The 230,686-nt window shown below is 42.6% G+C and carries 165 protein-coding genes, 4 tRNA genes and 2 pseudogenes (2 of these 171 running past the window's edge); 100 read left to right on the top strand and 71 right to left on the bottom strand.

The features are described from left to right. Both VYM24_RS02855 and VYM24_RS02850 read right to left on the bottom strand, forming a co-directional pair. Positions 1-1,224, bottom strand: partial view of an ATP-binding protein gene (locus tag VYM24_RS02855; protein WP_291551110.1) — the 5' portion only. 93 nt of this gene lie to the left of the window's left edge; only the first 1,224 of its 1,317 coding nucleotides appear in the window; the start codon lies at positions 1,222-1,224; its stop codon lies off the left edge, out of view. A gap of 108 nt (positions 1,225-1,332) precedes the next feature. Then, a complete protein-coding gene (locus VYM24_RS02850; RefSeq protein WP_425286626.1) occupies positions 1,333-2,514 on the bottom strand; it encodes an ATP-binding protein in 1,182 nt (393 codons plus the stop codon). Positions 2,515-2,845: 331 nt separating this feature from the next. Here VYM24_RS02850 and VYM24_RS02845 point away from each other — a divergent pair, with 331 nt between their 5' ends. From VYM24_RS02845 to VYM24_RS02825, 5 genes are all read left to right on the top strand, one after another. Beyond that, entirely contained in the window at positions 2,846-3,061 is a 216-nt protein-coding gene (locus tag VYM24_RS02845) for a hypothetical protein (protein ID WP_330941391.1), read from the top strand. Between the two features lie 396 nt (positions 3,062-3,457). After that, positions 3,458-6,922, top strand: coding sequence for a SusC/RagA family TonB-linked outer membrane protein (locus VYM24_RS02840; protein ID WP_330941390.1), 3,465 nt, complete (start codon positions 3,458-3,460; stop codon positions 6,920-6,922). Positions 6,923-6,934: 12 nt separating this feature from the next. Continuing rightward, entirely contained in the window at positions 6,935-8,794 is a 1,860-nt protein-coding gene (locus VYM24_RS02835; protein ID WP_330941389.1) for a RagB/SusD family nutrient uptake outer membrane protein, read from the top strand. Between the two features lie 123 nt (positions 8,795-8,917). Continuing rightward, entirely contained in the window at positions 8,918-9,292 is a 375-nt protein-coding gene (locus tag VYM24_RS02830) for a hypothetical protein (RefSeq protein ID WP_291551126.1), read from the top strand. Positions 9,293-9,462: 170 nt separating this feature from the next. Continuing rightward, positions 9,463-10,512 (top strand): winged helix DNA-binding domain-containing protein, encoded by a 1,050-nt coding sequence (locus VYM24_RS02825; RefSeq protein ID WP_291551128.1) that lies wholly within the window; start codon positions 9,463-9,465, stop codon positions 10,510-10,512. Positions 10,513-10,619: 107 nt separating this feature from the next. Here the strand turns inward: VYM24_RS02825 and VYM24_RS02820 are convergent, their stop codons facing one another. After that, positions 10,620-11,627 (bottom strand): aspartate-semialdehyde dehydrogenase, encoded by a 1,008-nt coding sequence (locus tag VYM24_RS02820; protein ID WP_007217016.1) that lies wholly within the window; start codon positions 11,625-11,627, stop codon positions 10,620-10,622. A gap of 154 nt (positions 11,628-11,781) precedes the next feature. Between VYM24_RS02820 and VYM24_RS02815 the strand changes: the two genes are divergently transcribed. Genes VYM24_RS02815 through VYM24_RS02805 form a run of 3 tightly spaced genes read left to right on the top strand, consistent with a single transcriptional unit; the run spans position 11,782 to position 15,323 of the window. Continuing rightward, entirely contained in the window at positions 11,782-13,920 is a 2,139-nt protein-coding gene (locus VYM24_RS02815) for a cation:proton antiporter (RefSeq protein WP_007217017.1), read from the top strand. Between the two features lie 18 nt (positions 13,921-13,938). Beyond that, on the top strand, positions 13,939-14,649 hold the full coding sequence (locus tag VYM24_RS02810; RefSeq protein WP_007217018.1) for a tRNA threonylcarbamoyladenosine dehydratase: 711 nt from the start codon (positions 13,939-13,941) through the stop codon (positions 14,647-14,649). Between the two features lie 5 nt (positions 14,650-14,654). After that, positions 14,655-15,323: an ABC transporter ATP-binding protein gene (locus VYM24_RS02805; protein WP_217712490.1), complete on the top strand. Its 669-nt coding sequence runs from the start codon at positions 14,655-14,657 to the stop codon at positions 15,321-15,323. Here the strand turns inward: VYM24_RS02805 and VYM24_RS02800 are convergent. The 12 genes and pseudogenes from VYM24_RS02800 to VYM24_RS02745 all read right to left on the bottom strand — a co-directional run bounded on the left by VYM24_RS02800 (position 15,310) and on the right by VYM24_RS02745 (position 35,428). Beyond that, positions 15,310-16,461 carry an alkaline phosphatase gene (locus VYM24_RS02800; protein ID WP_330941388.1) on the bottom strand — a complete coding sequence of 384 codons (1,152 nt, stop codon included), beginning with the start codon at positions 16,459-16,461 and terminating at the stop codon, positions 15,310-15,312. The two genes, VYM24_RS02805 and VYM24_RS02800, sit on opposite strands and share 14 nt — an antisense overlap. A gap of 18 nt (positions 16,462-16,479) precedes the next feature. Then, positions 16,480-17,349, bottom strand: a complete 870-nt coding sequence (locus tag VYM24_RS02795) for a metallophosphoesterase (RefSeq protein ID WP_330941387.1) — start codon at positions 17,347-17,349, stop codon at positions 16,480-16,482. Further along, the gene (locus VYM24_RS02790) at positions 17,346-18,476 is read right to left on the bottom strand and encodes a metallophosphoesterase family protein (protein WP_330941386.1); all 1,131 of its coding nucleotides are present in this window, start codon (positions 18,474-18,476) and stop codon (positions 17,346-17,348) included. The genes VYM24_RS02795 and VYM24_RS02790 overlap by 4 nt, the downstream gene beginning before the upstream one ends. A 1-nt stretch (position 18,477) precedes the next feature. Further along, positions 18,478-19,569, bottom strand: coding sequence for a metallophosphoesterase family protein (locus VYM24_RS02785; protein WP_330941385.1), 1,092 nt, complete (start codon positions 19,567-19,569; stop codon positions 18,478-18,480). A 15-nt stretch (positions 19,570-19,584) separates the two neighbouring features. Continuing rightward, positions 19,585-20,646: a glycoside hydrolase family 99-like domain-containing protein gene (locus VYM24_RS02780; protein WP_330941384.1), complete on the bottom strand. Its 1,062-nt coding sequence runs from the start codon at positions 20,644-20,646 to the stop codon at positions 19,585-19,587. 17 nt (positions 20,647-20,663) lie between these two features. Continuing rightward, entirely contained in the window at positions 20,664-22,259 is a 1,596-nt protein-coding gene (locus tag VYM24_RS02775; RefSeq protein ID WP_291551143.1) for a SusD/RagB family nutrient-binding outer membrane lipoprotein, read from the bottom strand. Positions 22,260-22,275: 16 nt separating this feature from the next. Beyond that, the gene (locus VYM24_RS02770; RefSeq protein WP_291551145.1) at positions 22,276-25,377 is read right to left on the bottom strand and encodes a SusC/RagA family TonB-linked outer membrane protein; all 3,102 of its coding nucleotides are present in this window, start codon (positions 25,375-25,377) and stop codon (positions 22,276-22,278) included. Between the two features lie 183 nt (positions 25,378-25,560). Further along, positions 25,561-28,107 carry a hypothetical protein gene (locus VYM24_RS02765; protein WP_330941383.1) on the bottom strand — a complete coding sequence of 849 codons (2,547 nt, stop codon included), beginning with the start codon at positions 28,105-28,107 and terminating at the stop codon, positions 25,561-25,563. 108 nt (positions 28,108-28,215) lie between these two features. Further along, positions 28,216-30,495: a GH92 family glycosyl hydrolase gene (locus VYM24_RS02760; protein ID WP_330941382.1), complete on the bottom strand. Its 2,280-nt coding sequence runs from the start codon at positions 30,493-30,495 to the stop codon at positions 28,216-28,218. Between the two features lie 181 nt (positions 30,496-30,676). Further along, positions 30,677-33,001: pseudogene (locus tag VYM24_RS02755) on the bottom strand (carboxypeptidase-like regulatory domain-containing protein). A gap of 117 nt (positions 33,002-33,118) precedes the next feature. Next, on the bottom strand, positions 33,119-34,054 hold the full coding sequence (locus tag VYM24_RS02750; protein WP_330941381.1) for a ComEA family DNA-binding protein: 936 nt from the start codon (positions 34,052-34,054) through the stop codon (positions 33,119-33,121). 3 nt (positions 34,055-34,057) lie between these two features. Next, entirely contained in the window at positions 34,058-35,428 is a 1,371-nt protein-coding gene (locus tag VYM24_RS02745) for a sodium-dependent transporter (protein ID WP_299095406.1), read from the bottom strand. A gap of 104 nt (positions 35,429-35,532) precedes the next feature. On the opposite strand from VYM24_RS02745, the gene VYM24_RS02740 reads away from it, so the two are divergent. Continuing rightward, entirely contained in the window at positions 35,533-35,925 is a 393-nt protein-coding gene (locus VYM24_RS02740) for a VanZ family protein (RefSeq protein WP_007210677.1), read from the top strand. Positions 35,926-35,935: 10 nt separating this feature from the next. On the opposite strand, the gene VYM24_RS02735 is transcribed toward VYM24_RS02740, so the two are convergent. Further along, positions 35,936-37,234 carry a UDP-N-acetylmuramoyl-tripeptide--D-alanyl-D-alanine ligase gene (locus VYM24_RS02735; protein WP_330941380.1) on the bottom strand — a complete coding sequence of 433 codons (1,299 nt, stop codon included), beginning with the start codon at positions 37,232-37,234 and terminating at the stop codon, positions 35,936-35,938. A gap of 99 nt (positions 37,235-37,333) precedes the next feature. After that, positions 37,334-39,307 carry a tetratricopeptide repeat-containing sensor histidine kinase gene (locus VYM24_RS02730; RefSeq protein WP_330941379.1) on the bottom strand — a complete coding sequence of 658 codons (1,974 nt, stop codon included), beginning with the start codon at positions 39,305-39,307 and terminating at the stop codon, positions 37,334-37,336. Between the two features lie 126 nt (positions 39,308-39,433). Between VYM24_RS02730 and folP the strand changes: the two genes are divergently transcribed. The 5 genes from folP to VYM24_RS02705 all read left to right on the top strand — a co-directional run bounded on the left by folP (position 39,434) and on the right by VYM24_RS02705 (position 44,631). After that, positions 39,434-40,300, top strand: coding sequence for a dihydropteroate synthase (gene folP, locus VYM24_RS02725; RefSeq protein WP_291550309.1), 867 nt, complete (start codon positions 39,434-39,436; stop codon positions 40,298-40,300). A gap of 58 nt (positions 40,301-40,358) precedes the next feature. Then, the gene (cdaA, locus tag VYM24_RS02720) at positions 40,359-41,123 is read left to right on the top strand and encodes a diadenylate cyclase CdaA (protein ID WP_007210672.1); all 765 of its coding nucleotides are present in this window, start codon (positions 40,359-40,361) and stop codon (positions 41,121-41,123) included. Between the two features lie 104 nt (positions 41,124-41,227). Continuing rightward, positions 41,228-42,766: a TldD/PmbA family protein gene (locus VYM24_RS02715; RefSeq protein WP_007217029.1), complete on the top strand. Its 1,539-nt coding sequence runs from the start codon at positions 41,228-41,230 to the stop codon at positions 42,764-42,766. Next, the gene (locus VYM24_RS02710) at positions 42,766-44,085 is read left to right on the top strand and encodes a TldD/PmbA family protein (RefSeq protein ID WP_330941378.1); all 1,320 of its coding nucleotides are present in this window, start codon (positions 42,766-42,768) and stop codon (positions 44,083-44,085) included. The genes VYM24_RS02715 and VYM24_RS02710 overlap by 1 nt, the downstream gene beginning before the upstream one ends. Positions 44,086-44,166: 81 nt before the next feature. Further along, the gene (locus tag VYM24_RS02705) at positions 44,167-44,631 is read left to right on the top strand and encodes a cupin domain-containing protein (protein ID WP_330941377.1); all 465 of its coding nucleotides are present in this window, start codon (positions 44,167-44,169) and stop codon (positions 44,629-44,631) included. A 20-nt stretch (positions 44,632-44,651) separates the two neighbouring features. Here VYM24_RS02705 and VYM24_RS02700 read toward each other — a convergent pair whose 3' ends face one another. The 5 genes from VYM24_RS02700 to VYM24_RS02680 form a co-directional block, all read right to left on the bottom strand. Then, the gene (locus VYM24_RS02700; RefSeq protein ID WP_330941376.1) at positions 44,652-45,908 is read right to left on the bottom strand and encodes a cupin domain-containing carboxymuconolactone decarboxylase family protein; all 1,257 of its coding nucleotides are present in this window, start codon (positions 45,906-45,908) and stop codon (positions 44,652-44,654) included. Positions 45,909-46,530: 622 nt separating this feature from the next. Continuing rightward, on the bottom strand, positions 46,531-47,574 hold the full coding sequence (locus tag VYM24_RS02695) for a GNAT family N-acetyltransferase (RefSeq protein WP_330941375.1): 1,044 nt from the start codon (positions 47,572-47,574) through the stop codon (positions 46,531-46,533). Between the two features lie 76 nt (positions 47,575-47,650). Next, entirely contained in the window at positions 47,651-48,568 is a 918-nt protein-coding gene (locus tag VYM24_RS02690; RefSeq protein ID WP_291550302.1) for a DUF2156 domain-containing protein, read from the bottom strand. Between the two features lie 54 nt (positions 48,569-48,622). Next, positions 48,623-49,318 (bottom strand): LrgB family protein, encoded by a 696-nt coding sequence (locus tag VYM24_RS02685; protein ID WP_291550300.1) that lies wholly within the window; start codon positions 49,316-49,318, stop codon positions 48,623-48,625. After that, positions 49,315-49,653 (bottom strand): CidA/LrgA family protein, encoded by a 339-nt coding sequence (locus tag VYM24_RS02680; RefSeq protein ID WP_291550299.1) that lies wholly within the window; start codon positions 49,651-49,653, stop codon positions 49,315-49,317. Before VYM24_RS02680 ends, VYM24_RS02685 begins: the two co-directional genes overlap by 4 nt. A 308-nt stretch (positions 49,654-49,961) precedes the next feature. Between VYM24_RS02680 and VYM24_RS02675 the strand changes: the two genes are divergently transcribed. The 6 genes from VYM24_RS02675 to VYM24_RS02650 all read left to right on the top strand — a co-directional run bounded on the left by VYM24_RS02675 (position 49,962) and on the right by VYM24_RS02650 (position 57,011). Beyond that, complete coding sequence (locus VYM24_RS02675) at positions 49,962-50,645, top strand: hypothetical protein (protein ID WP_291550297.1); 684 nt, start codon at positions 49,962-49,964, stop codon at positions 50,643-50,645. A 28-nt stretch (positions 50,646-50,673) separates the two neighbouring features. Continuing rightward, positions 50,674-51,468: a DUF4384 domain-containing protein gene (locus VYM24_RS02670; protein ID WP_330941374.1), complete on the top strand. Its 795-nt coding sequence runs from the start codon at positions 50,674-50,676 to the stop codon at positions 51,466-51,468. Between the two features lie 40 nt (positions 51,469-51,508). Further along, positions 51,509-53,056 carry a hypothetical protein gene (locus tag VYM24_RS02665; protein WP_299095366.1) on the top strand — a complete coding sequence of 516 codons (1,548 nt, stop codon included), beginning with the start codon at positions 51,509-51,511 and terminating at the stop codon, positions 53,054-53,056. A 130-nt stretch (positions 53,057-53,186) separates the two neighbouring features. Continuing rightward, positions 53,187-54,203, top strand: a complete 1,017-nt coding sequence (gene pta, locus VYM24_RS02660) for a phosphate acetyltransferase (protein ID WP_291550291.1) — start codon at positions 53,187-53,189, stop codon at positions 54,201-54,203. A gap of 22 nt (positions 54,204-54,225) precedes the next feature. After that, positions 54,226-55,428 carry an acetate kinase gene (locus VYM24_RS02655; protein ID WP_330941373.1) on the top strand — a complete coding sequence of 401 codons (1,203 nt, stop codon included), beginning with the start codon at positions 54,226-54,228 and terminating at the stop codon, positions 55,426-55,428. 182 nt (positions 55,429-55,610) lie between these two features. Then, positions 55,611-57,011, top strand: a complete 1,401-nt coding sequence (locus VYM24_RS02650) for an alkaline phosphatase (RefSeq protein WP_330941372.1) — start codon at positions 55,611-55,613, stop codon at positions 57,009-57,011. An 84-nt stretch (positions 57,012-57,095) separates the two neighbouring features. On the opposite strand, the gene VYM24_RS02645 is transcribed toward VYM24_RS02650, so the two are convergent. The 8 genes from VYM24_RS02645 to efp form a co-directional block, all read right to left on the bottom strand. Next, a complete protein-coding gene (locus tag VYM24_RS02645; RefSeq protein WP_007217045.1) occupies positions 57,096-57,305 on the bottom strand; it encodes a hypothetical protein in 210 nt (69 codons plus the stop codon). Between the two features lie 115 nt (positions 57,306-57,420). Next, on the bottom strand, positions 57,421-59,154 hold the full coding sequence (locus VYM24_RS02640; protein WP_291550285.1) for a serine hydrolase domain-containing protein: 1,734 nt from the start codon (positions 59,152-59,154) through the stop codon (positions 57,421-57,423). A 49-nt stretch (positions 59,155-59,203) separates the two neighbouring features. After that, on the bottom strand, positions 59,204-59,968 hold the full coding sequence (locus VYM24_RS02635) for a UDP-2,3-diacylglucosamine diphosphatase (RefSeq protein ID WP_007217047.1): 765 nt from the start codon (positions 59,966-59,968) through the stop codon (positions 59,204-59,206). Between the two features lie 84 nt (positions 59,969-60,052). Beyond that, on the bottom strand, positions 60,053-60,364 hold the full coding sequence (locus VYM24_RS02630; protein WP_007210649.1) for a metal-sulfur cluster assembly factor: 312 nt from the start codon (positions 60,362-60,364) through the stop codon (positions 60,053-60,055). 426 nt (positions 60,365-60,790) lie between these two features. Continuing rightward, complete coding sequence (radC, locus tag VYM24_RS02625; protein WP_061437842.1) at positions 60,791-61,477, bottom strand: RadC family protein; 687 nt, start codon at positions 61,475-61,477, stop codon at positions 60,791-60,793. Between the two features lie 19 nt (positions 61,478-61,496). Continuing rightward, positions 61,497-62,486, bottom strand: a complete 990-nt coding sequence (locus VYM24_RS02620) for a glycosyltransferase family 2 protein (RefSeq protein WP_330941371.1) — start codon at positions 62,484-62,486, stop codon at positions 61,497-61,499. 84 nt (positions 62,487-62,570) lie between these two features. After that, positions 62,571-62,966, bottom strand: coding sequence for a DUF1016 N-terminal domain-containing protein (locus VYM24_RS02615; RefSeq protein ID WP_291550281.1), 396 nt, complete (start codon positions 62,964-62,966; stop codon positions 62,571-62,573). Positions 62,967-63,128: 162 nt separating this feature from the next. Further along, the gene (gene efp / locus VYM24_RS02610; protein WP_291550280.1) at positions 63,129-63,695 is read right to left on the bottom strand and encodes an elongation factor P; all 567 of its coding nucleotides are present in this window, start codon (positions 63,693-63,695) and stop codon (positions 63,129-63,131) included. A gap of 189 nt (positions 63,696-63,884) precedes the next feature. Here efp and rpmH point away from each other — a divergent pair, with 189 nt between their 5' ends. Continuing rightward, the gene (gene rpmH / locus VYM24_RS02605) at positions 63,885-64,046 is read left to right on the top strand and encodes a 50S ribosomal protein L34 (protein WP_002558970.1); all 162 of its coding nucleotides are present in this window, start codon (positions 63,885-63,887) and stop codon (positions 64,044-64,046) included. Between the two features lie 70 nt (positions 64,047-64,116). Here rpmH and VYM24_RS02600 read toward each other — a convergent pair whose 3' ends face one another. The 8 genes from VYM24_RS02600 to VYM24_RS02565 form a co-directional block, all read right to left on the bottom strand. Next, entirely contained in the window at positions 64,117-64,533 is a 417-nt protein-coding gene (locus tag VYM24_RS02600) for a rhodanese-like domain-containing protein (protein ID WP_291550279.1), read from the bottom strand. After that, positions 64,508-65,197, bottom strand: coding sequence for a NigD1/NigD2 family lipoprotein (locus tag VYM24_RS02595; RefSeq protein WP_299095340.1), 690 nt, complete (start codon positions 65,195-65,197; stop codon positions 64,508-64,510). Before VYM24_RS02595 ends, VYM24_RS02600 begins: the two co-directional genes overlap by 26 nt. An 8-nt stretch (positions 65,198-65,205) precedes the next feature. Next, complete coding sequence (locus VYM24_RS02590; RefSeq protein ID WP_299095338.1) at positions 65,206-66,363, bottom strand: acyltransferase; 1,158 nt, start codon at positions 66,361-66,363, stop codon at positions 65,206-65,208. Positions 66,364-66,397: 34 nt separating this feature from the next. Then, on the bottom strand, positions 66,398-67,372 hold the full coding sequence (locus tag VYM24_RS02585; RefSeq protein WP_299095336.1) for a D-alanine--D-alanine ligase: 975 nt from the start codon (positions 67,370-67,372) through the stop codon (positions 66,398-66,400). Continuing rightward, positions 67,369-68,442 carry an RluA family pseudouridine synthase gene (locus tag VYM24_RS02580; RefSeq protein WP_330941370.1) on the bottom strand — a complete coding sequence of 358 codons (1,074 nt, stop codon included), beginning with the start codon at positions 68,440-68,442 and terminating at the stop codon, positions 67,369-67,371. The genes VYM24_RS02585 and VYM24_RS02580 overlap by 4 nt, the downstream gene beginning before the upstream one ends. A gap of 49 nt (positions 68,443-68,491) precedes the next feature. After that, positions 68,492-69,133: a PASTA domain-containing protein gene (locus tag VYM24_RS02575; RefSeq protein WP_291550274.1), complete on the bottom strand. Its 642-nt coding sequence runs from the start codon at positions 69,131-69,133 to the stop codon at positions 68,492-68,494. Between the two features lie 160 nt (positions 69,134-69,293). Continuing rightward, positions 69,294-70,247, bottom strand: a complete 954-nt coding sequence (locus tag VYM24_RS02570) for a Rossmann-fold NAD(P)-binding domain-containing protein (protein ID WP_007217055.1) — start codon at positions 70,245-70,247, stop codon at positions 69,294-69,296. 26 nt (positions 70,248-70,273) lie between these two features. Further along, positions 70,274-71,521: a glutamate-5-semialdehyde dehydrogenase gene (locus VYM24_RS02565; protein WP_330941369.1), complete on the bottom strand. Its 1,248-nt coding sequence runs from the start codon at positions 71,519-71,521 to the stop codon at positions 70,274-70,276. A gap of 615 nt (positions 71,522-72,136) precedes the next feature. Here VYM24_RS02565 and VYM24_RS02560 point away from each other — a divergent pair. Beyond that, positions 72,137-74,566: a glycoside hydrolase family 95 protein gene (locus VYM24_RS02560; RefSeq protein ID WP_299095323.1), complete on the top strand. Its 2,430-nt coding sequence runs from the start codon at positions 72,137-72,139 to the stop codon at positions 74,564-74,566. 29 nt (positions 74,567-74,595) lie between these two features. Beyond that, entirely contained in the window at positions 74,596-75,831 is a 1,236-nt protein-coding gene (locus tag VYM24_RS02555) for a glycoside hydrolase family 99 protein (RefSeq protein ID WP_299095317.1), read from the top strand. A gap of 92 nt (positions 75,832-75,923) precedes the next feature. On the opposite strand, the gene VYM24_RS02550 is transcribed toward VYM24_RS02555, so the two are convergent. After that, the gene (locus tag VYM24_RS02550; RefSeq protein WP_425286625.1) at positions 75,924-78,521 is read right to left on the bottom strand and encodes a hypothetical protein; all 2,598 of its coding nucleotides are present in this window, start codon (positions 78,519-78,521) and stop codon (positions 75,924-75,926) included. A 212-nt stretch (positions 78,522-78,733) separates the two neighbouring features. Here VYM24_RS02550 and VYM24_RS02545 point away from each other — a divergent pair, with 212 nt between their 5' ends. From VYM24_RS02545 to VYM24_RS02450, 20 genes and pseudogenes are all read left to right on the top strand, one after another. After that, the gene (locus tag VYM24_RS02545) at positions 78,734-81,598 is read left to right on the top strand and encodes a glycoside hydrolase family 3 C-terminal domain-containing protein (protein WP_291550269.1); all 2,865 of its coding nucleotides are present in this window, start codon (positions 78,734-78,736) and stop codon (positions 81,596-81,598) included. Between the two features lie 77 nt (positions 81,599-81,675). Further along, positions 81,676-83,382 carry a family 43 glycosylhydrolase gene (locus VYM24_RS02540; RefSeq protein ID WP_291550268.1) on the top strand — a complete coding sequence of 569 codons (1,707 nt, stop codon included), beginning with the start codon at positions 81,676-81,678 and terminating at the stop codon, positions 83,380-83,382. 138 nt (positions 83,383-83,520) lie between these two features. After that, on the top strand, positions 83,521-84,489 hold the full coding sequence (locus tag VYM24_RS02535) for a family 43 glycosylhydrolase (RefSeq protein ID WP_291550267.1): 969 nt from the start codon (positions 83,521-83,523) through the stop codon (positions 84,487-84,489). Between the two features lie 129 nt (positions 84,490-84,618). Further along, the gene (locus VYM24_RS02530; protein ID WP_299095307.1) at positions 84,619-86,880 is read left to right on the top strand and encodes a GH92 family glycosyl hydrolase; all 2,262 of its coding nucleotides are present in this window, start codon (positions 84,619-84,621) and stop codon (positions 86,878-86,880) included. 28 nt (positions 86,881-86,908) lie between these two features. Next, entirely contained in the window at positions 86,909-89,479 is a 2,571-nt protein-coding gene (locus VYM24_RS02525; RefSeq protein ID WP_291550265.1) for a beta-glucosidase, read from the top strand. A gap of 30 nt (positions 89,480-89,509) precedes the next feature. Continuing rightward, entirely contained in the window at positions 89,510-92,302 is a 2,793-nt protein-coding gene (locus VYM24_RS02520; protein ID WP_291550264.1) for a glycoside hydrolase family 2 protein, read from the top strand. 12 nt (positions 92,303-92,314) lie between these two features. Then, on the top strand, positions 92,315-94,684 hold the full coding sequence (locus VYM24_RS02515; RefSeq protein ID WP_330941368.1) for a glycosyl hydrolase family 95 catalytic domain-containing protein: 2,370 nt from the start codon (positions 92,315-92,317) through the stop codon (positions 94,682-94,684). Between the two features lie 35 nt (positions 94,685-94,719). Further along, positions 94,720-95,706, top strand: coding sequence for a family 43 glycosylhydrolase (locus VYM24_RS02510; RefSeq protein WP_291550262.1), 987 nt, complete (start codon positions 94,720-94,722; stop codon positions 95,704-95,706). Between the two features lie 8 nt (positions 95,707-95,714). Then, a complete protein-coding gene (locus VYM24_RS02505) occupies positions 95,715-97,127 on the top strand; it encodes a glycoside hydrolase family 30 protein (RefSeq protein ID WP_330941367.1) in 1,413 nt (470 codons plus the stop codon). A gap of 173 nt (positions 97,128-97,300) precedes the next feature. Beyond that, positions 97,301-99,236 (top strand): annotated as a pseudogene (locus VYM24_RS02500) (SGNH/GDSL hydrolase family protein). 242 nt (positions 99,237-99,478) lie between these two features. Further along, a complete protein-coding gene (locus tag VYM24_RS02495) occupies positions 99,479-100,123 on the top strand; it encodes a hypothetical protein (RefSeq protein ID WP_330941365.1) in 645 nt (214 codons plus the stop codon). Between the two features lie 617 nt (positions 100,124-100,740). Further along, positions 100,741-102,210: a hypothetical protein gene (locus VYM24_RS02490; RefSeq protein ID WP_299095285.1), complete on the top strand. Its 1,470-nt coding sequence runs from the start codon at positions 100,741-100,743 to the stop codon at positions 102,208-102,210. Positions 102,211-102,213: 3 nt separating this feature from the next. After that, positions 102,214-105,255 (top strand): SusC/RagA family TonB-linked outer membrane protein, encoded by a 3,042-nt coding sequence (locus VYM24_RS02485; protein ID WP_291550256.1) that lies wholly within the window; start codon positions 102,214-102,216, stop codon positions 105,253-105,255. Positions 105,256-105,267: 12 nt separating this feature from the next. Continuing rightward, a complete protein-coding gene (locus VYM24_RS02480) occupies positions 105,268-107,073 on the top strand; it encodes a RagB/SusD family nutrient uptake outer membrane protein (protein WP_291550255.1) in 1,806 nt (601 codons plus the stop codon). 17 nt (positions 107,074-107,090) lie between these two features. Further along, positions 107,091-107,450: a DUF5018 domain-containing protein gene (locus VYM24_RS02475; RefSeq protein ID WP_224320780.1), complete on the top strand. Its 360-nt coding sequence runs from the start codon at positions 107,091-107,093 to the stop codon at positions 107,448-107,450. Positions 107,451-107,462: 12 nt separating this feature from the next. Then, a complete protein-coding gene (locus VYM24_RS02470) occupies positions 107,463-108,335 on the top strand; it encodes a hypothetical protein (RefSeq protein WP_224320779.1) in 873 nt (290 codons plus the stop codon). 114 nt (positions 108,336-108,449) lie between these two features. Further along, entirely contained in the window at positions 108,450-111,668 is a 3,219-nt protein-coding gene (locus VYM24_RS02465; RefSeq protein ID WP_330941364.1) for an alpha-mannosidase, read from the top strand. Between the two features lie 292 nt (positions 111,669-111,960). Continuing rightward, a complete protein-coding gene (locus tag VYM24_RS02460; RefSeq protein ID WP_291550253.1) occupies positions 111,961-112,491 on the top strand; it encodes a hypothetical protein in 531 nt (176 codons plus the stop codon). Between the two features lie 240 nt (positions 112,492-112,731). Continuing rightward, on the top strand, positions 112,732-114,012 hold the full coding sequence (locus tag VYM24_RS02455) for a hypothetical protein (protein ID WP_291550252.1): 1,281 nt from the start codon (positions 112,732-112,734) through the stop codon (positions 114,010-114,012). 87 nt (positions 114,013-114,099) lie between these two features. Beyond that, positions 114,100-115,575 (top strand): hypothetical protein, encoded by a 1,476-nt coding sequence (locus VYM24_RS02450; RefSeq protein ID WP_330941363.1) that lies wholly within the window; start codon positions 114,100-114,102, stop codon positions 115,573-115,575. 127 nt (positions 115,576-115,702) lie between these two features. On the opposite strand, the gene proB is transcribed toward VYM24_RS02450, so the two are convergent. The 10 genes from proB to ribD form a co-directional block, all read right to left on the bottom strand. Continuing rightward, positions 115,703-116,785: a glutamate 5-kinase gene (proB, locus tag VYM24_RS02445; protein WP_291550250.1), complete on the bottom strand. Its 1,083-nt coding sequence runs from the start codon at positions 116,783-116,785 to the stop codon at positions 115,703-115,705. Between the two features lie 47 nt (positions 116,786-116,832). Next, a complete protein-coding gene (locus VYM24_RS02440) occupies positions 116,833-117,069 on the bottom strand; it encodes a DUF2007-related protein (RefSeq protein WP_021968041.1) in 237 nt (78 codons plus the stop codon). 159 nt (positions 117,070-117,228) lie between these two features. After that, positions 117,229-118,068: a glutamate racemase gene (murI, locus tag VYM24_RS02435; protein ID WP_291550249.1), complete on the bottom strand. Its 840-nt coding sequence runs from the start codon at positions 118,066-118,068 to the stop codon at positions 117,229-117,231. Between the two features lie 168 nt (positions 118,069-118,236). Next, on the bottom strand, positions 118,237-118,740 hold the full coding sequence (locus VYM24_RS02430) for an OmpH/Skp family outer membrane protein (RefSeq protein WP_291550247.1): 504 nt from the start codon (positions 118,738-118,740) through the stop codon (positions 118,237-118,239). A gap of 133 nt (positions 118,741-118,873) precedes the next feature. Further along, positions 118,874-119,389, bottom strand: coding sequence for an OmpH/Skp family outer membrane protein (locus VYM24_RS02425; protein ID WP_291550246.1), 516 nt, complete (start codon positions 119,387-119,389; stop codon positions 118,874-118,876). A gap of 23 nt (positions 119,390-119,412) precedes the next feature. Next, positions 119,413-122,055 carry an outer membrane protein assembly factor BamA gene (gene bamA / locus VYM24_RS02420; protein WP_291550245.1) on the bottom strand — a complete coding sequence of 881 codons (2,643 nt, stop codon included), beginning with the start codon at positions 122,053-122,055 and terminating at the stop codon, positions 119,413-119,415. Positions 122,056-122,083: 28 nt separating this feature from the next. After that, on the bottom strand, positions 122,084-122,818 hold the full coding sequence (locus tag VYM24_RS02415; RefSeq protein ID WP_291550244.1) for an isoprenyl transferase: 735 nt from the start codon (positions 122,816-122,818) through the stop codon (positions 122,084-122,086). A 6-nt stretch (positions 122,819-122,824) separates the two neighbouring features. Next, positions 122,825-123,520 carry a type IX secretion system protein PorG gene (gene porG, locus VYM24_RS02410; RefSeq protein WP_330941362.1) on the bottom strand — a complete coding sequence of 232 codons (696 nt, stop codon included), beginning with the start codon at positions 123,518-123,520 and terminating at the stop codon, positions 122,825-122,827. A gap of 55 nt (positions 123,521-123,575) precedes the next feature. After that, on the bottom strand, positions 123,576-124,937 hold the full coding sequence (bamI, locus tag VYM24_RS02405) for a BamI family beta-barrel-assembly machinery protein (protein WP_291550242.1): 1,362 nt from the start codon (positions 124,935-124,937) through the stop codon (positions 123,576-123,578). 144 nt (positions 124,938-125,081) lie between these two features. Next, a complete protein-coding gene (gene ribD / locus VYM24_RS02400; protein ID WP_291550241.1) occupies positions 125,082-126,119 on the bottom strand; it encodes a bifunctional diaminohydroxyphosphoribosylaminopyrimidine deaminase/5-amino-6-(5-phosphoribosylamino)uracil reductase RibD in 1,038 nt (345 codons plus the stop codon). 266 nt (positions 126,120-126,385) lie between these two features. Between ribD and prmC the strand changes: the two genes are divergently transcribed. The 11 genes from prmC (at position 126,386) to VYM24_RS02345 (ending at position 134,133) form a co-directional block, all read left to right on the top strand. Continuing rightward, positions 126,386-127,222 (top strand): peptide chain release factor N(5)-glutamine methyltransferase, encoded by an 837-nt coding sequence (gene prmC / locus VYM24_RS02395; protein WP_291550240.1) that lies wholly within the window; start codon positions 126,386-126,388, stop codon positions 127,220-127,222. Next, positions 127,219-127,698 carry a regulatory protein RecX gene (locus tag VYM24_RS02390; protein WP_291550239.1) on the top strand — a complete coding sequence of 160 codons (480 nt, stop codon included), beginning with the start codon at positions 127,219-127,221 and terminating at the stop codon, positions 127,696-127,698. The genes prmC and VYM24_RS02390 overlap by 4 nt, the downstream gene beginning before the upstream one ends. Positions 127,699-127,779: 81 nt before the next feature. Beyond that, a complete protein-coding gene (gene pyrE, locus VYM24_RS02385) occupies positions 127,780-128,418 on the top strand; it encodes an orotate phosphoribosyltransferase (protein ID WP_291550238.1) in 639 nt (212 codons plus the stop codon). 99 nt (positions 128,419-128,517) lie between these two features. Next, entirely contained in the window at positions 128,518-128,928 is a 411-nt protein-coding gene (locus VYM24_RS02380; RefSeq protein WP_291550237.1) for an SRPBCC family protein, read from the top strand. A gap of 25 nt (positions 128,929-128,953) precedes the next feature. Beyond that, positions 128,954-130,294 carry an argininosuccinate lyase gene (gene argH, locus VYM24_RS02375; RefSeq protein ID WP_330941361.1) on the top strand — a complete coding sequence of 447 codons (1,341 nt, stop codon included), beginning with the start codon at positions 128,954-128,956 and terminating at the stop codon, positions 130,292-130,294. A 12-nt stretch (positions 130,295-130,306) separates the two neighbouring features. Further along, positions 130,307-130,756 carry a Rieske (2Fe-2S) protein gene (locus VYM24_RS02370; protein ID WP_291550235.1) on the top strand — a complete coding sequence of 150 codons (450 nt, stop codon included), beginning with the start codon at positions 130,307-130,309 and terminating at the stop codon, positions 130,754-130,756. An 84-nt stretch (positions 130,757-130,840) separates the two neighbouring features. Continuing rightward, positions 130,841-130,913 (top strand) — tRNA-Gly (locus VYM24_RS02365). A 14-nt stretch (positions 130,914-130,927) separates the two neighbouring features. After that, positions 130,928-131,011: transfer RNA gene (locus VYM24_RS02360), tRNA-Leu, on the top strand. A gap of 303 nt (positions 131,012-131,314) precedes the next feature. Next, positions 131,315-132,961: a beta-N-acetylhexosaminidase gene (locus tag VYM24_RS02355; RefSeq protein ID WP_291550234.1), complete on the top strand. Its 1,647-nt coding sequence runs from the start codon at positions 131,315-131,317 to the stop codon at positions 132,959-132,961. A gap of 72 nt (positions 132,962-133,033) precedes the next feature. After that, positions 133,034-133,678: a hypothetical protein gene (locus VYM24_RS02350; RefSeq protein WP_330941360.1), complete on the top strand. Its 645-nt coding sequence runs from the start codon at positions 133,034-133,036 to the stop codon at positions 133,676-133,678. Positions 133,679-133,683: 5 nt separating this feature from the next. Beyond that, positions 133,684-134,133 (top strand): Riean_0653 family protein, encoded by a 450-nt coding sequence (locus VYM24_RS02345; RefSeq protein WP_291550232.1) that lies wholly within the window; start codon positions 133,684-133,686, stop codon positions 134,131-134,133. A gap of 69 nt (positions 134,134-134,202) precedes the next feature. On the opposite strand, the gene VYM24_RS02340 is transcribed toward VYM24_RS02345, so the two are convergent. From VYM24_RS02340 to proC, 4 genes are all read right to left on the bottom strand, one after another. Continuing rightward, the gene (locus VYM24_RS02340) at positions 134,203-134,400 is read right to left on the bottom strand and encodes a DUF2007-related protein (RefSeq protein ID WP_025725744.1); all 198 of its coding nucleotides are present in this window, start codon (positions 134,398-134,400) and stop codon (positions 134,203-134,205) included. Between the two features lie 137 nt (positions 134,401-134,537). Then, positions 134,538-136,193, bottom strand: a complete 1,656-nt coding sequence (locus VYM24_RS02335) for an AMP-binding protein (RefSeq protein WP_291550231.1) — start codon at positions 136,191-136,193, stop codon at positions 134,538-134,540. Between the two features lie 95 nt (positions 136,194-136,288). After that, positions 136,289-136,843 (bottom strand): helix-turn-helix domain-containing protein, encoded by a 555-nt coding sequence (locus VYM24_RS02330; protein ID WP_224320768.1) that lies wholly within the window; start codon positions 136,841-136,843, stop codon positions 136,289-136,291. 33 nt (positions 136,844-136,876) lie between these two features. Beyond that, entirely contained in the window at positions 136,877-137,653 is a 777-nt protein-coding gene (gene proC / locus VYM24_RS02325) for a pyrroline-5-carboxylate reductase (RefSeq protein ID WP_025725745.1), read from the bottom strand. Positions 137,654-138,332: 679 nt separating this feature from the next. Here proC and VYM24_RS02320 point away from each other — a divergent pair. From VYM24_RS02320 to VYM24_RS02300, 5 genes are read left to right on the top strand one after another with little or no spacing between them, the layout of a single operon-like run. Beyond that, positions 138,333-138,890 carry a hypothetical protein gene (locus VYM24_RS02320; RefSeq protein ID WP_330941359.1) on the top strand — a complete coding sequence of 186 codons (558 nt, stop codon included), beginning with the start codon at positions 138,333-138,335 and terminating at the stop codon, positions 138,888-138,890. Between the two features lie 2 nt (positions 138,891-138,892). Further along, the gene (locus VYM24_RS02315) at positions 138,893-140,065 is read left to right on the top strand and encodes a caspase family protein (RefSeq protein ID WP_291550230.1); all 1,173 of its coding nucleotides are present in this window, start codon (positions 138,893-138,895) and stop codon (positions 140,063-140,065) included. A 13-nt stretch (positions 140,066-140,078) separates the two neighbouring features. Continuing rightward, on the top strand, positions 140,079-140,684 hold the full coding sequence (locus VYM24_RS02310) for a hypothetical protein (protein WP_224320765.1): 606 nt from the start codon (positions 140,079-140,081) through the stop codon (positions 140,682-140,684). A 10-nt stretch (positions 140,685-140,694) separates the two neighbouring features. Continuing rightward, a complete protein-coding gene (locus VYM24_RS02305) occupies positions 140,695-141,501 on the top strand; it encodes a hypothetical protein (protein ID WP_330941358.1) in 807 nt (268 codons plus the stop codon). Positions 141,502-141,559: 58 nt separating this feature from the next. Beyond that, a complete protein-coding gene (locus VYM24_RS02300; protein ID WP_330941357.1) occupies positions 141,560-143,212 on the top strand; it encodes a WG repeat-containing protein in 1,653 nt (550 codons plus the stop codon). A gap of 150 nt (positions 143,213-143,362) precedes the next feature. On the opposite strand, the gene VYM24_RS02295 is transcribed toward VYM24_RS02300, so the two are convergent. The 6 genes from VYM24_RS02295 to argR all read right to left on the bottom strand — a co-directional run bounded on the left by VYM24_RS02295 (position 143,363) and on the right by argR (position 148,260). After that, the gene (locus tag VYM24_RS02295; RefSeq protein WP_291550225.1) at positions 143,363-144,487 is read right to left on the bottom strand and encodes an aspartate aminotransferase family protein; all 1,125 of its coding nucleotides are present in this window, start codon (positions 144,485-144,487) and stop codon (positions 143,363-143,365) included. 33 nt (positions 144,488-144,520) lie between these two features. Beyond that, complete coding sequence (gene argC / locus VYM24_RS02290) at positions 144,521-145,489, bottom strand: N-acetyl-gamma-glutamyl-phosphate reductase (protein WP_291550224.1); 969 nt, start codon at positions 145,487-145,489, stop codon at positions 144,521-144,523. 21 nt (positions 145,490-145,510) lie between these two features. Further along, positions 145,511-145,723: a PspC domain-containing protein gene (locus VYM24_RS02285; protein WP_007210577.1), complete on the bottom strand. Its 213-nt coding sequence runs from the start codon at positions 145,721-145,723 to the stop codon at positions 145,511-145,513. 103 nt (positions 145,724-145,826) lie between these two features. Then, complete coding sequence (locus tag VYM24_RS02280; protein WP_007210576.1) at positions 145,827-147,032, bottom strand: argininosuccinate synthase; 1,206 nt, start codon at positions 147,030-147,032, stop codon at positions 145,827-145,829. A gap of 93 nt (positions 147,033-147,125) precedes the next feature. Next, complete coding sequence (locus VYM24_RS02275) at positions 147,126-147,683, bottom strand: GNAT family N-acetyltransferase (RefSeq protein ID WP_007210575.1); 558 nt, start codon at positions 147,681-147,683, stop codon at positions 147,126-147,128. Between the two features lie 103 nt (positions 147,684-147,786). Next, positions 147,787-148,260 (bottom strand): arginine repressor, encoded by a 474-nt coding sequence (gene argR, locus VYM24_RS02270; RefSeq protein WP_291550223.1) that lies wholly within the window; start codon positions 148,258-148,260, stop codon positions 147,787-147,789. Between the two features lie 2,520 nt (positions 148,261-150,780). Between argR and VYM24_RS02265 the strand changes: the two genes are divergently transcribed. From VYM24_RS02265 to VYM24_RS02255, 3 genes are read left to right on the top strand one after another with little or no spacing between them, the layout of a single operon-like run. Next, positions 150,781-152,025 (top strand): AAA family ATPase, encoded by a 1,245-nt coding sequence (locus VYM24_RS02265; protein ID WP_330941356.1) that lies wholly within the window; start codon positions 150,781-150,783, stop codon positions 152,023-152,025. Positions 152,026-152,033: 8 nt separating this feature from the next. Further along, a complete protein-coding gene (locus VYM24_RS02260; protein ID WP_304581597.1) occupies positions 152,034-152,576 on the top strand; it encodes an RloB family protein in 543 nt (180 codons plus the stop codon). Between the two features lie 10 nt (positions 152,577-152,586). Continuing rightward, complete coding sequence (locus VYM24_RS02255; RefSeq protein ID WP_330941355.1) at positions 152,587-152,940, top strand: hypothetical protein; 354 nt, start codon at positions 152,587-152,589, stop codon at positions 152,938-152,940. Positions 152,941-153,397: 457 nt separating this feature from the next. Here VYM24_RS02255 and VYM24_RS02250 read toward each other — a convergent pair whose 3' ends face one another. The 5 genes from VYM24_RS02250 to VYM24_RS02230 all read right to left on the bottom strand — a co-directional run bounded on the left by VYM24_RS02250 (position 153,398) and on the right by VYM24_RS02230 (position 159,360). Further along, on the bottom strand, positions 153,398-154,135 hold the full coding sequence (locus VYM24_RS02250) for a hypothetical protein (protein ID WP_330942200.1): 738 nt from the start codon (positions 154,133-154,135) through the stop codon (positions 153,398-153,400). A 266-nt stretch (positions 154,136-154,401) separates the two neighbouring features. Then, positions 154,402-156,735, bottom strand: coding sequence for an outer membrane beta-barrel family protein (locus tag VYM24_RS02245; RefSeq protein ID WP_330941354.1), 2,334 nt, complete (start codon positions 156,733-156,735; stop codon positions 154,402-154,404). Positions 156,736-156,841: 106 nt separating this feature from the next. Beyond that, positions 156,842-157,426 carry a TetR/AcrR family transcriptional regulator gene (locus VYM24_RS02240; protein ID WP_330941353.1) on the bottom strand — a complete coding sequence of 195 codons (585 nt, stop codon included), beginning with the start codon at positions 157,424-157,426 and terminating at the stop codon, positions 156,842-156,844. Positions 157,427-157,750: 324 nt separating this feature from the next. Then, positions 157,751-157,888, bottom strand: coding sequence for a hypothetical protein (locus tag VYM24_RS02235; protein ID WP_330941352.1), 138 nt, complete (start codon positions 157,886-157,888; stop codon positions 157,751-157,753). A gap of 338 nt (positions 157,889-158,226) precedes the next feature. After that, positions 158,227-159,360: a site-specific integrase gene (locus tag VYM24_RS02230; RefSeq protein ID WP_330941351.1), complete on the bottom strand. Its 1,134-nt coding sequence runs from the start codon at positions 159,358-159,360 to the stop codon at positions 158,227-158,229. Between the two features lie 435 nt (positions 159,361-159,795). Here VYM24_RS02230 and VYM24_RS02225 point away from each other — a divergent pair, with 435 nt between their 5' ends. The 27 genes from VYM24_RS02225 to VYM24_RS02095 all read left to right on the top strand — a co-directional run bounded on the left by VYM24_RS02225 (position 159,796) and on the right by VYM24_RS02095 (position 208,142). After that, the gene (locus VYM24_RS02225) at positions 159,796-160,020 is read left to right on the top strand and encodes a hypothetical protein (protein WP_044267608.1); all 225 of its coding nucleotides are present in this window, start codon (positions 159,796-159,798) and stop codon (positions 160,018-160,020) included. 156 nt (positions 160,021-160,176) lie between these two features. Continuing rightward, entirely contained in the window at positions 160,177-162,708 is a 2,532-nt protein-coding gene (locus VYM24_RS02220) for a glycoside hydrolase family 88 protein (RefSeq protein WP_217713787.1), read from the top strand. An 8-nt stretch (positions 162,709-162,716) separates the two neighbouring features. After that, complete coding sequence (locus VYM24_RS02215; RefSeq protein ID WP_330941350.1) at positions 162,717-165,545, top strand: alpha-L-rhamnosidase; 2,829 nt, start codon at positions 162,717-162,719, stop codon at positions 165,543-165,545. A 76-nt stretch (positions 165,546-165,621) separates the two neighbouring features. Then, positions 165,622-167,451 (top strand): rhamnogalacturonan lyase family protein, encoded by a 1,830-nt coding sequence (locus VYM24_RS02210; protein ID WP_330941349.1) that lies wholly within the window; start codon positions 165,622-165,624, stop codon positions 167,449-167,451. Between the two features lie 37 nt (positions 167,452-167,488). Next, positions 167,489-169,012, top strand: coding sequence for a glycoside hydrolase family 28 protein (locus VYM24_RS02205; RefSeq protein WP_291550219.1), 1,524 nt, complete (start codon positions 167,489-167,491; stop codon positions 169,010-169,012). A 119-nt stretch (positions 169,013-169,131) separates the two neighbouring features. Next, complete coding sequence (locus VYM24_RS02200) at positions 169,132-170,589, top strand: rhamnulokinase (RefSeq protein WP_299095175.1); 1,458 nt, start codon at positions 169,132-169,134, stop codon at positions 170,587-170,589. Positions 170,590-170,655: 66 nt separating this feature from the next. Next, a complete protein-coding gene (locus VYM24_RS02195; RefSeq protein ID WP_291550217.1) occupies positions 170,656-171,909 on the top strand; it encodes an L-rhamnose isomerase in 1,254 nt (417 codons plus the stop codon). Between the two features lie 99 nt (positions 171,910-172,008). Next, a complete protein-coding gene (gene rhaT, locus VYM24_RS02190) occupies positions 172,009-173,040 on the top strand; it encodes an L-rhamnose/proton symporter RhaT (RefSeq protein WP_291550216.1) in 1,032 nt (343 codons plus the stop codon). A 101-nt stretch (positions 173,041-173,141) separates the two neighbouring features. Next, the gene (gene rhaD / locus VYM24_RS02185) at positions 173,142-173,951 is read left to right on the top strand and encodes a rhamnulose-1-phosphate aldolase (protein WP_007210553.1); all 810 of its coding nucleotides are present in this window, start codon (positions 173,142-173,144) and stop codon (positions 173,949-173,951) included. Positions 173,952-174,021: 70 nt separating this feature from the next. Next, entirely contained in the window at positions 174,022-175,320 is a 1,299-nt protein-coding gene (locus VYM24_RS02180) for a glycoside hydrolase family 88/105 protein (protein WP_291550215.1), read from the top strand. A 128-nt stretch (positions 175,321-175,448) separates the two neighbouring features. Beyond that, positions 175,449-176,375, top strand: a complete 927-nt coding sequence (locus tag VYM24_RS02175) for an AraC family transcriptional regulator (protein WP_291550214.1) — start codon at positions 175,449-175,451, stop codon at positions 176,373-176,375. 240 nt (positions 176,376-176,615) lie between these two features. Further along, positions 176,616-179,879, top strand: a complete 3,264-nt coding sequence (locus tag VYM24_RS02170; protein ID WP_330941348.1) for a SusC/RagA family TonB-linked outer membrane protein — start codon at positions 176,616-176,618, stop codon at positions 179,877-179,879. A gap of 19 nt (positions 179,880-179,898) precedes the next feature. After that, positions 179,899-181,989 carry a RagB/SusD family nutrient uptake outer membrane protein gene (locus VYM24_RS02165; RefSeq protein WP_330941347.1) on the top strand — a complete coding sequence of 697 codons (2,091 nt, stop codon included), beginning with the start codon at positions 179,899-179,901 and terminating at the stop codon, positions 181,987-181,989. Positions 181,990-182,275: 286 nt separating this feature from the next. Next, positions 182,276-183,673, top strand: a complete 1,398-nt coding sequence (locus tag VYM24_RS02160; RefSeq protein WP_425286650.1) for a pectate lyase family protein — start codon at positions 182,276-182,278, stop codon at positions 183,671-183,673. Positions 183,674-183,700: 27 nt separating this feature from the next. Next, complete coding sequence (locus VYM24_RS02155) at positions 183,701-185,572, top strand: fibrobacter succinogenes major paralogous domain-containing protein (protein WP_330941346.1); 1,872 nt, start codon at positions 183,701-183,703, stop codon at positions 185,570-185,572. A gap of 78 nt (positions 185,573-185,650) precedes the next feature. Then, the gene (locus VYM24_RS02150) at positions 185,651-186,859 is read left to right on the top strand and encodes a family 43 glycosylhydrolase (RefSeq protein ID WP_330941345.1); all 1,209 of its coding nucleotides are present in this window, start codon (positions 185,651-185,653) and stop codon (positions 186,857-186,859) included. Positions 186,860-187,658: 799 nt separating this feature from the next. Next, positions 187,659-190,865 carry a SusC/RagA family TonB-linked outer membrane protein gene (locus VYM24_RS02145; RefSeq protein ID WP_330941344.1) on the top strand — a complete coding sequence of 1,069 codons (3,207 nt, stop codon included), beginning with the start codon at positions 187,659-187,661 and terminating at the stop codon, positions 190,863-190,865. Between the two features lie 14 nt (positions 190,866-190,879). Continuing rightward, entirely contained in the window at positions 190,880-192,877 is a 1,998-nt protein-coding gene (locus tag VYM24_RS02140) for a RagB/SusD family nutrient uptake outer membrane protein (RefSeq protein ID WP_291550207.1), read from the top strand. Between the two features lie 129 nt (positions 192,878-193,006). Further along, the gene (locus VYM24_RS02135; protein WP_291550204.1) at positions 193,007-194,383 is read left to right on the top strand and encodes a pectate lyase family protein; all 1,377 of its coding nucleotides are present in this window, start codon (positions 193,007-193,009) and stop codon (positions 194,381-194,383) included. Between the two features lie 86 nt (positions 194,384-194,469). After that, positions 194,470-195,264 carry a glycoside hydrolase family 28 protein gene (locus tag VYM24_RS02130; RefSeq protein WP_291550202.1) on the top strand — a complete coding sequence of 265 codons (795 nt, stop codon included), beginning with the start codon at positions 194,470-194,472 and terminating at the stop codon, positions 195,262-195,264. 62 nt (positions 195,265-195,326) lie between these two features. Then, the gene (locus VYM24_RS02125; RefSeq protein WP_330941343.1) at positions 195,327-195,656 is read left to right on the top strand and encodes a hypothetical protein; all 330 of its coding nucleotides are present in this window, start codon (positions 195,327-195,329) and stop codon (positions 195,654-195,656) included. Between the two features lie 66 nt (positions 195,657-195,722). Continuing rightward, on the top strand, positions 195,723-197,120 hold the full coding sequence (locus tag VYM24_RS02120; RefSeq protein ID WP_425286624.1) for a sulfatase-like hydrolase/transferase: 1,398 nt from the start codon (positions 195,723-195,725) through the stop codon (positions 197,118-197,120). A 331-nt stretch (positions 197,121-197,451) separates the two neighbouring features. Then, positions 197,452-200,541, top strand: coding sequence for a SusC/RagA family TonB-linked outer membrane protein (locus VYM24_RS02115; protein ID WP_291550199.1), 3,090 nt, complete (start codon positions 197,452-197,454; stop codon positions 200,539-200,541). A gap of 23 nt (positions 200,542-200,564) precedes the next feature. Beyond that, positions 200,565-202,514: a RagB/SusD family nutrient uptake outer membrane protein gene (locus tag VYM24_RS02110; protein ID WP_299095163.1), complete on the top strand. Its 1,950-nt coding sequence runs from the start codon at positions 200,565-200,567 to the stop codon at positions 202,512-202,514. Positions 202,515-202,822: 308 nt separating this feature from the next. After that, a complete protein-coding gene (locus VYM24_RS02105) occupies positions 202,823-205,120 on the top strand; it encodes a TonB-dependent receptor (protein ID WP_330942199.1) in 2,298 nt (765 codons plus the stop codon). A gap of 386 nt (positions 205,121-205,506) precedes the next feature. Then, positions 205,507-206,901 (top strand): DUF4374 domain-containing protein, encoded by a 1,395-nt coding sequence (locus VYM24_RS02100; RefSeq protein WP_291550194.1) that lies wholly within the window; start codon positions 205,507-205,509, stop codon positions 206,899-206,901. Between the two features lie 92 nt (positions 206,902-206,993). After that, the gene (locus tag VYM24_RS02095; RefSeq protein ID WP_330941342.1) at positions 206,994-208,142 is read left to right on the top strand and encodes a PepSY-associated TM helix domain-containing protein; all 1,149 of its coding nucleotides are present in this window, start codon (positions 206,994-206,996) and stop codon (positions 208,140-208,142) included. Between the two features lie 24 nt (positions 208,143-208,166). Here the strand turns inward: VYM24_RS02095 and VYM24_RS02090 are convergent, their stop codons facing one another. Beyond that, complete coding sequence (locus tag VYM24_RS02090; protein ID WP_330941341.1) at positions 208,167-208,688, bottom strand: HU family DNA-binding protein; 522 nt, start codon at positions 208,686-208,688, stop codon at positions 208,167-208,169. 1,076 nt (positions 208,689-209,764) lie between these two features. Here VYM24_RS02090 and VYM24_RS02085 point away from each other — a divergent pair. The 3 genes from VYM24_RS02085 (at position 209,765) to VYM24_RS02075 (ending at position 218,546) form a co-directional block, all read left to right on the top strand. Next, positions 209,765-212,704, top strand: a complete 2,940-nt coding sequence (locus VYM24_RS02085; RefSeq protein WP_330941340.1) for a glycoside hydrolase family 2 protein — start codon at positions 209,765-209,767, stop codon at positions 212,702-212,704. Between the two features lie 375 nt (positions 212,705-213,079). Continuing rightward, the gene (locus tag VYM24_RS02080; protein ID WP_330941339.1) at positions 213,080-215,230 is read left to right on the top strand and encodes a hypothetical protein; all 2,151 of its coding nucleotides are present in this window, start codon (positions 213,080-213,082) and stop codon (positions 215,228-215,230) included. A 154-nt stretch (positions 215,231-215,384) separates the two neighbouring features. Further along, complete coding sequence (locus VYM24_RS02075) at positions 215,385-218,546, top strand: DUF4450 domain-containing protein (protein ID WP_330941338.1); 3,162 nt, start codon at positions 215,385-215,387, stop codon at positions 218,544-218,546. An 80-nt stretch (positions 218,547-218,626) separates the two neighbouring features. Here VYM24_RS02075 and VYM24_RS02070 read toward each other — a convergent pair whose 3' ends face one another. From VYM24_RS02070 to VYM24_RS02055, 4 genes are all read right to left on the bottom strand, one after another. Then, the gene (locus tag VYM24_RS02070; protein ID WP_330941337.1) at positions 218,627-219,106 is read right to left on the bottom strand and encodes a DUF456 domain-containing protein; all 480 of its coding nucleotides are present in this window, start codon (positions 219,104-219,106) and stop codon (positions 218,627-218,629) included. Positions 219,107-219,202: 96 nt separating this feature from the next. Further along, positions 219,203-219,275: transfer RNA gene (locus VYM24_RS02065), tRNA-Pro, on the bottom strand. A gap of 16 nt (positions 219,276-219,291) precedes the next feature. Next, a tRNA-Phe gene (locus tag VYM24_RS02060) sits at positions 219,292-219,364 on the bottom strand. Positions 219,365-219,520: 156 nt separating this feature from the next. Then, a complete protein-coding gene (locus VYM24_RS02055; protein ID WP_330941336.1) occupies positions 219,521-220,522 on the bottom strand; it encodes a malate dehydrogenase in 1,002 nt (333 codons plus the stop codon). 324 nt (positions 220,523-220,846) lie between these two features. Here VYM24_RS02055 and VYM24_RS02050 point away from each other — a divergent pair, with 324 nt between their 5' ends. From VYM24_RS02050 to rplS, 3 genes are all read left to right on the top strand, one after another. Next, a complete protein-coding gene (locus VYM24_RS02050; RefSeq protein WP_291550181.1) occupies positions 220,847-221,695 on the top strand; it encodes a CvfB family protein in 849 nt (282 codons plus the stop codon). Between the two features lie 121 nt (positions 221,696-221,816). Beyond that, complete coding sequence (locus VYM24_RS02045) at positions 221,817-222,776, top strand: hypothetical protein (protein WP_299095106.1); 960 nt, start codon at positions 221,817-221,819, stop codon at positions 222,774-222,776. A gap of 139 nt (positions 222,777-222,915) precedes the next feature. After that, a complete protein-coding gene (rplS, locus tag VYM24_RS02040) occupies positions 222,916-223,269 on the top strand; it encodes a 50S ribosomal protein L19 (RefSeq protein ID WP_007212144.1) in 354 nt (117 codons plus the stop codon). Here the strand turns inward: rplS and VYM24_RS02035 are convergent, their stop codons facing one another. Together VYM24_RS02035 and VYM24_RS02030 are read right to left on the bottom strand one after the other, a co-directional pair. Further along, on the bottom strand, positions 223,270-224,097 hold the full coding sequence (locus VYM24_RS02035; protein WP_299095098.1) for a DUF6266 family protein: 828 nt from the start codon (positions 224,095-224,097) through the stop codon (positions 223,270-223,272). Between the two features lie 536 nt (positions 224,098-224,633). After that, positions 224,634-225,614: an ROK family protein gene (locus VYM24_RS02030; RefSeq protein WP_330941335.1), complete on the bottom strand. Its 981-nt coding sequence runs from the start codon at positions 225,612-225,614 to the stop codon at positions 224,634-224,636. Positions 225,615-225,792: 178 nt separating this feature from the next. Between VYM24_RS02030 and VYM24_RS02025 the strand changes: the two genes are divergently transcribed. The 5 genes from VYM24_RS02025 to VYM24_RS02005 form a co-directional block, all read left to right on the top strand. Beyond that, complete coding sequence (locus VYM24_RS02025) at positions 225,793-226,509, top strand: ABC transporter ATP-binding protein (RefSeq protein ID WP_291552786.1); 717 nt, start codon at positions 225,793-225,795, stop codon at positions 226,507-226,509. A gap of 34 nt (positions 226,510-226,543) precedes the next feature. Beyond that, positions 226,544-227,803 carry an ABC transporter permease gene (locus VYM24_RS02020; RefSeq protein ID WP_291603448.1) on the top strand — a complete coding sequence of 420 codons (1,260 nt, stop codon included), beginning with the start codon at positions 226,544-226,546 and terminating at the stop codon, positions 227,801-227,803. Between the two features lie 27 nt (positions 227,804-227,830). Beyond that, on the top strand, positions 227,831-229,075 hold the full coding sequence (locus VYM24_RS02015) for an ABC transporter permease (protein WP_291603446.1): 1,245 nt from the start codon (positions 227,831-227,833) through the stop codon (positions 229,073-229,075). 80 nt (positions 229,076-229,155) lie between these two features. After that, positions 229,156-230,256 (top strand): efflux RND transporter periplasmic adaptor subunit, encoded by a 1,101-nt coding sequence (locus tag VYM24_RS02010; RefSeq protein ID WP_291552781.1) that lies wholly within the window; start codon positions 229,156-229,158, stop codon positions 230,254-230,256. A 42-nt stretch (positions 230,257-230,298) separates the two neighbouring features. Continuing rightward, positions 230,299-230,686, top strand: partial view of a TolC family protein gene (locus tag VYM24_RS02005; RefSeq protein WP_007211956.1) — the 5' end (the start) only. The gene runs 941 nt beyond the window's last position; only the first 388 of its 1,329 coding nucleotides appear in the window; its start codon is at positions 230,299-230,301; its stop codon lies beyond the right edge, outside the window.

The raw sequence follows: 230,686 nt of genomic DNA, 5'->3' as shown, positions 1-230,686 counted from the left end.
AGCATAACTTATTTTATTCGAATTACGCTTTACCTCAGCAACAATACCACTCTTCTCGAAATCATTCAGTGCAATCAGGTCAATCTCATTTTCTCCTTTAGTATCCCAATAATTACCCACTTGAGTAACATTCATAGTTTCTGCAACTTTTTCCCGGAAATACTTTTCCAACATCCATCCACTATATTGTACGTAATGACTTTTGATATATTCGTTTAGCTGGCTGTACTTTTCCAGTTCGATGGCGGACTGATGAGGGTAAATAAAGCGGAACCAGAAATTTAGAAAGTTATCGGACATAAACCAGCGTAGATTTCTGGTTCCCGGTTTAGCTAAAAGAGGAAGCTGTCTCTGAATGAGTGAATAATCTTCGCTGAGGTTTTTCAAATAGGGACCGCTATTCTTTCCAATGATACTGTCTATTTCACTTTGGCGTGTACACCCGGAGGCAACCAGTTGTAAAATAGAAAAATAAGTACTGTAGTCGCGTCCAAATTCTTGAATCAGCATATCCTTACCTTCTGTCAGAAGCGGAGAATCCGATTGCGTCACAAAATCTATCATTGAATCCTTGGTGAAAGCACCGGCATCCATTAGCAAGCTTACGTATTTAGCCACTCCACCGGTCAATGTGTATAGGCATAACAAGTCTTCCGGCGTAAATACGGAGTTGTACTCCTGCATAATTTCAATAAGCACGGAAGTTTTAAATGGCTTCAATATAAACTTAGAGGTTAAACGTCCGAACAATGGCTCCTTGCGGTCTTCAAAGATGTGCTTCATTAAAGAATAAATAGAGCCACAGACTATAAAGTTAATTTTAGCCTGAGGGGAATATTTGTCCCAAAGGTTTTGTATATCGCTGAAAATGGATGGATTGACACGTTCGAAATCTTGAAACTCATCGATGATAAGAGTGAAGTGTTCTCTGGCAGCATGTTGCATCAGCAATTCAAACAGTTCAATAAAACGGGTTGGAGTACCATAAATAGGAACTGACAATTTATCCGTTATTTCTTTTTTAAAGGTATCACATAGTAAAGCTTCATTGGTGCGCGAGACAAACAAATAAATGTACCGCTTCCCTTCAAGAGCTTTACGCAACAAGGTGGTCTTTCCTACGCGTCGACGCCCCATAATGACTGTAAAGCAGGCAGATGAAAGTGACTTTTCTTCTGTCCGTCGGATTAATCTTATCTCTTCTTCTCGATTGTAGAATCTCATAATCTATATTATAACATTGCCAATTAGATCTTATCTAATTAAATGGCTATTAATTTAATGGCTATTTAATTATGCAAAGATAAGGATTAAGGGATAATGAGCAAATGATTATGAAATGAAAGATCTTATCTTTTTTGTCCAATCCGCTAAATATAAAGGAATATTAATCAGTGTCCCGTCTTGCTTCAGATTGTTTAATGAATAACGCAACTTGCATACCGGATGATAGGTTACATCATAAACAGATAAGCTTTTACCTCCCAAATGGGTTTGAGCTTTTACTTCAATAGGGATAATGTCACTATCGGATTGAATGATAAAATCGACTTCCGCTTTTCCTAAAGAAGTCCAATAGCGTGGAAGGATGTCATATTGAGGCGCTAAACTTTGCAAAACGTAGTTTTCGGCAACAGCACCTTTAAATTCCGTATAAGTCTCATTTCCTAAAAAGATAGCCTCCGGCGGAAGACCGGACAATTCGCGTAATAATCCGACATCAGATAAATAAACCTTAAATGCAGACAAATCATCGTAAGCTTTTAAAGGAAGAAAGGACTTAGTAGTACAAAACACCCGATAAATCAAACCTGCGCTTTCCAACCAAAGCAGAGCGTCTTCATAATCACGGGCACGAGCGCCGGGTTTGACCATTTTATAAACAAACTTCCGGTTCTCTTTGGCTAACTGGCTTGGGATAGAATTCCATATATGGATAATACGGGGAATATCCTTATTTTCAGCATGCTTTGAAAAATCTAAAATATAGGCGTTAAGTATTGCCTGTTGTTCCTTTTTGACTTTTTCCATGCCTTTGTTTTCAAGGAAACTGTTGATGACGGCAGGCATGCCACCTATTACCAAATACTGCTGGTACAACTCGCTAAGGCGGTCTGTAATAAATTGAGGTAAAGCCGATATCTCGGACAGTTCTTCCACGTAATTATATAGTTTCTCATTGGCTGTTTTCAGAAACTCTTTGAATGTGAGGGGGTATAGATCGAGAAAGTCAACTTTGCCTACCGGAAATGCTTCCCCTTTAGTTAAAGCTACGCCCAATAATGAACCGGCAGCTACTACAACATATTCGGGTGAATCTTCATAAAAGTACTTTAATGAATTTAAGGCAGAATTACATTCTTGAATTTCATCGAAAATGAGCAATGTCTCATTGGGTAAGATAGGGTAATCGGTCAGTAAGGACAATTGTGAGATAATCCATGTCTTGCCAGTTTGACGAGCCCCTTTTAAAATAAGAGGTTTTCTCTCTGGGTTGCGTTTCCATGTTTTCAAATCTTCGATTATACTACGATATCATTCCATGATAACTACTTTTATGTTTTGATTATTGGCAAAATATCACAAAACAGGTTCCGTTTATTGGCAAATATACCACAAATCGGAATATAGGCAAATAATAAAGAGCTAAATAACTTTTTTAATAAGAAAAACACAAAGAATGATTTGGCATTAGCTAATTAAATGGGCTTTAATTAAATGATCCTCTATTTAATACAAAAACAAGGCATAAAGGATAAGTGTATCGGACGTGTCGCATCTATATACCGGATGTGTAGTATCTATATGTCCAACGTCACCGATATATAGACGCTAAAAGAACAGGATGAAATCAGACTTGCCTGAAATTACATTGCTTGTTGTGGATAAGAACAAGCAATGTAATCATCCACAACATTACTTGTTCCAGATCACAACATTACTTGTTCCAGATCACAACATTGCTTGCTTTCAACAGAAAGCAGTGAACTATTTCTTCTTGCAGGCTTTCAGTTCTCTCCAAACGCTCTGTGCATCGGCATTCCGGCTGAAAGATGCCTGAAACAGTCATAAGGTTGGAAATTTCAGCCGTAACGCCGATGAACAAGGAATTCGCTGAGACCTGAAAGAACTGAAAGAATATTTTCAGATTAAATAGTGGGTATAGGATGATACTTCATTTAATTCATAACCCGAAAGAAAAAAAATAATTCTACCAACAGGTGTTATTATATTCTTTTTACCATAAAAAACTCAGCAATGTTCTCTTGGAACTTAGCAAATGTGTAATTAAAATAAGAGAGATGAAATATAAGTTAAACCTATAAATAGAGGAATGCCTATGGAGAAAAAAAATATCTGATCAGAAGAAATAGCTTCGGTTATTCCTAAACTTACTATCTTTTTACCTAGATTTCAAAGAAAATATTTTAGTTAATATCAAAATCATCAACCTTTTATGAATGAAGATTCAAAAAAAAGAGGATTAGCATACAGCAAACTCCTCACGGCAGTGGCTATTAGTTCACTGTTATTAAGTAGCGGTAATGTGCTGGCTACCCCAACAGTACCAAGCACTGTTGCAGGTGTGACGGAACAATTGCAGACTATCACTGCTACAGGCTTGGTAGTGGACGCCACGGGGGAACCGGTTATCGGTGCCAGCATAGTGGAAAAAGGGACTACTAATGGTATAGTTACAGATATTGACGGTAAATTTACATTAAATGTAAAACAAGAAGCGGTACTTCGCATTTCGTTCGTTGGTTATCAAACGTTAGACATTAAGGCAACTAAGAATATGAAAATAGTCTTGAAAGAGGATGCGGAAATGCTATCAGAAGTTGTTGTTGTAGGTTATGGTGCACAAAAGAGAACTAATCTGACAGGTGCCGTAGCTACAGTTGATGTAGGAAAGGCTTTGGATAGCCGCCCTATTGCAGATGTAGGACGTGGATTACAAGGCACTACTCCTGGTCTGACTATTACCATTCCAACGGGTGAAGTTGGTACAGACCCCAACATTAGGATTCGTGGTGCAATAGCCTCATTGGAAGGTAATTCTAAACCACTTATATTGATGGATAATGTAGAAATCCCCAGCATTAGTTTGGTAAATCCAGATGATATCGAATCAATCTCTGTATTGAAAGACGCGGCAGCCTCTTCAATTTATGGTTCAAAGGCTGCGTTTGGTGTTATCCTAATTACAACCAAAAAAGGTGCCACAGTGGATAAAGTAACCATTAATTACTCTGGAAACGTGGCTTTCCAAACCGTAGCTAAAGACAGTAATGTTGGGGGCATTAGTGGTATGGAGTATATTATGGATGCGGCAGAACGTACTGGTGGTACACTTGCCGGTGCATTTTTCTACATTACCCGTGAAGGTATTGAACGGTCCAAAGAGTGGGAAAAACTTTACGGCGGTACCGTGGGTAAGAATGATCCTACTGTCTATGGACGTGACTGGTATCTTGATGCCAACAACAGAAAAATCGGTGTACGCCATTATGACCCATATGATTACTTGGTTAAAGACGTAGCTGTAGCCCAAACCCATAATCTCTCGGTAAATGGGAAAAGCGGAAAAACGACTTTCAATATCGGTTTGGGATATTTGGATCAAGACGGTATGAATAAGGCTGCTAAAGAAGACAACTTTAAACGTTACAACGCTTCTATCAACCTAACTACTGAATTCAACAAATGGATTACTCTAAAAGCTGGTGCTATCTATTCAAAGCGTGAAAAAAGCTATCCTTATAATGCCACAGGTGTATTCGATCCTTGGTACTATTGTTACCGTTGGAGTGACATTTATCCGATGGGAATAGATGAAAACGGCAACGAGCTTCGTAGTCCAGCCTCTGAGTTTAGTCAAGCCAATACCGCCAAGATGACTCGTAACTATACCAATATTAATGTGGGACTTCATCTGAACATTTTGAAGGGATGGACGGCTGATTTTGATTATTCGCACGCTAACCAAGAATATATCTGGTTACGTCCTGGTACCCGCTTCACGGCAGCCAATACTTGGGGTGGCGCAACACCGCGCTTGGATGCCAATGGCAATCAAGTGACTGTAAATTACTATGGTCAGAATATGCCCGCCTATGATTTAGTAATGAGTACTTATACGGGCGCAGGTTCGGGAGTCGACCGTTTGGATCGATATACCGAGAACTCCATGCGTAACACCATCAACGCCTATACTACCTATGAATTGAATTTCTTGAAAGACCATAACATGAAGTTCATGCTTGGTATGAACCGCGTAACCTACGACATGGAGTACAGCCAAGCTCGCAGAATGCAGGTCAACGACGTAGAGAATCCTCAGTTCAACTTTGCTACCGGAGAGCAATATGTATATGGTGACAAAGACTGGAATGCTCAGTTAGGCTATTTCGGTCGTATCAACTATGACTATGCAGGTAGATACCTATTGGAAGCCAACCTACGTTATGACGGTACTTCCGTCTTTGGCGCAGATCAACGTTGGCGTTGGTATCCTTCATTCTCTGCAGGATGGCGCGTAAGCGAGGAAGCTTTTATGCAGTCCATCAAAGAAGCCGTGTCGGCTCTGAAACTGCGTGCATCCTGGGGTAAGATTGGTGACCAGTCCGTACCCAATTCACTGTATGTTTCCACCATATCTTCCGGCTCCACAGTCAGCTGGATTGGCGGAGACGGCAATCTCCTCAACTACGTAGGAACTCCCACTTCCGTAGCCCGTGATATCACTTGGCAGGACATCTCCACTTTCGATATCGGATTGGATGCCCGCTTCCTGAATGGAGAACTTGGAGTGACGTTTGATTGGTTCCGCCGCAAGACAGAAAACATGATTGTTCCGAACCAAGATTTAACTTTTTCTTACGGAACATCTTCATTAAAAGGAAATTATGGTAACCTGCATACCGATGGATGGGAAATCGGTCTTGACTATAGCCATCAATTTAAAAACGGTTTGCGCATCACAGCCAATGCCACATTAAGTGACTTTAAGACTATTATTGATAACTACGGTAATGTGACTGGTTTGGACAGCAACTATAAAGGCAAACGTTACGGTGACATATGGGGCTACAAAGTGGAGCGTCTTTATCAGAAAGATGACTTTGTTTATGATGCTGACGGTAATTTAGTTAAAGAGAAAATAACTACGGGCAAAGGCGCAGGAGTAGAAATCAATAAGCTGAAAGATCCGAATGCCCATAACCAAGCTTATTTACAGTCTGGAAGCCTTGTCTTCGGTCCGGGTGACGTAATGTACAAGGATCTTGACGGTGATGGTGAAATCACATCGGGTGACAATACTATCGACAGCCACGGTGATAAAGTGGTTATTGGTAACTCCACTCCGAGATACCAGTACAGTTTCCGCATAGGCGCAGACTGGAAGGGGGTTGACCTTTCACTATTCTTCCAAGGCGTGGGCAAATGTGACATGTGGGGATCTTCTTCACTGACACTGGCAGGTTTCAATACCGGTGATGGTGCCATCGCTAAACGATTCAGCACCGACTATTGGAGAGAAGATCGCACAGATGCCTTCTATCCGCGTGCAGTCAACATGGGTAATGAAACCAATTCATTTAACATGTGTTACTCCGATCGCTACTTGTTGAATATGGCTTACCTGCGTTTGAAGAACATCACCGTAGGCTATACGCTTCCCGCTCATCTGACCAAGAAAGCCCTTATCCAGAAAGCACGTATCTATGCTTCTTGCGAGAATCTTTTCACCTGGGATCACCTGGACGGTACTCCTGTTGACCCCGAAGCAGCCGTGTTAAAAACCGCAGACTATGAATATCTGACTAACAGCAGTACAAGCAATTATGCCGGTGGTCGTGTAGGCATTGGTACTCCTACTTTCCGCACAATCTCTATCGGTATTCAATTAACCTTCTAAATTCAGGAAACAATGAAAAAATATATTATAGCAGCATTTTCCATCGCATGCTTGGGGCTTTCTTCCTGTACCGACGTACTGGACAGACCAAGTGAAACGAAATATACCGACGATACCTATTGGACAAGTGAAGACCAATATCGTCTCTACTTCAACTACTATTATCCTTACTACTTTACAGGATATAACAGTGGCTATGGTACCAATTTTACTCCCGTAAGAGGTTATACGTTCAGTGATGACTTTGCCAATTCTGCCAAGCAAAGCAGTTTCACCGCTGTTGTCCCCGGAGACAATGGCAAGTATGATATGGATACATGGGCTGGAGCCGAGTATGGTGGTCGTCAATGGGACTTTGCATGGGTACGGAAGACAAATATTGCCATTGACCGTCTGGAGTCACATAAAGCTAATCTCTCCGAAGAGGCTTATAACCATTGGATGGGTATTGCCCGTTTCTTCCGTGCTTACGAATATTACCGTCTTGTAATGACTTTCGGTGACATCCCTTATTGGGATGCTCCCGTAGATGAAACCGATCTGGCTTCTATGTATAAAGACCGAGATGCACGTAGCACTGTGGCAGATGCAATCTACAATGATTTGAAGTATGCGTTGGAAAATGTACGTATAGATGACGGCTCTATGAACATTAATCGGTACGTAGTAGCCGCTGTCGCTTCCAATATCATGCTATTCGAGGGAACTTGGCAGCACTACCATAAAGACAATACGCTCGAATCCAGCTCTAAACTGAGTGATGAGAATGCTAAGAAGTACCTGCAACTTTGTATAGAGGCTTCAGAATTCGTAATGAACAGCAATAAGTGGTCTTGCACGAAAGACTTCCGCTCCATCTTTGGCAGCAACAGTCTGACCAGTCATCCGGAAGTCATCTTCTATCGCAGCTATGAGGCCGGTAAAGTAACCCACTGCTTGGCTTCCTATTCCAACGGTCAGGAGACATTGAGCTCTAATGCAAACCTGGCACTGCTCCGGTCATTCATCTGTACTGATGGAAAGCCTTATCAGGCATCCGATATCAAAAATGCCAAGAGTTTCTCCATGAAAGATTTGGCAAAAACCCGTGACTCGCGTCTAGAAGCTACTTTCTTGAACTTCTCTTGGAAAAACTCGTTTACTTATATTTATCAAGACAAGTTTATCAGCCGTGAAGGAGCTACTTATTATGCTGATAATGCTAATCGTCCAGATGAATTTGAGAGCAATGTCAATATCAATGCAGCTCCTTGCCTCCGTCTTTCAGAGGTTCTACTGAACTGGATTGAAGCGAAAGAAGTGATGGCTGAATTCTTAGGCGGTACAGCTGTTACTCAAGCCGATATAGATAAGTCTATCAATGCCATTCGCAACCGTCCGTTGGATGAGACTGCTATTGCTAATGGTGTACAAAAAACCGCACCGTTGCAAATCGCATCCATTGCCAATGACCCAGCACGTGATGCTGACGTCAGTCCTCTGATGTGGGAAATCCGTCGTGAACGTCGCATGGAATTTATCTTTGAGACACAACGTTTGAACGATATTCGCCGTTGGTTCAAGCTGGATTATATGGACAACAAAAAGTATCCTGAAACGATGTTAGGTGCATGGGTTGACTTGCCAAACGAATTTCCGGAACAGTTGGACGACGCAAATAAAGAAGCTGGTAAATCTGTCATGAAGGAAGACGGGACGGTAGTTGTATGGAATGGTAGCAATCAAGCAGACATGGTAGGTTATGCAATTCCTATTAACGCTGCTGCAAGAAATGATTTCTCAAACAAGAATTATTTGGCTCCTGTCGGATCCAGTATCATTGCAAGTTACAAAAATAAAGGCTTCACATTGACTCAAACTGGTGGCTGGTAACATCACAAGTAATATTTATATTAAGGTGTGTACTATTATGTAATAATTGCACACACCTTATTCACTTTTTGCATATGTAATTATTTTTGTATATGCATAAGGAAACTTTTAAATTCCAAGCTTATGAAAACTTTTTGGTTCACTCTTTTTGTATTTATGTTCGCTTTAGGTCAGATACTCACTGCATCTAATGCAAATATGCAAATTTGCAACCAAGCTGAAATGTCAACAAATGAACCCTACATTCGTATTTCTGACTATTATCCAGGAGCAGCCTCTATTTATGCTTATGTGGAGAACAAGCCGGAAGGTACAAATTTCAAATGGTTCATAGATGGTGAAGATTGGCAATGTCTTTATCAATACCCAGATGATGAAGGTGCTGCATTTGATTATATTGGTAGTGAGACCCCACCTTCACAGCCTAATTGGATTTGGTTAGAATATATTGATGTATGCGGACTAACCCAACGTATATTTTATCAATTGGGGCAATAGCATGTGTTTATTTCAATAACTCTACTCTCATTGCTTTCCGCTTTCCGAATTTACTTAGAGTTTAACCTTTTTCTTGTTGGGCTATAGGGGCATTGTTGGATATCACAAAATATTCTCTATCTTTGTAAAAAGCTGTCCGATACTAAAATAATAATTTTATCATTTGAACCATGCTTAAGCAAAGAATGTTGTCACAGGGTATTGCAGGGCCACGGTTTGAAAAGCCGGAGGAAGTTGTTGAATGGATGGGTGCCATGCAGGCACAAGACATCAGGGCTGCGAAATGGGCTGTAGGGTTGCGTATTGCAAGTCCCTCACTGACGGCTGTGCAAAAGGCGCTGGATACGGGCCGGATTTTGCGTCTTCATGTGATGCGTCCCACGTGGCATTACATTCCCGGTAGAGACATCAAATGGATGACGGGGTTATCCACTAAAGGTCTGCTGTCTAAATTTCGTTTTTATGCCAAGCATTTCAGTCTGACTGAAGAAGATTTCCTCCGCAGTAAGCCCCAGATAGAAGAAGTGTTGAGCGGACAACACCTGACGAGCCTGGAAGTTTATGAACAACTCCACTTGAAGGGCATCGCTCTTGATGAACCCATCGTGAAAATGTATCTGAGTTTTGGCGAGGCAGACGGTACTGTGTGTAGCGGCATCGAGAAGAACGGAAAGCATACCTATGCACTGACCTGTGAAAGAATTCCAGATGCCATCGAGCTCTCCCATGAGGAGGCTCTTGCAGAACTTACACGGCGATATTTCAGGAGTCACGGTCCGGCCACACTGGAAGATTTCGTTTGGTGGTCTGCATTGAGTATAGGCGAAGCGCGTAATGCCATCGCTTCACTTGGTACTGAAATGATAACAGAGCGGTATAACGACCGTGAAATGCTGATACATGCTTCTTCGCCTGGGCTTGCAGGAGAGGTGGAGATTGATGAAAGAAATGTCTTTCAGTTCCTTCCACCGTTTGATGAATATCTGGTAAGTTACAAAAATCGTTTAGACTGTATAAAGGAAGCGCATACGAAGTATGCTTATAATAATTTTGGTATATTTCAATCTGTAATTCTCCATCAAGGCCGTATCACCGGGAATTGGCGTAAAACTTCAAAAAAAGGGGTTTTTGATACATCCTTCTTCCCTGGGTGCAGGCCTGCTGCGAAGAAGCTTATCGAAAAAGCTATAAAGGAATGTGTATTGTTCCATGAAAGTTGAATTTTTCTTTATATTGTAATATGAAAAAAGAGGCTATCTCACATTCGAGACAGCCCCTTCTTCATTAATTACCATTTCTTTAATGGCTATATCTTTATCGGTAATGCTTAGAGAGCATTCTCTTTTACCAAATATTCTGCAATCTGTACAGCGTTCAGTGCAGCACCTTTCTTGATCTGGTCACCCACAATCCAGAAAGTCAGACCGTTTTCATTAGCCAGATCCTTACGGATACGACCTACATAAACGGGGTCTTTGCCTGCCAGGAACAAAGGCATTGGATATTCCTTTTCGGCAGGGTTATCCTGCAATACCAAGCCGTCGCCTTTTGCAAAAGCTTCACGAGCTTCTTCCACTGAAATAGGACGTTCTGTTTCTACCCAAATACTTTCAGAGTGAGAACGAAGAGCCGGAACGCGTACGCAAGTTGCACTTACTTTAATGTCAGAATGCATGATCTTGCGGGTTTCGTGGAACATCTTCATTTCTTCTTTGGTGTATCCGTTATCAGTGAATACATCAATCTGAGGAATGAGGTTGAATGCCAACTGGTATGCAAACTTTTCAACAGTAACAGATTCACCTGCTAACACCTGGCGGTATTGTGTGTATAATTCATCCATAGCGGCAGCACCTGCACCGCTGGCAGCCTGATACGTAGAAACGTGTACAGTCTTTATGTGAGAAAGCTGTTCGATGGCTTTCAGTGCCACTACCATCTGTATAGTGGTACAGTTAGGGTTGGCGATGATGCCACGTGGACGATCTTTTGCGTCGGCGGCATTTACCTCGGGAACTACCAAAGGTATGTCATTATCCATACGGAAAGCACTGGAGTTATCGATCATCACGGCACCATGTTTGGTGATGGTCTCGGCATACTCTTTAGAGGTACCAGCGCCTGCGGAAGTGAAAGCGATATCAACCCCTTTAAAGTCATCGTTGTGTTGCAAGAGTTTTACCTCGATCTGTTTACCGCGGAATGTGTATTTTGTTCCGGCACTGCGTTTAGACCCGAACAACACTAACTCATCCAACGGGAAATTTCTTTCATCGAGCACACGCAGGAACTCCTGTCCCACGGCTCCGCTTGCTCCAACAATAGCTACTTTCATTTTCTTTTGTTTTTTAATTAAGTTTATAAAAATGTTCTTCTATGCTTAAAAACGATAGAATTGGCTGCAAATTTATAACAATTTGCTGTATGACAACGTATAAAATGAAAACTTTTTTGTTATTTTGCAACGTAAAACCTAAAACTTGAAGCCCATGGACTTATTTGACTTCAGTCTGAAACTTCCGATTACTGATCCTACATGGATATTCCTCCTTGTACTGCTTATCATATTGTTTGCTCCCATTTTGTTGAATAGATTGCGTATTCCACATATCATTGGTATGATATTGGCGGGATTGGTTATTGGTGAGCATGGATTTAATATTCTGGCGCGGGATAGTAGTTTTGAACTGTTTGGTAAAGTGGGTTTATACTATATAATGTTTCTGGCCGGTCTGGAAATGAATATGGCGGATTTCAAGCAGAATCGGGGAAAGGCCGTAATGCTGGGATTATTAGCTTTTATTATTCCAATCATGATCGGTCTGGTGGTGAACATGACCTTCTTGAAGTATAGTTTGATCACTTCAGTCCTGTTGGCAAGTATGTATGCTTCACATACTCTGGTAGCATATCCCATTGTTATCCGATATGGTGTATCCCGACATCGAAGTGTCAGTATTGCCGTAGGTGGTACAGCGGTGACTGATACACTTACGCTGTTGGTGCTGGCCGTAGTAGGTGGTATGTTTAAGGGAGAATCCGGTGGATTGTTTTGGGTATGGCTGGTGGTCAAAGTCGTTTTCCTTGGCGGATTGATCATGTATTTTTTCCCCCGTATCGGTCGTTGGTTCTTCCGTAGGTACGATGATAATGTAATGCAGTTCATCTTTGTGCTTGCTATGGTATTCCTGGGGGCAGGGTTGATGGAATTTGTAGGAATGGAGGGTATCCTTGGTGCATTCCTTGCGGGGCTGGTGTTGAACCGGTTGATCCCCCATGTTTCCCCGTTAATGAATCATTTGGAATTTGTAGGTAATGCGCTTTTCATTCCTTACTTCCTGATTGGTGTGGGAATGATGATTGATATACATGTGATTTTTGGTCATGGTGATGCTCTGAAGGTGGCAGGAGTAATGATAGCGGTTGCTTTGACCGGTAAATGGATTGCCTGCTGGTTGACACAGAAAATCTATAAGATGGGAGCCATTGAGCGGGAATTGATGTACGGTTTAAGTAATGCCCAGGCTGCTGCAACACTGGCTGCCGTCTTGGTCGGATATAATATTATCTTGCCCAATGGTGAAAGATTGCTGAATGATGATGTGCTGAACGGTACTGTGTTGCTTATCCTTGTGACTTGCGTGGTGAGTTCGTTTATTACTGAACGCGCTGCCCGTAAAATAGCTATTGATGAGGCTCATTTGGAGGATGAAAAGCGTCCGGCAGAACTAGAGAAGATTTTGATACCGGTTGCAAATCCGGATACGATTGAAGACTTGGTAAATCTGTCATTGGTGATACGTGACCCGAAGCAGAGGGATAATCTGTTGGCACTGAACGTAATTAATGATAATAATGCATCGGAAACTCTGGAACTCCGTGGAAAACGTTATCTGGAGAAAGCGGCGATGATAACGGCTTCAGCGGATGTTCCGTTAAAGCTGATTAGCCGTTATGACTTGAATATTGCTTCGGGTATTATACACACGGCTAAGGAGCATGGAGTGACGGATGTAGTGATCGGTCTGCACCGTAAGGTAACTATTGTAGACTCTTTCTTTGGCATGCTGGCTGAGAATTTGCTGAAAGGCTTGCATCGGGAAGTAATGATTGCTAAGTTCCTGATGCCGATTAATACTTTACGGAGAATTAATATTGCCGTTCCGCCCAAAGCGGAATATGAAGCCGGTTTCCAAAAATGGGTGGAACACTTCTGCCGTATGGGAAATACATTGGGGTGCCGGGTGCATTTCTTCGCTAACGAAGAAACAACTACGCTTTTGCAAATTCTGGTGAAGAAAAGATTTAGCTCCACCATGACTGATTTTTCTCGTTTGGACGATTGGGGAGATTTGCTGTTGCTGACCGGGCAGGTGAATTATGATCATTTACTCGTGATTATCAGTGCCCGTCGTGGTTCTATCTCTTATGATCCTGCATTTGAGAGACTTCCCGCGCAATTAGGAAAGTATTTTGCTAATAATAGTTTGATAGTGCTGTATCCGGATCAATTGGGTGAGCCTCAAGATATGTTGTCATTCTCTAACCCGCGTGGCAATAATGAGGATCAGCATTATGAAAAGGTGGGTAAATGGTTCTATAAATGGTTTAGAAAGAGTGATAAGTGATAGGGGGATAAAGTGAGAATGGAAGATTGGCGGCAAAGAACACAACTCTTGTTGGGTGATGAAAAGATGGAACGGCTACGGCAGGCGCATGTGCTTGTAGTAGGCCTGGGTGGAGTAGGAGCGTATGCGGCGGAAATGATTTGTCGCGCGGGAGTAGGGCGTATGACGATTGTGGATGCAGATACGGTGCAACCAACGAATTTGAACCGTCAGCTTCCGGCTTTGCATTCTACGCTGGGGATGAGTAAGGCGGAAATTCTGGAGAAACGCTTCCGGGACATTAATCCGGAGATTGAACTGACCGTATTGCCCGTATTTCTGAAAGATGAAAATATTCCTGAACTGCTGGACGCGGCCTCCTATGATTTTGTAGTGGATGCTATTGATACATTGTCCCCAAAATGTCATTTGATTGCAGAGGCCATGAAGCGACATATTAAGATAGTCTCCAGCATGGGAGCCGGTGCAAAGAGTGATATAACCCAGGTTCGTTTTGCCGATATATGGGATACTTATCATTGCGGGCTGAGCAAAGCAGTCAGAAAACGACTCCAAAAAATGGGAATTAAGCGTAAACTGCCGGTAGTGTTCAGTACGGAGCAGGCAGATCCGAAAGCGGTACTGCTGACTGAGGATGAAATGAATAAGAAATCGACGTGTGGAACTGTTAGCTATATGCCGGCGGTATTCGGATGTTATCTGGCAGAATATGTATTAAAGAGATTATAAGATATATGATACAATTAGAGGGAATAACCAAAAGTTTCGGTTGCTTGCAAGTTCTGCGGGGGATTGATTTGAATATAAATGAAGGCGAGATAGTCAGTATTGTTGGGCCGAGCGGAGCTGGAAAAACGACTTTGCTTCAGATTATGGGAACATTGGATGCTCCTGACAACGGGACGGTAACTATTGACGGAACTTTAGTCAGTCGGATGAAAGAAAAGGAGTTATCCGCTTTTCGTAATAAGCATATCGGATTCGTATTCCAGTTTCATCAGTTATTGCCCGAATTTACAGCATTGGAGAATGTGATGATACCTGCTTTTATTGCCGGTGTCAGTCAAAAAGAAGCTACTGCATCTGCTTTGGAATTGCTCGAATTCATGGGCTTGGCAGATCGTGCCGGGCATAAACCCAATGAACTTTCCGGTGGAGAAAAACAACGTGTAGCCGTGGCCCGTGCCCTTATTAATCATCCGGCTGTGATACTGGCTGACGAGCCTTCGGGTAGCCTGGATACACATAATAAGGAAGAATTGCATCAGCTTTTCTTCGACCTTCGCAATCGTTTCGGACAAACATTTGTTATTGTCACTCACGATGAAGGACTGGCACAGATTACGGACCGTACGGTGCACATGGTGGATGGAGAGATCAGTAAAGGAATTATTTCTGTTTGATAAGTACGGAAATAATTTTCTTCATAACTTCGTTGTTTTCCATCACGCCTTTAAAATTATCAGAAGAAGGTCCATATGCAAAAATAGGAACCATAATTGGTGTATGTCCTTTACTGCTGAAATTTCCTTCTAAGGTTGATTGGGTGATATCTCCTTTTTTGATACTGAGTCCTCCCGTTTCATGGTCAGCGGTAACAATGACCAAAGTGTTTCTATCTTTGTCAGCAAAAGCAACGGCTTCTGCTACAGCTTTATCGAAATCTAATACTTCCTGTATTACACCTGCAAAATTATTCTCATGTGCCCTTTTATCTATTTGTGCCCCTTCTACCATAAGAAAAAAACCTGCTGCTTTCTTATTGTTCAGGAATTCTATTGCATTTTTGGTTGTTTCAGGTAAGAATTCACCTCTTCCATTATGTTTGCTGTCCACATCTTTTTGAAATGCTACTAATGCTATTTTTGCATTTTTCAGGTTGTGGCTTACTTTTTTATAATCGTTAAGGATGATAAAGTCCTGAGCCGCTAATATCTGCTTATACTGAGGACAAACTTTTGTGAAATGTTCATCTGAACCACCGGCAATAAAAGATAATTTACTTTTAGGTAAGTCTGCCAGAATTTCTTTGGACATACCTCTGTCTTTTTGGTGAGCGAAGAAGGCAGATGGGGTAGCACCGGAGATATTGTCAGTAGTTACCACTCCGGCAACAAATTTCGATTGGGTAACTATTTCTGGGATATTCTTTATTGAGGCATCATTCATGTCCACGCCAATAGCTCCATTATGTGTTTTTTGTCCAGTTGCATAGGCAGTTCCTGATGCAGCAGAATCCGTTGTGAATTTATCACCGGACTGTGTCTTTATTAGACCGATTGTTGGAATATTGGTAATAGATAGTTCATTGTGGTTGGCATACATGCCTGAAGCAAGATGGGCCAGTCCCATTCCATCTCCAATCATTAAAATTACGTTTTTTACCGGATTATTCTTAAGAACATCATCTCCTTTGGGAATATATGCTTGATGATAGTCTTGATTTTTATACTTGAGGTTATTTGTTTCTTGAGCATGAATTGCCAAGTTACATTGGATAAGTGTAAACAGTGTTACAAATAATAAATTTAGCTTTTTCATTTTTATATCTCCTTTAAATTAATATGTGTGGTTAAATGATTTGTTAAATAGTTGGTCTAATTCTGTCTGAGATGCCGGAATTTCTTCTATGGGAACATAAAGGTGACTTATTTCCTTATTTTTAATTTGTATGATGCGAATGCCTGAACGGGCGTTACCTAATTGTTTTCCTAATGCAGAAGTAGTTATGTACTTAATCCCATTGTTTTCGGCAGTTGCATTATTATGTAAATGTCCCGCAAAGTAATGCGATACATGGTACTTTAGGAAAAGGGCATTATAGATTGTACGTATTTTTATAGGCATATTCGAATAACTTTCCTTCTCGGATATGTTGGAGAGGAAAAACGGATGATGACCGAAAATAATACGTTGTTCTATTTTACATTCTTGTTTTAGCTCTTTGCAAAGCCATTGGAGCTGATGTTCCTGCTGAGGAGCATTGTCTTTAATAAGACAACTATTGATGCCTATTAATTGTATCCCTTTGTGAAGAATAGAGAAGTGATCTTCACCGTACTGAGCATTGTAAAATTCGACATTTTCTTTATTGCAACTATTTCCTATGTCATGATTGCCTGGTACTTTATATAGAAGTATCTCATGAGAAATAAGATGGCATAATTCTTTGAATCTTTTTATTTGTTCTATATTATGCGGGGAGTTAACGAAGTCTCCGGTAATGACAAGTATTTCTGGTTGTAAGGAATTGATTCTCTGTATAGTTTTTTTTAAGAGAATCGTTTCTTGTTCAATGGATTTGTTTTTTTCTATGAATCCCAGTTGTGGATCACTGATTTGTACAATATACCATGGGACCTGGTCATTGTTACTGGCGAGGCTCCAGGTATGAATCAGAATAAAGCAGATAGTTAGAAGTTCTTTCATTGGTATAATTGATTTATGATTGTACAATCAGAAGGTTCCTCAGTCAATCCGCGATAATAGCCGATTGTTAGTATTCCATTTCTTAATGATGCTATTCCATATCCGGAACTCTCTTCCTTGTAATAGGAACGAATGAATTTTGCTTCTTCTTTTAAAATTTTCACTCGTTTTCCCAATGTATGGTTTTGCCAGGTCTGATCCATATCCTTTATTGACGGAAAGCTAGTTGTGATTTTAGGTTGTGGAGGGATTCCAAAACCGTGAATGACACTATTGAACATGAATTGTACTATGGGACCTTTAGGGGTATCTCTGATTAGCTTAGAATATTGATGTAAATGCGCACAGAACACAATTACATGATATTCGGCAAGTAACTCCAAGAAAGTATTTCTTAATTCTATGTCTTTTACTGGTCTGCGGAGCCCGCTGAATAAGTGCCAGCAACGTTCTGTTACAGGTATCACTGGTTGATGGGTTAAGAGTATTTTGTACTTTGACTTCGACTTAGGGAGCTCTTTACTCAGAAAATCTATAATGCTCGTTTCTGGAAGTTCTTCATCGTTACTGAAGAACTGTTCGAGAATAAATAGTTGAATGTCGTCATTCACTTTATAAGTGTACATTCCATTGGTTAATGTCATTTGAACCTGTGCGGAGATGAATGGCAATATTGTATTGCGCCAAGCTTCTGATTGTCCCGGACTATTGCTCACATCATGATTGCCTTTGGTTAGTATCCAAGGAACATCTGATTGTATATTACTGAGTATATCAGTACACCCTTGCCCCATTTTTTCAGCAAGCTCCCTATTACCAGCCACCCCTTCCATTAAGTCTCCCAATTGAAGTATAGCCTTTATTTCAGGCTTGGTTTCTTTGGTTTGCTTTTGGATCAGTTTAAATAAATGAGGCATATATGTAGCTGTGTAAAAAGGATACTCTTTTGAGATTTGTGCAAAATCTTGTGGACGTGTATGTACATAATCCATGTCATGCCACTCGAACTTATCCAGATGCAGATCACCTAGAATTAAAAGTGAAGCATCTTGGGCAAGTAATTGGCTGGTTGCTCCAAATAGGATAGCAACCAACCAAGTAAACTTCTTTTTTTCTTTATATTGCATTCTATTTCAGAAGATCAGAGATACAAATTCTTTCATAAGGTTTGTCACCCATCGCTGCGTAATATTCAAAGTATATTTCTTCTTTGCTGCTGTCAGTTGTTAATATACCGTATCCGGGGAGGTCCTGTTGCTTGAAATAAGAAATATATGGTGTTTCTTCATCTAACCATTTGATACGTTCTTCTATAGAAGTTGGTTGCCAATTTGGACATTCTTTGGCCAAATTAGAACCGAATCGAGTGAGAACTTTATTGGTAGTAGTACGCTTCAAGTCTTTTACTACGCTATTACACATTAATTGGATAATGGGGCCATATTGTGTCTCTCTTTTTACTATTGAAAACAGGTGCATGTGGGCAGCTAATACGATTGCTTTGTTTTTGGCTATGATTTCAAGCAGGCGCTTCCTCTTCTCCGGATCTTTACGGAAAACATGCCAGCAACGCTCATTGATGGGAATTACAGGTTCGTGTAGCATGACAAACTTATATTTTGCATTAGATGTCTTTAGATTTTTTTCTAAAAGTTCTAATACATCAACTTTTCTCTCCCAAGGATCAAAACAGACAAATAGATTCTCACCAATTTGATGAGCATAGTTGGCGGAAGTGATGTCTGTACGATTCAGTTGTTTCCGAAACATTGGTATATAATGTTTTATAAAGGCTTCCTGTGCTCCGGGACCTGTTATGTCGTGATTCCCTTTTGTGATTATCCATGGTATAGACATGCCTACGGCATCTACTGCCTTCACTACAGATTGTGCCATTTGTTCGGCTTTCTGTTCGCTTCCTGCAAGTCCTTCTGAGATGTCTCCTAATTGTAAAATGGCTTTTATTTCGGGCTTATAGGATTTGACTTTATTTCTGAGTTGTTTACTAAATGCAGGCCAATTCTTTTTAGTGAATTGGGTATATTCTGTTGTTACCTGTCTAAGGTCATCGGGCTTTTTTCGAAGCCATTCCATATCGTGGTTCTCTAATAAATCATAGTGAATATCACCTAATATTAGAAAGCTTTGGCTTTGTGCATAGGTATTTATACATATTCCAAGACCAAGGAACAGTAAAAGGGTTAAAAATCTTTTTGTCATAATATAAATATTTTATTAGTTAACGGTAAATTGCTTTTTTAATATGTCTAGACTTACTGTGCCATATTCTTTGGCCGGTTCCAGTGCGTTTCCTTTGCCAAAATCATTCCATGAATTTACAATAACAAAGCGTTTACTGCCAAGATTCCTTTTGGCTACATTACAATAGTCTATGAAAAACTTTTCTGTTCTTTCTACAATAAGGTTTTTGGATTTTGGATTGGATACCAAATCATTATATGCAGGAAATATACATGGTATATAATCCATTTTCCAAGCCGAAGTGGAATCGCACCAGTTTTTCCAACTAATGTCATTGAAAGAGCAGAAAGCATAGCTGCGATCATAGTCGTTGGGTGCCCAACTAGTCAATGTGACGGCATCCATTGTAATGATACTTTTTTTATAAGTCTGAGGAGCCTTCCAACCTGTTGGGACTTCTCCGATAAAATAAGGGTTGACATTCATATTTGCAAATTCTTGCCGTATTGTGCTCATTACTGTATTGAAATCAATGGCATTCGGCTGTGAGGAACTGGGAATCAAAGAGGTTATCATAATGACCGGACGGTTGTCGATCTTGAAATAATGTTTTTTTGACATATGGTCGTTATATAGTTCTTTTAGTTCTGTAACCATCTGTGCTAATTTCTTTTCTGCAATAGGGGAAGCATTTGTTCCTTTCAGGTGTGCTATATTGTAACATATAACCATTTTAGGTGCTTGTGGGGTATAATATTGGGCATACTGGGTTAATAATTTCTGATCATTGTCAGCATTATCCCATTTAAGTATGAAATAATCTAATCCACCTTGGACAGCCCATTCGAACTGTCGGCTCATCAGTTGTGGATTGGAAAATATATCGTATTCTCCAAGTTCAGGCTCTTCCGGATATCCTTTGTTCCAGTCATTAGTTTTATAGGTGTAGTAATATGCACCTAAATTTACAGCCTCTTTTAAGGGGGTGTCCGGTATGGGATAGTAGAATTTACTCACGTCCGGCAGATGTTCATCGGTTGAGCATGCACATAACAGACAAATTATAGCTCCTAAATAGATGTATATTGATTTCATAAGTATAATATTTTAAGTTATTCATTTGGCAAATTTGGATTTTTCTTGGCTGGAAGCCCCCATGATAATGTTGTAAACAAATAGTCGCGTCCATTTAATGTTGCAGCGGCTTTATTTACTTCCGTGGTATTGGCTTGATATTCGTCACTTGGGTATAATAGACGGTCAGGCATGTATAAAGTGGTTCCTTCGTAAGAAGAAAACATCGGTTGGAATTCTAGTATCTGAGTCCGTCTTAATAACTCCCAAGCATCTGCGCATTGCATGGGTATGGCTAACCAATGCTGCATTATGATCTGACGAAGATAATCGCCTGAGGAGATAGCACTACTGCAAATATGTGCAAAATCTTGGAATTCGGTTTCACGCCCTTCTGTATCAGAAGCTGTTCCCCATTTAATACCTGGAGTGTCTTTGTAGGTGGTTGCATGCTCTGATAAACCGTATTTGGCAAAAGAAGCGTCAATACCCTCATAATAATATTGTTCTGCGGTTTTATCTCCCCCCCAGCCATAATAGGCTGCTTCAGCTTTTAAAAAAGCTGTCTCGGCATATGATATGAATACCCACTCTGCGTCCGGCTTTAAGAAACGGGCTCCAATGGCCGAATAATCTTTTTGTGACATTCCTTTATGTGGATTTTCTTCTGTTGGGAATCCTGTCGGGCTTCCTCCATAAGAAATATTCTGACCAAAATACTCTCCTTTATAAGGCCCTTGGGTAGCCGGTTGTCCATAGATAGTGATTCTGGGATCGTTATAAGGTTTAGTATGATAGACCATTGTTTCACATAAAACAGGTAGCGTAGCTAGATTGGCTTGCTCATTAAATACTACTCTATCGTATAATGGGCTCCAAGTCAGACTGGTAGTTCCCCAATGAGAAGTTGCAGATTCATCTTCTTTACAGATTGTATTTGTTTCATCTGCTAATACTTCTTTAGCTACAGTGGCTGCCTGAGTTTCATCGGCATTTTTGATACGTAGGGCTAAACGTAGACGAAGAGAATTCGCAAATTTTTTCCATTTAGTGATATCTCCTCCATATATGAAATCGTATGTTTTGCTGTATTGATCTCCTCCCTTTTCCAGATTATCAGCACACTCTTTTAATTCGTCAAACAGATATTTGTATATTGTCGCTTCTGAATCATAGGCGATATCAGGAGTGCCTTTCAGTGCTTGTGAAGCAGGTATAGGACCGTAAAAAGCAGTTGTTTGTGAGATGAGATAAGCTTTCCAGATCCTGGCAATTAATACTCTGTTTTTATAGTCAGGGTTATCTGAAAAGATTTCTGCGATCTTGTTTACCGGTTGCATACACAAAACATAAGCTGCTTTCCAATATGTATTATTTTCGCTATCGCTATAATTAAAGCGTTGCCAACTTCCATTGAAGCCTGAGAATTGTTGTGTGTAATTAAAGAATATAACCCGGTTCATCGCCCCGCCGTATAGGTTCATTGATTCTTTGATTGCTGTTGCAAAGAGGAAGTCAGGTTCTACTCTTGTGGGATTATTAGGATTTTCGTTAAGATCTCCAAAATCAGTAAAGGAGCATCCCCATAGGGATAAACTTACGATGAAGATCATTACAATATATAACTTTTTCATAATTGTACTAAGTTTTTTAGAATGTTAGTTTAATATCAAAACCATATACGGCATTAGGAGGCAGAGAACCGTTTTCTATCCCTTGCCCGTTGCCTGATGTCTGTGAAGCTTCCGGATCGAAGCCTTGTGGTGTTTTTTTGTGAATAGTCCAAAGGTTTCGTCCTACAAATGCTAATCTGAGTCTTTGTATTTTAATTTTGCTCATCCATTGTTTGGGGAATGTATATCCTAATGTTAGTTCTCTGAGTTTTACGTATGATGCATCATAAATCGTAAACTCGGCATAATTAGGTTTACAATATGCGTAGCTTTGAGGACTCATGAATTTGTTTGCTGGAGTACCATCTGAGTAGACAGCATCAAACCATGCACCTCCCGAAAGCTCTGAGTCGCTTTCTCCCCATATCTCTTTGCGGATATAATAGTCGTCACGTCCGAAAAGAGTTTCTGAGGTCATACCATTAGTGAGCATTTTACCAGTAGAGGCAGAGTAAATAATTCCTCCTTTTTTGACGTCGATGAGAAAACTGAAGTCAAAATTCTTGTAACGGAATGTATTAGTAATACCACCAACCCAATCCGGTGTAGAAGTTCCAAATTCTTTGTCCGGGTCTTTCATGAGTAATCCACCTCCGTCTTCCATAATCATTTTGCCGTTTTCATGACGTTTAACTCCAAGTCCCCGCATGTATCCATATGGCTTCCCTACTTCTGCATAAACGTAAATATAGCTGGAGTAATTACCTATCTGAAAACGATCTACACCTTCAATCAGACTTATTACTTTAGAGTTGTTTTTTGCCCAATTTAGATTAACTTCCCATGAGAAATTTTTGTTTTTAACCGGTGTTCCATATACCATTAATTCAATACCTTTGTTCTGAATTTCCCCAGCATTATAATAACGTTTTTGGTAACCGGATGAAGTCGGGAGTTGTGCATTGATAATTTGATTTTTAGTTGTGGTATTATAATAAGTGAAGTCAATGCCCAATCGGTTCTTGAAGAAACGTATATCAGCTCCTATTTCCCATGAATATGTTTTTTCTGGTTTAAGATCCGGATTATTCATGGTGGTAGATAATGATGCCAAAGTTGCATCATTAAATATCCCATTGAAAGAATAGCTGTCATATACTCTATAAGGGCTGGTGTCGCTACCTACGATAGCATATGAACCACGGATTTTTCCAAAAGAAACGATGCTCTTGTCCATTTTAAAAGCTTCTGAGAAGATAAAACTACTCCCAACAGAAGGATAAAAATATGAATTGTTTTTGGCAGGTAATGTACTGGACCAGTCATTACGACCAGTGATATCTAGATAAATGTAATCATTGAATCCAAGAGACACAGCTCCAAAGATAGAATTAATTTTCTTTTCACTTAGCTCCTGTGTATCTGTTGGGTACTCCGCTGAATTTGAAATATTAATTAATCCCGGCTGTAATAAGGAATTGATTTTTTGGGTATATCGGGTCTGATTAGTACTATACATGATGATACCGGCATTGGCCATCACAGAAAACCTCTTAAATCTTTTGTTATAAGTTAGTAGTCCTTCGATATTATAATTTTCTAGTTCACGTTGGAATGTTTGCATCTGTCCGTCTGCATCATTCATACTTCCTTTATTATTAAAGGTATATCCGTTCCAATTATACGTATCGATGCCTGCTTTGGCTTGGAGAGATAGGTCTTTGCTAAAATCAATTTTTAGCACAAATGATCCGATTACACGTTTTTTTGTATCTTTATTCTCATTCTCATTGATAATCCAATATGGATTACTGAAATTACGGTGTGTACCAATTTCGTTCCCATTTGCATCTTTCCATGTATATAATTCGGATAGAGACGTGCTCCGTGCCATATGGATATATGAATTCATTGGATTTTTATTGTCACTTTTAGAATATTGTCTGTTAGTTACTCTGTCATCTATATATGTAATTTTAGAATCTAAACTTAGCCAACTAGTGAACTGATTGTTAAGTCTTAAGTTGAATGTTGACTTATTATCAATATTGAAATTCTCGACAACGCTATTAGAATGATTATTTGTATAGGATATGCGATACTGATTTTTTTTGTTTCCACCTTCCACAGAAATAGAATTAGTCCACATTGTTGCTGTTTGATAGAAGTCTTTTACGTTATCTGGTTCCGGAAGGTATGCTTTTAACTTTCCATCCAAACCAATAACAGGTTGTCCCATCATTGGACTTCCCCAACTTCTATAATTTGTTTTAGATAGGGGAGGGTTGTTCTTATTGTCAATATAGAAGCTGGTTCCTACTCCATAGGCATTCTGATATTCTGGAAATTCTGTTAGAGTCTGGAACATGCAGTTGGAGTTTATGTTTACTTTGAATTTTTCACCGCCTTTTTTGGTAGTAATGAGTATTACTCCGTTTGCTGCTCTTGAACCATATAATGCAGATGCGTTGGCACCTTTTAAAACCTCGATATTTTCAATGTCATCAGGATTAATATCTGCAGCTCCGTTTCCATAATCCAGATTACCATTTTCGCCATCCGAATTGTCGATCGGCATGCCATCCACAACGAATAGTGGTTGGTTATTACCTGTGACAGAATTATTACCTCGGATAACAATACGTGCAGAACCATTGTTCATACCTGGAGGAGTGATTTGTACACCTGCAATTTTTCCAGAAAGAGATGATACAATGTTTGAACTTTTTGCATCATTTATTCCATCCATATTAACTCCTTGTGTAGAGTAGCTTAAAGCTTTGGCTTGGCGTTTAATCCCAAGAGCTGTAACAACCACTTCATCGGTTGTGATAGCATCTTCCTCCATAATCACATTAATGATTGTGCGGTTACCAATCTTTTCTGTGACATCTTTCATTCCAATAAAAGAAAATTTTAAGGTCGTAGCTCCTTCTGGAATTTGGATTGAGTAGTTTCCCTCCATGTCAGTTAAAACTCCATGTCTTGTCCCATTTTTATCAAATGTGGTGACAGTGACCGCAGGAATTGGCGAATTGTCAGCCTGATCGGTTACTTTCCCTTTTAGCGTACGCTGCTGTGCAAACAAACTTAGGCAAGCACAGAGATAGGCTGTCAGGATGATTAAGTGTTTTTTCATAAAATGATAGTTTTAATTTGATAACTTAATTGTTGTCTGATTGACTGGACAAATATCATTATGACGGATTAAAATCATCTTAAAAAACGATGAAAATAAGCCATTAAAATCATTTTAATGGGAAATGTTATGTAAATGTAATATTGGTTACGAATGAGTGAGTTATTGTAATAGCTATTGTGGCTATTTCTTTTCAATAATATCAGAAAATGATGTTTTGAATTCTGTGTTTAACAGTGCTAAATAGTTTTTGCAATAGGTGTCATAGGCATTTTTGGCTTGTCCCTTTCTTCCTAAAATATAGAGTGTCTTGCATTTCTCTATAAGAGCATCTTCGTCCAGCGAGTCGAGCATTAAAATCGTATTGCATATTTTGCATTTTAATTCATTGGAAATACTTACTATGTCTAATAGTAGTCTTAAGGATTCAATAGCTTGGTTCGTGTAATTAGATTTGTATTCGTCAATCCATTCATTTTGTATACTAGGTAATAAGATACCTAATGCTAATTGATTAAGTATCTGGTTTATTTGGTTTTCAGAAAAAGAATTTGGATTTTCTTGGATAGATTCCAGTGATTGGCTTACATTTTTGTAATCGCATGTGATAGAATCGGATAATTCAATTGTCCAATATCCGTTTGAATGAACTACTTGGATAGGTCCAACTTGTTCTAATAAGGAACGTAACCGCTTAATATTCACACTTAAGTTGTTGCGAGCACTGGACTCATTTTTATCATACCAGAAGCGCTCAATTAACATTTCAGAGGAGATCCCTTTCTTTTTGGTCATTGTGTTAAGCAGTATTAGTACCAGTAAATTCTTTAGGGTAGGCGTAAACGCGCCTGTAATATCATCTCCGTTAATGCCAATGACCTGAAATCCTCCAAGGAATGTAATGGAAGATTGTCTTTTTTTCAGGATGTGAGGTGTGTTTGTTTCCGTGTTAGTTTCTTCTATGTTGGAGGCAAACTCTTCTGTAATTGGATAAGTAGTTTTCTTTTGAGAATATCTCCTTTTCTTGTGTAGATAACAGAAAATCAATAATGTAATAGCGAAAAGTAAAAGGCTGATAAAGTAAATGACGCTATGATTAGAAGATGATGATTGAAGTTGATATATCTCAGAGTGTGTTATAGGAGGAAAATTTAAAGTGTAAATGCTTATCTCATATTGATTTTGTGTACTTAATACTTGGACTAAAGCAATAAGCTTATTCAATTTTTTATCAAAATAGAGGTCACACATGGATTCCGTATCATTGAACAGGAAAGGAATGGAATCTGCCAAGATTGTTCTAATTGGCTTTTCTAAAGAAAATTTATTTAGATAGATGTATGAGTGATATTTTTCACTGGGATAACAGAGGGTATAAAAGCATTTTTTTTCAGAATCGATGACCATTGAATTACCTTGAACGAAACTGTTCTCTAGGTTATCGTATTCCCATATCTTTTTTATTACATAATTTTGAGGATTCAATTCATATAAATCATAAAAATAGCGTGGTGATACTTGTTGTTCTCCAGTTTGGCTACCATATCCTCCGAAAATGTAGACTTTACCGAAAGATTGCCCTAATGCAGCAAGATATCTTGGAGTTATATATGAGCTTAAGTCTTTTTCTTGCCATTGTTTGGTTTTGAAAGAAAACTTCTTTAAGATACTTTTGTACAGATGATAACCGTATCCTCCAAAACAATATAATGAACTGTCTTGTGAAGAAATAAAATGATTATGATGCCAAAAACGAGGAGATGATGAAGTGGTATGTTTAGATTCCCATCTGTTCTGAACAAAATCGAAAGATTCTATATGTGTGGAATCTATTTCGTAAGATAATAACTTATTTTTTCCTGAATCAAATAGTAACCTGGCTGCATCACTATAGAAGCAAGAGCCATTCTTTGGTACAATCGTATCGGAAAACTGATTTAAGTTAAGGTCGTAAATATATAAATATTGAGGGCCTGCAATATATATTTTAGAGTCTTTTTCGTTAAAAGCCCAGAAATGCCGTTGGGTAGCTGAAACTGTGGCACATTTTTTCCAATGCGCTTTCTGGTCTATTAACCAAACGGGATGTGTTACAGTTGCTTTGGCATTATGGTACTTGTCTCGGATTTCATTTTTGCAGTGTTTACAAAGTTCCCATAAGAAGTGTTTTCCTCCGGTTTGCTTCAGTTCAATGTTTCTTAAAGTCATAGGAGCAACATCTGTTGTAGAATATATGTGGTGTTTAGTTTCTCCAAAGAAAAGCTTCACATTTGTAAATGAGGGAATAGCTCCGTTAAGTTTTGATTTTTGTACCGTGTCACCAATTTTTAGAGTGAGTTCGTCATTATCTTTAGTATAACAGATTGTTATGTGTGTCCATTCTAGATCGTCTTGTCTGTTATTCTCACAAGAATAAGTTAGCCTGTTTTCATTGCCAACAATGAGAAAATAGGAACGGCTAGGAGAAGAGGAACGAACAACCAAATCTAAATTTTGGTTATCATTGATTATCATACGAAATATATAACCGAAGTTATGTTTTCCCCGTCGTAACTTTAAATCAAAATCCATAGAAAAACCTTTTGCCAATGAAAGAGTTTCTTCTGGAGTGAGATTTAGAGTAGTTCGTAAGTCCTTATTCACTTCATAAGATTGAAAATAAAGTCCTTCTGCTTTTAAATCGAAGATGAAGATAAATAATGATAATATGTAGATAATTGTCTGTTTCACGATAATATCAATATGATTAACGGAAACAAAAATAGCAAAAAAAAGAGAGTGGGGAAAGGTTTCACTCTCTTTTTAAAGAGAAGATATTGAAAAGTCTGAAATACTATTTCATGGATGGTACATTTCGAAGGAAGGCGGGATATCTTCATCTGCTGATGCCCAGTTTCGATTGGGTTTGTTGCCCATTGTTAATTCAAGAATTCCACCTTTTACCACATCTTTGTGAGAGATCCAGCTTTTATTCCATACTTTACCATTCAGCTTGGCCGACTGAATGTATTTGTTTGTTTTACTGTTATTGATTGCGATGACTTTAAAAGTTTTGCCATTGCCAAGATGAATGATTGCCTTTTCAAAGAAAGGACTTCCAATCACATACATCGGTAGTCCGGGAGTTACAGGATAGAATCCGAGAGTGGAGAATACTACAAAAGCAGACATCCCTCCGCCATCCTCATCGCCAGGTACTCCCATAAGATCGTTACGGAACCATTGATCAATTAAAGTTCTTATACTTTTCTGAGTTTTCCAAGGTTGGCCTGCATAATTGTATAGGTATGGGATATGAAGGCTAGGCTCGTTTGCCATCGAATACATGCCGACATTACCAGTGTGATCTGGTAGCTGTGCATAAAAAGTATATTTGCTTATGCCTAACGGAGTAGAGAATGTACTGTCTAATTCGTTTATAAATTCATTTTTTCCTCCCATTAAATTGACTAAATCAGCAATGTTATGTGGCACATCCCATCTATACACCCAGCCGTTGTTCTCTCCATATGCTTCACGTGCTCCTAATCCTCCGGAGGTTGTGTAATTGAAAGGAGTAATGAAGTTGCCCCTGTCGTCTTTGGGGTGAAAAAATTTAGTTTGAGGATTGAACAGTTTATGATAAGATAAAGATCGTTGGCTAAAGTATTTGTAGTCTTCTTTTTTGTTTAATTGAAAAGCAATTTGAGAGAGGCACCATTCATCATAAACGGTTCCTAAGGTAACTGCTACCGGTTGTCTTTTTTCGAAGCTGTGTACTTCCGGAACTATTTCTTTTTCTCCCGGTCGCAATGCGGGAATGTATCCATTTTCTTTATAAAATAGGTCTAATTTACCTGCTTTTTGAGCCGACCAGGGAGCCAGTGTTTTTTCTGTAATTGCATTTTTACAAGCATAATATGCTTTTTCTATATTGAAGTCTCTTAAACCTTTTACATAAGAGTCTATAATCGTTGCTACTCCGTGATTAGAGTTCATTCTTCGGCTGTCTCCTGTAATTTCGGGGAAAGTAGGCATCCAAAAATTATCCATTTGTTCAGCCATGCGAATGAATGAACGAATCATATCGGTTTCCATTTTGGGTTCTATTAATACCCGCAAAGGGTGACAGGCACGGTAAGTATCCCAAATCCAATCATCTGTATAAAATGGTACACCACTATCATTGTGTACGGAATTGTCAAAAGCACTCCAGTACTTGTTGTCTTCTGAAATACATACCATGCGTTCATAGGTTCTGTAAAGAGATGTATAAAATACATTTTTGGTTTCTTCACTTGTCCCTGATACTTCTATTTTGCCTAACTTTTCGTTCCATATTTTTTTTCCATATTCGGCAATTTGATTAAGGTCATAATTTTTGATTTCTCGATACAAGTTTTTCATTGCTTGTTCTGTACTGATAAAAGATATCCCGTAGCGGATAGATACGTATTTGGTGTCTTCTGGAAAGGCCATTCCTACTGTTGCATTGTAACCCTCTGCTGTCTGTTGCTTATAATCCATTTTCCCTTTGATGATAGCTCCTGCTATTTCTGGATTCTCTTGAACCTCCAGGTGAATAAAGACCTTTGTTGAAGAATTCTTTATCTGCTGGAATCCTGATATAGTGTTATCTTTTACTGTTAACTGCCCATTATTGGAACTTAATAATATATAAGGTGGTACTTTTTTCTCAAATTTTAGTTGGTATATACCAGATTGGTGAGAAGGAGCAAATTTGACATCTATTTCTTCATTTAAAAGGTGAGTTTGATATAGATAAGGTTTAATAACCTCATTGTCGTATTCATAATACATCACTTGGGGTATGGAATCATTGGTTTCTGTTTGTACTGCACTCAAATTAAATGCTGATTTACCTCTATGGCTAGTCATCATGATAGGTAGTCCTTTCATCTTTACGGAAGTGAAGTCTGCGCGTTCAGGATATACACGTAGCATACTGTTGGGTAATTGTATGGTTGGATACGTTGGGACTAATAAATGACTAATGTTTCCCATGTATGGGTTAACGTAATCAACCGGAGTTTTTTCAGATACGGAGCTTACCTGCTTACAAGAATATATTAGCAAAAGCGGTAAACAAAGGATGTAGAAATAATTTTTTATTTTCATAAGTATACGATTATTTTCGACAAATGTAGATTTGGAGGCTTAAAAACATATGAAATCTCTCTTAAAAGGCTGAATTAATATAGAAAAATATGTGGTTTACATGGATTTTTTTTATTAATCCATGTAAACCACATAATTTTTGTTCGAAAAGCTTTCTTATGATGGTTGTTTACAATATCTGTTATTTCCCCGTACTCATTACTCCCGAGTTATTGTCGCTATTGTTCACTTTCCTCTGTATTCCCTTGAATTTGCGTCCGAAAGAGAAGTTGTAGGACAGATTGACAAGAAGCATCTGTGCACTTTCCTTTATATAGCTTTTAGTTTTGTAGTAGGCGAACTGGTTCCAATTCTCATTCTGTACCTTATAGTTGTCTGAGAATGGGTTGAAAGCTCCAACTCCTAAGCGGAGATCTTTATATTTATAATACAATCCTAATATCTGAATATTCTCTCCACCCGACAAGGTTTCTCCCCAAAAGTTATTCCAGTTGGTATTAATCTGCCAGAACAGGGAGAAACGCTTGTAGTTGAAAGAAGCCTGTCCTTCGTAATACCAGTTGGTATAAGTGTGGGAGTAATTGTTTCCGTTACTCATATAATGATTCACTCCACCGGTAAAAGAGAGTTGCAACATGTCCCATATCGGACCTACCCGGAGCATCAGTCGTCCGGACAGTTTCTGCCAGTCTTTCTGATTGTCCCATGTCTGTACAATTTTATTGCCTTCCTGCCGTTTCTCATCCATAATGGCATTGGGGCGGTAATCATACGCTCCCCACAAGTTACTGTAGAAAATGCCTTTCTTCCATTCATAGGTCAGCTCCGTGCGATAGCACATATACGAGTTCAGATTTGGGTTGCCACGACGTATTTGGAAAGAGTCTACCGTTTGTTCTATGGCGCTTAGGTCACTCAATGAAGGAGTGGCGTTAAAAACTTCAGCTTTCCAGCGGAGATATGAATTCTCCGAGAAGGTATAATGTAATGTAGCTTTCGGATTCACATTGTACTTTTCAGAAGGTTTGTCATTACCACTTTGGTTGTAGTAGAAACGTGTCAGGCTGACTCCTAACCTATAATCCAGTTTATGAATCTTTCCGCGGTATTCACTGAATATGTAGCTGTTTCCCTGGTTCATCCGTGTATCATAATTATGTCCGTTTCTGTATTCGTTGTTGGAATAGGACTGGGTGTGCTGTAAGCCAAAACTCTACGCATTGCCTTTTGAAAATTGCTTTTCGTAAATGGCTTCTCCGATTAAGGAGTATTTGTCACCCGATACATCGTTGTTGATATCAGTCAGCATTTCGTTGTGCAGGCTTTCCTGATAGATACGGTGCGACTTCTCCCGGTTGTAAGTTCCTACCAGATTGAATACCAACGTCTGTTTGTTTTTCAGGTTTTGCTGATAGTAGAGGTCTAAAGAGGGACGAGTCCAGCTATTCTTGGTGCGGTCTATCATATTTACCATATCTGTCTCATCATTCACATTATAGAGCACTCCCTGGTAATCCCAATTGGGCTGATTATTTCCACGCAGGCGGAAGGTGGCACTGAAGAGAGAATTTTTGGATGCCTGAAGACTGTAACTGACATTCAGATTTTGCATGAATAACATGGCATGGCTGGGCTCTCCCTTTTCCACACGTTGAATGGTATTTCCATCTGCTAAGCGGAATGTTTCTTCATTATCCCGGTACATACCGTAGAAATCGCGAGGCCCCATGTAGTAAGAAAGACCGAACTCTGATTTTTTATGATTGACTTTACCGAATACGTTGTAGTTTCCCCACATTGCATTGACACCTTGACTGAGATCGGTGCCGAAGCTTCCTCCCGTATCGGGGCGGCGAACGATGTAATCGAGTACGATTTCCGCATTGCCATAACGTAATCCGGGATTGTCATGATATTCTATACGGATGATATCGGCGGGGCGCAGAGCTTTTATCTCATTGATATCTGCCTTGGCTCCGTTGATACGTATTTGCAATTCACCTCCACCGGATATTCCGATCTCATTATTCATCGGATTGACTTGGATACGTGGGAGCATCAGTTCTTGTAACAGATTGACTCCATTGGTGGAGACTTTCATCTGGCGTTCGGAAGGGAATACCAGTTTCCGGTCGGGACGGCTGATTTGACTGGAACCATTGATGGTTACACCCTCCAGGGCTACTGAGGCATCTTCCAGAAGAATATCTCCCAGATCTGTGTTACGTTTTACTCCGTTCAATGTGATGTATTGTGTGTTGTATCCAACACTGGAAAGAACCAATCGGTAATTGCCAGCTTCTACTTTATTGAAAATGAAACTTCCGTGATTGTTGGTAGACACGCCATTTACAAAGACGGAGTCGGTTGTTTGCAGCACGACGTTTACAAATTCTGTGGCTTCATTGTCTGTTGCATTGCGTACAGTACCTTTTATCTCTATTTTTTGAGCAAATACTCCCTGTACCATACTGACCATCAGTATGGCTATTAATAATCTTTTCATTGTGATTTTTTTATTTTAATTCCTAATTCCAGAATGGCCTGTCCTGTTTCAGGTTGTTTTCTATTGGTTAGACGAAGAAACGGAGATTAAAGTTGCATCAGAGGGGAAATATTTTATTTATTCAAAGCAGATATAGTGGCTGATTCTGTCCAAATCAGCTTTTGTAAATTCCTCGTAAAGGGAGAAAGGTTTAAGGCTTGTTAGCGAGCCTTTTTTCTTACGATATTCTACAATAGCTTTAGCCTGATAGAAGTTGATGTAAGGGTGGGAGCGCAATCTGTCTACACCGGTGCGGTTCAGGTTAATGCGGTGAACATTCGTCGGGTCGATACTGAACCATGCTTGCAGTTGCCGAGTATCCAGATTGATATCCTTTAATTGTTCTATTTGGTAGAATCCGCCAAGGCGTTGCCGATAACCCACAATCAGGCGGGCAATACCGCTTCCGATACCCGGAATCTTTTTTAATTCGGTTGTGTCAGCGCGATTAAGATCAAGAATAGTGCCGGTTTTATATTTTATATTTTCCACTGGTACAGTTTCTGTAATATACAGTTGTGGTGTATGACGTACTGTGTCTTCCGGTGGGATATGTATGTAAGGTGACAGAACAGAGTATTGATCTTCTGTCATTCCATATATCTTTTTAAAATCTTCCGTTTTACGGAATTTGCCACCCTTTGCCCGATAGTGCAGGATATTCTTTGTCATCCATGCTGGTAGTCCTAAGTGTCGGAATGTTATGGAGTCAGCTGTATTGGGATTGAAAGAAGCCAGGATGATGGGAATGCTTTCTTCTTTCTTTTGCTTATAACTCGTATATTGTTTTTCATCGGATTGCTCTTTTTCTTCCAGTGAGGCTATGAATTCTTCATATTCCTGTTGGGCGGTAGCTTGTATAGCCCTGTCATTCGGGGAGATTTGATTTCTTCGTTGCCAGGCGGATATAAGATACCCGGCGAGAAAGACGATACAGATAGTCGCTATGAGCATCAGGATACCCCGCTTTTCTCCCCGGGTAAAGTAAAAGAAATCTTTAAATAGATTCTGCATCTCCTACAATTTCAAGAATCCCAATTCCTTAATAAAGATGAGTGAAATTGCTATCGGAGCTATAAACTTCAATATGAAAATCAGCAATTTGTAGAACGTTACTTTCAGTGTTCCGTTGTTGCTGACTTCTTCCCAGACAATCTTTTTATTCAGATACCAACCGGTAAAGATAGAAATGCACAGACCACCTAACGGCAACATGATCTTAGCTGTGACAAAGTCGAACAGGTCGAATAAATTCAAGCCGAACAGAGTATATCCTTTACCTACTCCCAATGAAAGAGAACATAAGGTTCCCAAAAACATACAACCGCCCGTAACGAAGCTTGCCGCGCGTTTCCGGCTCAAGTGGAATTCCTCGTGTAGATAAGCCGTCACCACTTCGTGCATAGAGATGGTGGAAGTCAGTGCTGCAACTGCCAGAAGAATATAAAACATGACTGAAAATATATAAGCTAAAAAAGGTACTCCGCTAAATGCCTGTTGGAATACATTGGGTAGTGTAATGAAGATAAGACTCGGACCGGCATCCGGCTGAATACCCACCGAGAATGCAGCAGGAAAGATGATAAGTCCTGCCAATATGGCGACGAATGTATCGATAATACTGACGCTGAAAGCAGTTTTCGTCAGATTCGTGTCTTTTTTGAAATACGATGCATAGGTGCAAAGGCATCCCATTCCCAGACTCAGGGAGAAGAAGGCCTGTCCCATGGCACTCAGGAATACGTTGGTAGTTACCTTATCCCATTCCGGTTTTAGAAGAAATTCCAGACCGGCACCGGAGCCTGGTAATGCAATGGAACAGCCTGCCAGTATGATTAAGAGAATAAATAACATCGGCATCATAATTTTGGCAGACTTTTCAATACCTTTTTCCACCCCTTTCACGATGATGAAGTGGGTGGCAAGAAGAAAGAGTAACAGCCAGATAACGGGACGCCAAGGATTAGAAGAGAAGGAATTAAACGTATTAATATAATCGGCTGCCGTTTTTCCGGCAAAGTTATCGGTAACAGCTTCACCGATGAATTCCAGTGTCCAGCCAGCCACTACGGAATAGTAGCTCAAGATTAGAAAACCTGCCAGTACTCCCATACGACCTACCCAACGCCAGTGTGTACCCGGTGCCAGTTTTTGATAAGCACCGGCGGTGTTGGCGCGTGAATGACGTCCGATGAGAAATTCGGATACCATGATAGGAATTCCCAATATAAGTACACATGCTAAGTAGATGAGAATAAACGCAGCACCGCCGTGATTACCTGTCTCATAGGGAAATCGCCAGATGTTACCCAGACCGACCGCGGAACCTGCCGAAGCAAGTATGACACCTAATTTGCTTCCAAAATTGGCTCTGTCATTTTTAGTCATAAAAAAGTAGATTTTTCTTTCATTTCGTTATTATTCTCTACTAGAACATGCAAATATAGAAAATGTTCTGTACTTTTGCGCGCAAATCGTTCATAAATTGAGATATGCTATACTATATTAAGAAATATCCGGTATCATTACTGATTATACTGACGGTAATCTATTTGTCGTTCTTTAAACCGCCTACCACCGATTTGAGCAATATTCCTAATATTGATAAAATCGTACATGTTTGTATGTATTTAGGGATGTCCGGTATGTTGTGGCTGGAATTCCTGCGGGCGCATCAAAAAGGAGATTCTCCATTGTGGCATGCGTGGGTAGGAGCGTTTGTCTGTCCGGTATTATTTAGTGGAATGGTAGAATTGTTGCAGGAATACTGCACTACTTATCGTGGAGGCGATTGGCTGGACTTTGCTGCAAATACAACAGGAGCGCTGATTGCCTCGCTGATAGGATATTTTGTATTACGTCCGCGAATGGCAAAGAAACAGTAATGGTGATTGACTATAAATAATCAATCACCGTACTCAGTTTAATTCCGTTCGATCCTTTGATAAGGATTGTTTTTCCATGAGGCTTACTTTTCTGTAAAGCTTCGATGACCGCCGGGGCATCCGGATAGGTCGGAAAGTTATGCTTTGCGGCAGCGAACTGCTCTCCTACCAGCATTACATTCTTGAAACCACATTCTGTCAGGAAGTCTGCAATTTTCTGATGTTCTTCCGGACCATTCTTTCCCAATTCCCTCATATCCCCCAATATCAGCATTTTATTTTCAACTTTCATGTTATGGAAGTTGCTGATGGAAGCCTGCATGCTGGTGGGGTTAGCGTTGTATGCATCAATAATCAGCGTATTGTCTGCGGTTTGTTTCAACTGCGAACGATTATTCTGTGGAGCATATTCGGCTAAAGCAATATCTATTTTTTCTGGTTCCACATCAAAGAAACGACCGATGGTGATAGCAGCCAACGCATTCGGGAAGTTATATTCACCAATCAGTTGCGTCTTCACTTCATGGCGTTCACCGTCTTTGCCTGCTTTCCATTCAAAAGCGAGATAAGGGGAATTGCCGGTCACGTGTCCGCTGATGTATAGTCCGTCTTCGCTTCCATAAGAAATCAGGTTTAATCCTCCGGCAATCTTTTTCAGAAAAGCGTTGTCGTGATGAATGAAGACTGTAGGGTTTTCCCGCTCGCGGAGGTAATCGTACAGTTCGCCTTTGGTCTTGATAACTCCTTCAAAAGAACCGAAACCTTCCAGATGCGCCTTACCTACATTGGTGATGATGCCATAATCCGGTTCGGCTATATCTACTAATTCTTTGATATCTCCCGGATGGCTGGCACCCATTTCTATGATGCCGAGTTCATGTTCCGGTTTCAGGCGTAGCAAAGTGAGGGGGACGCCGATGTGGTTATTCAAGTTCCCCAGTGTATAAAGTATATTATATTTCTGCAACAGGACGGCAGCCATTAATTCTTTGGTGGTGGTTTTCCCATTGGTGCCCGTGATGCCGATGAGGCGCGTGCCCAGTTGGCGGCGATGGTAATTGGCAAGTTGTTGCAGCGTATGCAGGCAATTGTCTACTAATATATAATGTGAATCGCCTGCCGGGGCGTGTTCGGCTTCGTCTACTACTGCGTATGCACTTCCAGATTCCAATGCTTTGGCGGCGAAGGCATTCCCGTTGAAACTATCGCCTTTCAGGGCAATGAATAGAGAACCTTCAGGGCAGTTGCGGCTGTCGGTTGTCACACAGGTACATTCCAGATATATTTTGTAAAGGGTGGTGATATCCATAACTATCTCCTTTTTGAAACGTTGTTATATTCTGTTGTCTAAAACGTTGCAAAGATAGATATTCTCCGTTACGGTGGTACGCTTACAGTGGAAATGTTTTTATTCCTTCAACGGTAAAGTCAGGATAAAGCGGCATCCTTCGGTATATTTATCATCAAGCACCAGACTGCCGTCCATTTTTTCCATGATGAGGCGTCCAAGTGCTAATCCCAGTCCGGTTCCTGTGGAGAATGTATCTATTTTGGCAAAACGTTCGAATACAAAGTCCAGCTTGTCCTGGGGGATACCGATTCCGGTGTCTGTTACGGAAATCACCAATGACCGTTGTTTAGGATTGATATGCCAACTGAGTGTGATGCTGCCTTTTTCGGTGAATCGGGCTGAATTGTGAAGCAAGTGCGATACCACTTGAGTGAGGCGTCCGGGATTGGTGTACAGGTGGAGTTCATCCTGCCCCGGTTGGTAAACCAGATCTACTCCAGGTTTGAGTGAGTTTTTAGCCTTTTCCATCCATTGACGGCACAGTGCGTTTATCTCTACTTTAGTGTCGGTAGGGATGGAGGTACCGCTATCGAGGCTGGATAGTTCCAATACGTTGTCTACCAATTGAAGCAAATGATTACTGCCTTGCTCGATGATAGTCGTATATTCTTTCGATTCTTCGTCTTCTTCAGAAATCTTGCTACTGAGTATTTGTGAGAAACCAACTATGGAATTGAGTGGCGTGCGTATCTCATGGCTCATATTCTGTATGAATTCAGTTTTCATACGGCTGGCACTTTGTTCTGCATCTTTGGCACGTCGTAGAACTTTATTCAGTTGGGTTTCGCGGAAGAACATAATGCCGACAATTACTACTATGATGCATAATAGAATGATAATATGCCGGCGTGTCTCCAATTGTATTTCCTGGTTTTTCTGTATTAATTCTTTGTTTTCCAAGTTAAGATGTTCCATTCCCAAAATGGTTGCGAACTCTCCGACTGATATGTCTTCTTGGGCACTACTCAGCGAATCGCTGAGTTCAAAAGCTTTTTCATAACTTTCAATTGCTTTCTGATAGTCTTTTTTAGCAGTATAGATTGAACCACGTGTACGATATAGAGTCGGGGTGATAAAACCATTTTGGCTAATCTTTTCAAAGGCTTGCTGAAATACCTCCAGAGCTTTATCGTATTCACCGGTTTCTATATAGTAATTGGTTTCAATTTCCAGCAGATTAGTAGCACGCTTAATACGCAGTTCGGTATTCTTGCTGAAAAGTTGTGTGGTTTCTTTTAGTGTTTCCCGGGCTTTGACCATATCTTTGGTGTGAATATAATAACGAAGTAGTCCGCATAGATAAGCTCCTTGGTTTAGTTCATTGCCAATATACAATTTACTTTCTTCAAGAGCCTCCCAGGCCTTTGCTGGTTCGTTGGTACGGAGGTAGCAGTTACCTAATTCAAGATATTTGTTTGCTAGATTATATTTATTCAGGTTATATTTTAATGTGAGATCTATCAGTTTTTGTGCATATACAATGGCTTGCTTGTAGAGTTCTTTGCTCTGATAGATGCGCAACAACGCTTGATAGCAATTCTGCATGCCATCAATTTCTTCCCGACTTTCCGACTCTTGTTGCATCTTGTTGGCTTCATAGAGGGCCAGGTTTAATTTTTTCTGTTTGGTATAGTAAGTTATGAGACGGTTGGCCCAGGCAAAATAATAATATTGAGGTTGATTGGTTTTCCGGGCAAAGTCTTTGATGGTGTTGGTATACAATATCAGGCTGTCCTCTTGGCCTTCAAAGGACGGACCAAAATAGAAATGATCTGTTTTGCTGGATATGGCGACTGCCTGCATACGCAAATCTCCTTTTTCTTTGGCCATAAGGAATAACGTATCGAGCATCTGCATGACAGAAGGAGATTTTATTTCCGCCTTACAATGTTGATAATATACAAATAATGTACTGTCAACATGATACTTTTCTTGTTCGCTTGTCTGTTGCCCGTGGATATGTCCGGGAATAAGCAACCAGAAAAATAGTAGGAAAAAAGAGACCAGCCTGGTTGTTCTGCATGCTTTCATAGTTTTACTACTTCTATTGATCGGTTGTTAATCCTGAGCAAAGTTAACTTGTTTTTTTGTATTTAATGTATTTACGATAATCTTTTTTGGCTACATTTGCAAAGTATAAACGAAAAAGGATTATCCATGGAAACATTATCCTCTAAATATATTAACGTCAACGGTTCTTTGCTCGATCTGTCCGTTCCCTGCGTCATGGGAATATTAAATATTACTCCTGATTCTTTCTATGCCGGTTCACGTATGCAGACTGAGGCTGAAATAACTGCGCGGGCACAGCAGATCTTGGATGAAGGTGCCGGAATTATAGATATCGGCGCATATTCTTCCCGGCCGAATGCGGAGAATGTTTCTCCCCATGAAGAAATGGAACGTTTGCGTATGGGATTGGAAATCTTGCGCAAGACACACCCCGGAGCAGTTATTTCTGTCGATACTTTCAGGGCGGATGTGGCACGGATGTGTGTGGAGGAATATGGAGTGGCTATAATCAATGATATTGCTGCCGGAGAGATGGATGCGGATATGTTCCGTACAGTGGCCGAACTGAATGTACCTTATATCATGATGCACATGCAGGGAACCCCGCAGAATATGCAGCGACATCCGCACTATGATAATCTTTTGAAAGAGGTCTTCTTGTATTTTGCGCAGAAGGTGCAGCAATTACGTGACATGGGTATGAAGGATATTATTCTTGATCCCGGTTTTGGTTTCGGTAAGACGGTGGAACATAACTATGAGCTTCTGGCGCATCTCGAAGAGTTTCGTATTTTTGAGTTGCCTTTATTGGTAGGTGTTTCCCGTAAGTCGATGATTTATCGTCTGTTGGGGAATACTCCACAGGACGCATTGAACGGAACAACGGTACTCGATACTATTTGTCTGCTGAAGGGTGCTGATATTCTCCGGGTGCATGATGTACGGGAAGCTGTGGAAACGGTGAAGATTGTGGAGGCTATGCGGACAAACAGTGATAAGGTGATAGAGTGATAAGTGATAAAGGAAAGTCACTTGGCTCATAAATCATAATTCATAAATCATAAATCTTATGTTTTTTGATATTGGAGTAAAAGATATTATCGACGTTTTGCTGGTTGCATTTCTGCTTTACTATACGTATAAGCTGATGAAAGCTTCCGGTTCCATCAATGTGTTTACGGGTATCCTGATATTCATATTGATCTGGTTGGTAGTGTCGCAGGTATTGGAGATGAAGTTGCTCGGTTCCATCTTTGACAAGTTGGTGAGCGTGGGTGTGGTAGCGCTTATCATCCTTTTTCAGGATGAGATACGGCGTTTCTTACTGACGCTTGGTTCGCATCAGCATGCCAGTGCATTGGTACGCTTCTTCACCGGGAATAAGAAGGAGAATATGCAGCATGATGAAATCATGCCGGTGGTCATGGCATGTATCAGCATGGGCAAACAGAAAGTAGGAGCTTTGATTGTGATTGAGCATAATTTCCCGTTGGACGATGTGGTGCGCACGGGTGAAGTTATCAATGCTGATATTAACCAGCGTTTAATAGAGAATATCTTTTTCAAGAACAGCCCATTGCACGACGGTGCAATGGTTATCAGTAAGGGACGGATTAAGGCAGCGGGATGTATTTTGCCGGTATCGCACAATCTGGATATACCGAAGGAACTGGGACTGCGCCATCGTGCAGCGATGGGTATCTCTCAGGAATCCGATGCATTGGCTATTATCGTTTCCGAAGAGACCGGTTCCATTTCCGTAGCTTATAAAGGACAATTCCATTTGCGCTTGAATGCGGAAGAGTTAGAAAGTCTGTTGACGAAAGAAAATTAGTTTCAGTTGTGACAAAATGATATTAAATTGCGTCTTATATACTGAAAACATGTTTTATACAAAGAATATATACTTGATTATTAGCAATCTTAAAGAATAAAAAGATGGATAGACGGAATTTCTTACGGATGGGTAGTCTGGCGGTATTAGGTTCGCTGGCTGCACCGTCGCTTGCCTTGCCTGATACGGTACGGGGAGCTTTGGGAGGAACGGATAACAAATCTGCTGTAGCTGCGGCTATGAAGCATTTCGGTGTAACGGAGGCAGACCTGAAGAAGGTGCTGACTGCGGCGCTTGAAAAAGGTGGAGATTATGCGGACCTTTATTTTGAACACTCATTTAATAACGCTGTAGCCCTGATGGACGGTAAAGTGAACAATTGCAGTTCAAATATTGACTTCGGTATGGGGGTGCGTGTATTAGCCGGTGACCAAAGCGGTTATGCTTATGTGGAAGGTGTGACGTTGGAAGAAATGTTGCGTGCCGCACGTACGGCTGCCCGTATTGCTTCTTCCGGTAAGGCTGGAAAGCCTGTCGCATTTAAGGAGAAGACGATTGAAAGAGACCGTTACTCTGTAGTTACTCCCTGGGAAGAAGTGAGCCTGAAAGAGAAGATGCCTTATCTGCAAAAACTGAATGATAAAGTCTTTGCGCTGGATAATCGTGTACGTAAGGTGCAGGCTTCTTTGAGCGACAACACAACACATGTGCTGTTCTGTAATTCAGAAGGTGTGACTTACTATGATTACCGTCCGATGGTATCCTATATGGCTTTCTGTATTATGGAAGAGAACGGACGTATGGAAAATAACTATGCCACTCGTTCCTATCGTAAAGGATTTGAGTTTATGACGGATGATATTATCGAAGTGATAGCTCGCGAAGTTGTAGACAATACAGCAATCATGTTTAAAGCCATTAAGCCTAAAGGTGGTGAACTCCCTGTGGTGATGGCATCCGGCGGTTCGGGTATCTTGTTGCACGAAGCTATCGGACATGCGTTTGAAGCTGATTTCAACCGTAAGAATGTTTCTATCTTTGCCGATCAGTTGAACAAGAAAGTATGTAATGAACATATCAGTGTGGTAGATGACGGTACGATTCCTTTCAATCGTGGTTCTGTAAACTTCGATGATGAAGGTATAGAAGGACAGAAGACTTATATCGTGAAGGATGGCATATTGACCAGTTACCTGCACGACCGTATCAGTTCTAAACACTACGGTGTGGCTCCTACCGGAAACGGACGCCGCGATACTTTCCGTAATGTGCCTATTCCTCGTATGCGTGCCACGTATATGGAAGCCGGAGATATGAAGGAAGAAGATATCATCTCTACTGTAAAGAACGGTATCTATGCACAACAATTCACCAACGGACAGGTGCAGATTGGTGCAGGTGACTTTACGTTCTTCGTAAAATTCGGTTATATGATTGAAGACGGTAAGCTGACACAGCCTATCAAAGATATTAACATTATCGGTAACGGACCCAAAGCATTGGCAGACATCACGATGGTGGCAAGCAATGACCAGATCGATAATGGTACGTGGACATGCGGCAAGGACGGACAGTCTTGTCCGGTGACCTGCGGTATGCCTTCGGCTTTAGTAAGTAAATTAACTGTAGGAGGAGAAAACTGATGATAACAGATAATAATAAAAAACTGGCTCAATGGGCGATGGATTTCGCTCTGAAGAATGGTTGTCAGGCAGCCAAAGTTGTATTGTATGCCAATTCAAACACTTCTTTCGAATTGCGTGATGCTAAGATGGATCGTCTGCAACAGGCTTCTGAAAGTGGAATGGGAATCAACGTGTATGTAGACGGACGTTACGGTAATTATTCTACCAACCGTCTGGATAAGAAAGAACTTGAAACATTTATCAAGAATGGTATCGAGTCCACCCGTTATCTGGCTCCGGATGAGTTCCGTGTATTGGCAGATCCCGCCCGCTATTATACAGGTGGGAGACCCGATTTGCAGATGTTCGATGATAAGATCTTCGGTATCAATCCGGATGATAAAGTAGCTTTGGCCCGTGCTGCCGCTGGAGAAGTTATGGGTAAGAATGACCGTATCATCTCAGTAGAGACCTCATACAGTGATGGTGAGAATGCTTCTTACCGTCTGATGAGTAATGGTTTTGAGGGTGAGTCCAAATCAACCTGGTATTCAGTTTCTGCCAGTGTAGCCATCAAAGGTGAGGGTGAAGCCCGTCCGTCTGATTATTGGTATGGAAGCTCCCTATTCTATGATAAATTGCCTAAAACGGATATTGGCTCAGTGGCACTGGAACGTGTATTGCGTAAATTGGGACAGAAGAAAGCTAAGTCTGGTAAATACACAATGGTGGTTGATCCGATAAATTCGGGACGTATGCTAAGCCCGGTATTGAGTGCTCTTTATGGTTCCTCTTTGCAGCAAAAGAACTCTTTCCTTATTGATAAACTGGATCAGAAAGTATTCTCTGATAAGCTGACCGTAATAGATGATCCGCACGTGATAGGTGCCAATGGTTCACGTTATTTTGACAACGAAGGTGTGGCAACGGAACATCGTCCGATCTTTGAGAATGGTGTGTTGAAGACTTACTTCTTTGATACTTATAATGCCAAGAAGATGGGGGTAGCTCCTACTATTAGCGGTCCGTCGCGTCTGGTACTTACTCCGGGTGATAAAGATCTTAATGGTTTAATTGCTGATGTAGCGAATGGTATCCTTGTTACCGGTTTGAATGGTGGTAACAGCAATAGCAACACAGGTGACTTCTCTTACGGTATCGAAGGATTCCTTATTGAGAATGGTAAGTTGACGCAGCCTGTCAATGAAATGAATGTTACCGGAAACTTCCTGACGTTGTGGAACTCGTTGGCGGCTATCGGTAATGATGCTCGTACGGATCGTAGCTGGCTGGTTCCTTCATTAGTGTTTGAAGGAGTTGACTTCAGTGGACTTTAAGAGATTCTAAATAAAAGGAATCCCGCTTTTCTATGATGTTTATCACGGAAGAGCGGGATTGATTAATAATAATATATAGGTATGAAAGCAATTGACTGGATAAATTATCTGAATATGAGTCGCCATCCTGAAGGTGGATACTACAAAGAAATATTTTGTTCCGAGAAACTGATTGATAACGATAAATCAGCCATGACTTCCATTTATTACCTGTTGGAAAATGAGGATAAATCAGCTTTTCACAGACTGACTTCTCCCGAGGTGTGGTACTACCATGCGGGATACCCCCTGATGCTACATGTGATCCATCCCGATGGTAGATTAGTTACTCACTTGATGACTGCTGACTTTTCGGGTGAACAGCAGGTTGCCATTGAATCCGGATGTTGGTTTGCTGCTGAATTGCCTTCGCATTTCGGATATGCATTGGTCAGTTGCGCCGTTGCTCCCGGTTTTACCTTCGATGATTTTGAGTTGGGTACGTTCGATCGTTTATCAAAACTTTATCCGGATCATGAAGATTTGCTAAAACGGTTGTGTCAATAAAGAATTTATGGAAGAAAGTATCATGCTTCTTTGATAATATCCAGTACCTTTATTGCAGCCGGAAAACCGATATAAGGCATACATTGTATGACAGCGGCAGTCAGCGTTTCCTTACTGTTCCCTACTTTCAGATTGGCTCGAAGATGTGATTGAAGTTGGGGTTCTGCACCAATTACAGTCAGTACGCAGAATGTCAATAATTCACGCGTTTGGGTATTCAGTCCGCTCCGGGTTTGGAAATCTCCGAAATGAACTTCCGTCAGGAAACGTGCTACGTCGGTTCCCATGCCGCCCGGAATGTCTTTCAGGAAGTCCTTCATAGCCTCTCTGTAAAGCGGCTTTTGAATAGCAAGGCCTTTTTCAAAACGATTTTCTTCTGTCACTGTTTCCTGTTTTTCCAAAGGTAACTTGATACCTCTTTCCGTGAATGTGGAGTTTATTGTGCCCAAGGCATTCAATACTTTGGGGAAACCGATAATGGGAGCGCACTGATAGATAGCCTCGCGCAGTTCTATAGGAGTTACCCCTATGTTTAGTGCAGCTCCGGCATGACTCTTAAGCTGTGGCAGTTGCTGCATGGCGGCTAATGATACGCAAGTAATCATCTCACGGGTTTTCATATCCAGATCACCTGTGCGGAACACTTCTCCAAAGATATATTTCTGAAGTATATCCATCATTTCCGGATCTGTTCCTTCTCCGGTCAAGGCTTCTCCACCGAATAGTTGGGTGTAGTTCTTGTTACATAATTCAATTCTATTCTCATCCTTTCCATTCTTACTGCTTCTGTCTTTTACAGCTTCCGCGTATTCTTCATCATTCACCACCTCAAGCCAGGTGTTCTGATTCGTTTGCGGATTGCACGCTATGGCAAGGTGTGAGAACCAACGGTCGGGTGCGGCACCATGCCAATGTTCTACGTTGGGAGCGATTTCTACCACATCGCCGGGTAACAGGCGGCGTGCAGCCTTTCCGCGTTCCTGATAATAGCCTACACCACCTACGGCAATCAGTAGTTGTCCGTCTGTGTGGCTGTGCCAGTTATTGCGACAACCGGGCTCAAACGTAACATTGGACATCGGTACATTTAATTCTTTACTGGTAGTCAAAGGTGCCAGCCAGGATTTACCTGTGAAATACTGTGCGTAACCAGTATTCTCTTCCCCTACCGGGAATTCACTGATTCTTGGAACTTCTGTTTTCATATCTTGTGCGTTTATATTGCCTGTACCGATTAAAACAACCGCCATGGCAATGATTATTTTTTTCAGATTCATAATGTTTTGTTTTTATGGTAATAGATTCTATTGCTTCGGTTGTTCTGTATCCGGTTCTTTAAAGCCGTTGCAAAAATTGCTGCATGCCGTTATTGTAAGGACAAACAATAACATTACCGGAAATAATGATCGCTTTTTCATATTACTTCTTTATTAAATCAAAATTTATTGGATTCTGTATGCTCCATTTACAATGCAAAATTACCGAAGATATTCCGTAAACGTTGTATACAGATTACAGATAAAAGTAACTAAATTACTGTTTTTATCGGTTGCGGGATTAGTTCATAACGGTATAGAAAAGAATAAAAGTGATTAGTGTTTGGTGATAAGTGATTAGCGCCATTCGGTATATTATTATTTAGACGCGGATGACACGGATAACGCGGATTTAAAAGGCTGCGCTATAAACGTGGATAAAAAAAAGATCCGCGTCATCCGTGTCATCCGCGTCTAAAAGATTATTTATCATTTAGCTCATAATCGAAAAGAAATGAATTAGTATTGCCAATGCGCTTAGATAGTTGTCTGACTGTCAATAGATCGCATTGGTAGGTTAGGGAAATGGAATTATCACGAAAGGAAATAACTATACGTTTATAAGCTAGAGTAAGATAACCCGTCAGTTTAGCATTAAACTCATGTATGCCTGTTCCGAAGCAAATATTTTTTCTGTTAATTGCCCGATGGTTAGTTGTTCATGTGCACCCGGAAGTCGTCTGTGGCTATACATACATTTTCCTTTATTCAGATAATAATAACCGTTATTGGCTGAAAGTTCATTATCAATGAGGTCAATGTTCATTTCCTCTTCAGGATGTGCGGCAGCATAAAGTTGCAGTACAGGTTTGGCTTGAATGATACGTATCATGCCCAGATCGAAAGCAGATTGATCTTTAACAGGGGGCATGATGATGTCGAGGCTTTTAGTCTGCATGTCTTGGCAAATGTGGGTGAGTAGCAAACGTTCTGCTTCGGGAGTATCTGCAAACAATTCATTTATAAACAGTTTAGAGGCTTCTTTATCGGGATATACAATGGCAAGAGCGGCGATTCCAAATTCATCCGAAAGAGTGAAAATACATCCGTGACTTAGGTTGAGGTCGGCCAGTATGACGTGGAAGTCCGCTTTTGTATGTTGCAGACAGCAAGGGCGTTCCTGCATTTTACGATTCATATATTGGTAGACATCTTCATCATAGTCTGTGTAAGCCTGAAAACACCAGCCTGTTTCGGCAGATGAAGTGAGAGAAGAAGTATCCGTTTCACTGGTTGGTAAATGAAATGTGCGTTTACCGTAACGGAAGGCAGTTGCGTAACCTACACGTGCGTAATAGCCAAATAACCAAGGTTCGGCAGGAATAAGGGTGGTAAATGCGATATTATTACGATACATGCGTCCGAATGCCTGAGATAGCAATTCTCGCATAACGCCCCGGCTACGATAGTCAGGGTGAGTGCATGCGCCCGAAATATATGCAGTCGGTACGCTATTGCCATGACAAGTGATCGGATAAGGAAGCATCTGTAAGGCGGCAATGACTTCATCACCACTTTCAATGGTAACATTCGCTTCGCTGTTGTAACGAAGGTTAAAGTACATATCCACAAACTCGTCATTATCATTAAAACAGAGCTTCCATAGCTTCTTTACCTTTTCACGCATTATTTCTATCTCCTATTCAAATGCTTACTATCTTTATTAACTATTTATCACTTGCTATTAACTGCTTTAAAGAATCTTACCATTTCACCGGATCTACAGGGATATCTTTCAGGCAAGCCATATATTTTTCCAGAATAATCACCGGCTGGTAGGACAGTTTGGCTTTGCGTAATCCTTCGATACCCAAATCTTCTTCCCGGTTGATATAAGTATATTGTTCGGGAATATGATTGGCAAATTCATAATTTATCATGGTGTAGGCACCATCAATTGTGGTATCTGCTTTTTCTACATGCACGCCGAAAGTATCCTGGTTGATGGGCATACCAAAAGTGAAAGCTACAATTTTACCATCTACATGAAGAATACCTCCTGTCAGACCAAGGGCATCGAAGTTATGCAGCGCATAGATAAGGGCACGGCGTTCGTTACCCGTACCTTCGTGTTGGTCGCAGTTGTTCACTTTGCACCATTCGGCTTCCAGATCGAGACATTCCTGTATACGGTTGGAAGTGAGAGGAACATATTCATAATTGGTATAGGTCCGGCGGAACTTATTGAGGTGGTTACGTTTAGCTTGGAATTTCTTACCGGCCAATGTGGCAAGGTCGGTCCGAAGATATAGGTAGTCGGCATAATCCCTGTCCGCTTCGAAATGAAATTTGTCAGGCATAATAGCTTCCAAGTCCGCCCGCATGCCTGCACATACTCCGAGCATACAGAAGCGTTCACCTTCCAGGTTGGCATCTTCTATCATGTCTTCCAGTACTTTCTTTAAATCTCCACTTCCGACGGGCATCATATATACCAGTTTCTCTCCTGCCCAGAATTTCAGTATCAGGAAACCGTCCTGCACGGCAAACTGGGTGTCGTAAAGGAAACGCCAGCTACAGAGGTTAGAGAATGAAAGGTCACAGTTACGCCGGGGACTCTGCTGTGTATAGGATGTAATGAGTTCTTTGTCTTTAAGTTCAATGTCTTTAAATGATATCATATCGTCGTTTTCGTTAGTTTCAATATAAAGAATAACAAAGATACGGAGAAATTGTTATAGCAATCCTAATAATCGCAAAATTGTTGGTGTGAACAGGGCGGTGAAGATGCCATTCAGCGTAAGTCCGAGACTGGCGTAGGCCCCGTATTTACTGCTGATATCCATAGCTGTGGAAGTCCCCACAGCATGGGCGGCAGCTCCCAGGGATAATCCTTGGGCAATGGGGCTCTTAATACGCGTTAGTTTTAGGGTCTTTATTCCGATGATACTACCCAGCAAGCCGACGCAAACCACTACGGCAGCCGTTAGTGCCGGAATACCGCCTAATGTATCTGCCACCTCCATAGCAATGGGAGTAGTGACGGATTTGGGAGCCAATGAATAGATTATCTCTTGTGGTGCTCCCATCAGTTTGGCAATCACCACTACGGAAACTACTCCGATAATGCAACCCGCCAGTTGTGAAAGCAGGATAGGGACCAATTGCTTTCTTATGGCCTCCAACTGTAAATATAGAGGTACTCCAAGAGCTACTACTGCCGGTTTTAGCCAGAATTCAATGAGATATCCGCCTTTGTTATAGGTTTCGTAACTGATATGCGCCATTTTCAGAAAGATAATCAGGATGGCGATAGTCAGCAAAATGGGACTAAGCAATAAAATACCAGTTTTCTTTTGCAACAGTTTTGAAAAGAAAAACACGCCGAAGGTGACGGCCAACAAGAAGAATTCGTTGTCTAAGTAACTCATTTGATTTTACGCGCTAATTGATGAACCCACCCTGTAACGATTAAAACCAGCAGGGTACTAACTAAAGAAGCTATGACTATCGGCCAGAACTGGGCAGCGATAATGTCAAAATAAAGCATGAGGGCTACACCGGGAGGAACAAAGAAAAATCCCAAATTAGCAACCAGGAAGTCGGACAATCCCTGCACCCATTGCAGTTTTATCCAACCCAATTTCAGGAAAAGGGTGAGCAACAGCATACCTATGATGCTGGACGGAAGCTTGATATCCGTAAGAAAAACAATCAATTCACCCAAAGCCAGGCATCCGAAAAGGATGGCGCATTGACGAATCATATTACTATTACCTATTTATTATTATTAAACTCAACTTTCCTTGGCTGAAAGGAATTAAAGGAACTGTCACTTCGCTGAAACTCTCCTAATAACTAATCAGAAGCTGAATTGTTTACTGAAAACGCTGCAAAGTTAGGCATTTTGTGGTTTGGCTGTCACTGTTTTCCGTGATATTTATTTCCATTTGTTTTAGGGCAATGAAAAAAAAAGACGTGATATGGATATTATTAGAAATATTTGCCTATTTTTGCGATAGCGATTGTATATAAAGTTTCAAGAGAAATATTAATCTTTTAAACAGGAAGAACATGAAAAAGAGTTTATTTATTAGCGCTTTAGTAGCGTTTGTTATGATGTTTTGTGTAAATGTGAATGCACAGGAAAAAGCTACTGGTAAGGCCTATAAAGACCTGAAAAAGCAGGAAAAAGTATTGGATAAGGATTTGCAGAAGAAAGCTATCAAAGAAGCTCGCAAAGAAGCCAAGAAACTGGAAAAAGAAGGTTTTAAGACTCCGGTAGGAAAACTGCCTCTGGCCAAGCAATTGGAAACAGCTTGGGAAAAACAAGCGGAATTGGATACTGAAGGTAATCCGTATTGGTACATCGCTTCTTCCAGAGCGGTAGGTGGAAACCAGTCGGCTGCTGCTTTACAAGCTACCAATGCTGCGAAAATAGACCTGGCAGGCCAGATTCAGACCAAAGTATCTCAATTGATCGAAGCGAAAGTTGCTAATGACGACATGGGACAGGAGGAAGCTGCCAGCTTGTCAAGCGTAGTTGCTTCCAGCAAGAGTGTAATTTCTGCTACACTGGGGCGTACGATTCCTTTGGTAGAAGTATACAAAACTTTACCTAACAAGAATGTGGAAGTAATGGTTACCATTGGTTACAGCATGCAATCTGCTAACCAGGCTGCTGTTAAGGCTATCCGTAAAGAACTGGCTGCCAAGTCAGAAGAACTGGCAAAACAGTTGGATAAATTGGGCTATTAATTCCATTTTCTTAAAAAACAGATGGTGAATGAATAGGAACAACCTGATTGGGTGGATATTCCTTGTGATATGTACAATAGCTGCTCCGCTGCACGCCCAGAATTCCGTAAAGGTGAAGGGCGCGCAGGGGCGCTGGCAAGTGAGTGAGGAAATCACGCTGAAAGAAGCGGAAGAACGCGCCTTTATGGAAGCGAAGAAAGAAGCCTTGCGCAAAGCCGGTGTCATGGAGAATGTGTGGTCCGTATTCGGACAGATTTCCCAGGAGAGCGGTACGGAGTTTCACGAGGCATATTCACAGATGAACGTACTTGCGATTGGGGGAATGGTGAATGTTACCAACAAGAAAGTAGAGGAGGTGTGGGATACGAATACCCGTAGCCTGTATAAAGTGGTAACTATCGATGCCGTTGTGCAGAAAGAAGAAAAAGTGGATAAGTCGTATGCGCTGGAGGTGAAGGGCGTAGCGAATTTATATAAAGAAGGAGATGTGTTTACCTGTACGCTGAAAGTGCACGGCACGGACTCCTATCTGAAGTTTTTCTGGTTTGACAGTACCGGCGGTGCATTGCTCTACCCTAATACTTACGAGCCCAACACCTTGTTGCAGGCCGAAAAGGAGTATAGTATTCCTTTCAGCAATGCGGTGGACTATCGCATGGAAAAGCAAGGAAAAGAGAGTGAGAAGATCAACATGATGATGGTGGCTACCAAGGAAAACATTCCTTTTACGGACGAGGTGACTTATCAGAATGTGTTGAAATGGGTATACTCCATTCCTAATGACAAGCGTTGTGCCTTCTATGACATGATATTTATCAAGTAATACATGTTTTTATTTTAACTTCTCTAAATCTATTGTACAGATGAATAAGATGAAGTGTTTTTCTGCTGTTTTAGTTGCTTTCTTTTTGTCGGCGGCACACTTGTGTGCGCAAGACATTGAGAAAGAATTCGATGATTTCGCAAAGCAGCAACAACAAGAGTTTGAAGATTTCAAGAATAAGGCGGACGCGGAGTTTGAAACCTTCTTGCGGGAAACGTGGCAGAAGTATGAAGCATTTGCTGCGATTCCGGCTCCTGAACGTCCCGAACCACCCAAACCGGTAGAGTTTGACAAGACAAAGCCGCCGATGCCGCCGGTGAATATTAAACCTGCTGCTCCGAAAGTGCCGGATGCTCCTGTGCCCAGTATGGGGGAGAAGGTTCCGGTGGATGTGAAACGTCCTGACCTGCCTGCCATTGAGGATAAACCTGCTCCGGGCGTATATGTGCCGGGTAAGCCTTATACTCCTGTGCTGGTTGAAGTACCTCCTGTAAAACCGGGGAGTACGGTGTATCGCACTCCTGTAGAATTTTACGGTACTTCTTTTGAAGTTGCTCTGGAAGCTGCGGACGATCTTTCTCTGAAAGGTAACCGTGAGTCCGATGTGGCGGATGCCTGGAAAGCTATTTGTAAGAGGGATTACGAGCAGATGGTGAAGGATTGTATGACCATCAAGAAGGAGAAGAACCTGAGCGACTGGGCCTATCTGTTGTTTACGAAACAGATTGGAACACAACTATACGGTGCCGGGAATGCGAATAACATTGTTTTCTTGCAGATGTTCCTTCTGAATAAATCCGGGTATAAGGTACGCCTTGCCAAGATTGACGACCAGTTGAAGCTGATGGTTGCACCAGCCGGTACTATTTACGGTACACCTTATCTTACTATAAGCGGCAATAAGTACTATGTGTTTGAACCTACACCGGGAGGCTCGATGGGGATTTATACCTATCGTCAGGACTTTGCCAATGCTAAGAATCTGGTATGCCTGAATATAGAAGGTGTTCCCGCTTTTTCCATGAATGGGCATGAAAAGAGCTTGACTTCTTCTACAGGTGCTGTGAAAGTACAGACACAGGTGAATAAGAATCTGATAGACTTTTACTATGATTACCCGCAGTGTGATGTCGTGATTCACTACAAAACACCGATGAGTGAGGAGTTGCGTGCTTCCCTTTATCCGCAACTGAAAACCGCTATTGCAGGTAAATCGCAGAAAGAGGCTGCCAATATTCTGCTCAACTTTGTGCAGACTGCTTTTGAGTACATGACGGACGGGGAACAATTCGGCTTTGAAAAGCCAAACTTCCCGGATGAAACATTCTATTATCCTTATTGTGACTGTGAAGATCGCGCAATGCTTTACTCTACTTTGGTGAGAGACTTGCTTGGTCTGGACACTATCTTGTTGGATTATCCTAACCATATTGCTTCGGCTGTCCGCTTTACCGAGGACATTTCGGGAGACTATGTGGTGCTGGATGACGGCAGCAAATATCTGATTTGCGATCCCACCTATATAGGAGCACCCATCGGTGCCTGCATGGACCAGTACAAACAAGTGGCTCCAGAAATCATCCGTTAGTGTTAAATATTATAATAATTGTAGTTCGGGGCATAAAAATGCCCCGAATTGCAATGTAGATATTGCAAAATTGTGTACTTTTGCGGCGTGAATAACACGTCTACTGGATTTTTATACACAATTTATATATATGCAGAGATTAATTAATGAAATCGTTGAGCGTGCGAAAGCCGACCGCCAACGTATTGTTCTTCCTGAAGGGACGGAAGAACGCACCTTGAAAGCTGCCAATCAAATTTTGACAGACGGAGTTGCTGACTTGATTCTTCTGGGTAATCCGGATGAAATTAATGCTTGTGCAACGGAATGGGGACTTGGAAACATCAGCAAGGCTACAATTATTGATCCGGAGAATCATCCGAAGAAAGAGGAGTATGCGCAATTGCTGTGTGAACTTCGCAAGAAAAAAGGTATGACTATCGAAGAAGCTCGTAAGCTGGTAGTTAATCCGCTCTATCTGGGTTGTCTGATTATTAAGAATGGTGATGCTGACGGTCAGTTGGCAGGTGCACGCAACACCACAGGCGATGTACTTCGTCCGGCATTGCAAATCATTAAGACCACTCCGGGCATTACTTGTGTATCCGGTGCGATGTTGTTGTTGACACATGCTCCCGAATATGGAAAGAACGGTATTTTGGTAATGGGTGATGTAGCCGTGACTCCGGTGCCCGATGCAGGACAGTTGGCGCAGATTGCTGTTTGTACAGCTCGCACGGCTAAGGCTGTAGTAGGTATGGAGCCGAAAGTGGCAATGCTCAGCTTCTCAACCAAAGGCTCTGCTAAACACGAAGTTGTGGATAAGGTTATTGAGGCTGTAAGGATTGCACATGAAATGGATCCCGACTTGGCTCTTGACGGCGAATTGCAAGCTGATGCCGCATTGGTTCCGGAAGTAGGTGCCAGCAAGGCTCCGGGTTCTGCAATTGCAGGAAATGCAAATGTACTGATTGTGCCGAGTCTTGAGGTTGGTAATATTTCCTATAAATTGGTACAGCGTTTAGGCCATGCAGATGCGGTAGGTCCCATCTTGCAGGGTATTGCCCGTCCGGTGAACGACCTGTCACGCGGTTGCTCCATCGAAGATGTTTATCGCATGATTGCAATTACTGCCAACCAGGCTATTGCAGCAAAGAATCAAAAATAACCATTAAATCTGAATATATAAAATGAAAGTCTTAGTATTGAACTGCGGTAGTTCGTCCATCAAATACAAGTTGTTTGATATGGATCATAAAGAAGTGATCGCACAGGGTGGTATCGAAAAAATAGGCCTTCAGGGGTCTTTCCTGAAGTTTACTTTACCTAACGGTGAAAAGAAAGTTCTGGAGAAAGATATTCCCGAACATACCGTAGGTGTGGAATTTATTCTGGATACACTGACCAGCCCTGAATTTGGCGCTATCAAATCTTTGAATGAAATCAACGCAGTAGGTCATCGTATGGTGCATGGTGGTGAGAAGTTCAGTGAATCTGTGTTGCTGACACAGGAAGTTCTGGATGCTTTCACGGCTTGCAATGACCTGGCTCCGCTTCATAATCCTGCTAATCTGAAAGGTGTAAACGCTATCTCTGCCATATTGCCGAATGTGCCGCAAATCGGTGTATTCGATACAGCGTTCCATCAAACTATGCCGGACTATGCATACCTCTATGCTATTCCTTACGAATTGTATAAGAAATATGGTGTACGTCGTTACGGTTTCCACGGAACTTCTCACCGTTATGTTTCACAACGCGTGTGTGAGTATCTGGGAGTGAGTCCGGAAGGAAAGAAGATTATCACTTGCCACATTGGCAACGGTGGCTCTATCACTGCCGTTAAAGATGGTAAAAGCATAGATACAAGCATGGGATTGACTCCGCTGGAAGGTCTGATGATGGGTACCCGTAGTGGTGACATTGATGCCGGTGCCGTGACTTTCATCATGGAAAAAGAGAATCTGACAGCTGCCGGTGTATCTGACTTGCTGAATAAGAAGAGCGGTGTAAAGGGTATCTTCGGTGTGTCCAGTGACATGCGCGAATTGGAGGCTGCCGTTGCTGCCGGTAACAATAAAATGGCCGACCTGACCGAAAAGATGTATTTCTACCGTATCAAAAAGTATATCGGCGCTTATGCTGCTGCTTTGGGTGGCGTAGACATCATCGTATTTACCGGTGGTGTAGGCGAAAACCAGGCTTCTTGCCGTTCCGGTGCATGCGAAGGTTTGGAATACATGGGCGTGAAGTTGGATCTGGAGAAGAACAAGGTACGTGGCGAAGAAGCTGTGATTTCTGCTGAAGATTCTAAGGTGAAAGTTGTGGTAATCCCGACTGATGAAGAGCTGATGATTGCTTCGGATACAATGGCTATCCTGAACAAGAAATAATCCTTTTTAGAGTAGATAGCATCGCAATTGCGATGTAACAATAATGCCGGAAGCAATGCGGATTGCCTTCCGGCTTTATTTTTTTAACAATATCTGCTCCGGTACTGAGTTAAATTCCTTATCTTTGTTTGTCATTTAAAAGAAAACGACATTTATTCAAACTACGTTAAATATACCAACTTATGAAACGATTCATGTATGTATTGCTCTTTGTCCTGTTGACAGGTGTGACGTATGCGCAACAGGCAAAGTATGTATTCTATTTCATTGGTGATGGAATGGGAGTAAACCAGGTAAACGGTACGGAAATGTACCTGGCTGAACAGGAGGGACGCATTGGCGTGACGCCGTTGCTGTTCACTCAGTTTCCGGCTGTAGGTGTTGCCACTACTTTCTCTGCCACTAATTCGGTTACGGACTCTTCCGCTGCCGGAACTGCATTGGCTACCGGAGTGAAGACGTATAACGGTGCCATCGGTATGGACGACCAGAAGAATGTGATTCAAACGGTTGCCGAAAAAGCTAAGAAAGCTGGGAAGAAAGTTGGTGTAACTACCAGTGTCAGTGTGGACCATGCTACTCCTGCCGCTTTCTATGCTCATCAGCCTAACCGTAACATGTATTACGAAATAGCCCTTGACTTACCGAAGGCTAACTTTGACTTCTATGCAGGTGGTGGTTTTCTGAAGCCTACTACTACCGCTGATAAGAAAGAAGCTCCGAGCATTTTCCCGATCATTGAGGAGGCCGGTTATACCATTGCGAAAGGTATTGATGACTTTAAGGTTAAATCCACCCAGGCTGATAAGATGATTCTTATTCAGAAAGACGGTGCTAATCCTTCTTGTCTGCCTTATTCCATTGACCGTAAAGACGGCGATATGACCCTCGCTGAAATCACAGAAAGCGCTGTTTCTTTCTTGACCAAAGGCAAGAACAAGGGCTTCTTCCTGATGGTGGAGGGTGGAAAGATCGACTGGGCTTGCCATAGCAACGACCCTGCCACAGTTTTCGAGGAAGTGATTGATATGGACAATGCCATTAAAGTGGCTTATGAGTTTTATAAAAAACATCCGAAAGAAACTCTGATTGTAGTAACTGCCGACCATGAAACCGGTGGCTTGGGACTGGGTACAGGCAAGTATGAATTACATTTGAAGGCTCTGAAGAACCAGAAACAATCTCAGGATTTACTTTCTACTGCTATCACGGATTTGCGCAAAGCCAAAGGTCATAATGTAACTTGGGAAGATGCCAAGGCTCTGTTGGTAGAAAAGATGAGCTTCTGGAAAGAATTGCCTTTGACTTGGGAACAGGAGAAGATGTTGCGTGATGAATTTGAGCAATCCTTCGTAAAGAATAAGGTTGTGTTCGAAGAAACTCTTTATTCGAAAACTGAACCGCTGGCTGCTACCGCAAAAAAAGTGATGAGCCAGGTTGCCATGATAGGCTGGACAAGTGGCAGTCACACAGCAGAGTATGTGCCGGTATATGCAGTAGGTGCAGGTTCTAAGGAATTTGCCGGTAAGTATGATAATACGGAAATCCCGAAACGTATAGCAAAAGTTGCGGGATATAAGTAAGTTACGAGTTACGAGTTACAAGCTACGAGCTACAAGTGGGTTGCGCGGTTATGCCGCATGGCACTTGTAGCTCGTAGCTTGTAACTACTTTATTTCTTCCTTGACTATTTCGTCCATTTCTTTGAGACGTTTCTTACGGTCCTTTGCGGACTTTACTTTCTGTTCCTTGTATCCAAGGTCCGTATGTTCGGAAACTTCTTCGCTGAATTCTTCAAATTCGTCCTTTGCCGGACGGCCATGCGGGTCGATATTCTCTTCGGCAATCGCATTGTTTCTGTAAATCAAATCATCCATGACTGTATATTTTAAATGGTTTATGGATATATTACAAGGTTATGGTGAAAAAGGTTTTGTACATTTCCCTTTTCTTGTGGTCATTTACAGAAGATTAAATAGACGAAGCATCTGTTTACAGTGCCGGAAGCAGGTATTTCCAGATTAGATCCGGTTCAGCCTGCATGTCTCCGATATGTGCTGTAACGGCAATAACGGCGTCTTTTTCAGGAATTACGAGGATATATTGTCCGTTGGCCCCATCGGCACGGGCGGAAGCTTCAGCAACCCATTCTTCCGACAGCACTTGCCGACCATTCCACTTCCCTTTTTGCAGGAAGAGTTGTCCCATCTTGGCAAGGTCTTCGGTTTTGAGGTATAGTCCCCAGCCGCCGCAATTGATTCCTTGCGGGCTTTCCTGCCACTTTACATTGACGATGCCCAGTGGACGGAACAGTCGTGGATATAAATAATCCACTAACTTTTCTCCGGTCACTTTCTGCGCAATGGCGGAAAGCATATAGGTTCCGAGACTGTTATAAGCAAAGAAAGTGCCCGGCTTATGTTCTACGGGATGAGCGAGGAACAGCTCCACCCAATCCTTGGCGGGAGTTTCAGTAGCCTGCTGGGTATTGACGCTCGGGGCTGTATCATATCCGCAAGTCATAGTCAGTAAGTCGCGGATAGTCATGGCTTTTAGGTTTTCACTGATGTTTGCGGGTAGCTTATCCGGGAAGAAAGAGATTACTTTATCCGTCAGATTTAGCCTTCCTTCTGAAATGAGGAGTCCTACAGCCGAGGCAGTAAATGTCTTACTGACAGAGTTCAGAATGTGCGGCTCATCTTCTTTCCCTTCACCTATCCACTTTTCGGCAAGCACGTAGCCATGTTGCACTATCATGATGCTGTGTAGGTCCTGGTTAGCTTTCTGCACTGCATCCAGATATTTCTCCATAGCTTTCTCCAGTTTTTTAGAGGCGGTGCTACGTGGAAGTCCTTTTGTCAACTGGTTGATGGAAATTAGTTTGATGCCTTTATCTTCAATGACTTGCTTTACGCGCGGGCTGGTGAGGAGGTCTGTCACTCCTTGCCGGTCGAGTGCTACTTGTTCGTAGCCGATATGAAAGACGGTTCTCATTTCTTCATTATCCAGTGCCGGATGGTCGAGGAACAGATATCGTTTACCTGCTTCCAGTTTGTTCAGGGAGCGGATGAAGCTCTCTTCCTTTTCAGCAGATGTCCGGCTCGGGCCATCATACCCGATATAGGTGAACCGATAATCTTCGGGTGAATCCATGCGATCAATAGAAGGGAGGTTGTACTCCTTTGCCAGTCGCAACACCAATTCGTTCACTTCTTTCGTGAATCCGGTGGACAGCATGTGCCCTGTCATGTGGCTGAGTTGGGGAATGTTCTTCAGTGCCATTTCTATCTGTGCACGGAATTCTTGCTCCACCTCTTTTATATCCCATTTGTTTTCCATAACCGACTGTCCCGGATAGGCCGGATTAGCCCCCATCATCGGATAAAAATATCCGTTCTCGTCCGTCAGGCTGGGACAATGCGTCAGGGGGCGCCATTTCACATTTTCCCATTCGCTGGTAATGACTAAATGCAGTCCGGCATCCAATCCCGGATTTTCTTTCAGCAGACGAACGGCTTCCGGATACCAGGCGGCTACAGGCATCACTTCTACTGAGCGGGCGATGCCCGACTGATAAGTTTGAATACAAGCTTCATTGACGGAATGGAAAGCTCCAAGGTCATCGATGCGGATAGCAAGGGTAGGGGCGGATTGTCCCCATGCCGGAAGGGTGCTTGCGGCAAGCAAACATCCGGCGAAATGGTGTTTCAGTCTTAAAAGGTTCATAGCAGATTGGGCGGTTGGTTGGTGCTTTAAGGGGGGCTTCCGGGATGGATTATAGTTTGGTTTCTCCTTCAATAAAGTTCTCAAGGAAGAGGTTCTCACCGTCGAATACGGCGTAGGAGAAATAATTAATCCAGTCTCCCAATATGGTGACACGGGCGGTGGCGCTCAACATCAGGTCCAGTTCGATGTGACGGTGTCCGTAGATGAAGTAATTGATATTCGGGTGGCTTTTCAGGTATTCCTTGGTGTAGAGCACCAGGAATTCTTTGTCTTCACCCATATAGTCGGGCTCCTTGCCGTCCACACGTTTCAGACGGCTATGCTTAGCCCAATTCAGTCCTAACTCCATACTCCAACGAGGGTGTATGGCGGAGAAAAGGGTTTGCAGAAATTCGCTGTGAAACATGGAGCGTAGAAATTTGAACTTCTTGTCGGGATCGCCCAAACCATCGCCGTGGGCCAGATAGAACTCCTTGCCGTATATTTCCGTGGTAAGTGGTTCGCGGTGCATGATGACGCCGCACTCACGGGTTAGATAGTCGCCGCACCAAATATCATGGTTACCTGTGAAGAAATGCACTTCCACTCCTATATCCGTCAGTTCGGACAGCTTTCCCAGAAAACGGGTATATCCTTTCGGCACAACGGTCTTGAATTCATACCAGAAGTCAAACATGTCTCCCAGTAAGTATACGGCAGAAGCCTTGTGCTTGATACTGTCGAGGAAATTAACGAGGCGGCGCTCTTGTGTACGCCCGTGTTCGATGGCACGTGAGCCGAGGTGTGCGTCCGAAAGGAAATATACATTCTTCATAACCGTGCTATTCTGTTGAATTACAAATTACTAGTTGCAAATTATGGGATGCAAGTAATCAGTAATTACTTGCAATGGGGTTGCTTACAGGAATCCCAGTTCCAGTTTGGCTTCCTCGCTCATCATATCCTTGTCCCATTCCGGTTCGAACACCAGATTGATGGTGGCGGCAGATACACCGTCCACTGATTCCACTTTCTGGCGCACATCTTCCATGATGAAGTCGGCTGCCGGACAGTTGGGTGCTGTCAAGGTCATATCAATATTTACTTCTCCACTGTCGGAGACATCTATTTTGTAGATAAGTCCCAGATCGTATACGTTTACCGGGATTTCCGGGTCGAATACGGTTTTGAGCATCGCTACTATTTTTTCTTCTATTTCAAACTTGGTCATATTCGTATCATTTTAGTTAGGCAAAGATAGTTGAAACCGGAAGCGGAAGCAAATTTATTTGCATTATGCTGATGCAACTCGTCTTCGTGAAGCAAAGCTAAAGAAATAAATTGAAACTACAAAGGAACGGGTTTTGAAAAAGCCTGTCACAGGCACTCTGCAACTCGAATATTAAGAGCTTTTATCAAGCACATTACTGGCTTGTATATCAAGCATTACTACCTTTCATCTGAATCTTCCTTACCTCTCATGCGCAAGATGCCATCTTGTGTTGTGTAAGATGCTACCTTGTGTTGTACGAGATGCCATCTTGTGCATGAGAGGTAAGGAAGATCCGGATGGCTTCCTTTCATGTTTTCTGTCTTATCTCTTAATGTTCAGGTTGTTGCTGGGCTATGGCGGTAAGCTACCGGGGCTACTTGCCACTTAAATCATTCCTTCATCGTTAAAGCTGTAATACTTTCCGTCTGTTACAATAACGTGGTCGATGAGGCGGATGTTCATTGTCTGAGCGCCTTTTTGGACAAGTTGCGTCAGGCGTTGATCGTCTGTGCTGGGGCGTGGGCTGCCGGAAGGATGGTTGTGTATCAAAGCTATTTGTGTGGCTCGTTGTATTAAGGCCTCGCGCAGGATGCTGCGTACGTCGGCGGTAGTCTGGTCGATGCCACCGCGGCTGATGCGGGATTTGTCGATGACGCGGGAGGCCTGGTTAAGGAGTAAAACCCAGAATTCTTCGTGTGCCAGGTCGCAAAGAAGCGGGTGAAAGATTTCGTAGATGTCCTTGGAAGAGCGGATGGTGGCACGTTCCGGACGTTCCTGTAGCTTGCGGCGTTTACCCAGTTCCAATGCTGCCATGATGGTGATGCTCTTGGCGGGACCGAAGCCTTTGAAGCGGGAAAAGTCCTGCACTTCCCATTTACCCAATTGATTGAGGTCGTTGCCGCAAGTGGAAAGTACCCGTTGCATAAGTGATACCGCGCTTTCTTCTGTGTTCCCCGAACCGATAAGGATGGCAAGTAATTCGGCATCGCTGAGGGCTTCCGCCCCCTTTAGCATCATCTTTTCCCGCGGACGGTCTTCTTCCGCCCACTGATTGATAGTCAGTTTCTCCATGTTGGTCACTAATCGCTAATCATTTATAAAAGTTTTTTTTGAAAGCCTCAAACTCGTCTTTGCCAAGTATGCAGCGATTCCACCATGCTCTCCAAAAGCCTGTGCCATATCCGATGAGTTGGATAAAGGAGGCGGCAATGGAATAGATGCCGATGCGCAGGCTTCGGTTCTGGATGGAAGAGTCTATGCATACCAGCAGTGCATACAAAGCAATGGGCGTCAGACTGTAAAGGCAGAAAGGAGCACCAAGCAGCAGTACCGCTACTCCCAGTGTGAATGCTGCGGGCAGGAGGTGGACGACTTTCAGTGATTCCGGATATTTCTTATATAGATTGATGCGCGCAATTCCTGAGTTATGCACTTGCTTGAAGAATTTCTTTAAGTCCGTGCGGCGTTTATGATACACCCATGCATCGGGGAATAACCGGCAGCGGTAACCGCTTTTGAATATCCGGATGCTGAAGTCTATGTCTTCTCCGAATCGCATCTTTGAAAAACCGCCCAATGCGGCATATACGTCTCGATTAACACCCATGTTGAAGCTGCGCGGATAGAACTTATCCATTTTCTTTTTTCCTCCCCGGATGCCTCCGGTAGTGAAGAAAGAGGTCATGGAGTAGTTGATGGCTTTTTGTATATCTGTAAAAGACTCGTGAGCCCGGTCCGGTCCGCCGAAAGCATCGGCAGGACTGGCTTGTAGTTCTTTTTCGGTGGCGGCAAGATAGCCTGCGGGCAGGATGCAGTCGGAATCCAGGATGATCAGGTATTCCCCCGCGCTTCGTTCGGCGCCATAGTTACGGGTTTGTCCGGGACCGGAATTCGGTTTGTTGTAATAGTGTATGTCCAGTTTATCCTGATATCTGTCCACTACTTCCTTGCAGGGAATGGAGGAGCCATCTTCCACAATCACGACTTCAAAGTCTTTGAAACTCTGTTCGGTCAGACTTTGCAACAGTTCGTCCACTTCGTCGGGACGGTTGTATACAGGAATAATGACGGAGTATCTCATAGGTCTTAATCTTTTAGTTCGTTTTCTATTTCTTCAATGCTGGGCAGGGTACTCTTGAAATCTTTGGGAAAGAGATGATTTAAGTCATATTCTGATATGCCGATGGGCAGGTTGGCTGTATCCAGCGTATATCGTGCCACTATGTTGTTCTTGCTTTTTTGACTTTATTTTAGCCCCAACTTGGGGCTGATTCTGTCCATAAAATAAATAGAATCTTTTTATGTAGCGTAGGTTTGTTTCAGAAAATCCTCCTAAGTTAGAGAATTCTTCTTTGAGGTCTAAGCTAATTTGAGACATTATGTTAGTTCCCCATTTTGCTTCCGCTTTTAACCGGACTATATCACCTCCTATACTCCAGTATAGTTTCAATAACTCCGTATTTACTTTTACCGCTGCCTTAATCTGACTCTGGCGGATACGCTGTTTCAGTTCGCCTATCCACTCTTTATATTCGTTGTCTGTCTTTATCAGTTTACTCATGTTGCAATTCTATTACTTATTGCTTACAAAGATAGATCATTATTTTCCGATAATCTCTCCCAGTTGTGTATTCTTTTACTGGCAATAGAAAAAAACTGCCTGTCGGGAGTGTTTAATTCTCCTGACAGGCAGCTTATATAATGTATGGTAACGAGAACGGGCTTATGCTTTCACACGGCTAACATAAGAACCGTCACGAGTATCAATTTCAATTGTTTCACCTTCATTGATGAACAACGGAACGCGTACAGTTGCACCGGACTCTACAGTGGCAGGTTTCAATGTATTTGTAGCTGTGTCACCCTTTACACCCGGTTCTGTATAAGTAACCTTCATCTGAACCTTTATGGGCATATCAGCATAAAGAACAGTTTCAGTAGAAGCATCAGATACTACGTCCAGCACAGCACCTTCCAGCAGGAAGTCAACACCGTTGATCAGGTCGTGTGCAATGGGGTGCTGATCGAAAGTTTCCTGGTTCATGAAGATATAATCTTCACCTTCTTTATATAAGAACTGATAGGGACGACGCTCTACGCGTACATCTTCCAGTTTTTCACCGATATTAAAGCGGCGTTCCAACACATAGCCATTTACTACGTCTTTCAGTTTAACACGCATGAAAGTGTTACCTTTTCCCGGCTTTACATGCAGGAAGTCAATACAAAAATACAACTTGTTGTCCATACGGATACAAGTTCCGATTTTAATGTCTTGGGCATTAATCATACTAATATTTTTTATTTTAGATGTTATATAATTGTCTCTACTGAGCTTTGCGGGTGCAAAAGTAATGGAAATCAGTAAAAATCGCAAAAAGTTTTGAGAGAAAAAGACTTAACTCTTGGTTATTTTGAAAAAAGTCCCTATTTTTGCAGCCCGATTACGTGAAATAATAACATAAAACAATATACAGTAATGAAAAGAACATTTCAACCCTCTAACAGAAAGAGAAAAAACAAACACGGTTTCCGTGAGAGAATGGCTTCCGCTAACGGTCGCAGAGTATTAGCTGCACGTCGTGCCAAAGGCCGCAAGAAACTGACTGTTTCTGACGAATACAACGGAGTGAAAGCATAAGTAAACTCTTTGTAATAAAGAATAAGAAAGCCGCAAAGGACTGATAACAGTGCTTTGCGGCTTTTCTTTATTATTCCTCTATTTCCTTTGCGGCTTTTTTCCATTCTTCGAAACCTTTGTCGAGGTCGTAAACCACGTATCCCTTTTCGCTGAGTATAGCGGCAGCCTTTTTACTGCGTTTACCACTACGGCAATACAAAGCAACGGGTTTATCTTTCTGTAGAGTGGAGTCGGCTATTTCCGCAAAAGTCTTATCAAGCACATTGATGTTGATGCTTTTGGGAATGTGTGACTCTGAGTATTCGGCTACGGTGCGTACATCCAGACGTTGTATCTCAGGATTGGCTATCAGCGTGGAGAAATCTTCCACGGATACAGACTTGAAATCTCCTTTCTGCTGACAGGAGAAAAGAGAGGAGAAGAATAGGCAGATGCCTGCAATCAAAGAATTTATTTTCATCTTACCGGGGATTATATTCAAATTCATAAGTTACTTCTTTGCCGGAATACGTGTTTAAGCTGAAATAGATTGTAACTTTATCAATTCCATCCTCTGCATATTGCCGTAACGGAACGGACGCATACGCACGTTTCGTGTATGCCTGCACATCTCCGCCATCATCATGATAGAGAGACAGACGTACCGTCCGGGTTCCCGCTTCTTTATCTGTGGTGACTTCGTCCTCAATGAAATGGAACGAGTGCTTTCCGTTCTGCGACTTGATTTCCAGCATTATGTTCAGATAATCAATCCCCATCCAGATACTCAGTATATCTGCCGGATCACGCTTGATTCCATCCTTAAATTTATCCGCAGACTGCGGCACAGGGGATATGGCACTCAATACTGCATACAATTTCACTCCGGGTGTCCCATCGGCAGCTTCCGCCTTGCCATAGTTGCTGACAATGCGGGCAGAGGCATTAGCGTCTATACGCGTTTTCGACGCGTCTTCCACTATTGCAAGTGTTTCGCCTTCATCCGTCAGCACGGATTGCAGGCTGCCGTCGGCACCGGCCTGTGCAGTCAGGAAATCCAGTTTTACGGACGGATAATGATAATCATCGTCATCGCCGCAGGAAACCAGCATGAATACCAGTATGGGGAGAAACCAGCGTAAAGAAACCGGAAATTGTAGCTTACCTTTCATATATTACTCTATTTCGGATTATCAGTTCTTGTAGCCAAATAATTCGTCAGTGGATTGGCATACATCAACAACATCTTTTCGCGCAGGAACGGGATGTCTTTATTGGGCAGTTCAATGCGTGCAAGTTGCTGGTCGATGTAGTCAGTGAAGTGTTTTTTCTCTTCGGCGGTATAATGACCGGCAAAGGCCTGAGTACCCGACAAATAATCGTGAGCTATGTAATTGCCGGGATACATACGATAGTTTGCATGGATTCTCCGGTCTATGAGGGCGGAGATCAGTGAAAACAGTTCGTGTTTGGAGAGAGAACGGTCCAGTTTTTCCAGCTCTTCATTGATGCACGATGCTACTTGGAAGTGTACGCGTCCTTTAGGTCCGAACAAGCCGGTCTGCATATTCTTCAGGTCGTCTTCCTGCGTCTTCTTGTAGTCCGGTATATCGCGTTTCAGTTGGAACTCCTGTGCTTTCAGGTAATCACAAGGATCGTATTCGTACGAAATGGCCAATGGAAGGATGTTCATTTCAATCAGGCGGTCGATGATGTCACCCTCGCCGCCCATAGCCAGCATCTTGAGAACGCTTTCCTGAGTACGGTCGTTGGAGTCTTTGGCACGCCCTTCACGTTGGGCTATCCAGATGGACTGGTTCTTATCCTTAATGGTGTGGTGCATATAGCGCGACATGCGTCCGGAAGATTCCAGCATTTGGCGCATGGTCAGGGCACGTTGTACTATGAATGATTTGTTGACACGCACGAACTTCTTAATCCAGGGATAGATCAGCAAGTTATCGCCGATGGCGATTTCCACTGTATCCATATCTTTGTCTATCAACTCTACGGACAGGAATCCGGAGTCGAGAATGATATCGCGGTGGTTGGAGATATAAGTATAAGCGGATGCCTTATCCGTCAGTGCCGTAAGGTCCAGAGTCACTCCCTGAGTTGTATCTCTGGCTAATCTTTTCAGAATTGTGTAACAGAATACTTTCTGAAACTCCAACTTCGTCCTGCATGTACGCATTTTCTGTGCAAGTACCTCAAAGGGAACTTCCGGGAAAACAGCAGACGCCACCTGCCGAAAAGCTGGATCAGCAATCAGTTCCTCGTAAATCTGAGGAAGCTCCTCGTCATGATAAGGGCGGATTTCATCAAATTCCATATTCATAATGATTAACGTTTAGTGATTAGTAGGTTAGTCACTAAAACTGGTTCTCAATTATATCAGTCATTACATCCTTAATGTCTAATCCTGCGGCACGTACCTGCTGGGGTATGAAGCTGGTAGCCGTCATTCCGGGCGTGGTGTTCACTTCCAGCAGATTGACTTTATCTCCGGCAGTGATGATGTAATCCACACGAATGATACCTGAAGCGCCCAGGATATCGTAAATGGCGGAAGTCAGTGTCTGTATCCGGTGCGTCAGGTCATCGGAGATACGGGCTGGGGTGATTTCGGAAACCTGTCCGTTGTACTTGGCGTCGTAGTCGAAGAACTCATTTTCGGTCACTACTTCGGTGATAGGGAATACGACTGACTTCTCTTTGGTCTTATAACAACCGCAGGTCACTTCGGTGCCTTCCATGTAAGCTTCTATCAGAACTTCTTGCGCTTCATCGAATGCCTTAACAATGGCAGGCTGTATTTGTTCTTTCGTCTTAACTTTCGTTACGCCAAAGCTGGAACCTCCCAGACTGGGTTTGATGAAACAGGGCAAACCTATCTTTTCAATCACATCTTCATCGGAAATGGATTGTCCCTGGCGAAGCACTAAGGACTCTGCTATGCGTACTCCAAAAACTTTGAGATATTGGTTGCAGGCAAACTTGTCATACGTAAGTGCAGCTGCCAGTACACCACAACATGAGTAGGGGATGTGAAGGAGGTCGAAATAGCCTTGCAAGCGTCCGTCCTCGCCCGGAGTGCCGTGAATGGTGATGTAGGCAAAGTCGAATGTTACCTTCCTGCCATTCATCTGAAAACTGAAGTCATTCCGGTCAATGGGTGCTTTGCCGCCGTCGGGCAGTTGTACGTGCCAGTCGAGTCCGTGCATCTCCACAATATATAATGTGTACTTTTCCTTATCGATAAAGGAGTAGATGCCCTGTGCGCTGCGCAGGGAAACCTGAAATTCGGAGGTATCGCCTCCGCAAACAATAGCAATCGTGCGTCTCATTCTAAATCTCTGTTACTGATGTAGCCTCTCCATTTGTCTATCAGCAAGGTCATGTCTTCGGGCATTTCGGAGGTGAAGTACATCTCTTCGCCGGTGGCGGGATGTATAAAACCCAGTGTCATGGCGTGTAATGCCTGCCGTGGACAAGTATCGAAGCAGTTATTTACAAATTGTTTGTATTTACTGAAATGGGTACCTTTCAGAATCTCGTGACCGCCATAGCGCTCATCATTGAAGAGTACATGGCCGATATGTTTCATGTGAACACGTATCTGATGGGTACGTCCCGTTTCAAGAATGCATTCTACAAGAGTGACATAGCCCAGACGCTCCAGAACCCGGTAATGGGTCACGGCATGCTTTCCCTGATCATCGGGCAGAACAGTCATCTGCATGCGGTCTCTGGGATTCCGGCCAATGTTTCCGGTGATGGTTCCCTCGTCCTGTTCAACGGTTCCCCACACCAGGGCGCGGTAGCGTCGTTTGGTGGTTTTGTTGAAGAACTGCATACCGAGGTTGGTTTTGGCATCCGGTGTTTTGGCTATGACGAGCAGCCCGGAAGTGTCTTTATCAATGCGATGAACCAGACCGACGTGCGGGTCGTTGGCATCGTAGTCGGGATTATCTTTCATGTGCCAGGCGATGGCGTTCACTAAAGTCCCCTGGTAATTTCCGTGTCCGGGGTGTACCACCAGTCCGGCAGGTTTGTTCACTACCATGAGGTATTTATCCTCGTAGACTATATTAAGTGGAATGTCTTCGGGAATGACTTCGTTTTCATAACGCGGACGGTCCATCATGATGGTGATGACATCCATCGGTTTCACCTTGTAGCTGCTCTTGACTGGTTTGTTGTTAGCCATTACGAAACCGGCTTCCGCTGATTTCTGTATGCGGTTGCGCGAAGCGTTTGTCAGGCGGTCGAACAGGTATTTGTCTACGCGCATCATTTCCTGTCCTCTATCCACTACCACACGGAAGTGTTCATAGAGTTGGGCTTCATCACCGACAGGTTCTATGTCGTCCAGATCATCCTCAGTCACTATGTCGTCCGGCAAATCTTCTATCATTCCTTGTTCTTTCTATGTGTTATTGTTATTATTCCCCGTATGATCAAGTTTAAAACCAGGACTCGTCTGCTGCGGAATCTTTAGAGGAGGTAGGGGCGGTAGCTTCTACTGCTGTAGAATCCCCTTCCTGAGGCACTTCTCCACCGTCTCCCACAATTAGTGTAAGTGTGGCACCTACAGGTACTTTTTCACCTTTGGTCAGTGTACGGCCTTTATATTTCACACCGTATACCCAGTCTTTTTCTCCGGCTATGCGTTCGTTCTCGGACAGTTTGAAGCCGGCCGCCAGCAGGCGTGCCTGCGCTTGGCGCATGGAACTGTTGTCCGCTACATCGGGAACGATTAGCAAAGGAGTACTCAGGGTGTTTATGGTCAGATAGATGGTGCGTCCTTCTTTCACTTTCTGTCCGGCGGCAGGATTGTGTTCGAGGATGCATCCGGCTGGTAAGTTTTTTACGTAGCTGGAGTCGGAAACGATGCAGGTAAGGCCTTGGTTACGGAACATTTTCTCGGCTTCTGCCACTCCCATACCTTTCACGTTGGGCACTACTACCGCTTCACCGTGACGGGTGTATATATCCAGTCCCTTCAGCACTCCAAACAGTACAAGGGCAACCACAATGACCATTGCGATCAGGTTTATCCAGAAAAACTTATTCTGTTTGAAAGAAAAAAACTCTTTTATAGTCATAATCCTTGGCGTTGTTTGGGGACAAAGATAATGCAAACCGAAAGCAGTACAAAATATGCTTGCTTATTTTTGATGCTGAGGAGCTTTTTAAAAGGAGAAAGAAGTTATCACTTCGCTCGGGAGTTAAAGAAGTTAGAACTCCTCTAACTCCTTATTCAGTTCAGAGTGACTCAAGCAATCTCTTTAATACTACCGTAGCTGATATTTCACGATTAGCCGCTTCGGGGATGACAATAGATTGCGGACTTTCGATGACATCATCTGTTACAATCATATTACGGCGCACGGGCAGGCAGTGCATGAAATAAGCATTGTTGGTTACTGCCATCTGGCGGTCGCTTACGGTCCATTCACGATCTTTGCTTAGGATCTGTCCGTAATTATCTCCGGCATAAGCCGCCCAGTTCTTGGCATAGACGAAGTCAGCGCCTTCGAAGGCTTTCATCTGATCATATTCCACACGGGCATTTCCTACGAATTGCGGAGCAAGTTCGTAACCTTCGGGGTGGGTGATGACAAAATCATAATCCGTGGCGTTCATCCATTCGGCAAAAGAATTAGGCACGGCTTGGGGCAATGGACGCGGATGCGGCGCCCAGGTCATTACCACTTTAGGGCGTGCCGTCTTCTTATATTCTTCAATTGTGATGAGGTCGGCAAAGCTTTGCAACGGATGGCGGGTGGCTGCTTCCATTGAGAACACCGGGCGACCGGAATGTTGGATGAACTGGTTTATGATTACCTCGTTATAGTCATCCTCTTTGTTCTCGAAGCGGGCGAACGAACGTACGCCGATGATGTCGCAGTAGCAACCCATCACAGGAATAGCCTCCAGTAGATGTTCGGGTTTGTCTCCATCCATGATGACACCGCGTTCCGTCTCCAATTTCCATGCTCCCTGGTTGATGTCCAGCACGATAACATTCATGCCCAGATTCGTAGCCGCTTTCTGCGTGCTGAGACGGGTACGTAAGCTGGAGTTGAAGAAAATCATCATCAACGTCTTGTTCCGTCCCAACTCTACGTATTTAAAACGGTCTTTCTTAATCTCAAATGCTTCATCCAGTGCAGCTTTCAGATTTCCGATGTCCTGCACACAAGTAAACTTCTTCATGTTGATATATTTTGTAATTTATAATTTCACTTCCTTACCTGTCCTTCTCCTTCGACAATCCACTTGTACGTGGTCAGTTCTTCCAGAGCCATGGGACCGCGGGCGTGCAGCTTCTGCGTGCTGATACCGATTTCGGCACCCAGACCGAACTGTGCCCCGTCTGTAAAGGAAGTCGGTACGTTGACGTATACGCAGGCGGCGTCCACATCACGACAGAACCACTCGGCACGGGCCTTATCTTCGGTTACAATACATTCGCTGTGTTTGGAACCGTATTTCTGAATATGTGCTATGGCTTCACGAATGGACTGAACGGTTTTAATGGACATCTTGTAGTCCAGGAATTCCGTACCGAAGTCTTCCTCCGTAGCCTCCTTCAGTAGCTCCGCAGGATAGCTTCCCTTCAGTGCGTTGTATGCGTACATATCCGCATAGATTGTCACATTGCTTTTTTGCAACGGCGCGCAAAGTGCCGGCAGATCGCCCGGGCGGTCACTGTCAATTAATAGACAGTCCAGAGCATTGCATACGCTGACGCGGCGCGTTTTGGCATTGTTGATGATAGCTGCGCCTTTCTCTACATCACCGTAGCGGTCGAAGAAAGTGTGGCAGATACCTGCGCCTGTTTCAATGACAGGTATGGTGGCATTCTGACGCACAAAGTTGATGAGACTGCTGCTGCCACGCGGAATAAGCAAGTCTACATAGCCTCGGGCATTCAGCAACTCGGCTGTAGCTTCCCGGTCGGCAGGCAGTAATTCTACGATGTGCCGGTTGATGTTGAAGTGTTCCAGTACTTCGTGTATCACGTTGATAATGGCACGGTTGGAAGAATCGGCGTCACTGCCGCCTTTCAGTATGCAGGCGTTTCCGCTTTTCAGGCAAAGGGAGAATACGTCGAAACTCACGTTGGGGCGTGCTTCGTATATAATGCCGATGACGCCAAACGGGACACTTACTTTCCGGAGTCTCATCCCCAGGGGATGTGTGTGCTCTTTCAGCGTGCGTCCCACGGGTGAGGGAAGGGTTGCTACATTGCGTGTATCGGCAGCGATGCCTTGCAGGCGTTCTACGGTCAGCTTCAGCCGGTCGTATTTCGGATCTTTCGGATCCATTCTTTCCAGATCCTTCTTGTTCTCGGCGAGGATGAAGTCTGATTTCGCCAGGGCAGCGTCCGCTACAGCCAATAGTATCTGATTGATTTCTTTATCGCTCAGTGATAACAATTCCCGACTGGCTTCCTGCACGGTGGCAAATACTTTGTTTAAGTCCATTTCTTTGTACTTCTTTTATCGATTACCCTGCAAATGTAATAATTATATCGGGAATGCCTGCTTTATCCCTTTGAAAAAGAATGATAACAGAAGAAAGAGCCGTGTGCCATTGTGACTTTGGTATAAGGCGTAGTGTATATCGACTATTGTTTGATTTATAACGGTGCAAGTAATGAGCTATATTCCCATTAGGACTGAACGTATTTCCCATTACGACTGAACCTACTTCCCACTACGACTGAAACCACTTCCCATTACGACTGAACGAGTGTCCCACTACGACTAATCTTTGTGGGACCCCAAGTACACTATCACACAGGAAGTTATGTTTCTCAGTTCACTCCTGTATAATGCATATCTGTGTAGAAATGAATTATTCACCACAGAGGACACAGAGAGCACAGAGGTTATAATTATCTATGAATTAGAAGCCTAAAAAACTCTGTTAACTCTGTGTCCTCTGTGGTGAAAAGATTCATAACCGTATAAAAATGAATTATTTTCGACATTAATCCTTATTAATTCTATTTTAAGTTGATATTAATGTCTTTTCATTGATATTATTAATGAGTCGCGCTTTTCTTTGCATTCGGAAAACATAAACTTATAAAAATCATGAAAAACCGTTTGATAGGTCTGTGCATTGTATGTGCTTGCTGCTTGATGGCTAAAGCTGATGATTTAAAACTCTGGTATCAGCAACCTGCCAAAGTATGGACCGAAGCGTTACCTTTGGGTAACTCACGTTTGGGCGCCATGGTTTATGGCGGAGTGGTTAACGAACAGATACAGTTGAATGAGGAGACTGTCTGGGGCGGTGGTCCTCACCGCAACGATAGTCCGAAGGCATTCGGTGTATGGTCTAAAGTCAGGGAACTTATTTTTGCAGGGCGTGAGAAAGAAGCCGAAAAGATAATGGCTGATAACTTCTTTACCGGGCAACATGGAATGCCTTTCCAGACGATTGGCAGCTTGATGCTGGAATTTGACGGACATGCCGGTTACTCCGATTATCGCAGGGATTTGGATCTGGAACGTGCAGTTGCATCCGTACGCTATAAGATAGGCGAAGTGAATTATACCCGTACCATATTTACTTCTTTGGTAGATAATGCTTTGATCATCCGTATCGAAGCGGATAAACCCGGTACAGTCAATTTTACAACCCGATATAGTACTCCGCATAAAGAGTACGAGATAAAGAAGAATGGTAAGAGTCTGCTGCTGTCCGGACATGGTTCGGCGCACGAAGGTATTCCGGGAGCTATTCGTTTTGAAACCCGCACGCAGATCAAGGCGGAGAAGGGTAAAGTTAATGTCGCCAATGATTGCATTGAAGTGAAAGGTGCAGATGCTGCTGTGATTTATGTGACGGCTGCAACCAACTTCGTCAATTATAAAGATGTAAGTGCCAATGAAACCCGTCGGGCAACGGAATTTCTGACAAAAGCCATGAAGCGTCCTTATGCTCAGGCTCTTACTGCTCATGAGGAAGCTTATCAAAAGCTTTTCGGGCGTGTCTCTCTGAACATTGGTCCCTCCAGTAAAGAAGAAACATCTTACCGTATCAAGCATTTCAATGAAAGGAAAGATCTGGGATTGGTGGCGTTAATGTTCCAGTTCGGGCGTTACCTGCTTATATCCTCTTCGCAACCCGGCGGACAGCCTGCCGGACTGCAAGGTATCTGGAACCAGGAACTATTGGCTCCGTGGGATGGAAAGTACACCATCAATATTAATACGGAGATGAACTACTGGCCGGCAGAAGTGACAAATCTTCCGGAAATGCATGAACCACTGTTTCAGATGGTGAAAGAATTGTCAGAGTCGGCACAAGGCACGGCGCGTACCTTGTATGAGTGCCGCGGATGGACTGTACATCATAACACCGACTTGTGGCGTATGGCCGGGCCTGTGGATGGCGCTTCGTATGTCTGGCCGTTGGGTGGCGCTTGGCTGAGCCAGCATCTGTGGCAACATTATCTTTATACAGGCGATCAGGCATTCCTGAAAACAGCTTATCCGGCCTTGAAGGGGGCAGCTGATTTCTTCCTTGATTTTCTGGTGGAACATCCTAAATATGGCTGGATGGTTTGTGCTCCTTCTATGTCTCCCGAACAGGGCCCTCCGGGAACCGGTACGATGATTACCGCCGGATGTACGATGGACACTCAGATTGTGCTGGATGCGTTGACTTCCGTACTGTCGGCTACTCAACTGTTGTATCCCGCTAATACTTCCTATCGGGATAGTCTGCAAAGTATGATTAAGCGTTTGCCACCTATGCAGATAGGCAAGCATAACCAGTTGCAGGAGTGGTTGGCGGATGTGGATGACCCGAATAATGACCATCGTCATGTTTCCCACTTATACGGACTTTATCCCAGTAACCAGATTTCCCCCTATGCGCATCCGCAACTTTTCCAGGCAGCTAAACGTTCACTTCTCTATCGGGGTGACATGGCTACGGGGTGGTCTATCGGCTGGAAAATCAATCTATGGGCACGTCTGCTCGACGGTGATCATGCTTATAAGATTATCAAGAATATGCTGAAGCTGGTGGAAAAGGATAATCCTGACGGACGTACTTACCCGAATATGTTTGACGCGCATCCGCCTTTCCAGATTGATGGAAACTTCGGTTTCACAGCCGGGGTAGCCGAGATGTTGCTTCAAAGTCATGACGAGGCCTTGCATCTATTACCCGCCTTGCCTCAGGATTGGAACAAGGGTAGCGTGAAAGGTCTGGTAGCCCGCGGTGCTTTTGAAGTGGACATGGACTGGGATGGCGGTGAATTGACTACAGCTACCGTAACCTCACGCATTGGCGGCAATCTGCGTATACGTTCGTATGTACCGTTGGAAGGTGCAGGTCTTAAGGAAGCGAAAGGCGATAATCCGAATCCGTTGATGAAGCGCGGAGATATTAAGGAACCGCTGGTTGCTGCCGGATTAAGGGCGCAATATCCTCTCTTGTATAAGATTTATGAGTATGATATACAGACACAACCGGGAGAAAAGTACACATTGCACAGAGCATTATGACAATCGATACAACGAATAAGAAATAGATTATGGTAAAAAGATTAAATTGGTTTATTGTATGCTTGTTATTTTCAATAGGTATTACGGCGCAGGCTGCCGGTAAACAGTACAATTCGTACAAAGGATTGGTGATGGCAGGTTATCAGGGGTGGTTTAATGCCCCTGATGATGGCGCCAATCGAGGGTGGTATCACTATACCGGACACGATGGCTTTCGCCCCGGTTCTTGTACGATTGATTTCTGGCCGGAAGTATCGGAGTATAAAAAACTGTATAAGACGGAGTTTAAGTTTGCAGACGGAACGCCCGCCTATACTTTCTCTTCACACGATGAGTCTACGGTAGATACTCATTTCAGATGGATGAAAGAATATGGATTGGATGGTGTGTTTATGCAGCGTTTTGTCGGGGAAATTCGTGGTAAGAGTGGTTTGAAACATTTCAATACTGTTTTGAACTCTGCCATGAAAGCAGCCAATAAATACGAACGTGCTATTTGTGTCATGTATGATTTAAGTGGTATGCGTCCCGGTGATGAGGATGTTTTACTGAAAGATATTACTGATGTGGCTAAACGTCATTCTCTGAAAGATCATGCCAAGAATCCCTCTTATCTGTATCATAATGGAAAACCGCTGGTTACAGTCTGGGGAGTAGGTTTCAATGATCGCCGCCGTTACGGTCTGGATGAAGCCGAAAAGATTATCAATGGTTTGAAGGCACAAGGCTTTAGTGTGATGCTGGGAGTGCCTACGCATTGGCGCGAATTGAGTGGGGATACCGAGTCGGACCCTCGTCTGCATGAGTTGATAAAGCGGTGTGATGTTGTGATGCCCTGGTTTGTAGGACGGTATAATGAAGATTCGTATCCCCGTTATCAGAGACTGATTAAGAGGGACATCGAGTGGGCGAAAAAGAATAAAGTGGATTATGCACCTTTGGCTTTTCCGGGATTTTCCTGGCGTAATATGAAGGGGCATGAGAACAGCGTGCAGATACTGCGTAACAAAGGTTCATTCCTTTGGAAGCAGTTGTCCGGAGCTCTGAAGGAAGGTGCGGAAATGCTTTATGTAGCTATGTTTGATGAGATAGATGAAGGTACGGCTATCTTTAAATGTGCTAAAAAGGTTCCCGTAGGTGCCAGTACATTTGTACCCATTGAGGAAGGCATTGGCAGTGATCATTACTTGTGGCTGGTAGGCCAGGCCGGTAAAATGTTGCGTAAGGAAATGCCGTTGGAGATGAAGCAACCGGTACGCAAGTAAATCAAAGTCGAATCCGGATATATAGTATAAGAAACGTCTGACTTGGGAGCATCCAGGTCAGACGTTTTTCTTTAGGGGCATTGTAATTGGTTTCAGTTCTGTTCGTCGATAATTTCCATTAAGGAGAACTTGTATTCTGTTCCCAGCGAAGCTGCATATTCTTTGCAGAAAGTATCATAGACAGTCTTGGCGAGCCCTTTCTTTCCTTGCTGACAAAGGATGCGGCATTTTACACAGAGGGCTTCCTCGTTGATATAGTCATGTTGGAATAGTGTATCTGCAATTTTTAGCTTTAATGTTTCCGAGAGGTCTTCCCGTTTCAGTAACCTGCAAAGCAGATCGATGGTGCTGTTTGAAAAATCATTCTTGAACGTATCAATCCAATCGATTTCCATATTAGGTAACATCATACCACGCAGCAATAACTCGAGCAGTTTCTCTAAGTTCTGACTATTATTCTCTTTATATAGATGAAGTGCTTCCAGATAGTCGCAAATAGTTCCTTCTTCAAACTGTATGCTCCAGAAGCCATTTTGATTCAATATTTTGATATCACCTACTTTTTCTAATAAACCGCGTAGTTTACTCATATATACATTACGGTTGTTTTTGGCAGATTCATCCGTCTTGTCATACCATAATAATTGAATTAGCTTATGGCCAATGATTCCTTTGGGGTCTCTTCCCGTATAGAGCACAAGCAATATCAACAAGGCCTTAAGGGTTGGAGTAAATGAGGCTGTAATGTTATTACCTTCTTTATCCATAACATGGAAACCGCCAAAGAAGCAAATACATCCCTTGGAGAAATCATAATTGTGGAATGTCGTAGCCTCTGTGTGTATGGGCATCTCTATTTTTATCTCAGATATATCATTCGTTTGAGAACCATTCGCGGATTCTGGTTGGAAGCTGTTCGCTTCTGTTTGCTTATTGTCTTCGGTAGCGGTCTTGATCCGGTTTATTTCGGCCTTTTTCTTTCTATAATAGAAAACTCCCGTTCCGGTAATAACCAGTATCCCGGCTATAATGTACAACCATATAGATGACTGGTTATTTTGACTGGTATTGCCTGCAACCACATCCGGTTGTTTAAAGGATGAAACGGGAATCGGAGGGAAGTTCAGTTCATAGATGTCTATATCAGCTTTACCACTTACTTCAGCTTGGTGAATCACTGTATATAACTTTTTTTGTTTGGGGGAATAGTATAAGTTAGTATACATGTATTGAGACTCTAATTTTACTCTGATAGGCAATGACATGAGTTCGAAATGTGGTGTTTGAGTATCGATTTTCATCAATGTACCACCTTGTTGCGTACTGAAGAAGTAGAAACATTTTTTTTCGGGATCATAAATCATGTTTTCACTGGGTTGAAAATCTCCTCCATCCGGAACTTCAGTGAGTTCCCATAGTTTATTGGCTTGCTGGGTTAGCAGGTTGACAGCGTATAAATCATAATAGTTACGGGGAGATAATTCCTGCCGTCCGGATGGACAACCGCGTCCTCCGAAGATATAAAGTGTGCTGTCAACTATGACAGAACTGGAAGAGTATCTGGGATGAATATTCGTCAGATTGAGGTGACGTTGCGTGGTGTTTTCATAGGGATAGCAAATTAATAGCTTGTTATTATAATGATAATGTCCATATCCACCGAAGCTGATCAGTGAAGAATTGGCCGGATTATAAACGAGTGTATTATTCCAGTAGTCGTGTTCTTGTACGGCTGCCTGTGTCCCTTTCCAGCTTTGTGAAACAGGATCAAAGAAAGAATATAGGTTTTCATTCAGGTTGTAGGATAACAACTGATGTTGTTCTGATAGGTATATCAACTGGTTGGGGTAGTTGGCTACAAACTCTCCGCCTTTTACCTGAATAGTGTCAGTAATCCTTTCATCCGTATGGAAAACATACAGTTTTTGTTTGTTGTTGGCTATATAGAAAGTACCGACAGTAGGATCGAATGCTACAGAGGGAGAAGATTTGAATTGCTGTGAATGAATCTTCTTCCAAGTGATATACTGGTCTATGATCCAACGGGTATTTTTGCCAGAAGCCGGACTGTGGGAAATCTCGTCATAACAGATATTCTTATTATGGCGTGCCATTTTCCACAAGCGTATTTCCTTTAATCCACGCTTGATGCTGATATCTCTTATATTAACGGAGGCCACATCGGCTAAAGAGAAACCTTCATATGGACAATAGCCGAAAGCAAAGCGTAGTTTCTGCGAACCTTTCAGGTCGGGGTAATTCACATTAATTTCCGTACTGTCATACAATACGGTAATATTTCCTTCTTTAACATCGAGGGTCAGGCTGGCTGAAGTCCAAGCCTCACGTCTCACTTCTTTTTGAATAGGGTATACTGCATCTCCGGTGACCAGAATCGGGAAGCGTCTGTCGTTTTCGCTGACACTGTACATCAAGTCAACATTCTTATTGTTTTCAGTAATGATACGGAATACGGTTCCGAATACATTATCAGGTCTGACCCATAGATTGAAACTCAGAGTTATCTTGTCTCCTTTAGTTTCTATAGGCTTTCCATCTTCTAATGCCATACTGGTAAACTCTGAATTCTGAAGTGGGTAGGATTGGATATGCAAACCGTACTCAGGAAGTTGAGCGACTGAATGCATACATATTAGCAGAAGAAAGATAATGAATAGTGTCTTTTTCATTTTGTATATCAATATAAGTATTAGCTCGTACAAAAATAGTGCTTTTTAGTGAAATCCGACTACTTATTCATACAATTCTTCCAGCTGTGCTTCGCTTTTACTTTAAAAGTTATTCATTAAGTGGATTTTAATGTTTCATTAATTATAGTTTTATCATTTTATTAAGCAAGTGAGGCTTACTTTGCAATATAAATAGATAAAAAGCTAATAATATGAATTTAAAAAGGCACTTGTTCTTATTTGCAGGAATATTATCCTGTTCTTTTCTAATGGCTCAGCAGCCAAGTGATATTTTGTCAGTTTCAGCATCAACTAATGTGGAAAAAGCTTCGTTAGCTTTTGATAAGGATCCAAAGACAATGTGGGAAGTTGGTGGGCAGGATTTGAAAACAGACCAATGGTTGATGTTCACTATCCACACCCCGGGTGATGTATGTGAGCTTGGAATTCAGATGCAAGGTGTATCTAAAGAGGATTTGAAACAGTTGATGAATATCTTCGTTACATATGATCCTATGAATCTGGGAGTACCTGTAGATTATCAGGTACAAGGTAATGCTAAAGAAATGCGGTTGAAGTTTTCACCTAAATATGGAGCTCATGTCCGGTTGGCTTTTAGGGGAGGCGATCGTGTTAAACCTTTTATGGTAAAGGAAGTATCTGTTCTTTTAGCTGATAAGGAATTGAAAGATCGAAAAGGAGAAAAAACTTCGCTCCGTTATATGGACCCTACGCTTCCGGTGGAAGAGCGTGTGGAGAGTTTGCTGTCTGTGATGACGCCGGAAGATAAAATGGAACTGATACGTGAGGGCTGGGGTATTCCTGGTATTCCTCATTTATATGTACCACCTATTACGAAAGTTGAGGCTGTACATGGTTTTTCGTATGGTAGTGGAGCTACTATCTTTCCCCAAGCTTTGGCAATGGGAGCAACCTGGAATAAGAAGTTGACGGAAGAAGTGGCGATGGCGATTGGGGATGAAACACTTTCGGCAGGAACTATGCAGGCATGGTCTCCGGTATTGGATGTAGCCCAAGATGCCCGTTGGGGACGTTGTGAAGAAACATTTGGAGAAGATCCGGTTTTGGTATCACAGATTGGTGGAGCTTGGATTAAAGGATACCAGTCTATGGGACTATATACTACTCCGAAACATTTTGGTGGTCATGGTGCTCCGTTGGGAGGACGCGATTCCCATGATATAGGGTTGTCTGAACGTGAAATGCGTGAAGTACATCTGGTTCCGTTCCGTCATGTTATTCGTAACTATGATTGCCAATCTTTGATGATGGCATATTCGGATTTTCTGGGTGTTCCTGTAGCGAAAAGTAGAGAATTGTTGCATAATATTTTGCGTGAGGAATGGGGATTCAGCGGTTTCATAGTTAGTGACTGCGGTGCTATAGCTAATTTGACTGCCCGTAAACATTATACAGCTAAAGATAAGATAGAAGCGGCTAACCAGGCCTTGGCAGCCGGGATTGCTACGAACTGTGGTGATACGTATAATGATAAGGAAGTGATACGGGCTGCAAAGGATGGACGTATCAATATGGAGAACCTTGATGAGGTGTGCCGCACAATGTTGCGTATGATGTTCCGTAATGAACTGTTTGAAAAAGCACCTAATAAACCATTGGACTGGAATAAGATATATCCGGGTTGGAATTCGGATAGTCATAAAGAAATGGCACGTCAGGCTGCTCGCGAATCTATTGTACTGTTGGAGAATAAGGATAATATTTTGCCTTTGTCTAAAGACATGCGTACGATTGCTGTGTTAGGTCCCGGTGCAGATGATCTTCAACCCGGTGATTATACTCCTAAACTTCAGCCTGGTCAGTTGAAATCTGTGTTGACAGGTATCAAACAAGCGGTAGGAAAGCAGACGAAAGTGATTTATGAACAAGGTTGTGATTTTACAAGTTTAGGCGAAGACAATATTACAAAGGCAGTAAAAGCGGCTTCACAATCAGATGTGGTGCTATTGGTTTTGGGAGATTGTTCAACCAGTGAGGCTACTACGGATGTATACAAGACATCCGGTGAAAATCATGATTATGCAACCCTGATTTTACCGGGCAAACAACAGGAATTATTAGAAGCTGTTTGCGCAACCGGAAAGCCTGTCATATTGATTCTTCAGGCGGGGCGTCCCTATAATCTGTCTAAAGCGTCGGAGTTATGTAAGGCTATCCTTGTGAACTGGTTGCCTGGACAAGAAGGTGGTCCGGCTACAGCGGATGTGTTGTTTGGTGATTACAATCCTGCCGGTCGTTTGCCGATGACTTTCCCACGACACGTAGGTCAGCTTCCTCTTTATTACAACTTTAAAACTTCCGGTCGCCGCTATGAATATTCGGATATGGAATACTATCCTCTTTACTATTTCGGATATGGTTTGAGTTATACTTCGTTTGAATATTCAGGCCTGAAAGTACAGGAAAAGGAAAATGGTAATATTACAGTGCAGGCCACAGTGAAGAATATAGGACAGCGTGCCGGTGATGAGGTGGTACAGTTATATGTAACGGATATGTATGCTAGTGTGAAGACACGTATTACAGAATTGAAAAACTTTACCCGTATTCACTTGAAACCAGGTGAGGCAAAAACGGTTTCTTTTGAATTGACGCCTTATGAATTATCATTACTCAATGATCATATGGACCGGGTTGTGGAGAAAGGTACGTTTAAAATCTTAGTTGGTGGTGTGAGTCCTCAGTATGTGGCTAATGACCGTATTAAGGATAGTGTGGGTTATAAGGATTCTAAGAAAGGTTTGTCAGGTATGCTTGAATATACCCATGAATTTGCAGCAGATTTCGGATTGACTTTATTCAAAGTAGAAGAAAATCTGGTAAAGAATCAGAAGACTATCTGGATCTCAGTCAAAAATAATGGGACTTTGATGGATACAGGAAAAGTTGAAATGTATGTCGGAGGTAAGAAAATGGGCGATAATGTTCATTATGAGTTGGCTCCGGGAGAAGAGAAACTGATACCTTTCAGTGTGGATAAGGAGAATATGGATTCAGTTGTATTTACTACTAAGTATAAAGTGTTATCTATATAATTTTGATACAACCTCTTGTATCAGTATACAGATTGTCCTGTCATGGGGCAATCTGTTAAGCTAAATGTAAAACTACCATGAAGAAATTAGCCCGGTTAGTTAGTATGGGGTTCGTTTTGGGACTGATGGTCAGTTGTGCCTCGGAACAAGCTCCGGTTAAGAATGATAGAATTGTGACTAATCCTATTGATCTGAATTATCGTTTTCAACCTGATGATGAGTCACGACGTGAAGCGGCCGATCCTGTACTGGAATATTTTAAAGGATATTATTATATGTTTGCCTCTAAATCAGGTGGATATTGGCGTTCAGAGGATTTGGCAAAATGGGAGTATATTCCTTGTACAACCATTCCAACTATGGAAGATTATGCACCGACCATCCTTGTTTATGGCGATACTCTTTATTTTACGGCATCCAGTGGGAACACCCGTATTTATAAAAACGCTCATCCAGAACAGGACACTTGGGAAGAAGTAGATACAAAATTGACTTATCGTCAGCATGATCCGGCTTTCTTTAAGGATGATGATGGAAGAGTGTATCTTTATTGGGGATGCTCGGATGTAGATCCGATCGTGGGAGTGGAAGTGGATCCTAAAGATGGTTTCCGGGCTATTGGAGAACCTAAAGTCTTGATTCAGCATAATTGTGATAAATATGGTTGGGAAGTACCAGGAAAGAACAATGAAGAACCACGGCAAGGTTGGAATGAGGGACCGTGTGTACTGAAACATAATGGTCGTTATTATTTGCAATATGCAGCTCCCGGTACTCAATACCGTATTTATGGTGATGGTAATTATGTGGGTGATAATCCGTTAGGCCCATTTGAATATGTAGAAGACAATCCATTCTCTTTCAAGCCCGGAGGTTTCATCGGTGGTGCTGGCCATGGTCATACATTCAAAGATAAGTATGGTAATTACTGGCATGTGGCATCTATGACTATTTCTGTTCGTCATTGGTTTGAACGCCGTTTAGGTTTATTCCCGGTAGTTGTTTCTGAGAAATATGGAATGTATGCGTTGACAACTTTTGCTGATTATCCTTTCTGTATTCCTGATCGGAAGGTCGATTTTGAAAAGGAAGATATCGGTATGGGGTGGAACTTGCTTTCATATAAGAAAAAAGTATCCTCGTCTTCACATCTTGAAGGCTATGAACCGGAATTGGCAAATGATGAACAGGTGGAAACTTGGTGGGCCGCTCAAACAGGCGATGCCGGTGAATGGCTGCAAATAGACCTTGGAGAAACAATGGAAGTGAATGCTATTCAGGTGAATTTTGCAGATCATAAATTCAATGTACATGCGCCCCATGCCCCTGTGGTTTACCAATATTATATAGAAGGTTCTACAAATGGCAAAGACTGGACTCGTTTGGCGGATGAAGAAAATAATCTGCAGGATGCTCCTCATAAACTGCATACTCTGCGTGTTCCTGCGAAAGTGCAATATTTAAGAATCTGCAACACTAAAGATATGGAAGGAAGTTTTTCTTTATTCGACTTACGTGTCTTTGGTCAAGGTAGTGGTAAGGTGCCTGCCAGCGTTACAGGATTTCAAGCTTCATGCGATAATAACGATAAACGTATCTATCGGTTTAGATGGAATCCGCAGGAAGATGTAACAGGATATATTTTGCGTTGGGGAACGCAAAAAGAGAAATTGACTCACTCTATGGTGGTTTACGGAAACCAATATGAGGCCCGTTATTTCAATAGAGACTCTGAATATTACTTTTCTATTAGTGCGTTTAATGAAAATGGTGTAGGTAAATGAATGCTGCATCCGACATTCTAAGAATACCGACTAAACCATCGAAAAAAAACAGCGGATTATTAAGTTGAAATTAAGAGCTTTGTTAATCAGTCAACTCTACTTTTGCTGGTATTAACAATAAAAACAATAAAAAAGCGTATGAAAAACTATTTGATTACCTTAGCTGCCTTGTCGTTGACATTGATGAGCTGCAATAACCAGAAGCAAGCTGAAACGATTACTTTAGGTCCGAATCCTTTCATTACTCACATGTACACAGCCGATCCTTCGGCCCATGTATGGGAAGACGGACGTTTGTATGTTTATGCTTCTCATGATGTTGATCCTCCGCGTGGGTGCGATTTGATGGACCGCTATCATGTATTCTCCACGGATGATATGGTGAACTGGACGGATCATGGTGAAATACTGAACTCTTCGCAGGTGTCTTGGGGACGTAAAGATGGTGGCTTCATGTGGGCACCCGATTGTGCATATAGGAATGGTATTTACTACTTTTACTTTCCGCATCCGAGTGGTGATGACTGGAACAATACCTGGAGAGTGGGTATAGCTACCAGTAAACATCCTGCCAAAGACTTTACTGTACAGGACAAGTATATTGAAATGATAGGAATGGAAGACGATTGCTTTGCTATGATAGACCCTTGTGTCTTTGTGGATGATGATGATCAGGCTTATTTCTATTATGGCGGTGGAGGCCGTTGTGTGGGTGCCAAAATGAAGGATAATATGATGGAATTGGCAGAACCGCTGCGTGCAATGGAAGGTCTGAAAGATTTTCATGAGGCTGCCTGGATACATAAGAAAGACGGTGTGTACTACCTGTCCTATGCTGATAACCATGCGGAGAATGGCAAGGGAGCTAATCGTTTGAATTATGCAACCAGTAATTCTCCGTTAGGACCGTGGACATATCAGGGCATTTATCTTGAACCTACAGGTTGCGATACAAGTCATGGCTCTGTTGCTGAATATAAAGGAGAATGGTTTGCTTTCTATCATAATAGCTCTATCTCAGGCAGAGGAAATCTTCGTTCTATCTGTGTAGATAAGCTCTATTATAATCCGGATGGTACCATACAAGTGGTGACACAAACTAAATAACCTTTTATGCGAACAAATTAACTGCTTTATTTAATTTTAATCGGCTATTAAGTCTTTTTTAATCGAAAGGGAAAGCGTCTGTCCATATATTTGCCTTTGCGAATAAATATAAATTAAAACTGTTATATTATGAAATTTACACATTGCTTAGCCTCAGTGGCCTTAGTCTCTGTTTTAGGTGCTTGTGGAGGAGTACAAAATCAAGTAACCGATGTAAAAGGTCCGGTTGACTATGTAAATCCCTACATGGGAAATATCAGCCATTTGCTGGTTCCTACTTTCCCCACTATCCATTTACCAAACAGCATGCTCCGTGTTTATCCGGAACGGGCAGATTACACAACGGATATGTTGAATGGGCTTCCTTTGATTGTGACCAGTCATCGTGGCAGTTCCGCTTTCAATCTGAGTCCGTATCAAGGGGATAAACTTCGTCCGGTTATAGCTTACAGTTATGATAATGAGATATTGAAACCTTATTACTATGAGGTGATTCTTGATGACGAAGAGATCAAAGTAAAGTATGCACCTTCCCACCAGTCTGCTCTCTATCAGATAGATTATAGCCAGCAGGATAAGCCTGTGTACATGATGATCAATTCACGTAACGGTGCTATCAAGGCAGGTGACGGAGTTGTGAGCGGTTACCAGCAATTGGAAAATAATACGCGGGTCTACCTGTATATAGAGTCGGACGTTGCCCCTATAGAAGCCGGTATTTTGGCTGATGGTAAAATAGATGTCGACAAGAAAGAAGCTGAAGGTCGTAATGCCTGTGCTGTTATGCACTTTGCAGATGGAACGAAAACAGTCAATCTGCGCTATGGGATTTCATTTATAAGCGAAGAACAAGCCAAGAAAAACCTGCAACGTGAATTGCCACACTATAATCTGCAGGATTTAGCGGAAAAAGGACGTCAAATCTGGGATAAAGCATTGAGCGATATTCTGGTAGAAGGCGGCAGCGAGACAGATAAACAAGTGCTTTATACCTCGCTTTATCGTGTATTCGAACGTCCGGTCTGCATCAGCGAAGACGGCCGTTATTTCAGTGCATTCGACGGAAAGATACATGATGATAATGGCGAGCCATTCTACACGGACGATTGGATTTGGGATACTTATCGTGCTGCCCATCCTTTGCGTCTGCTGATTGACGAAGGAACAGAAAAGAATGTGATTGATTCTTATCTGCGCATGGCGGAACAGATGGGAGATATGTGGATGCCTACTTTCCCCGAAATCACAGGTGACTCTCGCCGTATGAACTCCAACCATGCCGTAGCGACTGTGGCCGACGCGGCCTCTAAAGGATTACAATTCGATTTGGAGAAAGCCTATGAAGCTTGTCGCAAAGGTATAGAGGAAAAGACATTGGCACCGTGGTCGGGTGCCGCTGCCGGTTGGATAGACGATTTCTATAAGAAGAACGGATATATCCCGGCGCTCCAGGCAGGAGAGAAGGAGACGGATCCGAATGTACATCCGTTTGAGAAACGTCAACCTATTGCCGTTACTCTGGGAACTTCCTATGATCAATGGTGCTTATCGAGAATCGCCGATATGCTGGGAAAGAAAGATGATGCTGCCCATTATCTGAAATGTGCTCATAATTATCGCAATGTGTATAATGCTGAAACAGCTTTCTTTCATCCGAAGGATAAAAACGGCAAATGGATTGAACCGTTTGATTATCGTTTCTCCGGAGGTATGGGCGCCCGTGAATATTATGGCGAAAACAATGGTTGGGTGTATCGTTGGGATGTTCCCCACAATGTAGCTGACTTGATTGCCTTGATGGGAGGTAACGAACAGTTCATCGCCAATCTGGACCAGACTTTCCGTGAACCGCTGGGGCGTGGCAAGCATTCTTTCTATGCACAGATACCTGATCACACGGGTAATGTAGGTCAATTCTCGATGGCTAATGAACCGAGTTTGCATATCCCTTATCTCTACAACTATGCCGGTCAGCCTTGGAAGACACAAAAGCGTATCCGGCAGTTGTTGAAGACATGGTTCCGTAATGACCTGATGGGATTGCCGGGAGATGAAGACGGTGGCGGTATGTCGGCATTTGTCGTATTCTCTTCTTTAGGTTTCTATCCGGTGACTCCGGGCTCCCCGTCTTATAACATCGGCAGCCCTTTGTTTACTAAAGCTAAAGTGATGCTGAGCAATGGAAAAGTGTTTGAGGTAGAGGCGCAAGGCGCATCGGACGAAAACAAATATATCCAGTCCGCAACATTGAATGGCAAGGAATGGAATAAGCCCTGGTTCAGCCATGACGACATAAAAGATGGAGGAAAACTGGTATTGATAATGGGCGACAGACCCAATAAGGCATGGGGCAGTGCAGGTGATGTAGTTCCTCCATCGGCAGAAAAATAAATAAGATATAAGTCAATAGGAAAATATCATGAAAACATTTAAAAAGATTGTATTTACAGGATTATTGTTTCTGATAGCCTGTACCATTCCGGTACAGGCTCAAGAGTTGTATAAAGATGAAAACGCGCCGATGCACGAACGTATCATGGACTTATTGTCACGTCTGTCGGTTGAGGAAAAGATTAGTTTACTGCGTGCTACGTCACCGGGCATTTCCCGTCTGGATATTCCTAAATATTATCATGGTAACGAAGCGCTTCATGGAGTGGTTCGTCCGGGACGCTTCACTGTGTTTCCGCAGGCCATCGGACTGGCGGCTACTTGGAACCCTGTGTTGCAGGAACAAGTGGCTACGGTTATTTCTGATGAGGCCCGTGCCCGTTGGAATGAACTGGACCAGGGACGGGAGCAGAAGAACCAGTTCAGCGATTTGTTGACTTTTTGGTCACCTACAGTGAATATGGCGCGTGATCCGCGTTGGGGGCGTACTCCTGAGACATACGGTGAAGACCCGTATCTGAGTGGTATCATGGGTACTGCTTTTGTGAAAGGTTTACAAGGCAATGATAGTCGTTACTTGAAGATTGTATCGACTCCCAAACATTTTGCAGCCAATAATGAAGAACACAATCGTTTTGTATGTAATCCGCAAATATCAGAGAAGCAACTTCGCGAATACTATTTCCCGGCCTTTGAGGCTTGTGTGAAAGAGGGTAAGTCCGCATCTATCATGTCCGCTTATAATGCGTTGAATGATGTGCCATGTACGCTGAACGCTTGGCTGCTGACCAAAGTGCTGCGTAATGACTGGGGATTCAAGGGCTATGTGGTTTCCGATTGCGGAGGTCCTTCCTTACTGGTCAATGCGCATAAGTATGTGAAGACTAAAGAGGCTGCGGCTACTCTCTCCTTAAAAGCCGGTTTAGACTTGGAATGTGGCGATGATGTATATGATGAGCCTTTGTTGAGTGCCTACCGTCAGTATATGGTTACGGATGCTGACATAGATTCGGCTGCCTATCGTGTGTTGCGTGCACGTATGCAGTTAGGGTTATTCGATAGCGGAGAAAAGAATCCTTATACGAAGATATCTCCGGATGTGATAGGGTCGGCAGAGCATCAGGAAGTAGCTTTGAATGCGGCGCGTGAATGTATCGTGCTGCTTAAGAATCAGAAAAAGATGTTACCGCTCAATGTCAAAAAGGTAAAATCGATAGCTGTGGTGGGCATAAATGCCGGTAATTGTGAGTTTGGAGATTATAGTGGTTCGCCGGTGATTGCTCCGGTCTCGGTGTTACAGGGTATCAAAGATAGGGTAGGCGATGGCGTGAAAGTGGTATATGCCCCTTGGAAATCAGCCGTAGACGGCATGGAGCTTATACAGGGTACCAATTTCCCGGAAGGATTGAAAGCCGAATATTTTGATAATACGAAGTTGCAGGGGACTCCGAAGGTGCGCAAAGAAGAATGGATTAACTTTGAGCCTGCCAACCAGGCACCTGATCCTTTCTTACCTAAATCTCCTTTGTCAGTTCGCTGGACAGGAAAACTACGTCCCACGGTCACCGGACAATATACATTCAGTTTTACATCAGATGATGGTTGCCGCTTGAGCGTTGACGGCAAGATGCTGATTGATGCATGGCGGGGACATGCAGTCCGTACAGATACAGCTACTATTTATCTGGAAGCCGGAAAGGATTATCAGTTGAAGGCGGAATACTATGATAATCGTGATTATGCTGTGGCGAAACTGCAATGGCGGGTTCCTCAGGTTGGCAAAGTCACTCGTTTGGATTTGTATGGTGAGGCCGGAAAAGCGGTGCGTGAGTGTGAGACCGTAGTTGCTGTATTAGGCATCAATAAGTCGATAGAACGTGAAGGACAAGATAGGTATGATATTCAGCTTCCGGCAGACCAGAGGGAGTTTTTGCAGGAAGTTTACAAGGTGAATCCGAATATCATAGTTGTATTGGTTGCAGGCAGCTCGCTGGCTATCAACTGGATGGATGAGCATATTCCGGCTATAGTGAATGCTTGGTATCCGGGTGAGAGCGGAGGAAAAGCTGTGGCTGAGGTTTTGTTCGGTGATTATAATCCGGGAGGCCGTTTGCCGCTGACTTATTACAAGAGTCTGGATGAACTTCCTCCGTTTGATGATTATGATATCACTAAGGGACGTACCTATAAGTACTTCAAAGGGGATGTTTTATATCCTTTCGGTTATGGTTTGAGCTATACTTCATTCAAGTATTCCAATTTACAAGTGGAAGATGGTGAGGACGAAATAAATGTTTCTTTCCAATTGAAGAATACTGGTAAATGTGCAGGGGATGAAGTGGCACAGGTATATGTGAAACTGCCTGAACGGAATGAGGTAATGCCTGTTAAAGAGTTAAAAGGCTTTGAACGTGTTTCGTTGAAGGGAGGTGAGAGCAAGAAAGTTACTATCAAATTGCGGAAAGACTTGCTACGTTATTGGGATGAGGAGCAAAGTCAGTTTGTACATCCTTCCGGTGACTATATGATTATGTTAGGTGCATCTTCCGCTGATATCCGTTTGCAAAAAATAGTGCCGGTATTGCAAAAGGCTAATTGACTGATATCTCACCTTGAAAAATAAATAACAATGAAACGAAGTGTTCAAATTCAATGGATATTTTGTCTCTTATTGGGTTGTACTACTTCATTAGTAGCTCAGAATGTGGCAAATTGGGGATTGACTCATCCTCAGCCAAAAGAGACATTGCCGAAATCGAAAGTGCAAATCATGATGCCTTCTCCGAGAGCACAGATACCGGTGGAGGCGGTCGTAGAAAAAGTAAGCGAGAATGATTTCTTGTTGAACCGGGGCTGGAAACTGACGGATGGCAAGAACGGTTGGTATAATGCGACTGTCCCGGGTACAGTATTAACTACTTTAGTGGACCAGGGAGTATATCCTGATCCTTATTATGGACTGAATAATCTCGCAATTCCCGACACCCTTTGTAGGATGGATTGGTGGTATCGTTTGGAATTCAATTCACCTGTTCCTGTGGGAGGTAGAGAAGCTTGGTTAGTTTTTAAAGGTATAAATTATCAAGCCGAGATATGGCTGAATGACGTATGTCTGGGTACAATGAAAGGTGCCTTTATCCGGGGTGAATTTAATGCAACGGATCATTTGGTGGATGGTAAGAATACATTGGTTGTTCGTATTCTTCCACCACCTAACCCGGGAATTCCTCATGAACAGTCTCCATCTGCCGGCAATGGAATGAATGGCGGACAATTATGTTTGGATGGACCGACCTTTATCTCTTCAGAGGGTTGGGACTGGGTACCAGGCATTCGCGACCGGAATATAGGTATCTGGCAGGATGTACATTTACGTTTCACGAATGGCATTCGTCTGCATGATACGCAGGTGGTTACTCATTTGACACTACCGGATACTACGGTCGCTGAAGTTATTGTACGTACGGAAGTAGAAAACCTGCAATCGGTAGCCAAGCAAGTATCGGTTGACTTGAATCTTGAAGGTAAACAGATAACTCAGGAGGTAAGCCTCGCACCTGGGGAACGAAAGGTAGTAGTCTTTGTTCCGGATGTTTATGAAGCATTGGCGCTGAAATCTCCCCGCCTATGGTGGCCAAATAATTATGGTCGTCAGGAACTTTATACGATGGATGTGTCTGTAACGGAAAAGGGAGTACCATCGGATTCCAAGAAAGTGCGTTTCGGAGTCCGTGAACTTTCTTATGAATTGGAAATTTGTTTTCCTGACGATTCTATCCGTCGGATGGAATATCGCCCGACCGTAATGGGGCAGGGTGAACCTATTTTTGATAATATAAACCGTAAATATATTGAAGACGGCATGTGTATGCCTCGTCTGAAAAAGAATGTCTCTTCTGATATTCTTGTGCCGGCACCGGACAAAGCTATGCAGCATTACATGGTGATAAAAGTAAACGGCAAGCGTATCTTCTGTAAGGGAGGAAACTGGGGGATGGATGATGCTATGAAGCGTGTTTCGCGTGAACATCTCGAACCTTACTTCCGTTTGCACAAAGAAGCGAACTTTAATATGATCCGTAACTGGACAGGTGAGAGTACGGAAGAGGTTTTTTATGAATTATGTGATGAATATGGTATGCTGGTATTCAATGATTTCTGGTTGAGTACGCAAGGTTATAATATGCCGGTAAATGATGACAACCTATTCCTGCAGAATGCGGAAGATGTTGTGGTGCGTTTTCGTAATCATCCTTCCATTGCTGTTTGGAATCCCCGTAATGAAGGATTCGCTCCTGCTTATATTGAAGAACGGCTGGCAAAGATGATTGCAGAGAAAGACGGTACCCGTTATTATAGTCCGAACTCTACACATTGTAACCTAAGACCAAGCGGCCCATGGAACTATCATAAGAATCCGGTAGATTATTATCGTAACCGGGCACATGGATTCAATACGGAGCAAGGTTCGACTTCCATTCCTACGGAAGAATCTATTCTGGCTATGATGGATGTGAAAGATGCCTGGCCTATCAGTGATGTTTGGTATTACCATGATCTACATGGGGGACAGAGGGAATTTATGGAAGACATAGATCGGAAATATGGAAAGCCGACGGACTTGAAAGACTTTAGCCGAAAAGCACAGATTGCCAACTATGACAGTCATCGTGCCATGATGGAAGCATGGAACAGTAAAATGTGGAACAGTACAAGTGGCCTGTTGCTCTGGATGAGCCATCCGGCATGGCCCAGTATGGTCTGGCAAATCTATTCTTGGGATTATGAAACCTTCGGATCTTTCTATGGTTGCCGCAAGGCGTGTGAACCTGTCCATATTCAGAAGAATCTTGATGACCAGAAAATAATAGTAGTGAATACTACTTTAAAGGAAATGAAAGGAGCCAAAGCTATCTATGAAGCTTACTCTCTGGAAGGTAAATCTTTGTTCCGACGGGTCTTGAAAGTAAATGTAGCGGCCAATGGAACAACAGAATGTTTTGTGCAGGATAAGCCTCTTGACATTACCGGGGTATATCTGGAACGTCTGCTTTTGACTGATAAATATGGAAGGACAGTTTCTGTCAATGATTATTGGCAGGACAATGGTAAAGGAAACTTTCTGGATTTTAATTCATTGGAGGATGCCTCGGTAGCTTGTAAACTAATCAGTAGAAAGAATAATCGGGTACAAATTGAATTACGTAATACAGGCGCAAAGCCTGCCATTGCCTTGAAACTAAATGTACGTGAGCCGGATACAGACAAACGTATCCTGCCTGCTTATATCTCAGACGGTTATTTTAATTTATTATCGGGAGAAAAGAGAACTATTACAATAGAATATATGCCGCAAAGAGAGGCTGCGATTTCTATAGAAGGATATAATTTGAAGCGCGGCAGGTTGTTAACTCTGAATTAAGAAAGTAAATATATGTGGAATAAGAAGATACTATACTCTGCTTTGGTTTGTATAGCATCGTTGGGATTGTATGCCCAACCAGTTATACGTCAGGCTCATTCCAATCGTTTTCCTGCAACTTATGATAGGTGGCAGGAAGCCTTGCTAGCCGGCAATGGTAAGATGGGAATCATGGTTTTTGGAAATCCTCTGCATGAAACGGTTGTTTTCACCGACCGTTTCTTCAACTTCCCTGGTGCAAAGTCACGTACGTTTGCCGAAGTACCTCGTGATACACTTGATTTAATAAAGAAATATTGTGCTATCGGAAAGTTTAAGGAAGCGAATGATCTGGCTGTACGTACTTCCCATTGGCATGATGGAGGCGAAGGCGGTAGGCATCCCGGTTTTGTGCTCAAGATTGATATGGATGCGGATGGGGAAATAAAAGACTACCGCCGCATTAGTAATTACGAAACCGGAGAAATAATAGTTCGGTGGAGTGACGACCGCGGAGAATGGGAGCGTCGGTCATTTGTTTCTCGGGATGCCAATGTTTCGGTATTCGAACTGCAAGCACCAGCTTCCGGTGGTCTGAGTTGCGCAGTCAGTTTGCAAATGCTTGAAGAGATGAATTTCCCGAAAGGAATGAGAGTGAATAACCTGCATGCGAAGGATTATCTGAATATCCGTGTGAATTATGCTTCGCCAATGGATGCGGAAGGTTATGAAGGGGGGATTCGGGTAAAACAGTCGGGCGGTTCCAGTTTTTTACGTAATGACACTTTATATATACAGAATGCCTCGAAAGTACTTTTGCTGGCACGTACTGAAAAGTACGCTACGGATTGTATGGCGGAGTGGGATAAAGGTTTGTTGAAAGAAGCATTGAATAAGATAAAACCGGATTATAAATCCCTTGTGAAGGCTCATAAGGTTATACATACTGCAATCTTCAATCGTGTGGAGATGGACTTGGGTGCATCTCCTGCCGAACGATTGCTATCTAATGAAGAATTGTTGGAAAAACAGAAGCAAACGGATTCACCTGTATTGGCATTGTGGGAAAGGATTTTCTATGCAGGAAGATATCATTTCTTGTCTTCCGGTAATGAACTGACGCCTCCTGATTTATTAGGAATCTGGACAGGTGATTGTAATGCGGGATGGGGAGGTTATTATCATTTGGATGCAAACCTGAACTTGCAGGTCAGTGCTGGAAATATCGGTGCTATGCCCGAAGTGATGGAGGGGTATTTCCATCTGAATGAGGTTTGGCGGAAAGATTTTGAAATCAATGCTACTAAACTACTAGGCTGTCGCGGTATGCTGGCCTGTGGTAATACCCCCGGACTTTCCTCCGGATTGATGGCTTCTATCAATGATTTTTATCCATATCATTATGCTACGGGTGAGGAAGCCTGGCTGCTTTATCCTTTTTGGGAACACTACCTGATAACGGAAGATAAAGAGTTTCTGAAGGATCGCTTGTTTCCTTTACTGAAAAGTATGGGAGATTTCTACGAAGACTTCTTGAAGTATAAGGATGGGGAAGGGCATTACATTATTGCTGGTTCTGTTTCACCGGAAAATCAACCGTCAAACTTGCGGGTATCTTTGCTGAACAACTCCGCTTTTGATCTTTCCGGAGCTCGTTTTTTATTGTCTACCTTAGTTAAAGTATGCAATTTATTGAATGAAGAACAGGGCCTCAATGGTGGTAAGGCTCGTTGGCAAAGTCTGTTGGATGCACTGCCTCCTTACCAGATTAATGAAGATGGGGCTATCAAGGAGTGGAGCTGGCCGGGCTTGGCTGAGAGTTATAACCATCGGCATTCCAGCCATTTGATGATGGTGTGGCCTTATCGTGAATTTTCGGAAGGCAGGACTCCGGAACTTTATAAAGCAGCTCATAGGGCTTTGCAGATGCGCGACCGTCACAATTATGAGAATGCGGGACATGGATTCCTGCATGCGGCTTTGATTGCCGCAGGGTTGCATGATGATGCTTCTTTAAAAAACAAGTTGCTGACGCTGACTCAAAAAGACTTTTACTTTAATAGCCTGTCTACGGCACATTACCCGAATTTCGGAACTTTTTGTACAGATGTCTGCCATGCAGTACCGGGTGTGTTGATAGAGATGCTGGTGGGGTCGGATGAAGAAGGTATTGAATTGTTGCCTGCTTTGGTGGATGGTATTGAACGTGGCTGTATCAATGGAATAAAAGCACGATGCGGAGTGACAGTGGAACAACTCTCATGGAACCTTTCTGATAAAAAGGTATATGTCAAGCTCTGTTCTACAAAAGACCGGAAAATAAGATTGAAACTTGGGCAATGGTATGATGAAGTCATTTCATTGCGAGGTGGAAGAGTTGAGAAGGTTACAATCACTTACTGAGATCTATTAATTACTAATATCAAAACACATTACTTATGAAAAAGAAGTTTTATCCGATTTTTGCTTTGTTCCTGGCGGGATTTATGCTCTCCTGTCAATCTTCTAAAAGTAACTCAACGAAAGAGGAAGTTACCGGGATTGACAGTATGGCTCCGAATCCGTTTATCACGCACATGTATACAGCCGATCCTTCGGCACATGTATGGGCGGACGGACGTTTGTATGTATATGCTTCGCATGATATCGATCCTCCGCGTGGTTGCGACTTGATGGACCGTTACCATGTGTTCTCTACAGACGACATGATACATTGGAAAGATCATGGTGAGATATTGAATTCATCACAAGTTCCTTGGGGGCGCAAAGAAGGTGGATTCATGTGGGCTCCCGACTGTGCCTACAAAGATGGTACGTACTATTTTTACTTTCCGCACCCCAGTGAAACCAAAACAGACAAGAGTTGGAAAATTGGTGTGGCTACCAGTAAGGAACCGGCTGCTAACTTTACCGTGCAGGGCTATATAGAAGGGATGGATCCGTTGATAGATCCTTGTGTATTTGTGGATGATGACGGTCAGGCATACATTTACAACGGAGGCGGAGGAATTTGCAAAGGTGGTAAGCTGAAAGATAATATGGTTGAATTGGATGGTGAAATGAAAGATATGGAAGGTTTGGAAGATTTCCATGAAGCCACATGGATTCATAAATATAATGGAAAATATTATCTTTCTTATTCAGACAATCATGATGAAAACTGGAATGATGGTGTGAAAGGAGATAATCGTATGCGCTATGCCATCAGTGACAATCCGCTCGGCCCCTGGAAAGCTATGGGTATCTATATGGAGCCTACGGATAGCTATACTAATCATGGTTCCATCGTAAAGTATAAAGGTGAGTGGTTTGCATTCTATCACAACAGTGCTTTGTCCAATCATGATTGGCTACGTTCTATTTGTGTAGATAAACTATATTACAATGAGGACGGAACCATTCAAATGGTAAAACAGAGAAAATGAAATATTTTATGAGGTTTGTAAATATTATTTTATTGTTCCTGTTAGGTGGAACCGTTTCAGCGCAGAAAGTCGAGTGGTATGTTACCACTCAGACTTCTCCGTGGGTGAAGCAGAAGGTAAAATCAGAGCGGACAACTATCGGAGCAGAAATAGTGCTTGACCCGACTCAACGCTTACAGTTGATTACAGGTATAGGCGGCTGCTTCAATGAAATGGGCTGGGACGCACTGAATGTATTATTGGCCGGAGATCGTGAGGCTGTTCTTCAAGCTATATTTGGTAAAGAAGGGGCTTGTTTTGATTATTGTCGTCTTCCGATGGGAGCCAATGATTTTGCTATGAGTTTCTACTCTTCGGCTGATATTGCAGAGGACTTTAATCTGGTGAATTTCAATATTGACCGTGACCGATATATTCTGATTCCTTATATTAAGGCTGCCCGTCAGGTAAATCCTGACCTGCGTATTTGGGCTTCTCCCTGGTGCCCTCCGGTATGGATGAAGACAAATAATCATTATGCTTCCGCTGTTCGCCCGTCGGGAGAAAAAGATGTGAACGGGCTTTTGCCGAGAGAAACAGTCGCTGAATTTAGCACCGGTTTCCGGATGGAAGAAGGGTATCTGAAAACGTATGCAGATTATTTTGCACGCTTCATTAAAGCCTACGAGGCAGAAGGATTACCATTGGAATGTATCCATGTGCAGAATGAACCTTGTTCCAATCAGGTATTTCCCAGTTGTAAATGGCGTACGGAAGATTTGACATTCTTCTTGGGACATTATCTGGGACCGACTTTTGAAAGAGAAAACATCCAAACAGATATTTATTTCGGAACCATTAATACGGCCAATCCGGATTATGTGCGTGTTGCCTTGAAGGACGAGCAGGCAGCTAAATACATAAAGGGAGTGGGCTTTCAGTGGGATGGGAAAAAGGCTATTTCAACCATTCATCGTGAATATCCGGAATTAAGGCTGATGCAAACTGAAACAGAATGTGGTAACGGAGCAAATACATGGGATTATGCCGAATATACATGGAATTTGATGAAACATTATTTCAGTAATGGTATCAATTCTTATCATTATTGGAATATGATTCTTCCTACTCCGGGTATCAGTCCTTGGGGCTGGAATCAGAATTCGATGGTTTCCATCGACAAGAAGAAACAGACCGTGACGTATAATCCGGAGTTTTATCTGATGAAGCATTTAGGGTATTCTGTGCGTACGGGTGCCTATAGACTGGAAACACCGTCAGATAAAAATATGCTGGCTTTTATAAATCAGGATGGCACTGTCAGTGTTATTGCTGCTAATGTAACTGATACGGAAGAGACGATGAGTCTTGAAATGGAGGGACAGAAAGTTACATTAACTCTACCACCTCACTCTTTCCATACGGTAAGCTGGAAGAAATAATTATCTCAGCTGGTTTTCTGTAAGAATCTGTTTTAATAATGCTGAGTAAAATTTAATCGAGTTCTAATATATTAGAAAATAATTTTTTGTTTTAAATACTTTATTATACTTAGTTTGTAGTAAAAGTTGGTTATAATGAAGTCTTTATTTAATGACCTGTATATGAGAATGCTATGAATATAAAATATCTTTCTTATTTCTTCTGCTTGCTTTGGGGGCTGGCAGTATCCTTTTACTCAATTCCCGTTCAGGGAAAAAATGAAAATTGTATTTCTAAAAGCAAATGGTACGAAGGGGACCGTTATGATTTCAAATTCCAGGGACGTGATGCTACTGTTGTTGTACCCCAAAAAGCAGCTACCGGTAATCCGTGGATATGGCGTCCGGCTTTCTTCGATGCATTTCCATCTGTTGATAAAGCTCTGTTGGAAAGAGGCTTCCACGTAGTTTACTTGGATGTTACGAATGATTATGCCAGTCCATGGGCTATTGAATTAGGCAACTGTTTCTACAAGGAGATGGTGGAGAATTACGGGCTTTCTTCTAAAGTAGTAATGGAAGGATTTAGTCGCGGAGGACTCTATTCTATCGTTTGGGCTTCCCGAAATCCGGATAATGTTGCTTGCCTCTACCTTGATGCACCGCTCAGTGATGTATTTACTTGCTTGAAGAGACTCCATAAAGCGGCATGGAAAACTTTATTGAAAGAATGGAATCTGACAGAAGAAACCATTGACCGCTTCGACGGCAATCCTATAGACAATTTGGAGCCATTGGCTAAAGCGGGTGTGCCCATTATCAGTGTTTGTGGAGATAGCGATCGGAGCGTGCCGATTAAAGAGAACATGATGGTGATACGTAAACGTTACCTGGCATTGGGTGGAAATGTAGAATTGATAATAAAGCCGGGATGCGACCACCATCCGCATAGTCTTGAAGATCCTCAACCTGTGGTCGATTTTATAATGCGTCAACAGCCGGAGTATAAGAAATACCAGCACTACACCATTCGTGGTAGCTTGCACAACTCGTTCATTAAGTTTGAGCGGGAACGTCGGGGAAGGGTAGCTTTTATCGGTGGATCTATCACGGAAATGGTGGGGTGGAAAGATATGATGGAACAGCAGTTACAACAGCGTTTCCCTTTTACGGCTTTTGAGTTTGTAGAAGCTGGCATCAGTTCTACCGGGAGTACTCCCGGAGCCTTCCGATTGGATAATGATGTATTGTCGAAAGGTAAGATAGACTTGCTGTTCATTGATGGATCGGCAAACGATATGACAAACGTTTTTACGCCCGAGGAGCAGGTACGGGGAGTGGAAGGAGAAATCCGTCATGCTTTGGAAGTTAATCCGGAAACGGATATCGTGTTGACTCATTTTGCAACGGACGGCTTCCTGCCTATCATTGCTAAACGGCAGATGCCGGATGCTATTTTAAATCACGAGCGGGTGGCAAATCATTATCGGGTGTCATCCGTCAATCTGGCACAAGAGATTTCAGAACGATTGCAGGACGGGCAGTTTACCTGGAAAGATTTTGGATATGCACATCCTCATCCTTATGGGCAATCTATTTATACTGCTGCCATCAGTAATTTGCTGGATGGCATGCAGAGGGAAATAAATGCTGAAAGTATACGCCGGCCGCATGATGTTCCTGCCATGCAACTCGATCCATACAGTTACACCAAAGGGCATTTTATTCCTCTCAGCCGTGTGCGTATCGGTCGTGGTTGGAAGATTATAGACGATTGGAATCCGGACAATAAATATGAAAAGCGAAAAGGATTTGTACATGTTTCCATGCTGGAAGCAACACGTCCGGGCGATAGACTGACGCTTTTTTTCAAAGGAAGAGCTATCGGGATTTTTTGTGTTTGTGGACCGTCGGCAGGTATGCTGGAATATAGTGTGGATAATGCACCGTTCAAGAAACTGGATACTTATACAGCATGGAGTTCAGCCCTGTATATTCCGTGGGTATACATGTTGGAGACAGAGTTGAAGGACACTGAGCATACATTGCGCTTGCGTATCTCATCCGTCAAAAAATCCCCGTTCGTTGGGCACGGAATGTCAAATAAGGAACTTTGTGGTTAATAAATAAGAATTTTATGTAGTTATTATGTGATCTGTTAAGGACTCAGTTTTAACTTTACTCTTGCTATAATATACTGAAACAATGAAAAAGATATTTCTGTATCTCAGGTGGAAAAATCATTTATCTGAATACTATTATCGAAATTTGATATGGTTCTTTATTGAGTTTCATATATTTCGGATCGGTGTCAAGAATCAACAAAGAGAGAATGAAATGTCTTTTAGAAGTACTTAAAAATAAATTATATCATGAAAAGTTACACACTTACCCTATGTATTATAATGTTCCCATTGATTGTTTCTGGTCAAAATCCTACATTGAAAAATAAGAGTTTGTATGAATTGGAAGCCATAAGAGACAGCATGAATAAGGTATTATCCGAAGAAATCTTATTCCGTAAAGATAGTGTAAATCAAAAGCTGTATAGAGTAGCCTATATAGCTCCTACGGATAGTTTGGAAATAGCCGAATGGCCATATAATCGGACTGTTGGTACAAATACCTCCTTACATTCGATAGAAATAAGAGAAAACGATACAAAGGTTACCTTTCTGCAACCTATATACTGGGATTGGCAATGGCTCAACTATGGCAAAGGTTACACCATTGTAGATAGAGTAACAGGAGATAAGTATAAAGTACGTGGATATGATGGGGGAGGAGAGCTAGGCAGACTCATGATCATTCAAAATTGTAATGGAAAAGCCATCTATGTTAGCCTATTGTTCCCTAAATTAGGGAAAAATGTGAAAAAGATTGATATTATTGTATATCCTCATAAGGATGATATTCATCCGTCAAATCCTGCTCCTGGTGATGGAACGGCATATCTTAATATTAATATTGAGGACTATTTAGTTAAGTCTTCAAAAGCCCCCCAAATATATGACTAGTATATAAAGAATCTTTTAGTCTTGTATTTCTTCTATTTGAATGGCATAGCTTCAATAAAAGAAATACAGGGCTAAATACGAAGAATATTTTATTCCCTTTCAGATTTCTTCCTTTATTTTGTAAGGTTTTATATTCGTAGTTCTTTCCTTGCCCCCAGAATCTTTCAATTAAATTGAAGCTTAGCGAATAAGATGGCAGAAATATCTGCTGTATTTCGTTTCCTTTTATTCACTTATTTCGTTTCTTGTTTTCTGTAATAGTGCGTATTGTTGTGAATGATGTATATACAGGCGATTTTAGAGTGCTTATTAATGGCTTTCTGATATAATGTCTTCATAGATTGAATATTCCAATCTTCACGATCCGATATTATCATATCGGCAACAGTATAAGCATTAAGTAAGCTGTTCCTTGGCAATTTTATAAATCAATTGCTTTTAGCTATAGGAGTTCATACTAAAATTACTAGAAAGCCTAAAATTAATGTAATATTAATTGGTTTTTATGTAAATTTTATATGATTTATTAATGTTTTGCTTATAGTTTTGCTTTCGTTTTTAATATATCAAAAACAAAAATAATTGTTAATTAAATTACAAACAAAGAAAAGTGTATTATGAAAAAGCACCTTTTTAAGAAGAACAAAAGCGAGAAAGAACGGGTTCGGAGTTTTTCGTGTGTTCAGAAGCAACAGCGCCACTATCGGATAGCTGTGCCACTGGTATGTCTTGTATTTGGTCTCTGTGCCTGTGAGGAATACAAGTTTCCGGTGACAGATGTGCCGGGGCAGTTTGAGTTTATTCCGCCTAGTGATGTAGACAAGTTGGCTGCCGAGGGAGCTGATGGACAAATCAAATTGACATGGAATGTTGCCTTATCAGAGTCGTTGAAAGCAATCCATGTGACTAACCAGAACACTGGTCAAGAACAGGTAGTAGGAGGTACTGATACGGAAGTTGTCTTTACCGGCTTGACTAACTATGAGAAGTACACATTTATGGTTAAAACAGAGAATCAGAATGGTCAACTTGCTTATGGCGTTACGATTAGTGCCAAACCATGGGTACACGATAATGTGAGTCCTGGTGCGGTGATTGATTTGACCGGTTATAAAATGGGAGATGAAACAGCATTTGCTGTATGGAAAAGTCCTGAAGACAATGACGTGAAAGAGTTTAGAATTGAGTTGGGTACTTCGTCCATGACTGTAGATGCAGAAACTACTGTTGCTTCTATCATGGGTGATATCACTCAACCATTGAAAGTGTATGCCATTGACTATTCCGGTAACATTTCTGTAGCAGCAGAAACACTAGCCAATGCGCCTGTAGTGACTATTGATGGTTATGATGATGGAGCAGACTTTGTTGGATTGAATCCAGCTATCAACAGTAATGATATCCCGAACAAAACGACTGAGTATATTCGAATTCACAAAGATCCGGTTATTACAGGCATTGATGGTTATGTGCTTTATTATGAGGGCACTGAAATGGCTAAAACTGCTAGTGCAGTACCGGGTGAAATGGAGACGTTGACGATGCCTATGCAACAAGGGAAACGTCTTTGGGTAGATGATGCTAAAACAGACGGTTATTGGCTTGTGCCTGTACAGGTTGGAATCATATCTGGTGGCAAAGAAATCTCCAGATATGACTATCTGACTTACAACAATATACCTGGTACGTTACAGTTGACTACTGCAGACTTTATCAATAATGAAAATCGCGGTGATGGTGGAGCTATCAGACGTAACAATGATGGTAATCTCTATACCAGTTTGCTTGGTAACAATGATGGTCCTGAAGTGTGGTGTACGTATACCATTAATGTACTGGAAGATGGTGACTATGACGCATTCATGTTCTATTCTAATGAAGCAAACAAACCCTTCTGGCTTTCGGTAGATGGAGGTGAGAAAGTAGAGGGTAAAACAGGAGTAGGTGGAGTAGGTACAGGCAACTGGGATTTCTATGCGCCGGCAGACCCTGTCACTCTTTCTCTTACAAAGGGACAGCATGAATTACGTGTGGATATCACCCCTGGTGGTTGGAATTGTCAGAAAATTATTTTTAAGAAGAAATAAGCTATGAGAGCACTAACAAATATAAAAAGAAAAATTGGACGGTTTGTGGGCATAAGCGCATTGCTGCTTGTTGCTGGCGTAGCCCATGCGCAGCAGACCAAATCAATCCAAGGTTTGGTGTTGGATGAAACCAATCAACCATTGATTGGTGCCACAGTTCGAGTAACTAACGTTAATGGTGGAATCACCGATGTGGATGGGGTATTCAAATTGGATAATGTACGAACGGGAGATACATTGAAAGTATCTTATATCGGTTATCAGGATTATCGGCAGGTAGTTAAAGCAAACGATAATTTCTTCCGCATTTCCTTGTCGCCGGATGAGACACAATTGGAGGAAGTAGTAGTAGTAGGATATGGACAACAGAAGAAAGCTTCGGTGGTAGGTGCCATCGCAACAGTTTCAGTAAAGGAACTTAAGCAAAGTCCTGTGTCCAATGTATCTAATGCCTTAGCCGGACGATTACCTGGGTTGATTACTGTACAACGTTCCGGTGAGCCGGGGGCGGATCAGGCGACTTTGTATATTCGCGGTATCAGTACATTCGGTTCTGGACAAGACCCGCTCATCTTGATTGATGGTATTGATCGTGGTAAGGAAGGACTTGCCATGATGGAATCTTCGGAAATTGAGAATATCAGTATCTTGAAAGATGCCTCGGCTACAGCTGTATATGGTGTACGTGGTGCGAATGGTGTGGTACTTGTTACTACCAGACGCGGTGCAGTGGGTAAACCTGTCATTTCCTTCTCGGCCGACTTTGGTCTGCAATCGCCCTCTTCAATGCCCGAACTGGTAGGTGCGTATGATATGGCCGTGTTGACAAATGAAGCTTTGGTGAACAATGGTCAGTCTCCCAAATATTCACAAGATCAGTTGAACATATATAAGAGCGGAGGAGGAAATCCTTTCTTGTATCCTGATATTGATTGGTTTGATGAAGTGTTGAAGAAAAATGCTTATATGCAACAGTACAATGCCAGTATTACCGGGGGATCGGAGAAAATGCAATATTTTGTGTCTGCTAATGTGTTGAGACAAGAAGGTATATTCCGCCGTGGTGCTTACAATGATAATTATAGTACTAATGTAAGCTATACCAAGTATAACTTCAGAAGCAACCTTGACTTCCAGTTAAATAATGTCATTTCAGCTAAATTGACCTTGGCAGGTGTGATTGGCGATAAACGTCGTCCGTCGTCTGGAGTGAACTCTATCTTTGAACGAGCTCGTGTAGCCAGTCCAAATGTGACGCCTATTCGCAATCCGGATGGTACATGGGGAGCTCCTCCAACGACTAATCACAATGTGCTTGCCCATTTGGTATCTCATGGCTATTCTAAGGAAGCAGAATCGGCTATTACTGCTACATTGGGTGCTTCCGCCGACTTGTCGGAATGGGTAAAGGGATTGAGTGTGAATGTTGATTTCTCTTTCGACTTCGACAACTTATATACATACGATCACAGAAAAGATGATGATATGTTTACTTTTGGTCCTAATGTTGAAACCTATCCTCATATGGTAATCGGCAGCCCGTTAGGATTTGGAGGAAATATTAATTCCTACAATACCAGATACGTAATTGAGCCCTCTATCCGCTATAACAATACGTTTGGTAGTGACAAACAGCATGCCGTTTCCGGTTTGATATTGATGAATGCACAAGAGAATACCGTACGCGATCAGGAAGTTGCTTATCGCCGTTTAGGAATAGTAGGGCGTGTGACTTATGGTTACAGAGACAAATATTTGGCCGAGGTGAACGCCGGTTACAATGGTTCCGAGAACTTTGCTCCGGGCAATAGATTCGGTTTCTTTCCTTCCGCTTCCGTTGGATGGGTATTTACAGAAGAAGATTGGTTCAAATCAAACAAGGTGCTGGATTACATGAAACTGAGAGCTAGTTATGGTATGGTAGGTAATGATAATATTGGTGGCGAACGCTTCTTCTACGAAAGTCGTTGGGGCGGCGGTGGCGATGCTAAATTCGGTATCAATAAAGGCGGAACAGGAAACGGTGGTGGATTGAAAGAAGTCCGTAACGGAAATCCTGGCTTGACGTGGGAAACCGCTCATAAGTTCAATTTCGGTTTTGACTCCCGTTGGTTTAATAATCGCTTCGAGTGGACCACTGATGTGTTCTATGAAAAAAGAACCAATATCCTTACCAATATAGATATTGTTCCGGCCACCTATGGAGGACCTGCGATTACAGCCAATGCAGGAAAGGTAGAAAATAAAGGTATTGAGTTGGACGGAACATGGCACGAAAGGTTAAACAAAAACTTTGATTATTTTGTAGGTGGTATGTTCTCTTTTGCTCGCAATAAAATACTCGAAAGACCGGAAACTCCGAGAGCTTATCCATACTTGCAGCAGGTAGGCTACCGCGTAGGTCAGGCTAGAGGATTTATCGCTGAAGGATTGTTCCAGTCGGAAGAAGAAATTTTGAGAAGTCCCGCTCAGTTCGGACCTCTTTATCCGGGTAATATCAAGTATGCGGATATCAACGGTGATGGTGTCATAGACGATAATGACCAGCATCCGATAGGATTTACCAATGTTCCTGAAATAATGTACAGTGTGAAAATGGGCTTCAAGTACAAGAACTTTGACTTTAGCTGTCTGTTCCAGGGAGCAGCCAATGTGAACTATGATTTCAGAACCGGTGCCAATATGCCGTTCAATAACGAAAACAGTACACCTATCGTTGAATGGTTAGATCGCTGGACACCGGAGAATCGTGACGCGAGCTTGCCTCGTCTTATCCCTGCGATAGGATCGACAGGTAACGATGGAAACAGAAGCAGTACCTTCTGGCTGAAAAACGGTAACTACATCCGTTTGAAGAATATAGAGATCGGTTATACACTTCCTGATAGTTGGATGAAAGCCATTAGAGGAACTGATGCTCGTCTTTATGTCAATGGAATAAACCTGGTGACTTGGGATAAAGTTCCGGTATATGACCCGGAAAATACAAATGCCAGCTATCCTTTGATGAAAGTAGTCAATGTCGGAGTTAAAGTGTCATTCTAAAAAAGTGATGAAATGAAAAAGAAAAATTATTTATTGTTAGGGCTTACAATGCTCTTATGTTCATGTCAGGATTATCTGGATAAACCTGCAAGTAATGATATGGATATCGATAAAGCCTTTGCAACAGTGATAGAGGCGAAAAAAGTGATGAATGATATCTACTCTGAAATGTATGGTAACGCCTATAATGTGACTGCTCGCGGAGTGATATATGACTGTGCTGCAGATGATGGAATCGGTGGTTACGCCCCCTTGTGGACGGACAAAGTCCAGTTTGGTATGTGGACGCCGGATGACGGTGGTGGCGATGGTGAGGAAGGTTCCATCCCTACTATCGGTTACTGGAGAAATACCTATAGGAGAATTCGTAAGGCTAATTTGTTCTTGGAAAACATAGATAGAGCGCAGGGATCAGAAGAGGATAAAGTTCTGATGAAAGCGCAAGTCAGATTTTTACGCGCATTCTTCTATGAAGAGCTTATCAGACGTTTTGGAGGAGTTATCATCTTAGACCATTCTGTGGATCCTAACAACTATACAGAGCTGACCAATCAGCCTCGTAACACGTTTGAAGAGTCAGTAGAATGGGTGTGTAACGAGTTGGAAATGGCAGCCAGGGATCTTCCTTCGAATGTTGCGGCCACTCCTAATAAAGTAGGTATGGCTACCAGTGCAGCTTGTTATGCTTGTATAGCCCGTTTACGTCTTCAGGCTGCCAGCCCGTTATTTAATACAGATTCTCCTGTGTCATCCGAGTATACTGATATCCAGTGTTATATGAATTATGATAAATCAAGATGGAGAAAGGTTGTTGAGGCTTGTAAAAAGGTTATGGATGATCCCACTTACTCTTTGGAATCTCCACAGTCTGAACCTGACGATCCGGAGTTGGAACCGGGTACTTGGGAATATTATTATCGCAAATTTGTTGATAGGCAGTTTAAATATACGCCGGAAATCATTTGGCTTTCTCATCCTACTATTGACGGTCGCTGGGAAGGTATCAATGCACAGTGGAGAAATCGTACGGAAAATGGTTTCCACTGGATGAACGGTAGTTATCAGTTGGCTATGGAATTTGAGATGTATCCCAGCGGATTGATGCCTTCAGATCCGGAAAGTGGTTACGACTTTACTAACGCCAAGCAGGGCGAAGATCGTGATCCTCGTTTCAAGGCTACCCTCGCATTCCCTGGTGCCAAGTATGATAAATATACTTATCAACCATGGGCTGGCGGTTCGGATTCGAATAATCACGGTTGGGCGGAAGCTGTTCTCACTGGAATTTGTTTACAAAAGTACATCGATCCTATGTTCTCGGATTCAGATCCAAACAATGGAGGTCGTGGTAATTGCCGCAGAAACTTCACTCGTATTTTCGCCTTGAATGAACTGTTGTTGAATTTTGCAGAAGCACAGAATGAGCTTGATGCCACTCCTTCTCAAGCAGTTTATGATGCTGTCAACCGGATTCGCAACCGTGTAGGTATGCCTGATCTACCTACTGGGCTGACTCAAGCTGAGATGCGTCAGAAGATTTGGCACGAGCGTCGTGTAGAGTTGGCTTTTGAAGATTTCCGATTCTTCGACATCCGTCGCTGGAGAATAGCAGAAGAAGTGATGAATGGTAAATACATCCAAGGATATGATGTTCCTAAACCGCAAGATGGAGGTTTCTATAATATTGTGAATGTAAAAAGGCCGTTAATCTTTCTGAAGAAGGATTATCTGTTCCCGCTTGGTACATCAGAAATATTGATGAACCCTGCACTTCAGCAAAATCCGAACTGGCCTAAGTTATCAACAGCAGCTAATTAATAAATAGAATGAGAAATATGAAAAAATATATCTATCTGTTTATTATGCTTGTATGCATAATGAGCAGTTGCACAAGACCCGAAGACGGATTAGTGATTCCCCCCAGCATAAATGCCAATTTGACCCGCTTCCGAGTGTATCAGAATCAGAATATTTATTTTGATGCGACTATCGATCAGGAAGCTCACACAGTGTCACTTACCATTCCGGAAGGAATTGATAAAACGACTATTCGCCCCGAGATTATTGTGTCGGAAGGAGCGGTAGTAACACCGGCATCGGGCGCAATGCAAGATTTTACCAATCCGGTTGAATATACAGTTGTGTCTCCAAATGGTGAGACAACCAACGTCTATACAGTTACAGTAAATTATTAAAGAGTAAGCAATATGAAAAAATATTTTATAGCACTATTCTTTTTGCCGTTGTTATTGATTGCATGCGAAGAAGAAGGTCCGCTTCCACCGATGCCTCCATACATTTTTTTCAATAATGATGTAAATACGTATGTGATAGATCCGAGTGATTTCTCTCTGACCGATGATCCGGAAGCGAAGGTGGATACCATTGTTGGTAGAATATATGCCCAGCAAAAATTCCGGTCCTTTACCATGGGAGATTCTGTGATGACATCTGATATTTTAGGAGATAGTATCTCTCGGATATTCAAGTTAGCTGTGCCGCTTGAAGGTAAAACGGAGGATTTTGACGTTTCTTTTATGGTGACTGACCAAGTAGGTAATACAGTGTCTACTCCGTTTCACTATCTTATAGCTAAGCCCATTGATACCTATACCGTGACTTTGGGGGCGCAATATAATCCTTACTTAGGCTTTTTCTTCTCATTTGAGGACAAAAAAGTGTATACAGTGTCTGAAATGAAAGCAATGAAGAACCCTCAAGGATTCTGTTTCGGCTATAACATAGGTAAAAAAGAGATCCTGTTCGTTTCTCCGTCTGACTTGATTCTGCAGAATATTTTGCCCGATTACAAAGCAGGCTACATTACCAGTTTCGTGAGTGTACCGGCTGTAAAGGGAAAACCCATCACTAAGAGTGTGTTTGATAATATGACGAATGACGCGTTGATGCGCAATCTCAATATGATTGAATACGCTACCTTTAGTACGGCTACGGTGAATGAGGGCATGGCTTATCTGTTTAAGAATGAAGATAACTCTGTTCGAGGTATGATGTTTGTTGAATCATTAACGTCAGGTGTGGGTGGAAATGTTACACTGACCATTAAAATGATGCGATAAAAAGCAACAGAACATAGATCTCTAATTAGTTAACCTGCCATAAGTCCGATTAAAACTCGGCTTATGGCTGGTTTCGTTTATGAGAGTTAAACTGTCATGTACTATTAATTTGATATGATGAAAAAACTGATTTTTTCCCTGTTGTTTGCGTTGGGCATAAGTACCCATGTGGATGCGCAGAAGGCGTATAAGGCATACATGGTTTCCAACACCCATCTTGATACACAGTGGTTATGGACTGTACAGACAACCATTGACCATTATTTATACCGTACACTCACTCAGAATTTTTGGTTGATAGATCATTACCCCGGTTATATTTTCAATTTCGAAGGAGCGGTTCGTTACAAATGGACTAAAGAGTATTATCCGGTTGAATATGAACGGCTGAAAAATTATATAAAGGCAGGCCGTTGGAATATTTCGGGGAGTTCGTGGGATTCTACTGATCCTAATATACCTTCACCGGAATCATTCTTTCGTAATCTTCTTTACGGACAAGAATTTTTCAAGAAGGAATTTGGTAAAAAATCAAATGATATTTTTCTTCCCGATTGTTTTGGTTTCGGGTACACCTTGCCGACGATAGCTGCTCATTCTGGTATCATTGGTTTTTCCACGCAGAAGCTCCAGCATCGTAAACTGCCGTTTTATGGTAATCGCAAACTGCCGTTCATGCTCGGGTTGTGGGAAGGTATAGACGGTTCGCGCATAATGGCTGTGCCGCATGCCCAAGACTACGTTTCAAGATTTGATGGACAAGAGTTGAGCAACAATGGTAAACTGATAGATTTAGGTAAAAACGGTCTTAATAATACCGTCTACCATTATTATGGAGCCGGAGACCGTGGAGGTTCGCCTACAATCGCTTCCGTAAGATCGGTCGAAACAGGAATGAAGGGTGAGGGACCGGTGCAGGTGATAAGTGCACGTTCGGGACAGTTGTTTGATGATTATTATCCTTTTGAGAAGCATCCGGAACTGCCTGTTTTCAAGGGAGAGTTACTTATGGATGTGCATGCGACGGGCTGTTATACATCTCAAGCAGCCATGAAACTTTTCAACCGTCGCAACGAACAGTTGGCTGATGCTGCTGAAAGAGCCTCAGTGGTGGCTGAATGGTTGGGAGGGGCGGCATACCCCGAAGAGTCGTTACGTGAATCGTGGCAGAGGTTTTTGTGGCATCAATTCCATGATGACCTGACGGGTACAAGTATTCCGGCAGTTTATACTTTCTCATGGAATGATGAACTTATTTCCCAGTCGGAATTTGCGGAAATCACTGCAGGTGCGGTCGGTGCGGTAAGTAGGGCACTTGATACGCGGACAAGAGGCGCTTCGGTTGTGGTTTACAATCCTGTTGCCCAAAGCCGTTGTGATATAGTTACAGCCACAGTGGACATGGCTTCGAGACCGAAAGACATAATAGTTGGTACTCCCAATGGAAAAAAGGTTTCCGGGCAACTTCTTTTATGGGAGAACGGTAAAGCCACCGTGCTTTTTCCGGCAGATATGGATCCGGTAAGCTTTTCGGTCTACGATGTGCGTAGCGGAAAAATGTCCGGTACTAAGCGGTTGAAAGCCGAAGGCAATGTGGTGGAGAATTCGATTTATAAAGTTGTACTGGACAAGAACGGAGACATCGCTTCGATAACTGATAAACGCGACGGGCGTGAGTTGGTGGAATCTGGTAAGGCTTTCCGTCTTGCGCTTTTCACCCCCAGCGAATCGCGCACATGGCCGGCATGGGAGCTGTTCAAGAAAACGATTGACCAGACACCGTTGCCGGTAGATAGTAACGTTGAGATTTCCGTGGCGGAAAACGGACCGGTACGTGCTTCGCTCAAAGTGAAACGTACTTACGGCACTTCCAGCTTCGTACAATATATAAGTCTTACGGAAGGTGGACAGGATGACCGGATAGATATTCGTAACGAGATAGACTGGAACGAAAGGAATACCCTTCTTAAAGCCGAGTTTCCAATGAATGTGTCGAATGAAATGGCTACATACGACCTTGGCATAGGCTATATCGAACGCAACAACAATACTGATAACAAATATGAAGTGGTAGCCCAGCAATGGGCCGACATAACGTCTGCCGATGGTAGTTATGGTATTTCTGTGATGAACGACAGTAAATACGGATGGGACAAACCGGACAATCATACGTTGAGGCTTACTCTCTTGAACACTCCGGCAGTAGGCAAGGATCCCAATATGGCTCATCAAGAACATTTGGATATTGGTCATCATACTTTTAGCTATTCCATATATGGACATAAATCTGATATAACAGAAGCGGGGACTGCATGGAAAGCTGAAGCATTCAATCAGCCCTTGCTTTCTTTCACCACTCCGAAACATGCAGGAACGTTGGGACGCAAGTTCTCGTTCGTCAAGACCAATATGCCCGGTGTAGCGATAAAGGCTGTAAAGAAAGCGGAGGACGGTAAGAGTTACATTGTAAGGGTGAACGAAATTTATGGAAAGGATTTTGAAAATGCGGAAATTATTTTCGCAAGTACAGTGGAAAGTGCATGCGAGGTGAATGGTATTGAGGAGTATGTCGGTGAGACAAAATATGAGGATAATAAAGTCGTTTTTAGCGGAACAGCTTTCCAACCACGCACTTTCAGCGTGCGGCTTAAGGAAAATGCAAGTCTTGAGATGCCTGAAAATCATTCTATAGATATTGAATGTAATGCGAGTGCTCTTACAATGGACGAGTTCAGTATGTCGGGAGATTTTGACGGAGAGGGTAATTCTTTTGCTGCTGAATTGATGCCGGATGTGGTGGAAGCCGGGGGAATAACATTCCGAATGGAAAATAATCCTGCCGACTATAACTGTATCCGTTGCGACGGGCAAACGATAACCCTTCCTGAGAAACACGGATATACGAAATGTTACTTGCTGGTGACCTCGTCACACGGTGACCGCAAGGCTTCGTTTCAAGTAGATGGAAAAGATTACAGCTTCAATATACCTTTTTATTCAGGATTTATAGGTCAGTGGGGTTGGAAGGGTGAAAGTGAAGGTTATATGAAGGATGCTTCGATAGCTTATGTCGGAACCCATCGCCACAGTAGTCGGGCGGGTGGTAATGAGTCCTATATTTATACTTATTTGTATAAAATCTGCCTTGATATAACTTCGGATGCCAGGACTCTGATTTTACCGAAGGATGCGGGAGTAGCTCTTTTTGCAGTAACCCTTTCCGATAATTCGAACGATGACACAAGACCTGCGGCAGAGATACGTGCCTTGCCTCATGAAACTGTGAAAGTGGAATATACAACTGAACCTGTAACTGCTTCTCGTCATCGTTGAGATGGTAGAGGAGATGTCGAAAATATTTCATAACGGAAAAAAAAGGAGTTTTCACCACAGAGTAACACAGAGTATCACGGAGTTCTATTCTTTTGATTTCAAACTGATTAAACTCTGTGATACCCTGTGTTACTCTGTGGTGAATTAATTCATAACCGTTCCGGAAGGAGTTAAATTCAACTGCAGATTTGCGTTATTAATTAAAATGATTCAATTTTAATCAATGATTAAGTCTTTTTTATAGCTTATGTTAATCTTCAGCCGCTATCTTTAGCAAAAAATACTTGTACACATGAAAAAGATGTTTTCATTATTAGTTTCTATGGCGTTGATGCATTTTTTTACATTAGAAATACAGGCGCAAAGTGATAGTATCTCAGTTTGGAAGATGCAATTGAATGCTATTCAACAGAATGCACAGCAAATGGATGAATTAAATTATCCACTGCTTCAAAGTTATGAATATGTGGAAGAAATAAGGACCGCGGATGAGGTAGAAAAACTCAAAAATAAACTTTTCGCTCCGGATAGTTATGGCTTATTCGATGAAAGTGGCAAACGTAAATTTTTCAAATTGAAAGATATTCAACAATCGTATCCTGAGCAATATGACCGATCGGTGAAACCTTTGTTTGCTTATGTCAATGGTGTAATTGTGCCTCCTGTACAACTAATCAAACTGACTTGGGATTTTAATGCTAAAAAGTATGAAACCTTAATGGTCGCATCGGATCAAGGAATACTTTATGATCCCATTATAAGCAATATGCTATTGTTCAAGGAGAATAAACCTCAAGAAAGAATTAGAATAATAAGGAAATGAATATTAAATAGTTGGTTGATTATCAGTATGTAACGTTTACCGACTATTCACCTCACGATGTAAAAGCATTTACCTCAGTATGTAACGACCTTTACCACTTATTGTAACGCTCTTTACCACTTATTGTAACGACCTTTACCTCAGTATGTAAATGGAGTTACTGTGTGGGGTTAACAAAGTTACCATTTGGGGTATACGTCTTTGGCATTAGAATATTAACCAAATAATAACATTTTAATCATGAAAAAAGCATTCCTTTTCATCCTGCTCTGTGGGTGTCTTTCCCTATCGGGCACACTCAAAGCTGCCGAAGGACAGCTAATGGCCGGAACGGCTAAAATAAACATTACTCCGAAACAAAACATCCCTCTACACGACTCTGTGTATGCGCGTGCTCTTGTGATGGAGATAGGTGATATGCGTGTAGCGCAAGTATCTGTCGATTTGGCCAATTTTTATAGCGATCGCGTGGCCAATATCTGCAAAGAGAAATATGGTATCACGCAATTGTTGATCTGTGCTTCGCATACTCATGAAGACCCTAACATGGCTGATGCCAGGCCTCGTGAAAAGAAACCTGACAACACTCCGTTCTTTGAAGAGTGCATCATTAAGGTAGTGGGCGAAGCAATCGGTAATATGTTCCCTGCACGTATCTCGGCTGGTACGCGTACGTTTCCGCAATTGGGTTTCAATCGCCTCATTATCCGTAAAGACGGTAAGGCTCGCGAATCGTGGGTGGGCGATGAGCATTACAATGTAGAAAACCCCGAACGGATACCTTTCGGTCCGGTTGACCCCGAAGTAGGCGTAATCAAAGTAGAAGATATGCAAGGCAATGCCCGTGCCATTGTTATGAGCTATGCCATGCATGCAGACCTTGGTTGTTTTAGTTATGAAATTTCGGCCGACTATCCTGGATTTGCTTGTAAGAAGGTGGAAGAAGCGTTTGATAACAAAGCTATCTGTCTCTTTGTAGCCGGTGGCGGCGGTAATGTAGAAGGGTTGATGATTAGCCGGCGACGTTCCGGGCCCAATGATCCTATCAAAACAGATTACAAGCCCATTCAGCGCACAGGAGAACTGCTTGGCATCGAAGTGATTAAACTGGCCAACGCATTACATGCCTCCAGTGATAACACTTCTTTTAAAATGCGTACAGACTCGTTACAATTCTCTACTCGTGGAGACAAAAACCGTAAGGTAAATGTCCATATCGCCACATTCCTCATTAATGACTTTGCAATAGCCGTTTGCCCTGGTGAAATGTTCGTACAACTTCAATTGGAATGGAAGGCGAAAGCCAGGCTGGCCGATGTGACTCCTCTCTTTTTTGGTTATACGTATGTAAAAGGACGTTCACCTGGTTATGTAGCCGATGTACGTTCAGCGGCATTGGGAGGGTTTGGTGCCGAGGGTGGTAATCGTATACAAGTAGGAGGTGGCGAAGCCATCATCAACAAGCATTTAGAAAACTTGTATATACTCAATGACCAGCGTGCAAGCATATTCTTTAAGTAAAGTGTGGATATATTTAAATGAATGATCGACAAGAATAGATAATCCACAAATTATCTATTCTTATCACATATATTATATATTAAAAAAATGAGAACTGCAATAATTGTAATTGAGCTGTGCAGTATATTATTTTGCTGTACTTCTCTGTTTGCTTCCGGGAAGGATAAGGATAAAGTATTTATACAGTTTATTATGAATGGACAGAGCCTGTCAACGGGACATCAGTCCTATCCGGTTATTTCAACGGAACATTTCAAAGGTAATTACATGCTGGGCAACCAAGTGTGGATAAACTATGGAAATACCGGAGAACTTAAGTTTGAACCATTGGTGGGAACCGTTTCCGAAGTTTTCGCTCATGAAAAGCACTTCAAAAGCAGGCGAGCCGGCACTATAGCCGAATGTCCTTTACTGGGAGCTGTCAATCACCTTCGGTTGAAACAACCCAAGATGCCCCGTATTTTGGCTACTTCGGTAGGAGTGAGCGGAGCAAGTGTAGAAGAACTCTCCAAGGAGTCGGAGACACGTACAGCGTATAAAGAGTTTGTAACATCATTACAATCGGCAGCCCGGGTAGCTGCCCGGGAAGATGCGAAAATCTGTTGTCCTGCAATTTTCTGGATGCAAGGTGAGTTCAACTATGATCCGAATCCGGAAAAGGGACTACGCGCTAATGTGCCTAATACGACTGATAAACGGGAGTATAAGAAACTGCTTGTGAATATAAAGAATAATATGCAAAAAGACATACTGCAACAGTATGGCCAACTCCATAAGCCGGTATTTATCACTTATCAGACGGGAGCACAATATATGCGTGATACACTTTCAATTTCGATGGCTCAATTGGAAGCGGCTAACGAATATGATGATATTATCTGTGCGGGGCCTATTTATCCGATGACTGACCGAGGTGGGCATCTTGACGGCAATGGATATCGCTGGTTTGGCGAGATGTTGGGAAAAGTGTATTATCAATCTCAAGTGCAGGGCAAACCCTTTCAGCCGTTGCAACCTACGGCAATTGCGAGAGAAACACTTCCCACTCAAATACGTATCAAGTACCATGTGCCGGTTCGTCCATTGGTATTTGATACGTATTTGATACCTAAGATCAAGGATTATGGTTTTGAGGTATACTTGCGTGATTATCGTCAAGAAAACAAACAAATCATTAAACAGGTAGAGATAGATGGTGATGATGTGGTGTTAACCTGTGAGCAACCTTTAGTTGGAGATGTCATAGTGGTATATGCCGGTACCCGTTCATTTATAGAAGACCGTCCGAAGGGAAAAGATGGATTGCAAGGGCATGGAAATTTGCGCGATAGCGATCCGTACAAGGCTTTCTTTAAGTATGAAGATTTGGATGAGGTACAGAAAGATGGTACTTTTATTCATCCACGCGATAGTTTTGAGACAAGACTTCGTCCTGATTATGAGCCGAAAGACCAAAAAGGAAGAGTGATTTATGGAAAGAAATATCCACTATATAACTTTAGTGTAGGCTTTTATTATAAATTGCCTGCAGAGAATGATCAAATAAGCGTATTAGGAAACTAAGAGTGTAATTGGGGAGTGATTCTTCTCTCATCAACTCAGTATCAGAATTTCTCAAATCACTAAACAAGATGATTCCCTGTTCACATTCAATGATGTGAATAGGGAATCTCATATTTAATGGGTTTGTTTATTCTATATATAGATAATCATAGTGTACAACAGGTTTCTTCCCGTGCTTCCCCATCGCTTCCTTGGCTTGAACAGAGTTGCAGTTTGCTTTGCCTACTCCTACCGGATTTCCTTCGAAGTCAATGATCCGCACGATGTCATCTTTTTCAAATTCTCCTTCAATGGCAGTTATACCGACGGGCAGGATGCTGATTGCTTTATCTGAATTCAGCACTTCGGTAGCGCATTGGTTGATGTGCAACTCACCTTTGGCAAACCCTTCACTGTGAGCAATCCATTTTTTTATACTGGATACAGGTTCGGCAGAAGGCGTAAAGCGGGTGCAGAGAGTACTTTCGGGATGTTGGATCAAATCGACAAGGATATTATCGCATTTACCATTGGCAATGATTACGGTGATTCCTTCATCGGCTACTTTGCGGGCAATATTGGTTTTAGTCAGCATACCTCCACGTCCGAAACTGGATTTGGAAGTCTGAATATAGGAGGACAGATCTTTGCCCTGGTCTATCTCCCGTATCACTTCCGAGGCAGGATCGGTAGGAGAACCATTATAGATACCATTGATATTGCTGAGTATGATTAATGCCTGTGCATCCATCATAGAGGCAATCAGACCGGACAATTCATCATTATCCGTAAACATTAACTCGCTTACGGAAATCGTATCGTTTTCATTGACAATAGGAATGACTCCGTTTTCTAACATCACCGTCATACAGTTCTTTTGGTTAAGGTAATGCCTGCGGGTTGCGAAATTCTCTTTCATTGTCAGTACTTGTCCTACAGTAATGCCATGTTCACGAAAGAGTTCGTAGTAACGATTGATGAGTTTGGCTTGTCCTATGGCGGAGAATAGCTGGCGTTGATCTACGCTATCCAGTTTTTTGGTCGGATGCACTTCACTACGTCCGGAAGCAACGGCCCCGGAAGATACAAGTATAATTTCTACTCCTGTTTTATGCAGTTCGGCTATCTGATCAACTAAGGCAGACATACGTGTTACGTCCAGAGTACCGTCGCGGCGTGTCAAGACATTGCTGCCAACTTTAACAGCTATTCTCGAAAATTGTTGTTCCATGTGTTGTATATCGTTCTTATGTGGTTTCGGTAAGGGAGTGAAAAGGATTATTCTTCGTCTTTTCCTTTATCGCGCTCACGGATTATCTCCATGGCATCTTCATATCTTTCCTCACTGACGAGAATGGTTACATCCGGTGCTATGTAAGGTGCGATGGTGCTCATAAGCCCGTCTTTGATAATAGTTGCTATGCCATTGTTTTCGAGTAGACCTTTGACAAGTTCTGCTTCCCACGGTGATCCTTTGAACACTTCAACTGTGCGGCTATAGTCTGTTGATTTCATAATGGTAAGTATTAATAGGTTTAATATTACAAAGATAATGCAAATCGAATGCATAACTTTCATGTTTACATGAAAAAGTTATGCTGAGATGCAGCTTATCTTCTTCAAAGATAACAAGTATTTCGGAGAAAAAGTTTGTTTTCCGGTAAATATTAGTGATTATAGTTCTATTCGTTGTACGGTGACCGCCTCGTTCAGGAAGGTGGATGCTGATTCAATGAACTTTTCTTCTGCTTCCGTGGTGTAGTAAGTACAGTTTCCACCTTTCGTACATTTGATATCCATTTCCGGATGGCGGTGTAAATAGTCTTTCAAGCTTTCGGCTACCAGTTCGCCTTGCGCCACTGTAGTAATTCCTTCCGGCATGTACTTCTTAATTTTAGGCAGAAGTAAGGGATAATGGGTACAGCCAAGAATCACAGTATCAATCTGTGCGTCTTTCGTCAGAAGTTCATTGATATATTTACGAACGAAATAATCTGTCCCATCTCCTTCTGCTTCGTTGTTTTCTACGAGAGATACCCATAGAGGACAAGCTTCACCTTCTACCCGAATGTCCGGAAAAAGCTTGTGGATTTCTAACGGGTAGGATTCTGATTTAATGGTTCCTGCTGTGGCAAGAACACCGACATGACGACTCTGTGTTATGTGCCCTATACATTCAACAGTAGGACGGATGACACCCAATACACGGCGTGCCGGATCCATTCCGGGCAAATCGTTTATCTGTATACTGCGTAATGCTTTGGCAGATGCTGTATTGCAAGCCAGAATGACAAGATGACATCCCATCTCAAACAGTTTAGTGACTGCTTGCAGTGTGAATTCATATACGATTTCGAAAGATCGTGTACCATAGGGAGTGCGTGCATTATCTCCTAAATAAATATAGTCATATTGAGGCAGGGCCTCCCGTATCTTGCTTAGGATAGTCAGTCCGCCATATCCGGAGTCAAATACACCGATAGAGCCGGGGATAATGGGTAAATTTTGCTTCATAACAGAAAAACTTTGTACACGCTGCAAAGATAATGCAAATCGAATGCAGAACTTTCATGCTTGCATGAAAAAGTTATGCTGAGATGCCGCTTATCTTATTCAAAGATAGAAAAAGGCGTGGACTGCAAACAGTCCACGCCTTTTTCTATCTTTGAATAAGATATGTCTTTACTTAATTCCCAGTTGGGTTTTTACTTTAGTGGTAACATCTACACTCTCTGCACCTACATAAGGTATCGGTGTGCGAGCCAAATCAAAGATATAGACTACGCCTTCTGCTTTACCTACAGCCTGGATAGCGTCATCCAATTTCTTATAGATGGGAGCCAGTGCTTCTTGCTGTGCTTTCTGCATGCTTTGGTAGGCTTCCTGTTGGAATTCTTCTTGTCTTTGAGCCATCTCTTGCAATTCTTTCTGGCGTCTTTCAGCTATATTCCTCGGCAGAGAGTCTGCTTGCTGTTGGAATTCTTGCACTTTCTTGTTGAATTCTGATTGAGTGCGTTCCATTTCTTGAGAATACTTCTTTGACATAGCTTCCAGATCAGCTTGTGCCTTAGTATATTCCGGCATAACAACAATAACCTCCTGAGAGTTCATGTGAGCAAATTTTTGTGCCATCGCTCCCAAAGGAAGAGCGAACAGTACCACGAGTAGTGCGATTTTTTTAAGCATAATGTTTATTGTTTATTTTAATAATTAGTCGTTGAATAAATGCAAATATAGTGCAAACTGAACGCAATACAAAATAAGCTTGCTTATTTTTAATGTTGGAGTGTGGCCATATTCGCGAAGCAAATGTATGAAATTAATTTGAATATCCTAACTTAGCAAGCACTTCATTGCTGATATCAATACGCGGAGAAGCAAAAATGATGCTTGTTGCAGATGCCCGGTCAACGACTACAGAGTATCCTTTCTGCTCCGATATTTCCTTGACCGCATTATAAATCTCATCCTGAATAGGTTGCATCAGGCTTTCGCGTTTCTTGAATAATTCCCCTTCAGGACCGAAATATTTGCGGCGAAGTTCAGCTGCTTCTTTCTCTTTAGCGACAATCGCTTCCTCTTTCTTTCCTTTTTGTTCTTCAGAAAGAAAGACGGCTTCCGATTGATAGTTCTTGTACAACGTCTTGGCTTCCTCGGCAACTTTCTCTACTTCACTCTGCCATTTCTTGGAAACCTGGTTCAACTGTTCGTTTGCACGTTCGTAAGCCGGAATGTTTTTCAGAATATACTCCATATCAATCAAGGCAAACTTTTGCGCATTGGCTGTCATACCTACGGCAAACAGCAAGATCATTAATAAAACAGACTTTCTCATAACGTTTGGTTTTTGTGATACAATTAGAATTCTTGTCCTAAGATAAAGTGGAATTGACTGCCACCGTAATCTGAGGAACCACGTATTTTATCGAAACCATAAGCCCAGTCAATACCCATCATACCGATCATCGGCAGGAAGATACGGACACCGACACCTGCGGAACGTTTCAATTCGAATGGATTGAAATTCTTCACATCATGCCATGCATTACCGGCTTCTACAAAACCTAACGCATAAATACTGGTACTTGTTTCCAGCATCAGCGGATATCTTAACTCAAGTCCGAGACGGGTATAAGCGTAACCTTCGTAACCGTAAGGAGTCAATGAACTGTTTTCATAACCACGAAGGGCAATGCTTTCCGTTGCGTAGCTGGAGTAACCGGTCATACCGTCACCACCTACATCGAATGTTTCGAACGGAGATTTCTTATACTTGTTGTAGTGTCCCAGCAAACCGAATTCAACACGGCCCATCAATACCGGGGTACGTTTAACTGCTACCGGGTCCATCAACGGGATGTACACTTTGGATTTGAATTTCCATTTGTGATATTCAATCCATTTGTGCATCTTGTTCATGTCGTCCTGGCTGGTAGTACTGTACTTGCTGTAGTCAGTTCCATCAAACAGTGAGTACGGCGGAGTTAACTGTACTGACAATGAGAACTCTGAACCGGAACGGGGATAGATCGGATTGTCAATAGAACTACGAGACAATGTCAGGTTGATGCTAAGGTTGTTACACTTACCGTTTGTAACGGGGAAGTACTGCCAGTCGCTCAGGATATAGCGTTGGTAAGATAACTCAGCTGTAAACTGGAAGTAGTCATCCGGCCATTTCAAACGCTTACCGAACATGGCAGCCACACCGAACATCTTGATAGACTTGTCGGGGTCGTAATAGTTCTCATAGCTGTTGTAGTTGCCGTAATTATACATACCATAACCATACATGCCACTATACATACTGTTGTAATAGCTATTCATATATGCTGAGTTGTAGTAGCGGCTACTGATATCTGTCTGTACGGAATAGAAGGCCGACAGAGAGAATGCGTTCGGACGTTTACCGCCGAACCACGGGTCATAGAATGAAATGCTATAGGATTGGTAATACTTGGCATTAGTCTGTCCGCTGACGGTCAAGGTCTGGCCATCACCCTGCGGCAGGATACCACGGTAGTTTTCACCCGGATGCAACAAGTTGGCCAGTGAGAAGTTAGTGAACTTCAAACTCAGCTTACCGATGATACCGGTTTGTCCCCAACCGGCAGAGAATTCCACCTGGTCGTTAGCTTTGGATACCAGATCGTAACCTATATCTACGGTTCCGTCTTCCGGTCTTGGTTGAATATCCGGTTTGATTTGTTCCGGGTCGAAGTGTCCCATCTGCTGGATTTCACGCATAGAACGCATCAGGTCTTCACGGCTGAACAGGTCACCCGGACGGGTACGGAGTTCACGGCGTACTACGTTTTCATACAAACGGTCGTTACCATTGATGCTGATCTTATTAATGGTAGCCTGGCGGCCTTCGAAAATACGCATTTCCAGGTCGATGGAGTCTCCTACGATATTTACTTCTACGGGCTCGAGGCTGTAGAACAAATAGCCGTTGTTATAGTAGAGGTTACCGATAGCATCTTCGTCTGACATGGTACGTTCTTCCAGTAATTTCTGGTTGTATACATCACCTTTCTTCATGCGAAGCATAAAGTTCAACTGTTCGGAAGGATACAAGGTGTTACCTACCCACGTTACATTACGCAGATAATATTTTTCTCCTTCATCAATCTTCATGAAGATGTCTACGGTGCGGTCATCGTACGGTTTGATGCTGTCTTCTACGATCATAGCATCGCGATAGCCTAATTCGTTGTACTTATCGATGATCAACTGCTTATCTGCCTCGAAGTTTTCTTCCACGAACTTCTTGGTACGGAACAGATTGAGCAATTTATTCTTTTCGTTGGTCTTCTTCATGATGCGTTTCAACTTCTTAGTTGCAATCGCTTCATTGCCAACGATGGTGATTTCGTGTACTTTTACCTTCTCCTTTTTGTCAATGTCGATATCCACGATCACCTGGTTATCGTTGGATACATCGTCTTTCTGCGAGATGATAACTTCTGCATTCTTAAATCCTTTATCATCAAAGTAGCGCTTAATCAAAGTTTTGGCGCGGTCAATGACATTAGGAGTCACCTGTCCGCCCTTAATCATACCGATTCGGCTTTCTATATCCTCGCGTTCTGACTTCTTCACGCCGTGATAGCGGATATCGGATACACGCGGACGCTGAGTCAGATGAATCGTAAGCCAGACCTTATCGCCTTCTATCTTATCTGCGGTGATTTGAACATTGGAGAACAGACCATGCTTCCAGTAACGCTTACAAGCCTGAGTGACTTCGTCACCCGGTATGGTAATCGTTTGTCCTACAGACAAACCGGATAGTCCGATCAGTACGTAGTCCTCATAGTTCTTAACTCCTTCTACTTTAATTTCTGCAATTTCATACTTCTTGGGTGTTCCCGAATAGAGAATAACCGGTTTTGCTGCATCATTATCGATGCCATTGGCATCTTGAGCCGCACTTGTCAGTACACAACCGAAGAGGCAGATAAACGCTGTGAGTATAGAGAAAATACGATAGTGCATTTATGTTTTTGATTAAATATGTTTGAGTTTAACTGATTTGTTCACTGGTTTTGCCGAATCTGCGTTCCCGTCTCTGGTAGTCGCAAATGGCTTTGCAAAGTTCCTCTTCCCGAAAATCGGGCCAATAGGTTTCACAAAAATAAAGTTCCGAATACGCGCATTGCCAAAGAAGGTAATTACTCAGACGGATTTCTCCACCGGTGCGTATCAGCAAGTCGGGATCAGGCATGAAGTGGGTAGTCAGGTGCTTTGACATTAAATCGCAGTCGATCTGTTCGGGTGTCAATTCTCCTTTCTGCACCAAAGTGGCAATTTGCCGGCTGGCTTCTGTGATTTCCCAACGTGAAGAGTAGCTGAGTGCAAGTACCAGGCACATGCCTGTATTCTTAGAAGTATTTTCTACGCAATTGTATAAACGTGTCTGTACATTTGCGGGTAACTTTTCTATATCTCCGATGATCTGGAAACTGATGTTGTTCTTCATGAACGTGTCCTCTTCGATGGAGTCGAAAAGAAGGCTCATCAAGGCTGCCACTTCGTCTGTCGGGCGGTTCCAGTTTTCGGTTGAGAACGTATATAGGGTCAGATATCTGATGCCCAGTCTGGCTGCCTCTTCGGCTATTACATGGACGGTTTCTGCACCGACCTGATGTCCGTAGCTGCGCTCGTGTCCGCGCTGCTTCGCCCATCGTCCGTTGCCATCCATGATAATCGCCACATGCTGGGGTATCCGGCTCAAATCAATTTGTTCTTTATATTGCATCTTTTTTTAGTTGTTACATTCCTTACATCTTGGGAAGAGGTCGTAGGTGAGGAAAAAGACGGTGAATGCATAACTGTCTTTATTCTTCCAGCCTTTTCCTTTTATCTGGTATGGGTCTTCCAGTTGCAAACCTTCCCGTTGAGTAACATCCAACTGGTCGCTAAGGCTGAACCGCATCGTAAACTCGCATCCTATATTGATGCGTGGGGTTGCTTTGAATTTTATTCCCACTCCTATGGGGATGTTCATCGTAAAGACCGTCTTTACAGGCTTTGGTGCAAACGTAAAACCCAATCCACCCAATATATAAGGTGTAAACCGACGGTCCCCCCGGTACGTATTACCGATACCATATCCCAAAAAGTTATATTCAAACTGTGCTCCCAAATCGATTATAGTCCGTTTGAAAGTGGCATACTCTCCATTCGGATACACATTTTTGAAATCTCTCGTGTCGCCGGAAATCCTGCCGGCTGTCAGATTGCCTTTTATTGCCATGTGTGGATTCAGTAAGTACCGGGCTATAAAACCTCCCGCTATACCTGTGTCTTTAAACGGGGTGCTGTTATTTGCATCTCCCATATAAAAACTTCCTCCAATGGCTCCTCCCATCTCCCAAGTATATTCTTCCTGTGCCATGGCACAACAGAATGGGAACATGAGCAGGCAAAATACTATCTTTATATTTCTTGTAATAGTCATACCGTTTTCTTGTTACTCCTTTTATATATAAGGAAACGGAAATTTGACTATTTTATTATTGTTGCTTGAAACCCAGTTTGTTTAAACGTCCACGCCAAACAGAACCGTCGCTGCTCCATACAATCCAAATATAATGGTTTGAGTCAATGGTCAGAGAGTAATCTCCCTTGTCTTTGAATAAACTTATATACTTAATCGTATCTTTAGCATCTTCGCCTTCGCCCTTTTCTATTTCAATCTTTGTCGGGTACCGGAATTTCGTGGCAGCTTCGTTCCAAGCTATTCCTACGAGGGAGGAACGGATTATATTGAAATCTCCACCCATCATGTGGAATAAGCCTCCGTAGTACATGATTGACGGATTCTTCATGACCGGACAGAAAAAGTCTGAAGGCGTATTTATGTCAACCCAAGTAAGCCCGTCCATTGTGGACCAAGGTACTGTTGCTTTGGCTGTTTCTTCCGTATTGCCCACTATCATTGTTTGTTTGATGCCACTTGCATTTGTGAATACAGTGGAGTATATACCTTCCAGCGGGAAATCGGAAGGAACAATCTCTTCACTCGGTTGCCATTCCGTTTCTTCTGCATTTCTCGCGCAGAAGTAATGGTTACCATCCTTCGTGAAGATGCCGGCAAGTTTGTTCTTACTTCCCGTTACGGCGTCTTCCGGAATACCAGCTACGAATGTCACCATCTGCATTCCTTGCACATCCATTTCGGTCCAATCAATACCGTTGTCGGAATCGAACGCTTTCCCACTCTCTGTGGTAATGTATAATCGGTTGTTGAAATGAACGATAGAAGTTAATTTTGCATCTGAAGGTAGACCGTTGATTGTAATCGGGCTTCCCCATTGAAGGTTGGCAGGATTTTCTACGGAACTGCGATAGGCTGTCGTAGTAGAGGTATAAATAATTAAATTTTTATTTAGTACTACAGACTTTTGTTTTCCGGAAGCCGGAGAAACGGGTAGTGATGGCATTTCTCTCCAAATCAGTGAGTCCGGATCCTGTGTGTGAACATTTACCTTGATAGTATATTCGCGGGTAGTGATTCCGTCGGCTGCATGTACTTTTAGTTTGATCGGTTCTCTCAGGTCAACCGAGTCGTTCATGTTGAATACGGTATCATTCAGACCTGAAGTTACCCATCCTGTTACCGTCAGTGTGTCGATTAAGATACGTTTGATGATAGAATCGGCCCCCATAGGAAGCGAATCCACATTATAAATTTCTCTTTTCAACTGGTCAATCGTAAACTTATAATATACACCTTTTGTTATAGTATCAATACCAAAGGCACGTATCGTTGCGTCGGAACTATATTCATAATTATCATCTGAGTCAAGACACGAACTTATGGCAATTGACATAAGAAGAAAACTCAGGATTACGGATAAAAACTTTATTCTCATTTTCTAAAGATAGTGTTTATTTACAAGTTGCAAAAATAGGAACATTTTTTTCTATAATCAGCATCCTGGGGAAGTTTTATATAAAATTATAGATAATACCCCTGTTTTTCTCGATAAAAAAGCATCAAAATGAGGTGATTCAGACTATTTCGTTGCTGTGTAATGCCGTATACTTCTGCCGAAAGATTGCTCACTGGCATAACTAATTTTATCGTTCATTTCAGGAGCTTTAACACCGGATATCAGTGATCTGGGATTTTCTTCAACATACGCTTCATCCCAAAGCCCCGCATCGATGAAAGATTGTAGCAAGGTGCTTCCGCCCTCCACCAACAGAGATTGAATACCGCGCTCATACAATATCTGCATGATCTGAGGTAATATGTCCTGTTGGAAATCTATCGGGAGATATTCCACGTTGGGCAGAACATCATGAAAATGTTCGGTAAAGACGAGTGTCAGTACACTTCCGTCAAATAAATGAAGGGTAGGAGACAGACTCTGTTTCCGGTCGATGACGAGACGTATCGGAGAGCGCCCATACCAGTTGCGTACATTCAAAGATGGATTGTCCAGTTTAGCGGTACGTGTGCCTACAAGAATGGCAGAATGTTCTGCTCTCTTTTTATGTACCAGCATGGAAGTCAAGGGAGTGGACAGAATCACAGGATTTCCTTCGGTCCGGCATAAATCAATAAACCCGTCTGCTGATTCTGCCCATTTCAGTGTGATATATGGGCGGTACAGGGTGTGAAAGGTTATGAATCTTTTGATTAGGTGCCGACATTCGTCTTCCAGTACTCCTACGATTACTTCTCGTCCGGCATCTTTCAGTTTCTGTATGCCCCGTCCGGCAACCTTGGAAAAAGGATCCTGGCAGCCGATGACGATACGGGGGATTTGTTTTTCAATAATCAAATCTGCACAGGGAGGAGTTTTCCCGTGATGAGAGCAGGGCTCCAGACTTACATAAATGGTGGAACGCTTTAATAATGAGGCCTCTTTTACGGAACGAATAGCATTGACTTCAGCGTGTGCTTTTCCGCAACGTACATGATAGCCCTCGCCGATGATCTTCCCGTCGCATACAATTACCGCCCCCACCATCGGATTAGGTGCTGCATTACAAAGTCCGTTTCGCGCCAGTTGTATACAGCGGCGCATGTATTTTTCTTCTTCCATGTGTGTCATTTTTCTATGATAATTCTTACTTTTGCACCCCAAAACGGATTCTTCGTTATTCGGAGTGCGGACTAGTCAAGTCCATATCCGATCTGTATCCGGTTCATATCATCTTCGTGTCCTATAGCTTGGACTTATTACGGACCTGCTACGGACCAGCTACGGAGAACCTACGGAGAACTTATGGAGAATCTACGGAGATGCTACGGAGATGATCTGTGGAAAGCCCGTCAGTTGAACTGATAAAGAATCCCAAATATCCATTTATGAATATTACCGCCTCTTATATCCGCCGGAAACTGCAAGGTCGTTATACGACGCAGGAAGCCGGAAATTTGTCCAGATTAATCTGTTGTGAGATTCTGGGGCAGCAAACTGTGGATTATTATCTGGGCAAAGATATAATTTTATCCGTAAAAGAGGAACAGGAATTGGAAAGCATTCTTGCCCGTTTACGTAATTTTGAACCGATACAATATATTTTAGGGGAAGCCCGCTTCTTGGGAAGAACTTTTTGCGTGGCTCCGGGTGTACTCATTCCCCGTCCGGAAACTGAGGAGCTGGTAGAGATGATGTTAAAAGAACTTTCTCCCGTTTCTCGTGTTTTAGACGTTGGGACAGGTAGCGGTTGTATCGCCATTTCTTTGGCGAAAGAATTACCAGGGTCGCAAGTCACCGCTTGGGATGTATCGGGAGAAGCTTTATCTATTGCTGCTGCTAATAGTAAGGCTTTGCAGGCATCTGTACGGTTCGAACAGCGCGATGTGTTAACTTATGAACCTTGTGTGGCGGACTGTTATGATGTAATTGTGAGCAATCCGCCTTATATTACTGAAGCTGAGAAACAAGAGATGGAACATAATGTGCTGGACTGGGAGCCTTCGTTGGCATTGTTTGTACCCGATACAGATCCTTTGCGTTTTTATCGGCGCATAGCCGTGCTGGGACTTGAGATGCTTATGCCTGGTGGAAAACTTTATTTTGAAATTAACCGTGCTTTTGGAAAAGATACCGTAGCGATGTTGTGTGAAGCAGGATATCGTGCGGTCCGACTTCAAAAGGACATATCTCATAATGATCGATTTGTAATAGCCGAAAAATGACGAATATTACTGAAACAGAGGCGCTGAATAAGGTAGCTGCCTATTGCTCTACAGCGGAACATTGCCGTGCTGAGATTTCTGAAAAACTACAGCGTTGGGGATTGCCCTATGATGCCATTGACCGTATTCTCAAGCGGCTGGTAGATGAAAAATATATTGATGAAGAGCGCTTTTGCCGTGCCTTTGTGAATGATAAATATCGCTTTGCCAAATGGGGAAAAGTGAAAATTGCGCAGGCACTGCAATTAAAGAAAGTTTCTTATAATACATGCCGGCAGTTTTTGAATGAAATAGATGAAGAAGAATACTTGTCTATTTTAGATGGTTTGCTGGCTGCCAAAAGGAAAAGCATACATGCGGAGAATGAGTATGAACTGAATGGAAAATTGATGCGTTTTGCCCTGAGTCGGGGTTTTGAAATGAAAGATATTCGTCATTGTATACAACTTTCTGACGAAAATGACGACTTTGAGTGAAAAATCTCTTTATTCTTTTTTTTATTCTCGTTCTGTTTCTGTATTTTTGTGCCATATTTACTATAAATAGCTAATTTAGTTATGAGAACTTTAGAAAAACTATTCGCAGAGAAGTTGCTGAAGATAAAAGCGATTAAACTACAACCGGCAAATCCCTTTACATGGGCTTCCGGATGGAAATCCCCCTTTTACTGTGATAACCGCAAAACACTTTCTTATCCTTCTTTGCGTAATTTTGTAAAGATTGAGATTACCCGTTTGATATTGGAACGTTTCGGGCAGGTGGATGCAATTGCCGGCGTAGCAACAGGCGCTATCCCTCAGGGAGCTTTAGTTGCCGATGCGCTGAATTTGCCGTTTGTGTATGTACGTTCTACCCCGAAAGACCATGGATTGGAAAACCTGATTGAAGGAGAGCTTCGCCCGGGTATGAAGGTTGTGGTGGTTGAAGACTTGATTTCTACAGGTGGAAGCAGCTTGAAAGCCGTAGAAGCTATTCGTCGCGACGGATGTGAAGTAATCGGTATGGTTGCAGCTTATACCTATGGTTTCCCGATTGCAGAAAAAGCATTCAAGGATGCCAAAGTTCCTTTGGTGACACTGACGAATTATGAAGCGGTTCTGGATGTTGCACTTCGTACGGGTTACATCGAAGAAGATGATATTGCGACGCTGAACGAATGGCGTAAGGACCCTGCACATTGGGATGCTGGAAAGTAACGGCGGTTTATACTATAAAATAATTAATATGATAAAAGGGCCATTCGGATAGTTTCTGTCCGGATAGTTCTTTTTTTGTCTTTTAAAGAGAATCAAAATATGACAAAATTTGAAAGTGGTGTAAAAACTATACCTGCCTCACAGGAGGCTGTTTATGAGAAACTATCTGATTTGAATAATCTGGAGAAGTTTAAAGACAGCTTGCCGGAGGATAAAGTTAAGAATTTGAGTTTTGACTCGGAGAGTATGATGATAGAAGTAGCTCCCGTGGGTAAAATAGCGCTGAGCATAGTAGAGAAAGAACCATGCAAGTGTATTAAGTTTGCCACAACTACTTCACCACTGCCCTTCAATCTGTGGATACAGATTGTTCCCGTAACAGAAACAGAATGTAAACTGAAATTGACCATTGGCTTGGAACTGAATCCTTTCATGAAAGGTATGGTTCAGAAACCTTTGCAAGAAGGGGTGGAAAAGATGGCGGATATGCTGTCGATAATACCCTATTAATCACTAACTGTTAATCACTAAATAAATGGCTCAGAAACTTTGGGAGAAATCCGTTCAGGTAAATAAGGATATAGAACGCTTCACGGTAGGACCTGATCGCGAGATGGACCTTTATCTGGCTAAACATGATGTGGTAGGTTCTATGGCTCACATCACCATGCTCGAAAGTATCGGTCTGCTGACGAAGGAAGAGCTGGTTCTTTTGCTTGAAGAACTGAAAAATATCTATGCGACTGCCGAGAAAGGGGAGTTTGTGATAGAAGAAGGAGTGGAAGATGTACACTCGCAGGTAGAATTGATGCTGACGCGTAAATTGGGTGATATAGGTAAGAAGATACATAGTGGTCGTTCGCGCAACGATCAGGTGTTGCTCGATCTGAAACTTTTCACGCGTGCGCAGATTAAGGAGATTGCTGAAGCTGTGGAACAACTGTTTCATGTGCTGATATGCCAGAGTGAGCGTTTTAAAGATGTGCTGATGCCGGGTTATACTCATTTGCAGATAGCTATGCCGTCTTCTTTCGGATTGTGGTTTGGCGCTTATGCCGAGAGTCTGGTGGATGATATGCTCTTTTTGCAGGCAGCATTCAAGATGTGTAATCGCAATCCTTTGGGTTCGGCTGCCGGGTATGGTTCTTCATTCCCATTGAATCGTACGATGACAACATGTTTGTTGGGCTTTGACTCTTTAAACTATAATGTTGTTTATGCCCAGATGGGGCGTGGCAAGATGGAACGTAATGTAGCTTTTGCTTTGGCAAGCATTGCCGGAACTATCTCCAAACTGGCTTTTGATGCTTGTATGTTCAATAGTCAGAACTTCGGTTTCGTGAAGCTGCCTGATGATTGCACGACAGGTTCCAGCATTATGCCCCATAAGAAGAACCCGGATGTCTTTGAACTGACGCGTGCCAAATGCAATAAACTGCAATCATTGCCACAACAGATCATGATGATTGCCAATAATTTGCCGTCCGGCTATTTCCGTGATTTGCAGATTATTAAGGAAGTCTTTTTGCCTGCTTTCCAAGAGTTGAAAGACTGTTTGCAGATGACTACCTATATCATGAATGAAATAAAGGTGAACGAACATATCCTCGACGATGACAAATACCTGCTTATTTTCAGTGTGGAAGAAGTGAACCGCTTGGCACGCGAAGGTATGCCTTTCCGAGATGCTTATAAGAAAGTGGGATTGGACATTGAAGCCGGAAACTTCTCACACAGCAAGCAAGTGCATCACACACATGAGGGAAGTATCGGTAATCTCTGTAACGATGAAATTTCGGCGCTGATGCAGGAAGTGGTAGATGGTTTTAATTTTCATGGAATGGAAGTAGCTGAAAAAGCTTTGCTTGGTCGATAAATACGATATTGTATGCGGAAACTCTGTATAGTCATAGGAATGCTTTGGTTGTGTGTCACCAGTTGTGGTGATTCCTACGAATCGAGCATTCCTTCCGTTACTTTTAATTTTTCATGTAGTCTTTCACAGTCTCCTTATTATAAGATTACGACTCCCGGTCAGTTTCTGAAGATAGAGAAGAATGTAAATGGACTGCCGGTGGGCTATGCGGGATTGATTATCGGGCAGAGTGTTTTCTCAGAGGGGAATACTTATGTTGCTTATGATGCAGCTTGTCCGGTGGAGGCCAGTCGCAGTGTTTCGGTAGAGTTGGTGGAAGACGGACTGGGGACGGCAAAATGCCCCAAGTGTCATACTGAGTATAATTTGAGTAGTGGTGGATTTCCTAAAGGGGAAGGTACAGAGTATCTGAAACATTATAAAGTCACTGTGTCCGGCACTTCTTTGCAAGTGAGGAACTAATAAAACTGTAACATTTTCTATGTAAAAAATTTGGCTGTAACGGGGAAACTCCTTATCTTTGCACGCGTTCTACAAAAAAGACCTGCGGAAATAGCTCAGTTGGTAGAGCATAACCTTGCCAAGGTTAGGGTCGCGAGTTCGAGTCTCGTTTTCCGCTCTCCTTTATAGGATGCTCGAATGGTGGAATGGTAGACACGAAGGACTTAAAATCCTTTGGCCATTGCGGCTGTGCGGGTTCAAGTCCCGCTTCGAGTACTTGATTAAGCTCTGTAAATCAATGATTTGCGGAGCTTTTTCTTTTAGGTACTTTAGTTATTTCTAATGCTTAATTCTTATATTTTACTTGGTTTTTGATATGATTTATGTGATTCATGTAAACCAATATGTAAACCGAAAAATGAGATGAAAGCAACGGTTAATGTCTTGTGTTACAAGTCAAAGCCGATGAGTACTTTTCTTTTTCGTCAAAAAAGAGATTGGAAATCTTAAACATCTTGCTGCAAAAGGATTATATTTGCAATATAATATACATCATCATCTATGTACTTTAAGAAAATTATGGCTGCAACCCTTGCTGTAACTGCGCTTGCCGGACAGGCACAGGAGAAAACTTTTAGCATTATTCCCGAACCGGTGGAGATCACTATAACCGGACAGGGAGAGTATTTGATTCAACGTAATACGGTCATTCGTATGTCAGAACCGGTGTTGGCATTTTCGGCTACCTATCTGGCTGATTATATGGATCGTTATCTCGGCATACCTTTACAAACGGAAATCCCAAAGCCTGGAAAATCCCGAAAGAAAACTTTAACACTTCCAAAGTCAGGTGAACAACCTTGTATCGTTCTGATAAACCAAAAGAATAGAGGAATTTCAGGAGGCTATCAGTTGGAAATTACCCCTGGAGGTGGTGTACGTGTCGAAGGAAATGACAAGGCGGGTGTATTCTATGGTATTCAGACGCTTATACAATTATTACCCACTCGTGCAGGTGTACTGCCTATCCTTCCGACCGTGAAAATTATCGACTATCCACGTTTCTCTTATCGTGGTATGCATCTAGATGTGGTACGCCATTTCTTCCCCGTAGATTTCATCAAAAAGTATATCGATTATCTTGCTTTGCATAAACTTAATTACTTCCATTGGCATCTGACGGACGACCAGGCTTGGCGTGTTGAAATGAAATGCCGGCCGGAACTGACCGAGAAAGGCTCCGTTCGTGAAGGGGAAATCTTCGGACTTTATCCGGGAAAATATCAGCCGTTGCCTTATGGCGGATATTATACCCACGAAGATATACGTGAGATAGTGCGCTATGCCGCCGAACGTCACATCACGGTGATACCCGAAATAGATATCCCTGGTCATTGTATGGCAGTGCTTGCCACCTATCCGCAATTCAGTACTACGCCGGACGAACCGAAGAAGGCGGCTCTGACGTGGGGTATCTTCAATAAGTTCAATAACGTACTGGCGCCCAAACCGGAAGTTTTTGACTTTCTGAAAGATGTGTTTTCCGAATTGTGTGACTTGTTCCCCGGTCAATACATCCATGTGGGCGGTGACGAATGTGCCAAGCGTTGGTGGCAGGAGTCGGAAGAAACGCAGCAATTCATGCGCGAACATGAACTGAAAGATGAGAAAGCATTGCAAAGTTACTTCGTTCATTATGTGCAAGATGTGGTGAATGGTAAAGGAAAGACGCTTATCGGTTGGGATGAAATTCTTGAAGGAGGCATTTCGGAAGATTGCATCGTGATGAACTGGCGCCGTCCGGAATTCGGAAAGAAGGCGTTGAAGACGAATCACCGCACAATATCCACCTGCTCTGCCTGGTCGTACTTCAATCTGAAAGAGAGCCGTACCCAACCGGAAATTGGTCCGCGCGGTCCGTTGCCTTTGGAGAAAGTATATGCTTTTCAGATTGTGCCCGATTCGCTGACCGTGCAACAACAGAAACTTGTCTGGGGAGCACAGGGATGCTTATGGACTGAATACATTCCTACTACCTGGAAAGCGGAGTTTGCCGTTTTTCCACGCATGTCGGCACTGGCGGAAAATGTCTGGTCGCCTTTGGAGAAGAAGAACTGGGAAAACTTCGCCCGTAAAGTAGAGATGCAGTGTGAACGTTATGAACTTTGGGGAGCGCGCTATTCCGAAGCATTCTTCCGTACGCAAGACGTGGAACGAAAAAGATAACAGAAATAACGGTCGGTGTGCAGTACTTTTCATTTTTTTGCATTTAATAGAAAAAACACTATACAAATCATTATGAAGTACTTGCTTAGTTTCCTTGCAGGGGTGTTATTAACTACCTCTTTGTATGCCCAAAGTGCAGGTGATAAAAGATCCTCTTTTTCTGTTCATGCCGGACCGTCATGGTATTTGGGACAAATGATGGGAATCACCGACAGATCGGATGTCTATCGCAGTGATTTACGAAAAGGAGTGGCTTGGGATGTCAGCTATCTGGCGCAAGTTGCCGGACGGAAGTTGAAGTTCGGGGTGGGAGCCCTGTATCAGGGAAGTTCCTATAAGAATACGCACGACACCGGGGCGGACAAGATTCTGATGCACTATATGGCGCCGGAGGTATCTTTGACGATGGTGAAGAAGCATTATCAACTTCAGTTGGCAGGTGGAATAGGCTATCAGTTTTATAAGGATAAGAGTAAGGTGTATGGCAAGCCGCGGAATGTTTCGATGGATAAATTTGCAGGTAACCTGGCCCTCTCGGGCGAGTATTTCCTGACGAACCATTGGGGAGCTTCGGCCCGCCTGAACTGGTTGGCATTCAGTTCGGAAACTTACTCGGTGAAGTATCATGATGAGAAGTGGAATGTGGAAAATCCGAAAACCGGTACCGGTTATTTCGGTCAGTTATCTTTAGTCTTCGGTTTAAACTATCATTTTTGAGTGCTATGAAAAAGTTGTTATTTCTGTGCCTGCTGGTTCTCTGTTGTGCCTGCGAGGAAGATAAGTCGGTGGATCCGACACTGATGCCCGAAGCTACGACGACGGGGCAAAATACGTTAGGTTGTTTGATAGACGGCTGGGTGTATGCTTCCGGACGGTTTGGAAAGCCGGATGTCAGTACTTACGATGAAGAAGGTAATCACTATGTTACGATTGTTGCGGAAGTCGGTGTTTTCAGTTCTTTGCATTTTACGCTTGTGAATCCACGGCAGGGGGCTGTCTGTACTTATATCAATGCCAGTTTTGATAGCGAAAAACTGGAAAATGGCGAGGCATATATCACCCGTATGAATGGAACGATTATCAGTGGAACGTTCAGTGGCGGGAATGTAACAGAGGGACGCTTTGATATAAGATATAGTGAAGAGTCCGAAGGAGGAGAAGTTATCTATTAATAAAAAAACTGCCCGTTCGGAATTATCTTCCGGCGGGCAGTCTTTTTTCACTTCGTTTTCTTTTCAGTCTTATAAAGCCTTTCGGTTACTGATAACACGCATGGCGGCAGTGTACTGCTGACAAGGTACAGACACGTGAATGCCATTACCTTTGTCCTCTGTTGAAGCGGTGATGTAAGCTGACTTTAGCAATTGCTTCACACTTTCCACTTCCCAGGGGCTACCTGCGAAAACGTTAATTTGAGAAATCTTTCTACTTGTAATCATGTGCTTTAAACTTTTTAGTTGTACTTTCCGGTCGCAAATGTAAGTGGTTTGCGGGAAACCGAATAGCTCAAATCGATCAAAAAGTAACATAAAAGGTGCAAACGATTTAGAAGTAGCTTATTCCTCATATTTTTTTCTTATTTTGTATCGTTCTTCCGGATTTCCACACGACGGATCTTTCCACTGATGGTTTTCGGCAGTTCATCTACAAATTCAATCACACGCGGATATTTGTAAGGAGCTGTCACTTTCTTCACATGATTTTGCAATTCCTTGATAAGCTCTTCACTTTCTTTCCCTTTATATTCTTTAGCCAGTACGATGGTAGCTTTCACTACTTGACCGCGGATTTCATCAGGTACGCCTGTGATGGCACATTCTATTACGGCAGGGTGCGTCATCAGGGCACTTTCCACTTCGAAGGGACCGATACGGTAACCGGAACTCTTGATCACATCGTCGGCACGGCCTACAAACCAGAGATAGCCGTCCTCATCTTTCCAGGCAACGTCTCCCGTATAGTAGATATCGTTGTTCCAAGCTTCGTGTGTACGTTCCGGATCGCGGTAATACTCTTTGAACAATCCCAACGGTTTGCCTTTGTCCGTACGGATTACGATTTGTCCCTGTTCACCGGCTTCTACGGAACGGCCGTCATTGTCTATCAGGTCTACATCGTATTGTGGATTAGGCAATCCCATACTTCCCGGTTTCGGTTCCATCCAAGGCATGGTAGCGATGGTCAGTGTGGTTTCAGTCTGTCCGAATCCTTCCATCAGTTTAATGCCTGTCAGTTTCTTGAAGGTCTCAAATACAGCTGGGTTCAGAGCTTCGCCGGCGATGGTACAATATTGCAGTGATGAGAGATTGTACTTTGTCAGATCTTCGTGAATGAGGAAACGGAAGATGGTGGGAGGTGCACAGAGAGAAGTTACATGATAATCCTGTATCTTCTCCAGGATGGCGGCAGGGGTAAATTTCTCGTGATCATATACAAATATATTTGCTCCGGCAATCCATTGTCCGTAAAGTTTGCCCCACACAGCTTTCCCCCAACCGGTATCGGCGATGGTGAGATGCAGGCTGTTTTCCGTCAGGTTATGCCAGAAACTACCGGTAACGATATGTCCCAACGGATATGTAAAGTCATGGGCAACCATTTTCGGTTCACCGGTGGTTCCGCTGGTGAAGTACATCAGTGAGATATCTTCATTCGTATTCGGATGTTCCGGCTTCACGAAAGGTGCGGCATTTTCGATCCCTTTGTGGAAATCATCGAATCCTTCGGCTACTTCGGGACCTACACTGACTAGTTTCTTCACGCTGGGGGAATCCGGCATGGCAGCTACAATATGATCCGTGATAACCGATTCTCCTGCACAAACAATCATCTTGATGTCCGCAGCGTTACAGCGGTACACGATATCTTTCTTTGTCAGCAAGTGAGTGGCGGGAATGACGACGGCACCGAGTTTATGTAAAGCTATAATGCTGAACCAGAATTCAAAACGACGTTTCAATATTAACATTACCATGTCACCATGACCGATGCCGATGCTTTGGAAATACGAGGCGGTCATGTCCGTATAACGTTTCATGTCGGCAAACGTAAATTGCCGGTGTTCCCCCTTATCATTAGTCCATAACAATGCAGGTTTGTCGGGTTGTTCGGCAGCCCAGGCGTCTACTACATCGTATCCGAAGTTGAAGTCTTCCGGTACGTTTATTTTAAAGTTTTTGATAAAGTCCTCTTGTGTAGTGAAAGAGGTTTGTGATAAAAATCTTTCTACCATGATTTTAGGAATTAAGAATGAAGAATTTTGCTGCGCCGTACAAGTATGCCGCATGGCAATTCTTCATTCTTTATTTTTCATTCTTCATTTAATGATTACATTATTATTGCCAGGAATCGTACCGTTTTTCCGTCCAGTGCTTTCATGCCATGCGGCAATTTGGAATTGAAGTACAGGCTGTCTCCTTCGTTTAGTATAAGCTCTTTGCCATCGATGCTTATCATCATGCGCCCTTCAAGTACAAGGGTGAATTCTTGTCCGGCATGGCTGTTATAGTGTATCGGTTCGCTCTCCGGTTTCGGTTCTACGGTTACTACAAACGGATCAGCACTACGATTCATGAAGCCTGCGGCAAGTGATTGGTATTTGTAGGCTTTGGTACGTTCAATGCTGGTACCTTTTCCGGCACGGGTAAGGAAGTAAGAACTCATTTTCGGTTCTTCGCCAAACATCAGTGCATCTAATGAGACTCCGTATCTGCGTGCAATCTTTTGCAGCATGCTGACAGAAATATCAAATTCTCCAGACTCTGCGAGGCGGTATTCTTCAGCGGAGATGTCACATTCACGGGCAATGTCTTCAGCGGTCAGCTCCAGTACATCACGAAGCCCGCGAAGGCGTTCTGCTATTTGCTTAATTTGTTCGTCCATGTGGTTGTTTATTTAATGAATTAATTGTTAGTCTTATTGCTTACTCGCTTTGATAGCATTGATGATGGCGGATGTATAGCCGTCATGTTCCAGTTCATTGATACCTTTGATGGTAATACCGCCGGGGGTACATACTTTATCGATTTCTACGCTGGGATGCGTATCATTATTCAGTATCAGTTCGGCTGCTCCCTTTACGGATTGAGCCACCATTCTCATAGCATCTTTGGGATAAACACCCATTTCTATACCGGCTTGCATGGCAGCCTGGATGTATTTTAACACATAAGCGATTCCGCAGGAAGCCATGGAAGTGCAGGCTGCGAATTTTTCCTCGGGAATCAGCATGGCAAGTCCCATCTGATTGAAAATATCCAGCATCAGTTGTTCTTGTTCTTTGGTCGCATTACGACTGGCAATCAGTGTCATACTTTCCATCTCGCTGATGGCGGTGTTAGGAATAATGCGGAACATGGTCATTTCCGGTTCGGGTACGTAGTGAGCCAGCTCTTCAAAGTTGATGCCTGCAGCAACAGAAATGATAATTTGTTTGCTTTTCAGTTTCAGTTCGCGCAGCACACCTTTGATAAGCCACGGTTTTACAGCGAGTATGATGAATTCGGCGCCGATGATGGCTTCCTGATTGTCATGGGTGATTTGTAAAGCAGGAAACTCCGCTTGCAGTTCATCCAACTTTCCTTGTGAGGGATTAGACACTATGATATCCGAGGCGGGGATAATACTTCCCTTTGCCAATCCACGGGCTATAGAGCCGCCCATGTTTCCTGCTCCGATAATTGCTGTTCTCATATCATTCTGTTATTAAAAGGGTTGTCGATGGGCAAAGGTAGATATTTTTTAGTCGATATATGAAACAGTTTAAACGTTTTTTGCTGAATACTCTGCAAAATGCAAGCTTTATTTGTTTAATATAGAAGATAATGAGTATATTAGTTCAACTAAAGATGATAGATTATGTCTGAAAAAGAAATGAATTCCTATCAGGACAAATAGCTAAATCCTTTTGATATGACAGATATTGTGGATTGTAAATTACGGATACATTTTTTATCAATTTTTCCTTTTTAATATAAACCTTTTTTGTAATTTTGTGCTTGTTGAGAATGGAAAGCGTTGCATTCTGATTTATTTGTTAGATAAAAAATAAGAAGCGTTGTGCTTCATCTTGTAGTCGAAAACCTAGGAAATTTTCAAAACTACACAAGATGTTGGTGCAGTGGTTCTCTCGCTTATGCGTGGGATTGCTGTCTGTCGTCTGTGTAGTTGGGTTTTCCTAGGACCTTCGGCTACAGATGAAAGTATGCAGTTCCACGTTTCGTTGTATAATAAGCTTAGCAGTCTTAGGAGGAATTGGAGAAGACGCACTTGAAACATAATGAAAACATAGACATCTTTCTACAGAATACTTGCATTTTACAGGTGGAATAACCACCTAATATCGAGAATATCCATTTAAAAATATAAAAAGATGAGAACTAAATATATCCTTCTTCTGTCTATTACAGCGTTCATTTTTTGTTGTGCTTCTTGTAGAAGTAGTCAGAATATTCCACGGAAGATAGATAATCACTCAATCGTTCCAGACAGTCAAGTTGTAGTCTTATTAGGTGACACAATATGTCAGTTTGTTTACAGTCCAACAGAAGTGATAGGGTATAAGATGCGTCCCCAAAAAGCAGAACAGGATACATTGATTGCCCAGTACGCCATAGATTATAAAATTGGTGAGCTTGCTGCATCCTATTATTCTATCCTACAGTTTTTTTTGCAAGATATCTTGAATTATGATCTGAGTGGGAGTATAGTTAAAACTCCTTTTGAACCTAATATAGCGATAAAATTTGTCGATGAAAATAAGGAGGAGCTGTACTTGCTTGTAGCATTTAATGGTAATCAATTAGCTTTTGTGAAAGATGATAAGGTCTATTGTCGACAGCAGTATGTACATGCCCGCTATTTAGTGAAATTCGCTTTAGGACTTCTTCCTGACAATGAATATTTAAAAACTCTTTTAAAGCTCCCATGATTATGAAACTACAGAAAAATGTTTTTTTATTAATCTTATGTTTGGTTCTAGTTAATATTCCGCTCAGAGCACAGACATTTCATGCTATTCTTTTCGGTGACACTAATGATGAATCTATAGGTAATACTGTGAAGTTGGATATCGAACGGATAAGTTGTATGCTTGCAGAGGCTCAAGCAGCTTTGCAAAATAAAATTTCATTTGAATATGATGTTAATGTTGCTAATCGCTGTTCGCCTCAGAATTTACGCAATGTTTTGAGTCGTCTTCAATGTGGAAAAGATGATGTGGTTTTTCTTTATTATAGTGGTCATGGTGCCCGTTCTTTGCATGATACTTCAAAATATCCTCAAATGAGTTTGGGTGCCCATTATGAGAATGAACTTATTTCAGCAGAAGGTACGTTCAATGTTATTAAGAGAAAATGCCCGAGACTTTGTATCATGATAACGGATTGCTGCAATTCTTACAGTGAAAATCTTTCACCCAAACTGGAATTAAGTAAAAGTGCCCCCTGTATAAATAGAAAGGTTGAAACGAATTATGAAGATTTGTTTATGAAGAAATCAGGTGCCATGATTATCACAAGTAGTAAAGCGGGTGAAACATCAGCATGCAATTTAAAGATTGGCGGATTTCTGACGTATGGTTACTTGACTGTTATGGCTGAAGCTAATAAGCAAAATATTTCAGATTGGAATAATATATTGGAGGTTACTCGGGATGCCACCATTGAGTTGTCCGGAAACAAGCAGCATCCAGTCTTTGACGTTTCTGTGTCTGATGCAGTCGTGTCCCAAACGAGTGTGTCGGCAAATGAGTCTGTAGTAGATGAATCGACCAATACAACGGTGATTCATGGAGCGGATGTGTCGGCAAATACACAGAATCAGGTATTGGAAGGATTGCGGCAGTTAATAGATACGAATATAGCTGCCCCTCAACGTATCGCAATGGTCACCCCTATTCTAAACAAGTATTTTTCTAATGCAAATGCTATTGTAGAAATACTGGGTAGGAACTGTAAAACCATTGTAGCAAGAGAGACAGCCAGAAACTTTTTGGAAAGGTTGAGTACAGAATATTATTTGATAAATTTCAATGTACTATCTTTCACTCAAGACAATAATGGGAAGATTACTTCCTTGAGAATTAATGAGGTTTATAAGAAATAGATTTTATACGATTATGAAAAAGATTATATTAGTTACTATCGTTGCAATCTTTCAGATGTGCGTTTCGATGGGGTATGCACAAACCAATGATTTATCGGAAGAAGATTTGGAAATGTTTAAAGAGGAGGTGCGAAATCGAATTAATACTTATCAGATGTACTTGTCGTTCATCGGGAGCAAGAAGAATGATAATGCTACGAAGGCGGTTTATATGAAGCAGGCATTAAAACTATTTATGGGAGAGGGAAATAATTATCAGGATATTTATAATAATATTCAGCCTGCTGTACGTACTCAAGTTTCTTCAAAAGCGCGTAATACAAAGAAATGGATACAGACAAAGACTTATCTGAGGAACTTGACTAATCTAAGTTACTCAGAAGTACAGATAACCCAAGCTGACGTATGCTATGTCTCTGATTTCTACAAAGTCAGAGATGGCTTATACAAAGCTGCGGTGACAATCAAGCAGAAATTTGTAGGAATGAGGGATGAAAAAGTGATTTATGAAGACATCACGGAAAAGACAATTAATGTATATCTTCAGCAAGAAATCACGAGCGTTGGCAATCAATATGTGATATTGTTAGGCGACAGTGAAGTATTGGATACCTATTAATAAAAAGTGTATGAGACGAAAAATCGCATTATCAATTTGTATCTTGTTTGGTTGTCTGTATATGACGTATGGGCAATTGATGAATAACCAGTCTTTCAATGAAACATTTCGTTATCGTGTAAAACAGATGGATGAATTTATGAAACGTTTTAATGGAATGGAGAGTATCCCTCTGGCTTTGGAAGATTCTTTGATACGGCGTACAAATATGCTGTATCTTTTTGACAGTGAACTGTTCCTAAATACCTCGGATTCTATGAAAAATGCGGCTTTTGAGTTTATAGAGGCTGCTGTTAAGGATTCTATTTCTTTACATTATACAGATTCTACGTGGACGGCTGAGGTATTATGCCATTGCCACTATAAGGGCAAAGAAGAAAAAATAACTTTGCTTTTAAAGCCCGAGCGAGTGGAAGTATATGTATATCGCTGGGTGATTGTCGGTGCAAAAGGTAAAATCCTGGATTTGGAGCCATTGAAACGAAATCATGGGTTAGATATTCAACCGGATAATCATGAAGTGGGTTTTATTGACCTATCTAAAATAGCAGCAATAGGTAATGAGAATATTCTGAATTATTCAGAAAAGAATTATTTGCCGGACGCTTTGTCTGTCTTTTATGCTCTAATTTATTCCGGACAGTTCACATTGGATGTTGTAGAAAAAACGAAATTTCATCTATTGCAAGTTCCGGGATATACGTTTACTGTGGAGCGTGTTGAACGTGAGGGGAATAACACAGGATGGCTGATTTCGTCTTTTAAACGGGTAGACGGAAATAAGAGAAATAACTGTAGTAAGGAATTATATAGATAAGGTAGTTATGAGGAAATATTTAATCTTTATAGCCTGTCTGCTATTGACGAACGTGTTGATGGCGCAGAATGAATTAACTATTGAACAAAGAGAAAAAGCAGAAACGTGTGTTGAACGCTATTTCAAAATGTTAGCCCGCTATGCAAATCATCCGATGGGAGCAGAAGCGGCAGAATTGCGAACGGATATTATTATGATGTGTGAGAATAAATTCCAAACTCCGGTTTATAATGATTTGTATTCATTTAAAGATATTCTGAATAAATCCACAGCTTGCAATATTGATGATTATTTATTGCAATTTGGTATTCTGGAAGATAAGAACAGCTATACTTTCAAGATTAGCTATGACTCAATTATTTGTCATCCAGTGTCTGTTCCTACTTATACGGATAATTATGAGTACGATAATGTATTTGTCTATGTAAATAAGCGTATTGAAGGCGGTGGCAAGAATATAAAGATTAAAAATGTGATTCGGTTGAATCTTGAAAAAGAAGAAATCGCATATATTGAAAAAGCAGAATTTGACACTAATGATAAAGATATTGAGTTCTTGTTGAAACATTCCTTGGGTTACAGTCCTTCAAAACTTAATGAAGTTGCCAGTCGGTGTTATAAAGAGAAGAAGTATAAATCGGCTCTTTTGTTGTTTGAGCAGAGTGCTATTCGTGATGATATGAATTCTCAATATGCGTTAGCGAATATGTTGTTTTTGCGTCAAGGATGCGAAGAGTATGGAGGACGAGCTACGCATTATATGGCACAATTTTGGGCAAAGAAGATGTATTTTAAAAGAAATACCGGAGTACAAGATTCAGATTATGAACTCTTGAATGGACTTATGCAAAAACTATCTATGACAAAATTCTCATCAGATTCGGAAGAAGCTCCTTTTAATCATGGGCTCATGAAATATAAAGAGGGGGATAAATATGGGTTTATGCGTAAGGATGGAGAAATAGAAATACCGCCTCAATATACTTTTGCCTTTCCTTTTTCTGAAGGATTGGCTTGTGTTAAGCTGAATGGAAAATTTGGCTATATTGATATTAAGGGAAAGGTTGTAATCCCCTTTAAATTTGACGAAGCATCGTCTTTTGTAAATGGTGTGGCTTCGGTTTTCAATGAAAAGGAGGATAAGATGAAAGAAGCTTTCTTGATAAATAAGTCTGGGAAAATGGTCTCTGATATATATGACTATATTGGAATGTGGGATTCGAAAGGGCAATTGCTGACACCTGTTAAGCAAGGAGAAGGGTGGGGTTTTATGAATCATGACGGCATTGTGAAAGTCCCTTTTATTTATGAGAATTATACCAGATCAAGATCTGTATTGGTGAATTCTTTGGATTTGAATTATTGTTGGGTGAAGAAAGATGGTAAATATGGATTTTATAATATAACTTCAGAAAATGCCAAAATGGTTGTTCCATGCAAGTATTTATCTACCAGAAGTTTTAGCTTTGGACTGGCTGCTGTTACTGAAGATGGCCATAAATGGTTTTATATAGACTATAAAGGCAATAAGGTGTGTGGTGACTATGCTGCTGTTGGTAACTTTCGCAGTGATGGTATGGCATTTGTGAAATTAGACGGAAGTTCAAATATTGGCTATTTTATCAATTCCAAAGGTGAGATAATACTTGTATGTGAAGAACATGAACATAAAATTTATAACTTGCGAAGATATAATGGCAATCAGAAATAAAGAATCCGAGTGCATATCAAAGGTATGATAGTTGAAGAAGTTGGAAAATGGACAACCCTGTCGGTGAAAAATACTCATAGACAGGGTTGCATTTTCTTTTGCTGATTATTAATCTGTATGTCTTGCGGGTAGCAAGATGGTGAGAGTGCCTTATGCTAATGCTTTTCTGAAACGTTCGAGGAAGAGATTGGCTTCTTCCATGCTGAGGCAGAGGGGTGGAAGCAGGCGGAGTACATTTGTACCGCTGACACCGGTAAATACATGTTGCTCTTTTAACAGTTTCAGACGAAGTTCCTTTATCGGTTCTTCAAATTCAAGACCGATCATCAGACCACGTCCGCGCACTTCTTTGATCTGCGGGAACTTCTTCAACTCCGTCATCAGATACTCACCTACCTTGGCTGCATTTTCAATCAGATTCTCCTGACCTATTACGTCCAAGACAGCAAGCGCTGCGCTGCATGCCAGATGATTACCGCCGAAAGTAGTGCCCAACTGTCCGTAAACCGGAGTGAACATCGGACTGATAAGTACACCAGCCATTGGGAAACCGTTACCGATGCCTTTGGCTACAGTGATAATATCTGCTTTGATACCGTTGTATTGATGAGCGAAGAACTTACCGCTGCGGCCATAACCGCTTTGAATTTCGTCCAGAACCAATATCGTATTATGAGCTGTACAAGCTTCACGCAAAGCCTGCATGAATTCATCTGTCGGCAATTGAATACCGCCCACACCTTGAATTCCTTCGATAATCACTGCGCAAACATCATCTTTTGCCAGTTCGTTTTTCATAGCTTCAATATCGTTCAGCGGAAGGTAAGTGACATGTCCGCAGTCATTAATAGGAGCTATGATTTTGGGATTATTAGTCACTTCCACGGCAAGTGAAGTACGTCCGTGGAATGCCTTGTTGAAGGAAACCACACGTGTACGTCCGTTGTAGAACGAAGCGAGTTTCAAAGCATTTTCGTTGGCTTCTGCACCGCTGTTAATCAGGAATAAGGAGTAGTCATCATAACCACATGCTTTTCCCAGACGTTCAGCAACCTGTTCCTGTAGCTTGTTAATCACAGAGTTGGAATAAAATCCCAACGTGGCAACTTGGTTGCTGATCATCTCCACGTAATGCGGATGTGCATGACCGATGGAGATAACAGCATGTCCGCCGTAGAGATCGAGGTACTCAGTACCGTTCTCGTCCCACACGTGGCAGCCTTTTCCCTTGACAATGTTGATGTCAAAAAGGGGATATACGTCGAATAAGTTCATTTCTTTAATTCTAAATTACAAAATACAAATTACTTAGAAGGCGCTGGGCTTCAATCGTAAGCCGACGGTTTCTTCTAAATTGAACATCAGATTCATGTTGTGTACCGCCTGACCACTGGCACCTTTCAGCAGGTTATCGATGCAGGAGATGATAAGTAGCTTATCACCGTGCTTTTCCAAATGCAGAAGACATTTGTTGGTGTTCACTACTTGTTTCAGGTCGATGTTCTTTTCTACGATATGCACGAAAGAGTCTTTGGCATAATATTCTTCGTACATACGGACTATTTCATCCAGTGCAATTTTAGTTTTTACTACGATGGTAGCAAAAATACCACGTGCGAAATCACCGCGGTAAGGGATAAAGTCAATATCCGCATCAAAACTGTTCTGCAATTGCTTCAGGGATTGCTTGATTTCGGGTACATGCTGGTGATCGAATGCTTTGTAAACGCTCATGTTGTTGTTGCGCCAACTGAAGTGACTGGTTGATCCCGGTTTTACACCTGCTCCGGTGGAACCGGTAATGGCATTCACCATGATGTCATTGTTCAGCATCAGATGTTTGGCAAGGGGGAGCAATCCCAATTGGATACAAGTGGCAAAGCAGCCCGGATTAGCCACATGTTTTGCTTTGCAGGTAGCGCGGCGGTTCAATTCCGGCAAACCGTAGATAAAGTCATGTTCCGGAGAAGCGATGCGGTAGTCCATAGAAAGGTCGATAATCTTCAACTCCTCGGGAAGGTTGTGACTCTCCATGAACTTCTTCGTGTCGCCATGGGCGGTACAGAAGAATAACACGTCAATTTCGTCCAGAGGTAACTCGTCGGTGAAGACAAGGTCCGTTTCGCCGTACAATCCTTCATGTACGTCGGTAATTTTGTTTCCGGCGTTACTTGAGCTGTTGATGAATACGATTTCCGCTTCCGGATGATTGATCAGCAAACGAATTAATTCACCTGCCGTATATCCGGCTCCGCCGATGATTCCTACTTTAATCATGTTAGTTTATACTATATTCTTTTATCTGTTATACAAGTTCTTTTCCTCGGGAACAATAAGCCACATTATAAGGTATACGGGGATACCGGCAAATACGGTAAAAAACGTCAATAACGCATAGCCGATACGTACAAGTGAAGGGTCGAGTCCGAAATAAGCGGCCAATCCTCCGCAGACACCGGCAAGCATTCTGTCGCTGCGTGAGCGGGTAAGTTTTTTGTTATTATTATCCATAAATTCTTTTTTTAATGAAGAATGATGAATGAAGAATTTTGCTGCGCTGTGCAAGTATGCCGCATGGCAATTCTTCATTCTTCATTTTTAGTTCTTCATTTCATTAAATTTCTTCGTCTTTATGATTGTTATAATATACTCTCAGTGGAGTAGAAGTAACCTTGATGAAACCTTTCGCATCTTCTGCCGTCCAGCCTTTTTGCATTTCACCATATTCACCGAACTTCGTTTTCACAAGATCGTCTTCTGATTCTACACCTACCGTAGAGAAAGATAATGGGCGAAGTTCCAGAATAGCCGTACCGTTTACGTTACGCTGGCTTTCCTGTAGCATGGCTTCGATGTCGCGCATTACCGGTTCCAGATACTGGCTTTCGTGCAGGAACATACCGTACCAATTGGCAACCTGATCTTTCCAGTATTGCTGCCATTTACTCAGTGTATATTTTTCCAGGAATTTATGTGCACCGATAATCAGCATCGGAGCGGCAGCTTCGAAACCTACGCGGCCTTTGATACCGATAATTGTATCACCCACATGCATGTCACGACCAATGCCGTAAGCGGCGCCGATTTCTTCTACTTTCTGAATGGCTTTGATGGGATCATCAAATTTCTCATCATTCACAGCTTTCAACTCACCTTTTTCGAAAGTAAGACGGAGTTGTTCGCTGCCTTCCTTTACACAGTGTTTCAGATAAGCGCTTTCGGGTAATCCTTGTGCGGAATCCAGAATCTCACCACCGCAGATAGAGGTACCCCACAAACCTACATTATAAGAGTATTTCAGTTTGGTGAAGTCTGCCGAGAAACCATGTTTGTTCAGATAATCGATTTCTTCCTGACGGCTCAACGCCATATCACGGGTAAGTGTGATGATTTCCACGCCCGGAGCCAATACAAGGAATGTCATGTCAAAACGAATCTGGTCGTTGCCTGCACCGGTAGAACCATGAGCGATAGCGTCCGCACCGATCTCGTTGGCATAGCGTGCGATGGCAAGTGCCTGGAAAATACGCTCGGAGCTTACGGAAATAGGATAGGTACCATTACGCAGCACGTTACCAAATACCATGTATTTCAAGCTCTTTTCGTAATATTCCTGCGTCACGTCGATAGTGACATATTCTTTTGCGCCCAGTTTATAGGCGTTTTCCTCGTTTGTTTTCAGTTGTTCGGGGCTGAAACCACCGGTGTTTGCACAAGCTGCATATACTTCATACCCTTTTTCCTTGGCAAGGTACATTACCGTAAATGAAGTATCAAGACCGCCGCTGAATGCGACTACTACTTTTTTCTTTTCTTCCATAACTTTTGAATTAAGAATTAAGAATGATGAATTAAGAATCAAGCGGTACTATCATGCTGCATAGCAATTCTTCATTCATCACTCTTCATTTATTTATATTTTATCATCTTCATGCAGAGCCGGGTCGTAGAGCATTGCGGTGCAGATGCAGAATTTGCGGTTCTTGGCTACTAATATATCATGGTTGATGCAGCCTTCACAGCCTTTCCAGAAGGATTCGTCATCAGTCAGTTCATTGAAAGTAACGGGGACGTATCCCAGTTCCGTATTCATTTTCATGACGGCGGCTCCGCTGGTGAGACTGAATACTTTGGCGTTGGGCCATCGCAAGCGTGCCAGGCGGAAAGATGCCATTTTGATACGCTTAGCCAATCCTATACCGCGAAAGTCGGGATGCACAATCAAACCGGAAGTCGCAACGTATTGTTTGTTTCCCCAACTCTCGATGTAGCTGAAGCCTGCAAACACGTCTCCGCACAGGGCGATGATGGCTTTTCCTTCTTTCATTTTTGTCGCCACATATTCGTGTGTGCGTTCTGCGATGCCCGTTCCACGTACTTTGGCCGCTTCTCTGATGGTATCCAAAATCTTATCCACATAAACTTCGTGAGAGGCGTCAGCCACCATCACGTCCACTTTTTTGGTATCCATTTCGTATTTAATTAATAATTTTAGAATGAAGAATGAAGAATTTTGCTGCGCTATGCAAGTATGCCGCATGGTAATTCTTCATTCTTCATTTTTAGTTCTTCATTTATTCTATGTTAGGGATGATTTGCGACAGAAATTCGCGTACTTCGCCATGCGAAGCGGCTTCATGCACTACCAGCATGATGGTGTCGTCTCCGGCAATAGTGCCCAGAATGGCGGGACATTCACGGTTGTCGATGTCGTAGGCCATACTGCTGGCATAACCCGGTCGTGTACGGATAACGGCAATGTTACCGGAGAATTGCAGGGACACGAATCCGCTGGTCATCAGCATTTCGCTGGCACTCTGGTCATTGGAACGTTTGTACATGATGTTGTTGGGCAATACATATACGTATTTCCCGTTCATGTTTGCCGCTTTGGCAACTTTCAGTTGTTTCAAGTCGCGGGAGAGAGTGGCTTGTGTCAGTTCAAAGCCTTCTTTGCTCAGAGCTTGCAGCAGTTCTTCTTGAGAACTGACGTCCTTGCTTGAGATAATCATCTTGATAGCGTCTAACCGATTGGCTTTTTTCTTCATTGTTCTGTATAATTATTCTAAGAATGACGCAAAAGTAGCGATAATTTTGGAAAGAATATGCATTAATGAGAGAAATTTTGTACTTTTTATACTATGAATACTATGTTTTATGCATAAATCGGAGAATATATGCAAATAAGACGAGGGGATTGAAGGTGGAGTAAGTAGTACCCGAGATGCACTTGCTTCGTATCAAGTCCGTACCTTCTCCGTCCAGAGGTACTTCTGACCGGAGAAGGTACGGAGCAAGTACGGCTCAGACACGGTTGAGGTACGATCCGGCTTAGGGTTGTGCCTTTCAACTTCTTGTTTATATATTATTGTCTAAATGATGGTGAAATGTTCTTTTTATGAACTTAAGGATGCTGTTTGGTGGGTTTTGCTAACAGACGTTTGAGGCGGAACTCTTCTTCCAGCGTGATGAATCTTCTTTTTCCTTGAAATGGATCATTTGTTTAAGGCAAATGCATGGTCTGTTTGCTCCGAATAGATGATACATTTGCCCAAAACTAATGATGTAATTTGCAGGATGGCTACACCTTTTACCCTAAAGGGTGTAGCTATCTTGTTAAAAGGGTGATACTATTTGTACGAAAGGGTGTAGCCTTCATTTAAAATCTGCTTATTCTACTCTGGTTGAACGCTAAGTTTGATCATCTGCATTTTTGCTTTTTGCTGCTGTTTGGCTTGAATTGAAATCGTTTTGATGCATGAGGAGGTGTAGGGTATTCACATTGTTTCTTTACGAGATAAATAGGTGTTTGTATGTGGTTCCATAAAACGAAATCCTTGCGATTTTCTATTCAGCCTTCTCGTGTGGCTTGAAAGAAAGCATTCTCGTACAGTAGGATTATCAATTTGTCAGATTGATAGTTCGCATCGCTTTGTTTTTTTCTTTGCTGGTAAAGGAGCGTGGATAATGTTTTTATTTTATTTGATGTAATGTATTTATCAAACATGCGAGAGAATAGTTTACTTCTCAATTATCGGCTATTTCTATACTTTCTCCTAAAAGGGATCTTATTTCATCAGGGATTATGCTGTTTTCAAATGGAGATAATATGATGTGGAATTCGTCCTGGAAACCAGAATTTATAGATATTGAAATATCTATTTACGCTATACATTAACTTGAATCGTGCAGTCTTTTTTATTGCGTAACTTTTCTAACTGAGACATCTTTCTATCTCTCAGCTTGTTCATAAAGTCAACGAGAGCTTTAGAGGGTTTCTCGATAACTAATGCTTTTGGATTATGAGTGGAAGTTGACATGTTAAAAATGTATATGCAACCTATAATAAGACCATAATTATTTTGCAAATATAGTGAATATCTTTTTGAAGTATTGATGGATGAATAGGGTGCATTAACTATCTTTAGCATACTGTTCTACAATACTTAGATCGCGTTATTCCGGTCGGGAACATTATTTCTAAAATGTTGGTGAGTTGTTTGCTCTATCATAATGAGCTAAATGATAATTGCCGTATCTTATGATGTCTATTCCGATATTTTGTATATCTTTGTTGCATATTTCTTCAGTAGTGAAGAGATGTGTTTTGTGATTTGGAGATCATTTTATTATTCGTACTTTCGGAAATCTGGTAAATGTTGTAAGACATATACACTATATGCTGTATATCAACACAATAGATTTGTGTATATCTCATTAAGGAAACAAGACAGGAACAAAATCAATAATTTAAGCGATTCTGTGCTTTTCACATTTCACTTAGTTTCATCTCTTGCACTTGGTCGCATCCAAAATGCCTCTTAAAGTAGTTTTCCGACTATCGACCTCTCATCCGAAGAATATCGTTCGATGGCTCATCCATGAATCGTTGCAGCCAAAAGAAAAAAGACGGGCTGTGTGTGGTCTCTGCCTTACATCTTCATTGAAACTTGTATTTTCCACAAAAGTGGTTGTTTCTATAAAACCATAGGCATATGGAAAGGCAAATATGCCTATCTAAATATAGTTTACTTTGATTTAGCATATATAAGGCTAATGCACAAACTAAACTGAATTTTCAACGCATACACCATCTGACTATTCATAAAATATACAGCGAAAAGAGAAGAAAGTCCACTGCGTATTTTCTCTTTTCGCTGCAACTTCCTTTTCTAAACTGCAATCCGATCGTTTTTCTCTCCAGACGCGATTGAGCAGATGAAAAACATTTTCCAGTGGCAGGCAAATTTATTCAGTCTCTACTGATAGTTCCATATTCCCCGATATTAGGGCTGTGTGGCGGACAAGCGTGCATCGACCATCAAATGGCAGATAAAGTTAAATCATTGTAAGTGTGTCAAATTGCGTTAGCTAGTTCAAAGATTTATGAGTTGCAAGCAGTGAATGGACACACAGATTTAGAAACTCATTCTTTGGGTTATTGAATGATCCCTATATAACAATACTTTATGCAGGCAGCCTTTAATCCATAAAAAAGTTATCCAAATTATGATTTTCGTCATTTAATTTACTATCTTTGCAAGATAATTACAAATTCAGAAGATAAAATGGTACTTGAAATTCGTTTGAGCAACTTCTTTTCAATTAAAGATGAAGTGGTGCTGGATATGCAGGCAGCAAGCATACAGACCAAAAAGGCAAAGGAGCTTGAAGAAAATACATTTGTATGCGGTGATGAACGGCTGCTTAAAACTGTTGCCATTTATGGTGCAAATGCGTCAGGAAAAAGCAGCCTTATCAAGGCTATTCGCGCTTGTGTGGGAATGATATTCTCATCTCACAATTACAACGAGAATACGATATTTGCCTTTACTCCGTTCAAATTCGGGGGCATTGGCAAGCCAAGCACATTCTTCATTCGCTTTCTTCTTGAAGGTATCGAATATGAATATTCTTTTGAACTCAATAAAGTTGAGATACTAAAAGAGGTTCTTTATTATTATCCGAATGGCCGTCGTTCACTGGTATTTTCTCGTGATGAGACAAAGGGACCCGACAAAAAGGATATTTATGAATTCCGTTCGACAATTCGCCGTCCTATGGATGTTGCTGCCAATACGTCCAAGAAAACGCTTTTCGTGTCGCGTGCCAGCCAGATGGACCGAGATGTTGCAAAAGATGTTTTTCGATATTTCAATGAGCGTTTTATTCTAAATTATATAGGGTATAATACCTTTTCCATTGAACGGTTGCTGAATGAAAATAAAGAACAATTCCTCAATGTACTGCGAATTGCCGACAGCGATATTGTCAAAATCGACAGCCGGCACGAGAATAAAGTATTTTCGACTGCAGTGATTGACCCTGCAGACAATCAAATATTGTCGGTAGAAGATATTCAGAAACCACAGCTGATCATTACGACCTATCACAGAAATAATCCGGATGTTCCTTTCAATTTTTTTGCAGAAGAGTCATCCGGAACGTTGCGTCTTTTTGAAATGATGCTGACGATTCTTGATATCGTTAAGAATAATAAAATCTTGTTGATAGATGAAATTGAGACGCAGCTGCATATAAAACTGGTAGAGTATATCATCGGTTTGTTCAATAAAAGCGAATCGGCGCAGCTGATATATACGACGCATAATACATACCTGCTTAATACCAACAAGCTGCGTAAGGATCAGGTGTATTTTGTCAACAAACGGGATGACGGGTCCTCGGATTTGTATTCGCTGTTTGATTACAAAGATTTCCGCGACGGACTGGATGCAGAGAAGGCATATCTGCAAGGTCGTTTCGATGCCATCCCGTATATTGACGAACAGGCGGATAGTTTTATAAAATAGACACTGATATGGGACGACAAATAAGAAAATCCAAAGGCAAAACAATGAAGCCGAACTTCTTTGTTTTCTGTGAAGGAGAGTCTGAGGTTGCCTATATCAGTCACCTCCGTTCACAATACCGTGCGCCTATTCAGATTATCCCAAGAAAGAGCGATTCGAACATATCCGTTCGGTATATAGAGAATTGCAAGCGGGAATATATTGTGACCAAAAATGATAAAACATTTCTAATGTATGACCTTGATGTGGACGGCATGTTAGTACACCTGCAAAGTATTCCGGATGCGGTAATGCTGGTGTCAAATCCATGTATTGAGTTGTGGTATTTGCTGCACTTTGAGGAGTGTCATGCTGAACTAACTCAAAACGCCTGCATCAAGAAACTAAAAAGACATCTTGAACACTATGTAAAGGGAACTTTGGCATTGAATGAGAAACAGCAGCTGTCCGACAAGACATCAGAAGCAACGGCAAGAGCCAAGGTGTTGGAGACATATAATAATCCGTCAACTACCATCTATAAAATGATAGAACTGCTGGAAAGCTTGTAATTTAAAGATCATGGAGAATAGAGAAATAACATTAGCCGATATCTTTCTTGACGTCTTGTCAAAATCACAAGATAAAAGTGCAAAACTAATGGCAGAGCGAATAAAGGCAGCTATTAAATCGCCAGAGATATTGGAACTGGTAAACATATGTGTTATAAATGCATTGGGATTTAAATCCAAAATCAGCAGCAAAACCGTAGATGATGCAATCGATGGTATTATCAGTTTTGTACACGCTGAAATTGACAGCAGCTCTTTATCGGATGACGACAAAGAGAAAGAAAAGAATTCATACAAACAGTTTGCAAAAAGTCTCGGTAAAATATTAAAAGAGAATTTACGGGCGAGGCAACAGCTAATGTAGAAGACTAGCATTATTAAAGAATTTGTGAGAAATACAGTCTAAACAATAAGGAGATTTTGTATTTTACATTGGCAAATAAAGGCTTGTGAATTTTATTTTCCACATAATAGAGACTAATCAGTTGGACACAGATTGCGTCCCTGCTTGCAGATAAGGCGGCAAAGTTCCTGACATCGTAAGACTGTCGGGGTATTAGGCTCCCCCGAAAAGAATTTCGTGGACAACAGACACGCCAATTTGTTTCACATAAATGGCAAAGTTGAAACTCAGAACATACCGAACTGTTCCGCTTGGCGACCTTTTCAATTCCTGAACTGGATATTCAGACTGTCCTTTCCTCTTTCTTGCTTTTTCACAGCCAAAGATTCGAATCTAATTAGTTTCAGAAGGCAAACAAAAGCACTATGTACGGATTGACCAAACATAGTGCTTTCCCCTTTTGTGAGCGATTCTCGCTTTATATTTTCAGTTCCTTGATGACTCTTTTTATTCCGTAGGCAACTGATGTCATGTCCTTTCTGACAGCAGACAACGCTGACGAAAGATTGGATGCGGTAATAAACCGTCTGCCATCCTTCGATAGCAAGAACCATCCTTTGTCGAGAACGGACTGCCAGCGGGATTGGATGAGCGAGTTTTCGAGAAGTGCATCAAACAGGATTGCCACACGACGAATGTTGTTCACTCGTATATGAAAGCCCTCCTTGCAGGAAAAGAGAGCCTCCATATCCTCGATGCGGAGCGTAGAAACGCAAAACAGATGATAAGTATTGGCACAAGACACAATACCTGTCATCTGTTCTTGAGTGAAGTTGCAGCCGAAAGAAAGCGGCGGAGCTTTTACTAAAACATCAGTACGATGCACGACAGATGTCGGCAACGGTTCCGAACTGTCATACAGCCTTCGCAGTTCCATACATTTCTCGAATGAGAAATCTGATGCTGTAAAAAGAGGTTTGATAAAGTGAGCGCATTCTGTCAGCAGTCCCTTGACGATGTGGATGTTCATTTCGTGACAGTTCCGACAAACTACATTATCGCAGTTGATGTATCGGTGACTGTTGATGAAGTCATCCACATAGCGGCTGTACCGTTTGCCATCCACAATCACATTTTGAAGATAGAGTTCTCTCGCCTCGGAGAGTAACTCAAACAGTTCTTCTGCTACATCCTGTTCTGTAGCGAAGTGGGTCAGGTGTTGCTTCCCCTCAAAAAAAGAGAAGACTTTTCAATTTGTTCTTTCATACAAATTTGAGTTTATTAGTTGTTGATTATGATATATTGTCAATTAAAACTAACTGAAAACAAAGAGACTAAATTTCAACTATTTCATAAATGCATGGAAATCTTAATATCCTGATTAAATTTTGAGACATTGTTTTATAACCTAATTAAATTGCGTTTTTGAGATATAATGCAGATCGGGTTTTTCCGCCTCAGCATAATCCAAGCATATTCGGTTTAATATAAACGTTGCATTTCCTCTGTGCCGGCTCCCGTACCTTTATACTTGTTCTCCTTGTGGTTGAACCGATAGCTTACAGTTAATTTGATTTGACGCGTATTGTCTTTGCTGGCCCGATACTCCGAAGTTTTTCTGTCATAGAAATAAGAAGCGTCCCGCATGGTATGGAACAGGTCGTTGCCTTCGAGCAGAATATTCCATCTGCCTCCTGCAAACTCCTTGTTGAGACTGGCATTCATATACCAGGAAGATTTCATCTTTCTGTTTTGGACATAACCGTCGCTGTCCCAGCTGCCGTCGATACGAAGCAGAAAACCTGCCGGCAGTGTAATGGCATTCTCCCAACTCAAACGAAAGATCGTTCCGTCCATGTTTTTCGGCCTGCCAAGATATTCGATGTCTAACCATTGTGTGTTGCCGGCAACTGACCATCTGGGCTGCCACACACCGAAAGTAGGGGCATAAGCGGCTGAAAAAACTAACTCATTGCGTGATTTTTCGTTTCGGAATTTATTGACGGTAATTTTCGGATCGGTGTCCAACTGCTCGAATGCGAAAAAAATATCATCTTTGTAGTGGTTGTAGCCGACCTGAACTTGCAGGTTGTTTCGCCAGACAGCCCCGACGCTGACCGAATGGATATAAGTGGGTTGCAGATCGGGAGTTCCGCACAGATAAGTGAGACGGTTGCCGTAACCGACCGCACTGTTCAGCATTTCGTACATGGGACGTATCGTCTGAATACGATAGTCCAACGACAACTGCGTCCTGCCAACGGCAGCATTCAGTGAGACGGAGGGGAAGAAATTGTTGTACACCTTGCTCCGGTCGGCTTGAAACAGCCCGTTCTCATAAAAATCATACGTCACGTGTTCATAGCGGAACCCCGCATTGGCGTTTACCGGTCCGAAAGCTGCTTCATAACCCGTGAATACGGCCACGTTCCGGTCGGTTATCTTATCGTCGGAGGCTGCGATGATTTCTCCGAATCCGCTCGACTGCGACCGTCTGTACGTGTCGGTATATTCCGATCCCAGCGACAGTGTTCCTTTCCACACAGGATAGGAAAGCACGAGTTTTCCTGCAAACAGACGGTTGGTGTAATTGTCGCTCGTTCCTAAGCAATAATCCTCGTAATTCAGGCTTCGGTCTGCCACCTCGCTGTTCCCGTTGCCATCGCCCAAGAGCGCATCGGCGTTGAAATCGATCTTCATCTTGCCGGCCTCTCCCGCATAGTAGACATTAACGTGATGTGTCGATGATTTTTGCATTGCTGTTTCCGAGGTATTCCAACTGTCGAACATACGGTCATCGACAAATATGTCCGTCAAATTTCGGTTGGAGGTTTTATAGCGCGGCATCGAAGTCAGTTCGTACATGCCTCCGAACGAGTGTCGGGGATTGATTTCATAATTGGCTCCTATCTGTCCGAAATAACCTTGATTAGAACCTTTGTCTTCCGATGTCGCAGCTTGTATCCATCGTTCATCAACACGGGTTTCGATGTCGGTAACAGCCGTCTGGCGGGGATGTGTCAGGTCGTAACGGAACGAACCGAAAAGCGAAAGGCCGCCTTGTCGGTAATTCATGTCCAGTTGTTGGGACGTATTGAATTTATCGGCATAATCGACCGATGAATTCACATTGATTCCCAAACCGTCATCCGAATTTTTCTTTGTCTTGATTTTCAATACCGCTCCGACAGAAGCATCGTATTCCGGTCCCGGATTGGTAATGAGCTGTATATTCTGGATAGCATCCGACCGGAGCCTTTCGAGTTCCGATTGGTCGCGCACCATCCGATTGTTGATATAGACGACAGGGACACCTTTGCCGATGACCTCGAACGAGCCGTCGATTTTTTTACGGACGCCTGCCAGATGCCCGATTACGTCTTTAGCGGTTCCGGCTTTACCGAGCACGCTGTTTTCCACCTGTGTGGAGATACCTCCCGCAACGGCTTTGTATTTTGGACGATGGCCGATTACGGTCACATCCCCCAATTCCAAAATATCCGGCTTCAAGACGATTGTTCCCAAATCGCACGGCGCGGATTCGAGTGTACAAGTCTGAAAACCAACGAACGATATTTGTACCGTATATATTCCCGAATCGGCAGCTTTCAATGAAAAACGACCGTCTTCTCCGGTAATTCCTCCTTGAACCACAGAGGAATCGGCTTTATGGTACAAGGCAACGGTTGCATAGCCGACGGGGACGGCTTGATCGTCTACAACCTTACCCGTAAATATTTGGGCAGAAGCACCCAATGATAAGAACAGCATCCCTACGGATAGCCAAATGCGAATTGTTTTTTTTCTTGGTTTCATATTGTTGTATTTAAACTGTTTATAGACTATTTGGTCTAATTATCCCTATGCGAATTTTCGCCGAATACGATTCGACGAGTCTACGATAGGATTATTTTAATATGCATTATTGCGTTATCAGCGCATAAAGACTTTCCCAGTCGCGTTTGATGTATTTCAAAGTGTCTATGTTGCAAAGACTTTTCAATTGTTTAGAACTTACGCCTTCATATACGTCCATAAACAATGCGACAAGCTCTTCGTCGGGCAATTTCGCTGTTATCTCGCCTCGTTCCCGGCCGGCAGCAAGAGCCTTTCCCCACGCCTCGCGCTCTTTCTGTTCCTGATCCGAAATCATCTTTCCAAGTGCCGGAATGCGCATGGAGGCTTGTCCGATCAATATTTGCACTTTGAATTTTTCACCCAGTCCCGACATTTTGCGGGCTGCTTTTTCCCGTACATGAAACAGCGAATCGATAAAACTTCTCACCGATTCGTAGGACAAACGGCTATGATTGACCGTCATATAGTTTACTATCAGGTATCTGGCAGCTTCCTCGAACACGGTTTCCTTGTTCTTGAAGTGATAATAGAAAGTTCCTTTGGCCTGCCCCGAAGCATCCAGAATATCCTGCATGGTGATTTCCCGATACCCCTTTTGGAGGAACAGGCGCAAGGCAGCAAGGAGAATAATATTTCGCGTATCGTTCATATCGAATAATTTTATAGCATCGATTAGACTAATTGGTCTACAAAAGTAGGGTGAATATTTTTATTCTCAAAATAAAAAACGATTTTTTCTGAAATAAAGCTTACATGTAATGTTTGTAATGGTTCGAAGGCATCTTATGTTTTCCACGTTTTCATTTTAAGAGCATTACTATGCTTCCAGCCACAACCAGAATCCTCTGACTCTCCGAGCGGCAGTCTTTGAATATAGAAGAGACTCAACATTCCGGCAGCCACATCGGAAAACATCAGAAAAAATCAATGTCGGTGCATCTGTTATTTTTTGGGGGTTCACTTAAGCGGCCGCTTAAATGACGATACCCACCCATGTCATCAACAACATGATAGTGGTACGGGATTCCGTTGCCCAATCTTTCACTCCTATCTTGGTGAAATCGCTGTTAATGCATCGAATAGGGCTGATAATAGGGCATATATTTCCCACATGGCTAATTTATATTACGATTTTGCAAACATTAAACCTAAAAGCACTGGAGTTTGCATAGCAATAGATAAAGGACGCCGGACACGGAAAATGAGCAGTCCAAAATAATACGATACGCATAAATAATTGACACAATCAAATTTTTTCCATCGTTTGCTTGATGGATAATACAATTGATATATTTTATATCCATAATGTTCTTATAAAAAGTTTACTTTGTTTTTTTCCTATACGTACCCGAATTAAAGTAAACCTAAATCTGTTTATAATCCGCCTATATGCAGATATGAAAAACAGTTCGATTTTTACCGCTTTACAATGCTACGATTTACATCGGACTAATCGAACAATCCGTTTACCAAATTAACAGCATCATCCTTTTTCTGATTGATGATTTTGGCGTACACCTGCGTCATCTTCACATCGGCATGACCGAGCAACTTCGAGGTGGTATAGAGATCCGCTCCAAGTGTCAGCATCATCGTGGCAAAAGTATGGCGGGCGGTGTGAAATGTAAACCGTTTGTCGATTCCTGCAGCTTTCGCCCAAGGCTTGATGAGTATGTTCATCATCGACGGACTGGGCAAATCGAACACATGGTCGTCTGCTGTCTTATCTCCCCGTTCCGGCATCCACTTCAACGCTTCGGGCGAAAGAGGAAGGTAAATCGGTTCTTTGGTCTTTTGCATGGATACAGCCAAGCGATATTGTCCTCTATCGACGAATACATCTTTCCACTTCAATCCTACAATATCGCTCACGCGCAATCCGCAGAAACAGGAAAACAAATAAGCAGACTTCACCGCCTCATTATTCATCGGAGTGGAAATCAACGCCCGGACTTCTTCGATAGTCATATATGACCGTTTGCTCTCCGGCAGGCGAATCTTATCCGAATTATTGATTTTGGTAAACGGATTGACTTTGATAATCTCCGCACGAACGGCAGCATTCAAAGCTCCGTTCAGTATACGGTAATAGGTGTGGAGCGTAAAGTTCGACACACGTTTCCCTTTGGGACGATATTCCGTCATCAGATAATCGAGGTAGTCTTGGCAGAATGCCTTGTCGATTCGATCCATCGTCATCCGTTCTCCTGCATAGTCTTTCAGGATGCGAATAGTAACTGCGATTTGGTTTCCGTCCTTTTTGCCTCGCTTTGCCTGATTCTCTTTATATGTATTCATCCAATCGAGCAAGAACACCTTTTCCCTATTTTCGATACCTGCTTCCCCATTAGTCAGTTCGATGATGCGTTTCGATTTGATTGCATTGGCCGCATCCATTGTGGCTTGATTCCGTTTCCGGGCATTATTGTCCGTTTCCGGGATGATATACATTTTGAGATACTCATATGTCCGTTTTCCGTCGCGGTAAATATCGAGATACAAACTCTTGCTTCCGTCGCTCAACGGCTTCATCCGAAGACGGATCGGTTCTTTGACTTTCGTCGGCTTCTTCACTCGTGGCATATTCAATTCCTTTATTCGTTATTTCTGTTGCAAAGGTAGGAATAATAATCCGAATTGAGGAACAAACAAGAAACAAAAATGTACCGAATAAGAGCCAATAAACCGAAAACAATGAAAGCAACTGAAAAGAAACATACACGCTTAAATATCTATAAAACAGCGTGTTTATTTTTACTTATTTGGCTCTTGTTTTCTTTTTGTAGGCTTATTCTATAAATCTGGAAAATTTTTAAATAAGAGCGGATAATAAGTGAAGGTCTCCACGTCCGGATTGCATATAACTTTGTTATATATATTTTGTGGCGTGGGGCTATTGCTTATTATTTTCTTACCGGTTTACCAGAGCCTCGAAAGTGGATAATATGTTAATAGTTCCCATGCCACTTTAATTATAGAGGTATAGGGGCAACATCAACCTTTAAAACTTATAACACGATGGATGAACCTTTTACTTGCACTTGCCAGATGAAAACCGACTTAGAAAACTCAGCCGATGTATTTTCCTTTTTTAAAGAGAACTACCCTTTACCCGGTATTGTTGATAATCTGAATAAACTTTCCAATAAAGAGTTACGCTGTGCCTGTTGCTTGATGGGGGCTGCTTTACTTAGCATCTCCCGAAAGAAAACGATTTGGGGCTGGCTGAAGATAAAGGAATAGATAATATCAATTCTGTTTTTGTGAAACGACAAAAGCAATAAGAAAACTATCAAAATATAAAGAAGGGGTTTCGGTGGAAACCCCTATTTTTGTGCCGTCAGGTATTGACATGTTCTATAAAATAATCTATGTGAATCTATAAACTATTAAAGGCACATGAAAAAGCTTCTTGGATTTTCTATTTTTCTGGTATTCGTTTTGATTGCTTCTCTCACGGCAGAAGCAAAGGTGACACTTCCTGCTATTTTTTCAGACAACATGGTATTGCAGCAAAACACACAGGTGAATGTGTGGGGAAAAGCTGCGCCCGGAGAAAAAGTAACGGTTAAAGCATCATGGCTGGATAAAGCTGTGACTGCCAAGGCTGCGGCCAATGGTAAATGGACCGTGAAACTGAAGACACCGAAGGCAACAACCAACCAGTCCGTTACGGTGAGCGGTGAAAATGAGATTACCATTAATAATGTATTAATAGGTGAAGTCTGGCTTTGTACGGGACAGAGTAATATGGAGTTCCCCGTATCGCGCCATCCGGATGTGAAGTGGAACACCGGAATGCTGAATGAAGCGGAAGAACTGAAGGATGCCGATTATCCGGAAATCCGTCTGTTCCATGTGAAACATCAGTTGGCGCACGAGGGTGAGTTGGACGACTGTGAAGGGGAATGGTTGGTTTGCAATCCGAAGAACCTGTATGATTTCTCGGCTGTGGGCTTTGTCTTCGGACGTAAGTTATATAAAGAGCTGAAGATGCCCGTAGGGTTGATTCAGTCTACTTGGGGTGGAACACATGCGGAGTCATGGACAAAGTTGGATGTAATGAAGAAAAATCCGCTTTATGCCGATGTGCTGAAAGACTTTGCATTGGAAGGCGTGAAGCAACAGAAAAACTATTGTAAAGTACCCGCAACATTGTGGAATGGTATGATACATCCCATTCTGGGATATACGATAAAAGGAAATATCTGGTATCAGGGAGAGTCAAACTCTATCCGTGCCGATAAATACCAGCAGGTATTCACCAATATGATAAACAGTTGGCGTAAGGAATGGAAGCAGCCGGATATGCCATTCTATTTTGTGCAGATAGCTCCACACTACGGACAGCCGGCCACTATCCGCGAAGCTCAACTCCGGACTTGGCAAAGCGGACTCAAGAGTGTGGGTATGGCAGTTATCACTGATGCGGGCGATTCGCTCGATATCCATCCCCGCAATAAAACAGTGACGGGTGAACGCCTGGCAGCCTGGGCATTGGCAAAGCAATATGGTAAGGACGTACCTTATTCCGGTCCGTTGTTCAAGACTATGAAGGTGGAAGGGAATAAAGCCGTGCTGAGCTTTGACTATGCTGATGACGGACTGATGACTCCGGGCAATGAACCGGTGAAAGGCTTTATCATCGCCGGTGAAGATCACCGCTTTTATCCGGCTACAGCCGTAATCAAGGGAGGCAGACTGGAAGTTTCCGCTCCGCAGGTTTCCGTGCCGGTAGCTGTGCGTTATGCATATTGCAATTTCTTCCGTGTGAATCTTTATAATAAAGCCGGATTCCCGGCTACTCCTTTCCGTACAGATACGTGGGAGCCGGATTCGTATGCCCGTTGGTTTGCCGATTCTGAAATGGTACGTTTCCCGAAAGCCTATCAGCTGGATCATGGGAAGCGTCTGTTCTTTGGATATGCGCAGGGTGTAGGCTGCTGTGCGATGTTGCAAATGTGGAAGAAGACGGGAGAGCGCCGTTATTTCGACTATGTGGAGCAATGGGCGGATTCACTGATTAATGATAAAGGAGAAATCCACTTGTATCATGTGGAAACATACAATATAGATTATATCAATTCCGGTAAAGTCTTGTTCGATTTGTATCGTGAAACGGGCAAGGAGAAATATAAAACGGCTATGGATGCGCTCATTAAGCAACTCCGGAATCATCCCCGCACGTTGGAAGGCGCCTACTGGCATAAATTGATCTATCAGCATCAGATTTGGCTGGATGGTCTGTATATGGCTTCACCTTTTATGGCGCAATATGGCGCGGAGTTCAACAAACCCGAATGGATTGATGAGGCGGTAAAGCAGTTTACGCTTTGCCAGAAACATACGTATGATGCCAAAACCGGGCTTTATCATCATGCCTGGGATGAAAGCAAGAGCCAGCGTTGGGCAGATCCGGAAACTGGACATTCGCCCAACTTCTGGGGACGCAGTATCGGATGGTGGTTCATGGCAATGGTGGATGCGCTGGATTTTATTCCCGAAAATCACGAAGGACGTGCCCGGATGATTGGCTGGATACAGGGACTGGCTGAGGTGTTGCCCGCTTATCAGGACAAAAATGGTTTGTGGTATCAGGTACTCGATCAGCCGAAGCGGAAAGGAAATTTCCCGGAAGCATCTGTGACCACGCAATTCATGTATGCTTATGCAAAAGCTGTGAATAAAGGGTATATTGACCCGAAATATCGTGCTGTGGCTGAGAAGGCTTTCAACGGATTGAAGAGTAAACTGATGGTAGAACGCCAGGATGGTACGCTGACACTGACACGTTGCTGCCAGGTGGGTGGCTTGGGTGGACATCCGTATCGCGACGGCAGCTTCGAATATTATATCGGTGAGAAGATGCGGGATAATGATGCGAAAGCAACAGGACCGTTCATTATGGGCTGCCTGGAGCTGAATAAATAGTATATATCATGAAAAAGAATTTATTGGCAATAATCTTTGCTTCCTTCTGTGCAGGAAGCCTTTCCGCACAAAATATCGCATGGCCCGAAGTAACTACGGAAGCTAAACCGGGTGCTCGCTGGTGGTGGATGGGGAGTGCGGTAGATGCGGCTAACCTGACCCGCAATCTGGAAGCATATTCCAAAGCCGGGATGGGCACGATGGAAGTTACTCCTATCTATGGGGTGCAGGGTAATGACGCAAACGAAATTCAGTTCCTGACTCCCGGGTGGATGCAAATGTTGCGCCATACGGAAAGTGAAGCTGCACGCCTGGGTATGAAGATTGATATGAACACAGGTACAGGCTGGCCTTTCGGTGGCCCGGAGGTGGGTATAGACGATGCTGCCTGTAAATTGCTGATTGAAGAATATACACTGAAGGGTGGTGAACGCCTGAAAGAAAAGATAGAAGTGACGGATGAAAAACAACGTCCGTATGCCAAACTGTGTAAGCTGATGGCTTTCAGAGTACTGACTGACGCTTCTACTTCGAAAGAGCGGAAAGCAGTGCCTTTTTATGATCTGACATCTCAAGTGAAAGATGGAAGGCTGGTATGGAAGGCCCCGAAAGGGGAGTGGCGGCTGATTGCCGCTTTCGTTGGTAAAACATTTCAGAAAGTGAAGCGTGCTGCTCCCGGTGGTGAAGGATATGTGATGAACCACTTTTCGGCAAAAGCAGTATCCAATTATCTGAACCGGTTTGAGCGGGCTTTTGCCGGAAAGGCGACTGATGGTTCTGCCGGAACTCCAACAGAGTATCCGCATAATTTCTTCAATGACTCTTATGAAGTTTACGGTGCCGACTGGACAGACGACCTGTTTGAGCAGTTTGCCCGTCGTCGCGGCTATAAACTGGAACACTTTCTTCCGGATTTCCTTTCGAAAGACCGGACAGAGACTACCCGTCGCATTATCTCCGATTACCGCGAAACTCTTGCCGAACTGCTTCAGGAGAACTTCACCCGCCAGTGGACGGACTGGGCGCATAAACATGGTTCACGCACCCGTAACCAGGCACATGGTTCTCCCGGTAATCTGATAGATCTTTACGCGACGGTCGACGTACCCGAATGTGAGGGGTTCGGACTGTCCGACTTCGGTATCCGAGGCTTGCGTAAGGACTCGCTGACGCGTCCCAACGACTCTGATCTTTCCATGCTGAAATATGCTTCTTCGGCAGCGCATATTGCCGGAAAACCGTTCACTACTTCGGAAACATTCACCTGGCTGACAGAGCACTTCCGCACTTCACTTTCGCAGTGCAAGCCCGATATGGACCTGATGTTTATCTCGGGTGTGAATCACATGTATTTTCATGGAACCACTTATTCACCCGCTGAGGCTGCCTGGCCGGGTTGGAAGTTCTATGCTTCCATTGATATGAGTCCTACGAATACTATTTGGCGGGATGCCCCTGTATTTTTCGATTATGTCACCCGTTGCCAGAGTTTCCTGCAAATGGGACAACCGGATAATGACTTCCTGGTTTATCTGCCTGTATACGATATGTGGGATGAACAGGACGGACGTCTGTTACTTTTCGATATTCATAAGATGGCAAGACGTGCGCCACGTTTCATAGAGGCGGTGCATCGTATTTATAGTGCGGGATATGATATGGACTATATTTCTGATAACTTCATCCGCAATGCCATGTGTCAGGACGGCAAGATATTGACTTCCGGCGGTGTCTCTTATAAAGCGCTGGTAGTTCCCGGTGTCCGCCTGATGCCTGCCGATGTACTGGAGAAACTGCTTCGTCTGGCAGATGAAGGTGCTACGATTGTCTTTCTGGAGCAATATCCGGAGGATGTGCCGGGGCTGAATGCTTTGGAAGGACGCCGTACTGAGTTCAATAAGGCGCTGGCACAGATAAAGGATCGGGAAGGAAAGGGGAATATTCTCTTTGGAACAGACTATACCCGTACGCTGGCTGCCACTGCTGCTGTTCCCGAAGAGATGAAAACAACTTTCGGATTAAGCGGCATTCGCCGCTCGCATCCTGAAGGACATCACTATTTCATCTCTGCTTTGAAAACAGAAGATATCGAAAACTGGATACCTTTGGCCGTGCAGGCACGTTCGGCAATGCTTTATAATCCGATGAACGGAACCTCCGGTAAGGCACGGTTGCGCCAGAATAACGGCAGGACGGAAGTGTTCCTGCAATTGGCATCCGGTGAATCTGTTATCCTGAAGACGTTCGCGGATCAGGAAGTTTCTGCACCCGAATATGGATACTGGACGCCTGTAGTTCAGAACGATGTGATGAAGACGTCTCCGGTAACTTATTCTTTTGCCGGTAAATGGGGATTCCACTTTGTAGAGGCAAACCCTGCGGTTGCTGCCACTCCGGACAGTGTATCTCTTGGCTCATGGACGGAAATTCCTACTGAAGGTGCAAAGAATGCGATGGGAGCTGCCTGCTATACCACTACGTTTACACTGAAGAGTCCTGCCGATGCCGGAGAGTGGATGCTTGACCTTGGAGATGTTCGTGAGAGTGCCCGTGTACGCATCAACGGACAGGCGGTAGCTACGCTTATTGCAGTTCCTTATCGTTGTTTGGTAGGTAAGTATCTTCGTCCGGGCGTGAATACATTGGAGGTGGAAGTAACCAATCTGCCCGCTAACCGTATTGCTGATATGGATCGGCGCGATGTTCCCTGGCGTATTTATAAGGATGCTAATATTGTGAATATCCATTATAAAAAGGATAATTATGGCAAATGGGAACCGGTTCCAAGCGGTTTGCTGGGACCTGTGCGCTTGATTCCTATGCAGACTTTGAAATAGTATTTATAATGCCCTTGAACAACACTTGCGTGGCATAAATGTAATGCAAGTGTTACTCAAATTAAAGCAATAATCAATGAAATCGAATCTAATTATGCTCTGCTTGCTTGGATTGGCAAGTACTCTGAATGCCCAGGATCCTCGCGAGAGGCATTACTACTACGAAATTCTTGATCCGAGGCACGAACCGAAACCCTTAGTGGAAGGTTTTGCCCGGGAACGGGTGACCGAGAATCTGAGTCGTGGACTGACAGTAACTCCTGCCCGTGATGGCAAAGGTGTTTATTTCAGCTGGCGGTTATTGGCATCGGATGCCCCCGGCACTGCTTTTCATGTCTATCGGGAAGCTGACGGTAAAGTGCGTCGCCTGACTAAAAAGCCACTTACGCAGACTTGTGACTTTATAGATGCTACTCCTGCCGAAAAGGCGTCTTATTGGGTGGAAGCCCTGGTGAAAGGAAAGAAGCCCGCCCTGTCAGAGAAACGGGAAGTGATCCTTTCCGAATTGAAACCTTATACTTCTATTCCATTGAAAGAGAATGTGAAAGCCGGGAAGATCGCTTTAGCAGATTTGAACGGTGACGGTATTTATGACTATATCATCCGTACTCCCGAAACGAATGTTGACCCCGGTATGCCCGGAGATACGACCGGAAAAACATATAAAATATCCGCTTACCTGAGTGACGGAACCTATCTCTGGACTTATGATATGGGACCGGGTATCGAACCGGGAATCTGGTATTCTCCTTTCATTGTATACGATTTCAATGGAGATGGGAAAGCAGAAGTTGCCATCAAGACCGCTGCTGATGACTATGTGAAGAATGAGAAAGGCCGTGTTTGTGGTGGCAGTGAATACCTCTCCGTGCTGGATGGCATGACCGGTAAAGAGATAGATCGCGTGGACTGGCCTGAACGGAACGACCGCTATGGAAATCTGATTCGCCAGAACCGCAACCAAATGGGGGTTGCCTATCTGGATGGAAAGACACCTCATATATTGGCTGCCCGCGGCACTTACAAACTGATGGTGGTAGATGCCTGGATGCTGAAAGACGGAAAACTGCAACGTGCCTGGCGTTGGGATGGAGATGAAGAAAATCCCATTGTGCGCAGTATGGGTGCGCACAGCATGGTGACGGCTGATGTGGACGGTGACGGACGGGATGAGATTCTGTTAGGCTCGTGTATGCTCGATGATAATGGTACGTTACTTTGGTCTTCCGGCTTGGGACATAGTGACAAGGCTTATCTCTGCAAACTTCAGCCGGATATGGAAGGTATGCAGGTGTTTATGGTGAGTGAACCGAAGAAAGAGGACGGTCGCGGTGTTTCCGTGGTGGATGCAGCCACCGGCAAATTGATCTGGAAAATCGGGCAGACCACCTATCATGTAGGTGATGGTATGGTGGCCGATTTTGATTCTTCACATCCCGGTATGGAATGTTTTGCCAGTGAAGACCGTAAAGGTGGCAGTACGGATAAATACCTGCTCACTGCCGATGGCAAGAAAATTAATACTACGAATGCAGAAGTACCCGGTTGCCGTAACTGGATATGGTGGGATGCGGACTTGTTGCGTGAGACTTTTAAAGGAGATGATAACCGCTGGGGAGCTTCTTCATCTTCCGGTGGGCGCAAACAAAGCATCTGGAAATGGCAGGGAGAAGTGCTGACCGAAGGAATTGAAGGCGATATCTTGATGATAGCCGACCTGGAAGGGGATTGGCGTGAAGAACTGATTACTGCTTTGCCGGGAGAGTTGCGTATCTATCATACCAATATTCCGGCTCGCGACCGCCGCGTAACGCTGATGCAGGACCCGCTTTATCGTAGCTATGTGGCGCATCGCAGCATGGGGTATCCGCAGGCGCCCGTACCTTCCTTCTATCTGGGAGAATAGAAATAAATATCTGATTATAAATAAAAAAGAACTAAGAATGACGAAACAATTGTATGTGATTGCAGCCGTTTGTCTGTGGTTGCTCAGTGCTTGCCAATCTTCAACGTATAAGTATGAAGCGGTATATAAAGACCTGCCTTTTGATATGCCAAGGGTAGAAGCACCGAAGTTCCCTGATCGCAAGGTGAACCTCGCTGACTTCGGTGCAATAGGTAATGGCGAAGAACTTTGTACGGCGGCTTTTGCCAAAGCTATTGATGCTTTGGCGGAAAAGGGGGGCGGACATTTGATTGTTCCTGCTGGTGTCTGGTTTACAGGCCCTATTGTACTGAAAAGTAATATTGACCTGCACTTGGAAAAGGGTGCTGTTATTCTCTTTTCACCTGATGTAGACCTTTATCCACTGGTAGATACTGTATTTGAAGGATTGGATACCCGTCGTTGCCAATCGCCTGTTTCCGGACACAATCTGGAAAATGTAGCGATAACCGGAGAAGGTGCCATTGATGGTAACGGACATTATTGGCGTCCTCTGAAACGGGAGAAAGTAACAGAAGGTGTATGGAAACAGACTATCGCCCGGGGTGGGGTATATAAACGTCCCACCTATTGGTTCCCTTATCCGCAGACGTTGAAAGGGGATACTATCAGTAATATGAATGTGCCTCAGAATCTGAAAACCGAGGAAGAGTGGCAGAGCGTGCGTCATTTTCTTCGTCCGGTGATGGTGAGCCTGATAGAGTGTAAGAATGTATGGTTGCAGGGTGTGATTTTCCAGAATTCACCGGCATGGAACCTGCATCCGTTGATGTGTGAGAATGTGCTGATAGAAGAAGTACAGGTTCGTAATCCGAGTTATGCGCAGAATGGTGATGGTCTGGATCTGGAATCTTGCAAGAATGCACTGATTGTGAACTCTACATTTGATGTGGGCGATGATGGTATTTGTCTGAAGAGTGGTAAAGACGAAGACGGTCGCCGCCGGGGACGTGTTTGTGAGAATGTGGTGGTAGATGGTTGTACAGTATTCAAAGGCCACGGTGGTTTTGTGGTTGGCAGTGAAATGAGTGGCGGTGTACGCAATGTCTCTGTCAGCAATTGTCAGTTCCTGGGGACGGATGTCGGTTTGCGTTTTAAGAGCAAGCGTGGGCGCGGAGGAGTTGTTGAGAATATCTGGATACGTAATATTGCCATGATGGATATCCCGACGGAGCCGATTACATTCAATCTTTATTATGGTGGCAAATCGGCTGTTGAAGTGTTGGAAAGTGGTGAGAAGGTACCTGCTAAAGTAGATCCGCTGCCGGTGGATGAAACTACGCCTTGTTTCCGTAATATTCATGTGAAGAACCTGGTTTGTGCCGGAGCCCGCCGTGCCTTATTCTTCAATGGTATCCCTGAAATGCCGATTGACGGTATTGTGTTGGAAGATATAGATATTACTTCTAAATTGGGAGCTGAATTTATATATAGTAAGAATATCAGTATGAAGAATGTGAATATTCGCAATACGGAAGGGGAAAAGATAGTGACCCGTTATTGTGAAGGGGTGGAGGAGTAATTCGCTCTCTGTGCACTTTCTGGTAAGAATATCAGAAACAGCACTTTTTCAATCAAAACTAATACAAAGTATAGGGGAGGTTTCCCCTATTTTTGTATCGTCAAATTATATTTAATATCATGAAACATTGCTTTTTTGCGGTTGATTTGGGAGCTACCAGCGGCCGTACCATATTGGGAACATTTACTCCGCAGGGATTGGAATTGCAGGATGTAAACCGCTTTCCCAACCATCTGATCGAAGTCGGCGGACATTACTACTGGGATATTTACGAATTGTATCGTCACATTCTGGAAGGCTTGAAACTGGCTGCCCGCATGGATGATGTACAGATAACTTCTATCGGAATTGATACTTGGGGAGTGGATTTTGTATGCGTAGGTAAAGACGGGGGATTGCTTCGTCAGCCTTATTCTTATCGTGATTCGCATACTAAGGGTGCTCCTGAGGCATTCTTCACCCGTGTTCCTCGTAAGCAAGTTTATGGATGGACAGGCATCCAGGTCATGAATTTCAATTCACTTTTTCAATTAGATACCTTACGTCGTAATAAAGATAGTGCACTGGAAGCAGCTGATAAGATACTTTTCATGCCGGATGCACTCAGTTACTTATTGACGGGGGAGATGGTGACAGAATATACCATTGCCACCACAGCGCAACTGGTGAATGCGGAAACACGTCGTCTGGAACCGGTATTGTTAAAAGAAATCGGATTAACGGAAGAGCATTTCGGCCGTTTTGTTTATCCGGGTGAAAAGGTAGGTGTATTGACTAAAGAAATACAAACGATAACCGGGTTGGGAGCAATTCCGGTGATTGCTGTTGCCGGGCATGATACGGCTTCGGCTGTGGCGGCTGTGCCGGCATTGGATCGTAACTTTGCTTATCTGAGTAGCGGCACATGGTCATTGATGGGTGTAGAGACGGATGCACCGGTTATTAATAAAGAAACCGAAACTTTAAATTTTACGAATGAGGGCGGTGTTGCCGGAACCATTCGTCTACTCAAGAATATTTGTGGAATGTGGTTACTGGAACGCTGCCGTTGCGATTGGGAAGAAATCTCTTATCCCGAACTGATCGCCGAAGCGGAAGCCAGTGAACCGTTCCGTAGCCTGATAAATCCGGATGATGCTCTGTTTGCCAATCCGATGAATATGGAACAGGCAATCCGTACTTATTGTGCTGACCATCATCAGCCGATACCGGAGACCCGAGGGCAAGTGGTACGGTGTATCTTCGAAAGTCTGGCACTGCGCTATCGTCAGGTGCTGGAGAACCTGCGCGGTCTTTCTCCCCGTCCGGTAGAGGCCTTGCATGTTATCGGAGGTGGCAGTCGTAATGATTTATTAAATCAGTGGACAGCCAATGCAGTAGGTATACCAGTAGTGGCCGGTCCGTCAGAAGCGACAGCAATTGGTAATGTCATGATACAAGCCCTTACAGCGGGTGCGGCGAGTGATGTTGTTTCCATGCGTCAGCTCATCAACCGTTCCATTCCGTTGAAAACCTTCACCCCGGAAAATGTGGAAGTATGGAATGCTGCTTATCTGCACTTTCTGCAGCTAGCCTGAGTTCCCTTACCGCTTGAATAGAAAATACTTAATGTTTAAAACTTTATAATTAAAACTAGTACCATCATGAAAGAAGAATTAATCCAGAGAGCCTATGAATTGGCAAAAGAACGTTATGCGGCTATTGGCGTAGATGTAGAAAAAGCAATGGATGCTTTGCAAAAGATTTCCCTCTCCCTGCACTGTTGGCAGGCAGATGATGTAGCCGGATTTGAAGCGCAGGGTGCGCTGACAGGAGGTATCCAGGCTACCGGAAACTATCCCGGCAAAGCTCGCAATATGGAAGAATTGAGACAAGACGTCTTGAAAGCGGCCAGCTATATCCCCGGAACTCATCGTTTGAATCTGCATGAAATCTATGGTGACTTTGGCGGTAAGTTCGTTGACCGTGATCAGGTGGAGCCGGCTCATTTTGAAAGCTGGATACAATGGGCGGCCGAAAATAATATGAAGCTGGACTTCAACTCTACCTCTTTCTCTCATCCGAAGAGTGGTAATCTTTCACTTGCTAATCCTGATAAAGGAATCCGTGATTTCTGGGTAGAACATACAAAACGTTGCCGTGCTATTGCCGAAGAAATGGGTAAGCGTCAGGGCGATCCTTGTATCATGAACTTGTGGGTACATGATGGAAGTAAGGATATTACTGTAAACCGTATGTTATATCGCGAGTTACTGAAGGATTCTTTGGATCGTATCTTCGAGGTGGAATACAAGAATATGAAGGACTGTGTGGAATCTAAGGTATTCGGTATCGGTCTGGAGAGTTATACGGTAGGTTCCAATGATTTTTATATCGGTTATGGTGTGAGCCGTAATAAGATTGTTACGCTGGATACAGGTCACTTCCATCCGACAGAAAGCGTTGCCGACAAGTTGTCTTCATTGTTACTGTTTATTCCGGAAATCATGCTGCACGTGAGCCGTCCGGTACGTTGGGATTCTGACCATGTAACGATAATGAATGATGAGACGATGGACCTCTGCAAAGAAATCGTACGTTGTAATGCGTTAGATCGCGTGCATATCGGTTTGGACTATTTTGATGCTTCTATCAATCGTATCGGTGCGTATGTAGTGGGTAGCCGTGCTACACAGAAATGTATGTTGCAAGCTCTGCTGGAACCGCTGGATACATTGCGTAAATACGAGGCGAACGATCAGCTGTTTGAACGCCTTGCTTTGCTCGAAGAAGGAAAATCTCTGCCTTGGAATGCTGTTTGGGATATGTTCTGTCTGAAGAACGGTGTACCTGTAGGTGAGGATTTCATTACTGAGATACAGAAATACGAAGCAGACGTTACGTCGAAACGTAATTAAGGGATTAATGATTAGTAATGAGTGTTTAGCGGAGAAAGCTGTATCTTTGTACGGTTCTTTGTGTTAAACACTCATCACTTATCACTAAACGTTATTATCATGAATACACTGATAGGATTGTTGATTATAGCTATCGGGAGCTTCGGGCAGAGTAGTTCGTATGTACCCATTAACAAGGTGAAAAACTGGTCGTGGGAGAGTTTCTGGCTTGTACAGGGAATCTTTGCGTGGCTTGTTTTCCCATTGTTAGGTGCGTTGCTTGCCATTCCGGCGGGAAGTTCGCTGATTGAACTCTGGGGCGCAGGAGGCGCTTTGCCCGCAATGGTTTACGGTGTTCTGTGGGGCGTGGGCGGACTAACATTCGGATTGAGCATGCGCTATTTGGGTGTAGCACTCGGACAGAGTATTGCCCTCGGTACGTGCGCCGGTTTCGGAACACTTTTCCCGGCTTTGTTTGCCGGAAAAGACTTGCTTCATGGTGAAGGACTGATGTTGCTCATCGGCGTATGTATCACGTTGGCAGGTATTGCTATTATCGGATATGCCGGTAGTCTTCGTTCCAAGAATATGACGGAAGAAGAAAAACGCGCTGCCGTTAAGGATTTTGCTCTGACAAAAGGGCTGCTTGTGGCTCTGTTGGCAGGTGTGATGAGCGCTTGTTTCGCTCTCGGTCTGGATGCGGGAACACCGATAAAAGAGGCTGCTTTGGTTGGTGGAGTAGAAGCACTCTATGCCGGATTACCTGTAATTTTCCTGGTAACTCTTGGAGGTTTCTGTACGAATGCCGCTTACTGTATTTGGCAGAATATCAAGAATAAGACGGGTAAGGAATATCTTTCTGTGAAAGGTTCGGTACTGACGAACAATCTGTTGTTCTGTGCGCTTGCAGGCGTATTGTGGTATTCTCAGTTCTTCGGTCTTGAAATGGGTAAGAGCTTCCTGACAGACAGTCCTGTACTGCTTGCTTTCTCCTGGAGTATCCTGATGTCATTGAACGTAACGTTCAGCAATGTCTGGGGAATTCTGTTGAAGGAATGGAAAGGTGTCAGCAATACTACGATTACGGTTCTTATTCTGGGTTTGGTAGTTCTGATATCTTCTATTATTGTGGTGGCAATGGCGCAAGTATAATAGTATATATAGCTAAGAGCTACGAGTTACAAGTGCCTTTCGGTATGATAGCGCAGCAACTCGTAGTTTGTAACTCGTAATTTGTAACTTAATTTATTATAATGAAATCAATTCTCGAAAACCGTCCGGCATTGACTTATGCAGTCAATCAAGTGGCAGAAGTTGCCGGATATCTCTGGCAAAAAGGGTGGGCCGAACGTAATGGCGGTAATATCACCCTGAATATTACTGAATTTGTAGACGATGAAATAAAAGCATTGCCTGCCATCAGCGAAGTGAAACAAATCGGCGCTACTCTTCCGTATCTGAAAGATTGCTATTTCTATTGCAAGGGCACCAATAAGCGCATGCGCGATCTGGCCCGTTGGCCGATGGAGCACGGTTCTGTGATTCGTATTCTGGATGACTGTGCCAGCTATGTTATCATTGCCGATCATCCGGTGATGCCTACTTCTGAACTTCCTGCCCATCTTAGTGTGCACAATCGCTTGATAGAGAAAGGATCTCCCTATAAAGCTTCATTGCATACCCATCCTATCGAACTGATTGCTATGACGCATTGCAAGAAATTCCTGGAGAAGGATGTGGCTACCAATTTGCTTTGGAGTATGATTCCTGAGACAAAGGCTTTCTGTCCGCGTGGTTTAGGCATCATTCCTTACGAACTGCCAAGCTCCGTGAAACTGGCGGAAGCAACTATTGAACAACTTGAAGATTATGACGTGGCTATGTGGGAAAAACATGGTGTTTTTGCTGTAGATGTGGATGTTATGTCAGCTTTCGATCAGGTAGATGTATTGAATAAATCTGCCTTGATTTATATTGCTGCCAAAAACATGGGCTTTGAACCTGATGGTATGAGTCAGGAGCAAATGCAGGAAATGACTCGCGCATTTAATCTTCCTAAATAACTTTAAAGCGGATAGTAGTAGTTTCCGTCTGCTACTATCCGCTTGCTACTAACTACTTAAAACTATAATCATGAAACGAACATTCTTTTCCCTCGCCCTGCTGTTGGCAGTGGCAACCCTTACCGCCCAAACAAAGATGACGGCAAGAGAAGCTGCCGTAAAGATTGCAGACCGCATTCTTGCCAGCACTACATATGAGTTCAAGAATACGAAGACTGGTGAGACGTATAAATCCGTCAAGAAATTGCCTCTTGATATGGATGTGAAGGTAGCATGCAAGTACAATAACTGGCACTATACCAATGGGGTAACAAACATGGCTTTGATGGAACTGGGTGATAAACTCGGTGATAAGAAGTATGAGAAATATGTTTTGAAGAATATGAACTTCGTGTTCAATGAAGGTAATCTTGATTTCTTCCGTAAACAATATGACGAGGCTTTCAAGCAGGATGGTTGGAATGCTGTCCGCAAATTGAGTTGGCACATGATCTTTCGAGGCAAACGTCTGGACGATAATGGACCGATGGGAGCCAGTCTGATAGAATTGCAGCTGAAGTATCCCAATGATTCATTTTTGGGTTACATTAATGAGACTGCCGAACATCTGAATTATGGTGAACCTCGTTTGGTTGATGGCACTATTGCGCGTATCTGGCCACACGTCAATACTATTTGGGCGGATGATGCCTTCATGGCCATCTCTTTCCTTGCCCGCATGGGTAAGATAACCGGTGATGAAAAGTATTTCAATGATGCTGCCAATCAGGTATTGAATTATAATCGCTATCTCTGGTGCCCTGAAAAGCAGATTTATTATCACTGTTATCATACAGACAATAAGGAACACGGAGTGGCTCATTGGAGCCGTGCCAACGGCTGGGTGTTTATGGCACAAGCTGATTTGCTCAGTATGATGCCGAAAGATCATCCAATGCGTGAGGCGGTTATTGAGAACTTCCGTCAGCAAGCCAGTGGTGTAGCACGCTATCAAGGTAAGAACGGACTTTGGCATCAATTGCTGGATAAAGAAGATTCTTATGAGGAAATTACAGGTACAGCAATGTTTGTATTCGGTATTGCCCGTGGTGTAAAGGAAGGTTGGCTACATCCGGACTTTATCTATGTGGCCGAACAAGGTCTGAAAGGTATGATGAAAAAAATCTCTGATGATGGTGATGTAACCTCTATTTGTGTAGGAACGGGTATCATGCCTTCTGTAGCATACTATTACAACCGTCCCACCCAGGAGAACGATCCTATGGGTGAAGGTCCTGTACTTCGTGCACTTATCGAGATGATAGATGCACCGAAGTATACGGAAATCAAGGCAGAGCAGCAATATGATAAGATTGTTGTGAAGAAATAGTATTTCCTTTCTTTAATAATATTTATAGGTCCGTTCCGGGGATATTTTACAATTAACCCGGAACGGACGTTTTTTTATTCACAAATAATTCCTATTTTTGTCCGAACCTATCATGCAAAACACGTATTATGACTAAAAACTATAATGATTTAGGAGTTGAATTCAAGTATCTGATTGTGAATGATATGGACCAGAAATTTGGTCTGTGGGTAAATACTGTAGGCTTTCAGTCTATCCAGCCTAATTCTCCTTATCCCTTAAAAGATCATCCTTCCGGCTACTTTTTCAACGCAAAGAAAGGGCGTGTTTTGCGTGAGTATCAGTTGGTATACATCACAAAAGGACGCGGACTGTTTACTTCTGATACTACTCCCGAGAAACAAGTATGCAAAGGACGGCTCATGGTGCTCTTCCCTGGACAATGGCATACCTATCATCCTTATCAGCAGACAGGTTGGAATGAATATTACATCGGTTTTGAAGGGCCAGTCATTGATGACATGATACGTGGCGGTTTTCTTTCTAAAGATAATCAGGTCCTGGAAGTTGGATTGAATGAGGAATTGGTAACACTTTTCTCACGTGCTTTGGAAATAGCAGAGGCAGATAAAATCTCTTCCCAGCAGTATCTTTCCGGTATTGTTCTGCACATGATAGGAATGATTCTCTCTATTTCTAAGAATAAGATTTTTGAGGTGGGAGATGTGGACCAGAAGATTGAACAGGCGAAAATTATAATGAATGAGAATGTATTTAAGGATATTGATCCGGAAGAACTAGCAATGAAATTGAATATCAGTTATTCGTGGTTTCGCAAAGTATTCAAGGATTATACAGGGTATGCGCCTGCCAAATATTTTCAGGAACTTAAGTTACGTAAAGCAAAACAATTATTGGTCGGTACTTCTCAATCAGTCAAGGAAATCTCCTTTATGCTTGATTATAAATCAACAGAACATTTCTTTTCTCTTTTTAAAAAACGTACAGGCTTTACTCCACTAGAATATAGGTCTTTTGGCCGTGAAACAGACGTGGAAGAAGAGAACTTATTATAAAATCAAAATGCTCAGTTTAAGATCAAAATGATTATTAATTGCTTGTGATTTAGGCGTTTCTACGAACTGAATGCTTTTTAGTTCATGAAGAAAATCAAAAAAGGAAGTCTTTCGGTCAAAACTCTCAATTTTACCCCTTGCTGGATTCTCTATATTTGCCAACACAAGTTCTGTGCTCGATAACGGGTACTTGCCTTGTTAGGCTTGAATTTATTTATTAATCAATTATATTAATAATCTATGAGAATCTTACACAAAAACCTCTGCTTGTTAATGCTCCTATTAATAGGTAGTTCTCTAAGTATTTTTGCTCAGAACAAAACAATCACCGGTACAGTTCGCGATGCGATAGATGTGGTGATTGGTGCTTCTGTAACAGTGAAAAGTAATAATTCAATCGGCACGATTACCGATATGGATGGTAACTTTAAACTTTCTGTACCGTCTTCTGCAAAGGAGTTGGTTGTTTCATTTATTGGTTATGATAATCAAACTGTAGTAATTGGTAACAAAACTCATTTTGATGTTACATTAAAAGAGTCTTCTGTGATGTTGGAAGAAGTTGTTGCCATTGGTTATGCGAAGGTGAAACGTAAAGATCTGACGGGAGCAACTTCTTCGGTGTCAAGCAACGATTTGGCAGCAGTTCCGGCTATGACTGCTGCACAGGCTTTGCAAGGTAAGGCTGCCGGTGTAAATATTGTTACTGCCAGTGGTGCTCCGGGTGCAGGAGCTAATATCACTATTCGTGGAGGTATGTCTATTACTCAAAGTACTGCACCACTCTATATTGTGGACGGATTTGAAATGAGTGATGCGCTCAGCAATATTGATGTGAATGATATAGAAAGTATTGATGTGTTGAAGGATGCTTCATCTACGGCAATTTATGGTGCACGTGGTTCTAACGGTATCATTTTGATTACAACTAAATCGGGTAAGAAAGGTAAGACTCAAGTAAATTATAATACTTATTTTTCATTCGATGTACTCAGTAAAAAGCTGGATATGATGTCTGATGCTGAAGAGTATGTGAAATATCAGTATGAATTTGCTAATTTGCAGGGGGTGCCGGGTAACTGGAGCAGTGTTTTTGATAATAATCTAGCTACGGATGTCTCCGATTTCTATACAGGTGCTTACAGCCGTATTCATGATCGCTATGCCGGTGCTTCCACACTTGATTGGCAGGACGAAGTATTTGGAGGTTCTGCTTTAACACAAAGTCATAATGTCAATGTTACTACGGGTACCGATAAGACACAAGTGATGTTGACTTACAATTATAATGGGCAAGATGGTTTGCTGGCTAATCATAGTTCTAATAGAAGTTCATTCCGTACAAAGATCAATACAGAACTCTATAAGGGGGTTCGCTTGGATGTAAATGCTATGTTTTCTAATAAGAAAACGATGGGTGGTGGTGCTTATTCTGGTATGAAGAACGTTTTGCTTCAGCCAATCAATGGAGGTACTATGTTTACACAAGATGAATTGTTGAATACTCAGACCTATCCGAATTATTCTTCTCTGAACAGTAATTATGATACGGCTAATCCACTAGTTCAGAATGAGGCTTCTACCTCTAAAAAACGTTCACGTATGTATTCGGTTAATGCCGGGATAGAATTTGATCTCTTTAAATATTTTACTTGGCGTACAGCTGGAAGTTATACATGGTCTAGTTCTAAATCAGATTCATTTGCTGACCATAATTCTACTTCTTATTTGATGGATCCGAAAAATACAGGTATTAATGGTAGTATTGGTAATGATGAGTCTTACAAATGGCAAATCACTAATACTCTTAACTATCATCAGACTTTTGCTAAAAAACATAAGTTGAATGTTTTGTTAGGACATGAAGCTTCTTATAGCGAATCGGAAGGAAATTCAATGAAGCTTAGACAATTCCCGTATCCTAACTTCGGGCTTGATAATATAGCTAATGCTACGGTTTATGAGAAGAGTGTTTCTCATAAGCATAGCGGTATTGTTTCTGCTTTTGCACGTGCTAACTATAATTTTGACGAACGATATCTGTTTACAGCTACTGTCCGTGCCGATGGTTCTTCTAAATTTGCAGACGGTAACAGATGGGGTGTCTTCCCTTCTGCATCAGCTGCATGGCGTATTTCTGAAGAAAGTTTCTTTAAAGAAAGTAGTCTGATGAATTATGTTAATAGTTTGAAATTGCGTGTGGGATACGGAACGACGGGTAATTGTAATATCGGTGATTACTTATACACAACTTCGATTAAGGAGTCTGATTATCCGATGAATAATAATACCGGTACATTGGCTTATGTACTGGATACCACTTTAGGAAATAAGAATTTAAAATGGGAGACATTGCGTTCCACTAATGTTGGTTTGGATGTTGCTTTGTTTAATAGTCGCGTGAATCTGACAGCAGAATGGTATAACAATGAAGTAAGTGATATGTTGATGAAATGTGTTATCCCATCTTCAACTGGTTATACAGCGCAATATCAAAATGTGGGAAAAATGCGTAACCGGGGTTTTGAATTGACTCTCAATACGGTGAATATAAGAACAAAGGACTTTAGTTGGACTTCAGACCTGAATTTGGCATTCAATCGCTCCAAAGTGATTTCGTTGGAAACTGGACAGAATGAAAAAACTTTTGCTGTTGGCGGTAATCGTTCCGGTACAGTAACTTATTATGCTGTAGTTGGCCAGAAGCTAGGTGACATGTATGGTTATATATATGATGGAGTCTATACTACTGATGATTTTATGCAGGACGATAAAGGTAATTTCTCCTTGCGTGAAGGCGTTGTTGTTCCTGTAAATTCAAAGGGAGAAGCTAAACCTGTGCAACCTGGTGATATTAAATTTGCAGCAAATCAAACCGGTGAAGATGGTACAGCACAATTCTCTGAAGCTCATAAGGTAAAGATTGGTAATGGTACTCCGGATTGTATCGGCGGTTTTAATAATACTTTTACTTTCCGTGGTTTTGATTTGAGTGTATTTATGAAATTCTCTATCGGAAACGATATTTATAACGCAACTAAGCATAGTATGAGCCCTTATGGACAATTCCAAAATGTACCTGCTGAGTTTGGAAGTAACTACTATCGTCTGATAGATCCTGTAACGGGACAGAAAGCTACAACATTAGCACGCATCAAAGAATTGAACCCTGATGAATCTTCTCGTTTGTGGAATTTGGGTAGTACGAATTCAAGTTATATCACTTATCCTTCTTCTTATTATGTAGAGGATGGCTCCTATCTGCGTATTGCACAGGTAACGGTAGGTTATACATTCCCCAAGAGATGGTTACAGAAAGCTATGATTTCTAATGCGCGTATTTACTTCACGGCTAATAATCTGGCTACGATTACCGGCTATTCTGGTTATGACCCTGAAGTTTCTGCTGGTAGTAGTGATTATGTGGCTTGTACGCCTGGATATGACAGTTCTATGTATCCTCGCTCCAGAAGCTATGTAATCGGTCTTAACTTAACATTCTAATCTAAAACGTTTATTAATCATGAAAAAAGTATCAATAATATTGTCTGGGTTGAAGAAGACGTTGTTCGCAACAGCTATCTCTTCCTTCCTTTTAAGTATGACTTCGTGTCAGGATTGGCTTGATATGCCATCCTACACAGACCCTGACTCCGAAACGGTGTTTCAAGATGAGGATATGGCGGAATTGTTTATTCTGGGTTGTTATCGTGGTTTGATTCATCAGGAAATGTATTACCATTTAGGTATGGGTGAGACTGTGATGCACTCCAGTGAAGACGGTTCTACTAATAATTCAAAATATAGAATTTGTAATTATAGTTATGATCCAATGGTACCTGCTACAGTGACTACAATCTTCAAAGAGGGGTATCGTATCATTGAGTCTACCAATCTTGCAATTTCTAAATTGAAGAAGATGAGTGAAACTACTAAACGTAATGCTCTATTAGGTGAAGCTCTTTCTATTCGTGCTTTTTGTTATTTGAACTTAATACGTATTTATGGTGATGTTCCGGCAGTATGGACTCCGATGGAAGAACTGGATCCGAATGATGAAAATACATTCTATCCTAAACGTTCATCACGTGATGAAATATATGATCAGATAATTGCAGATTTGCAGCAAGCTAAAGATTGGGTACCTTGGTTCAAGGAAAGTGGATACGCCACAGCGGAACGTTTGTCTAAGCAAGGTGTTTATGCTCTGCTGGCTCGTACAGCTCTTTATGCAGGTGGTTACTCATTACGTTGGAATCTGCAGACGAATGACCCTGCCAGTTTGAAATTGGCACGCCGTGATGATGAAGCACGCGTTCGTGAACTTTATCAGATTGCTAACGATGCTTGTAAAGCTATTATCGATAAGAACGAAAATTCTTTAATTCAAGCGCAAAGTGGCATGAGTGGATTCCAATATTTGTGGTACAACTTCTGTCAGCGTAATTTCACTGCCACAGATGCTGAAATGATTTGGGATTTGGCACAATATGGTCCGAATACAAACTCTAATTTTGGGGTTTTGGCGCAACCGGGATCTCGTGGTGGTACTTATGGTTCACGTAAAGCTATGCAGTTTATGCTACCAACGTATTATTTGTCGTTTGATGATAATGACACGCGTCGTGACGTTACTTGTACATCTTATAGTATCTACTTCTTGAATAAAGGTGCAGCGGATGATACATTTGTTGATGTAGGTACTACTTACTCTTGCATTATGCACGGAAAATTCCGTATTCCTTGGTGCGTGGAGCCGCAAGAGGCTGCAAAGCGTAACTTAAACATTCCTGTAATGCGTTATGCCGATGTATTATTGATGTATGCTGAAACTCAAAACTATCTGAATAACGGTCCTACACAAGCTGCTAAAGATGCTTTGAAGCAAGTGCGTGACCGTGCCGGAGTAGGTGCGCTTTCCATACCATCTGATCAACAAGCTTTTGAAGATGCTTTACTCCAGGAACGTAAATGGGAGTTTGCTGGCGAGTTTATGCTTCGTACGGATATGATTCGTATGAATCGCTTGTCCGAACAACTGGAAGAAGCTAAGAAGGATATGAAAGATCTTTCTAAGCGAGAAGGCAAGTATGCTAATATGCCGATTTACCGTTTGTATAAGTTCCAGGTAGATGGACAGCAGTATGGTGATAAATTCCTTGCTTTGGATTATATTGACTTGACAGATGAGGCTGAAATTGTAGTTATAAAAGAGATTCCGACAGAACAAGGAAAATATAATGAATATCAAGCGAAGTTAGCCGAAATTGTGAGAGCTCATGGAGTTGTGGTAGAAGATGGAGACAAATGGTATCCGACTAATATGTTTGAAGCTTATACAAGTACATTCAATGGCAATGCACGTAAAGCTGTCGGTTTTACCGGTGGATTTAATGCTTTGCAAATTGGTGCCATCATTTATAAAAATCCTACAGGCTATGCCGAAAACGGTGGTAAATTCCCTAATTGGATTGAAGCTTCTGATGGAAGTGACGGTTTGTACTATGGTTTCCAAAAGAACTGCTGCGAATTGTTACCTTTTGCTGCAAAGGATCCCGGACATCCGATGGTAGATAACCCGAATCTGACTCAGCATCCGGCTTACGCCAAATAATCTTGCTTCATTCTGAAAGCAGATAATACATAGCCTTAAATTTGCATAAAACAAATATTTATAGATTTTTTATGTGGGTTTAAGGCTATCTTTTTAATTCAATTATTTATTCCTAAAATGTCTATTATTAAAAGATAGGCTTTTGTCCGTCCGGACAGAGGCATGGATTCTTATTGCTTTTAGCGAACAACAAATGTTTACCTGTATAAATCAACCTAAAATGAAAACTACTCTATTAAACTTCTTTAAGAGTGCCGGAGTTTTACTCCTTATTGCAACGTTTGGAATGAGTTGCAGCGATAATGATATTGAGATTGTTTTGAAGAAAGGTACCGACGGCCCTTTTCCCGACTATGGTAAAGTTCTGGCTTTTCCCGGTGCGGAAGGTTATGGGGCTAATGCTACCGGTGGTCGTGGCGGAGAAATATATCATGTGACGACTTTGGAAGATAATGATGAAGAAGGCTCATTACGTTCTGCCGTGAGTAAGCCCGACCGTATTATTGTGTTTGATGTAGCGGGCGTAATCCATCTGAAAGAGGCGCTTGTATTCTCTAAAAATCTGACTGTTGCAGCTCAGACTGCTCCCGGAGATGGTATTGTGCTTTATGGCAATCGTGTATCGTTTACCGGGGCTAGCAATCTTATTTGTCGTCATTTGCGCATCCGTATGGGAATAGAAGGTCCTGATGGAAAAGATGCTGCCGGAATAGCAAATGGTGAGAATATGATTTTTGACCATCTATCTGTTACCTGGGGGCGTGACGAAAACTTCTCTATCAATTGGGATAGTAAAGGGACATTTCCACGCAATATCACTATTCAGAATTCAATTCTTGGCCAGGGACTGCAAAATCATTCCTGTGGAGGGCTGATTCAGACTGATACCGAATCAGGTATCACCCTTTTTCGCAATCTTTATACTGATAATAAAACACGTAATCCGAAAGTGAAAGGTTTGAATCAGTTTGTGAACAATGTGGTTTATAACTGGGGAAGTGGTGCCGCTTATAATATGGGTGGTGATTCGTCCGGCCAGTCGGAAACAACTATTGAGGATAACTACTTTATTGTAGGTCCTGTAGACAACTGGCAGAATGTAAGACAAGAAGATAACTCTATTAAGGTGGAAAAAGTTCCGATGAGTCCTACTCCGCCGTTTCTGGGAGGCAATGCCGACTTTAGAACTTATTATAAAGGAAATTATTATGATAATGATAAAGGTGGTTCGCTTAATGGCTTTGAATTGACACAAAGCAACTGGACTGAGTATTGTAAAGGAGAGCCGACCTTCCTGAGTGCACCTTCTGACAAACATCCTGTTATTAGCCAGCAAACATCTGCAACGGAGGCCTATCATTGGATTGTGAAATATGTAGGTGCCAGCCTTCCGGTTCGTGACGAAGTAGACCAATATCTGATTGATGAGTTGACTTCATTGGGTAAAAAGGGAACGATTATTCAGAATGAACAAGATGTACAGCAGTTTTCATTGGGAGGTATAGGCACTATTCAAAACGGAGAGAAACCTTTGGATAGCGACAATGACGGCATACCCGATGAATTTGAAGACAAATATGGTTTGGATAAGAATGATCCCTCTGATGCTGCAAAGATAGCAAATAACGGTTATACGAATATCGAAAACTATATCTTTACACTTGATGCTAAACTTAATAATTAACTCTTAAACATAAGGAGAAGAAACAGTATGAAAACACTGATAAAATATCTCGTTGCTGCATTAGTGGTAATTATGGTTAGTTGTGACGATACCGAACAATTAATTTATGAACAGCCCAATTCGTTTACTTTGACCCTTAATCAGGAAGATGAATTGAAGGTAGAAATCCAGACTGGAGAAAAAATAGGCATCAATGGAACGGAATACTCTGTATTGTCGAATGCATGCGTTAGTATGTACGTTGTTCCTGTTGCCAATCAATATCTGATTTATTATCCTGCTAATGCCCAATTTTCGGGCAATAATCTGGATTATTCTTTACCGACAGTTCAGACTTATACACAAGGTGCGATAGACCAGTCCGCTTGTCCGCTTTATTGCCTGACAGATAATGACGGGTTGAATAATATGCAAATGAATGCAGTCTGTGGAGGATTGAAACTGATAGTTCCGGCTAATGAAGATTTTGCGTCTCTTACCTCCGTCACTTTTGAGTCTAAGAATGATATACTCACAGGAGATATAAGTTTGGATACAATGACGGGGCAGGTTACTTTCCGGGAGAATACTTCGAAGACACTTGTGCTGAAAGGTGATATAAACATATCCGAAGGACAGGAGTTATATCTTGCTCTTCCGCCAATGGCATTGAGTAGCGCGTTGGATATAACTTTGGTTTCTCCCAAAGGAATGGGGACTTGCTCTGTAGACTTGAACGGAAAGAGCATTGAACGCGGTAAAGTACTTTCTGTTGCTTTAGAGAGCATTGAATGGGTATCGGTGACCAATTATTATGGTAAGGCCAACTCAATCATGGTGGCTCCCGGTACAACTTCAGTAACCGTTGATTGTACTCCTTACTATACTACCAGTCTGAAGTACACTTATGAGAATCATGCTTCGGACGATAGCAGATTAGCTCGTTCTGCCAAATTACTTTGGAATGATGTTTCTACCGATTTTATAAGCAATGTGTCATTATCTTCCGACCGTAAATCTTTCACAGCTACTTTGAATGGGCAACCAGGTAATGCGGTTGTCGCTATTTATGATATGGAAGATCCTGATGCAGAGGATGCTATTATCCTTTGGTCTTATCATATTTGGATTACTGATGTTGTAGATCAACCTTTCGGAGTAAATAGCAAAGGCAATAGTTATACAGTTATGGATCGTAATCTGGGTGCTGTTTCTGCTACTCCGGGTGATGCGGGATCCATAGGGTTACTTTATCAATGGGGGCGTAAAGACCCGTTTGTAACAACCAGTGAAATAGGAAAGAATACTGAAGCTGAGATGTATGACCAGAGTGGGGTAGTTAGCCTGAAAATAGAAAGTGGTAGTGAAGAAAGAGGTACGGTGGCCTATTCTGTCCAGAATCCGGCTACATATATTAAGTATTCACGTTCCAAGAGCAATGTTTCCGCCCCACCTTACTATTATTCATATGACTGGCTCTATTGGGGTGATAATGCTCTCTGGGGAAATCCCGAAGGATATGATTATCCGTCAGTTGCTTCAATTCAGAAATCTGTATACGATCCTTGTCCTGAAGGTTACATGGTTGCACCGCGTGATACATGGTTGAATTCATCTTCTTCTACATCCGGCATTGAGGCGAGTGTTTTTCTCTCTACCTCTAATTGGGATGCAGAGAATTTAGGTTACTCTTTAAATTATAATGGACAGGAGTTGTGGTATCCGCTTGGTGGTTTACGTAATCGTAAAACAGGAAAACTTCAGGATGCGGAGAAATCTGGTTACTATTGGCAAAGTACAGCTTCCGCATCCAATGGGGCAGATGCAAGTTACATGAACGTGGGCAAGGATAAAGTAGATACGGCAGGGAAGAATAGCCGTGCCAATGCTTTCTCCGTGCGTTGTGTAAAAGTAGATTAATTTTATATATAGAAAAACATGAGAGTAAATCAGAGAATATTTTCTTTTAATTCAAGCTTTGGAAGAAGTCTCCTTCTTTTGGTAAATTGTTTGTTTTCCTGTTGGGCATTTGCTCAGAAAGATATATATATTGCACCGCAAGAACAAATAGAGTGGGCTAAACAGTTCTCTGGCGTTAGCGGACCGGGAATGCCTGTAGAGAGAGATGGTCGTGGAGGTTGGAGAAGTGGTACTGAAGGAGTTGTATACTGTGGCAATTATCCCCGTCCGGAATATCAGGAAGGAAATCTCCGGATGTGTACGGGGTCAGCTGTGGAAAAAGGATTGGTACCTCCCATTAAGCCTGCGTGGGAACTGCATTTGCGTGATGGAGTTGTAACTTTGGGTGGCGATGGAAATTACTATCTTACAGGTTCCTCCGGTGATAATATCTGGGCTTGGGCTGAGGGTATAGAACTGTGGAAATCTGCGGATTTGCATAATTGGGAGTATTTAGGTCTGGTTTGGGATATTGATAAGGAAGCGGACGAATGGGTGAAAACATGGCGTAAGCACCCAAAACGTGCAGTTCGTGCTGTTTGGGCACCTGAAATTCATTACATCAAAGGAAATTATTTCATCTGCTTCAGTATGTGTCCGGATGGGATTGGAATATTGAAAAGTAGTACAGGCAAACCGGAAGGGCCTTACGTAAACGCTTTTACTATTGATCGTCCCATTGTTGAGGGAATTGACGCCACTTTATTCGAGGATGAGGATGGTAAAGTATATTTCACATACGGGCAGGCAACTGAGATTGCTCTGTTGAAAGATGATATGAGCGGCCTGGCTGAACCCTTTCGTCGGGTTGTCCTGACTGAACCGGATCATAATCCGGACCATCATGCTAAGAAGTGTGTAGGTCGTGGTATGAATGATCTGGGACATGAGGGTGCGGTACTGTTCAAACGGAATGGGAAATACTATCTGGGAGCGGCTGACAATTATGAAGGAAGATATTCTACTTGTTTGGCAATTTCTGATAATGTTTACGGACCCTATCAAAAACGCCATGAATCGATACCTTGCGGTGGTGGCACCGGATTCTTTAAAGATAAAGAAGATAATTGGTGGTGCAGCTATTTCGGCAATGACAGTCAGTCTCATTTTCGGGAGAAAGTAGGCTTTGTTCGTGCAAGTTTCACCGCTGATGGTCTGGTTTATCCGGCGAAGGAACAGCCTTTTGTTGGTGAGAAAGATCGGGAACTTTGGGAACAGAAATGGACAGAAGTATGGAACAAAGAATAAATTGAGGTTTATAAAAGGTTAGTGAGTAAAGAAGGCGGTAGCTCTGTGGAGTTTATCGCCTCTTTTTTATGAAATTACCGGATGCTAGAGACCATAAAGTAATAGAAGAAAATCTAATATATTCTCCAAATGTAATGGCTATATTGACAGCAGTGGCTAATGCAACGGATAAGTGATCTCAATAACTGAATGGTATAAATATCTTGCCTTTATTCTATGGTAAACAGATGAATGCGGACAATCATCTGCTATATTGGAAATTTTCCGGTAAGCAATGTGCGGAACGTAAGAGTGACTGGAAAGTAGTTATTATTAAAAAGGATACTCCTTTGGAATTGTATATATAAAGAGGATATGACCGAATCTGTAAATCTGACTGATAAATATCCTGAAATGGTGATTACATTTGAGAAATGAAAAAACACGTGTACCTACTCTTAACTGGTCGTTACTTGGTTAGTTCTGATTTTTCTTGGGAACTAACTTTTTCAATAAAGTATGTATGCTTCAATACATCTTTTATTATCGCATTTTTAGTTTGGTTATATGTATGAATCATTAAGAATACTGGTACGAATATTGTCTTTTTGTCTAAAAAATAAGCCTTTTTATTAAGGAAAGTCAAAAGAGAAAGTGTTTCAGTCAAAATATATATAATGTAAGTTGGCTGTATATTTTATTTTTGCAGCCGGAATAATGTGTACGATAACGGTAGCGTATTCTATTAATCTTAAATTTATTTATTAATCAATTATATTAATAATCTATGAGAATCTTACACACAAAAATGTGCTTATTAATGCTTCTATTGATAGGCTGTCCTTTAGGTATCTTTGCCCAGAACAAGACGCTTTCCGGTACGGTTCGCGATGCGATTGATGTGGTGATTGGAGCTTCTGTAACGGTGAAAGGTGACAAATCCATTGGTACTATTACTGATATGGATGGTAATTTTAAACTCTCTGTACCAGCTTCTGCTAAAGAATTGGTAGTTTCGTTTATTGGTTATGAAGACCAAACTGTAGTCATTGGCAGTAAAACTCATTTTGCCGTTACTCTCAAAGAATCTTCAGTAATGTTGGAAGAAGTCGTTGCTATTGGGTATGCGAAGGTGAAGCGTAAAGAATTGACGGGTTCTTCTGTTTCAGTGGGTAGTAAAGATTTGGCTATTGCTCCTGTGACTACTGCAGCACAAGCATTGGCGGGTAAAGCGGCTGGTGTGAATATCGTACAGCAGAGTGGTGCTCCGGGTGCTGATATCAATATTACGGTACGTGGTGGTACATCTATCACGCAAGGAACAGAACCACTTTATATTGTTGATGGTTTCCAAATGGAAAATGGTTTGCAGAATGTAGATATTAATGATATCGAAACTATTGATGTAATGAAGGATGCTTCTGCAACGGCTATTTATGGTGCTCGTGGTTCCAATGGTGTTATATTGATTACTACGAAATCCGGTAAGGCAGGTAAGACTGAAGTTTCTTATAATGGTTTTGTTAGTTTTGACCGATTAGGTAAGAAACTGGATTTGATGGGAGTTGAAGACTATGTAAAGTATCAGTATGAGTTCCAGTTACTTCGTGGAAATGAAGATAACTTTTCAAGTATTTTCGGCGGTAATATAAATTCTGGTGATTTTTATACCGGTGCATACGGTCGTATTGCTAATGAGTATGGTAATCGTGCCGGTATTGATTGGCAGGATGAGGTGTTCGGTAATACGGGTATCACACAGAATCATAATGTGAATATCAGTGGTGGTAGTGAGAAGACTAAATATATGTTGAGCTACAATTACACTGGCGAGGATGGCATAATGGATAAACATGGTTATCAAAAGAATAGTATCCGTGCTAAGATTAATCATGAATTATGGAAAGGTGTGCGCTTTGACTTTTCTTCTAGCTTGCAAATGACTAAAATTGATGGTGGAGGTTCGCTGGGTGGTACATTGAAACAGACTATTTTGCAGCCGGTAACAGGTGGTGTGAAGTGGACTAATGAACAATTGTTAGGTTCTGATTTAGCTGACCTCTTTTCTGAAATGTATGGTGGTGATAATTATGATGCTAATAATCCAATCATCAATAACCAATCTATTACGAACGAGAAATATACCCGTATGGCAACAGTGAATGCCGGGTTGGAAATAGATATATTGAAAGATTTGACTTTCCGTACTTCCGGGAGTTATATGTGGCAGCAAGTGCGTAAGGATTATTGGGATAATGGTAATACGAAGACAGCTTCTTCCAATCAAAGTCCTTATGGCTATGGGTGTCGCAATAATAGCGAAAAGTTCTCTTGGCAGATTACAAATACATTGAATTATGCATTTAACGTGAAAGAGGTTCATCGTTTTAATGTTTTGCTTGGACAGGAAACTTGGTATCAGGAATCCATGAATTTGGATAATGAATATCGTAAATTCTCAGATGGTAATTTTGGATTGAATGATGTCAGTATGGGTACTCCACAAACATGGAAATCCGGAAAAAGTAGAGTTGGTCTTGTTTCTTTTTTTGGTCGTCTTTCTTATAACTATAGTGATCGTTACTTGTTTACTGGAACGTTACGTGCTGATGGTTCTTCTAAATTTGCTCGTGGCCAACAGTGGGGCTATTTCCCTTCAGCTTCTGCTGCATGGCGTATTTCTGAAGAGGGTTTCATGAAAGATTTTGATTTCTTCCAAAATCTGAAATTACGTGTAGGTTATGGAACCTCAGGTAATAATAATGTCGATAATAATATGTATGCTACAGATTATGGCTCAGGTCACTATGGCTATAATGGCAGTGATTACATAACACTGGTACCTGGTACAACACTTGGAAATCCCAAATTGAAGTGGGAAAAGACTACCACTACTAATATTGGTTTGGATATATCGATTCTTAACAGTCGTGTTAATCTGTCAGTAGACTGGTATAATAACGAATCTTCAAATCTATTGATTAAGAATAATATTCCGACTTCTACCGGTTATACCCATCAATTCCAGAATATTGGTTCTATCCGTAATCGTGGTGTAGAATTAGTTTTGAATACCACTAATATCCGTACGAAGGATTTTACCTGGACAATGGATTTCAATATTGCTTTCAACCGTTCAAAAGTATTGGATATTTATGGTGATAGTGAAACTGATAATTTCATAACAGAATATGAATCTCGCATGGGTTTCAAAATTGAAAAAGGAAAACCGTTGGGGCAATTCTTTGGTTTAATTTATGATGGTATTTATACGACGGATGATTTTACACAGAATGCTGATGGTAGCTATACATTGAATGCTGGTGTTCCTTATTTGAAAGGTTCTAATCGTGAAAATGTAAAGCCGGGTGATGCTAAATATAGACCGACGGCGGGTGAGGTAGATGCAGATGGAAATCCGGTATGGGGTACTAATGACCGTACTATGATTGGTAATGCGGCTCCTGATTTTGTAGGAGGTTGGAATAATACGTTTACCTATAAAGGATTTGATTTGACTGTTTTCATGAATTTTGTAGTAGGTAATGATGTGTTCAACATGAGTACTCAGCGCTTTATTGGCCCGTATCTGGCTAATCAGAATACACTTGAAAAAATGAAGAACCGTTTCACATTGATTGATCCTTCAACGGGTAAAGAAAGTTCTGATTTGGCTCGTTTGGCTGCACTGAATCCACACCAATATGATGGCAATGCTTTGTGGAATATTTCAGGGAATAACAAAACTGCCATTAGTGAACGCAGTAGCTATTACTTGGAAGATGGCTCTTATTTACGCTTAAATACGATCACTTTGGGATATACTTTACCAAAGAAATTAGTGCAACGCGCTAAAATCAGTAATGCCCGTGTGTATTGTACCTTGAATAACATTCATACTTTTACCGGTTATACGGGGTATGATCCTGAAGTGTCCGCATCAAGTAGTGCTTTGACACCGGGTATCGATAATTCTTCCTATCCTCGTTCTAAAAGTTGGGTAGTAGGCGTAAACTTAACATTCTAAATTAGACAATGAATATGAAAAAGATAATAAATATTTTAGGTGTATCCGCTGCTATGTTATTGGTTTTTACTTCTTGTGAAGACTGGTTGGATATGCCTTCCGAATCAAAAGCGGATAGTTCCACTGTTTTTGAAACAGTAGGAAGAGCAGAGATGGCTGTGATGGGTGGCTATTCATGGTTACACACTCAAGAATTGGGATATCAATTATTGATGGGTACGGATGAGTCGGCTTCAACAGAGTCTAATTCCAAATACAATGTGGCCAACTATGACTATACCAATACTTCCAGTATGTTAAGTTCTACTTATACTAATATGTATAAGGCTATTGAATATGCCAATGTGTGCGTCAAGAATCTTCCGCAAATGAGTGTCAGTGACAGTGAGAAGAAAAAAGTAGATGCGTTGCTGGGTGAGGCCTTGGCGATAAGGGCTTATGCTTATTGGAATATTGTTCGTTTTTATGGCGATGTACCATACACTAATGTGCCGACAGCAGAATTGGCTACATTTTCTTCTTCGCGCGTCAGTCGTGATATAATTTATGATAATTGTATCGAAGATTTGCAACGTGCCATAGAACTGTTACCTTGGAAAAGTGAAGGTATGGTTGCTACTCCCGAACGTTTTACAAAGAATTCGGCATATGGTATATTGGCTCGTGTTGCGCTCTATGCTGCCGGTTATTCTTTACGTTGGGATCTGAATACGGTACCGTATACTCAGAGTTCTTTAAAGATTGCGCAACGTAGTGATGCTGCTCGCATAAAGGAACTCTATCAGATAGCAGCGGATGCTTGTAAAGCGGTTATAACTAAGGGAGAGAATAAATTGCTGGAAGACTATGACCAGGTTTTCAGGGATTTGGGAAATCAGCAATATAATAATGAGACCATGCTTGAGTATGGTTGGTACAGTACTAATGGGCCGGATGTCCGTACCGGTTATACGAATGGTATACCTACAAGCGGTACCGATAATGAAGGCTTAGGTAAGGGTGGTAGCCAAATGATAGCTATGCCGACATTCTATTTTGAGTTTGAAGAGGACGATCAACGGCGTGATGTTTCGGTATGTAATTATGGACTTAAATTGTCTACCGGTAATAATGCTTACCAAATGAATACTTTTGCAGGTATGGGAGTAGGTAAATATCGCATTAACTGGAAAAAGGTTAGAGGATCTTCTGATAGTAAACGGGATTTTAATTGGCCTATATTGCGTTACTCTGATATCTTGCTAATGTATGCTGAGGCTTTGAATGAACTGAACAACGGTGCCACTTCCGAAGCCAAGAAGGCTGTAGAAGATGTACGCTTGCGTGCATTCAGAAATGATGCTGCCAAAGTGGGGACGATTCCTTCCGACTATGGGGATTTCAGGGATTACATTATACAGGAGCGTAAACTGGAGTTATCCAATGAAGGACTTCGCAAAAGTGATTTGGCTCGTTGGGGTATATTAGTTGATTATCTGACGGCTGAAAAGGAAAAGCTGGTTCAATTGGCCAAGCGTGAGGGCAGATATGCTGATGTGGATGTATATCGTGCTTATAAGCTGGCTTCAACGCCGTCTTTTGCAGATCCGACGATAGCGTTGCCTTACATTTCAATGACTGAACAGGATTTGGTGAATATGGGACTCTCTAAAGATGCATTGACTACTTTGCATACATTAAATTCAGGCTCTAAAGGTGCCTTGAAGACTAACTTCTTTGAAGCGGATGGAAAGGTTTATTTTAAGAAAGAAGATGTGCCCGTTGATGCAAAGAAGGTGGAAGAAGTGGAATATACGATTCTGAACATGTTCAGTGTCAATTCTATTAAACAGAAAGGAAACCTTTGCGTGGAAGATGTTGAGGGACTTTCTGCTAATAATGCATGGATTACGGGTAAGACCGGTGTCTTTTATGGTATGAAAAAGAATATGGTGGAGATACTGCCATTCAATACTACGAATATTATTGATGTGAATCCGGGACTTGCCGGTCAGCAGCATCCGTGTTATTAATAAATGCTTTAAGGTAGGAAAAGGCGGATCTCCTGAGAGAGGTACCGCCTTTTTCTTCAGTAGCATACTTTTATTGAATGACAATCTACGTTTCAGAATACAAAATCAAAACAGTAAAATAGTGTAATCATGAAGAATACTTTTCTTATCACTTGCCTGCTTTTTGCAGTTACTTGTATGCAAGCGCAACAAATAGCTTTTCCCGGAGCTGAGGGTTATGGTAAATGGACTGTTGGCGGACGTGGTGGTCGTGTACTTACCGTGACTAATCTGAATGACAGTGGTGAAGGCAGTTTCCGTGATGCGGTGGAGCAAATAGGCGCTCGTATAGTGATCTTTGCTGTGGATGGAACCATTGAGTTAAAGTCGCCGCTTCGTATAAATAATGATAGTATTACTATCGCGGGACAATCTGCGCCGGGTGACGGTATTTGTCTGAAGGATTATCCGCTAGTGGTGAATGCCAGCAATGTTATCATACGTTATATCCGTGTACGTGTGGGCGATCGATACCGTTTGGACAGTGACGGTGTGGGTGGTGGACGTTACGGACAGAAGAATGTGATTCTCGACCATCTCTCTGTTAGTTGGAGCATTGATGAGTGTCTCTCTATCTATAAAACCGAGAATCTTACCGTACAGTGGTGCTTGGTTGCTCATAGTCTGAACACCTCGGTTCATACAAAAGGAAGTCATGGCTTTGGAGGTATTTGGGGAGGATATAAGGCTACTTTCCATCATAATCTGTTAGCCAATCATGCAAGCCGCAATCCTCGTTTCTCTTCTGTAGATGGTACGAAATGGGTGGATTACCGTAATAATGTTGTGTATAATTGGGGATTCAAGACCGCTTATGGAGGTGGACATCATGCTGAGATTAATATGGTGAATAATTATTATAAGCCGGGACCGGCTTCTCAGCACCACCGTTTGCTTGATGTTGCAGAGGATGGGACAGGACGTTATTATGTGGCTGGTAACGTGATGGAAGGTGATGATACTGTGACACATGATAATCACAGTGCTATAACTGATTGCGCCGGGAAATGTTATATACCCGGCAGAAAAAGTGCCGGACCGGATTCCGGGATTTCTCTCGAAGCTATTCCGACTTCGGGTGAAGAATGTGCATCCTGTTTGGTCGGCTCTCCTTTTCCGAATGAACCGATCCATGAAGATACCCCTGTTGTTGCTTATCAGCGGATTTTGGAATCTGTGGGATGTAGTTTCTCACAGGATAGCTATGATCGTGAGGTCTTACGTCAAGTAAGAGAGGGGATTGGTACATTCGGTACAGACGGTATTATCAACTCACAGGAAGATGTAGGCGGTTGGCCTGTTTTAAAATCAGGGAAAGCGTTGAAAGACAGTGATGGAGACGGTATGCCCGATGCTTGGGAAAGTAAGCATGGCTTAAATCCGGAAAGTGCTTCAGATGCATCTGCTTATACATTAAATGAGAGTTATACTAATATTGAAGTTTATTTAAATAGTTTGTGCCGATAATATCTGTTTTTGTTTACTGTAGAGTTTGCATTCAGTAGCAAGCCTTTTAATGACTTATTGTTTAATTATTAATCAAAAAAATCACTATGAAGATTTACTTTGTCCGGATTGTCCTGGTTCTGTTGATGACCTGTTTGAGTACAAATATTCAAAGTAAGGGAATACCGGATTTTTCTTGGATGAAACAGGTTGGTGCTGTATCTTATCCTGCACAACAAACTGTATATAATGTTGTGGATTATGTTGCTAAAGGTGATGCTATATGTATGAATACCAAGACTATTCAGAAAGCAATTGATACAGCTGAACAAGCTGGAGGTGGAATGGTCGTATTTCCTCCTGGTATTTATCTTACCGGTTCTTTGTTTGTGGGCAATAATGTAAATCTTCATATTTCCAAGGGAGTCACTTTGGTGGGTTCTCAAGATATAGTTGATTATAAAAAGATCGATACCCGTGTAGCAGGTATAGAGATGGAGTGGCCTTCTGCACTGATAAATATCATTGGCAAGAAAAATGCTGCTATTTCTGGTGATGGAGTAATTAATGGACGTAGTAAGATTTTTGGGGATAAATATTCGAATATGCGTAAAGATTACGAGATGAAAGGTTTGCATGTTTTGTATAGTAAACATATAACTATTGATGGCATTATAATCAGTAATAATATTGAGGGACATGGGCCGAGCACGGATGGTATTGATATTGATTCGTCAGAATACGTTTTGGTCCAGAATTCTAATATAAATTGCAATGATGACAACTTTTGTCTGAAGGCCGGACGTGATAGTGACGGGCTTCAGGTCAATCGTCCTTGTCAATATGTGGTAATTCGTGATTGTATAGCAGGTTCGGGGAGGAGGAATGTTTACTTGTGGTAGTGAGACTTCGGGAGGAATTCGCAATATTGTGGCATACAGGATGAAAGGTATAGGTACAAAATGTGGGTTACAAATTTCCGGAAGGATATGATATAAAGAAACTTCCAGCGCATTGGCTTAAAATGTTAGAACCTGTGAGTTTTGCACAGGGTACTCCTGTGTTTCGGAATATATCTCTTGATAAGGTAACTGCTTCTAATGCGCAATCTTGTATAAATGTAGTTGGAATTGCTAATAGCAGAATTGAAAATTTCGTGTTTCGCAGCGTCTGCCTTAAAGGTAACAAGGCCGGGAAAATAGTTTGGGCTAAGGACTGGCGTTTGAATGATGTCCGCATTGAAGCAAGTAATGATTTGATTTTGGAGTGCAATGAGAATGTGGTTATCCCATAATTGTATGTTGCTCATTGTGATTGTATGATAAATGTGATAAATGAACTTTTCTAATAATATTATAGTATGGTCAAGAAGAATTTTTTAGGAGGATTTTGTGCTGTAGGTATGTTGGTGCTTCCTCAAATAGTTGTAAGGGGGCAACAGGTAACCTCACCGAATACTGAAAAGACTAATATCATTTTTATACTAGCCGATGATATGGGGTATTGTGATTTGGCTTGTTATGGAAACAAGTATATTGAAACTCCTAATATAGATAAATTGGCGGCTATGGGCACCTCTTTTACTCAGTGTTATGCCGGTTCGGGAATAAGTTCTCCTTCCCGTTGTGCATTAATGACTGGAAGGAATACTGGAAATACCACTATTCGTGATAACTTTTGCACAGCGGGGGGAATTGAGGGATTGAAGGGTACGAAAACTATACGGAGAATGCATTTGCTACCAAATGATACGACTATTGCTACTGTGTTGAGTAGTGCCGGTTATAGGACATGTTTGGTAAATAAATGGCATTTGGATGGTTTTAATCCTGAAGCAACTCCTTTAAATCGAGGATTTGATGAGTTTTATGGTTGGCTTATTAGTACTACATACTCCAATGATCCATATTATTACCCTTATTGGCGTTTTAATAATGAGAAACTGGAAAATGTGAAAGAGAATGAAGGAGATAAACACATCAAACATAATACAGATCTTTCAACGGAGGATGCAATTAAGTTTATAAATAGAAATAAGGAGAATCCTTTCTTTCTGTATTTGGCTTATGATGCGCCACATGAACCTTATATAATTGATGAAACAGTTTGGTATGAAGATGAGACGTGGGATATGAATACTAAACGATATGCTGCTCTTATCACACACATGGACCGGGCTATCGGGCGTTTGTTGGCGGAACTTGACAGATTGGGGTTACGTGAGAATACAATGGTTATCTTTGCTTCGGATAATGGAGCTGCCAAGCAAGCGCCATTGGCGGAATTAGGATGTAAAGGCTCGCTTAGGGGGATGAAGGGACAGCTTTATGAGGGTGGAATTCGTGTACCTTTTATTGTTAATCAGCCTGGTAAAGTTCCGGTTCAGACACTGAATAATATTATTTATTTTCCAGATGTACTGCCTACACTGGCAGCGGTGGCTAATGCAACGGATAAGTTGCCCCAAACACTAAATGGTATAAATATCTTGCCTTTATTCTATGGTAAACAGATGAATACGGACAATCGTTTGTTATATTGGGAATTTCCCGGCAAGCAACGTGCAGCACGTAGAGGTGACTGGAAAGTGGTTACTATTAACAAAAATGCTCCTTTGGAATTGTATAATATAAAAGAAGATATGACTGAATCTGTGAATCTAGCTGATAAATATCCTGAAATGGTGGCTGCGTTTGAGAAAGAGATGAGAAGAATGCGTGTGCCTACTCCTAACTGGCCGTTGCCTGGTGAATTTTGATTATTCAGTGAAGATTGACTTTTTAAGAAAGGGTATGCTTCAGAACATCATTTCTTGTGATATTTTCAGTTTGGCTATATGTATGAATCATTAAGAATGTCGGTACGAAATTTTTCTTTAATGATAAAAGATAAGTTTTCTTATTAAGGAAAGTCAAAAGAGAAAGTGTTTCAGTCAAAATGGATATAACGCAGATTAATTCTATATTCTATTTTTGTAATTAGAATGATGTGCTCGATAACGGTTGTACATTCTGTTAAACTTAAATTTATTAATTAATTAATTATATTAATAATCTATGAGAATCATACACACAAAAATGTGCTTATTAATGCTTCTATTAATAAGCTGTCCTTTAGGGGTTTGGGCTCAAAGCAAAACTATTACAGGAGTAGTGGTTGATGTGCAGGGCGAATCAATTATTGGTGCTAACGTCCTTGTCAAAGGGACGGTAAATGGAGTAATTACCGATATCAATGGTAAATTCACACTAAATCAAGTAGCTGCTGATGCTACTCTTCAAATCAGTTTCATTGGATATAAAGAACAAACGATTTCTTTGAAAGGCAAGTCGAACATTAGAGTTGTGATGCAGGAAGATACGGAAATGTTGGATGAAGTTGTAGTAGTCGGATATGGCGTTCAAAAGAAATCGGATGTTACGGGTGCCATGATTAGTGTTAGTGCAGAAGAACTAACTTCTCGTCCTGTTTCAAATGCTTTTGAAGCTATGCAAGGAAAGGCAGCCGGAGTAGATATTACAAGTAATGAACGACCTGGTGAAATTGGTACTATTAATATACGAGGTGTGCGTTCACTGAGTGCAAGCAATACTCCTTTGTATGTAGTAGATGGAATTCCTTTGATGTCTACAAGTGGTATTGAGACCTTGAATCCTAATGATATAGAGTCTATTGATATATTGAAAGATGCATCTGCGACAGCTATTTATGGTTCACGTGGTGCCAATGGTGTAATTTTAGTAACAACCAAACAGGGTAAAGAAGGTAAGATGACCCTCAATTATTCGGGTACGGTCACTGCAGAAACATTACAGGATCATTCGAAGATGATGAACTCTGCGGAGTATATCGATTGGCGTCGTTGGTCTTATTATTACTTGAACCCGTCTAAATATCCTAGAGCTGACCAGCCTACTAAGGAAAATGATTATGAGATATTTTTGGGAGCTACTGACCCCACTGCTTGGAAAAATATAGAAAAGGGCTGGGCCGGAGGAAGTTGGGACGGTTCCAAAGTGGCTACAACCGACTGGTGTGATATGGTATCCCAAACCGGTATAACGCATGAGCATACACTTAGTGCTAGTGGAGGTACTGATAAGATAAAAGGATATGCATCCATTGGTTATTTGGATAATGAAGGTACAGTAAAAGGGCAATCTTATACTCGTTATACAACTAAAATAAGTTTGGATTTGAAACCGACTGCCTGGTTTAGTATGGGATTGAATGTTAATGGTACATTTAGTGAGCAGCAATACGGTTCGTCTGCTACTACAACAGGTTCTTTGTTGAAGAATCTTCCGGGAACATTGTATGCAGGTGCCACAAGTATGTTTCCTTATGCAGTTCCTTTTGATGAAGAAGGCAATCGTATTGAATATCCGGGTGGTGATGATAAGGTGAAGAATGTGGCGGATGAGTGGAACCACAGCCAAAATGAACGTCGTATGTTTCGTGTCATCGGTAGTTTGTTTGCACAGCTTGATTTAGGAGAAATCTATTTTCCATTCAAAGGACTGAAATATCGCTTTAGCTTCGGACCTGATTTTCGACACTATAGAAATGGTACTTTCCGCGATGAAGAGTCTTTAAGTAGTGAAGGTAAGAACCGTGCTTCTTTAAGCAATCAGTCTGATTTCTCATGGACATTGGACAACCTGTTATATTATGATAAAGAAATCGGCAAGCACTCTTTCGGGGTAACCTTGCTTCAAAGTGCTACCAAGTATCATTATGAATCATCATCTATGGCAGCGGAGGGTATTCCTTTGAATAGTGCCAAATGGAATGCGCTGTCAAAAGAAAACATATCTTTATTGGATGATTGGAATAGTTCGTTGACTGAAAAGCAGCTACTTTCTTATATGTTTCGTCTGAATTATGACTATCACAATCGATATTTATTGACCATTTCGGGTCGTTGGGACGGTGCGTCTCAGTTGGCTGATGGTAATAAGTGGGCATTTTTTCCCAGTGCAGCTTTAGGTTGGCGTATTGATCAGGAAGCATTTATGGAAAATATTAATTGGATTAATCAGTTGAAATTACGCATAGGTTTCGGTACTACAGGTAACTCCGCTATCTCTCCTTATCAGACCAAAGGGGCAATTGTGCCTTTCTATTATCCATTTGGTAGCAGTCTTGCTCCGGGATTTGCCGCTTCCGAGCCGTTAACCGGGAAGACGGTGACCTTGGCCAATCAAGATTTGGGTTGGGAGAAGACCACTCAATATAATATAGGAATTGATTACTCTTTATTGAAGGGCAGAATTTCCGGAGTACTTGATTTTTATACTTCTCATACAACAGACTTGTTAATGAATATGAGTATTCCTTCATTGAATGGCTATACACAATCTTATGCTAATGTTGGTGAGACTTCAAATGTCGGTGTTGATATTACACTGAACACGGTGAATATTAAGACTCGTAATTTTGAATGGAGGACCTCGCTTAATGCTGCCTGGCAGAAAGATAAGGTTGAAGAACTGGCAAACGGTAAAGAAGATGATATCGTAAATAATTGGTTTATTGGTCAAGCGCTGGGAGTAATTTATGGATATGAGTCAGGCGGGCTGTGGAAAGAGGAAGATGTAGAATTGATGGAAGAATATAACAAAAAAGGGCATTCTTTCCAGGTTGGTATGGCTAGACCGGTCGATCAGAATGGGGATAAAAAGATAGATCCGAATGATGACCGTGTAGTTATCGGTCATACTCGTCCGCGGTGGACATTGGGTATGAACAATACATTTTATTACAAAAACTTTGAGCTTTCTGTTATGCTGTATGGGCGCTTCGATTATATGGTTGACACGGGCGGAGAATGGCAAGGAGGCCGTTATATGCAAAGGTCTATAAACTACTATAACGAAAACAATAAGAATGCCGATTATCAGAAACCCATCTACAATATTGGTGGTGGTGATCCCTACTATCGTATTCTGGGCTATAAAAAAGGGTCGTTTCTAAAAGTACGTAATATATCTTTGGGATATACATTCCCGCAATCTCTTATCAAGAAATGGAATCTTTCCAACTTAAAAGTCTTTGTGCAGGCCAAGAATCCCGGGCAAATATTCTCTACGATTGATTTTCTTGAGCTGGATGCTTCACAGTCGTATACATCTACCTGGAATCGTGGTTTTACGGTGGGGCTGAATGTTGGATTTTAAATTACTAAGAAAGGAATATAATTATGAAATTAGATAGAAAAATATTATTAGGATTATCATTCTTAGCATTAGGAATGTCAGGTATTTCTTGTGCAGGTTTCTTGGATGAGAAGCTTACCACACAGCAAAATACGGATTATTTTGATACTCCGGAAGGTATTGATAGGCTGGAAGTAAGTCTTTACTATAATTTGCGGTTTCATTTTGCTAAGGAGTATGCTTGTGCAACAACAAACTCCGGAACTGATGAATTTCGTGTAGGAGGTGATGGCTCTAATGCTTCTTGGAATAATTATGATGGAAATTTGCAGTCTCAAGTAGTCAGTAATTCCACCAAGATGGAGGAAGTATGGGATGGGATGTACAATGGGATAAATAATGCAAATCTTCTACTTAGTAAAGTAACGCTGGATAGTTATAAAGGTAGCAATAAAAGCCTTTACATCGGTGAAGCTCATTTCTTGCGTGGTTTAAATTATTTTAAACTGGTTTCTCAATATGGTGGGGTACCGTTGAAGTTGACACCCAGCGTTTCTCCTGAACGTGAATTTACCCGTGCTACAGCTGAAGCTACTTATTTACAGGTTATTGATGACTTAAAAACGGCTTATGACTATCTGCCGTCCACTGCATCTGCTGTTGGAAAGATGACAAAAGATGCTGCTGCGCATTTCCTGGCTAAAGCTTACTTGTCTCGTGCTAGCGAAATCAATGACAGTTGGAATGGGGCGACGAAAACAGCTGATCTTGCTGAGGCTTTGAGGTTGGCGCAAGAAGTGATTGCTCATCGTCAGTTGGCTGCCAATTACGCTGATTTGTGGAATTATACAGAACCTAATGGTGCAAATGAACAATTGGATGAGATATTGTTGGCAGCCCAGTTCTCTTCAGATAAATCAACAGAAGGTGCTAGCGGGAATCAGTGCCATCTCTATTATGTTTCAGTATATAAGGATCTGCCTTATATGCAGCGTGATATAGCTGGGGAAAGAGAATATCAACGCCTGAGAACAACATATTATATGTATAATATTTATGATATGGTGAATGATTCTCGTTTTTGGAAGAGCTTTAAAACAAAGTATGCAGTCAATAATCCGGGGAAGGATGGTAAGTATGTACATGGAGATTTAGGTATCATGTATATTATCAATCGTCCGGGCGATACTCGTTTTGAAAATGTTCAGTTGAAGGAACAGGTTGTTTATGAAAAAACAGGGAAAACGGTTCCTACTGTGTTTGTTGCTTATCCGAAAAGCCAGAATGGTAAAGATGATGTGGCATTGTATGATTATACTACCCGTTATTGCACACTCAATAAATTCATTGACGGTTCAAGAGATGCTCGGGATAGTAGGGTAGGGTATCGGGACGGTATTCTTGCCCGATTGGGTGAAACTTACCTGATTGCGGCGGAAGTTTTGATACGTCAGGAAAAATATGGTGATGCTTTAATATACATCAATAAACTTCGCCAGCGTGCAGCCTACAAGAGTGGGGAAGACCGTTCAGCTTATTGTGATGGCGGTGCGGCTTATAAAGAAGGTTCCCTAGGTTTTGTTGACAATGGCGTTAATTCATATTTTGCCGAAAACTCATATTATGAATCTAATAACATAGCTAAGACTACATCTGCCACAGTTCTTGATATTGAAGATATACGCAACTTGCCGGCCGAAGATGAGGCGGTTATTCAGAAGCTGGGATATTCTTCTGATTACGACCGTATGTTGTGTCTTTTGTTGAATGAACGTTCACGCGAACTATGCGGGGAATTTTATCGTTGGGAAGACCTGTCGAGAACTAAAACATTGCTTGCACGTGCCAGAGCATACAATCCGGATGCTACCTCAAATATTAACGAACGACATTATTTGCGTCCGATCCCTCAAACTTATTTGGATGCAATTCAAAAGAATGGGCATTCATTGACTAATGAAGAGAAGAAAGCCCAGCAGAATCCCGGATATTGATAAATGAATATTTTTTAAACAAGAAAGGCGTATATTCTTTAGAATGTGCGCCTTTCTTGTCATATTAATGGGAGACTGCTAATACAATATACCTATTAATAGCGATTGCGGCGTATACCCCTATCGAATACTCCGGTAAGATATTTACCTGCATATAGCGATTGTTTTGCTTTGAGTTTATAGAGACCTTTGCAGTGATTTATTAACTGTATAAAACTCTTTGTAAATTGAAAGCAAATATGGAAGGACTTACCTTATTTCTTGTCTTATTATTTTCTTCATTATCTGTCTATTCGCAAGGCAGGGCTATGATTTCCGGTAAGATACTGTCTACCGAGAAAGAAATCGTTGACTTTGCGACTGTTTACCTGAAAGGAACCGGCTATGGAGGTACTACCAACCAAGAAGGTATTTATCATATAAAGGCCCCCGCAGGCAATTATACCCTGGTAGTGTCTGCCGTGGGGTATAAGACGATAGAGAAGCAAGTGAAACTGGTGGCAGGAGAGCGGGTGAGACAGAATCTCACAATCACTCCGGAAACGCAGCAACTGGATGAAGTAACGATTGTCTCTACGGGGGTGACCCGTTTGAAACGCTCCGCATTCAATGCAGTGGCGGTAGACACGAAGGAGCTACAGAACACAACGAAGAACCTGAGTGATGCCTTAACCAAGGCACCGGGTATGAAACTTCGTGAATCGGGTGGTGTGGGTTCAGATATGCAACTTATGCTGGATGGATTCAGTGGAAAGCACGTCAAGGTATTCATTGATGGTGTACCGCAGGAAGGCGTAGGAAATTCTTTCGGACTGAATAATATTCCTGTGAACTTTGCCGATCGGATTGAGGTCTATAAAGGAGTGGTACCTGTGGGATTCGGTACCGATGCTATCGGTGGGGTCATCAATATTGTAACTAACAAGAAACGTCGCCGCTGGTTTCTGGATGCCTCCTATTCTTATGGCTCATTTAATACACATAAATCATACGTCAACTTCGGACAAACCTTCAAGAATGGTTTTACTTATGAAATCAATGCCTTCCAGAATTATTCGGATAACGACTATCATGTAGAGGCACCGGTAGAAGATTTCGAAACCGGCAGTATTGACAGGGATAAGAAGGTGCGTGTAAAGCGCTTCAACGATACATACCATAACGAAGCCATTATCGGAAAGATTGGTTTTGTAGATAAGGAATGGGCGGATCGTCTGTTGTTGGGTTTCACCTATTCGCACATGTATAAGGATATACAGACCGGTGTCCGTCAGGAAATTGTATACGGTCAGAAGCATCGTAAAGGCCATTCGTTGATGCCTTCGATAGAGTACTATAAGCGTGACCTGCTCACTAAAGGTCTGGATATGGCACTGACCGTCAATTACAATAAGAATGAAACTACTAATGTGGATACTGCCTCATATAAGTACAATTGGTATGGGCAGAAAGCGCTGATGAATTCTCCCGGTGAACAGTCTTATCAATATTCACGGGCGGACAATAACAACTGGAATGGTACGCTGACTGTGAACTACCGCATCAATAGGGCACAGATGCTGACTTTCAACCATGTGATGAACGCTTTCCACCGTTCCAACACCTCGTTGCTTGCCAAGGAAGAGCAAAAAGAGGCTATCGCTAAGGAGACCCGCAAGAATATTTCCGGCCTGTCCTATCGCCTGATGCTGTCTGAAAACTGGAACTTCTCCGTATTCGGCAAATATTACCACCAGTTTGTAGGAGGTCCGATGGCTACATCCAGTAATCAGAGTGAGTATGTGCGCACTACCCGCGATGTGAGTTCCATGGGATATGGCGCAGCGGGGACTTATTTCATATTGCCCGGCCTTCAGGTCAAATTATCCTATGAGAAAGCTTATCGACTGCCTACTATTGAAGAAATGTTCGGTGATGAAGACCTGGAAATGGGAGATATAGGCATCAAGCCTGAGAATAGCGACAACCTGAACCTTAACCTCAGCTATACCCGGACATTCGGGAAACACTCCGTATATGTGGAAGGAGGTCTGATATACCGTAATACAAAAGACTATATTCAGCGTAACATTGCCGACCTGAGCGGAGGCAGATCAGCAGCTACCTATATAAATTATGGTAAGGTGCTGACGAAAGGCTTTAATGTTTCCGCCCGATATGGTTTCGGAAGATGGCTGAGTGTTGGAGGAAATTTTACGCAGATGAACGTGCGTGACAACATGAAGACCTCGATCTCCAGCAGTGCGGCCAATCTTGCCTATAAAGAGCGTATGCCCAATCTGCCGTATATGTTTGCCGATTCGGATGTGACATTCTATTGGCGCAACCTTTGGAAGAAAGGCAATACGTTGACGGTTTCCTACGACAATCAGTATCTGCATAGTTTTACTTATTATTCATCTAATATCGGATCGAATAAGAACGATTATGTGGTGCCTAATCAGTTCTCGCACAATCTGGCGCTTTCTTATAGTTTGCACAACGGACGGTATAATTTGTCGTTTGAGTGCCGCAACTTTACGAACGAGAAACTGTATGACAACTTTAGTCTTCAGAAGCCCGGACGGGCATTCTACGGGAAAGTGAGGGTATACTTTGGAAATTAAAGATTCATAGAGTCATAAGTACTCAATCAAAATTAATTCGTACTATAAATGATAATTTAGCGACGTAGCGCTGGAGTAAGGTTTAGCTTCGTTGACCGTTGGTTTCCTGCGGCTTACAAGTAATTTTTCAGACGCGGATAACGCGGATCTCTTTTTTTACCATCCGGATAAGATATAGTAAACATAGCGCAGCCTTTAAAATCCGCGTCATCCGCGTTATCCGCGTCTGAAAAATTATTTGTACGCCGCAAGGAAATCTTAATCCGCATTCGTCCGTCTTATCCGCATCGTCCGCGTACCAATTCTCGCCGCTAAATTATCATTTAGTTATCTATTATTATATAAACTAATTATAAACATTCACTTATTAATAAGGTAAAAGCAAGATGAAAAAGAACTTTTTAACCGGACTTTTTGCAACAGCAATAACCGGACTGGCGCTGACAGCGTGTACTGACAATGAGCCGAGCCTTGGTGGTGGCACCGAAGGTAGAGGTGAGTATGTGATAGCATCCTCAGTTACGGCTTCGGGAAATACTACAAACGTTCTGCTGACTTCCGAAACATTGGATAAAGGAACGGTTTCTGCCATAAACAATGGCCTTGTGAATGACGGTGCATCACAGTGGATCTTTTATAAAGATCAATATCTGTATGGTTTGACCTACAATCAGGGTAATGCCGGTACTACCCGTTCATTCGTCATGAACTCAAATTATGAAATGGTGGCACGCTCGGGCGAATATGCAGTGAAGCGGTTTACCAGCTATGGTATTTACGAGGGATATATCATCACTTCTTCTACAGGTGACGGATATACAGGGTATGCCGATGATAACGGTTACTTGCCTAAAACATTCCTGCTTTCTTATCTGGATGTGGCGGCTGAAACCTATAAGACCAATGACACTCAAAATAAGGCCTATCTCTCAGAGAATTTCCTGGGAAATGGTGAGTTTGTGACGCTGGCGGGTATTTTGCAACACGGCAACAAGATTTACAGCGCAGCTGTTCCGATGGGGCTGAGCCAGTATGGCGCAGCGTACAATAATGGCGAATGGGTGTTGCCGGGTAATCAAGACCTGATAAAGACGGAAGACGGTGGTTCAAACAGCAGCAGCTATAAGAAAGGAGAGTTGCAATGGACACAATATCCCAATGAGTGTTGGGTAGCCATCTTCGATGATGAGACTCTTACCAGCAAGAAACTGATCAGTACAGATCGGATCAGCTATGCTTGCGGACGCAATAAATCTCAGTATTACCAGACAATCTGGGAAGCAGACAATGGTGATATCTACGTTTTCTCTCCCAGTTTTGCAAAGACGATGGATGATGTACGCCAGCAGACCACTCTGCCTGCCGGTGTAGTGCGTATTCCTAACGGCGCGGAAGACTTTGATGATTACTATTGTGATCTGGAAGCTCAAAGTGGTGGAAAATCTTTCCTCCGTTGCTGGCACATTACGGGCGACTACTTCCTGATGCTGATGTATGACCGTCCTTTGACTGAAGACGATTTTACCGCTAATCAACTGGCCATCTTCAAGGCAGGCGATAAGAAGCTGACTTATGTAACCGGCTTGCCTGAGACTAATTTGATTTCCGGTTTCGGCAACGCACCTTATACCGAAAATGGCAATGTTTATCTGACTGTAACGACAACCGAAGGTTATCCTGCCATTTACAAGATCAATCCGTCGAACGCCACTGCAACAAAGGGAGTTACCATTGAAGCTACTCAGATCAGCGGTGTGGGCCGGTTGACACCTACTAAATAAGCGCAAAACCATTCATTGATTATAATTAGGGATAAAGAGCCTGCTGGTATGTGCCGGGCAGGCTCTTTTTCCGAGCTTCATAAACTGATATAATGAGAAAGATATTCCGTAATATACACTTATGGCTTTCCGTTCCTTTCGGGATACTGATCACGTTGATCTGCTTTTCGGGTGCAGCACTGGTATTCGAGAAAGAAGTAATGGAACTTTACCACCGTGAGCTCTACTTTGTGAAAAAGGTTGAGGCTGCTCCGTTACCCACGGAGCAATTGATGACTAAAGTGGCGGCAACCTTGCCCGATAGCGTATCAGTAACCGGCGTTACTATTTCGTCTGATCCTGAACGGGCTTACCAAGTCACGCTTTCCAAACCCCGTCGTGCATCTATGTATGTGGATCAGTATACGGGTGAGATTACGGGTAAGTATGAACGGGCGCCCTTTTTCAACTTTATGTTCCGGATGCACCGTTGGTTGCTGGACAGCATAAAGCAGGATGGAGGCATCTTCTGGGGGAAGATGATTGTCGGTACCAGTACATTGATGTTTGTGTTTGTACTGATATCAGGTATAGTCGTCTGGTGGCCGCGTACGCGCAAGGCGTTGAAGAACAGTCTGAAGATTGTAGCGAATAAAGGTTGGCGTCGCTTTTGGTACGACCTGCATGTGGCAGGTGGAATGTATGCGCTTGTCTTCTTACTGGCTATGGCTCTTACAGGATTGACGTGGTCCTTTCAGTGGTACAGGACAGGATTTTATAAAACCTTTGGCGTGGAAGTGCAGCCCGGTATGGGGCACGGAAACGCGGCAGCTAATGTGACGGCCAAAGGCGGTAAGCGGAAGGGGAGTCCCGAAGGCAGAAAACATTCTCCTTATACTAATTGGCAACAGGTATACGAACAGTTGGCCGAGGCAAATCCAGACTACAAACTAATCAGCGTATCCGATGGTTCTGCCAGTGTTGCTCTCCCTCGTTTCGGCAACCAGCAGGGAACAGACCATTATAAGTTCGATCCTCGTAATGGAGAGATTACCGAGACAACGCTCTATAAGGATCTGGATAACTCCGGTAAAATCCGTGGCTGGATTTACTCCGTGCATGTGGGCAGTTGGGGAGGTATGCTGACGCGGATATTGACGTTTATTGCCGCCTTAGTAGGTGCAAGTCTGCCATTGACAGGATATTACCTATGGATACGTCGGTTAATGAAGCGAAAAATAAAAAGAGAAGCAATACATTAGGAAAGTAGATATGCGGATGGATGATTATCCAAGAGGATTTTCATCCAATCCGCCACCGCTATCTCCACCCGAAGGCTTGTCGGAACCGGAGCCACCTCCACTGATTCCTTTGGCACGGCGATAGTCGGAAAGGGAAGCATATTTCACTTCGTCTTCAGTTACACAGTTTACTGTAAACTGAAGATTATTGATAACTTCCGAACGGAAAAGTTTACTAGGTTGAAACACGATACGGGCATCCTTAATCATTGAGTTTGCATTAAACTCATTGATATCTTCTACGCCTTCACTTCTGAAAGCGATGCGGAAGTTTCCATACCGACCCGCGCGTACGGAATTTCCATTCAATAACTCCTTTATAGCTTCTCTGAAGAACAACTCAATGGATGAATCCATTTCAGTAGGTGCAGTCGAAGTGTTTTCAGAGGCATTGCGGGTAATGACATACGTATTTTCCGCCTTGCCTGTATTGGAGACTCCATACCATTTGGCAGGTTTATCCTTTTGTAAATGGTTAACTCTCTTTATAAGATTAATCTTTATCATATTTTCTCTTGTTTTTAAAGTAGTCTTTCGTCATGCCATCTTATGAAGGTTTTATTGGCGATCGGCTGATTGTTTATAATTTTGTATGCCTCTCTTTTTATATTTCTCTTCTTTTTCTCTATCTTCCGATTTCAGTGACTGAATAAGCTGAATTTTACCGACCCGTGCTACAGCGTATTGTAGAGGGGGTAATACCTCCCATTTTAGGGGGGTGTTAACTCCCCGGTTGGGGAGTGCGTTATTCCCCAGTTGGGGAGTGCATTGTTCCCCAGTTGGGGAATGCGTTACTCCCCAGTTGGGGAGTTAGCACCTATTTAACTGGGGAAATTTCATCTGTAAAGCAATGATGTCAGCACCTAAATATCTGTAAACACTTTTTGTTGTTATCTCTCTATATATAAGGTCATCATCAGGATAAAAGATGAATGGTCAGTCACCAATATGACAAAGGTAAGTAATATATATAATAAATAAGAAGATATAGGGAGTTATTTTTAAAATGAGATAGTAAAGAATTAAATGATAAGTAATACGATCTCAATTCTCCTCTTTCTGGGAGGTTGCTCTCCCCCCGATAACGGGGGAGCCGGAGGGGGTGAGTACCCGTAGGGGGAGGTGGTAGGTAAAATAATAAATACCTATTAACCACAAGACTAAGGAATTCTTTTCTCACCTACCACCCCGCCCTTTGGGCACCTCTCCTCCAACTGGAGGAGGGGAATTGAGATACTCTATATTGGAATGATCACTTTGCCTCATAATGGAAAAGAAATGAGTTTTCACCACAGAGGAACACAGAGTATCACGGAGTTCTATTCTTTTGATTTCAAATTGATTAAACTCAGTGAGACTCTGTGTTACTCTGTGGTGAATTAATTCATAACCCTTACAGAAAGGAATAAAGTTACAGCTACATGCTACAAGTACCTTTCAGAATATAGCGTAGCCACTTGTAACTTGTAGCTCGTAGCTTATGTAGCTTACATCATTTTGTACAGCCAGAAAATCATTCTATTTATTTCCTGTTTGCCTGAGAATACCTTCCTTTGTAAAATCGAATAATAAAGCCAAATACTATGAGCAGAAAGCACTTTCTCGGAACCATCCTCTTCTTACTGACCACTTGGGTTATACAAGCCCAGGAAACGGAACGGCAATATCTTTCCGGCACCGGACTGGGTAACACGGTGACCTGGCAATTCCGCGTCTCCGAAGGCCGGAACAGCGGACGCTGGAGTAAAATAGAAGTCCCCTCACAATGGGAATTGCAAGGCTTTGGCGAATACACCTACGGTCGCTGGTACAAAAAGCCGGGCGTAAAGAACCCTTCCATGGAAGAAGGCACATACAAACGCTCCTTCCGCATACCCCGCAACTGGCAGGGGCGGAACATACGTCTCTGGTTCGATGGTGTCATGACCGATACTGAGGTTCTCGTTAACGGACAGTCAGCGGGTCCGGTGCATCAGGGCGGTTTCTATCGCTTCTCTTATGACGTAACGGAACTGCTGAAATACGGAAGTTCCAACCAAATAGAAGTACGCGTGAAGAAACACTCCGACAACCGTACGGTAAATGCCGCCGAACGTAAAGCGGACTGGTGGCTGTTCGGTGGAATATACCGCCCGGTATGGCTGGAAGCAAAACCGGCAACACACATAGAACGTCTGGCCGTGGACGCCCGTGCCGATGGGGAACTGAAGGTTGAAGTACATCTGCAAGGTGCTACCGGAGAGGAAAGCCTCTCTATGGAAGTGGCGCCGATATCTGCAAAGGATACCGAGCACCGCCCCGTGAAGGTTACTAAAGACCCCGTTCAGCTGTTGACCGCTCATTTTGACGGTATTTCTCCATGGACTCCTGAGTCTCCTGTACTTTACCGGCTTACAGTCTCTTTGCTCAGTAAGGAAGGAAACGTCATTCATTCCATGGATACCCGCATCGGCTTCCGCACCATTGATTTTCGCCCTCGCGACGGGCTCTACCTTAACGGTACGAAGCTGGTTATGAAGGGGATCAACCGCCACTCCTTCCATCCCGATGGCGGACGGACCACGAATAAAGAACTAAGTATAGAGGACGTGAAGCTTATCAAGGAAATGAATATGAACGCCGTCCGTTCCCATTATCCGCCCGATGAGCATTTCCTCGATGCCTGCGACTCGCTAGGCTTGCTTTATATTGATGAACTGGCAGGCTGGCAGAATGCTTACGATACTCCCACCGGTACCCGGCTTGTCCGCGAAATGCTGACGCGCGATGTGAATCATCCGTGTATCGTGTTGTGGAGCAATGGCAACGAAGGCGGATGGAATACTGCCATCGACAGCCTGTTCCATACATACGATCCCCAGAAACGCCACGTCATCCATCCCTGGGCGGACTTCGACGAACTGGATACCCATCACTATCCCGCTTATCTCACGGGGGTAGCCCGTTTCACCAATGGCTATAAGGTTTTTATGCCTGCCGAGTTCATGCATGGCCAGTACGACCAGGGGCATGGTGCCGGACTGGAAGATTTCTGGGCGCGCTACACTGCTCATCCGCTCTTTGCCGGAGGTTTCATGTGGGCGTATAGTGATGAGGCGGTGCGTCGTTCGGATCGCGGCGGAACACTGGACAGTGAAGATTATAATGCACCGGATGGTATTCTGGGGCCTTTCCGGGAAAAGGAGGGCAGTTATTATTCAGTTCGTGAAGTCTGGTCGCCGATACATGTAGAACCATTAATGATTACTCCTTCATTCCGTGGGGATTTCCGGGTATCGAACAGATATCTGTTTACAAACCTGGGTGCATGCTCCATGCACTGGCGCGTGCTTCGTTGCACGTCACCACTGAATAGTGATGGAGAAGGGGAAGTTGTGACAGTAGCTGACGGAGGCGCGCGGGCATGGCGTCAGGTGCTGGACAGTGGAATGGTACAGTTGCCGTCATTGGTTCCCGGAGAAACGGGGTTTGCACGCATCAATCTGCCCGATAATTTCTTCAACGGAGATATTCTGGAACTCGAAGCATACGGAGCAGATGGCGAGAGTGTCTGCACGCGTACATTCCCGATACATTACGCGAAAGACTATCTGAAAGGTGAGTTACGGCCGAAGGGGGCAGATACTTATTCGTCCGGTTCACAAAGTACATCAGTAAGTACAGACTCGCAGAATATAACTGCAAGTAATTGCCATGTTGAGGAAACCGATACTCTGATTACGTTATGTTCTTCTGCCGTCACTGTCTCTTTCCGAAAGAGCGATGCCACCATCGCTTCCGTGACAAGGAATGCTGACGGACGAATCATCCCATTGAAAGATGGCCCTGTTGCCGTTGGGATGAAGATGGTGTTGGCTGATCTGTCTGCTCGTACGGAAAATGGAGATGCGGTTCTTTGTGCCCGCTATCGTGGTGCGGCAGACTCTATCGTCTGGCGTCTGACGCCGGACGGATTGCTTTCGATGGATGCTGTATTGCTGAACCGTGCTTCCGGTGGTGGTGGTTTCGACGATGCTTTCACGGACACGGAAGTACTGAATCTTGGCCTTACCTTCTCTTATCCGGAATCCGAGTGTTCCGATATGCGTTGGATGGGACGCGGTCCGTATCGTGTATGGAAGAATCGTATTCCGGGCGCAAATTATGGCATCTGGCAGAAAGATTATAATAATACAATCACCGGTGAAAGTACCGGACGTCTGGTTTATCCGGAGTTCAAAGGTTATCATGCCAATCTTTACTGGGCAACTTTGCAAAGTCCTACCGCTCCCTTCACGGTTTATGCGGCAAGTGACGGAATCTTCCTTCGGGTATTCACCCCCGAAGAACCTCACGGGCGCCAGGATGGCCTGAACACCATGCCCGACTTTCCTGCCGGAGATATTTCCTTCCTGCTGGATATACCTGCGATTCGTTGCTTCAAACCTATTAGTCAGCACGGACCACAGAGCCAGCCGGGAATTATCCGTATCAAGAAGGGGGATGAGGGGTTACGCCTCAATCTGATGTTTGATTTCAAGTAAATGATAATTTAGCGGCGAGAATTGGTACGCGGACGATGCGGATAAGACGGACGAATGCGGATTAAGATTTCCTTGCGGCGTACAAATAATTTTTCAGACGCGGATAACGCGGATGACGCGGATTTTAAAGGCTGCGCTATGTTTACTATATCTTATCCGGATGGTAAAAAAAGAGATCCGCGTTATCCGCGTCTGAAAAATTACTTGTAAGCCGCAGGAAACCAACGGTCAACGAAGCTAAACCTTGCTCCAGCGCTACGTCGCTAAATTATCATTTACCTTATCATTTCTGACAAACTATATATAGTCCTCCACCTTAGGAACTACTATCTTTGTGCCCAGCTATTAATCTAACTATCTGTTATAAAGAATACCATGAAAAAAGTATTTTATTCCCTTCTTGCCGCTTTCGTGCTGACGGCTTGTGGTTCGGAGAAACAAGCTCCGATAGACCGTGAAGCATTGGTGACCCGTAACAATCCCCAAGTATCCTCATTCGATTCGTTGGCTTCGCTCAGTGTTGGTAACGGTGAATTTGCATTCACGGTAGATGCTACCGGTTTGCAGACATTTCCCGCCATGTATAGTAAAGGTGTACCCTTGGGCACACAGAGTCAGTGGGGCTGGCATTCATTCGCCAATCCTAAAGGATATAAGCATGAGGAAACACTGAAGTCCTATGATTTCGGTCGTGGTCACGAAGAACTCTATGCCTGCCAGTTCAAGGAACCGGGACGCCAGAAAGAATCTTCCGATTGGTTTCGTGTGAATCCGCATCGCCTGCATCTGGGCATTATAGGCCTCGAACTGGGCGAGGGAGTGAAAGCTTCTGATATTACTGAGATCCGGCAGACGCTGAATATGTGGAAAGGTGAAATCACCAGCCACTTCATGTTGAATGGCAATGCTTTCGATGTGCAGACAGTCTGCCATCCTAACCAGGATATGATTTCCGCTTGTGTTACCAGTCGTGCGCATGCGGGTGTTAATCTGCGTTTCCCTTATCCCACAGGCGGACATGCCGATGATGCCTGCAACTGGAATGCGAACGACAAACATTCCACAACTATCGTTCGCCAGGATGCTCAAAGCGCTTTGTTGAAGCGTGTGCTCGACGAAACAACTTATTACGTAACCCTCCGTTGGGAAGGCAAGGCCCGTCTGGCTGAGAAGTCGAAGAACTACTTCGTACTGACCCCTGAAGAAGATATGCTGGCCTTTTCCTGCCTGTTTACACCGAATTTTCAGGGAACCGTATTCGAAAGTGAACCTGCTGTCTATGTCGATGACAAAGCATTGCCCGCTTTCACCGAAACCGCTGCCGCCAGTGCTACATACTGGACGGATTTCTGGAAGAATGGTGCTGCCGTCGACTTCTCTCACTGTACGGATCCGCGTGCCAAAGAATTGGAACGTCGCGTATTGTTGAGTCAATATCTGCTTGCTATCCAGTCGGCAGGAAGTGTACCTCCGCAGGAAACAGGCTTGACTTATAACTCTTGGTTTGGTAAATTCCATCTCGAAATGATCTGGTGGCATCAGGCGTGGCAACCTCTTTGGGGACATGCCAATCTGTTGGACCGTACACTGGGTTGGTACGAAACTGTAGAGCCTGTTGCCCGTGAAATAGCCCGTCGTCAAGGTTTCCCCGGTGTACGCTGGATGAAAATGACTGATCCCACCGGTACGGAAGCTCCCTCGAATGTAGGTTCTTTCCTGATCTGGCAACAACCGCACTTTATCTATCTGGCAGAACTTGTCTACCGTGCCAATCCTTCGGATGAAGTGATTAAGAAATACAATCGTCTGGTGCAGGAAACTGCCGAGTTCATGTACGCTTTTGCTACATACGATGAATTCCACGGACGTTTCATCTTGAAGGGAGCTATCCCGGCGCAAGAGACGCTGCGCGCGGCTACTACTATCAACCCGCCTTTCGAATTGTCTTACTGGCACTTTGCCATGCAGACTGCGCAGAAGTGGCGCGAGCGTGCCGGAGAAAAGCGTAATCTGGAGTGGGATGAGATGATTGATAAACTTTCTCCGCTTGCCTATAATGAGGATCATCTTTACCTTGCTTCCGAAGATGCTGTTGATACATACAAAGATATTCGTTTCACCAGTGATCACATGGCTGTATTGGGGTCTGTAGGTATCCTTCCGATGAACAAACTCATCCGTGACGACTACATGAAGAATACCCTGCACTGGGTGTGGGACAACTGGAACTGGGGTAAGACCTGGGGTTGGGATTATCCGATGACCGCCATGAATGCCACTCGTCTGGGCGAACCGGAAAAAGCTGTCGGTGCCCTGCTGATGGATAAGCGCACGAATACGTATTTGCAGAACGGACATAACTATCAGGATGGCCGTCTGCGCTGTTACCTGCCCGGTAATGGAGGCTTGCTGACTGCCGTAGCGCTGATGTGTGCCGGTTGGGATGGCTGCCAGGTGAAGAATCCGGGCTTCCCGCAGGACGGAACATGGGATGTCCGTTGGGAAGGTTTGAAACCGATGCCGTAACCGTTCAGAAATGAGTTTTCACCACAGAGTAACACAGAGTATCACGGAGTTCTATTCTTTTGATTTCAAATTGATTAAACTCTGTGAGACTCTGTGTTACTCTGTGGTGAATTAATTCATAACACTCCTAAAAAGAATTAACTCATAACATGTAATGAAACAACTATTTTTCTATACTCTCATCTCCTTGTTGCCGGCTTTCGCCTATGCACAATATACCACCGGTAATAAACCTCAAAGTGCCGGCGACCGCATCGAATCCACCTCTTACAATGATCATAAGCGGGGTGCTGCCCGTACCCTGCAATATCGTCCGGACGGTGAAGATTTTGTAAGTGTCAATGGAAAGAACCGCTATACCCGTGCCCTTTATGGCAGTCATACCGCTTTCCGTCTGGAAACGAGTGACCGTCCTATTTTTGCTGTCTACGAAAAGCGCAACAGTAAGAATATACATTTCCATCTCGTACTGGCTGATAGTTCAGTGACTCCATTGGAAGAAACCGCTTGGTGTGAGTCTCGCTACACCCCCGGACGGCGTTCCTATCGTTTGAAGCACCCTTCCTGGGGAACGGATGCCGAACTGCAAATCTCTGCTCTTGCTTTGCCGGATGAAGATGCTGCCATTTGGAAGATTACTCCTGTAAATATGCCTGTAGGTGCAGTCTTGCGCCCTATGTTAAGTGAAATCCGCCTGAACAGATTGAGCCGTAACGGTGATATGGGGGCCGATCCTCCCGGTTGTTTTGATGCGCTCGAGCAACCTCATCAATTACAATCATTGGGTATCTCCCTTTTCGACCGACAGGATGCTTATGTACTTGTACGTGACTATTCCTTGGTAGTACCTTCACTGGAAGAAGGCATTTCCCTTTATAATAAGTCTGAACAAGCCCGTGCCGATCTTGCCTCACGCATCAGGATCACAACCCCCGATCCATACTTTAATACTCTGGGTGGTGCCCTTGCCGTAGCTGCTGATGGTATTTGGGATGGTGAAGTCTGGTTGCATGGTGCTATTGGCTGGCGCATGCCTCTCAGTGGCTGGCGTGCTGCTTATATCGGTGATGCTTTAGGTTGGCACGACCGTGCCCGTACGCACTTCAATGCTTATGCCGCCAGTCAGGTGACAGAGGTGCCGAACACGATTCCACACCCTGCACAGGATTCAACTCTTGCTTTGGCACGCTCCGAAAAGAAGTGGGGAACACCCCAATATAGTAACGGTTATATCTGCCGTAACCCCCGTCGGAACGATCAGATGCATCATTATGACATGAATCTTTGTTATATTGATGAACTCTTGTGGCATTTCAACTGGACCGGTGATTTGGAATACGCCCGCCGTATGTGGCCTGTCCTGACCCGTCACCTTGCCTGGGAAAAGCGAAACTATGATCCCGATAATGACGGACTTTATGATGCCTATGCCTGCATCTGGGCAAGTGATGCCCTTTATTATAATAGTGGTGCGGTCACTCATTCTTCTGCCTATAACTATCGTTCCAATCGCCTCGCAGCTATGATTGCCGAGAAGATTGGAGAAGACCCTGCACCCTATCGTGAAGAAGCTGATAGAATACTGAAAGCTCTGAATACCCGCCTTTGGATGCCCGAACGTGGACATTGGGCTGAGTTTCAGGATTTCATGGGGCATAAACGTCTGCATACCAGTCCCGGTGTATGGACTATTTATCATGCATTGGATAGTGACATCGCTGATCCTTTCCAAGCTTATCTTGCCACCAGTTATGTGGATCGCGAGATACCACATATCCCCGTTCGTGGCGATGGCTTGAAAGATGAAGGTTATGCTACTATCTCCACTACGAACTGGTTGCCTTATTCCTGGAGTATCAACAACGTTGCTTTTGCCGAAGTGATGCATACTGCTCTTGCTTATTTTCAGGCAGGACGTGCGGATGCAGGTTTCCATCTGCTCAAGAGTTCTGTCCTCGATGGCATGTATCTGGGGGAAAGTCCCGGTAACTTCGGGCAAATCAGTTTTTATGATGCTGCCCGTGGAGAATGTTACCGTGATTTCGGGGATCCTATAGGTGTAGCTTCCCGTGTCTTGATACAAGGACTCTATGGTATCCTTCCTGATGCCATGAACGGACGCCTGTTGGTAAAACCCGGCTTACCCTCCTCCTGGCCTTTTGCATCTCTGCATACTCCGGATATTGATTTTGACTTTAAGCATACTAATGAAGCGGTAACATCCTATACAATCATCCACCGATTACCTGCGGTGCGTACATTGGAACTTCAGTTTCCGGCACAGCGCTCGGAAGTGGCGAAGCTTACAGTCAATGGAAAGCCTGCAACATGGACATTGGTAGAGAACTCCATCACCCGTCCGGTACTTTCCGTTATGGTCCCTGCTTCTTCGGATGAAAAAGTGGAAATTAATATTGAATGGGGTGGGGAAGTGCTTGGTAGTCCGGCAAAGTCTCAGATAGAAGCTGCTTCTGCTGAAGCTCCTGTTCGTTTCGTTCCGATGCAACAAGGGGATATGAAATGGTGGGCTCCTGTAGATAATCCGATGGCCGCAGATAAGGGTAATTCTACTCAGTTCTCCGCCTTTGCTAAAGTCAATTCTTCTAAGTGTGAACCGGTTGTGATGGATAAGCAATTCAATTCTGGGGTTACAGATATATTCCGTAATGAGTATCTTTCACCCCGTTCTCCATATACCACTTTGCAGATACCCAAGCAAGGCATCGGTGAATGGTGCCATCCTTTGCATACGGTGGATATTGATGATTCCGGGCTTCGCTCTTCCGTTCAGAAGGGAGTGTTGAATACTAAGCTGGGAGTTCCTTTCCGTACTCCTGCTGAGGGCCAAAATATAGCTTTCACATCCTTGTGGGATAATTATCCGGATAGTTTGACGGTCTCTCTCAAAGGAAAGGCATCCCGTGCCTATTTACTCATGGCAGGTAGTACCAATCACATGCAGTGCCATATTGACAATGGGCTGATCCGTGTTTATTACAAAGATGGTACTTGCGATAAGATGGCTCTGCGTAATCCCGATAACTGGGCGCCCATTGAGCATATTTTCTTTGAAGATGGTCTGGCTTTCAACCGGCATGCTCCGGCACTTTATCGCCTACGTCTTAAAACGGGCGAGATCAGCAATAACTTTGGAGAAGAATTAGGCTTTCCCGGTGCCTCCCGTGAATTGGATGGTGGTGCTGCCATATTGCTTGAAATGCCCTTGAATCCTGATAAGAAACTTTCCCACCTCGTTCTTGAAACTCTTTCTAATGATGTGGTGATTGGGTTGATGGGAATTACATTGCAACGATAATAGTATAATCACCACAGAGTGACACAGAGTCCCACAGAGTTCTGATTTCAAATTAAACTCTGTGTCACTCTGTGGTGAAATCATATCAATGCCTTTACGAAACACCATACGAAGTACCCGCAAACTACTACCTTAAACACCGTCCCCACCAGAAAACCAATCAGTGCCCCGATACCTGATTTTAGGGCATCCCTTGCACTTCTGTCTCCCAAGAGTTCTCCGATGAAAGCACCTCCAAAAGGACCGATAACAATTCCCCACGGGCCGAGAAAGATGATTCCGAGGATTGAACCTATCAGGCAGCCCCAGCTTCCCCATTTACTTCCTCCGCTGTACTTGCTTCCAATCATAGGAGTGAAATAGTCCAATACTTGTACTATTACTACCAGAAACAGCCAAATCAGTAATTGAAATGTGGAAAATTGCGCCTTATCTGTAATGTGGAGTAATAATAAACCGGCGTATGAAATGGGTGGTCCGGGAATTATAGGGAGGATACATCCCAATAAGCCTACTATAAGGCATAGACTTCCTAATATGATCAGTATGATGTCAAGCATAATAGAATCGGATTAGAATTAGAATAATGTTGTTTGGGGGATTGAGAATGTAACAAAAAAGGTCTAACTCCTTTTGAGAATCAGACCTTCTTTGTGTCGGAATGAGGCGACTCGAACGCCCGACCCCTACGTCCCGAACGTAGTGCGCTACCAACTGCGCTACATTCCGATACTTTGCTTACGAGTGGTGCCACCAGGAATCGAACCGGGGACACAAGGATTTTCAGTCCTTTGCTCTACCAACTGAGCTATGGCACCTTCTTCGTTTGCGGGTGCAAAGATAAATAGTTTTTTTAATACAGCCAAAGGATTTCTGAAAAAATAAAAGAAAATTCCCCCTGCGCTCGGTTTGTGTGAGCGCAAGAGGGAAAGTCTAAACAGGAGTTCTCGAAGGTATCCCCTTATATCTATAATTTAGTCAATGTTCGGGTTGATGCTTTTCCAATCCTTAATAGCAGGAAGTACTCCCATCCCAATCACTTCGTCACGCAATTTGCAGAGGTGGGCATAACTTTCTTTCAGCTTGGCTTCTTCTTCCGGAGTGCCTTTCAACTCTTTGTAGTGTACGCCGTCTTTGGTGATTTCAGTTTCCATTGCCATCATGATGTGGTCGAAGCCGTGACTGTGTACATACGTACCTGCCGGCCAACGGAACGGTTTACCACCCATGGCGGCAGCAATCATTTCTATGGAAACGTATGCCGGGCTTTGGAAAGAAGAACGTTCGCGAAGGTTGATGATGTTGGCACCGCCTTTGGTTACCTTACTTTGGATTTCAGCCCATTGTTCAGCAGTAAGAGCAGACGTACCGATAATTTCCGGCAAAGGTTTACCATCTACTTTGGCTGTTGAGGCATAAACAGCCATCTGTTCTCCGTGGCCGCCATACGTACGGCAATTTTCTACCTTATCAGGAGAAATGTGGAAATGCTTGGCGAGTTCACTACGCAAACGGGTACTGTCGAGAGCTGCGAGAGTAGTTACCTGTGAAGGTTTCAGGCCGGAATATAACAGAGTGATCAATCCGGTTATGTCGGCGGGATTGAAGATAACTACTACATGTTTCACGTCCGGGCAGTAAGCTTTTACATTTTTACCGAACTCTTCAGCAATGGCAGCATTACCTTTCAGCAGGTCTTCACGTGTCATGCCTGCTTTGCGGGCAGCACCACCTGAAGATACAATGTATTTGGCTCCGGTCAACGCTTCTTTGATGTCGGAAGTATACGTAAGGTTCAGTCCTTCGAAACCGCAGTGAAACATTTCTTCCGCTACACCTTCCAGTCCCGGTCCATACGGATCGTACAGGCAAATATTGGGTGTCAAATGCATCATAATGGCAGTCTGTGCCATGTTAGAGCCGATCATTCCGGCAGCTCCTACAATCGTAAGCTTTTCGTTTGTTAGAAATTCCATAACTTTTATGTATTTAATTAGGTGAATATAATTTTCCTTATCTTTAGTTTCCCGATACAAAAATAACTGTTTTCCAAGAGATTTGTTCATAGAAAAAAGTTATGGCTTAGATTGAAAAGTTATGCCTTATGCTTAATCTTTGCTTAAAAGCGAAGATAAGCTGCATCTTAGCATTAAAAATAATCAAGCTTATTTTGTACTGCCTTTGGTTTGCATTATCTTTGCTTAAAAGCGAAGATAAGCTGCACCTCAGCATTAAAAATAATCAAGCTTATTTTGTACTGCCTTTGGTTTGCATTATCTTTGCCCCAAACGAAAGAAATTATGAGCATCGAATTAGGTAAATTCAATATCTTGCAGGTCGTCAAGGAAGTGGAGTTCGGCATGTATCTGGATGGTGGTGAGGATGGAGAAATCTTGCTTCCTCTGCGTTATGTGCCCGAAGGTTGCCAGCCGGGAGACGAATTGAATGTATTTATATATCTGGATAGCGAGGAACGCCTTGTTGCCACAACATTGACACCGTTGGTGCAGGTAGGCGAGTTTGCCTGTTTGGAAGTAGCATGGGTAAATGAGTATGGAGCATTCTTGAACTGGGGATTGATGAAAGACCTTTTCGTGCCTTTCCGTGAACAGAAGATGAAGATGCAGGTAGGAAAGGAATACGTTATTCATGCTCATTTGGATGATGAAAGTTACCGTATCGTAGCTTCGGCCAAAGTAGATCGCTATCTTTCTAAAGAAGAAGCGCCTTATAAAGCTGGAGATGAGGTGAATATCCTTATCTGGCAAAAAACGGATTTAGGTTTCAAGGCGATTATTGAGAATAAGTATGGTGGTTTGTTGTATGATAGTGAGATATTTCAGCCTTTGCATACCGGCGATCAGGTGAAAGCTTTCATCAAGCAAGTACGTGAGGATGGTAAGATAGACTTGATACTTCAGAAGCCAGGCTTTGAAAAAGTGGATGACTTTTCGAAAACCCTGTTGCAATATATAAAGGATAATGGCGGGCAGATATCTTTGAATGATAAAAGTCCGGCAGATGACATTTATGCCACTTTTGGCGTTAGCAAGAAAACTTTCAAGAAAGGTGTAGGCGACCTTTATAAGAAACATCTCATCCTTTTGAAAGAGGATGGCATCATGTTGGCAAAATCCCCGAAGTCCTAAACAGATTAGGGAAATCCCTATGTAAGAATAGAGAGAAACAAATGAATAGGGGATAATCTTCCCCTATTTTTGTTTCCAGCAAAGAAAAGACAATTCATAAACTAAGTAAAAAAACGCTATCATGAAACGAATATTATTTATCCTGCTTGCCACTTTGAGTACTGCTGTTTGCAGCGCAGGCACGAATGCTATGAGTAATAGCAAAGTACGTAAGGAGACTCGTTTCCTCACAGATAAAATGGCTTACGAGCTGAACCTGAGCACCGAACAATACAATGATGTATATGAAATCAATTATGACTTCATTTCCGGTGTACGTTATGTAATGGATGATGTGCTATATGGTAATGAGTGGGCGCTCAACCGATATTATGACTATCTGGATGTACGTAATGACGATCTCCGCTGGGTGCTTAGTAGCCGACAGTATGCCCGCTTTATGCAGGCGGAGTATTTTTACCGTCCCATCTATACCAGTGGAAACCGTTGGTACTTCCGTGTTTATGTCACGTATACCAACCACAATCATTTCTATTTCCCCCGTCCGTATCACTACCGCACGTATGTAGGCGGACACTATCGCACGCATCATAATAATGTGAGCTATTATCGCGGACGCTACAAACATCCATTTTATAATGGTTCGTATCGTATTCGTGATACCAAGTCCTATACAACACATCGCCGTTCGGATTTTGGCTCTGTAACTGTACGTCCCGGCTCTGACCGTGCGCCGTCGAGAGATGATGTGTACACTACCCGTCGCAGTAGTTCAAGTAGTAATCGCACTACCACTCCAAGCACTACCCGCAGGGAAAGTACGAACAGCAATGCAACTACTAATACCAGCAGCAGTTCACGCAACAATAATAGTAGTTCACGTCGTACCAACAGTAGTACGAAGAGTAATACAAGCTCTTCTCGCCGTAGCAGCAGTACTACACCGAGTACCGAACGTAAGGAAAGCAGTTCTTCCAGTGTACGGAGTTCTTCCGGAAGCAGTACCCGCAGCAGCGGTTCTTCTTCAACAAGAAGAAGCAGTTCCGGTAGTTCCAGCCGTTCTTCAGGCGATCGTCGCTAAGCAAAAAACGAGCGAATTATTTGTGTATCTGCCGAATAATTCGTTCCTTTGCACCGCTTTCGCGCAATCGCTGTCAGGACCTACGAGAGAAGCCTGGTATGTTGCGTTGTAACGATCAAACAATTTAAGAATAATAACAATGGATTTAATTAAAATTGCAGAAGAAGCATTTGCTACCGGTAAACAACACCCGAGCTTCAAAGCAGGTGACACTGTTACAGTAGCATATCGTATCATCGAAGGTAACAAAGAACGTGTACAGCTGTATCGTGGTGTTGTTATCAAGATTTCCGGTCATGGAGACAAAAAGCGTTTCACTGTACGCAAAATGTCTGGTACCGTAGGTGTAGAACGTATTTTCCCAATCGAATCACCGGCTATCGACAGTATCGAAGTGAACAAGGTAGGTAAGGTTCGTCGCGCTAAATTGTACTATCTGCGTGCTCTTACCGGTAAGAAAGCAAGAATTAAAGAAAAAAGAGTTAATGGTTAATCAGCCATACTCTAATTTCGAGATAAAAAAGGGGGACCGATTCGTTGGTTTCCCTTTTTTATTTCTATAAAATAACTCTTGATTGATTGTGAATTGCAATCGGTTAGCTTGCTGTATATAAGGAGCTGAAGGAGAACAAGTATGCTTTTCGGAACTGGAGTTTGCTTGTGTTTCTATTTCAGTCTTGGTTGATTTAACTATAGAAACCGACAGGCGAATACTATTGGCTATAGTATTTCCATCGGTACTGCAAAAACTAAGATAGGCTATCAGCTCATCGTCCTGCCACTCTTCCGGAAGCTGTAGCCAGGCATGACAGTCAGAGCGTAAAGCGGCTTCTGTATTGTAAACGGCTGTCTCTTTGTCTTTGTTGTATACCAGTAACATAGCAATGTCTGTATCTTCTGCATTCCCCATACCGCTATTGTCCTGCCAGTTGAAGTGCATCTTATTTCCGTTTTGCGTAGCTGTACCTTCAAATATCGGCATTAGAGTTCCCATAGAAACCAATGCCCGGTCAAAGTCAATCCTGATCTCTTTTACACTGCCAGTCACGGCTCTTTTCAGAGTATAGGACATAGCGGCGTTGAAGGCGGATTTATCTTGTGTAAATTCCTTGTAACCAATACGTATGAAAGGTTTTATAGCTTTCAGAAAACTGAATGCCGTGGCAAATTTGCCGCGTTGCTCCTGTTGCTTCGGTGTACGCGGATTGCTGACTTTGGCAGCCCGTGCGCGTATATAGTAGTTTGATTTCCAGTGGAATCCTACTATCGGTCCCACTTTACCGGAGAAGCCTCCGAGAATGCCCTGGTTGATAATTCCCATGATATTGTGTTTTTAATTACTTGTTTCTGTTACTGTGCAAATCTATGGAAAATAAATCTCTTCAACCTGCTTTCTGTGATTTTTGCGTTCATTTGCGTCATTTTGCGTAGTTAATTCTTTGATCTTCTCCATTGTATTATGACCTGTCTCCGTTACACCCGGAATGCACTTGCTCCGTATCAAGGCCGTACTTTCTTCGGTCAGAGGTACCTGTGAGTGGAGAAGATACGGAGCAAGTGCGTCTCGGGTATAGTCTATATCAGTAGTTGTATGATGATTAATTCATGCTTGTTACTGACGGATAATTCTTTATTGTTACTTTTTTTATATCAAAATAAAGCTAAGCACTGGAGAGAGCAGGTATCTGCTATATTTGGGCAGGCACTGGAATTGGAATTGCAAAAGTGCGATATGGTTTTGGTATTTTAGGAGCGTACGTCAGTTGCTCATTCAAAATATATTTTTGAAATAAAAAATCCCCCTTCCCCGTTTTACCGGTAAAAGGAGGATTTCACTTAAAATTATGATGGACTTTTTTATTTCAGGTCTCTCAGTTCCCAGCCCAGTGCACTGGCACCTAAAACAGCTGCATCAGAGTTCTTCAACTCAGACATCAACAATTTGGCTTTACCTTTATAGATATTCAGCACATTGTCATCGATAGCTTTCTGGATAGGTTTGAAGATATAATCTCCGGATTTGGCCAATCCACCAAATAGGATAATAGCTTCGGGGCTTGAGAAAGCGATAGCATCAGCAATAGCTTCACCCAGAATGTTGCCTGTGAAGTCGAAAATATCTTGTGCCAGCTTGTCACCTTGAACCGCTGCATCGTATACGTCCTTAGAAGTGATATTCTCAGCAGGGATAGAGCGAAGCAAACTTGGTTCGGTACGTGCAGTCAGGAATTCGCGGGCTGTACGTGCTACACCGGTAGCCGAGCAGTAAGTTTCCAGACAGCCGTGACGTCCGCATCCGCAAAGACGACCATTTTCGCGGCGTATGATAACGTGACCCAATTCTCCGGCAAAACCGTCGTGGCCATAAACCATCTGACCATTGATAACGATACCGCTACCTACACCTGTACCCAGAGTAATCATGATAAAATCTTTCATACCACGTGCAGCACCATAAGTCATTTCACCGATAGCTGCGGCGTTAGCGTCGTTAGTCAATGCAGTAGGTATACCCAGACGCTCCTCGAACATGGCTGCCAAAGGTATTACACCTTTCCAGGGCAAGTTGGGGGCAAATTCGATAGTACCGCTGTAGTAGTTACCATTGGGAGCACCGATACCGATACCTTTGATTTTATCTACACCGCCATTAGCGATAATCAAAGGCAACAGATTCTTGCAGACTGCGTCTACATAATCATCTGCCTGATCGTGAGCGCCGGTTTTGATGGAACCGCTTGCAATAATAGTTCCGCGTGCATCCACAATACCAAAGACGGTGTTTGTTCCGCCTATGTCAATACCTACTACGTAGGGTTTTTCCATGCTTGAATTCATGATATTAATGTTTTGTTTAAAGGGTTAGTTAATTAGTATTATGGTTACAAATTACACAAAGAAAAACGACACTTCAAAATCTTTTTGAAAAAAAGTTCACCCTATTTGCAACTTTTCGTAACATAGCTGCGTCTAATAGTGAAAATTAATAAGAAAACAGACTAAAACAGAGGTATACGTGATACAACTAAAAGACATTAACAAGACCTACAACAATGGAGCACCCCTACATGTGCTCAAAGGCATCAACCTCGATATCAAGCGGGGGGAGTTTGTTTCCATCATGGGAGCTTCGGGTTCCGGTAAATCCACCTTACTTAATATATTGGGTATTTTGGATAACTATGATACCGGTGAGTATTATCTGAACGGCACGCTGATCAAAAATCTCAGTGAGACTAAAGCGGCTGAATATCGGAACCGTATGATTGGATTCATCTTCCAGTCGTTTAACTTGATTTCCTTTAAAGATGCAGTAGAGAATGTGGCGCTTCCGCTTTTCTATCAGGGAGTGAGTCGCCGCAAGCGCAATGCCCTGGCGCTGGAATATCTGGACCGCCTGGGATTGAAGGACTGGGCGCATCACATGCCGAATGAAATGTCCGGCGGACAGAAACAGCGTGTTGCCATTGCCCGTGCTCTTATAACGCAGCCTCAGATTATCTTGGCTGATGAGCCGACCGGCGCTCTTGATAGTAAGACTTCTGTGGAAGTTATGCAGATCCTTAAAGATTTGCACAGGACAGGTATGACGATTGTTGTGGTTACCCATGAAAGTGGTGTAGCTAATCAAACGGATAAGATTATTCATATCAAGGATGGTATTATCGGCAGCATTGAAGAAAATCTGAATCATGACGCTTCTCCGTTTGGAAAAGACGGAATCATGAAATAATGGAAGAATCCTTAATTTTTTAATTAATCCAACTATGTTTGATATTTGGCAAGAAATATACGGAACCATCAAGCGGAATAAGTTGCGTACATTCCTCACAGGGTTTGCCGTGGCATGGGGCATCTTTATGCTGATAGTGCTGCTGGGTGCCGGAAACGGTATCATCCATGCTTTCGACCAGTCGTCCTCAGAACGTGCATTGAACTCTATCCGCATTTTCCCGGGATGGACTTCCAAGCCTTATGCAGGGTTGAAAGAAGGACGCCGCGTTCGTCTGGAGAACAATGACCTGGAAGCTACTGAAAAGTATTTCCCTGATTATGTAATTAGTGCCGGCGCTACTGTGCGGCAGAGCAATGTAAACGTAAGTTTCGGGCAGGAATATGTAAATATCTCCCTGATGGGAGTGCATCCTAACTATACGGAGGTGGAAACTGTGAAAACTGCGGACGGGCGTTTTATTAATCAGAATGACTTGAAAGAACGCCGGAAGGTTATAGTTATACATAAGAAGACTGCTGAAATTCTATTCGACAAAACTCATACCGAGCCTATCGGGCAGTTTGTCAATGCAAGTGGTGTAGCATATCAGGTGGTAGGTATTTATAATGACCAGGGAGATCGTGAAGCCAGTGAGGCTTACATCCCGTTTTCCACTTTACAGACTATCTATAATAAAGGCGAACAGCTGAATAATATCATTTTCACTACTAAGAATCTGGAAACAATAGAGAGTAATGAGCTTTTTGAGGCTAATTATCGCAAGGTGATCGGCGCCAACCGTCGTTTTGATCCTCAGGATAACAGTGCTATTTGGATTTGGAACCGTTTCACTGATTATATGCGGACACAAAATGCAATGGGAATGCTTCGCACAGCTATCTGGGTGATTGGTATTTTCACATTGTTGAGCGGAATAGTCGGGGTTTCGAACATCATGTTGATTACGGTGAAAGAACGTACTCGCGAGTTTGGCATCCGCAAGGCACTTGGAGCGAAGCCATTGTCTATTCTCTGGCTGATTATTGTGGAGAGTGTCACTATTACTACTTTGTTCGGATACATAGGTATGGTGGCCGGTATTGCCGTCACGGAGTGGATGAATTCAGCCTTCGGCAACCAGACTATGGATGCGGGTATGTTCCAGCAAACCATGTTCTCGAATCCGACCGTAGATTTGGGGATTGCCATTCAGGCTACGCTTACCTTGATTATCGCAGGCACGTTGGCAGGATTCTTTCCTGCAAAAAAAGCGGTGAGTATCAGTCCGATAGAAGCATTGAGAGCGGATTAAGTCGAACGTAAATCGTAAATAGAAATTATGAGAATAGATATAGACTCTTGTGAGGAAATCCTCATCACGATTACAAGAAACAAGACGCGAAGTTTGCTGACGGCATTCGGTGTATTCTGGGGTATCTTCATGTTGGTGGCACTCATCGGTGGCGGACAGGGGATGCAGCAGGCTATGAGTTCCCAGTTTGAAGGCTTTGCCACGAACTCGGCTTTTCTGGTTTCGCAGAAGACGGGAGAAGCGTATAAAGGTTTCCGGAAAGGACGCTGGTGGGACCTGGAACTTTCTGATATAGAGCGTTTGCGTCATGGAGTGGATGAAATAGATGTCATCACCCCTTCCATCGCTTATTGGGGAAGAACGGCTATACACGGAGATAAGAAATATGATTGTAGTGTAAAGGGATTGTATCCTGAGTATGAGCATATAGAACATCAGGAAATGGCTTATGGACGCTTCATCAATGATGTGGATATTAAGGAAGCACGCAAAGTTTGCGTAATCGGTAAGCGTGTGTATGAAAGTTTATTCCGTCCGGGAGAGGATCCTTGTGGAAAGTATATCCGGGTAGATGGCATTTACTATCAGGTTATCGGCATGTGCTCGTCCGAGGGTAACATGAATATCCAGGGACAAGCTTCGGAGGCTGTTACTTTGCCTTATACTACCATGAAGCAGGCCTATAATCTGGGTAACCGGATACATGTGGTGTGTTTCACTGTGAAACCGGGTATTAAGGTGACGGATATTCAGGACAAAGTGGAACGCATTGTAAAGGCGGCTCATTACATATCTCCGGATGATAAGCAGGCGGTGATGATGCTGAATGCGGAAGCCATGTTCTCTATGGTGGATAATCTGATGTCTGGGACTCGTATTCTGATTTGGATGGTGGGTTTGGGAACTTTGTTTGCCGGAGCTATCGGAGTATCGAATATTATGATGGTGACAGTGCGTGAACGTACTACGGAAATTGGTATTCGCCGTGCCATTGGTGCACGCCCGAGGGACATTTTACAGCAGATTCTTTCGGAGAGTATGGTGCTGACGACCATTGCTGGTATGGCAGGTATTTCTTTTGCCGTGCTCGTGTTGCAAGTGTTGGAAGCGGCTGCTAATGATCCGGGGCATATAACTACTCATTATCAGGTCTCATTCGGACTGGCTATAGGTACATGTGCATTGCTGATTGCTTTAGGAGTACTTGCTGGTCTGGCTCCGGCTTATCGCGCTATGGCAATCAAACCTATTGAGGCAATCAGGGACGAATAAATAATTAATAATTAAAAGAGGCTTGCAGTGTGTGGGCGTGATATAAAACAGAAATAAAAAAACAATAATATAATAATAGTATGAAAAAGTATCTGAAAATCGCATTATTGGTAGTTGTAGCTGCCATTTTCATCTTTACGTTTGTGTTCCTGTATCAGAAGTCAAAGCCGAAGATTACGGTGTATGAAACGATAACTCCGGTAGTGGCCGACTTGGAAAAAACAACGGTGGCAACTGGAAAGGTGGAACCGAGAGACGAGATTCTTATCAAGCCCCAGATTTCGGGTATCATTGACGAGTTGTATAAAGAAGCTGGACAGAGTATACGCAAGGGAGAAGTGATCGCTAAGGTGAAGGTGATTCCCGAACTGGGTACGCTGAACTCTGCCGAGAGCCGTGTGCGTCTGGCGGAACTTAATGCGAAACAGGGCGAAACGGACTTTGCCCGCATAGAGAAGTTGTTTGAAGACAAGCTGATCAGTCGTGAAGAATATGAAAAAGCCGAGGTCAGTGTAAAGCAGGTGCGTGAAGAGTTGCAGACAGCTAAGGATAACCTGGAAATTGTGAAGGAAGGCATAACAAAGAGCAGTGCTTCTTTCTCAAGTACATTGATCCGTTCCACAATTGATGGTTTGATACTGGATGTACCGGTAAAAGCCGGTAACTCGGTGATCATGAGTAACACGTTCAATGATGGTACGACAATCGCTACGGTTGCCAATATGAATGATTTGATTTTCAGAGGTAAAATTGATGAAACGGAAGTCGGTCGTGTTCATGAAGGTATGCCTGTGAAGTTGACAATTGGTGCTTTGCAGAATCTTTCATTTGACGCTATATTGGAATATATCTCTCCGAAGGGGGTAGAAGAAAACGGTGCCAATCAATTTGAGATAAAGGCAGCTATACAGGTGCCGGATACGGTGATGATTCGTTCGGGGTATTCTGCTAATGCGGAAATTGTACTGGAACGTGCACAAAAGGCGCTTACTTTACCTGAAAGTACTATTGAGTTCAGTGGAGACAGTACATTTGTATATGTGATGACGGATAGTGTGCCTGCCCAGAAGTTCGAGCGTAAAGAGGTGAAAGTAGGTATGAGTGACGGTATCAAGATTGTTATCAAAGACGGTGTGGACGGCAAAGCCAAAGTGCGCGGTGCAGAGAAGAAGGATAAATAAATGCCGGTGAAGTAACCTTGTATAATTCAATAATAACAGATTATGAAGAAGAACTTAATAATAGGATGTATGGCTGTCTTTGCTGTCTCGGTGCAGGCACAGGAGGGCTGGACATTACGCCAATGCATCGACTATGCTATAGAACATAATATCAGTATCCGTCAGAGTGCTAATACAGTGGAACAAAGTGCCGTGAGTGTGAATACTGCCAAATGGGCGCGACTCCCGAACCTGAACGGTAGTGCAGGGCAAAGTTGGAACTGGGGACGTACGCAGACGGCCGTAAAAGATAAAGATACAGGTGATTATTCTACTGTTTATGTGAATACGAGCAGCAATAGTACCGATATGTCCTTATCGACTAATATACCTATATTTACAGGGTTGGAGATTCCCAACCAATACGCATTGGCTAAATTGAATCTTAAAG

Origin of the sequence: Bacteroides sp. MSB163 (assembly GCF_036416795.1) — a bacterium.
Lineage (GTDB): Bacteria > Bacteroidota > Bacteroidia > Bacteroidales > Bacteroidaceae > Bacteroides > Bacteroides maternus.
The sequence above is the reverse complement of the archived record's forward strand: the minus strand, read 5'-3'. Positions and strand labels throughout refer to the sequence as shown.

Bases quoted from the DNA above. Each gene is read 5' to 3' on its own strand.
- VYM24_RS02845 (WP_330941391.1), top strand. From the start codon at position 2,846: ATGAAATCAGACTTGCCTGAAATTACATTGCTTGTTGTGGATAAGAAC.
- VYM24_RS02840 (WP_330941390.1), top strand. From the start codon at position 3,458: ATGAATGAAGATTCAAAAAAAAGAGGATTAGCATACAGCAAACTCCTC.
- VYM24_RS02835 (WP_330941389.1), top strand. From the start codon at position 6,935: ATGAAAAAATATATTATAGCAGCATTTTCCATCGCATGCTTGGGGCTT.
- VYM24_RS02830 (WP_291551126.1), top strand. From the start codon at position 8,918: ATGAAAACTTTTTGGTTCACTCTTTTTGTATTTATGTTCGCTTTAGGT.
- VYM24_RS02825 (WP_291551128.1), top strand. From the start codon at position 9,463: ATGCTTAAGCAAAGAATGTTGTCACAGGGTATTGCAGGGCCACGGTTT.
- VYM24_RS02820 (WP_007217016.1), bottom strand. From the start codon at position 11,627: ATGAAAGTAGCTATTGTTGGAGCAAGCGGAGCCGTGGGACAGGAGTTC.
- VYM24_RS02815 (WP_007217017.1), top strand. From the start codon at position 11,782: ATGGACTTATTTGACTTCAGTCTGAAACTTCCGATTACTGATCCTACA.
- VYM24_RS02810 (WP_007217018.1), top strand. From the start codon at position 13,939: ATGGAAGATTGGCGGCAAAGAACACAACTCTTGTTGGGTGATGAAAAG.
- VYM24_RS02805 (WP_217712490.1), top strand. From the start codon at position 14,655: ATGATACAATTAGAGGGAATAACCAAAAGTTTCGGTTGCTTGCAAGTT.
- VYM24_RS02800 (WP_330941388.1), bottom strand. From the start codon at position 16,461: ATGAAAAAGCTAAATTTATTATTTGTAACACTGTTTACACTTATCCAA.
- VYM24_RS02795 (WP_330941387.1), bottom strand. From the start codon at position 17,349: ATGAAAGAACTTCTAACTATCTGCTTTATTCTGATTCATACCTGGAGC.
- VYM24_RS02790 (WP_330941386.1), bottom strand. From the start codon at position 18,476: ATGCAATATAAAGAAAAAAAGAAGTTTACTTGGTTGGTTGCTATCCTA.
- VYM24_RS02785 (WP_330941385.1), bottom strand. From the start codon at position 19,569: ATGACAAAAAGATTTTTAACCCTTTTACTGTTCCTTGGTCTTGGAATA.
- VYM24_RS02780 (WP_330941384.1), bottom strand. From the start codon at position 20,646: ATGAAATCAATATACATCTATTTAGGAGCTATAATTTGTCTGTTATGT.
- VYM24_RS02775 (WP_291551143.1), bottom strand. From the start codon at position 22,259: ATGAAAAAGTTATATATTGTAATGATCTTCATCGTAAGTTTATCCCTA.
- VYM24_RS02770 (WP_291551145.1), bottom strand. From the start codon at position 25,377: ATGAAAAAACACTTAATCATCCTGACAGCCTATCTCTGTGCTTGCCTA.
- VYM24_RS02760 (WP_330941382.1), bottom strand. From the start codon at position 30,495: ATGAAAATAAAAAATTATTTCTACATCCTTTGTTTACCGCTTTTGCTA.
- VYM24_RS02750 (WP_330941381.1), bottom strand. From the start codon at position 34,054: ATGCAGAATCTATTTAAAGATTTCTTTTACTTTACCCGGGGAGAAAAG.
- VYM24_RS02745 (WP_299095406.1), bottom strand. From the start codon at position 35,428: ATGACTAAAAATGACAGAGCCAATTTTGGAAGCAAATTAGGTGTCATA.
- VYM24_RS02740 (WP_007210677.1), top strand. From the start codon at position 35,533: ATGCTATACTATATTAAGAAATATCCGGTATCATTACTGATTATACTG.
- VYM24_RS02735 (WP_330941380.1), bottom strand. From the start codon at position 37,234: ATGGATATCACCACCCTTTACAAAATATATCTGGAATGTACCTGTGTG.
- VYM24_RS02730 (WP_330941379.1), bottom strand. From the start codon at position 39,307: ATGAAAGCATGCAGAACAACCAGGCTGGTCTCTTTTTTCCTACTATTT.
- folP (WP_291550309.1), top strand. From the start codon at position 39,434: ATGGAAACATTATCCTCTAAATATATTAACGTCAACGGTTCTTTGCTC.
- cdaA (WP_007210672.1), top strand. From the start codon at position 40,359: ATGTTTTTTGATATTGGAGTAAAAGATATTATCGACGTTTTGCTGGTT.
- VYM24_RS02715 (WP_007217029.1), top strand. From the start codon at position 41,228: ATGGATAGACGGAATTTCTTACGGATGGGTAGTCTGGCGGTATTAGGT.
- VYM24_RS02710 (WP_330941378.1), top strand. From the start codon at position 42,766: ATGATAACAGATAATAATAAAAAACTGGCTCAATGGGCGATGGATTTC.
- VYM24_RS02705 (WP_330941377.1), top strand. From the start codon at position 44,167: ATGAAAGCAATTGACTGGATAAATTATCTGAATATGAGTCGCCATCCT.
- VYM24_RS02700 (WP_330941376.1), bottom strand. From the start codon at position 45,908: ATGAATCTGAAAAAAATAATCATTGCCATGGCGGTTGTTTTAATCGGT.
- VYM24_RS02695 (WP_330941375.1), bottom strand. From the start codon at position 47,574: ATGCGTGAAAAGGTAAAGAAGCTATGGAAGCTCTGTTTTAATGATAAT.
- VYM24_RS02690 (WP_291550302.1), bottom strand. From the start codon at position 48,568: ATGATATCATTTAAAGACATTGAACTTAAAGACAAAGAACTCATTACA.
- VYM24_RS02685 (WP_291550300.1), bottom strand. From the start codon at position 49,318: ATGAGTTACTTAGACAACGAATTCTTCTTGTTGGCCGTCACCTTCGGC.
- VYM24_RS02680 (WP_291550299.1), bottom strand. From the start codon at position 49,653: ATGATTCGTCAATGCGCCATCCTTTTCGGATGCCTGGCTTTGGGTGAA.
- VYM24_RS02675 (WP_291550297.1), top strand. From the start codon at position 49,962: ATGAAAAAGAGTTTATTTATTAGCGCTTTAGTAGCGTTTGTTATGATG.
- VYM24_RS02670 (WP_330941374.1), top strand. From the start codon at position 50,674: ATGAATAGGAACAACCTGATTGGGTGGATATTCCTTGTGATATGTACA.
- VYM24_RS02665 (WP_299095366.1), top strand. From the start codon at position 51,509: ATGAATAAGATGAAGTGTTTTTCTGCTGTTTTAGTTGCTTTCTTTTTG.
- pta (WP_291550291.1), top strand. From the start codon at position 53,187: ATGCAGAGATTAATTAATGAAATCGTTGAGCGTGCGAAAGCCGACCGC.
- VYM24_RS02655 (WP_330941373.1), top strand. From the start codon at position 54,226: ATGAAAGTCTTAGTATTGAACTGCGGTAGTTCGTCCATCAAATACAAG.
- VYM24_RS02650 (WP_330941372.1), top strand. From the start codon at position 55,611: ATGAAACGATTCATGTATGTATTGCTCTTTGTCCTGTTGACAGGTGTG.
- VYM24_RS02645 (WP_007217045.1), bottom strand. From the start codon at position 57,305: ATGGATGATTTGATTTACAGAAACAATGCGATTGCCGAAGAGAATATC.
- VYM24_RS02640 (WP_291550285.1), bottom strand. From the start codon at position 59,154: ATGAACCTTTTAAGACTGAAACACCATTTCGCCGGATGTTTGCTTGCC.
- VYM24_RS02635 (WP_007217047.1), bottom strand. From the start codon at position 59,968: ATGAAGAATGTATATTTCCTTTCGGACGCACACCTCGGCTCACGTGCC.
- VYM24_RS02630 (WP_007210649.1), bottom strand. From the start codon at position 60,364: ATGACCAAGTTTGAAATAGAAGAAAAAATAGTAGCGATGCTCAAAACC.
- radC (WP_061437842.1), bottom strand. From the start codon at position 61,477: ATGGAGAAACTGACTATCAATCAGTGGGCGGAAGAAGACCGTCCGCGG.
- VYM24_RS02620 (WP_330941371.1), bottom strand. From the start codon at position 62,486: ATGAGATACTCCGTCATTATTCCTGTATACAACCGTCCCGACGAAGTG.
- VYM24_RS02615 (WP_291550281.1), bottom strand. From the start codon at position 62,966: ATGAGTAAACTGATAAAGACAGACAACGAATATAAAGAGTGGATAGGC.
- efp (WP_291550280.1), bottom strand. From the start codon at position 63,695: ATGATTAATGCCCAAGACATTAAAATCGGAACTTGTATCCGTATGGAC.
- rpmH (WP_002558970.1), top strand. From the start codon at position 63,885: ATGAAAAGAACATTTCAACCCTCTAACAGAAAGAGAAAAAACAAACAC.
- VYM24_RS02600 (WP_291550279.1), bottom strand. From the start codon at position 64,533: ATGAATTTGAATATAATCCCCGGTAAGATGAAAATAAATTCTTTGATT.
- VYM24_RS02595 (WP_299095340.1), bottom strand. From the start codon at position 65,197: ATGAAAGGTAAGCTACAATTTCCGGTTTCTTTACGCTGGTTTCTCCCC.
- VYM24_RS02590 (WP_299095338.1), bottom strand. From the start codon at position 66,363: ATGAATATGGAATTTGATGAAATCCGCCCTTATCATGACGAGGAGCTT.
- VYM24_RS02585 (WP_299095336.1), bottom strand. From the start codon at position 67,372: ATGAGACGCACGATTGCTATTGTTTGCGGAGGCGATACCTCCGAATTT.
- VYM24_RS02580 (WP_330941370.1), bottom strand. From the start codon at position 68,442: ATGATAGAAGATTTGCCGGACGACATAGTGACTGAGGATGATCTGGAC.
- VYM24_RS02575 (WP_291550274.1), bottom strand. From the start codon at position 69,133: ATGACTATAAAAGAGTTTTTTTCTTTCAAACAGAATAAGTTTTTCTGG.
- VYM24_RS02570 (WP_007217055.1), bottom strand. From the start codon at position 70,247: ATGAAGAAGTTTACTTGTGTGCAGGACATCGGAAATCTGAAAGCTGCA.
- VYM24_RS02565 (WP_330941369.1), bottom strand. From the start codon at position 71,521: ATGGACTTAAACAAAGTATTTGCCACCGTGCAGGAAGCCAGTCGGGAA.
- VYM24_RS02560 (WP_299095323.1), top strand. From the start codon at position 72,137: ATGAAAAACCGTTTGATAGGTCTGTGCATTGTATGTGCTTGCTGCTTG.
- VYM24_RS02555 (WP_299095317.1), top strand. From the start codon at position 74,596: ATGGTAAAAAGATTAAATTGGTTTATTGTATGCTTGTTATTTTCAATA.
- VYM24_RS02550 (WP_425286625.1), bottom strand. From the start codon at position 78,521: ATGAAAAAGACACTATTCATTATCTTTCTTCTGCTAATATGTATGCAT.
- VYM24_RS02545 (WP_291550269.1), top strand. From the start codon at position 78,734: ATGAATTTAAAAAGGCACTTGTTCTTATTTGCAGGAATATTATCCTGT.
- VYM24_RS02540 (WP_291550268.1), top strand. From the start codon at position 81,676: ATGAAGAAATTAGCCCGGTTAGTTAGTATGGGGTTCGTTTTGGGACTG.
- VYM24_RS02535 (WP_291550267.1), top strand. From the start codon at position 83,521: ATGAAAAACTATTTGATTACCTTAGCTGCCTTGTCGTTGACATTGATG.
- VYM24_RS02530 (WP_299095307.1), top strand. From the start codon at position 84,619: ATGAAATTTACACATTGCTTAGCCTCAGTGGCCTTAGTCTCTGTTTTA.
- VYM24_RS02525 (WP_291550265.1), top strand. From the start codon at position 86,909: ATGAAAACATTTAAAAAGATTGTATTTACAGGATTATTGTTTCTGATA.
- VYM24_RS02520 (WP_291550264.1), top strand. From the start codon at position 89,510: ATGAAACGAAGTGTTCAAATTCAATGGATATTTTGTCTCTTATTGGGT.
- VYM24_RS02515 (WP_330941368.1), top strand. From the start codon at position 92,315: ATGTGGAATAAGAAGATACTATACTCTGCTTTGGTTTGTATAGCATCG.
- VYM24_RS02510 (WP_291550262.1), top strand. From the start codon at position 94,720: ATGAAAAAGAAGTTTTATCCGATTTTTGCTTTGTTCCTGGCGGGATTT.
- VYM24_RS02505 (WP_330941367.1), top strand. From the start codon at position 95,715: ATGAGGTTTGTAAATATTATTTTATTGTTCCTGTTAGGTGGAACCGTT.
- VYM24_RS02495 (WP_330941365.1), top strand. From the start codon at position 99,479: ATGAAAAGTTACACACTTACCCTATGTATTATAATGTTCCCATTGATT.
- VYM24_RS02490 (WP_299095285.1), top strand. From the start codon at position 100,741: ATGAAAAAGCACCTTTTTAAGAAGAACAAAAGCGAGAAAGAACGGGTT.
- VYM24_RS02485 (WP_291550256.1), top strand. From the start codon at position 102,214: ATGAGAGCACTAACAAATATAAAAAGAAAAATTGGACGGTTTGTGGGC.
- VYM24_RS02480 (WP_291550255.1), top strand. From the start codon at position 105,268: ATGAAAAAGAAAAATTATTTATTGTTAGGGCTTACAATGCTCTTATGT.
- VYM24_RS02475 (WP_224320780.1), top strand. From the start codon at position 107,091: ATGAAAAAATATATCTATCTGTTTATTATGCTTGTATGCATAATGAGC.
- VYM24_RS02470 (WP_224320779.1), top strand. From the start codon at position 107,463: ATGAAAAAATATTTTATAGCACTATTCTTTTTGCCGTTGTTATTGATT.
- VYM24_RS02465 (WP_330941364.1), top strand. From the start codon at position 108,450: ATGATGAAAAAACTGATTTTTTCCCTGTTGTTTGCGTTGGGCATAAGT.
- VYM24_RS02460 (WP_291550253.1), top strand. From the start codon at position 111,961: ATGAAAAAGATGTTTTCATTATTAGTTTCTATGGCGTTGATGCATTTT.
- VYM24_RS02455 (WP_291550252.1), top strand. From the start codon at position 112,732: ATGAAAAAAGCATTCCTTTTCATCCTGCTCTGTGGGTGTCTTTCCCTA.
- VYM24_RS02450 (WP_330941363.1), top strand. From the start codon at position 114,100: ATGAGAACTGCAATAATTGTAATTGAGCTGTGCAGTATATTATTTTGC.
- proB (WP_291550250.1), bottom strand. From the start codon at position 116,785: ATGGAACAACAATTTTCGAGAATAGCTGTTAAAGTTGGCAGCAATGTC.
- VYM24_RS02440 (WP_021968041.1), bottom strand. From the start codon at position 117,069: ATGAAATCAACAGACTATAGCCGCACAGTTGAAGTGTTCAAAGGATCA.
- murI (WP_291550249.1), bottom strand. From the start codon at position 118,068: ATGAAGCAAAATTTACCCATTATCCCCGGCTCTATCGGTGTATTTGAC.
- VYM24_RS02430 (WP_291550247.1), bottom strand. From the start codon at position 118,740: ATGCTTAAAAAAATCGCACTACTCGTGGTACTGTTCGCTCTTCCTTTG.
- VYM24_RS02425 (WP_291550246.1), bottom strand. From the start codon at position 119,389: ATGAGAAAGTCTGTTTTATTAATGATCTTGCTGTTTGCCGTAGGTATG.
- bamA (WP_291550245.1), bottom strand. From the start codon at position 122,055: ATGCACTATCGTATTTTCTCTATACTCACAGCGTTTATCTGCCTCTTC.
- VYM24_RS02415 (WP_291550244.1), bottom strand. From the start codon at position 122,818: ATGCAATATAAAGAACAAATTGATTTGAGCCGGATACCCCAGCATGTG.
- porG (WP_330941362.1), bottom strand. From the start codon at position 123,520: ATGACTATTACAAGAAATATAAAGATAGTATTTTGCCTGCTCATGTTC.
- bamI (WP_291550242.1), bottom strand. From the start codon at position 124,937: ATGAGAATAAAGTTTTTATCCGTAATCCTGAGTTTTCTTCTTATGTCA.
- ribD (WP_291550241.1), bottom strand. From the start codon at position 126,119: ATGGAAGAAGAAAAATACATGCGCCGCTGTATACAACTGGCGCGAAAC.
- prmC (WP_291550240.1), top strand. From the start codon at position 126,386: ATGAATATTACCGCCTCTTATATCCGCCGGAAACTGCAAGGTCGTTAT.
- VYM24_RS02390 (WP_291550239.1), top strand. From the start codon at position 127,219: ATGACGAATATTACTGAAACAGAGGCGCTGAATAAGGTAGCTGCCTAT.
- pyrE (WP_291550238.1), top strand. From the start codon at position 127,780: ATGAGAACTTTAGAAAAACTATTCGCAGAGAAGTTGCTGAAGATAAAA.
- VYM24_RS02380 (WP_291550237.1), top strand. From the start codon at position 128,518: ATGACAAAATTTGAAAGTGGTGTAAAAACTATACCTGCCTCACAGGAG.
- argH (WP_330941361.1), top strand. From the start codon at position 128,954: ATGGCTCAGAAACTTTGGGAGAAATCCGTTCAGGTAAATAAGGATATA.
- VYM24_RS02370 (WP_291550235.1), top strand. From the start codon at position 130,307: ATGCGGAAACTCTGTATAGTCATAGGAATGCTTTGGTTGTGTGTCACC.
- VYM24_RS02355 (WP_291550234.1), top strand. From the start codon at position 131,315: ATGGCTGCAACCCTTGCTGTAACTGCGCTTGCCGGACAGGCACAGGAG.
- VYM24_RS02350 (WP_330941360.1), top strand. From the start codon at position 133,034: ATGAAGTACTTGCTTAGTTTCCTTGCAGGGGTGTTATTAACTACCTCT.
- VYM24_RS02345 (WP_291550232.1), top strand. From the start codon at position 133,684: ATGAAAAAGTTGTTATTTCTGTGCCTGCTGGTTCTCTGTTGTGCCTGC.
- VYM24_RS02340 (WP_025725744.1), bottom strand. From the start codon at position 134,400: ATGATTACAAGTAGAAAGATTTCTCAAATTAACGTTTTCGCAGGTAGC.
- VYM24_RS02335 (WP_291550231.1), bottom strand. From the start codon at position 136,193: ATGGTAGAAAGATTTTTATCACAAACCTCTTTCACTACACAAGAGGAC.
- VYM24_RS02330 (WP_224320768.1), bottom strand. From the start codon at position 136,843: ATGGACGAACAAATTAAGCAAATAGCAGAACGCCTTCGCGGGCTTCGT.
- proC (WP_025725745.1), bottom strand. From the start codon at position 137,653: ATGAGAACAGCAATTATCGGAGCAGGAAACATGGGCGGCTCTATAGCC.
- VYM24_RS02320 (WP_330941359.1), top strand. From the start codon at position 138,333: ATGAGAACTAAATATATCCTTCTTCTGTCTATTACAGCGTTCATTTTT.
- VYM24_RS02315 (WP_291550230.1), top strand. From the start codon at position 138,893: ATGAAACTACAGAAAAATGTTTTTTTATTAATCTTATGTTTGGTTCTA.
- VYM24_RS02310 (WP_224320765.1), top strand. From the start codon at position 140,079: ATGAAAAAGATTATATTAGTTACTATCGTTGCAATCTTTCAGATGTGC.
- VYM24_RS02305 (WP_330941358.1), top strand. From the start codon at position 140,695: ATGAGACGAAAAATCGCATTATCAATTTGTATCTTGTTTGGTTGTCTG.
- VYM24_RS02300 (WP_330941357.1), top strand. From the start codon at position 141,560: ATGGCGCAGAATGAATTAACTATTGAACAAAGAGAAAAAGCAGAAACG.
- VYM24_RS02295 (WP_291550225.1), bottom strand. From the start codon at position 144,487: ATGAACTTATTCGACGTATATCCCCTTTTTGACATCAACATTGTCAAG.
- argC (WP_291550224.1), bottom strand. From the start codon at position 145,489: ATGATTAAAGTAGGAATCATCGGCGGAGCCGGATATACGGCAGGTGAA.
- VYM24_RS02285 (WP_007210577.1), bottom strand. From the start codon at position 145,723: ATGGATAATAATAACAAAAAACTTACCCGCTCACGCAGCGACAGAATG.
- VYM24_RS02280 (WP_007210576.1), bottom strand. From the start codon at position 147,032: ATGGAAGAAAAGAAAAAAGTAGTAGTCGCATTCAGCGGCGGTCTTGAT.
- VYM24_RS02275 (WP_007210575.1), bottom strand. From the start codon at position 147,683: ATGGATACCAAAAAAGTGGACGTGATGGTGGCTGACGCCTCTCACGAA.
- argR (WP_291550223.1), bottom strand. From the start codon at position 148,260: ATGAAGAAAAAAGCCAATCGGTTAGACGCTATCAAGATGATTATCTCA.
- VYM24_RS02265 (WP_330941356.1), top strand. From the start codon at position 150,781: ATGGTACTTGAAATTCGTTTGAGCAACTTCTTTTCAATTAAAGATGAA.
- VYM24_RS02260 (WP_304581597.1), top strand. From the start codon at position 152,034: ATGGGACGACAAATAAGAAAATCCAAAGGCAAAACAATGAAGCCGAAC.
- VYM24_RS02255 (WP_330941355.1), top strand. From the start codon at position 152,587: ATGGAGAATAGAGAAATAACATTAGCCGATATCTTTCTTGACGTCTTG.
- VYM24_RS02245 (WP_330941354.1), bottom strand. From the start codon at position 156,735: ATGAAACCAAGAAAAAAAACAATTCGCATTTGGCTATCCGTAGGGATG.
- VYM24_RS02240 (WP_330941353.1), bottom strand. From the start codon at position 157,426: ATGAACGATACGCGAAATATTATTCTCCTTGCTGCCTTGCGCCTGTTC.
- VYM24_RS02230 (WP_330941351.1), bottom strand. From the start codon at position 159,360: ATGCCACGAGTGAAGAAGCCGACGAAAGTCAAAGAACCGATCCGTCTT.
- VYM24_RS02225 (WP_044267608.1), top strand. From the start codon at position 159,796: ATGGATGAACCTTTTACTTGCACTTGCCAGATGAAAACCGACTTAGAA.
- VYM24_RS02220 (WP_217713787.1), top strand. From the start codon at position 160,177: ATGAAAAAGCTTCTTGGATTTTCTATTTTTCTGGTATTCGTTTTGATT.
- VYM24_RS02215 (WP_330941350.1), top strand. From the start codon at position 162,717: ATGAAAAAGAATTTATTGGCAATAATCTTTGCTTCCTTCTGTGCAGGA.
- VYM24_RS02210 (WP_330941349.1), top strand. From the start codon at position 165,622: ATGAAATCGAATCTAATTATGCTCTGCTTGCTTGGATTGGCAAGTACT.
- VYM24_RS02205 (WP_291550219.1), top strand. From the start codon at position 167,489: ATGACGAAACAATTGTATGTGATTGCAGCCGTTTGTCTGTGGTTGCTC.
- VYM24_RS02200 (WP_299095175.1), top strand. From the start codon at position 169,132: ATGAAACATTGCTTTTTTGCGGTTGATTTGGGAGCTACCAGCGGCCGT.
- VYM24_RS02195 (WP_291550217.1), top strand. From the start codon at position 170,656: ATGAAAGAAGAATTAATCCAGAGAGCCTATGAATTGGCAAAAGAACGT.
- rhaT (WP_291550216.1), top strand. From the start codon at position 172,009: ATGAATACACTGATAGGATTGTTGATTATAGCTATCGGGAGCTTCGGG.
- rhaD (WP_007210553.1), top strand. From the start codon at position 173,142: ATGAAATCAATTCTCGAAAACCGTCCGGCATTGACTTATGCAGTCAAT.
- VYM24_RS02180 (WP_291550215.1), top strand. From the start codon at position 174,022: ATGAAACGAACATTCTTTTCCCTCGCCCTGCTGTTGGCAGTGGCAACC.
- VYM24_RS02175 (WP_291550214.1), top strand. From the start codon at position 175,449: ATGACTAAAAACTATAATGATTTAGGAGTTGAATTCAAGTATCTGATT.
- VYM24_RS02170 (WP_330941348.1), top strand. From the start codon at position 176,616: ATGAGAATCTTACACAAAAACCTCTGCTTGTTAATGCTCCTATTAATA.
- VYM24_RS02165 (WP_330941347.1), top strand. From the start codon at position 179,899: ATGAAAAAAGTATCAATAATATTGTCTGGGTTGAAGAAGACGTTGTTC.
- VYM24_RS02160 (WP_425286650.1), top strand. From the start codon at position 182,276: ATGAGTTGCAGCGATAATGATATTGAGATTGTTTTGAAGAAAGGTACC.
- VYM24_RS02155 (WP_330941346.1), top strand. From the start codon at position 183,701: ATGAAAACACTGATAAAATATCTCGTTGCTGCATTAGTGGTAATTATG.
- VYM24_RS02145 (WP_330941344.1), top strand. From the start codon at position 187,659: ATGCTTCTATTGATAGGCTGTCCTTTAGGTATCTTTGCCCAGAACAAG.
- VYM24_RS02140 (WP_291550207.1), top strand. From the start codon at position 190,880: ATGAAAAAGATAATAAATATTTTAGGTGTATCCGCTGCTATGTTATTG.
- VYM24_RS02135 (WP_291550204.1), top strand. From the start codon at position 193,007: ATGAAGAATACTTTTCTTATCACTTGCCTGCTTTTTGCAGTTACTTGT.
- VYM24_RS02130 (WP_291550202.1), top strand. From the start codon at position 194,470: ATGAAGATTTACTTTGTCCGGATTGTCCTGGTTCTGTTGATGACCTGT.
- VYM24_RS02120 (WP_425286624.1), top strand. From the start codon at position 195,723: ATGGTCAAGAAGAATTTTTTAGGAGGATTTTGTGCTGTAGGTATGTTG.
- VYM24_RS02115 (WP_291550199.1), top strand. From the start codon at position 197,452: ATGCTTCTATTAATAAGCTGTCCTTTAGGGGTTTGGGCTCAAAGCAAA.
- VYM24_RS02110 (WP_299095163.1), top strand. From the start codon at position 200,565: ATGAAATTAGATAGAAAAATATTATTAGGATTATCATTCTTAGCATTA.
- VYM24_RS02105 (WP_330942199.1), top strand. From the start codon at position 202,823: ATGATTTCCGGTAAGATACTGTCTACCGAGAAAGAAATCGTTGACTTT.
- VYM24_RS02100 (WP_291550194.1), top strand. From the start codon at position 205,507: ATGAAAAAGAACTTTTTAACCGGACTTTTTGCAACAGCAATAACCGGA.
- VYM24_RS02095 (WP_330941342.1), top strand. From the start codon at position 206,994: ATGAGAAAGATATTCCGTAATATACACTTATGGCTTTCCGTTCCTTTC.
- VYM24_RS02090 (WP_330941341.1), bottom strand. From the start codon at position 208,688: ATGATAAAGATTAATCTTATAAAGAGAGTTAACCATTTACAAAAGGAT.
- VYM24_RS02085 (WP_330941340.1), top strand. From the start codon at position 209,765: ATGAGCAGAAAGCACTTTCTCGGAACCATCCTCTTCTTACTGACCACT.
- VYM24_RS02080 (WP_330941339.1), top strand. From the start codon at position 213,080: ATGAAAAAAGTATTTTATTCCCTTCTTGCCGCTTTCGTGCTGACGGCT.
- VYM24_RS02075 (WP_330941338.1), top strand. From the start codon at position 215,385: ATGAAACAACTATTTTTCTATACTCTCATCTCCTTGTTGCCGGCTTTC.
- VYM24_RS02070 (WP_330941337.1), bottom strand. From the start codon at position 219,106: ATGCTTGACATCATACTGATCATATTAGGAAGTCTATGCCTTATAGTA.
- VYM24_RS02055 (WP_330941336.1), bottom strand. From the start codon at position 220,522: ATGGAATTTCTAACAAACGAAAAGCTTACGATTGTAGGAGCTGCCGGA.
- VYM24_RS02050 (WP_291550181.1), top strand. From the start codon at position 220,847: ATGAGCATCGAATTAGGTAAATTCAATATCTTGCAGGTCGTCAAGGAA.
- VYM24_RS02045 (WP_299095106.1), top strand. From the start codon at position 221,817: ATGAAACGAATATTATTTATCCTGCTTGCCACTTTGAGTACTGCTGTT.
- rplS (WP_007212144.1), top strand. From the start codon at position 222,916: ATGGATTTAATTAAAATTGCAGAAGAAGCATTTGCTACCGGTAAACAA.
- VYM24_RS02035 (WP_299095098.1), bottom strand. From the start codon at position 224,097: ATGGGAATTATCAACCAGGGCATTCTCGGAGGCTTCTCCGGTAAAGTG.
- VYM24_RS02030 (WP_330941335.1), bottom strand. From the start codon at position 225,614: ATGAATTCAAGCATGGAAAAACCCTACGTAGTAGGTATTGACATAGGC.
- VYM24_RS02020 (WP_291603448.1), top strand. From the start codon at position 226,544: ATGTTTGATATTTGGCAAGAAATATACGGAACCATCAAGCGGAATAAG.
- VYM24_RS02015 (WP_291603446.1), top strand. From the start codon at position 227,831: ATGAGAATAGATATAGACTCTTGTGAGGAAATCCTCATCACGATTACA.
- VYM24_RS02010 (WP_291552781.1), top strand. From the start codon at position 229,156: ATGAAAAAGTATCTGAAAATCGCATTATTGGTAGTTGTAGCTGCCATT.